The organism is Pseudomonas sp. JBR1 (assembly GCF_028198185.1).
In the GTDB taxonomy this organism is placed as follows: Bacteria; Pseudomonadota; Gammaproteobacteria; order Pseudomonadales; family Pseudomonadaceae; genus Chryseomonas; species Chryseomonas oryzihabitans_E.
Genome location: NZ_CP116340.1, coordinates 4,746,353 through 4,945,840 on the forward strand (window position 1 = coordinate 4,746,353; position 199,488 = coordinate 4,945,840).

A 199,488-nucleotide genomic window follows, 5' to 3' on the forward strand; every position below is an offset into this window, starting at 1 on the left:
GCCGAACAGGGTCGGCTTGTCGATGCCGCTGATGCCGTTGGGACCGCCGGTCCACTGGGTGAGGTTGCGCAGCAGGATGCGGATGATCTCGCCGAAGCCCAGGGTGACGATGGCCAGGTAGTCGCCGCGCAGGCGCAGCACCGGGAAACCGAGCACGAAACCGAACAGCGCCGCCATCAGCCCCGCCAGTGGCAGGCAGACCCAGAAGCCCAGACCGTAGTAGTGCGAGAGCATGGCGTAGGTATAGGCGCCGACGGCATAGAAGCCGACGTAGCCCAGGTCCAGCAGACCGGCTAGACCCACCACGATGTTCAGGCCGAGGCCGAGCATCACGTAGATGAGGATCAGGGTGGCGATGTCCACCGCGCCACGCGAGCCGTAGAAGGGCCATACCAGGGCGACCAGCACCAGGCCCAGGATCACCCAGCGCTGGGTCTTGGGTTCGGTGAGCCTGGTGCCCAGGCCGGTAGCCGGCAGCTGCAGGCCGCCGCGGTTACGCCAGCCAGCGGTGAGCGAATCACGCACCAGTTGCCAGACGAACATCAGCACCGCGGCCAGGGCCACGATCCAGAGGGTACGCGGCGTGGCGCCGTGCACTTCGAGGTTGACGCCTACCGTCTCCAGCTTGAGGCCGAGGATGGGGTAGGCGACGGCCAGCACCAGCAGGGCGCTGAAGAAGGCGGTTCGCAGACGGGCACTCATACTTTTTCCACCTCCGGGCGACCCAGGATGCCGGTGGGGCGGAACAGCAGCACCAGCACCAGCAGGCTGAAAGCCACCACGTCCTTGTACTGGTCGCCGAAGACGTCGGCGCCGAAGGCCTCGGCCACGCCCAGTACCAGGCCGCCGAGCATGGCGCCGGGGATGCTGCCGATACCGCCGAGCACCGCCGCGGTGAAGGCCTTGATGCCGGCCAGGAAGCCCAGGCTCGGGTTGATCACGCCGTACTGGATGCCCAGCAGCACCGCGGCCACGGCGGCCAGGGTGGCGCCGATGACGAAGGTCAGGGCAATGATGCCGTTGGTGTTGATGCCCAGCAGGTTGGCCATCTTGATGTCCTCGGCGCAGGCGCGGCAGGCGCGGCCCAGGCGGGAGCGGGAGATGAACCAGGTCAGGCCGAACATGGTGAGCAGGGTGACGATGAAGATCAGCACCTGCACATAGGAGATCACCACGCCGTTCATGGCGTCGGTGCCGATGATGAAGTTGCCCGGCAGCAGGTTGGGGATCGACTTGTCCTTGGAGTCCTGGGCCAGCAGCACCCAGTTCTGCAGGAAGATCGACATGCCGATCGCCGAGATCAGCGGGATCAGCCGGTTACCGCCGCGTAGGGGGCGATAGGCGATGCGTTCGATGCTGTAGCCGTAGGCACTGGCGATGACGATGCTGGCGGCGAAGGCGGCGAGCATGACGATGGGCAGGCTGTGGATGCCCAGCATGGCGAGGCCCGCGATGGCGATGAACGCCACGTAGGAGCCGATCATGTACACCTCGCCATGGGCGAAGTTGATCATGCCGATGATGCCGTAGACCATGGTGTAGCCGATGGCGATCAGGGCATAGGTGCTGCCGACCGTGAGGCCGTTCACCAGCTGTTGCAGGTAGTGGTAGAACTCGGGCATGGGTGTCTCCAGGGGACCTATGAGCACTTCTGGTGCGGGTCCCAGGCCTCGGATGGAGGCGGATAAACGAAGCCCACCGCCGTTGGCGGTGGGCTTCGGTGTTACAGGCAGGGCTTACTTGGCTTCGGTCTTGGTGCCGTCGGCATGCCATTCGTAGACCACGAACTCGAAGTTCTTCAGGTCGCCTTTGTCGTCGAACGCCAACTCACCGGTGGGGGTGTCGAAGGTGTTGCTGCGCAGGGCCTTGGCCACGTCCTCGGGCTTCTCGTCGCCAGCCTTCTCGATGCCCTGGGCGATGACCTGCACGGCGGCATAGGAGGGGAACACGAAGGGACCGCTCGGATCCTGCTTCTTGTCCTTGAACGCCTGGACCAGGGCCTGGTTCTTGGGATCCTGGTCGAAGGAGCGCGGCAGGGTGACCAGCAGGCCTTCGGAGGCCTTGCCGGCGATGGCGGAGATGGAGCTGTTGCCCACGCCTTCCGGACCCATGAACTTGGCGGTCAGGCCCTTCTCGGCCGCCTGACGCAGGATCAGGCCCAGCTCGGGGTGGTAGCCGCCGTAGTAGACGAAGTCGACGTTGGCCTGCTTGAGCTTGGCGATCAGCGAGGAGAAATCCTTGTCGCCGGAGTTGATGCCTTCGAACACGGCGACCTTGACGCCGGCCTTGTCCAGAGTCTGCTTGACCGCGGTGGCGATGCCTTCGCCGTACTGCTGCTTGTCATGGATGACGGCGACGACCTTGGGCTTGACGTGCTCGACGATGAACTTGCCGGCGGTCGGGCCCTGCATGTTGTCCAGGCCGATGGTACGGAAGATCAGCTTGTAGCCGCGGTTGGTGAGGTCGGGGCTGGTGGCCGCCGGGGTCACCATCAGGATGCCTTCGTCCTCATAGATGTCGGAGGCGGGCTGGGTCGAGCTGGAGCACAGGTGGCCGACCACGAACTTGATGCCATCGTTGACGATCTTGTTGGCCACGGCCACGGCTTGCTTGGGATCGCAGGCGTCGTCGTAGATCACGCCTTCGAGCTGCCTGCCCTTGACGCCGCCGGCCTTGTTGATCTGCTCGATGGCCATCTGGGCACCAATGAACTCCATGTCACCGTACTGGGCGACCGGACCGGTCTTGGGACCGGCCAGACCGATCTTCAGGGTATCGGCCGCCAGGGTGTGGCTGGCCATGCCGGCGAGTGCCAGGGCCGCGATCAGACGGGAGAAACGCAGAGATGCCTTTTTCATGAGTGCTCCACTCGGAATGCTTTTATTAATGAGGCAGTTGGAAGCGAAAATGTGCCGATTTTGTTCTTTATGACGCGCTGCGCAGTTTAATCACCGTCTGTTCGTCTTGGAAAGCTGGCGACGACAACTTGTCGGACTTGTCGACCGCGCGTCCGGGCGCTCGGCAAGTGGGAAGGGCGCCGGTAGAATCCGCCCTTTTCGCGAGGCCCGCACCATGACCGATCACGCAACGCTCTACGCCACCCTGCTCGGGCAGACCGCCGCCATCGGCTGGGAAGAATTGCAACCGCATTTTGCGCGGGGCGTGCTGCTGGAAGTGGCGCCCGAACTGGACCTGATCGAGGCGGCCATCGCCGTGACCCAGGACGATGCCGGTCGCGTGGGGCAATGGCTGCAGCAGGGTCAGCTGGCCAAGGTCGACGAAGACCGGGCACGGCGGCGGCTGGAAGCCCCGGCGGTGGCCCTGTGGGCGGTGGTGGTCGCGCCCTGGGTACTGATGCAGGAGCGTCCGGCCGAGCGTTCCGCGGACTGAAACGCAAAGGCCCGCGCAAGGCGGGCCTTTGGTCGACGGTGAGAATCAAGCTTCGCTGTCGAGATCGCGCAGCTGGTGTTCGCCATAGCGATCGCCAGCGACCGCCTCCGGTGGCAGCAGTCGTTCCAGTTCGACGCGGTCCGCGGCGCTGAGCGTGATGTCCAGTGCGCCCAGGGATTCGTCCAGCTGATCGCGCCGCCGGGCGCCGACCAGGGGCAGGATATCCTCACCCTGGGCGGCGACCCAGGCCACCGCCAGCCGGGCAGGGGTGGTGCCCCGGCGTTCGGCGAACTGCTTCAGGCCTTCCACCAGCGCCAGGTTGCGCTCCACGTTGCCCGGCTGGAAGCGCGGACTGTGGGCGCGGAAGTCGCCGCTGCCGGAGGGCTGGCGCCAGTAGCCGCTGAGCAGGCCACGGGAGAGCACGCCATAGGCGGTGATGCCGATGCCCAGTTCGCGGCAGGTCGGCAGGATCTCTGCCTCGATACCGCGCGAGACCAGCGAATACTCGATCTGCAGGTCGCAGACCGGATGCACCGCTGTCGCCCGCCGCAGGGTATCCGCCCCCACTTCGGAAAGGCCGATGTGGCGGATGTAGCCGACCTGCACCAGCTCGGCGAGGGCGCCCATGGTGTCCTCGATGGGCACCTGGCGATCCAGCCGCGCCGGGCGATAGATGTCGATATGGTCCACACCCAGCCGCTTGAGGCTATAGGCGACGAAATTCTTGATCGCCACGGGGCGGGTGTCGTAGCCCAGCCATTCGCCACCCGGACCGCGCAGGGCGCCGAACTTGACGCTGATCAGGGCCTCATCCCGCCGACCGCGCAGGGCGTCGCCCAGGAGCAGCTCGTTGTGGCCCATGCCATAGAAGTCACCGGTATCGAACAGGGTGACGCCGCGTTCGAGGGCGGCCTGAACGGTGGCGATGGCTTCGCCACGGTCGGCGGCGCCATAGAGGTCGGACATGCCCATGCAGCCCAGACCGAGCGTGGATACCAGGGGGCCCTGCTGGCCCAAGCGACGCTGTTGCATGAGGGATTCCTCGTCAGGTGGATGAGGCTGCACTCTAGCCTCCAAGGCGCTGTGCGATAATCCGGGCTGGACACAACGACCTGTTCGCTCAGCCGTACAATGGAGGTGCCAATGAATCTGGATGACCTGGCAGCCTTCGCCGCCGTGGCCGAGGCGCGCAGCTTTCGCGGCGCCGCCTATGTGCGCGGTGTGGCGGCGTCTTCCCTGAGCGATGCCGTGCGCCGGCTGGAGCGGGAGCTGGATGTCCGGTTGCTGCATCGCACCACTCGCAGCGTGACCCCCACCGATGCCGGCCAGCGCCTGCTGGAGCGCCTGACCCCGGCGCTGCGCGAGGTACGCGGCGCGCTGGACGCCATCAATGCCGAGGGCGAGAGCCCGGTCGGTAGTCTGAGACTCAACGTGCCCACCATCGTCGCCCGGGTGCTGTTGCCCCCGCTGATCGGGCCCTTCCTGGCCAGGCATCCCGGCATTCGCCTGGAGGTGGTGGCCGAGGATCGATTGATCGACGTGCTCGCCGCAGGCTTCGATGCCGGCGTGCGCTACGACGAGCATCTGGAAGGCGACATGATCAGCGTGCGGCTGGGCCCGGCCACCCAGAGATTTGCCGTGGCGGCCACGCCCGCCTACTTGGAACAGCATGGCGTACCTGTGCATCCCACTGACCTGGTCAGGCATTCCTGCATCGGCCATCGCTTCGCCAGCGGCCTGGTGGCGCAGTGGAGCTTCGAGCGCGGCAGCGAGGTCATCAATGTCGCGCCGGGCAGTCGCCTGCTGGCCTCGACACTCGATCTGGAATTGCAGGCCGCCCTCGACGGTGTCGGCCTGATCTATTCCTTCGCCGACTACCTGGCCGAACCCCTGGCCGACGGCCGCCTGGTCGAGGTGCTGGCAGACTGGTCCAGCGTCTTTCCCGGTCCGCGGCTCTACTACGCGGATCGCCGCCAGCTGCCGGCCCCGCTGCGGGCTTTCGTGGCCTTCTTGCGCGAGCGTCACGGCTAGGCGATACCGCCAGCCGACGCTACCCTGGGGGTCCGACCGCCGTCCGGAGTCTCCATGACGTCCCTGTTTTCCCGCCTGATGCAGCCCTCATGATCATCGGTACCGCCGGCCACATCGACCATGGCAAGACCGCGCTGATCCAGGCCCTCACCGGGATCGCCGGTGATCGGCGGCGCGAAGAGCAGGCCCGGGGCATCACCATCGACCTGGGCTATGTCTACGCCGACCTGGGTGACGGCGGGCTCACCGGCTTCATCGACGTACCCGGCCACGAGCGCTTCGTGCACAACATGCTGGCCGGTGCCAGCGGCCTGGACCTGGCCTTGCTGGTGGTGGCCGCCGATGATGGCGTCATGCCCCAGACCCGCGAGCACCTGGCGATCCTCGAATTGCTTGGCATTCCCCGGCTGCTGGTGGCCCTGACCAAGGTTGACCGGGTGGACGCCGAGCGTCTGGCGGAGGTGCGCCAGGAAGTCGGTGTGCTGTTGGCTGCCGGGCCCTTCGCCGGCGCGCCGCTGTATCCGGTGGCCAGTCCCAGCGGCGCAGGCATCCCCGCATTGCGCGCCGCCTTGCTGAAGGCCCTGGGCGAGGTGCGTGAGCGCAATGCCCGGGGCAGCTTCCGCCTGGCGGTGGATCGGGTGTTCAGCGTCGCCGGTGCCGGGGTAGTGGTTACCGGCACTGCCTTTGCCGGTCAGGTCGCGGTGGGCGACGAACTCCTGCTCACCCCACGCGGGCAACGCCTGCGGGTGCGCGGTCTGCATGCCCAGAATCGCGCGGGCGAGACCGCCCGGGCCGGTCAACGAGTTTCCCTCAATCTCGCCGGTGAGCGGCTGAGCACCGACAGCATCGCCCGCGGTGACTGGCTGGTGGCCGAGGCGCTGCATGCGCCCACCACCCGGATCGATGTGGAGCTCCGGCTGCTGCCCGGCGAGACGCGCAACCTGGCGCACTGGACGCCGGTGCACGTGCACCTGGGTGCCCAGGATCTCACCGGCCGGGTGGCCCTGCTGGAAGGCGACAGCCTGGCACCCGGCGCCACGGCCCTGGCACAGCTGGTGCTCAATGCCCCGCTGCACGGCGTGCATGGCGATCGCCTGGTGCTGCGCGACCAGTCCGCCCAACGCACCCTGGGCGGCGCCCGGCTACTCGATCCCTTCGCCCCGGCGCGGCATCGCCGCACGCCGCAGCGCCTGGCACAACTCCAGGCACTGCGCCAGGGCGGTCTGGAGGAGGCCTTGCCCGAGCTCCTGGCCCAGGCCGACGGCGGTCTCGATCCGCGATTGCTGGCGCGCCAGTTCAATCGGCCCGAAGGCGACTGGCGATTGCCAACCGACACCCTGAGGGTGGAAACGCGCGTCGGCCCGCGGCTGTTCCAGGCTTCTCTGTGGCAGGCAGCGCTGGAGCGCCTGAGCGAGGCGCTCGCCACCTTTCACCAGGAACAACCCGACGAGCTGGGCCCCGATCGGGATCGCCTGCGCCGCATCGCTGCACCGGCGCTGGAACGGCCCGTCTATCTGGCCCTGCTGGAGACGGCACTGGCCGAAGGGCGACTGCAGAGCAGCGGCCCCTGGCTGCACCTGCCCGATCATCGGGTACGCCTCACCGAGGCGGAGGAGGGGCTCAAGGCCCGGCTCTGGCCGCTGCTGGAGGCCCAGCGTTTCGATCCGCCCTGGACGCGGGACCTGGCCAAGCACCTGGGTCAGCCCGAGGCCGAGGTACGGCTGCTGCTGCGCAAACTGGCTCGGCTGGGGGAACTGACTCAGGTGGTCAAGGATCTCTTCTATCCCCAGGCGAGCCTGGAAGCCGCGGCCGGCGAGGCATTGCGCCTGGAGCGCGAAGCAGGGATCATTCGCGCCGCGGCCTTCCGCGATGCCCTCGGCATCGGCCGTAAGCGCAGCATCCAGATCCTCGAATGCCTGGATCGCATCGGTTTCACCCGTCGCTTCGGCGACGAGCGCCGGGTTCGCCCGGACAGCGCCTGGGCCCGCGCGGCCGAGGGTTAGCGCAGCAGAGGAAGGCAATCACGCCCGGTGGCGTGGCCGGGCTTCAAACCCGGTTGGGGACGGCAGCCGTTCCCGGGTGGGTTCGACTCCCACTGCCTTCCGCCATTTCCCGCCGTCAGTGACCATCCGCCTGCTGATGGATCACCCCGCCCTCCCGTTGCAACTCCTGCAGAAACCACTTGGCCTCCCAGAGCAACTCAGGCATGTAGAGGCCCGCAGGTAGCGGGGTGCCAGTCTCCAGTCCCAACACTCGCTCCAGCGACAGCACCAGGCCCAGAGCCGTGAGCGACGACTGGCCGTGGCGGAATTCCAGCACGGCATGCCGGGTGGTCCACCGGCCCGCCGCTTCGCCGGTGACGGTCACCACGATCTCGGCGGCCGTTTCCGCTCCTCGGCGGCGACTGGAGGACTTGCCCGTGGCCAGGTCGAAGCGGATATCTCCGGCCCCGGTGGCAGAATAGAGGCTCAGCAGGTCGATGGAGCCGAAGGCGGTAGCAGGCAACCGGCGACCGTCCAGCGCGGTGATCTCTCCCTGGATCGCTGCGCCGGTCAGCCAGTGACGTCGACCGTTGTGGAACACCAGCGCGGCAGGGGCGGCGCTGTGGACACGCTCCATGTCTTCCCAGGCCAGCGGACCGGCTGGATCCTCTTCGTCGAGCAGGACGTCGATCTTGATAGCGGCGACCCGCGCCAGGCCGCTTGCCTGGTCGAGCGCGAGCGCCAGAGCGGCTCCGGAGGCCCAGTGGCTGGACAGCACCAGAGCGTTGGCAGCAGGGCGGTGCATGAACTGCGCGACCTCCAGCCCCAGTTCGGTGACGCCGGTGTTGGCATTCAAGTAGGGGATGCCCAAGGTCTGGGCGAGGCGCAGGCCGTGCAGCGCCTGGTCCGGCGCGAGCATGATCATGGCCCCGGGGGAGAGTGTCTCGTCCAGACCAAGTCCTGGCCGGTCGAGATCGAGGATGACTGCCTGGGCATTGCCCGCGATCCGGGCCACGGCCTGGGCAGTGCCAAGTGTGCGACCGCCCACCAGCAGAGGCCGGTCGGGGTGGCGCTTGCGAAACCACTGGACGGCCTGGCGGCCTACCGTGCCTGAGCCACCAGCGAAAAGTACGGGTTGCAGTGTCATGATCCGGTCCTCGATAGCGAAATGATGGGATCCATCGTCGGCGATAATTCTGATGTGGAGGATTCAGTGACCTGTTCCGCAACCACCACGGCAGGTCTGGCTGAAGACATTTTTTGCCGATAACCTACCAATAGTAGGTTGTATTCAGGATTAACCTACCTTTAGTAGGTTTGCAAGGTGATTTGACGAATGGCAGAACGATCCAAGGTGGAAAAGTCAGGCTCGGACAGCTCTGGACGACGCCTCTCGAAGGCCGCGCGGCGGCAGCAGTTGCTGGAGACGGCGCGGTTCATCGCACGGGAAGAGGGGGCGGATCGCTTGACGCTCGGCCATCTGGCCGTGCGGGCCGGAGTATCCAAGCCGGTGGTTTACGAGCACTTCGGTACCCGCTCGGGGCTGCTCATCGAGCTCTATCGCTGGTTGGATCTGGCGCAGATGGATGCCTTCCGCCAGACCCTGGTCGCCCGTCAGCAGAGCGCCGAAGAGGCCACCGCGGCGCTGGCAGAGGGTTACATCCGTTGCGTGACCGACATGCAGGGCGAGGTCGGCGTGCTGGCAGCGGCCCTGGCGGGAAGCGAGGAAAAGACGGCGGTGTACCAGGAACTGCTGGAACATGGCACCCAGATGGTGGCGGCGGTGCTCACGCCGCACAGCAAAAGACCCGCCGCGGAGTTGCAGGTGTCCTGCATCGGTCTGGTCGGCGCTGGCGAGGCCCTGGCCGCAGCCGTGGTGCGCGGGGCACTGGGCGAGCACGAGGCCATCGAGGCCTTCACCCGCCTGGTGCGCGCGGTGCTGTAGCCGGCGGCGCTAGTAGACGTCCTTCAGATAGCGCTTCTGTTCGCTCATCCCGCGCAGGTACTCGCTGGCGGCCTCGTCGCTGAGGTGGCCATGGGTGGCCACCACCTGGCGCAGGGCCAGGTCGACGTCCCGGGCCATGCGGCTGGCGTCGCCGCAGACATAGACGCGGGCGCCGTCCTGCAGCCAGCGCCAGACTTCGGCGCCGCGTTCGCGCAGCCGATCCTGCACATAGACCTTCTCGGCCTGGTCGCGGGAGAAGGCCAGGCTGAGTTCGCTCAGCAGGCCATCACGCTGGAAGGCTTCCAGCTCGTCGCGGTAGTAGAAGTCGTGGGCGGCGTGCTGTTCGCCAAAGAACAGCCAGTTGCGCCCCTGGTCGCCCCGGGCGCGGCGCTCGTGGAGAAAGCCGCGGAAGGGGGCGATGCCGGTGCCGGGGCCGATCATGATCAGCGGGACGTCGCCCTGGTCAGGCAGGCGGAAGTGGCGCGAGGGTTGGATATGGACCTCGGTGGCGGCCTCGCCTAGGCGGTCGGCGAGAAAGGTGGACGCCACACCCTTGCGCCGGCCGTAGCGCACCGCCGAGACGGTGAGGTGTACCTGGCCGGCATGGGCCAGGGGGCTGGAGGCGATGGAGTAGAGCCGCGGTTGCAGGCGCTTGAGGCTGCCGAGCAACTCGCGGGCGTCGTGGCGGGCGGGAAAGCGGGCCAGCACATCGGCCAGTTGCCGGGCCCAGAGCCAGCGCTTGAATTCGTCGCGGTCGTTCAGCAGGGCGCGGCAATCGTCACTGCCGCTGCGCTCGGCGATCAGCGCCAGGGTCTCGGGGTTGGGGCGGGCGATCTCGTAGTGCTCGCCCAGGGCCTGACGCAGTGACAACTCCCCGACTTTTGGCACGGCGACCGGCTGTTCGCCGTCCAGACCGGCGAGGGTGAGGATCTCCTCGACCAGCTCCGGGCAGTTGCGCGCCCTCACGCTCAAGGCGTCGCCGGCCTCGTAGGCCAGGGGCTGATCGGATTCGAACCCGAACAGCCGCACCTCCTTGTTGGATCCGGCGCTGTTGAGTCTGCGGTTGATGACCAGCCGCGCCGGGACTGGCACCGGGCGATTGGGCGTGGTCGGGGCGGTGACGGACACGCTGGTGGTATGGGGCGCCAGTTGCTCTTGCAGCCTGGCCAGCCAGGCATCGGCGCCGTCGAGACCATCGGCGTCGCAGTCCAGGCGCGAGCACAGGCGGCGGGCGCCGAGCTCGGCCAGGCGGGTGTCGAGGCGCTGGCCGTGGCCGCAGAATTGCTCGTAGGTGGAGTCGCCCAGGGCCAGCACGGCGTAGTCCAGTTCGGCCAGGGAGGCGTCGAGGCGACTGAGGCCCTGCCAGAAGGCCTGGCCGTTGTCAGGCGCCTCGCCGTCGCCAAAGGTGCTGCTGACCAGCAAGAGGCGGCGGGCACCGGTCAGGCGTTCCACGGCATAGGCGGCCATGTCGTGCAGCTCCACGCTGAGACCGGCCTGGCACAGGCGGGCGACGCAGCGCTCGGCCAGGGCTTCGGCGTTGCCGGTCTGGGACGCCCAGAGCACTACCAGATCGGCCGGCGCGGTGGGGGCCATGGCCAGGCCGGCGGCCTGGCTTTCCGGTAGGCGGCTGAACAAGCCGGCGAGCAGGCCGTCGAGCCAGAGCCGGGTGTCGGCGGCCAGCGGCGCCTGGGCCGGCAGGCAGGGTACGCCCTGGGCAACACCGTCGCGCAGGCCGTCCATGAAGCCGGCCAGGTAGGTGCGCTCGGCCGCGCTGAGCTGGGGCCGTACGGCGGTCGCGACCCCGGTGAGCTCGGCCAGGCGCACCAGGGCGGGCTGGTGGGTGCTCTCCATGACAGGCTCGTCGGCCGGCAGCTGGCGGTGGGGAATCGTGGCGACGCGAGACAGGCGCACGGCGCAGACCTTGAGTTCCGGTTGCAGCGAGAGCGGATCGACGGCGTCGCTGGTGACGGCATTGATGGCCAGGTCGCTGCCCTGGACGTCGGCCCAGTGAAAGGGCGCGAAGCAGTTGCCGGGCTGGACCCGGTCGCTAAGGGTCACCGGCAACACGGCACGGCCACGACGGGAGGTGATTTCCAGGCGGTCGCCGTCCGCCAGGCCCAGGGCCTCGGCATCCTGGGGATGTACCTCGATGAACGGGGCGGGGTTGAGGCGGTTGAGGGCGGCGATCTTGCCGGTCTTGGTCAGGGTGTGCCACTGGTGCTGCAGGCGGCCGGTATTGAGCACGAAGGGGTAGTCGGCATCGGGCAGTTCCGCCGGCTCCAGGTGCGGGCGGGCGAAGAATTGCGCCTTGCCGCTCGGGGTGGCGAAGTTGAGGGCGGTCGGTTCGCCGGTTTCGTCCAGGCGCAGGGTCTGGCTGCGGCCATCGTTGCGATAGCGGATCGGCTGGCGCGGATCGCTCTCTGCGCTGGGGCAGGGCCATTGCAGCGGCGTCTCGCGCAGCCGCGCATGACTGGCGCCGCGAATGTCGTAGCCGGTCTGGGGGTTGTGGAATTGCCGGATCTCGTCGAACACCTCGGCGGCCGAGGCGTAGCTGAAGTGTTCGCCATAGCCCAGGGCGCAGGCCACGTCGGCGATGATCCGCCAGTCGGCGCGGGCCTCGCCGGGCGGGGTGACAGCCTGGGGCGCCAGGGTCAGGTTACGCTCGGAGTTGATCATCACCCCGTCGGCCTCGGCCCAGAGCGCGCCGGGCAGCAGGATGTCGGCGTACGGGTTGGTCTCGGTGTCGAGAAAGGCGTCCTGGGTGATCACCAGCTCGGCGGCCTGCAGACCGCGGACGACCGTCTCGCGATTGGCCACGCTGGCCACCGGGTTGGTGCAGATGATCCAGCAGGCCTTCACCTTACCGGCGGCCAGGTCATCGAACAGGGCGACGGTGCCCTGGCCCAGGCGGGTGTGCAGGGTGCCTTCGGGGATGCCCCAGGCGCGCTCGACGAAGGTGCGGTCGGTAGCCGACAGCAGGCTGCGCTGGCCGGGCAGGCCGGGGCCCATGTAGCCCATCTCGCGCCCGCCCATGGCGTTGGGCTGGCCGGTGAGGGAGAAGGGGCCGCTGCCAGGGCGGCAGATCTTGCCGGTGGCCAGATGCAGGTTGCACAGGGCGTTGGTGCTCCAGGTGCCGTGGGTGCTCTGATTCAGGCCCATGGTCCAGAGACTGGTCCATTCGCCGGCCTCGCCGATCCAACGTGCGGCGGTGCGGATGTCCGCCTCGGCCAAGCCCGTGCCCGCAGCGACAAGCGCCGGCGTGTAGTCGGCGAGAAAATCGGGCATGGCTGCCCAACCTTCGGTATGGGCGGCGATAAAGGCTTCGTCCAGATGGCCCTCGGCGTGCAGCAGGTGCAGCAGGCCATTGAGCAGCAGCAGGTCGCTGCCGGGGCGCAGTTGCAGGAAGAGATCGGCCTTCTCGGCGGTGGCGGTGCGCCGCGGATCTATCACGATCAGCTTGGCGCCGCGCTTGACCCGATCCAGCAGGCGCAGGAAGAGGATGGGATGACAGTCGGCCATGTTGGCGCCGCTGACGAGGAAGAGGTCGGCGCGGTCGAGGTCGTCGTAGGAGCCGGGCGGACCGTCGGCGCCAAGGGACAGCTTGTAGCCGGTGCCAGCACTGGCCATGCACAGCCGGGAGTTGGATTCGAGCTGGTTGGTGCCGATGAAGCCCCGGGCCAGCTTGCTCACCAGGTACTGGGCCTCCAGCGACATCTGCCCGGACACATAGAAGGCGATGGCGTCCGGTCCGTCGCGGTCGAGGATGGCGCGCAGCCGTTCGGCGGTGGCAGCGATGGCCTGGTCCAGCTCGGTCTGCACCGGTTGGTGGGAGCGGTCGTGGCGGACATAGGCCTGCCCCATGCGCCCGCTGTCCACCAGCGCCTGGTGGCTGGTGCTGCCCTTGGTGCAGAGGCGGCCGCGATTGGCGGGGTGGTCGCGATCGCCGCTGACCTTGATGACCCGGCCGTCTTCCACCTGCATGACGATCCCGCAGCCGACGCCGCAGTAGGGGCAGACGCTCTTGATGTGGGTAGTGGCCATGGCAAGGATCCTTCGAAAACCAGAAAGCGAAAAGGCGCCGGTCGCGCTCCCCGGAGGGAGGCGAACACGGCGCCTTTGTCGTGAAAGGAAGCGATCGGCGTTGACCGCTTCAGGCCAGGGATTTAGCAAGGCTCGCGCCAGCTTGGTCCGGCGTGCTCGGGGAGCGCATCACTGCTGGTCTGGCGGGGTGCCAGCGGCGCTGATCGAGGTCGCTTCCCTCTCGGTCGAGGTGCGCCGTGACGGGGCAGGCAGGCCTTGCCCTGCACCGTTGTGGTTCCGGCTGGCACGCATCCGGAACGTGGGCGGCAGTCCCCTTTGCCGGCTACAGGCCGCGCCAGCTGCGGATATATAGGCCATCAGGCGAAACTGGCACAGCCGATGCAAAAGCCTTGGCAGACCCGTCCATTCGGGTCGCCCGGTCGATCAACGGCGATCGACAGCCACTGCAGGCGACGGGCACGGAGCAGCGCCTGGCGCTCCTCCCTACCAGAACAGGCAAAGGCGCCTGAGACCGCAAGGTTTCAGGCGCCTTTTTATTTGCCGCGACTCAACCTGATTGGCCTCGGCCGGGGGATAGCCTCCATGAACAGCATCGTGACCCGCAAAGAACGCCTGATCGTCGTCGGCAACGGCATGGTCGGCCATCACCTCGTCGAGCAGCTGCTGGCGGCCGGCGCCCTGGACCACTACGAGATCCACGTCTTCGGCGAAGAACGTCAGCGCGCCTATGATCGGGTACACCTCTCCGAGTACTTCGCCGGTCGTGACGCTGAATCCCTGGCCATGAGTGAAGCCGGCCTCTATGCCGTGCCCGGCCTGGTGCTGCACTTGGGCTGCGCGGTGACCGCCATCGACCGCGAACAGCGTGAGGTGCTGACTTCTGAAGGCGCCTTTGGCTACGACCGCCTGGTGCTGGCCACCGGTTCCTATCCCTTCGTGCCACCCATCGAGGGCGCCGAGGGTGACTCGCGCCTGGTTTATCGCACCCTGGACGACCTGGACACCATCCGCCTGGCCGCTGCCAGGGCGCGCCGCGGCGTGGTGGTGGGCGGCGGCCTGCTAGGGCTAGAGGCGGCCAATGCCCTGAAGTCCCTGGGCCTGGAAGCCCATGTGGTGGAATTCGCCCCACGGCTGATGCCGGTGCAGCTGGACGATCTCGGTGGCGCCGCGCTCAAGCAGCGTATCGAGGACTTGGGCGTGGGCGTGCATCTGTCCAAGGCTACCCAGAACATCACCGCCGGCAGCGAGTACCGCTACCGCATGAACTTCGCCGGCGAGGATTTCCTCGAGACCGACCTGATCCTGTTTTCCGCCGGCATCCGGCCCCAGGACGCCCTGGCCCGCAGCTGCGGCCTGGAACTCGGCCCCCGCGGCGGGGTGGCGGTGGACAACGGCTGCCAGACCAGCGACCCCTTCATCCACGCCATCGGCGAGTGCGCCGCCTGGAATGGCAGCGTCTTCGGCCTGGTCGCGCCGGGCTACCAGATGGCGCGCCTGGTGGCCGCCACCCTCTGCCATGGCCAGGCCACGCCCTTCACCGGCGCCGACATGTCCACCAAGCTCAAGCTGCTGGGCGTGGACGTGGGTTCCATCGGTGATGCCCACGGCGCCACCCCCGGCGCGCGCAGCTATCGCTACATCGACGAAGCCAGCGCCAGCTACCGGCGCCTGGTGGTCTCTGCCGATGGCAAGCACGTCCTCGGCGCCGTGCTGGTGGGCGACAACAGCTACTACGATACCCTGCTGCAATACGCCCAGAACGGCATCCCGCTGCCCCAGGATCCGGCCAGCCTGATCATGCCGGTGGGCGAGGGCGCCCCGACCCTGGGCGCCGATGCCTTGCCGGCCACCGCCACTCTCTGCTCCTGCCACAACGTCACCAAGGGCGCGGTCTGCGCCGCCATCGACGCCGGCTGCACCGATCTCGCCGGCATCAAGAGCTGCACCAAGGCCGCCACCGGTTGCGGCGGCTGCGCGGCGCTGGTCAAGCAGGTGTTCGAGCACGAGCTGGTCGCCCGGGGCGTCGAGGTCGACAAGAGTCTCTGCGAACACTTCGCCCATACCCGCCAGGAGCTCTATCACCTGGTGCGGGTGGAAGGCATCCAGAGTTTCGACGAGCTGCTGGCGCGCCACGGCCGCGGCCAGCATGGTTGCGACATCTGCAAGCCGGCGGTAGCCAACGTCCTGGCCTCCTGCTGGAACGCGCCCATCACAGCTCCGCACCTGGTGCCGCTGCAGGACACCAACGACACCTTCATGGCCAACATGCAGAAGAACGGCACCTATTCGGTGGTGCCACGCATCCCGGGTGGCGAGATCAGCCCGGAAGGCCTGATCGCCATCGGCCAGGTGGCGAAGAAATACGACCTCTACACCAAGATCACCGGCGGCCAGCGCATCGATCTCTTCGGCGCCCAATTGCACGAGCTGCCGGACATCTGGGGCGAACTGATCGCCGCCGGCTTCGAGACCGGTCATGCCTACGGCAAGTCCACCCGCACGGTGAAGAGCTGCGTGGGCAGTACCTGGTGCCGCTACGGGGTGCAGGACAGCGTCAAGATGGCGCTGGACATCGAGCACCGCTACAAGGGCCTGCGCGCGCCGCACAAGCTCAAGTTCGCCGTCAGCGGCTGCACCCGCGAATGCGCCGAGGCGCAAAGCAAGGACATCGGCGTGATCGCCACCGAGAACGGCTGGAATCTCTATGTCTGCGGCAATGGCGGCATGCGCCCGCGCCACGCCGAGCTGTTCGCCACCGACCTGGATGACGAAACCCTGATCCGCTACATCGACCGGCTGCTGATGTTCTACATCCGTACCGCCGACCGTCTGCAGCGCACCTCGGTGTGGCGCGAGTCGCTGGAGGGCGGGCTGGACTACCTAAAGCAGGTGATCATCGAGGACAGCCTGGGCCTGGGCATTGAGCTGGAAGCTCAGATGCAGCTGGTGGTGGATCGCTACGAATGCGAATGGGCCAACGCCCTGAACGACCCCGACAAGCTCAAACGCTTCCGTACCTTCGTCAACCAGCGCGGCAACGACCCGGACATTCACTTCGTCAAGGAACGTGGCCAGCGCCGACCGGCGCGTCACCACGAACTTCAGCTCATCGCCGTTACCGAGGAGGCTTGACCATGACCCAGACCAATACCGCCCGCGCCCTGCAACCCACCTGGCAACCCCTGTGCAGCCTGGCCGACCTGGTACCCCAGTCCGGCGTGGTGGCCCTGCACGAGGGCGAGCAGGTGGCGCTGTTCTACCTGCCCGATACCGAGCAGAAGGTCTTTGCCGTGGGCAACCGCGATCCCAAGTCCGGTGCCAACGTCATCGGCCGTGGCATCGTCGGCCAGCTGGGCCAGGATCTGGTGATCGCCTCGCCACTGTACAAGCAGCATTTCCGCCTGGCGGATGGCGGCTGCCTGGAGTATCCCGAGCAGGCGCTGCCCACCTGGGCGGTACGGTTGAATGGGGAGCGGGTGGAGATCGCCTGAGGCGGCTTGGCTCTCACCCCAACCCTCTCCCGGAGAGATAGGGGGCGGTACGGCGCTGCACGGCGCTATTCGCGTAGCCTGGACAACGGCGCAGCCCTGTCCGGGTGATCACCGCGCCTACTGCGACTGACTGTTGCACCCCCGGCAGTGCAGTGTTGCGCGATAGGTGCTGGTCCAGGCAGGCGAAAACCCTCGGACGGGACGATACTCAAGGAGCGGGACGCTATCCGCCCGAGCCTGGCAATCGCCCCGCGGGAGATCACCATGCGCCTGACAAGAACCCTTCGCTCCGCACTGTTCATCACCCTGCTGCTGGCCCTGGCCGCCGTGGCCCTGCTGGAAGGCTGGCGCGCGCAACCGGTGGGCGAACCCGCCTTGCGCGCCGATCCGGTCTGCACCCACGGCTACGCGCCCTATGGCTGCTATCCGGTGCCGGCCCGCGGTGGCGATCTGGGGTGGCTGGAGCGCCTCTAGACGGTCAACCAGCCCGTAGCTCCCTGTCCAGCAGCGCCGTCAGCTCGCTGGCAGACAGGGCGTGGCCGACCAGCGCGCCCTGGACTTCATCGCAGTGCTGCGCCTGCAGCCAATGCAACTGGCCTGGCGTCTCGACGTCCGTCGCCGCCACCTTGAGGCCCAAGGTTCGTCCGAGGCCGATCAGGGCTTGTGCGATAGCCGCGTCGGCGTGCTGACGTTCCAGGTGGGTGATCACGCGGCTATCGAGGCTGATGCCGTCCAGCCACGGCTGGCGCAGTGCCTCGAAGGCGGTGAGACCCCTGCCGAAGTCGGCCAGGCTCATACGCACCCCCAGCGCCTTGAGCGCCTGAAGGTGGGCCAGTTGCTGATCACAGTCGGCATGTAGCAGCGTGTCCGGAAGCTGCAGCTCCAGCCGTTCCGCTGCCAAGCCAGTCGCCTGCACGGTCTGGGTGACCGCTTCCAGCAGCTCCCCGGCAGCGGCGAATTGGCGTGGCGACAGACTGACCACCAGCTTCAGCGGCAGGGGCCAGGTAGCCGCGCTGCGACAGGCGCCCTCCAGCAGCCAGAGCCCCAGGGAAGCGCCAAGGCCGAGCTCTTCGGCCAGGGGCAAAAAGGCGTCCGGGGGCAACAGTCCGCGTACCGGGTGGGCCCACTGCCCCTGGGCCTCAACGCCGCACAGGGCGCCATCGGCGACGCTCCGGCGGGGCAGGTAGCTCAGGCGCAACTGGTCACGCGCCAGCGCCTGGCGCAGTTCCTGTTCCAGGTCACGACGCTGGCTGAGCTCGGCGTCCATGGCCGGCGCATGAAAGCACCAGCCGTTGCGGCCCGCGGCCTTGGCCTGGTAGAGCGCGATGTCGGCCAGCCGCAGCAATTCCTCGACCTGGTCGGCCTGGCCCGGCGCCTGGGCGATGCCGATGCTGGTCCCGACGCTGACGGTCTGCTCTTCCAGCAGGATCGGCCGGGCGATGGCGGTTACCAGCCGGGCACAGATCTGGTCGACCGTCGTGGCATCCAGGTGACCGAGCAGCACCACGATGAATTCATCGCCGCCCAGCCGCGCCACCAGGCCGCCGGGCCTCAGGCTGGCTTGCAGACGACGGGCGATTTCCTGCAGCACCCGATCACCGGCGGCGTGGCCGAGGCTGTCGTTGATCGGTTTGAAGCGATCCAGGTCCAGACTGAGCAGGGTGAGCGGCGTGCTAGGTTGCGCCAGTTGAGCGGCCAAATAGTGCTGCAACTGCAACCGGTTGGCCAGCCCGGTCAGGCTGTCGTGTTGCGACAGATGCTCGATTTCGGCCTGGGCGTTGACCGCGGCGGTGATGTCACTGGCGGTTCCACGAAAACCCGCACCCTTGGGCAAGGGGCGGGCGGTGATTTCGCAGACCCGGGAATGGCCGAGACGGTCACGATAATGACAGCGCAGCACCTGACGCTCGTCGAGGTGTCGAGCGTTGTCCAGGAGCCAGTCAGCCAGGCTGGTCGTCTCGGTGCTGAACAGTTCCGCGAGCGGCCGACCGAGCCAGCTGCCAGGCGCATACCCGGTGATGCGGGCGAAGCGTTCGGACAGATAGGCGATGCGGCCTTCGGCATCGCTTTCCCAGAGCCAGTCGGAGGCTGCCTCGGCGAGCTCGCGAAAGCGGCGTTCGCTGCGACTCAGCTCCGTCTGGCTGGCGACCAGGGCATCGAACTGTTGGTCGAGCTGCCGGGCCGAATTCAGCGCATGGCGGATCAGCAGCGCCAGCACCAGGCCGAGCAACAGCACCCCGGCCAGGAACACCGGTAGCGTCCGGCGCAGCAACTGGGCGCCGGGCCGTGGGGGTTGCCAGTTGAGCAACAGCGGTGAATCCAGCGGGCGCAGGGATTCATGATCGGGCAGAGGCAGCCGGGAGGCCTGCAGCGTCGGCAGCCCGTAGGTGTCGCTGAGATGAGCCAGGGTCGCGGGGTCGAGCACATTGACGAACAGCATCACCGAGGGCACGCCGGCGCCCGGCGTGACGCCATAGCTCGCGCCCGGCGTGATGGTGGCGGCGGCGACCAGCGCAGGGACGCCGCCGACGCTCAGGATCCGCACCAGGCTTTCGGTTTCTCCAGGTCGCTTGCGAGTCGCCGCCAGCAGGGCAGTGAGATCCCCTTCCAGCCATTGCGCGGCCGTGCGCTCCGTTGGCTGGCCGTCGATCACGGCATAGACGGTACGGTCCTGGGGATCCAGCACGAAGACGCCGTTGTAGCCATAGAGCTCATAGGGAATGTCGCCAACGTTACGCTCCTCGTTGGCCCAGAAGCGATCGACCTTCAGGTGCAGGTGCTTGTAGGCCTCGCCCCACTTGGCATAGTTGATGATGTTATGGCCGACCTCGTTTTCCACCTGCTCCAGGGTGCGGGTGATATAGGTCCGCGCCCGCTGCTGGACATCGGCGTCCTGGCTGGAGGCGGTCTTGATCAGCAGGTAGCAGCCGATGCCGAGCAGGATCGGCAGGGCGCAGATGACTGGAAACAGGCGCAGCAACAGGGCGTGGCTGCGACGGGTGGCGATGGGGGTTGACGACATGAGGGACCTGGGCGGCGCTGGACGACGGTCAGGTTTCCTGCGAGGTGGCCAAAGACGGCGCGAGGAATACCTGGCCAGGTGCCATTATCCGCGACTGGCTAACAGACGTCTGCTCATCATCGGACCAGGGGCAGCGCTGAGCTGCCCGGACGGTCGACCGCTCAAGGACGCGGCGGATAGCCGATCAGCAGTTCGTTGATCAGACGGCCAAAGCCGGCACTGCGTTGGGCGGGTGTGGCGTTCTGGTCGTCCAGCAGCCGTTCTTCGCTGGCACGCCAGACCAGCTTGCCGTCGCGGCCGTCGAGCATATCGAGCTGCACCGTCATCACCGGGTAAGTGACGGTCTGGGTGCGCACATAGCTCGGTCCCCAGGGGCCCGGGCCCCAGGCGGAGCCCCAAGGGCCACCCCAGCCCGAACCCCAGTAGGGGTCGGCATAGCTGTAGCTCTGCTGACGCTGGTCGAGGATCACATAGAGCTTGATCCTGAGGTCTGGCCGCGTGCCTGTCGCGGCGGGGCGCAGCCCACGCTGGTCGAGGCCGCCGCTGACCGAGTCGCGCAGGCGCTGCTCGGTAAGATCGCTGCGCACCCGGGGATCGTTGGGTCGGTATTCGATGGCTGGATCGGCCCAGCTCCAGCTGCGATAGGCGGCGAAATCGCGGCTGGCGTCATAGTCCAGGTTGCGGGGTCCCCGCTCGGCACAGGCCGCCAGCAGCAGGACCGACAGCAGCAGGAGACAGCGTTTCATGGGCGAACCTCTGGGTGAGCGCACTAGTCTGCTTGGACTGGCTTAAGGGCGACTTATCCCCTCAGCTCGGCGGATAGTTGGCCAACAGGCGGCGGGTGGTGTCTCTCAAGGCACGCACGCGTTCGCTGCCGTTGCCCCCGGTGGCCTGTTCGGCGGCCGAATGCCAGAGCACCCGGCCACTGGTGGGGTCGAGCAATTCAACCTCCAGCACGTCCACCAAAAAGGTGCGGGTACGGGTCCGCGCCTGGCCGACCGTGGCGCCATAGCCAGGCCCGTAACCGTAGGGCCCATAGCCGCCGTAGCCATAGTTGGTGTCGTAGTAGTCGGTGTACTGCTCGCTGCGCTGCTGCTGGGTGAGGCGGGCACGGACCTGCAGATCGGCACGGGCACCCCCGAGTGCCGGCCGCAGGCCGCGCTGGTCGAGGCCATCGGCCACTGCCTGCTGCACGGTCTGCCCATCCAGGCCACCGCTGACCACGGCGGCACCGGGTGCCCAGCGCCAGGTGCGATAACGACTCCAATCGGTGGGCGCCGCCGGATAGGCTGCTGGATCCTGCTGTGGCAATACCGGCGCCGAGGCCTCCGGCAGGCTGCTGGCGACATAGGGGTTGGGACTCTGGCAAGCGGCCAGGGTGAGCAGCGCGAGGCAGAGCAGGAGGCGACGCATGACCGGTTCCTCGAAGGAATGCTGGCCAGAGCATACCGCGCCCGGCGTTATCCTGCCTTAGCTTGGCAGAGCCAATGCAGATAGCGCCCCAGGCCCGCGAAAGCCGGGTGCCGTCGGTGGGCCAGTTCCATGGCCACCAGCTCCGCGCCGTCGGCACGGGTCTGGAATTCCGGCGGCATATAGTCGTGAAAGACCCGTACGCCGCTGCGCGCCTGGATCTGCCAGTCCAGCGCCAGCCAGGCCTCGACCTCGCGCGGATCGAGGGGCTGTTGCGGCGTGAGACCACGGCGACCCTCGCCCGCATAGTCGCCCCGCTTGAGCTTGCGAAAATGGCCCTTGAGCAGATTGCGATAGATCAGGGCGTCACGGTTGTAGAAGGCCAGGGACAGCCAGCCGTCCGTGGCCAGGCAGCGCTGCAGCGTCGGCAGGATCGCCGTGGGCGTCTCCAGCCATTCCAGCACCGCGTGGCAGAGCACCAGGTCGAAGGGTTCGGCGAAGGCGGGCAACTCCTGCCAGGGCAGCGCCAGCCAATCGGCCCGCAAGCCGGCGGCCGCGAAGGCCTCCTGGGCGCCGGCGAGCATGGGCGCTGACGGCTCGGCCAGGGTCACGGCATGGCCCTGCTGGGCCAGCCAAAGACTCATGTGGCCGAGGCCGGCACCGATGTCCAGCACCCGCAGCGGGCGTTGCGGCAGCACCTCGGCGAGATCCGCCTGCAGCACGGCCAGGCGGATGGCGCCCTTGGTGCCGCCATAGATGTTGGCGGCGAAGCGGGTGGCGCGGTCGTCGAAGAAGGTATCGCTCACGGCAGGAAGCGCCTCTCGTTGTCGGCCAGCTTGGCCAGCACCGCCTGTTCCACGTCCAGCTCCAGTTCGCTGCCCAGTTGCAGCAGATAGAGCAGCACGTCGGCGATTTCCTGGCCGGCGTGTTCGCGCTCGGTGGCGCTCAGCGCGCGGGCCTCGGCATCGCTCTTCCACTGGAAGATCTCCACCAGCTCGGCCATCTCGACACTGGCGGCCATCGCCAGGTTCTTGGGGTTGTGATAACGCCGCCAGGCGTTGGCATCGCGGATGGCGTGCAGGCGGGTGAGCAGGGCAGGGAGGTCCATGGGCGTCCGGAGGCGTCGATAAACCACCATTCTCCCATGGCTGGCCCGGCGGACGGCAGTGTCCTGGCTGACGGCGGCCGGCGACAGCCCAGGCCGACTGCTCTACCCTGAGGCCTTCACCCTGACGTTGGCTGCTGGAGACCTGATGAAATTTCGCCTGTCCGGACTGTTGCTGGCCCTGACCATGATCACCGGCACTGCCCATGCCGAACGGCTGCTGCTGGAGGGCACTCTGGGTCAAGCCCGGGTGGTGGTGGACGTCGATCCCGTGGCCAACGACGAAGCCTATGGTCGCTATTTTTACGACCGCTATCGCCGCGATCTGCGCCTGAGCGGTCCGGCGCAGCGGGGCGACCAGCTTGAGCTGGAGGAGGGGGCGCCCTGGCAGGACGGACCCAAGGCCCGCTGGGCGCTGGCCCGAGGTGGCGACGGACGCTGGACCGGTACCTGGAATGGCGAGGGCAAGACCCTGCCCATCGCGCTGGCGCCGCTGCACCTGGCCGAGGCCGTGGACACGGGTAGCTATCGCCAGAAGCTGCGCCAGGAAGACCCCTACGAATATCGCCGGCTGCAGGGACTGAGCCTGGTGCAGGGCGAGCGCCAGACCTTCATGGGCCGCGGCCTGCGCTGGTGGCGCGAGCCGGTCTCGGGCATGCGGCTGTTCACCGTGGACGGCGCCAGCGAGGCGGCCAACGGCGTCTTGCGTGAACGTCTCTGGCAGGAGGTGGACGCTCACCTGAGCTGCATCGGCAGTGACGGCGACCATAGCCTGACCGTGACCCCTCAATTGCTCACCGAGCGGGCGCTCAGCGTCAACCTGTTCAGCGAATACAGCTGCAGCGGTGCGGCTCACCCGGATTTCGGCAGCGCGCCCCTGACCCTGGATCTCAAGAGCGGCCGCGAACTGGCGCTGGAGGATGTCCTCTGGCTGGGCCGCGGTGCGCCGATCCGGCCGGCGGCGGACGACCGCTATTCCCAGGCACTGACGGACTATCGGGAAAAGACCCTGGCACCCTGGGTGGTCCGGCTCTTCACCCGGCTGTATCCGGAGTTGATGCAGGCACCGGCCAATGGCGACGGCTGCGACTATCGCAGTGCCGATGTCTGGCAATTCGCCCCCTGGTACCTGACGACCAAGGGTCTCTACCTGGGCCCGACCTTCTACCGCGCTGCTCGCAGCTGCGACGAGCCCGGCGGCACCCTGGTGCCCTATGCCGAAGTCCGGAAACACCCAGGGCCGTTGGTGGGCCTGCTGCCACGCTGACGTAGGTTGGCGCGGAGCGCAGCGAAGCCCAACGTTCCCATACCCCGCGCGGGCATGTTGGGCTTCGACGATGGAGCCGTCTCAGCCCAACCTACGACGGTTTGGTGGCACACCCGTAGGTTGGCGCTGAGCGCAGCGAAGCCCCACAGCAAGGAACAGGCTCAGGGTGTCGAGCTTCTACGACGGAGCCATCTCAGCCCAGCCTACAGCAGTTGGTGGTGGACCCGTAGGTTGGCGCTGAGCGTAGCGAAGCCCAACAGCAGGAGCAGGCTCAGGGCGTCGGGCTTCGACGATGGAGCCGTCTCAGCCCACCCTGCTAAAGCGGTGTAGCGTGGGAAACCGCGCAGCGTTTTCCAAGTGCAGTGAAGGATCACCGGCAACGCTGCGCCGTCGTCTTAATTGTCAGCGATCAGCCGCTTGCCCAGGGTGACGACCTCGGCCTCGGCATAGCCCAGCGCGGTATAGAAGCCGATGATCGCCGCGTTGTCCCGCCGTACCATCAGCTGCAGCTTGGGGCAGCCTCTTTCGATCAGCAGCCGTTCGCCGGTCTCTACCAGGCGGCGCGCATGGCCGCGGCGCTGATGCTCCGGTGCCACGGCGAGGTAATAGAGCCAGCCGCGATGGCCGTCGGTGCCGAGCATGGCGCTGGCCATGAGGATGCCGTCCACTTCGCCCACGAGGAACAATTCCGGCTGCTCGACGAGCTTGCGCTGGATGTCGCGGTAGGGATCGTTCCAGGGGCGGGTCAGGCCGCAGACCTGCCAGAGACTGACGATGGCCTCGGTGTCGGCGGGCTGGAAAGGGCGGATGTGCATGGGGAGTTCGGCAAGGGGGCGGAGCTCAAAGATAACAGGCGGGGGTGTGGGCTTCGAGGAGGGTGCTGGCTTTGACGGCGCTATTGCGGCCATGGGCCGCTCCTACGGGTTTTGACATCCTGTAGGAGCGGCCCATGGCCGCGATAAGAGCGTTGCTCCTACGGATCGGCGTCAGTAGGAGCGGGCGCATCAGCGGACTGCCGTGGCCGGGATCGAGACGTCAGAAGCCGCTAGAGAAAATTCTCCGCATAGTGGCAGGCCACCTGGCGGGCTTCCACGTTCCGCAGCGCCGGCACCTCGGTCTTGCACTTCTCCGTCGCATAGGGGCAGCGACGGTGGAAGACGCAACCGGGTGGCGGATCCAGCGGGTTGGGCAGTTCGCCCTGGATGCGGATGCGCGGCTTGCTCGGATCCGGGTGCAGGCTCGGGGTGGCCGACAGCAGCATCTGGGTATAGGGATGCAGGGGCCGCTCGAACAGCAGGTCGCGACTGGTCTTTTCGACGATGCAGCCGAGGTACATCACCATCACCTCGTCGGCGATATGGCGCACCACCGAGAGGTTGTGGGAGATGAACACATAGGCTGTGCGGTACTGCTGCTGCAGATCCATGAACAGGTTGAGCACCTGCGCCTGGATGGAGACGTCCAGCGCCGAGGTCGGCTCGTCCGCCACCAGCACCTTGGGCTGCAGCATCATGGCGCGAGCCACGGCGATGCGCTGGCGCTGGCCGCCGGAGAACATGTGCGGATAGCGCTGGTAGTGCTCCGGCCGCAACCCCACCTGCTGCATCATCGCCTGGACCTTCTCGCGTCTTTCAGCGCGCGAGAGGCTGGTGTTGATCTGCAGCGGTTCGGCCAGCTGATCGCCGATCTTGCGCCGCGGATTGAGCGAGGCATAGGGATTCTGGAACACCATCTGCACCTCGCGGCGCAGCTCCTTGCGGCGGGCGGCATCGGCCTTGGCGACGTCCTGGCCACCAATGACCAGGCTGCCGGTAGTGGGCTGCTCGATCAGGGTCAGAGCGCGGGCCAGGGTGGACTTGCCGCAGCCGGACTCTCCCACCACGGCCAGGGTGCGTCCGGCCTGGAGGTCGAAGGAGACGCCGTTGAGCGCCTTGACCGTGGCGTTGTCCTTGAACAGGCCGCGGGACAGCTGATAGTGCTGGGTCAGGTCACGGGCTTCGAGCACGTTCCCCTGGGTGACAGGGGTTTCGAGGACGGTGGCTTCAGACGGCGCCATGGCGATCCTCCGGTAGCTGACTGGGACGTTGATGTTCGGGCAGCACTTCGGGCGCCTCGCCCGGGCCGACATTGCGCGGGAAGAAGCAGCGCACCGCTCCGCGGTCGTAGGGCTCCAGCGCCGGACGCTCCTGGCAGCGCGGCTGCACATAGGGGCAGCGCGGGCTGAGCAGGCAGCCGGCCGGACGGTCGTAGCGACCGGGCACGATGCCGGGCAGGGTGTGCAGGCGGTCCGTCTGGCTATGCTCGGGAATGGCCGCGAGCAGGGCTTCGGTGTAGGGGTGGGCGGGCGCGTCGAACAGCGTCGGCACCACGCCTTTCTCCACCGCCTGGCCGGCATACATCACCACCACGCGCTGGGCGGTCTCGGCCACCACGGCGAGGTCGTGGGTGATGAGGATCAGCCCCATGCCCTCGTCACGCTGCAGGTTGACCAGCAGTTCCATGATCTGCGCCTGGATGGTCACGTCCAGGGCGGTGGTGGGTTCGTCGGCGATCAGCAGGCGCGGCTCGGCGGCGATGGCCATGGCGATGGCGACGCGCTGGCTCATGCCCCCTGACAGCTGGTGCGGATAGGCGCCGAGGCGACTGGCCGCGGCCGGGATCTCGACCTTTTCCAGCAGCTCCAGGGCGCGCTGGCGGGCGGCGCGGCCCTTGAGGCCCAGGTGCTGGCGGATCACCTCTTCCAGCTGGAAGCCCACGGTGTAGCTGGGATTGAGCGCCGTCATCGGGTCCTGGAACACCATCGACAGCTCCTTGCCGATCAGGTGACGCCGACGGCGACCCTTGAGGCTGAGCAGGTCCTGGCCATCGAAGGTCAGGCGGTCGGCGGTGATACGGCCAGGGTGATCGATCAGGCCCATCACGGCCATCATGGTCACCGATTTGCCGGAGCCGGATTCACCGACGATGGCGACGATCTCGCCCTGATCCACCGTGAGATCGAGGCCTTCCACCACCGGCGGGGCGTCGGCGCCGCCGAAGCGGACCGAGAGGTTCTGGATTTCGAGGAGGCTCATGACTGCACCTTCAGACGCGGATCGAGGGCATCGCGCAGGCCGTCGCCCATCAGGTTGATGGCCAGCACGGTGAAGAGGATGGCGAGACCCGGCAGGGTCACCACCCACCAGGCGCGCTCGATGTAGTCGCGGGCCGAGGCCAGCATGGTGCCCCACTCCGGAGTGGGCGGCTGCACGCCGAGGCCGAGGAAGCCCAGGGCGGCGGCATCGAGAATCGCCGAGGAGAAGCTCAGGGTGGCCTGGACGATCAGCGGCGCCATGCAGTTGGGTAGCACACTGACGAACATCAGGCGCAGGGTACCGGCGCCCGCCAACCGCGAGGCGGTGACGTAGTCGCGATGCAGTTCGCCCATTACCGCGGCGCGGGTCAGGCGGACATAGGAGGGCAGCGAGACGATGGCGATGGCCACCACGGTGTTGATCAGGCCTGGGCCGAGGATGGCGACGATGGCCACGGCCAGCAGCAGCGAGGGCAGCGCCAGCATGATGTCCATCAGGCGCATGATCACCGGACCGGCGCGGTTGGGCGAGAAGCCGGCGATCAGTCCGAGCAGGATGCCGGGAATCAGCGAGAAGACCACCGAGGCCAGGCCGATCAGCAGCGACAGCCGGGCGCCATGGATCAGTCGGCTGAGCAGGTCACGGCCCAGTTCGTCGGTGCCCAGGGGAAACTGACTGGTGCCACCGTCCAGCCACAGCGGCGGGGTGAGCATGAAGTCGCGGAACTGCTCGCTGGGCGCATGGGGTGCGACCCAGGGCGCGAAGAGCGCGCAGAACACCACGATGACCATGAAGATCAGCCCGCCCAGGGCGCCCTTGTTGCGGGCGAAGGCATGCCAGAACTCCTTGAAGGGGGAGGGGTAGAGGGCGCTCGGGTCTTGAGCGGCTGGGGTGTTTACCGTTGTCATAGGCTCTGTCCGTATGGGCGCATCAACGCTGGTGGCGGATGCGCGGATTGACCAGGCCGTAGAGGATGTCCACGACGAAATTGACCAGGATGACCAGGGTGGCGATTAGCAGGATGCCGTTCTGCACCACCGGGTAGTCCCGAGCGCCGATGGCCTCGATCAGCCACTTGCCGATGCCGGGCCAGGAAAAGATGGTCTCGGTGAGCACCGCGCCGGAGAGCAGGCTGCCCACCTGCAGGCCGAGCACCGTCAGGACCGGGATCAGGGCATTGCGCAGGGCGTGGACGAAGACCACGCGCTTGGGCGACAGGCCCTTGGCCCGAGCGGTCCGCACATAGTCTTCGCGCAGGACTTCGAGCATGGCCGAGCGGGTCATGCGGGCGATCACCGCCAGGGGGATGGTGCCCACCACGATGGCCGGCAGGATCAGGTGCTTGAGGGCATCGACGAAGGCGCCGGGTTCGTCGGAGAGCAGGGTGTCGATGAGCATGAAGCCGGTGCGCGGCGGGATGTCGTAGAGCAGGTCCAGACGGCCGGAAACTGGGGTCCAGCCGAGTTGCACCGAGAACAGCATGATCAGCAGCAGGCCCCACCAGAAGATCGGCATGGAGTAGCCGGTAAGGGCCACGCCCATCACCCCGTGATCCACCGTGGAGCCGCGCCTCAGCGCGGCGATGATGCCGGCCAGCACACCGAATACCGTGGCGAACAGCATGGCCGCCACCGAAAGCTCCAGGGTGGCCGGGAACAGGGTCAGGAATTCATCCCAGACCCCGACGCGACTGCGCAGAGATTCGCCAAGGTTGCCCTGGGCGAGATTGCCGATGTAGTCGAAATACTGCTGGTACAGGGGCTTGTCGAGGCCCAGACGGTGCATGGCTTCGGCGTGCATCTGCGGATCGACGCGGCGTTCGCCCATCATGACTTCCACCGGATCGCCGGGGATGAGGCGGATCAGGGCGAAGGTCAGCAGGGTGACGCCAAAGAACGTCGGTATCAGCAGCCCGAAGCGACGGGCGATGAAGGCGAGCATCGGAGGGGGTATCTCCTCTTGAGGCTGATCAAGACGGCGCGAGTACATGCCCGGCCGCGTTTTTAAGTGAGAGCCCGCTCAAAAGCTAATGAGCTTTTGATCTGACTCTCAGACCTTGTGGGCCTGGATTCATCCCTGAAAAGACCATCCTGGTCCGCAACGAACGACACCTGCGGGCAGCAGGCTCGTTCGGTCCTACGAATAGGTTCGAAGAGCGCTCTGAACCAGTGCTCCAAACCCGGCAGACTACCACGTTGCCACGGGCGTCGATATCTTCGACATGGCCAGGGCTTCGCCGGTGTTCGCGACGCGATCCCGGCCAAGTGCCGGGTGCTGCGCCAAATCTGCCGGGTTTGGTCATCACAGCAGGTTGAACGGCAGGGTGGACACCAGGCGCAGTTCCTTGACGTTGCCGTCGACCTGGTTCTGGCTGGCGCGGTGATCGGTCAGCAGCAGGCGGAAGCGGCTGTCCTTGAGCGTGCCCTGTTGCACCTTGTAGGTGGTGACCAGACCGATCTCGCGGTGCTTCTCACCATCCTGCTGCAGGACCTCGGCATAGTTGGCGTACTTGCCGGCGCCGGCGTCGTAGTGGGTGCCGTCGATGTCCCAGCCCTTGGCGTACCAGACGCCGGTACTCAGGCCGGGCACGCCGAAGTAGCTCCAGTCGGTCTCGTAGCGGATCTGCAGTGACTTCTCGTTGGGGCCGTTGTAGTCCGAGACCAGGGAGTTGGCCAGGTAGATGGCCGCGGTCTCGTGGGCGTAGTCGAAGTACTCGTTGCCGTCGATCTGCTGGTAGGCCAGGGTCAGGCTGTGGGCCTGGTGGCTGCCGGTGAACGCCAGGCTCCAGGCGGTGTTGTCGATGTTGCCGGCCTTGGCGCTGCCGGCGTCGACGGTGCGATAGGCGTTGGCCACCGCCTTCCAGGCGAAGGTGTCGAGGGTGCCGCCGGCCTGGGTGACGCTCAGGAAGTACTGGTTCCAGACGTCTTCGAAGTTGGCGCCATAGACGCTGACTTCCCAGCCCTGGGGCAGCTTGTAGTTGCCGCCGAGAAAGCTCAGGCGGTCGGCGGTGACCTCGCGGGTGCCGTACTCGGTGGTCCACTTCTCGTCGCCGGCGCCGGTCCGCGGGCTGACGCGGGTGAAGCTGCCGCCCTGCAGCGAGAGGTTGTCCCACTCATCGCTGGTCAGCGCGAAGCCGTCGAAGCCGGAGGGGAAGGGCCGGTTGTCGTTGTAGCTGATCACCGGGGTGTCGAGCATGAAACGGCCGATCTTGAGTTCGGTGTTGGAGACGCGGAAGCGGGCATCGGCGATGCCCAGCTTGGACCATTCCGCATGGCCCTCGCCCTCGGCGTTGGCCAGGGTGCGGTTGCCGCCGCCACCGATGCGGCCCTTGCCGCGTTCCAGGTTGGTGGCCTGGTAGCCCGCCACGTCGATGCCGAAGCCCACCGGGCCCTGGGTGTAGCCGGAGCTGTACTTGAGCGCCGTGGCCTGGACCCAGGTGTTGCGCGAATGGGTGCGCACCCGGGTGCCGTTCTTGCTGTAGCTGAAGATCGGATCGGAGCTGGTCTCGCGGGCGAAGAAGTTGCGCGTGGTCAGGGTCAGGCTGTCGTCGGCCAGAAAACCCTTGGCGCCTGCCTGGCCCTTCACCGGCTTCTGCACGTTGGGCAGGGTCTGGACCTCGTTGGCGTAGCTGGGATCTTCCGGCGCCGGGGATTGGGCGTGGGCGGTCAGCGCCAGGGTAAGCAGGGAGAGGGCAAGGCCTCCACGGTGCAGGTTGGTCATCGGTTGTGCTCCAAAGCAGTTGTTTTTGCTGTTATCTGGGCGTTTTCCGGCACGACCGGACCCGTCGCGCCAGAGGCTGGCGCGAGGTGGGTAAGGTCGTGGGGCGGGCCGCCCGGGCCCGGTTTGTTGCGGCGTCAGGCGCCGATCAGTCGAGGGTCACCGTGGAGAAGTCGTAGACCCCCAACGGGCTCTGCACATAGCCCTGCACCTTGGGTTGCAGGACGTCGGTGAACAGCGGGTGCGCCAGCGGAATCCAGGGCATCTGCTGGTGGAAGATCTGCTGGGCCTGCTCGTAGAGGGCCGCGCGCTGGGCGGGATCGTTGATGCGCTTGGCCTTCTCGATGGCGTCGTTGAACGCCTTGTCGCACCAGAAGGAACGGTTCTCGCCACCCTGCACGGCCGCGCAACTCAGGTTGGTGGTGAGGAAGTTGTCCGGATCGCCATTGTCGCCGGTCCAGCTCATCATCATCAGGTCGTGCTCGCCGGCCTTGGTACGCTTGACGAACTCACCCCACTCGAACTGGGTGATCTCGGCCTTGATGCCGATCTTGGCCAGGTCGCCCTGGATCAGCTGGGCCACCAGGGCCGGACTGCCACCAGGACCACTGCCGGTGCTGATGTAGTACTTGAGGGTGAAGCCATTGGCGTAGCCGGCGTCCTTGAGCAACGCCTTGGCCTTCTCCACGTCGTGGGGCCAGGGCTTGATGTCCTTGGCATAGCCCAGCAGCGAGGAGGGGTAGGGGTTGATCGCCGCCTTGGCGCCGCCCTCGCCGAACACCGTCTTCAGGTAGTTCTGCTGATCGAAGGCCATGGCGATGGCCTGGCGCACCCGTACATCGCTCAGCGGCTTGTGCCTGGTGTTCATCGCCAGGTAGGAGGTGGTCTGGCTTTCCACCTGGGCCAGCTTGAGGTGCTTGTCCTGCTTGAGCATCGGCACGTCCTGCGGTTTGACCGTCAGGCCGATCTGGCACTCGTTGTTGCGTACCCGCTGGATGCGCACGTTGGGATCCAGGGTCACCGCCAGCACCAGGCCATCCATCGGTGGCTTCTGGCCGAAGTAGTCCGGGTTGACCTTGTAGCGGGTATTGGAATCCTTGGCATAGCGCTGGAAGACGTAGGGGCCGGTGCCGATGGGCTTCTGGTTGATGTCATCGGTCTTCTTGCTGGCCAGCAGGCTGTCGGCGTATTCCTTGGACAGGATGGAGCCGAAGGCCATGGCGAGGTCGGCGAGGAAGGGCGCCTCGGGCTGGTTGAGGGTGAAGCGCACATGGCTGTCGTCCACCTTCTCGATGGACTTGATCAGGCTGCCCATCTCCATGGCCGCGGCATAGGGATAGCCGCTGGGGGAGAGGTCGTACCAGGGATTGTTCTTGTCGAGCATGCGCTCGAAGCTGAACACCACGTCGTCGGCGTTGAAGTCGCGCGTGGGCTTGAAGTAGTCGGTGGTGTGGAATTTCACGCCCTGGCGCAGGGCGAAGGTGTACTGCAGACCATCGGGCGAGATCTCCCAGCTTTCGGCCAGGCCCGGCTCCAGTTCGGCGCTGCCCTGCTTGAATTCCACCAGGCGGTTATAAAGCGGCGTGGCCGAGGCATTGAAGGTGTAGCCCGAGGTGTAGCGACCCGGATCGAAGCCTTCCGGATTGGCCTCGGTGCAGACCACCAGGGGCCGCGCCAGGGCGGCATTGGCCGTCAGGCACAGGAGAGCGGCGAGAGACAGCGAGAACAGGGGTTTGGACACGAAAGGCTCCTCGTGAAAGGCCCGCTGGGCGGGCCGGACAGGGTCAGCGGTCGAGGCTTACGCCATAGAAACCGGTAACGCCGAAGGGATTGATCTTGAAGCCCTGCACTTCTTTGCGCATGGGCTGGGATACCACCGAATGGGCCATGGGACTCACCGGCATCTGCTGGCGAATGATCTGTTGCGCCTGCTCGTAGAGACGGGTGCGCTGGGCGCGATCGTTGCTGGTCTTGGCCTGCTGGATGAGGGCGTCGTAGTCCTTGTCGCACCAGCGCGCATAGTTGCTGCCACCGATGGCGCTGCAGCCGTAGAGCACGCCCAGCCAGTTGTCTGGATCGCCGTTGTCACCGGTCCAGCCATAGGTCAGGACATCGTGCTCGCCGGCCTTGGCTCTCTTGATGTACTCGCCCCATTCGTAGCTGACGATCTTGGCCTTGATGCCGACCTTGGCCCAGTCCTGCTGGATCATCTGCGCCGACTGGCGGGCGTTGGGGTTGGAAGAGCGTTGCACGGTCATGGCCCAGAGGGCGATCTCGGTGCCGTCCTTGATCCCGGCCTGCTTGAGCAGGGCGCGGGCCTTGGTCGGATCATAGGGCGCGCCCTTGATGCTCTTGTCGTAGGACCACTGGTTGGGCGGAATCACGTTCTGCGCGACCTGGCCGGCCCCCTGGAACACGGTATCGACGATCGCCTGCTTGTTGATGGCCATGTCCAGCGCGCGCCGCACCTCGGGCTTGTCCAGTGGCGGATGCTGAACGTTGTAGGCGAGGAAGCCGACGTTGAAACCCGGCTGCTGGAGCACCTTTAGATGAGGATCCTGCTTCATCTCCACCAGATCCGCCGGGCGCGCATAACCGCTGACCTGGCACTCGTTGGCCTTGAGCTTCTGCAGGCGGGTAGCGGCGTCGGGGGTGATGGCGAAGATGAGGTTGTCGAGCTTGACGTCCTCGGGCTTCCAGTAGTCCGGATTACCCTTGAAGCGGATCACCGCATCCTTCTGGTAGCGACTGAAGACGAAGGGACCGGTGCCGATGGGCTGCTGGTTGAGCAGCTCGGGCTTGCCTTCCTTGAGCAACTGATCGGCGTATTCGGCCGATTGAATGGAGGCGAAGCTCATCGCCAGGTCGGCGGCGAAGGCGGCGTCCACCTTGTTCAGGGTGAAGACCACGGTGTGGTCGTCGACCTTGGCCACCTTGGCGATGTTCTGGTCCAGCCCCATGTCGGTGAAGTAGGGGAATTCGGTGGGATAGGCCTTACGGAACGGCTGGTTCTTGTCCAGCATGCGCTGGAAGGTGAAGACCACGTCGTCGGCGTTGAAGTCGCGGGTGGGCTTGAAGTAGTCGGTGGTGTGGAATTTCACGCCCTGGCGCAGGTGGAAGGTATAGGTCTTGCCATCCGCGCTCACGTCCCATTGGGTCGCCAGGCCCGGCTCCAGGGTGGTACCGCCGCGCTGGAACTGCACCAGGCGGTTGAAGACCGTTTCGGCCGAGGCATCGAACTCGGTGCCCGAGGTGTATTGCGCCGGATCGAAACCGGCAGGGCTGGCTTCCGAGCAGTAGACGAGATTGCTCGCCGCCTGGGCGAACGGAGCGCAGGCGAGCAGGCTCGCCGCCAACAGCGAGTAGGCGTAGGGAAGGCGCATGGGTCTCACTCCATCAGTCAAATGAATGGCCAAGGCCGGGAGTCTAGCTACCGGACCTGGCCAAGAGGCTTCACTTGCTGACGCTGACGCCGTAGAACTGGTTCAGTCCGAAGGGGCTGATCTTGAAGCCCTGGACCTCTTTGCGCATGGGCATGTAGAGGGTCGAATGGGCGATGGGCGCCAGGGGGCGCTGCTCCATGATGACCTTCTGAGCCTGCTGGTAGAGCTCGGTACGCTTGGCCTGGTCGGTGGTGCGCTTGGCAGCCTGGATCAGATCCTCGTAGGGCTTGTAGCACCACATGGAGAAGTTGTTGCCACCGACCGCGTCGCAGCCGAAGTTGGTGCCCAGCCAATTGTCCGGGTCACCGTTGTCGCCGCTCCAGCCGATCAACAGGCTGTCGTGCTCGCCGTTGTGGGCACGCTTGATGTACTCGCCCCATTCGTAGCTGACGATCCTGGCCTTGACGCCGACCTTGGACCAATCCTGCTGGATCATCTCGGCCATCAGGCGAGCATTGGGGTTGTAGGGGCGTTGCACCGGCATGGCCCAGAGGGTGATCTCGGTGCCTTCCTTGACGCCTGCCTTCTCCAGCATGGCCTTGGCTTTGGCAGGATCGTAAGGCACCGCCTTGATCGAGGTGTCATAGGACCACTGGGTCGGCGGCATGGCATTGACCGCCTCCTGACCGGCGCCCTGGTAGACGGTGTCGATGATGGCCTTCTTGTTGATAGCCATATCCAGCGCCTGGCGCACCTCGATCTTGTCCAGCGGCGCGTGCTTGACGTTGAAGCCCAGCCAGCCTTCGTTGAAGCCGGGCTGCGACGGCATCTGCAGGTTGGCGTCCTTCTTCAGACCTTCCAGGTCGGCCGGGCGCGGGTAGGCGGTGATCTGGCACTCGCCGGCCTTGAGTTTCTGGATGCGTACGGAAGGATCGGTGTTGATGGAGAAGATCAGGTTGTCCACCTTGGGGCCGTCTTCCTTGTCCCAGTAGCTGGGGTTGGCCTTGAAGCGGATCACCGCATCCTTCTGGTAGCGGTTGAAGACGAAGGGCCCCGTGCCGACCGGTTTCTGGTTGATATCGGCGGCCTTGCCCTGCTTGAGTAGCTGATCGGCGTACTCGGCGGACAGGATCGAAGCGAAAGGCATGGCGACGTTCTGCAGGAAGGCCGCGTCGACGTCGTTCAGGGTGAAGCGCACGCTGTGCTCATCGACCTTCTCGACCTTGGCGATATTCTTGTCCAGGCCCATGTCGGTGAAGTAGGGGAACTCGGTGGGATAGGCCTTACGGAACGGCTGGTTCTTGTCCAGCATGCGCTGGAAGGTGAAGACCACGTCATCGGCATTGAAGTCGCGGGTCGGCTTGAAGTAGTCGGTGGTATGGAACTTCACGCCCTGGCGCAGATGGAAGGTGTAGGTCTTGCTGTCCGGGCTGATGTCCCAGCTTTCGGCCAGGCCAGGCTTGACCTGGGTACCGCCGCGCTCGAACTGCACCAGTTCATTGAACACGGTCTCGGCCGAGGCATCCCAGTCGGTGCCAGTGGTGTATTGCGCCGGGTCGAAGCCGGCCGGGCTGCCTTCGGAGCAGAACACCAGGTTGGCCGCCTGGGCCAGGGGTGCGCCGGCCAGCAGACCGGAAGCGAAGAGGGCAGCGAGTACGTTCTTGTGCATGGAGACCTCATGTCGGGGACGGCGCAACACGATGTGGCGTTGCGAAACAGAATGCCGATGTCTTGTGGACAGATGAGCCCACATGCACAGCTTATGCCCATGTCCATAGCTCAGGCGAGCTATTGACCCGAAGAGACCCAAACACAAAACAGATGTCGCAAAGATGTAAGACAGGATGTCGCAGCGTGGAATCGGTGCGCACCAAAAGTGCGCACCGAGACAGCATTGTTACTTTTCTGCACTAGATCAGGGCATCTGTACTTCGATGGTACCGCCTGCCGTCACTTCGACGGTGGTCGTACCCGGTGCGACATCCGGGGTCACGGCGTCACTGGCGGCCTTCATCGCCGACATGCGCAGCATCGGCAGCGGCTGAGGAACGCCACTGGTGCCCAGGTCCAGATTGACGATGCGATAGCCCGAGCCCCCCAAGGCGTCGGTCGCCAACTGGGCGCGGGCCTTGAAGGCGGCCACGGCGTCCTTGAACAGGGCATCCTCCTGCTGCTTGCGGGTGCCATCGGCGATGGTGAATTGCAGGTTGCCCATCTTCAGCGTGCCCAGCAGCTCGCCGGTCAGCTTGGACAGGGCGGCGAAATCCGCGCTTTCCAGACGCAGCTCGCCGCGCTCGCGCCAGGCATTGATGGCACGGCCCTGGTCTTCGTAGACCGGGTAGGTGTTGCGATTGCCCAGGGAGACATCTACGCCTTTGACCTTGCGGGCTTCTTCCAGGGCTGCATTGAGAGTCTTGGTGGTGTCGCTGGCCAGCGCCGCCGGATCCTGGCCCTGGCTCTCGGTATAGAGCATGACCTGCATGCGATCACGCGGCACTTCGCGACTGACCTCGGCCCTCAGGCTGATCTGGTTGTAACGCGGCTCGTCGGCTTGGGCGCCGGTGGCGAGCGCGGCGCTGAACAGGGCGGCGCCCAGCACGAGTGGGCGTAGGGAAAAGGTCATGGTGTTCTCCTGATTGGCAGTACGAAAGCCTTGGGACCTCAGGCCCGGCGGATGGTGCGTCGCATTGCCGCGTCTGCGGCTGAAGGCGGACGGGGCTCGCTATAATGCCGGGTCTGCTCTGACGGACACGCCCCTCTGGGGCCCGCCGTCTCGATCGTTTCTTGCGCCTGGAACCTCGCATGTTCTCCTTGCCCGTTCAATGGTTGTCCGCCAATCGCCAGAATCTCGGGCGCCTGGTTCTCATCCGCGTGCTGGTGCTGGCCGCCCAGGCTGGCTCGGTGGGCATCGCCCGGCTGTCGGGCATCGTCCAGCTGCCCTGGACGGCCCTGGCCATCACCCTGGGCGTCTCCGCGGTACTCTGCCTGTTTGCCGCCCTGCGACTGACCCGCCCCTGGCCGGTCACCGAGCAGGAATATGCCGCGCACCTGGGCTGCGACCTGGCCATCCACAGTGCGCTGCTGTATTTCGCCGGCGGGCCGACCAACCCCTTCGCCTCCTATTACCTGGTGCCCCTGACCATCGCCGCGGCCACATTGCCCTGGCTCTACACCCTGGTATTGGCGGCCCTGACCCTGGTGGTCTTCTCGCTGATGCTGCTCTCCTATGAGCCGCTGCATCTGCTGGTAGCCAACGATGGCGCGGTGCTGAGCTACGGCATGTGGCTGAGCTTCGCGCTGTCCGCCGCCGTCATCACCCTGTTCGTCGCGCGGATGGCCACCGCCCTGCGTGAGCAGGAGAACCTACAGGCCCAACGCCGCGAGCAGGCCATGCGCGACCAGCAGTTGCTGGCGGTCGCCACCCAGGCGGCCGGTGCCGCCCATGAACTGGGTACCCCGCTGTCCACCATGAGCGTGCTGCTCAAGGAATTGCAGCAGGAGCACGCCGATCAGCCGACCCTGAGCGAGGACCTAGCGCTGTTGCAGGTGCAGGTCGGGCAATGCAAGCAGACCCTGCAGCAACTGGTGCGCGCCGCCGAGGCCGACCGGCGCCAGACCGTGCAGGAGCAGACCGCGGTGGAATGGCTGGAGGCGACCATGGATCGCTGGCACCTGATGCGGCCGGAAGCCACCTATCGCTTCGAGGTGGTCAGCCTGGGCACGCCGCCACGCCTGACGCCGCCGGTCGAACTTACCCAGGCACTGCTGAATCTACTCAACAATGCCGCCGATGCTTGCCCGGAAGACCTGGCCATCCGCCTGCACTGGGATGCTCGCGAGCTGTGCCTGTCGATTCGTGACCACGGGGCCGGAGTGCCCCTTGCCATCGCCGAGCAGCTTGGCAAGCCCTTCTTCACCACCAAGGGCAAGGGCTTCGGGCTGGGGCTGTTCCTCAGCCAGGCCAGCGTCACCCGTGCTGGTGGCACGGTGAAGCTCTACAATCACGAAGAAGGCGGCACCCTGACCGAATTGCGCCTGCCGCGGCACTACGCCTTGGCGTGAATGCCTGGAGAATTCTATGACTGACGACCTCAACAGCGGTTTCGACGACCAGCCCCACATCCTGCTGGTGGACGACGATCCCACCTTTACCCGGGTCATGGCCCGGGCCATGGATCGCCGTGGCCTGCGGGTATCCATCGCCGACAGCGCCGAGGAAGGCCTGCAGCTGGCCAAGGACGACCTGCCGGACTACGCGGTGCTCGACCTGAAGATGGAAGGCGACTCCGGCCTGGTGCTGCTGCCCAAGCTGCTGGAACTGCATCCGGAGATGCGCGTGGTCTTGCTGACCGGCTATTCCAGCATCGCCACCGCCGTGGAAGCCATCAAGCGCGGCGCCACCAACTACCTGTGCAAGCCGGCCGATGCCGACGATGTCCTGGCCGCCTTGCTCGCCCAGCACGCCGACCTCGACACCCTGGTGCCGGACAATCCCATGTCGGTGGACCGCCTACAGTGGGAGCACATCCAGCGGGTGCTGGCCGAGCACGAAGGCAACATCTCGGCGACCGCTCGCGCCCTGGGCATGCACCGCCGGACCCTGCAGCGCAAGTTGCAGAAGCGCCCCGTACGCCGCTGAGCGAGCCTCATCGTCCACGGGCCGGGGGCGATGAGTGTTACATTGTTTCAGTCAGACTTCGTTCAGGCATCTCGGCATAGGCTGTGCAAGCGTCTCGTTGAGCAGTCCTTGAGAGTCCGAGCATGTCCGAATCCGCCGTACCCGTACCCTCCGTCTATGGAGCTTCCCGCGGGCATTTTCTTGCCCGTGTCTGGGCCCTGATCACCCCCTACTGGCGCAGTGATGAGAAGGGCAAGGCCTGGCTTCTGCTGTCCGTGGTCATCGCCCTGTCCCTGGCCGGGGTAGGCCTGTCGGTGGCCCTCAATACCTGGTATCGCTATTTCTACGATGCTCTGCAGAATCGCGATCTCGCTGCCTTCATCCGCCTGATGCTGTATTTCTGCGGTCTGGCGACCACGGCCATCCTGCTGGCGGTGTACCGGCTGTACCTGACCCAGGCGCTGACCATCAACTGGCGCCGCTGGCTGACCGAAAAGCACTTCGGGCTCTGGCTGTCCGATCGCAACTACTATCATCTCGAACGCGAAGGCGGCGCGGACAACCCCGACCAGCGCCTCACCGAAGACATCCGCGACTTCGCCGAAACCACCCTGACCCTGGGACTTGGTTTTATCCGTACCGTGGTCAGCCTGGTGTCCTTCAGCGTCATCCTGTTCGGCATTTCCGGCGACATCACCCTGTTTGGCATCACCATTCCGGCCTACATGTTCTGGGCCGCGCTGATCTACGCCACCATCGGCACCTGGCTGACCCATCTCATCGGTCGACGGCTGATCGGCCTGTACAACCAGCAGCAGCGCTACGAAGCCGATCTGCGTTTCGGTCTGATCAGGGTCCGCGAGAAGGCCGAAAGCGTAGCCTTGTTCCGTGGCGAGGCCAACGAGCAGCAACGCCTGCTGGAGCGTTTCGGCTATGTCTGGGGCAACTACCACCTGCTGATGAACTACACCAAGCGCCTGACCTTCTTTACCGCCGGCTACAGCCAGATCGCCATCGTTGCCGGCTTCGTGCTGGCGGCGCCGCGCTATTTCTCGGGCAAGATCCAGCTGGGCGACCTGATGCAGATCAACTCGGCCTTCGGCAACGTTCAGGAAAGTCTCAGCTGGTTCGTCGACGCCTACGTCAGCCTGGCGTCCTGGCGCGCCATCTCCGATCGCCTGCTCACCTTCCGCGAGACCATGGCCGAACTGAGCCAGGAATCCGAAGTGCTGGTGCCGCGTACCGGCGACCAGGACCTGCTGCTGGAGAGCCTTACCCTGAGCGCCGCCGGCCGGCTGCTGCTACACCCCACCGATCTGCGCATCGCCCGTGGCGAGCACCTGCTGATCGAAGGCGCCTCGGGCAGCGGCAAGAGCACCCTGCTGCGCGCCCTGGCCGGACTCTGGCGGCAGGGGCAGGGCGATATCGCCGTGCCGGCCGGACGCCAGCTCTTCCTGCCACAGCAACCCTATCTGCCCATCGGCTCCCTGCGCGAGGCGCTGGCCTATCCGCAAGCCGCCGATGCCTACTCCGACGCACGTCTGACGGAGGTGCTGCAGCTGTGCCGCCTGGAGCATCTTCTTGAGCATCTGGACGAAGCCCGTCATTGGGAGCGGACCCTGTCGCCCGGCGAGCAGCAGCGGGTGGCCCTGGCGCGGGCGCTGCTCTATGCCCCCGAGTGGCTGTTCCTCGACGAGGCCAGCTCGGCGCTGAGCGAGGCGGACGAGCGCCTTCTCTATGAACGCCTGCTGGCCGAGAATCCTGGCCTTACCCTGGTCAGCGTCGGGCACCGGCCCAGCCTGAGGGCCTACCACCGTCGCCACTTGCTGCTGGAGGACCAAGAGCTGCGCCCTAGAGCGGTAGTGGACGTGTCTTGATATGGACCGAGCGGTCTAAATAGGGCGTTTGGGAGGAGGTGGGTGCTATGATTCCAGAGTCCCTTCAATCGGTACGAGAATCCATGTCAGCCCCCACCGTATCCCGCCCCCGAAAAAGACCCCGTAGCCTGGCAGAAGAGGTCGTCGCGGTGCTGATCCAGCAGATCGGCGATGGCCAGTTTCAGCCAGGCGACAAGCTCCCCACGGAATCGGCCATCATGCAGGCCCAAGGCGTGAGCCGCACCGTGGTACGCGAGGCCATCTCCCGACTGCAGGCCGGCGGCTATGTGGAGACCCGTCACGGCATAGGCACCTTCGTGCTGGAGCGACGCCCCGAGTCGCCGCTGCCAATCGATCTGGCGACCATCACCACCCTCAAGGACGTCCTGGCAATGCTCGAATTGCGCATCAGCCTGGAAGTCGAGGCAGCCGGCCTCGCGGCCCAGCGTCGTTCCGCCGAGCAATTGCAGACGATGTGGACCTTGCTGGAAAACATGCGCACCGGTGTCGAGCAGCCCGACCGCGCGGTAAGCGCCGACCTGGAGTTGCACCTGTTGATCGCCAGCTCCACCGGCAATCGCTATTTCAGCGACATCATGGGTTACCTCGGCACGGTGCTGATTCCCCGTACCCGACTCAATTCCGCCTATCTCGCCCACGATGACCAGCAGCGCTACCAGAGCCGGCTGGACGCCGAGCATGAAGCCATCGTCCAGGCCATCGAAGATGGCGATCTGGAGGCGGCTCGTTCGGCCATGCGTCTGCACCTGAGCAACAGTCGCGAGCGCCTGAGACGCGCCCATGAAGAGATGGAGCGTCAGGCGGAAGGGGCGTGAAACCAGGGCATTGACCTGGCGATACGCATTTTCATGGTAGGGGCTTGCCCCTTCCACAAGAGAGGTTGTACGATGACTTACAACAGGTAGCGGACGCGCCGCACCTCAGTCCAACCTACGCCGAGGCACTCAAGATGACTCCACAAGAACTCAAACACGTCCTCTCTTCCGGTCTGCTGTCCTTCCCGCTGACCGACTTCGATGCCAACGGCGACTTCCGTCCCGATACCTATGCCAAGCGCCTGGAGTGGCTGGCCCCCTACGGCGCTACCGCGCTGTTCGCGGCTGGCGGCACCGGTGAATTCTTCTCGCTGGAAGCCAGCGAATACAGCGGCATCATCAAGACCGCCGTGGACACCTGCCAGGGCAGCGTGCCGATTCTCGCTGGCGTCGGCGGCTCCACTCGCCAGGCCATCGCCTATGCCCAGGAAGCCGAGCGCCTGGGTGCCAAGGGTCTGCTGCTGCTGCCGCACTACCTGACCGAAGCCAGTCAGGACGGCGTCGCCGCCCATGTCGAGGCCGTCTGCAAATCGGTCAAGATCGGCGTAGTGGTCTACAATCGCAACGTCTGCCGCCTGCAGCCCCATCATCTGGAGCAGCTGGCCGAGCGTTGCCCTAACCTGATCGGCTACAAGGACGGCCTGGGTGACATCGAGCTGATGGTCGCCATCCGCCGCCGTCTGGGTGATCGCTTCAGCTACCTGGGCGGTCTGCCCACCGCCGAAGTCTATGCCGCCGCCTACAAGGCGCTGGGCGTACCGGTCTATTCGTCGGCCGTATTCAACTTCGTGCCCAAGACCGCCGTGCAGTTCTACGAAGCCATCGCCCGTGACGACCACGAGGCTGTCGGCAAGCTGATCGACGACTTCTTCCTGCCGTACCTGGAGATCCGCAACCGCTGCGCCGGTTACGCCGTGAGCATCGTCAAGGCGGGCGCCAAGATCGCCGGTTACGATGCCGGTCCCGTACGCACCCCGCTGACCGATCTCAAGCAGGACGAGTACGAGCAGCTGGCTGCACTGATGGACAAGCTCGGCCCGCAGTAAGGTCCAGCGCCTGAGAGGGCTATCAAGCACCTCTCCTCAGTTGCTTGCCCGCGACCAGTTGTCTGGTCGCGGGCTTTTTTCTGCCCGCGTCTCAAGGCGCTGGTAGAGCGCTCAAGGCCCTGAGGCGGCGAGGCTCGCCTGGCTTAAGGCGATCCTAAGGGCGGGTGGGCAGACTGGATTGCACGCCGCGCCTGGGTCGCGAAGCCGTTAGGGTAGGGGAGAGCTGGTGCCTTGGTGCAGGCGCTTCTTGAGCAACGTCCAGCCAGAGGGTCCCTGTCATGAGTGCCGCCCTGCTGTTTCTCGCCCTCGCCGCGACGCCTGGGCATGCGACTTGCCTGGCCGCCAAGCCGCCCTCGGCCGCTGCGCTGACGCGGGCGGTCGGCAACCCTCCAGCTCCCGCGCCCCAGGCGCTGCCGATCATCCATACCGCGGGGACGCTGCCTCATACGGGCATCCACGATCAGTCCACGGCGGCCGTACGCGATTTCGGCTATATGCTCGACTTGGCGCTGGCCTGGCGAGATAACCACGATGCCGCGGCCCTGGCGCGGCTGGCAGGCTATCTCGATGCCTGGATACCGTTATATCGGCCCAGCTTCCAACCCATCGACGAGACCAACCTGGGCATGCTCATCGCGGCCTATCGGTTGACCGCGACGAACCTTCCGGCGCCAATGGCCCGGCGCACCCGCGCCTTCATCGAGGCACTGGCTCAGGGGTATCTGCAGCAAATGGAGGCGCACCGCGGCGATGACCGGGGCGTCTGGAGCAACAACTGGCAGAGCCACAGGATCAAGCTGGTGACCCTGGCGGCCAGCGCCCTGGATGACCGGGCACTGTTTGCCCGGGCACGGGCGGCCTTCGTCACCCAGCTGGCGGTCAACATCAAACCCGATGGCGAGGTGCTCGACTTCAGCGAGCGCGATGCCTTGCACTATGTCGTCTACGATCTCGAACCGCTGGTGCTGGCTGCCGCAGTGGCCCGGGGGCGTGGCGAGGACTGGCTACGGCTGCCGGGCCGCGAAGGGCAGACTCTGGCCGCGACGCTCGACTGGCTGCTGCCCTATGCGCAAGGCCAGCGCAGCCATGAAGAATTCCGCCATACGACGGTGCGCTTCGATGTGCAGCGGGCCGAGGCCGGGCTGCCAGGCTATGCGGGGGTCTGGGATCCGAAAGGCGCCAGGACGCTGTACTGGTCGGCCAGTCTGCTTGACCCGCGCTACGTAGCCATCGCCCAGAAGCTTGCTGCCGCGCCACCGCGGATGCTGTGGGCCTATGCCCCGGCCTGTCAGGGCTAGCCCGACCTGAGAGTCTCAGTCCAGGCTGCGGATGCTGACCCTGGAGGTCCCGTCGGCCACCATATCGAGCCGATCGGCCGCGCTGCGCGACAGGTCGATCACCCGCCGGCGCACCGTCGGGCCGCGATCATTGATGCGGACCACCACGCTGCGGCCGTTGGCCAGGTTGGTGACCTGGACGCGGGTACCGAAAGGCAGGGTGCGATGGGCGGCGGTCAGGGCGTTGGGGTCGTACTTCTCGCCGCTGGCGGTACGGCGGCCGGCGTGCCACTTGGAGTAGAAGGACGCCATGCCGGTGTCCTGATAGTCATGGGCCGCGCTGGAGGACAGCGGTGGCGGGAAGCTCTCATGACTGGCGCAACCGGCGAACAGCAGGACCAGCGACAACAGTCCAACGCGGTGGATCCGATGCATCTCGATGCCTCCTGGCAAAACGACCGGCAGCAGCTTAAGGGCTCGAACCGAGGCTGTCAGCCCCGGTCCGTTACCCCGTGCGACTGCCGTCAGCCTTCCAGTTTCTGCTTGAGCAACTGGTTGACCTGGCCGGGGTTGGCCTTGCCCTTGGAAGCCTTCATCGCCTGGCCGACGAAGAAGCCGAACATCTTGCCGCGCTTGGCTTCGTCGCTGGCGCGGTATTGCTCGACCTGGGCGGCATTGGCGGCCAGGACCTCGTCCAGCATGGCCTCGATGGCGCCGCTGTCGGTGACCTGCTTGAGGCCCTTGGCTTCGATGATGGCATCGGCGCTCTCGCCTTCGCCGGCGGCCAGGGCTTCGAACACCATCTTGGCGATCTTGCCGGAGATGGTGTCGTCCTTGATGCGCAGGATCAGGCCGCCCAGCTGGGCCGCGCTCACCGGTGCCTGGCCGATCTCCAGGTCCTGCTTGTTGAGCAGGCTGGACAGGTCGCCCATCACCCAGTTGGCGGCCAGCTTGGCATCTCCGCTCACCCGCTGGACTTCCTCGAAGTAGTCGGCCAGCTCGCGGCTGGCGGACAACACGCTGGCGTCATAGACCGACAGGCCGTACTCACGCTGGAAGCGGTCGCGCTTTTCGGTCGGCAGCTCAGGCAACTGGCTGCGCACCTCGGCGAGGAAGGCTGGCTCGATCACGACCGGCAGCAGGTCGGGGCAGGGGAAGTAACGGTAGTCGTTGGCTTCTTCCTTGCTCCGCATGGAGCGGGTCTCATCCTTGTTGGGATCGTACAGGCGGGTTTCCTGCACGACTTTGCCACCATCCTCGATGAGTTCGATCTGGCGCTGAACCTCGTGGTTGATGGCCTTCTCGATGAAGCGGAAGGAGTTGACGTTCTTGATCTCGGCGCGGGTGCCGAAGGCTTCCTGACCCTTGGGGCGCACCGAGACGTTGCAGTCGCAACGCAGCGAGCCCTCGGCCATGTTGCCGTCGCAGATACCCAGGTAGCGCACCAGGGCGTGGATGGCCTTGACGTAGGCCACGGCTTCCTTGGCGCTGCGGATGTCCGGCTCGGAGACGATCTCCAGCAGGGGGGTGCCGGCGCGGTTCAGGTCGATGCCGCTCATGCCGTGGAAGTCTTCGTGCAGGCTCTTGCCGGCGTCCTCTTCCAGGTGCGCACGGGTGATGCCGATACGCTTGACGGTGCCGTCTTCCAGGGTGATGTCCAGGTGGCCCTTGCCGACGATGGGATGATTCATCTGGCTGGTCTGGTAGCCCTTGGGCAGGTCCGGGTAGAAGTAGTTCTTGCGCGCGAAGACGTTGCGCTCGGCGATCTCGGCATCGATGGCCAGACCGAACTTGCAGGCCATGCGCACGGCCTCGGCGTTGAGCACCGGCAGGGTGCCGGGCATGCCCAGGTCGACCAGGCTGGCGTGGGCGTTGGGCTCGGCGCCGAAGCTGGTGGCGCTGCCGGAGAAAATCTTCGATTGGGTGCTGAGCTGAGCGTGAATCTCAAGCCCGATCACGGTTTCCCATTGCATGTCTCTATCCTTCCTCAGAAGCCGCTCGGCGCCTGGCGATGCCAGTCGCTGACCTGCTGGTACTGGTGGGCGACGTTGAGTAGACGGCCTTCCTGGAAATAGTTGCCGAGCAGTTGCACGCCCACCGGCAGGCCATCGACGAAGCCGGCCGGCATCGACAGGCCGGGAATGCCGGCGAGGTTGGCGGTGATGGTGTAGATATCTTCGAGATAGGCGGAGACCGGGTCACCACCCTTTTCGCCGAGCTTCCAGGCCAGGTTCGGCGTGGTCGGGCCGAGGATGACGTCGACCTCGGCGAAGGCCGCGACAAAGTCGTTCTTGATCAGCCGGCGGATGCGCTGCGCCTTGAGGTAATAGGCGTCGTAGTAGCCAGCCGACAGGGCGTAGGTGCCGACCATGATGCGGCGCTTCACCTCGGCGCCGAAGCCTTCGCCGCGGGATCTCTTGTAGAGATCTTCCAGGTTGACCGGATTTTCGCAGCGATAGCCGAAGCGCACGCCGTCGAAGCGCGACAGGTTGGAGCTGGCCTCGGCCGGGGCGATGACGTAGTAGGCCGGGATGGCGTGCTGCAGGTTGGGCAGGGAGATGTCCTTGACGGTGGCGCCGAGCTTCTTCAGCTCCTCGACCACGGCCAGTACCTTCTCACCGATGCGGGCATCGAGACCGGCGCCGAAGTATTCCCTTGGCAGGCCGATGCGCAGGCCGGTCAGCGGCTGCTGCAGGGCGGCACGGTAGTCGTCCACCGGCTGGTCGACGCTGGTGGAATCCTTGGGGTCGAAGCCGGCCATGGCCTGCAAGAGCAGGGCGCAGTCCTCGGCGGTACGTGCCAGCGGACCGCCCTGGTCGAGGCTGGAGGCGTAGGCGATCATGCCCCAGCGCGAGACACGGCCGTAGGTAGGCTTGATGCCGGTGAGGTTGGTCAGGGCCGCCGGCTGGCGGATCGAGCCGCCGGTGTCGGTGCCGGTGGCAGCCGGCAACAGCCGCGCGGCCACGGCAGCGGCGGAGCCGCCGGAAGAGCCGCCAGGCACCCGGGTGACGTCCCAGGGATTCTTCACCGGGCCGTAGTGGCTGGATTCGTTGGCCGAACCCATGGCGAATTCGTCCATGTTCAGCTTGCCGAGGGAGACGGTGCCGGCCGCGGCCAGCCTCTCCACCACGGTGGCGTCGTAGGGTGCCTTGAAGCCAGTGAGGATCTTCGAGCCGCAGCTGGTCAGCACGCCCTGGGTACAGAACAGGTCCTTGTGGGCGAGGGGCGCGCCCAGCAGGGCGCCCGTCTCGCCGGCGGCGCGGCGGGCATCGGCAGTGCGCGCCTGTTCCAGCGCCTGCTCGGCGGTCACGGTGATGAAACTGTTGAGCTGGGGATCGAGCTGCTCGATCCGTTGCAGCAGCTCGCCGGTCAGTTCTTCGGCGGAAAAGTCCTTCGCGGCCAGGGCGGCGGCGATCTCGGTCAGGGTCAGCTGATGCATGTCGTGTCTCACTCGATCACCTTGGGAACCAGGTACAGCCCGGCTTCCACGGCCGGGGCGATGGCCTGGTAGGTCGCGCGCTGGTCGCCTTCGGTAGCCTGGTCGGGCCGCAGGCGCTGGGTGGCTTCCAGCGGGTGGGCAAGGGGGGCGATGTCCGCGGTGTCCACGGCCTGCATCTGGTCGACGAGGCCGAGGATATCGTTGAGGGTAGCGGTGGTAGCGGCGAGATCCGCCTCGTCGAGACCCAGGCGGGCCAGGTGAGCGATCTTTTCGACGTCGGTGCGTTCGAGCGCCATCGGCTTCTCCAAGCAGGAAGGCGGCGTGACCCAGTTGGCGGCCGCGTATGCTGGAGACGGGCTGGCGGGTCGGGCGCCGCGTTGAACGGGGGCTTAACGGCCCGGAAAAGCTCTCAATCTAGCATATCGGCGCCTTGCCCTAAATCCCCGCGATTGTTAGAGTCTGCCGCACTTTTTTACCCGCACGTTTGTCCTGTCGCGTGCCTGCTTGTCACCGCCTAGGGTCACCTCATGTTCAAGAAATTGCGTGGCATGTTCTCCAGCGATCTGTCGATCGACCTGGGGACCGCCAACACTCTGATTTACGTCCGCGAGCGCGGCATCGTGCTGAACGAGCCGTCGGTGGTCGCCATCCGCACCCACGGCAGTAGCAACCAGAAGAGCGTGGTCGCCGTCGGTACCGACGCCAAGCGCATGCTGGGTCGCACCCCGGGCAACATTGCCGCCATCCGTCCGATGAAGGACGGCGTCATTGCCGACTTCAGCGTCTGCGAAAAGATGTTGCAATACTTTATCAACAAGGTGCACGAGAACAGCTTCCTGCAGCCCAGTCCGCGGGTGCTGATCTGCGTGCCCTGCAAGTCGACCCAGGTCGAGCGCCGCGCCATCCGTGAATCCGCGCTCGGCGCGGGTGCCCGTGAGGTGTTCCTGATCGAGGAGCCGATGGCCGCAGCCATTGGCGCCGGTCTGCCGGTCGAGGAAGCCCATGGTTCCATGGTCGTCGACATCGGTGGTGGCACCACCGAGATCGCACTGATCTCCCTGAACGGTGTGGTCTATGCCGAGTCCGTCCGCGTCGGCGGTGATCGCTTCGACGAAGCCATCGTCACCTACGTGCGCCGCAACTACGGCAGCCTGATCGGCGAATCCACCGCCGAGCGCATCAAGCAGGAAATCGGCACCGCCTACCCGGGCGGCGAGGTCCGCGAGATCGATGTCCGGGGTCGCAACCTGGCCGAAGGCGTCCCGCGCAGCTTCACCCTCAATTCCAACGAGGTGCTCGAAGCCATGCAGGAATCCCTGGCGACCATCGTCCAGGCGGTCAAGAGCTGCCTGGAGCAGTCACCGCCGGAGCTGGCGTCCGACATCGCCGAGCGTGGCCTGGTGCTCACCGGTGGTGGCGCTCTGCTGCGCGACCTGGACAAGCTGCTGGCGCTGGAAACCGGCCTGCCGGTGATCGTCGCCGAAGACCCCCTGACCTGCGTGGCCCGGGGCGGCGGCAAGGCGCTGGAAATGATGGATCGCCACGCCATGGACCTGCTGTCCACCGAATAAGGCAGTTCCAGGCTACAGGCCCCGCTCCGGTCGCCCTAGGCTACCGGGGTGCCGGGCGCGTTCTGCGAGGAACTCACCATCAAGCCGATTTTCAGCAAAGGCCCAGCGCTGGGCATTCGTCTGCTGATCCTGGCCGCCCTTTCGGTGGGTGTCATGGTCACCGACGCGCGTTTCGACTATCTGAAGCCGGTGCGCAGCGAACTGGCGCTGGTACTCTCGCCCCTCTATCAGGTGGCGGGCTTTCCCGTGCGCGCCTGGGAAGTTGTCAGCGATCAGTTTTCCAGCCGTACCGAGTTGATGGCGGAAAACGAAAGACTCAAGGCCGAGCAGCTCCTGCTGCAACGGCGACTGCAGAAGCTGGCCGCCCTCACCGAACAGAACGTACGCCTGCGCGAGCTGCTCAATTCCGCCGCCCTGGTGGACGACAAGGTGCTGGTTGGCGAGCTGATCGGCGTCGATCCCAATCCCTATACCCATCGCATCATCATCGACAAGGGCGCGAAGGACGGTGTCTTCGTCGGCCAACCGGTGCTCGACGCCAGTGGCCTGATGGGGCAGGTGGTGGAGGTGATGCCCTATTCGGCGCGCGTCCTGCTGCTGACCGACGTGACCCACAGCATTCCGGTGCAGGTCAATCGCAACGGCCTGCGCGCCATTGCCGCCGGCACCGGTAACCCCGAGCGCCTGGAGCTGCGCTATGTGGCCGATACCGCCGACATCAAGGAAGGCGACCTGCTGGTGAGCTCCGGGTTGGGGCAGCGTTTCCCGGCCGGTTATCCGGTGGCCACGGTGTCCAAGGTGATCCACGACTCGGGGCAGCCCTTCGCCGTGGTGCGCGCCATTCCCACCGCCAAGCTCAATCGCAGTCGCTACATGCTGCTGGTGTTCAGCGATACCCGCACCCCGGAGCAACGCGCCAACGATGCCGCCGAGGCCCAGGAGGCGGCGGATCGCCATGCCGCCCAGCGTCCGGCCGCCGCCGCGAATCCGGCCCCCGCCGGAGCCTCCGCCGCGCAGCCGCCGGCTCCTGCTACGCCAGCGCCGAGCGCCGCCGCCAGCAGTCGCGCCGCGACCCCGACCAAGCCTCCGGCGACCCAGGGCAACACTGGGGCTCATCCGGCCACGCCGACCAAGCCACCTGCGGGTGCGAATGGCGCCGCGGCGCATCCTGCCACGCCAGCCAGGTCGCCCGCCCAACCGGCCACGACCGGTACCCAGGCACCACGTCGGGCCCAGCAGCCAGCCGCGGAATTGCCCGACGAGGGTGATCGTTGATGGCGCTGCGCATCGGCCATAACGGGTGGGTGATCTGGCTCACCCTGCTGGTCGGGCTGCTGCTCTCCATCGTGCCCATGCCGGAATTCATGGAGATCGGTCGGCCGCTGTGGCTGGCCATGCTGCTGACCTTCTGGACCCTGGCCCTACCGCACCGCGTCGGGCTGCTCACCGCCTGGGTGATGGGCATCGCCGAGGACGTGCTCTATGGCAGCCTGCTGGGGCAGACCGCCCTGGTGCTGAGCCTGGTCGTCTTCCTGGTCCGCTCCCTGGCGCAGCGGCTGCGCGCCTTTCCCGTCTGGCAACAGAGTTTCGTGCTGCTGGTGGTCTACGGTATCGCCCAGCTGCTGGCGCTGTGGCTCAACGCCCTGGCCGGCAGCCGGCCACCGACCCTGGTGTTTCTCACCCCCTCGCTGGTCAGCGCGCTGCTCTGGCCGTGGATCTATCTGCTGCTGCGCGGGCTGCGCCTCAGATTCGGTGTCACCTGAGGCGGTCTGAACCACCGCTGGCCGAAGGCAAGGCAGGCAAGACTCTCTGAGGACACGGCGTTTACCAGTGATGAACGAGCCTTCCGAAGGGATGTTCAACGCCGCATGACCGAGCGCAGGCTCTTTTCCCGCAAAGCCTAAGCTGGTTTCACCGGCGATGGGCTGGCATTCTCCCGTCATCCCCTCGTCATCTGGTTGTTGTCGATGCCCCAGCTCTATCTCGCCTCCGCCTCGCCACGGCGTGCCGAACTGCTCGAACAGATCGGCGTCGCCTTCCAGAAAGTCGCCGCGACGGTGGACGAAACCCCTCATCCGGGGGAGGCGGCGGACGCCTATGTCGAGCGCCTGGCCCGGGCCAAGGCGGCCATGGGCCGGCAAGTACTGGCCGGCGCCTCCGATGGCTGTGTCCTGGGCGCCGACACCTGCGTGGTGCTCGATGACCAACTGCTCGGCAAGCCCCGCGATCGCGCCGAGGCGCTGGCCATGCTCAACGCTTTGGGTGGTCGACGGCATCGGGTGGTGACCGGCGTTGCCGTGGCCGATGGCGAGCGCTGTCTGAGTCGCGTGGTCGCCGCGGAGGTGGAGTTTCGTCCCCTGGCCCCCGGTGAAGCCGAACGCTACTGGGACACCGGCGAGCCGGCCGACAAGGCCGGCAGCTATGCCATCCAGGGCGCCGGTGCGGTCTTCGTTCGCGGACTGCAAGGCAGCTACAGCGCCGTCGTAGGGCTGCCGCTGTGCGAAACCGCGGAACTGCTGAGCGCTTTCGCCATCCCTTGTTGGCGGCCTGTCGGACGGCCGACCGCTCAGTCTTGAGGTCCCTGGTATCCCGGTCCTCATTCCGCCCTTCCACGTCGTCCAAGAGTCCTCCATGAGCGAAGAGATCCTCATCAACATCACTCCCATGGAGTCCCGTGTCGCCGTCGTGGAAAACGGTGTGCTACAGGAGGTGCACGTCGAGCGCACGTTGCGCCGCGGCATCGTCGGCAACATCTATCGCGGCCGGGTCGTGCGGGTACTGCCGGGCATGCAGGCGGCCTTCATCGACATCGGCCTGGCCCGCGCGGCCTTCATCCACGCCGCCGAGATATCCCAGCGTGAAGGCGCGGCGGTGGAGAGCATCAGCGCGCTGGTGCGCGAGGGCCAGACGCTGGTGGTCCAGGTCACCAAGGACCCCATCGGCACCAAGGGCGCGCGCCTTACCACCCATCTGTCGATTCCCTCGCGCTATCTGGTCTATATGCCGCGTACCTCCCATGTCGGCATCTCGCTGAAGATCGAGGACGAAGCCGAACGCGAGCGCCTCAAGGCGATCATGGCGCGTTGCGTGGAAAGCGAGGGCATTGAGCACGAGGGCGGTTTCATCCTGCGCACCGCCGCCGAGGCGGCGCGCGAGGAAGACATCCTGGCCGACATCCGCTATCTGCGCCGCCTTTGGCAGCAGATCTCCAGCAATCTGCAGGGACCGACGCCGGCGCCCATCTATGAAGACCTGACCCTGGCCCTGCGCGCCTTGCGTGATCTGGTCGGGCCGCGCACGGAAAAGATCCGCGTCGACAGCCGCGAGAACTTCCAGCGCATCGGCCAGTTCGTCGAGGAGTTGATGCCCGAGGTGGCGGCGCGGCTGGAGCATTATCCGGGCGAGCGGCCGATCTTCGATCTGTATGGCGTGGAAGACGAGATCCAGAAGGCCCTGGAGCGCAAGGTACTACTCAAGTCCGGCGGCTATCTGGTGATAGATCCCACCGAGGCGATGACCACCATCGACGTCAATACCGGCGCCTTCGTCGGCCATCGCAATCTGGAAGAGACCATCTTCAAGACCAACCTGGAGGCCGCTACCGCCATTGCCCGTCAGCTGCGGCTGCGCAATCTCGGCGGCATCATCATCATCGATTTCATCGACATGGAAGACGAGGAGCATCAGCGCCAGGTGATCCGTACCCTGGAAAAGCAGCTCGAACGTGACCATGCCAAGACCAATATCATCGGCATCACCGAGCTGGGCCTCCTGCAGATGACCCGCAAGCGCACCCGCGAGAGCCTGTCCCAGGTGCTCTGCGAACCCTGCGGCAATTGTCAGGGACGCGGCATCCTGCGCACCGCCGAGACCATTTGCTACGAGATCTTTCGCGAAATCCTGCGCGAGGCGCGGGCCTACCAGGCCAATTCCTATCTGGTGCTGGCCAATCAGAAGGTGGTGGATCGGCTGCTGGACGAGGAATCGGGCAATGTCGCCGATCTCGAAGCCTTCATCGGCCGCACCGTCAAGTTCCAGGTGGAGACCATGTATTCCCAGGAGCAGTACGATGTCGTGCTGCTCTAGGTTCGTGCCTTGATGTCCCTGCTCAAACGCGGCGCGCTTGGCTTGGCGCTGCTACTGCTGGCCCTGGTGACCCTCTATATGGGCCTGGGGCGGCTGCTCATGCCCTGGGTCGGCGAATACCGCAGCGAGGTCGAGGGGCGCGCTACCGCCGCGTTGGGCGAGCCGGTGCGCCTGGGACGACTCGAAGGACGCTGGGCCACCTGGAATCCGGTGCTGATCCTGCGCGATCTGAGCCTGGGGCGCGGCGAAAGCAGCGTACAGCTGGATCATCTCAAGGTGGTGCCGGATGTGCTCGGCAGTCTCTGGCATCGCCAGCTGCGGCTCAAGTCGGTGCAGATCGATGGCGTCCATCTGGTCCTGGAGGAGGATGCCCAGGGCCACTGGCAATTGCGCGGCCTGCCGCCGCGGGCGCCGGACGCCAAGCCCTTCGATCCGGGTCCGCTGCTCGATGCCCTGGCGCGCCTGGGTCATGCCAGTCTGCTGGACAGCCAGCTCAGTCTGATCCCCCAGCAGGGTTCCCCGGTGACCCTCAGGTATGCCGAGGCCAGCCTGTCCCGGCAGTTGAACGGTGCCCTGGAACTGGCAACGCGTTTCCGACTGCCCGATGGCGGCACGGTGGCGGCGCATTTCATCGCCAGGCCACGGCCCGAGGACTGGCGCGCCAGTGGGCTGGAAGGCTATGTCAGCCTGCCCGCCAGCGACTGGTCCCGCTGGATCCCGGGAACCCTGACCCGGCAATGGCAATTGCGCCGTGCCCAGGCGGAAGGCGAGCTCTGGTTCGCCTGGGCCGAAGGGCGGTTGCAGCGTTCCCATGTGCGCCTGAAGGCGGATGAGCTGACGCTCGCCTATGCCGATCACCCCCCTGTGCGGCTGCAGGCCCTGGCGCTGGACAGCGACCAGCAGGCTGGCGACGCCGGCCAATACAGCGGGGCGATAGCGCTCAGGGCGCAGCTCGACGGCAAGCCGCTTGAAGCGCGCTACGCCCTGGCCTACGACAGCACCGCCCAGCACCTGCAGGTACGTAGCGACCAGCTGGATCTCAAGCAGGCTGCCCGGCTGGCGCGGGACCTGGCACCCTTGCCGGCGCCTGTCGCCCAGGCCGTGCAGGCCTTGGCGCCCCATGGTCAGCTGCGCAATCTCAACGCCGACTTCTATCCGCAGAAGCCCCTGCGCGAGCGGCTCTCCTATGCGGCCAACCTGGAGCGGGTGGGCGTTTCCGCCTATCGGGGGGCGCCTGCCGTCGAGGGTGTCACCGGCAGCCTGAGCGGCAGTCTGGGCGGCGGCGAATTGCGCCTGGACACCAGCGACTTCATGCTGCACCTGAGTGACCTCTTTCCCGAGCCCTGGCGCTATCGCACCGCCAAGGCGCGATTGACCTGGAGCCTCGACGATCAGCGCTTCACCCTCGGCAGTGCCCTGATGCAGGTCACCGGGCCGGAGGGTGCGGCCAGTGGCGACATGCACATCCAGCTCGGTCTGCACCCCGAGGTGGACAGCTACATGGACCTGCGTGTCGGCCTCAAGGACGGCGACGCGAGCTACACCCGCAAGTACCTGCCCACCAAGCTGCCGGCGACCGACTTCAGTCCGGAACTGGCCCAGTGGCTGACCACCGCCATCGTCGGCGGCCGGATCGACGAGGCCATCTACCAGTACCAGGGCTCCCTGCGCCATGGCTCGCCTCCGCACTCGCGCACCATGAGTCTGTTCTTCCGGGTACACGATGCCCAGCTGGCCTATCAGCCCGGCTGGCCCGCGCTGCGCGAAGCCCGGGGTGATGTCTTCATCGAGAGCGATGGGGTCAAGGTTCAGGTACCCGAGGGGCGCATCCTCGACACCCGGGTCAGGGATGTCGAAGCCCGTATCCCGCTGCTGCACGATGGCAGCGCGCCGCACCTGCGTCTTACCGCACGACTCGACAGCAGCGTGCGCGATGGCCTGAAGATCCTCCAGGACACGCCGCTACCGACCGCCAAGGTCTTCGCCGGCTGGAAGGGGGAGGGGGCGCTCAACAACAGCAGCCTGAATCTGGACATTCCCCTGGCCAAGGGACAGCCACCCGTCGTGGTGGTCGAGCTGACGCCGGACAAGGCGCGCCTGGAGCTGGCGGATCCCCAGCTGACCCTCACCGACCTGCGCGGCACCTTCCGCTACGACACTCGTAGCGGCCTCAGCGCACCCGACATCCAGGCGCGTGTCTTCGATCAACCCATTCGCGGTCAGGCCCTGGCCGAAGGCAAGGCCAACGAGCCCCGTACCCGCCTGGTAGTGGACGGCCGCGTGGACGTGGACCAGCTGGCACGCTGGCTGGGCAGCGAGGGGCGACCCCTCCCGGCGCGGGGCCTGCTTGGCTATCGCCTCGGTCTGACCCTTGCCGAGCACAGCGAGCTGGCCGTTACCTCCGACCTGCGCGGGGTAGCCATCGATCTGCCGGCGCCCTTCGGCAAGAGCGCGGACCAGAGCCGTGAGGCCTTCTTCAGCCTGGCGCTCAACGAGGGTGAGCGCCGGGTGGAAGCGACCTACAAGGGGCTTGCTGACGCCGTGCTGATGCTCGATCCCAAGGCCATGGACAAGGGGCGCGGCGAGATCGTGCTGGGTGGCGGGACCGCCAATCTGCCCACCACTGCCGGTTACGACCTGCGCGGCCAACTCGCGGAATTCGATCTGGCGGCCTGGCAGGACGTCTATCAGCGTTATGGCAAGGCCAGCGGCAGTGGCGGGGCGGGGCAGGGCGGCGGCAACGCGGTCGATATCTCCAGCCTCGGACGCGGCGATCTCAGCTTCGGGCGCTTTCTGGCGTTCGGCCAGGAAATCGACAACCTGCGCCTCACCTACGCGCCCCAGGGCAATGCCTGTCAACTGGGACTGGCCAGCCAGACCGTGGCTGGCCAAGTGCGTATCCCCCGCCAGACTGGCCAGCCGATCGACATCAACCTACAGCACCTGCGCATTCCCCAGACCCCGGCAGATCCCTCGGTGGAAAGCGACGCGCCCCGTCCCGATCCGCTGGCTGACGTCGATCCGCGCACCCTGCCAGCGCTGAATCTGGTCATCGACCGTTTCGAACTGGGTGGGCGCCTGGTCGGTGCCCAGCGCCTGCAGCTCAGGCCGTCGCCATCCGGCGCCAACTTCAATGCCCTGGACCTCGACCTGCGCGGCCTCAAGGTCATGGGCTCCCTGCGTTGGGAAGGAGCGCCGGGTGCGACCCACAGCTACTACCAGGGACGTCTGTCCGGCGGCAACATCGCCGACATCCTGCTGGGCTGGAATTTCGCCTCCAGCGTGACCAGTCGCGATTTCCGGCTGGATGCCCGGGTCGACTGGCCCGGCTCGCCTGCCCATGTCGCCCTGGCGCGGCTCAATGGCAATCTCGATGCGCGCTTCAACGATGGCCAGTTGCGCCAGGTGGAAGGAACGGCTTCGGCGCTGCGTATCTTCGGCCTGCTCAACTTCGAATCCATCCGCCGCCGCCTGCGCCTGGACTTCTCCGATCTGTTCGGCAAGGGCTTGAGCTACGACAGCATTACCGGGGTACTCGACGCCCAGCAGGGCGCCTTCCGTACCCGCAAGCCCATCAGCCTGAGCGGGCCGGGTGCCGAGATGAGTCTGCAGGGCCTGCTGGACATGGCCAGCAATCGCATCGACGCCAACCTCAAGGTCGGGCTGCCGGTCAGCAACTCCCTGCCGCTGGCCGCGCTGATCGCCGGGGCGCCGGCCATCGGCGGCGCGCTGTTCATCGTCGATCGGCTGATTGGCGACCGCATCACCCGCATGGCCAGCATCAACTACCACATCGAAGGCCCCTGGCAGAATCCGACCATGACCACGGGCAAGCGCGATTGAGCGTTGCCCTGCGGCCGCGCCACTGCTTAGGATGGGCGATCCCTTCTGGAGTGCCTGCATGTCCATAGCCATCCTGCAGATGGTCAGCGGCCCCGCGGTAGCGGCCAATCTGCACGCCGCCGAGCGGCTGCTCGAACGCGCCGCCAACGCCGGTGCGCAACTGGCGGTGCTGCCGGAAAACTTCGTCGCCATCGGGCATCCGGCCCCCGCCGAACTGGCCCGGGCGGAGGCGCTTGGCGAGGGTGAGATCCTGCCCTGGCTGTCCAGCCGGGCGCGCGAGCTGGGCCTCTGGCTGCTGGCCGGCACCCTGCCGCTGCTGCCCGACGGCGCCACCGAGGGCAAGCCCTGCGCCTGTTCGCTGCTGTTCGACGACCAGGGTCGCCGCGTCGCCCGCTATGACAAGCTGCATCTCTTCGATGCCGACGTCAGCGACAGCCAGGGCAGCTATCGCGAATCCGATCACTATGCCGCCGGTGAGACCCTCACGGTGGTGGATACCCCGGTCGGCCGCCTGGGCCTGACCGTCTGCTACGACCTGCGCTTTCCCGAACTCTATGGCGCCCTGCGCGCTGCCGGTGCGGAGCTGATCAGCGCCCCCTCGGCCTTTACCGTGCCGACCGGCCAGGCCCATTGGGAGCTGCTGCTGCGCGCCCGGGCGGTGGAAACCCAGAGCTATCTGCTGGGCGCCGCCCAGGGCGGTGTCCACGCCAATGGCCGCACGACCTGGGGCCACGCCATGGCCGTGGATCCCTGGGGCGAGGTGCTTGCCGTCCAGGCCAGCGGCGAAGCGGTCCTGCTCATCGAGCGCGATGTCGAGCGCCAGGCCCAGTTACGCCAGCGAATGCCCGTCACCCAGCACCGCCGCTTCGCACCGGCGCGCCTGGCTGGCCACTAGGAGGCGAACGGCAATGGCGCCCATTGGTCATTTGCATCAGGGATCAGTCACTTCCGCGAGTAGGCTAGAGGCCACCTCGCGCCCCTTTCATCGTTCCGACGCCCGGGGTGGCGTCGTCTGGAGTTTCCATGAGTGATTACCTGAATAGCGTCGGCGCGGCCCTGCTGGGGCCGGGCGGACTCGCGCTGGACGATCTGCAGCCCGTGCTGCAGCGCCTCGCCGGCCCCGGCATCGACGCTGCGGACCTGTACTTCCAGAGCATCGTCTCCGAGTCCTGGCTGCTGGAAGACGGCATCGTCAAGGAAGGCGGTTTCCATCTCGACCAAGGCGTCGGGGTGAGGGCGCTGTCCGGCGAGAAGACCGGCTTCGCCTACAGCAACGCCATCACCGGCGAGGCACTGGATCTCGCTGCCCAGGCCGCGCGCTCCATCTCCCGCAGTGGCGTTGAGGGCCAGGTCCAGGCATTTCGTGCGGTGGAACCCGCGCAGCGCCTCTATGGCCAGGACAACCCCCTCGATGTGCTGGATCGCGCGACCAAGGTGACCTTCCTGCAGCAACTGGACGAGGCCACCCGGGCCCTGGATCCGCGCATCCAGCAGGTCACCATCAGCCTGGCCGGCGTCTGGGAGCGCACCCTGGTGGCCGCGGTCGACGGCACCCTCGCCGCCGACGTGCGCCCCCTGGTGCGCCTGGGCGTCAGCGTCATCGTCGAGCAGAACGGTCGTCGCGAGCGCGGCAACAGCGGTGGCGGTGGCCGTTGCGACTACCGCTATTTCCAGAGCGACGACCGCGCCCTGGGCTATGCCCGCGAAGCGGTCCGCCAGGCGCTGGTCAATCTGGAAGCCACGGCGGCCCCGGCCGGCACCCTGCCGGTGGTGCTGGGTGCCGGCTGGTCCGGCGTGCTCCTGCACGAAGCGGTCGGCCATGGTCTGGAAGGCGACTTCAACCGCAAGGGCAGCTCCAACTACAGCGGTCAGCTCGGCCGGCAGGTAGCCTCGTCGCTGTGCACCATCGTCGACGACGGTACCCTGCCGGATCGCCGTGGTTCCCTGTCCATCGACGACGAGGGTACCCCCAGCGGCTACAACGTGCTGATCGAGAACGGCATCCTCAAGGGCTACATGCAGGACAAGCTCAACGCCCGGCTGATGGGGGTGGCTCCCACCGGCAATGGCCGGCGCGAGTCCTATGCCCACCTGCCCATGCCGCGCATGACCAACACCTACATGCTCGCCGGCCAGAGCGATCCGGCCGAGATCATCGCCTCGGTGGAGAAGGGCATCTATTGCGCCAGCCTCGGCGGCGGTCAGGTGGACATCACCAGTGGCAAGTTCGTCTTCACCACCAACGAGGCCTACCTGATCGAGAACGGCAAGCTCGGCCGCCCGGTGAAGGGCGCCACCCTGATCGGCAATGGTCCCGAGGTCATGAACCGGGTATCCATGGTCGGCAACGACCTGGCGCTGGATGCGGGGGTAGGGACCTGTGGCAAGGATGGCCAGTCATTGCCGGTGGGCGTGGGTCAGCCGACCCTGAAGATCGACGCCATCACCGTGGGCGGCACCGGCGCCTGATGCCGGCACCGGCCGTGGCCGTAGCGGACAGAAACCTAGCGCAGACCGCGCTGGGTTTCGTCGAGGGTGCGGATGTATTTGAAGACCTTGCGCGCCGCCGCGGGCGGCTTGTTGTGCGCGGCCTCGTGCTGGGCATGGCGCACCAGGCCGCGCAGGTGCTGGCGGTCGGTTTCCGGATACAGCGCCACGAAGGCTTCCAGCGCCTGGTCGCCCTCGGCGATCAGGCGGTCGCGCCAGCGCTCCAGGGCATGGAAGCGCTCGTTGTACTGCCGCGTCGAGCTGTCCATCTGGTCGACCAGCGCCAGGATGGCCTCCAGATCCTGGTCACGCATCAGCTTGCCCAGGTACTGGACATGCCTTTTGCGCGCGATGTGCGTCTTGTGCTTGGGCGCCTCGGCCAGGGCCTTGCGCAGCGGATCGGTCAGGGGCAGGCGGTCCAGCTGCTCAGCCGGCAACCCGGCCAGGCGTTCGCCCAGCTCCTGCAGCGCGTGCAGCTCACGCTTGACCTGTGTCTTGCTCTTTTCGCCCAGCGGCGCGTCGTCGTCGTAAGAATCAACCATGAACTATGGGGTCCAGCTAAGAATGGGCGCCATCATAACGAGTTGCCGCACGGTTGTCCGGCCTGGCCGGCGCCGTCCGTAAGGAGAACGTCATGAATCGCAACGCCGCCGTGGGTCCCGCCGCGCTACCCGAATTGCGCGAACAGGTCGAAGCCATCCTGGCCGAGGCCCGTCGCCAGGGCGCCAGTGCCGGTGAAGTGGCCGTCTCGATCGACCAGGGGCTGTCCACCTCGGTCCGCAAGGGTGAGGTGGAAACGGTCGAATTCAATCGCGACCAGGGCTTTGGCATCACCCTCTATGCCGGTCAGCGCAAGGGCTCGGCCAGTACCTCGGCCACCGGCCCCGAGGCGATCCGCGAGACCGTGGCCGCGGCCCTGGCCATCGCCAAGCACACCTCCGAGGATCCCTGTGCCGGCCTCGCCGACGCCGAGCTAATGGCGCGTGGCGAGCTGCCCGATCTCGATCTCTATCATCCCTGGGACATCACCCCCGAGCAGGCCATCGAGCAGGCCCTGGCCTGTGAAGCCGCTGCCTATGCCGCCGACAGCCGCATCGGCAATGCCGACGGTACAACCCTCAATACCCACCAGAGCTGCCGGGTCTACGGCAACAGCCACGGCTTCGTCGGCGGCTACGCCAGCACCCGCCACAGCCTGAGCTGCGTGATGATCGCCGGCAGCGGCGAGGCCATGCAGCGCGACTACTACTACGACGTCAACCGCCTCGGCAGCGAACTGATGAGCGCCGAGGAAATCGGTCGGCGCGCCACTGAACGCGCCGTGAGCCGTCTGGGCGCCAGGCCGGTGCCCACCGCCAAGGTTCCAGTGCTCTTCTCCCCGGAAATGGCCGCCGGCCTGTTCGGCACCTTCCTCGCTGCCATTTCCGGCGGCAACCTCTATCGCAAGTCGTCCTTTCTTGAGGGCGCCCTCGGGCAGCAGGTGTTTCCAGACTGGCTGGCCCTGGATGAACGGCCGCACCTTCCCCGCGCCCTGGGCAGTGCCGCCTTCGATGGTGAAGGCCTGGCCACCTACGCCAAGCCCTTCGTGGAGAACGGCCAGCTGGTGTCCTATGTGCTCGGCAGCTATTCCGCGCGTAAGCTGGGTATGCAGAGCACCGCCAACGCCGGTGGCGTGCACAACCTGCATGTCAGTCATGGCACGGCCGACCAGGCCGAGTTGATCCGGCAGATGGGCACGGGCTTTTTGGTCACGGAAATGATGGGGCAGGGTACCAACCTGGTCACCGGCGACTACTCCCGGGGCGCCGGTGGTTTCTGGATCGAGAATGGCGAGATCCAGTTTCCAGTCCAGGAGGTCACCATCGCCGGTCGCCTCGGCGACATGTTCCGCCAGATCCTGGCCGTGGGCAGCGACGTGGAACGCCGCGGCAGCCTGCGCACCGGCTCGGTGCTGATCGACGGCATGACCCTGGCGGGTAGCTAGAAAAGATGCCGGAAGTGTCGCGGTGAGGAAAATCCCGTCGAACGGGAGACAGCCCACCCCGTTAGTCGTTAGTATCCTAGCAATGCACTAGGACATAGCCGTGCGGTCGAATTCCGTGATCGGACGGCCCAGATTCAGACGGTGCGCCGTGGCGCACCAGCCGTACTCCCCGCTGCCCCAGGGCAGTGGGTCCATACCAAAACCACCATGGAGACATTCCGCATGCCGCATACTCTGCCTCAGCTGCCCTACGCCTACGACGCGCTGGAACCGCACGTCGATGCCCAGACCATGGAAATCCACCACACCAAGCACCACCAGACCTACATCAACAACCTGAACGCTGCGCTGGAAGGCACCGAGTTCGCCAACCTGTCGGCCGAAGAAGTGGTTCGTCAGCTGGACAAGCTGCCCCAGGACAAGCGCGGTGCCGTGCAGAACAACGGTGGCGGCCATGCCAACCACAGCCTGTTCTGGACCGTGATGGCCCCTAACGCCGGCAGCAAGCCCGAAGGTGCTCTGGCTGAAGCCATCGAGTCCCAGCTGGGCGGCTTCGATGCCTTCAAGGAGGCCTTCACCAAGGCTGCCCTGACCCGCTTCGGCAGCGGCTGGGCCTGGCTGAGCGTCACCCCCGAGAAGAAGCTGGTGGTCGAGAGCACCGGCAACCAGGACAGCCCGCTGATGACCGGCAATACCCCGATCCTCGGCCTGGACGTCTGGGAGCACGCCTACTACCTGCGCTACCAGAACCGTCGTCCCGAATACATCGGTGCCTTCTTCAACGTCATCAACTGGCCGGAAGTGTCCCGTCGCTACGAAGCGGCGCTGAACGCCTGAGTTGACGCCCAATAAAAAAGCCGCCCTCGGGCGGCTTTTTTATTGGGCGAAGCTGGAGCAGGGCCGATCACTCACCCTCGTCGAAGTAGTTGTTGATCAGTTCGATCAGGGCGCGCATGGCCTCGTCGCTCTGTTCACCCTCGGTTTCCAGTTGCAGCACCGTGCCCTTGCCAGCGGCCAGCATCATGACCGCCATGATGCTCTTGCCATCGACTGGCGGCTCGCCACTGCGGCCAACGCGGACGCTAGCAGGATAACGGCCGGCCACGCCGACGAACTTGGCGGCCGCGCGGGCGTGCAGGCCAAGCTTGTTGATGATGGTGATCTGTTGGGCAGGCATTGAGTCTGTCCTTGTCGAAACAAAACGGGCGTCAGAGATCGCGATGGCGGATCTGGACGTTCTTGAGCAGGTCTTTGAGTTCGCGACCCAGGCGATCGGCCAGGTAGACCGAACGGTGATGACCGCCGGTACAGCCAATGGCCACGGTCACATAGGACCTGTTGTTGGCCGCGAAGCGCGGCAGCCACTTCACCAGGTAATCGCGGATGTCATTGTACAGGGTCTCTACCTCGGGCTGTTGCTCGAGATAATCGCGCACCTGGGCATCGAGTCCGGAAAAGTCGCGCAGGTCCGGTTTCCAGTAGGGATTGGGCAGGAAACGTACATCGAAGACCATGTCCGCATCCACCGGCAGGCCCCGCTTGAAGCCGAAGGATTCCACCAGGTAGGCGGTGCCGGGCTCGGGCGCGTTCAGCAGACGCAACTTGAGGATGTCACGCAGCTGATAGAGATTCAGGTGCGTGGTGTCGATCTTAAGATCGGACAGATCGGCGATGGGCGACAGCAGCACCTGCTCATCGTGAATGGCCTCGGCCAGCGATCTTTCCTGATTGGACAGCGGATGCCGGCGGCGCGTCTCGGAAAAGCGCTTGAGCAAGGTCTGGTCATCGGCGTCCAGATAGAGGATGTCGCAGCGAATGTTGCGGCTGCGCACCTGTTCGAGCAATTCGGGAAAGCGCTGCAGCTGGCTGGGCAGATTGCGTGCATCGATGGACAGGGCGACCTTGGGCTGAGGTCGTTCCATGTCGGTGAGGGCGTGCTGGGCCAGTTCGGGCAGGAGGCTGGCCGGCAGGTTGTCGATACAGTAGAAGCCATTGTCCTCAAGCACGTTGAGCGCCGTACTCTTGCCCGACCCGGAACGTCCGCTCACGATGATGAGGTGCATGTCAGTGTCCGCTCTGGGCCTCGACGACGATCTGATAGAGCGCCTGGCTGTCCTTGGCCTTGCGTAGCCGTTCGCGGATGTCCGCGCGGTCCAGGATGCCGGCGATCTGGCGCAGCAGGGTCAGGTGCTGTTCGGTGGCGGCTTCGGGTACCAGCAGCACGAACACCAGGTCTACCGGTGCGCCATCCAGGGAGTCGAAGTCCACGGGTTGCTGCAGGTGGAAGAGGACGCACAGCGGCTGTTGCAGGCCCGCCAGGCGACAGTGGGGAATGGCGATGCCATTGCCGAAGCCAGTGGAGCCCAGGCGCTCGCGCGCCATCAGGCATTCATGGATGTGCGCCGCGTCATGGCCAGGCAATTCCTGCGCGGCCAGTTCGGCGATACGTTCCAGTACGGCGGCTTTGCTGCCACCCGGCGCACCCGTCTGGGTGCGGCCGGGGGTCAGAATATTTTCGAGTCTGATCATAAAGCGGCGATCGAAACCTCAGCGGACGCCGACGCCCTGCTGGCGTTCGATCGATTTTTCCTTGTGTTTAATCAGTTGGCGGTCGAGCTTGTCGGCCAGGAGATCAATGGCGGCATACATGTCGTCATGCTCGGCGTTGGCGACCACCGCGGCGCCAGCGACGTGCAGGGTGGCTTCGGCTTTCTGCTTGAGCTTGTCCACTTCCAGAATGACCTGGACGTTGGTAATACGGTCGAAGTGCCGTTCGAGGCGGGCGAGTTTCTCGCCGATGTAGTCACGCAGGGCTTCTGTCACTTCAAGCTGATGGCCACTGATGTTGACTTGCATACCGCTTCTCCTTATTGCCGGGCTGCGATCGGCGAAGCTGCTCGCCGACATGACACGGGTCGATCGAGGCACGGTCACATCAGGACGCGTCAGAGGAGACGCTTGCGTTCGCTGGACGGAGCGATACCCAGGGATTCCCGATACTTAGCCACCGTGCGACGAGCGACTTGTATACCTTGCGATTCCAGTAAACCAGCGATCTTGCTGTCACTCAACGGCTTTTTCGCGTTTTCCGCCGCCACCAATTTCTTGATGATCGCGCGGATCGCGGTGGAGGAGCATTCGCCCCCTTCGGCGGTGCTGACGTGACTGGAGAAGAAATACTTGAGTTCGTAGATGCCACGCGGGGTGTGCATGAACTTCTGGGTGGTCACCCGGGAGATGGTCGACTCGTGCATGCCCACCGCCTCGGCGATGTCGTGCAGGACCAACGGCTTCATGGCCTCTTCGCCGTATTCGAGAAAACCCCGCTGGTGCTCGACGATCTGGGTCGCCACCTTCATCAGGGTCTCGTTGCGGCTCTGCAGGCTCTTGATGAACCAGCGCGCTTCCTGCAGCTGATTGCGCATGTAGGTATTGTCGGCGCTGCTGTCGGCGCGTTTGACGAAGCCCGCATACTGGGGATTCACCCGCAGGCGCGGCATGGATTCCTGATTGAGCTCCACCAGCCAACGCTCGTTGTGCTTGCGCACGATGACGTCCGGTACCACGTATTCGGCTTCGCCGGACTCGATCTGGGAGCCAGGCCGCGGATGCAGCGTCTGGATCAGCTCGATGATCGGCTTGAGTTCGTCTTCCTTGATCTTCATGCGCCGCATCAGCTGCGCGTAGTCGCGGCTGCCGAGCAGATCCAGGTAGTCACCGACCAGGCGCTTGGCCTCGCCGAGCAAGGGGAGGGTGGCCGGCAGTTGCGCCAGCTGGATCAGCAGGCATTCGCGCAGATTGCGAGCGGCGACGCCGGCGGGCTCGAATTGCTGGACCCGTCGGAGCACCACCTCGACTTCGTCGAGATCGACTTCCAGGTCCGGGTCGAGCGAGGCATGGATGTCTTCGAGGCTTTCCTGCAGGTAACCGTCGGTGTCGATGCCATCGATGATGGCCAGCGCGATCAGGCGATCGAGGTCCGACATGGGTGCCAGGTTGAGCTGCCAGAGCAGATGCGTCTGCAGGCTCTCGCCCGCCGAGGTGCGAGTGGTGAAGTCCCACTCGTCGTCGTCACTGCTGGGCAGGCTGCTGGCGCTGGTCTGGTAGATGTCTTCCCAGGCCGTGTCGACCGGCAGCTCGCTGTCGCTGGGGATGCGCTCGCTCCACTCGGATTCGTCGGCCAACTCGTTGGTGGCGACCGAGGTTTCCTTGAAGGTGGTTTCCATATTGCCGGAGTTCGCATGCTCGTCGCTTTCGCCCGAGGCTTCGCTCTGGTCGAAGTCTTCCCCGTCTTCCTGGCGTTCCAGCATCGGATTGGATTCCAGGGCTTCCTGGATTTCCTGCTGCAAATCGAGCGTCGAGAGCTGGAGCAGACGTATGGCTTGTTGCAGCTGCGGCGTCATCGTCAGCTGCTGGCCCATCTTGAGGACTAGCGATGGTTTCATGGCTGCGGAAATACACCTTGTCTACCGACGCGAACAGCGCCACCGAACCTCGCGAACCCTGCGAGCGTTAGCAAATTATATGCCTTGTTTCCCCGGGTTTGCCTAGAGGCGGAATTCGTGGCCCAGATAGACTTCCTTCACCAGGTCGTTGGCGAGGACTTCTTCGGCGGTACCTTCGGCGATGAGCTGGCCGTCATTGACGATATAGGCCGTTTCGCAGATGGTCAGGGTTTCCCGCACGTTGTGGTCGGTGATGAGCACACCGATGCCCTTGGCCTTGAGGTGGCGGATGATCTGCTTGATATCGCCCACCGAGATGGGGTCCACGCCCGCGAAGGGTTCGTCGAGCAGGATGAACTTGGGCGCGGTGGCCAGGGCGCGGGCGATCTCGACACGGCGTCTTTCACCGCCAGACAGGCTCATGCCCCGGTTGTCGCGGATGTGGGTGATGTGGAATTCCTGCAGCAGGCTTTCCAGCTCGCGCAGTCGTCCGGCTTTGTCCAGGTCCTTGCGGGTTTCCAGGATGCCAAGGATGTTGTCGGCCACGGTCAGCTTGCGAAAGATCGAGGCTTCCTGGGGCAGATAGCCGATCCCGGCACGGGCGCGGCCATGCATGGGCAGCGCGGTGACATCCTGGTCGTCGATCAGCACGCGACCCTGATCCGCCTTGACCAGGCCGACGATCATGTAGAAGCAGGTGGTCTTGCCGGCGCCGTTCGGGCCGAGCAGGCCAACGATCTGGCCGCTGTCGATGCTGACGCTGACATCACGAACGACCTGACGACCCTTGTAGCTCTTGGCCAGATGCTGGGCTTTGAGCGTAACCGTCATTGTTTCTGCCCCGACTGCTGCTGATCCTTGGGCTGGATGACCATGTCGATCCGCGGCCGCGGCGTGGTGACCTTGCTGCCGTTGGCCCGTCCCGCATTGACGATCTGGCGCTGGGTGTCGTAGACGATCTTCTCGCCTTCGAAGGTGTTGCCCTGTTGGACCACCTTGGCCTGGTCAATCAGGATGATGCGGTTTTCCTGGGCGAAGTATTGGATGGTCAGGCCATAGGCCTTGACGATGTCCTTGTCCGCCGAGGGTTTCTGCTCGTAGTAGGCCGGTTTGCCCACTGCGGTGGCGACCTTGATATTGCCCTGGTTGTCCTGGGTCAAGGTCACGGTATTGCCGGTGATCTTCATGCTGCCCTGGGTGATGACCACGTCTCCGCGATACACGGCCACGCCCTGCTTGTCATCGAGCTCGGCGCTGTCGGCCTGCACGCGGATCGGCTGGGTGCGATCGGTCGGCAGGGCCCAAGCCGCGGCACTGCCCAAGGTGGCGCCGAGGGTGAACAGGAAGGGGAGGGTTTTAACGAACCTCATGCTGGCCTCTTACGTTGGACAGCAGGAGCATTCTGCCGTCTTCTAGATACGCTTTCATGCCATTGGCCGTGGTCACCCCATTGGCGGCCTCGATTCTAACGGCTTGCTCAGTTTGCGCATATTGTTTGTCAGGAAAGACGGTCATGCGGGTGGTGGTCAATACCACCGGGCGGCCTTTCGCGTCGGTACGTTCCACACGCACGTCATCGATCAGCTCCGCCTGACTGCCACCGGGGGCGACCTCGGCGCGGGCACTGCGAATGTGCCAGGGAAAGTCGGTGCCACGGAAGGCCAGCATGTCGGGCCGGGTCACCAGGGTGACATCGGTGGCCTTGACGTGTTCGCTGCGCTCGGCCTTGAGTTCGTACTGGATCTTGCCGTCCAGGCGATACTGAATCGTCCGGGTATTGAGAGCATAACCGTCGATGGCACTGTCTTGCGGGGTCGATGACGCTGGAGCATCGACGAAGCGCTGCGGCAGGATGTTCCAGTAGCCGATCGCGATGAGCGCGGCGGCGATCAGGACCAACAGCACGGGTCGGCGCAAGCTGCGAAACATGAGGGTACCTGTGGTGGGCCGCACGGGGCGGCGGGTTGAACACGAGTTGTGGGCGTATTTAGTCGGTCAGTATAACCCGGCCTACAGCACCCCGGCGCGTAGCAGGTCACCCATGTTGAGCGCACCGACCGGGCGCCGCTCGTCATTGATCACCACCAGCGCATTGATCTTGTGCTCTTCCATGATCTTCAGCGCCTCCGCCGCGAGCATCTGGGCCCTGGCGGTTCGACCGCCGCGGGTCATCACGGTTGCGATGGGCGTGGTCCGGACATCGATACCGCGATCCAGGGCGCGCCGCAGATCGCCATCGGTGAAGATGCCGGCGAGGCGGCCATCGGCGCCCAGTACGCTGGTCATGCCCAGCCCTTTGCGCGACATCTCCAGCAGGGCGTCGGACACCAGGGTGTCCTCGCTGACCTGCGGCAGATCGACGCCGGCGTGCATGACGTCTTCCACCTTCAGCAACAGGCGGCGACCCAGGGCTCCACCGGGATGGGAAAAGGCGAAGTCCTCGGCGGTGAAGCCGCGGGCTTCGAGCAGGGCAATGGCCAAGGCGTCGCCCAGGACCAGGGCGACGGTGGTGGAGGAGGTGGGTGCCAGGTTGAGCGGGCAGGCCTCGGTGGCGACGCTGGTGTCCAGGTTGACGTCCGCCGCCTTCGCCAGGGGCGAGGTGGGATTGCCGGCGAAGCTGATCAGGGGAACGCCCAGGCGCTTGATCAGTGGCAGCAGCGTCAGGATCTCACTGGAGGTGCCCGATTGGGAGATGGCGATGATGACGTCGTCGCGGGTGATCATGCCCATGTCACCATGGCTGGCTTCGGCTGGATGCACGAAGAACGCCGGGCTGCCGGTACTGGCCAGGGTGGCGGCGATCTTGTTGCCGACATGGCCGGACTTGCCCATGCCCAGCACCACGATGCGACCGCGGCAGGCGAGCAGCAGACGGCAAGCCTGGGCAAAGCTCGCGTCGACGCGGTCACCCAGGGCGGCCACTGCCGCTCGCTCTACATCGATGGTGCGCTTGGCGGACGCGATGAAATCTATTGAGTCGGACATGGGTCAGAAGGCAGGTGACGGGACAATCGGAAATTATATGCGCAAAGCCGCGACACTCAGCAACGTCGCCCGCAGGTCAGAGGTCTCAGCGGCAACGAATGGTATAGTGCCGCCCTTTTGCCGGGACCATCGAGCGCGAAAGCCGCGTGCCCTGACGCGGCGGAGCGGCGTCTCCCTGCACAGAGTTGAACCTTAGGAGTCTTGATGACCGTCGATAGCCCGTACGCCGTGGAGCTAAAGGGCGTTTCCTTCAAGCGCGGCACGCGTCTCATCTACGACCGTGTCGATATCCGTATCCCGCGGGGCAAGGTCACCGGGATCATGGGGCCGTCCGGCAGTGGCAAGACCACCCTGTTGCGCCTCATCGCTGCCCAGCTGCGGCCGAGCAGTGGCGAGATCTGGGTCAATGGCGCCAATCTGCCGCAGCTGTCCCGTGGCGAGCTGTTCGAGATGCGCCGACAGATGGGGGTGCTGTTCCAGAGCGGGGCGCTGTTCACCGATCTCGATGTCTTCGAGAACGTGGCCTTCCCGCTGCGGGTGCACACCAAGCTGCCCGAGGAGATGATCCGCGACATCGTCCTGCTCAAGCTGCAGGCAGTAGGCCTGCGCGGGGCAGTCGAGCTGATGCCGGACGAACTCTCCGGCGGCATGAAGCGCCGGGTCGCCCTGGCGCGGGCCATCGCCCTGGATCCACAAATCCTCATGTACGACGAGCCCTTCGTTGGCCAGGACCCCATCGCCATGGGCGTTCTGGTGCGGCTGATCCGGCTGCTCAACCAGGCCCTCGGGCTGACCAGCATCGTGGTCTCCCACGACCTGGCCGAGACTGCCAGTATCGCCGACTACCTCTATGTTGTCGGCGATACCAAGGTGCTGGGGCAGGGCACGCCAAAGGAACTGCGCGAGTCGCCGGATCCTCGGGTTCGCCAGTTCATGCAGGGCATCCCTGATGGCCCCGTACCCTTCCACTACGCCGCGCCTGATCTGCGCGATGCCTTGCTGGGGAAACACTGATGCGTAAGGTCTCCGCCGTGGAGCGGATTCGTCGGCTGGGCAAGGCCGGGCTGGACGTCGTGGCTGCCATTGGCCGCTCCGTCATCGTTCTGCTGCTGGCGGTGTTCGGTCGGGGTGGCGTGGGCAGCGGCCTGCAGCTGCTGGGCAAGCAACTCTATTCGGTGGGCGTGATGTCACTGCCCATCATCGTGGTCTCGGGTTTCTTCATCGGCATGGTGATTGCCCTGCAGGGCTACAACATCCTGGTCAAGTACGGCTCCGAGCAGGCCGTGGGGCAGATGGTGGCCCTGACTCTGCTGCGCGAACTGGGGCCAGTGGTCACCGCCCTGCTGTTCGCCGGTCGGGCCGGTTCCGCGCTGACCGCCGAGATCGGCAACATGAAATCCACCGAGCAGTTATCCAGCCTGGAAATGATCGGCGTGGACCCGCTCAAGTACATCGTCGCGCCGCGCTTCTGGGCCGGCTTCATTTCCATGCCCCTGCTGGCCGCCATGTTCAACGTGGTGGGTATCTGGGGCGCGGCCATGGTCGCCATCGATTGGCTCGGCGTCTACGACGGTTCCTTCTGGGCCACCATGCAGAACAGCGTGATGCTCAGCGACGTGCTCAATGGGGTGATCAAGAGCCTGGTGTTCGCCTTCGTGGTGACCTGGGTCGCCGTTTTCCAGGGGTATGACTGCGAGCCGACCTCCGAAGGCATCGGTCGCGCCACTACCCGTACCGTCGTCTATGCGTCGCTTGCCGTGCTCGGCCTCGACTTCATTCTTACCGCCCTGATGTTTGGAGATCTCTGATGCAAACCCGCACCCAGGAAATCGGTGTCGGACTCTTCCTGCTGGCCGGCGTGCTCGCACTGCTGCTGCTGGCGCTGCGGGTAAGCGGTCTGACGATGAGCGACCATCACGATACCTACAAGGTCTATGCCTACTTCGACAACATCGCCGGTCTCACCGTGAGATCGCGAGTGACCATGTCCGGCGTGACCATTGGCAAGGTCACCGCCATCGATCTCGACCGCAACAGCTATCGCGGCCGGGTCACCATGCAGATCGACAAGCAGGTGGACAACCTGCCGACTGACTCCATCGCCTCCATCCTGACCGCTGGCCTGCTTGGTGAGAAATACATCGGCATCAGCGTCGGGGGCGACGAGCAGGTGCTCAAGGAAGGCTCGACTATTCGAGATACACAATCCTCGCTGGTTCTCGAAGATCTGATCGGTAAATTCCTGCTCAACTCGGTCAATAAAGACTCTTCCGCCAACAAATGATGAGAGGCTTCTTCATGCTCAAGCTAATTCGTCACGGAGTGATCGCGATCCTGGCCCTGCTGCCGCTGGTGTCCCAGGCGGCGCCCTCGGCCCATGACGTGATCCAGCAGACCACCAGTACCCTGCTCAGTGATCTCGAGGCCAATCGCGACAAGTATCGCAGCAATCCGGACGCCTTCTACGAGTCGCTCAACAGCATTCTCGGGCCGGTAGTGGATGCCGAGGGCATCTCGCGCAGCATCATGACCGTGCGCTATAGCCGCAGCGCTTCGCCCGAGCAGATGGCGCGCTTCCAGGAAAACTTCAAGCGCAGCCTGATGCAGTTCTATGGCAATGCACTGCTGGAGTACAACAACCAGGGTATCCGCGTCCTGCCCGAAGGCCCGTCCGACGGCCCCGACCGCACCAGCGTGGGCATGGAGGTCAAGGGTAACAATGGCGCCGTGTATCCCGTGCAGTACAGCATGGTCAAGCAAGGCGAGGAATGGAAAGTCCGCAACGTCATCATCAACGGCCTGAACCTGGGCAAGCTGTTCCGTGACCAATTCGCCCAGGCGATGCAGGAAAACGGCAACGACCTGGACAAGACCATCAACAACTGGGCGGGCACCGTGGCCAAGGCCAAGGACTCTCCCGAGGCCCAGAAGGCCAAGGTCGGGTCGTGAGTCGCGCAACCATCACCCGCGAGGGCGCCCGGCTGCAACTCTCGGGCGTACTCGATCACGCCAGTGTGCCGATCCTGCGCGAGCAGGGTCGAACCTTGATCGCTCAGGGCAGTGGTCCACTGGTGCTGGACTGCGCAGGTGTCGAACACTCCAACAGCGCCGGTCTGGCGCTGTTGCTGGCCTGGTTGCGCGATGCCCAGGCGGCGAGTCGCCCGCTGACCATCGCCGGCCTGCCGTCCGAGTTGCGGCAGATCGCCGACGTTTCGAATGCCCTGGAATTGCTACCGCTGGCCGAGCAGGCTCACAGCTAGGTTGTGTCCAGAAAACGCCTGGGCACCGCCAGTTGGCCTTGGAACTCAGCGTGGAATGCTCCTTTACCCCTGGTAAACACCGCTTCCTCGCTGGCTTTCGCCTTTCCTGACCTTGGCTTGGCGACCTTGCAAACGAGCCCTGGCAGTCATCGCAGTCGCCGTGCAGCCGGTTTTTTTGTATGATCGCCGGCTGTACTAGATTGCCGAGGTGCCGCCATGCAGGCCCAAGAAGTCAAAAGCCTCCTGGAGGCAAAACTGACCGATACCCAGGTCGAAGTGGAAGGCGAGGGCTGCAATTTCCAGCTCTACCTGATCAGCGACGAGCTCCAGGCACTCAGCCCGGTCAAGCGTCAGCAGCAGGTCTACTCCCATCTCCAGCCGCAGATCGCCGATGGCAGCATCCATGCTGTCACCATGAAATTCTTCACCCGTGCTGCCTGGGCCGAACGCGCCTGATTCGCAGCGCCGAGAACTCGCTATGGACAAACTGATCATTACCGGCGGCAACTGCCTGAACGGTGAAATTCGCATTTCCGGGGCCAAGAACTCCGCCCTGCCGATTCTGGCCGCGACCCTGCTCGCCGATACCCCGGTGACCGTCGCCAACCTGCCGCACCTGCACGACATCACCACCATGATCGAGCTGTTCGGCCGCATGGGCGTTCAGCCGGTGATCGGTGAAAAGCTCAATGTCGAGGTGGATGCCTCCAGCATTAAGACCCTGGTCGCGCCCTATGAGCTGGTCAAGACCATGCGCGCTTCCATTCTGGTGCTGGGCCCGATGGTCGCCCGCTTCGGCGAGGCGGAAGTCGCCCTGCCCGGCGGTTGCGCCATCGGCTCGCGTCCGGTCGACCTGCACCTGCGCGGTCTGGAAGCCATGGGCGCCAAGATCACCGTCGAAGGCGGCTACATCAAGGCCAAGGCTCCGGCTGGCGGCCTGCGCGGCGCTCACTACTATTTCGATACCGTCAGCGTGACCGGTACCGAGAACGTGCTGATGGCCGCCACCCTGGCCAAGGGCCGCAGCGTCATCCAGAACGCCGCCCGTGAGCCCGAGGTGGTGGATCTGGCCAACTGCCTGATCGCCATGGGTGCCAACATCCAGGGCGCCGGTACCGACACCATCACCGTGGAAGGCGTCGAGCGCCTGGGCGGCGCCACCTATTCGGTCCTGCCCGACCGCATCGAGACCGGCAGCTACCTGGTTGCCGCCGCTGCCACCCGTGGCCGCGTCAAGCTCAAGGACACCGATCCGACCATCCTCGAGGCCGTGCTGGCCAAGCTGGAAGAGGCGGGTGCCCACATCTCCACCGGCAGCAACTGGATCGAGCTGGACATGAAGGGCAATCGCCCCCGCGCGGTAAACATCCGCACGGCGCCTTACCCGGCGTTCCCCACCGACATGCAGGCCCAGTTCATCTCCATGAACGCCGTCGCCGAAGGCACTGGCACCGTGGTGGAAACCATCTTCGAGAACCGCTTCATGCACGTTCACGAGATGGTGCGCATGGGCGCCAACATCGCTATCGAAGGCAATGCCGCCATCGTCACCGGCGTGCCCAGCCTCAAGGCCGCCCCGGTCATGGCGACCGATTTGCGCGCCTCGGCGAGTCTGGTCATCGCCGCCCTGGTGGCCGAAGGCGACACCCTGATCGATCGCATCTACCACATAGATCGCGGCTACGAATGCATCGAGGAGAAATTCCAGCTGCTCGGCGCCAAGATCCGTCGCACGCCCAAGTAAGGACCTCCGATGCTGACCATCGCCCTGTCCAAGGGCCGTATCCTCGACGACACCCTGCCGCTGCTGGCGGCGGCGGGGATCGCCCCGACCGAGAATCCGGACAAGAGCCGCAAGCTCATCATCCCGACCACCCAGGACGATGTACGCCTGCTCATCGTTCGCGCCACCGACGTGCCCACCTATGTGGAGCATGGCGCCGCGGACCTGGGCGTGGCCGGCAAGGACGTGCTGATGGAATACGGCGGCGATGGTCTCTACGAGCCGCTCGACCTGCGCATCGCCCGTTGCAAGCTGATGACCGCAGGCGCCGTAGGCGCTCCGGCGCCGCGCGGCCGACTGCGGGTGGCGACCAAGTTCGTCAACGTCGCCAAGCGCTATTATGCCGAGCAGGGCCGCCAGGTCGACATCATCAAGCTGTACGGCTCCATGGAGCTGGCACCGCTGGTGGGTCTGGCCGACAAGATCATCGACGTGGTCGACACGGGCAATACGCTCAAGGCCAATGGCCTCGAGCCCCAGGAGCTGATCGCCCACATCAGCTCGCGCTTGATCGTCAACAAGGCCTCGATGAAGATGCAGCACGGCCGCATCCAGGCCCTCATCGAGACCCTGCGCCATGCCGTCGAGGCGCGCGGCGCCTGAGACTCAGGCCGGCACGCTGGTAGCCGGCCAAGGCTGATTCCATCTCTCTACCGTCGCCTATCCGTGCCATAGCCAAATTGTCGGGCGCCCACACGGAGCCGGCTGTTACTCTCGGGCGCCCCTTTCGCTATCCTGAAGAGGACCCGCCATGACCGCTCCGCTCGCCATCCGCCGACTCGTCGCCGCCGCTCCGGATTTCGCCGAGCATCTGGATCATCTGCTGAGCTGGGAAGGGGTGTCCGACGCCGATATCAACCAGCGGGTCCTGGCGATCATCGCCGATGTCCGCCATCAGGGTGACCAGGCGCTACTCGAGTACACCCGCCGCTTCGATGCCATCGAGACGACCTCCATGAGCGATCTCATCCTGCCGCGGGCCCGTCTCGAGGAAGCCCTGACCCGGATCACGCCGGAGCAGCGCACGGCGCTGGAAGCCGCTGCTGAACGGGTGCGCAGCTATCACGAAAAGCAGCGCCAGGATTCCTGGCAGTACCAGGAGGCCGACGGCACGGTGCTCGGCCAGCAGGTCACGCCGCTGGATAGGGCCGGTCTCTATGTGCCGGGTGGCAAGGCCTCCTATCCTTCTTCGGTACTGATGAACGCCATCCCGGCCAAGGTCGCCGGCGTGCCCGAAGTGGTCATGGTGGTGCCCACGCCCCGTGGCGAGGTCAACGAACTGGTGCTGGCGGCTGCGGCCCTGGCCGGCGTCGATCGCGTCTTCACCATAGGTGGTGCCCAGGCGGTGGCCGCTCTGGCCTATGGCACCGAAAGCGTACCGCCGGTGGACAAGATCGTCGGTCCTGGCAACATCTATGTCGCCACCGCCAAACGCCACGTGTTCGGCAAGGTCGGCATCGACATGATCGCCGGCCCGTCCGAGATCCTGGTGGTCTGTGACGGCCAGACCGATCCCGACTGGATCGCCATGGATCTGTTTTCCCAGGCCGAGCACGACGAGGACGCCCAGGCCATCTTGGTGAGTCCGGACGCCGCCTTCCTTGATGCCGTGGCGGCCAGCATCGCCCGGCTGCTGCCGGAGATGGAGCGCGCCGACATCATCCGCGCCTCCCTGGAAGGGCGCGGTGCGCTCATCCAGGTCGCCGACATGGCCCAGGCCATCGAGGTGGCCAACCGCATCGCGCCGGAACACCTCGAGCTGTCGGTCGCCGAGCCGGAGCAATGGCTGCCCAAGATCCGCCACGCTGGCGCCATCTTCATGGGGCGCTATACCGCCGAAGCCCTGGGCGACTACTGCGCCGGTCCCAACCACGTGCTGCCGACCTCGGGCACCGCGCGCTTCTCCTCGCCCCTGGGCGTGTACGACTTCCAGAAGCGCTCCTCGATCATCCACTGCTCGGCCGCCGGTGCCTCGGCGCTGGGCCGGGTCGCGTCGGTCCTGGCCCGTGGCGAGTCTCTGACCGCCCACGCCCGCAGCGCCGAATACCGTATTCAGGAGGAGCAGGCATGAGCGAGCTCTGGAGTCCCTTCGTCAAGAATCTGGTGCCCTATGTGCCAGGCGAGCAGCCCAAGCTGACCAACCTGGTCAAGCTCAACACCAACGAGAATCCCTATGGGCCTTCCCCGCGGGCGCTGGACGCCATCCGCGCCGCGGCCACCGACGACCTGCGTCTCTATCCCGACCCCAACGGTCAGGCGCTCAAGGATGCGGTCGCTCAGTATTACGGCATCCAGAGCGATCAGGTCTTTGTCGGCAATGGCTCGGACGAAGTCCTGGCGCACATCTTCCTGGGCCTGTTCGGTCACGGGCGGCCGGTCCTGTTCCCGGACATCAGCTACAGCTTCTATCCGGTGTACTGCGGCCTCTACGACATCGCCTTCGAGACCCCGGCGCTGGATGAGGATTTCCAGATCGTCGTTGAAGACTATTTCCGGCCCAATGGCGGCATCATCTTCCCCAATCCCAATGCGCCCACCGGCAGCGCCCTGGCGCTGGAAGCGATCGAGCGTATCGTCGTTGGCAACCCGACGTCCGTGGTGGTGGTGGATGAAGCCTACGTCGATTTCGGTGCAGAGTCGGCGGTCGCCCTGATCGGGCGCCATCCCAATCTGGTGGTGACCCAGACGCTGTCCAAGTCCCGCTCCCTGGCCGGTCTGCGAGTGGGTCTGGCCATGGGCCAGGCGCCGCTGATGGAAGCCCTGGAACGAATCAAGAACAGCTTCAACTCCTATCCGCTGGACCGCCTGGCGTTGGCCGGGGCGGTGGCCGCCTTCGAGGATCGCGCCTATTTCGACGAGACCTGCCGGCAGGTAGTCGAAAGCCGTGAAAGCCTGGTGGCCCAGTTGCTGGAGCGGGGCTTCGAGGTATTGCCCTCGGCGGCCAACTTCATCTTCGCCCGTCATGTGCAGAAGGGTGGGGCGGCGCTGGCGGCGGGGCTGCGTGAGCACGGCGTCATCGTGCGCCACTTCAGCCGACCCGAACGCATCGCCGACTTCCTGCGCATCACCATCGGCACGCCGGCACAGAATCAGGCGCTGATCACGGCCCTCGACGCTCTCTGAGAGCCTGCTCAAAGGCCGCGGCGTGTCGGCCAGACGGCATTGAAAATGCCTTGTTTGGCTTTAGCTCAGAGCCTTTAGCAGGCTCTGAGCGCCGCGGGCGGCTAGCGCGCCTTCTCCATCAGGGGACGCAGACCGACAGTGACCTTGAGCTGCAGGGTTTTGTCCTGCCGCCGCACCTCGATGGGGATGCTGTCGCCCGGCTGCTTGCGGGCGATCTGATTCATCGCCAGTCGACCATCCTTGATCGGCTGCCCAGCCAGCTTGACCAGCACGTCGCCAGCGCGCAGACCGGCCTTGTGCGCCGGCCCATCGGGATCGATGTCCGTCACCACGATGCCCTGGTCGACCTTGAGGCCGTAGGTCTTGATCAGTTCCGGGGTGATCACCTCCACCGCCACGCCCAGCCAGCCTCGGATGACCTGACCATGCTGGATGATCGACCGCATGACCTCCATGGCCAGCTTGATCGGGATGGCGAAGCCGATGCCCTGGGAGCCGCCGGAGAGGATGGCGGTGTTGATGCCGATCAGGTTGCCATTGGCATCCACCAGCGCCCCGCCCGAATTGCCCAGGTTGATCGCCGCATCGGTCTGGATGAAGTCCTCGTAGGTGTTGAGGCCCAGCTGATTGCGGCCGGTGGCGCTGATGATGCCCATGGTCACGGTCTGGCCGACGCCGAAGGGGTTGCCGATGGCCAGCACCACGTCGCCGATGCGGATGGCGGTCGAATCGCCTACCGAGATGGCTGGCAGATTGGGCAGGTCGATCTTGAGCACGGCGAGGTCGGTGGCCGGATCGTTGCCGATCAGCTTGGCCAGGGTCTGGCGACCGTCGGCGAGCGCGACTACGATGGATTCGGCATCGAGCGTCACATGGTTGTTGGTCAGCAGGTAGCCATCATGACTCATCAGCACCGCCGAGCCGAGGCTTAGCTCTTCCACCGGCTTGGCCGGGCTCTTGCGGTCGTTGGCCGTGTCGCCGGCCTTGCCCGGCTTGGCTGCCTTGGTCGAGCGCAGCGACACCACCGCCGGTGCTGCCCGACTCGCCGCATCGGCGTAGGAGACCGGCCCCTGCTGGCGCCCAGGCGAGGGCGCCTGGGCAGCCTCGAACAGCGGCGGCTGGGCCGGTAGCCCGAGCCACTGGGGATAGTGCTGCATGATCAGGGCTGCAACGAGCAGACCGCACAGCACGGGCCAGCCGAGATAACGCAAAGCCTTGTACATCGATCACATCCTTGAATTTGTCCGCCCGAAGTGCGGCGGATAAGCTGGCGGCATTATAAGGAGCGGCGCCGCTCGATGACATGCCGGGGCGCCGCCACAGAGGAGGTAAGCCGTCCGTGACCCTGTCCCTTGATCTACTGGTAGAAACCGCCGACCGTTACCTGGAGACGGCCCGTATCCAGGATTATTGCCCCAATGGCCTGCAGGTCCAGGGCCGTGGGCAGCTTCGCCTGCTGGTCAGTGGCGTCACGGCCTCCCAGCAGTTGCTGGATGCCGCTGTAGCGGCCAGTGCCGATGCCATCCTCGTGCACCACGGCTACTTCTGGAAAAACGAAGATGCCCGTCTCATCGGCATGAAGCACCGCCGGATCAAGACCCTGCTGAGCCACGACATCAGCCTGCTAGCCTATCACCTGCCGCTGGACGTCCATCCCGAAGTGGGCAACAACGTTCAGCTGGGACGCCGCCTTGGCGTGCAGAACATTCGTCCGCTGCCGGGCGATGCCAGGGGGCTGATCTGGGAGGGCGAGCTGGCCGAGCCGTTGTCCGCGACGGATTTTGGTCGGCGGGTAGCGGATACCCTGCAGCGCCAGCCGCTGGTGGTCGATGGCGGACGATCGATCCGGCGCCTGGCCTGGTGCACCGGAGGCGCCCAGGGCTATATCGATCAGGCCATCGCGGCGGGCGTGGACGCCTACCTGACCGGTGAGGTATCCGAGCAGACGGTGCACAGTGCCCGCGAAAACGGGGTCAGTTTCTTCGCTGCCGGCCACCATGCTACCGAGCGCTATGGGGTGCAGGCGCTGGGCGACTATCTGGCCACTCAACTGGGCGTGCAGCATCTATTCATCGACTGCGACAACCCGGCATGAGCGTCATAAGCATATAGCTTCTAGTTCTAGAAGGGCTGTCGGGACATAACCATTGCCTATGATAAGGTTGAGGTTCGTCCACGGCCCGCTCTGTCCGGTGTGTCCAGTCGACTGGATGCCGCAACGGACATCTCCTAGGCCACCTTTCTGCAATCGTGAGTAGCCATGCTCGACAAACAGACGCACCTCAAACAGCTTGAGGCGGAAAGCATCCACATCATCCGTGAAGTGGCCGCCGAGTTCGACAATCCGGTCATGCTGTATTCCATCGGCAAGGATTCGGCCGTGATGCTGCACCTGGCCCGCAAGGCCTTCTTTCCCGGCAAGCTGCCGTTCCCGGTACTCCACGTGGACACCGGCTGGAAATTCCAGGCCATGTACGAATTCCGCGATCGCATGGTTGAGGACATGGGGCTCGATCTGCTGGTGCACAAGAATCCGGAGGGGGTCGCCCAGGGCATCAACCCCTTCACCCATGGCAGCGCCAAGCACACCGACATCATGAAGACCCAGGGCCTCAAGCAGGCGCTGGACAAGTACGGCTTCGACGCAGCCTTCGGCGGCGCCCGCCGTGATGAAGAGAAGTCCCGCGCCAAGGAGCGCGTCTACTCCTTCCGCGACAGCAAGCACCGCTGGGACCCCAAGAACCAGCGTCCCGAACTGTGGAACATCTACAACGGCAAGACCAACAAGGGCGAGTCGATCCGGGTCTTCCCGCTGTCCAACTGGACCGAGCTGGACATCTGGCAATACATCTATCTCGAAGGCATCCCGATCGTGCCGCTGTACTTCGCCGCCGAGCGCGAGGTGATCGAGAAGAACGGCACCCTGCTCATGATCGACGACGACCGTATCCTCGAGCACCTCTCGCCCGAGGAAAAGGCGCGTATCCACAAGCGCCAGGTGCGCTTCCGTACCCTCGGCTGCTATCCCCTGACCGGCGCGGTGGAGTCCCAGGCGACGACACTGACGGACATCATCCAGGAGATGCTGCTTACCCGCACCTCCGAACGCCAGGGCCGGGTCATCGACCACGATGGCGCCGGATCCATGGAAGAGAAGAAACGTCAGGGGTATTTCTAAGATGTCGCACCAATCCGATCTGATCGGCCAGGACATCCTGGCCTACCTCGCGCAGCACGAACGCAAGGAACTGCTGCGCTTCCTCACCTGCGGCAACGTCGACGACGGCAAGAGCACCCTGATCGGGCGCCTGCTGCACGACTCCAAGATGATCTACGAGGATCACCTGGAAGCCATCACTCGTGACTCCAAGAAGGTGGGCACCACCGGCGAGGAGGTCGACCTGGCGCTGCTGGTGGATGGCCTGCAGGCCGAGCGCGAGCAGGGCATCACCATCGACGTGGCCTATCGCTACTTCTCCACGGCCAAGCGCAAGTTCATCATCGCCGACACCCCCGGCCATGAGCAGTACACCCGCAACATGGCTACCGGGGCCTCCACCTGCGACCTGGCGATCATCCTGGTCGATGCTCGTCACGGCATCCAGACCCAGACGCGCCGGCACAGCTACATCGCTTCGCTGCTGGGCATCAAGCACATCGTGGTCGCCATCAACAAGATGGACCTGCTGGGCTTCGACCAGGCAGTGTTCGAACGCATCAAGGACGACTACCTGGCCTTCGCCCAGCGCATCGAGCTGGGCGCCAAGGACATCCACTTCGTCCCCATGTCGGCGCTCAAGGGCGACAACGTGGTGAATCGCAGCGAGCAGACGCCCTGGTACAGCGGCAAGTCGCTGATGGAAATCCTCGAGACCGTGGAGATCGCCGCGGATCGCAATCTCGACGACCTGCGCTTTCCGGTGCAGTACGTCAATCGGCCCAACCTCAACTTCCGTGGCTTCGCCGGGACCCTGGCATCGGGTGTCGTCACCAAGGGCGATGCTGTGGTGGTCCTGCCGTCGGGTAAGGGCAGTCGGGTCAAGTCCATCGTCACCTACGAAGGCGAGCTGGAGCAGGCAGGTCCCGGCCAGGCGGTGACCCTGACCATGGAAGACGAGATCGACATCTCCCGGGGCGACGTCCTGGTGCATGCCGACAACCGTCCCCAGGTGACCGACAGCTTCGAGGCCATGCTCGTGTGGATGGCCGAAGAGCCCATGCGCCCTGGCAAGAAGTACGACATCAAGCGCGCCACCAGCTATGTGCCGGGTTCGCTGCCGAGCATCGTGCACACGGTGGACGTAAATACCCTGGAACGCGGCGCCACCAGCGAGCTCAAGCTCAACGAGATCGCCCGGGTCAAGGTGGCCCTGGATTCCCCCATCGCCCTGGACGGCTATGGCGTCAACCGCACCACCGGCGCCTTCATCGTCATCGATCGCCTGACCAATGGCACCGTAGGTGCCGGCATGATCATCGCCGACCCGGTAGGTAGCGCTGGCCATGGCCAGAGCGCGCATCAGCTGCACGTCGCCACCAGCGAGCGGGCTGCCCGTTTCGGTCAGCAGCCCACCACGGTGCTCTTCACTGGCCTTTCCGGTGCCGGCAAGACCACCCTGGCCTATGCCCTGGAGCGGCGCCTGTTCGACGCCGGTCGCGCGGTCTTCGTGCTGGATGGCCAGAATCTGCGCCACGACCTGAACAAGGGCCTGCCGCAGGATCGCGCGGGTCGTCGCGAGAACTGGTTGCGCGCCGCCCAGGTGGCCCGTCAGTTCAACGAGGCGGGCCTGATTGCCCTGGCTGCGTTCGTCGCGCCGGATGCCGAGGGTCGGGCCCAGGCCCAGGCACTGATCGGTGCCGAGCGCCTGCTGACGGTACACGTCAAGGCTTCGCCAGCGGCTTGCGCCGAGCGGGATCCCCAGGGCCTCTACACCGCCGGTGGCGACAATATCCCGGGCATCTCCTTTGCCTACGATGCGCCCGAAGACGCCGATCTGGTACTGGATACCGAACAGCTGTCGGTGGAGGAGGGGGTCCAGCAGATCCTCGACGTCCTGCGGCGACGCCAGGTGATCTAAGGCCTGCAGCGATAGAAAAAACCCGCCTTTCGGCGGGTTTTTCATGGGCCTTTACCAGCGTGGGGGCGGGCCATAGTAGTAGGCGCCAGGTGGCGGGCCGTAGTACACGGGGCGCGGCTCAACCACGCGATACTCGTAGACCGGTGCCGGCTCGTAGTAGACCACGCGCGGCGGTGGCGGCGGTGGCCCCTCGATGTAGACCGGCTCGCGGGCATAGGAGTGGGAGACGATGGCTCCGCCAACCACGGCGCCAACCACTGCACCAAGAAAGGCCGGGCCGGGACCACGACCGTGGGCGGACGCCTGACCGGCGATGGCGAGGCAACCGGCAAGCACCACAGCTTGAGTGATGCGACGTAGCATGATGATTCTCCTGCGACCCGGGGTGATGAAACCGGGCATCTCTATCAGACCGCAACGGTGGCCGCTCGCCTAGGTAGCCCGGGGTAAAGTTTGGGTAAACCAAATACTTCGACATCAGTCCCAACAACCTGAGGTCGACGTGTCCCCAGCCTCGCGGGACGCATCTTCTGTATCTGGTACCGCGACCGGTGCCCCGACCACGAGACCACTGTGCAGATTCTCTATACCGCTCTGATCCTCTTGCTGATGGTGGGCGCCACCCGTCTCAGCGCCCACCTCATTCCCATCCCGCTGCCACTGATCCAGGTGGTGGTGGGCGCCTTGCTCGCCTGGCCCACGCTGGGGTTGCATGTCGCCCTGGATCCCGAACTCTTTCTGTTGCTGTTCATCCCGGCGCTGCTGTTCTCCGATGGCTGGCGCATGCCCAAGCGCGAATTCTGGCGGCTGCGGCGCCCCATCTTCGTACTGGCCTTCGGCCTGGTGTTCCTCACGGTGCTGGGCGCCGGCTGGTTCCTGCACTGGATGCTCAAGCTGCCCTGGGCAGTGGCCTTCGCCCTGGCTGCTGTGCTGTCGCCAACCGATGCCGTGGCCGTTTCCAGCATCGTCCGCGGACGGCTGCCCAGTGCGCTGCTGCATGTGATCCAGGGCGAGGCCCTGCTCAACGATGCCTCGGGCCTGGTGACCTTCAAGTTCGCCGTGGCGGCAGCCCTGACCGGCGCCTTTTCGCTCAGCCAGGCCAGCCTGGATTTCGTCATCGTCGCCTTGGGTGGGGCGCTGGTTGGCGGGGTGTTGAGCTGGCTGGTCGGTCGTGCCCGGGCCTGGATGGTGATCCGACGAGGCTGGAGCGATGCCGCACCCCATGTCGTCTTCATGCTGTTGCTGCCTTTCGCCGCCTATGTGCTGGCAGAGCGGTTGGGCGTCTCGGGCATCCTCTCGGCGGTGGCCGCCGGGATGATGCAGAGCCGGGTCGACATGCTGCCTCGACAGACCGCCACCCGACTGCTCAATCACAGCGTCTGGGGGCTGGTGGAGTTCGCTTTCAACGGCCTGGTATTTCTCATCCTTGGCCTGCAGCTGCCTGACATCCTGGCGGCCGCGCTGCCAGCTTCCCAGGCGCTCTGGCCGGCCGCGGGCTGGCTGACGCTCTACGTGGTGGGGGCCTATCTGGTGATCATGGCCATTCGCTTCGGGGTCATCCTGGGCTATTGGCACCTGACCCAGCCCGGCAGTGGCCCTATCACCATCGCTGGCGATCCCCGCTGCATCGCCGCCATTGCTTCCCTCAGCGGGGTACGTGGCGCCGTGACTCTGGCGGGTGTGCTGTCGCTGCCGCTGATGCTGTCGGATGGCACGCCTTTTCCCCTGCGTGATGTCCTGGTATTCATCGCCGCCGGCGTGATCCTGCTGTCACTGGTGGTGGCGAGCGTCGGCATTCCGCTGCTCCTGGCGCGTTTGCCGGAGCAGTCCAACGACCTGCTGGAGCGTGAACGCTGCGAGGTACGGATCAATGCCGCCCGGGCGGCCATCGGGGCCTTGGAGGACGTGGAATCAGACGATGCGGACGAACCAGCCCGGGCAGCGCTGCAGGCGGAGATCAAGGCTGGCATCATTGCCGAGTTTCGCGACGAGTTGAGTTCCGCCGATGACAGCGAGGATGCCCGTTCCTTGGCGCGTCTACGTGACACCCTGGATGGCGAGCTGCGTCTGCTCGCCATCCGCGCCCAGCGTCGCGAACTCTATCGGCTGCGCATCGCCGGCGTGATCGATGACCTGGTGGTCAGCGAATTCCTGCGCGAACTGGACATCCAGGAGACCGCGCTGATGCGCGATCAGGGCAACCGCTAGCCCTTGCAGAAGCGGCGGATGCGCCCCGCTGCTTCCACACACTCGGCCAGGGGGGCGACCAGCGCCATGCGTACCCGTCCGGCACCTGGGTTGGTGCCCTCCACCTCGCGCGAGAGGTAGGAGCCCGGTACGACCGTCACGTGCTCGCGAGCGAAGAGGTCGCGGGCGAAGGCTTCGTCATCGCCGGGTGTCTTGGCCCAGAGATAGAAGCCGCCGTCCGGCAGGGAGACGTCCAGACTGCCCTGCAGAATGTCCAGTACGGCGGCGAATTTCTGCCGGTAGAGCGCGCGGTTCTCGCGGACATGGGCCTCGTCGCGCCAGGCCACGGCACTGGCCTTCTGCACCTGCACCGGCATGGCGCAGCCATGATAGGTGCGATAGAGCAGGAAGCGCTTGAGGATGGTGGCATCGCCGGCGACGAAGCCGGATCTCATGCCCGGCAGGTTGGAACGCTTGGACAGGCTGTGGAAGACCACGCAGCGGGCGAAGTCGCTGCGACCCAGTTCGGCGCAGGCGGTCAGCAGGCCGGGCGGCGGGCTGGCTTCATCGAAGTAGAGTTCGCTGTAGCATTCGTCGGCGGCGATCACGAAATCGTGGCGGTCGGCGAGTTCGATGAGCTTCTTCAGCGTTTCCAGGGGCAGCAGGGCGCCCGTGGGATTACCCGGGGAGCAGAGGAAGAGCAGCTGGCACCGCTGCCAGACCGTATCCGGAACGCTATCGAAATCGGGGTTGAAGCCGTTGTCCGCCAGGCAGGGCAGATAATGCGGCTCGGCGCCGGCCAGCAGGGCCGCCCCTTCGTAGATCTGATAGAAGGGATTGGGGCTCAGCACCAGACCGTGCTTGCTGCGATCCACCACTGCCTGGGTAAAGGAGAACAGGGCTTCCCGGGTACCAGTGACTGGCAGCACGTGGCGAGCCGGATCCAGCCAGCCCGCGGGGACGGCGAAGCGCTGGCCGGCCCAGTCGGCGATGGCCTCACGCAGGTCGGCGATTCCCTGTGTGGTGGGATAGACCGCCAGTTGAGCCAGATTCGCGGTCAGCGCCTCGGCGACGAAGGCGGGTGCCGGGTGCTTGGGCTCGCCGATCGACAGCGGGATGGGTCTGATCGAAGCCGGCGGGGTGACGGTGGCGAGCAGGGCACGCAGTTTCTCGAACGGATAGGGCTGCAGCAGGTCGAGGGTGGGATTCATCGTCGGGTGGTCCTTCGTTCGAGACTAGATGCTGATGCGACTGAGTGGCGTCTGGCTGTCCCGCTCGCCCAGCTGCTTGATCAGGGCTTGCTGCAGCGCGGCGCAGAGGCTGGGATCCGACAGTGGGCGACCGTCGGCGTCGGTCACGTAGAAGACGTCTTCCACGCGCTCGCCGAGGGTGGCGATCTTGGCGTTGAGCACGGACAGGTCGAAATCGAGGAAGATCCGTCCCACCCGCGCCAGCAGGCCGGGTCGGTCGGGCGCTGTCAGCTCGATGAGGCTCGCCGAGCGCGTGGTGTCGGTATAGATGTTCACCTGGGGCGAAAAGGCGAAATGCTTGAGCTGGCGGGTCACGCGCCGATTGATGATGCTCGGGTATTCTTCCGGATGCTTGAGGGCCTCGATCAGACCGGCGCGGATCTGGGTGATACGCGCGGGATTGTTGCCGATCGAGCCGCCATCGGTATCCAGCACGATGTAGGTGTCCAGGGTGAACTGGCTGCTGGAGGTGATGATGCGTGCGTCCTGAATGTTCAGGTTGAGCTGGTCCATCACCGCCACGGTCACCGCGAAGAAGTCGTGCTGGTCCGCGGCATAGATGAAGATCTGGGTGCCGCCCTCGGAGTCACGCTGGGTGGTCTCGCGGATCAGCACCAAAGGCTCGGCGGTATCGCCATGGCCGAGGATGGCCTCGGTGTGCCAGGCGACGTCCAGCGCGGTATGGCGCAGGAAATAGGTATCACCCAGCTGCGACCAGAGCTGCTCGGCGTCATCGGCATCGATGCCGCGGCGCATCAGGGTATCCAATGCCGATTGCTGGGTACTGCGGATCTGCTCCTCGCGGTTGACCGGATTCTCCAGGCCCCGACGCAGGGCACGCTTGGTCTCGGTGTAGAGCTGGCGGAGCAGGGTGGCGCGCCAGGAGTTCCATAGCGACGGATTGGTCGCGGTGATGTCGGCCACGGTCAGGACATACAGATAGTCCAGGTGGGTGTGGTCGCCAACGGTCAGGGCGAAGTCGTGGATGACTTGGGGATCGGAGAGATCCTTGCGCTGGGCGGTGGTGGACATTACCAGGTGGTTGCGTACCAGCCAGCTGACCAGACGGGTGTCCCACTCCGGCAGCTGGTGGCGGCGACCGAAAGCTTCCACGTCTTCCGCGCCCAGCTCCGAGTGATCGCCACCACGACCCTTGGCGATGTCGTGGTAGAGGCCGGCGACATAGATCAGCTCCGGCTTGGGCAGCTTGTGGATCACCCGCGTCGCCAGCGGATACTTCTCGGCGAGGACGTCGTAGCTCATCTTGCGCAGGTGCTTGATGAGATTGAGGGTATGGGCGTCGACCGTATAGATGTGGAAGAGGTCGTGCTGCATCTGCCCGACGATCTGGCCGAATTCGGGCAGGTAGAGCCCCAGCAGGCCATAACGATTCATGCGCCGCAGATTGCGGTGGATGCCGGATTCGCTCTTGAGCAGCTCGATGAACAGGCTGGTGTTGCGAATGTCCTGGCGGAAGGCGTCATCGATCAGGTGACGGCTGTCGCGTAGCAGGCGGATGGTACCGGCGCTCGGTCCCTTGATCGCAGGGTTCTGCGCCAGCAGGACGAACAGCTCCATCAGGGCGAAGGGGGTGCGCAGGAAGACCTGGGGATGCACCACCTCGAGATAGCCGTTACGGATCTGGAACCTGTTGTTGAGCGGGGTGACCGCGGCAGGCACCTGCTCGTCGCGCAGATTCACTTCCTCGAAGTGCTGCATCACCACGTCGCTGAGCTGGGAGACGTCCATCACCACCCGGTAGTACTTCTGCATGAAGCGTTCTACCGCGAGCTTGGCGTCGTTGTCCTCGTAACCGAGCAGATTGGCGATGCGCCGCTGGTGGTCGAACAGCAGGCGGTCCTCGGCGCGACCGGCGAGCATGTGCAGGGCATAGCGGACCTTCCACAGGTACTCCTGTGCCGAGGTCAGCAGGCCGCATTCGCTTTCGGTCAGAAAGCCCTGGCCTACTAGCGCCTGCAGATTGAGGGTGCCGAACTGGCGCCGGGCGATCCACAGTAGTGTCTGGATATCGCGCAGACCACCCGGTGAACCCTTCACATTGGGTTCGAGGTTGTATTCGGTGTCGTTGTACTTCGCGTGCCGCGCGCTCTGTTCGGCACGCTTGGCCAGGTAGAAGGCGCGTCCGGGCCAGAGATGCTCGACGCCTGTCGCCGCCAGCATCGCCTGGCGCAGGTGCTCGGGGCCGGCGAGGGTGCGGCTTTCCATCAGGTTGGTGATCACCGTCAGGTCGGCCAGGGCCTCGGTGGTGCATTCGCGCAGGGACCGGACGCTTTGCCCCACGGCCAGGCCCACGTCCCATAGCAGGGTCAGGAAGCCTTCGATGGATGCGCGGAAGCGCTCCTGCTCTTCTTCGGCGAGCAGGATGAGCAGGTCGATATCCGAGTGCGGATGCAATTCGCCGCGCCCATAGCCGCCTACGGCGAGCAGGGCGATGCCGTCAGACGGCCAACTGAAGCGATTCCAGGCCGCCGTGAGCAACTGATCGACGAACCAGGCGCGATCCTCGACCAGGCGACGCACGCTGCGTCCGGCCAGGAAACGGGCATCCAGGGTGGCGTTCGCGGCCCGGATGAATTTCTTGAAGGCCGCGAGAGGGCTGGCTTTCAGCGAAAGCTCAGCCTGGAACTGGCCGGCGTCGAACAACTCCGAATCGACCTGGGGCATGGGCGCTCACTCACGCAGAAACGCGGGGAAAGGTTTCGTCCTTTCTCAGGGTCAGGATCTCGTAACCCTCTTCGGTGACCAGCACCGTGTGTTCCCACTGCGCGGACAGCTTGCGGTCCTTGGTGATGGCGGTCCAGCCATCGCCCAGCAGGCGGGTCTCGTAGCGGCCCTGGTTGATCATCGGCTCGATGGTGAAGATCATCCCGGCCTGCAGCTCGAGGCCAGTGCCGGCGCGGCCGTAATGCACCACCTGCGGCTCCTCGTGGAAACCCTTGCCGATGCCGTGACCGCAGTATTCGCGGACCACCGAGAAGCCGTTCTTCTCGGCATATTTCTGGATGACCTCGCCGATGTCCCCCAGACGCGCGCCGGGACGGACGAGCTCGATGCCCTTGTAGAGGCACTCCTGGGTGACCTGGCAGAGGCGGCCGGCCCACTCGGGAACGTCACCTACCAGGTACATCTTGCTGGTATCCCCGTGATAGCCATCTTTGATCACGGTGATGTCCACGTTCATGATGTCGCCGCTCTTGAGTGGCTTGTCATTGGGAATGCCATGGCAGACCACGTGGTTCAGCGAGGTGCAGATGGATTTGGGGTAGCCCTTGTAGTTCAGCGGGGCGGGAATGGCCTGCTGCACGTTGACGATATAGTCGTGGGCCAGTCGATCCAGTTCTTCGGTAGTGATGCCGGGACGCACGTGTTCGTCCAGCATTTCGAGCACCTCGGCGGCCAATTGGCCGGCGACGCGCATCTTGGCGATGTCTTCAGGGGTCTTGAGGATGACGGTCATCGGAAATCTCTAGGTATCACGCCGGGTGTTAGCTTTCGATCCGTTATTCTATCAGAGCTGTTGCCCTTGCTGTGGCCACCGGCAGCACCCCGGATCTCCGGTGTCCACCAATCGCCGCTGGTGGTATCCGATAAGGCGTGATATAAAGTCGCGCGCTTTTTCGGGGCTCTGCCCTTTAGCGCTCCTAACCCCACACACGCATCGACACGATGACCTGGGTGCTTCCCAAGGGAAGTTGGTCATTGGGATGCGTGGAGGCCCAACCCGACTACGAGGAACATCTAAATGTCTCAAGTCTCCATGCGTGACATGCTGAAAGCCGGCGTGCATTTCGGCCACCAAACCCGTTACTGGAACCCGAAGATGGGCAAGTACATCTTCGGTGCGCGCAACAAGATCCACATCATCAACCTCGAAAAAACCCTGCCGATGTTCAACGAGGCCCTGACCTTCGTTGAGCGCCTGGCTTCCGGCAAGAACAAGATCCTGTTCGTCGGCACCAAGCGTTCCGCCGGCAAGATCGTTCGCGAAGAAGCCGCTCGTTGCGGTCAGCCCTTCGTCGATCACCGCTGGTTGGGCGGCATGCTGACCAACTACAAGACCATCCGTGCCTCGATCAAGCGTCTGCGCGATCTGGAAATCCAGTCCCAGGACGGTACTTTCGACAAGCTGACCAAGAAAGAAGCCCTGATGCGTACCCGTGACCTCGAGAAGCTCGAGCGCAGCCTGGGTGGTATCAAGGAGATGGGCGGCCTGCCGGACGCACTGTTCGTGGTCGACGTCGACCACGAGCGCATCGCCATCACCGAAGCCAACAAGCTGGGCATCCCGGTCATCGGCGTAGTCGATACCAACAGCAGCCCGGAAGGCGTTGACTACGTCATCCCCGGTAACGACGACGCCTTCCGCGCCGTTCAGCTGTACCTGAGCAGCGTTGCCGATGCCGTGATCCGTGGTGGTAACAACGGTGGTGCGGGCGAGCAATTCGTCGAAGAAGCCGCTGCCGAAGCCGTCGAGGGCTGAGCAAGTCGACCCTAGGGTCGAGCGGTTCGACGTGCGAGAAGGGGGCCTAGCCCCCTTTTTGCCTACTGGCGTTTCATTGGCTCCGTCTCTGTGCGGAGTGACCTCGAAACCGATTCAAGAGGATTTCAAACATGGCAGAAATCACTGCAGCCCTGGTCAAAGAACTGCGCGAGCGCACCGGCCAAGGCATGATGGATTGCAAGAAGGCCCTGGCCGCTGCCGGTGGCGACATCGAGAAAGCCATCGACGACATGCGTGCCGCTGGCGCCATCAAGGCTGCCAAGAAGGCCGGTAACGTGGCTGCCGAAGGCTCCATCGCGGTCAAGGTCGCTGATGACCACAAGGCTGCCGTCATCATCGAAGTCAACTCCCAGACCGATTTCCTGGCTCTGCAGGACGACTTCAAGGGCTTCGTCGCCGCCAGCCTGGACAAGGCCTTTGCCGAGAAGATGAGCGATGCCGCTCCGCTGATCGCCGCTCAGGAAGCTGCTCGTGAGGCGCTGGTCGCCAAGTGTGGCGAGAACGTCAACATCCGTCGCCTGACCCGTGTCGAAGGCGATGTCGTTGGCGCCTACCTGCACGGTCACCGCATCGGTGTGGTCGTTACCCTGCAGGGTGGCACCGCCGAACTGGCCAAGGAAATCGCCATGCACGTCGCGGCGAGCAACCCCCAGTTCCTGAATCCCTCCCAGGTTTCCGAAGAAGCTGTCGCCAAGGAAAAGGAAATTTTCCTGGCGCTGAACGCCGACAAGATCGCCGGCAAGCCGGAAAACATCGTGGAGAACATGGTCAAGGGTCGTATCAACAAGTTCCTGGCCGAAGCCAGCCTGGTTGAGCAGCCCTTCATCAAGGATCCGGAAGTCAAGGTCGGTGAGCTGGCCAAGAAAGCCGGCGCCGAGATCGTCTCCTTCGTGCGCTACGAAGTGGGCGAAGGCATCGAGAAGGCCGAAGTCGACTTCGCTGCCGAAGTGGCTGCCCAGCTGGCTGCCAGCAAGCAGTAAGCCCGGCATCCGCCGTTGACCAGGAGGCCGCCCGCTTCGAGCGCGCGGCCTCTTTGTCAAATTGGTAGGCAGGTCTAGTTTCTCGCCTCCCAAGGAGTTTTTTGCCGATTGGAGTGAACGCAACTGCGGTTGCGCTTTCCTATCGCAGGATCAAAATCCCCCGCACATGTTCATCGCCACAGGAGAGAGTGAATGGCACAGCAGATGAGTGGTCGCCAACCCCGTTACAAGCGTATTCTGCTGAAGCTCAGTGGCGAAGCCCTGATGGGAAGTGAAGACTTCGGGATCGATCCGAAGGTGCTGGATCGCATGTCGCTGGAAATCGGCCAGCTGGTGGGCATTGGTGTTCAGGTCGGTCTGGTGATCGGCGGTGGCAACCTGTTCCGCGGTGCGGCGCTGTCCGCCGTGGGCATGGACCGGGTGACCGGCGACCACATGGGCATGCTGGCTACCGTGATGAACGCCCTGGCCATGCGCGACGCCCTGGAGCGCTCCAACATTCCCGCCACGGTGATGTCCGCCATCTCCATGGTCGGCGTGACTGACCAGTACGATCGCCGCAAGGCATTGCGTCAGCTGAAGGGTGGCGAAGTGGTCATCTTCTCCGCCGGTACCGGCAATCCGTTCTTCACCACCGATTCCGCCGCCTGCCTGCGTGCGATCGAGGTGGAAGCCGATCTGGTGCTCAAGGCCACCAAGGTGGATGGTGTATACACGGCTGATCCCTTCAAGGATCCCAATGCCGAAAAATTCGAGCGCTTGACCTACGACGAGGTGCTCGACCGCAAGCTGGGCGTCATGGATCTCACGGCTATCTGTCTCTGCCGTGATCACAACATGCCCCTGCGGGTTTTCAACATGAACAAGCCCGGCGCCCTGCTCAACATCGTGGTGGGTGGTGGCGAGGGTACCCTGATCGAGGAGGGAGCAGCATGATTGACGAGATCAAGAAGGATGCGCAGGCGCGCATGACCAAGACCCTGGAAGCCCTGGGCCACGCCTTTGCCAAGATCCGTACCGGGCGTGCTCACCCGAGCATCCTGGACAGCGTCATGGTGTCTTACTACGGCAGCGATACCCCGCTGCGTCAGGTCGCCAACGTCAACGTCGAGGATTCGCGGACCCTGGCCTTGAACGTGTTCGACAAGAGCATGATCCAGGCCGTGGAAAAGGCGATCATGACCTCGGACCTGGGCCTCAATCCGGCCACTGCGGGCACCACCATTCGCGTGCCGATGCCGGCGCTGACCGAAGAGACGCGCAAGGGCTTCACCAAGCAGGCGCGTGCCGAAGCCGAACAGGCACGGGTCTCCGTGCGCAACATCCGTCGCGATGCCCTGGCTCAGCTCAAGGACCTGCTCAAGGAAAAAGAAATCAGTGAAGACGAGGATCGTCGTGCTCAGGATGAAGTCCAGAAGCTGACTGATAAATTCGTCGCCGAGGTGGACAAGGCTCTGGAGGCCAAGGAAGCCGACTTGATGGCTGTTTGACAACGGTTGGGATGTAGCATGGGCATGAGCAAGCCAGGCAAGGTGGTGCCACGTCATGTGGCGATCATCATGGATGGGAACAATCGCTGGGCGCGCCGTCGGTTGCTGCCGGGGGTCGCCGGTCACAAAGCCGGAGTGGACGCTGTTCGGGCGGTGATCGAGGTCTGCGGCGATGCGGGCGTCGAGGTGCTGACGCTGTTCGCCTTTTCCAGCGAGAACTGGCGGCGTCCGGCCGACGAGGTTGGCGCCCTGATGGAGCTTTTCCTTTCCGCCTTGCGGCGGGAAGCCAAGAAGCTGCACCAGAACGGCATTCGGCTGCGCATCGTTGGCGATCGCTCGCTGTTCCATCCGGAATTGCAGGCTGCCATGGCGGAAGTCGAGGCGCTCACCGCCCACCACACCCGATTCGTGCTGCAGATCGCGGCCAATTATGGCGGGCAATGGGATATCACCCAGGCTGCCCAGCAACTGGCGCTGCAGGTTCAGCAGGGCACTCTACAGCCCGCGGCCATCACGCCGGAACTGTTGCAGGGTTGCCTGGCGACCGCCGATCTACCTTTGCCCGACCTCTGCATCCGTACTGGCGGAGAACGGCGGGTGAGCAACTTCCTGCTCTGGCAGATCGCCTATGCCGAGCTGTATTTCTCCGACCTGTTCTGGCCGGACTTCAAGCACGAGGCCATGCACGCCGCCCTGGCCGACTTTGCCACCCGCCAACGGCGGTTCGGCAGGACCTGCGAACAGGTGGAAGCGGAGCTACGCGCCTAATGCTGAAGCAGCGAGTTATCACGGCGATGGTGCTCCTGCCCATCGCGCTGGCCGGATTCTTCTGGCTGGAAGGAGCAGCCTTCGCTCTGTTCATCGGTGCGGTCGTTGTCTTGGGTGCCTGGGAATGGGCGCGCTTGGCGGGGCTGGAGGCTCAGCCACTGCGTTGCGCCTATGCCGCCGTGGTCGCCCTGGCCTTGCTGCTTTGCTGGTGGATGCCTGCCGGCGCGCACGGCCTGCTGTTCATCAGTCTCGCCTGGTGGCTGTACGCGACCGTGTTGGTACTGACCTATCCCGATAGCGCTCGGGCCTGGCAGGCTTCCTGGCGACGTCTGCTGATCGGGCTGGTAGTGCTGGTGCCGGCCTGGCAAGGACTGATGCTGCTCAAGGCAGCGCCGGGCGGCAATCTGCTGATTCTCGAAGTGATGATGCTGGTGTGGCTCGCCGACATCTTCGCCTATTTTTCCGGACGGGCCTTTGGCAAGCGCAAGCTGGCGCCAGCCGTAAGTCCGGGCAAGAGCTGGGAAGGGCTCTATGGTGGCTTGGCCGCCGCGCTGGTGGCCACTCTGGTGCTGGGCTTGGTCCGCGGCTGGGGTTTTGGTGACCTGCTGCAGGCGCTCCTTGGCGCCGCCTGCGTGGTGCTGATCTCCGTGGTGGGCGACCTCACCGAAAGCATGTTCAAGCGTCAGGCCGGACTCAAGGATAGTAGTCAGCTGCTGCCAGGGCACGGCGGCGTGCTGGATCGTATCGACAGCCTTACCGCCGCCGTCCCGCTGTTCGCCTTGCTGCTCTGGTGGGCTGGCTGGGGTGTCCAGTGAACGTCCAGCGGCTTTGCGTCCTGGGTGCCACGGGATCCATCGGCGCCAGCACCCTAGATGTCGTGGCGCAGCATCCTGACCGTTATCAGATCCTTGCCCTTAGCGGCCATCGCCGTCTGAACGAGCTGGCCGAGCTCTGCCATCGCTTCCAGCCAGTCTACGCCGCTGTGCCGAACCAGGCCTCCGCCGACCGGCTGGCCGATCTGCTGCAGGGCGCCCAGGCGTTCCCTGAGATCTTGGTAGGGGAGGCGGGTCTGGAGTTCATTGCTGCTCATCCCGAGGTCGATACCGTCATGGCGGCGATTGTCGGGGCGGCGGGACTCAAGCCGACATTGGCCGCGGTCAAGGCCGGCAAGCGCGTGCTGCTCGCCAACAAGGAAGCCCTGGTCATGAGTGGCGCCCTCTTCATTGAGGCGGTGCAGGCCAGCGGCGCGACCCTGTTGCCCATCGACAGCGAGCACAATGCGATTTTCCAGTGCCTGGCCGATCCGGCGACGCCGGGGTTGGCCCGCAAGGGCGTGCGCCGAATCTTGCTCACGGCCTCGGGCGGCCCGTTCCGTGAGACACCGGCCGAAGAGTTGATCGGAGTGACACCGGATCAGGCCTGCGCTCATCCCAAGTGGTCGATGGGACGCAAGATTTCGGTGGATTCGGCCACCCTGATGAACAAGGGGCTGGAGCTGATCGAGGCCTGCTGGCTGTTCGAGGCGACGCCAGAGCAGGTCGAGGTGGTCATCCACCCCCAGAGCGTCATCCACTCTCTGGTGGACTATGTGGACGGTTCGGTGCTGGCTCAGCTCGGCAACCCCGACATGCGCACTCCCATCGCCCATGCCCTGGCATGGCCGGAGCGTATCGGCTCCGGGGTGGCGCCCCTGAACCTGTTCGACATCGGCCGGCTCGAATTCGAGCGGCCCGATGAAGCGCGCTTTCCCTGTCTGCGCTTGGCGCGCGAAGCCGCTCAGGCGGGCGGTTGCATGCCGGCGACGCTCAATGCCGCCAACGAGGTCGCCGTCGAGGCCTTTCTCGCGGGTCAACTCGGTTTTACCGAGATCCCGCAACTGATCGAGTCGGTGCTCAAGGGGGTCGAGCCCTGTCCGGCCGCCGATCTGGAAGCGGTCTTCGCGGCCGACAATACCGCTCGGCAGCTGGCCCAGGAGTGGTTGTCGAGGCGCTGATCCCGCGCCTCGACACCTGGCCTGCGAGTCCGCAGAATCTGCACACTGAGGTAGCGGAGGCAGCCAATGTCCATCCTTTATACGATACTGGGAACCCTGATCGCCCTGGGCGTCTTGGTGACCATTCACGAGTATGGCCATTTCTGGACCGCGCGCCGGTGCGGCGTCAAGGTCCTGCGCTTTTCCGTAGGCTTCGGCAAGCCACTGCTGCGCTGGCAAGACCGGTACGGTACCGAATTCGTGGTGGCGGCCATCCCCCTGGGTGGCTACGTGAAGATGCTGGACGAGCGCGAAGCACCCGTCCCGCCCGAAGAGCAGCATGCCGCCTTCAACCGTAAGACGGTGCGCCAGCGCATCGCCATCGTGGCCGCTGGTCCGATCGCCAATTTCCTGCTAGCCATCCTGTTCTTCTGGTTGCTGGCCATGCTGGGCTCCCAGCAACCGCGTCCGGTCGTGGGGGCGATAGCAGCCGATACACCGGCTGCGACTGCCGGCATCCCGGTCGGGGCGGAGCTGACCGCGATCGATGACGCTGCCGTGGACAGCTGGTCCGCCGTCAACCTGCGTCTGGTCGATCGTCTGGGTGAAAGCGGTCCGCTGCGTATCCGCTATACGCTTCCAGGGACCACCGCGGAGCAGAATGGCGTCATCGAACTCCACTCATGGCTACGCGGTGCGGAAGATCCCGATCCGATTCAGGCGTTGGGCCTGAAACCCTGGCGGCCAGAAATCCCCGCTGTCTTCGCCGAACTGGATCCGGCGGGTCCTGCCCAGGCCGCTGGCCTGCGGACCGGCGACCGTCTGCTCGCGTTGAACGAGACGGCCATCAAGGACTGGCAGCAGGCGGTGGACTGGGTGCGAGCCCATCCCAATCAGCAGGTCAAGGTGACTTACGAACGCCAGGGTCAGCAGCAGGACGTTTCCCTTCGCCTTGGGGCGCGCCATGTCGATGCTACCGAGTCCGGCTATCTGGGCGCCGGTGTGGCGCCGGTCAAATGGCCAGCGGACATGGTTCGCGAAATTAGCTATGGACCGGTGGCCGCCGTGGGTGAAGGCATCGGCCGAACCTGGCAGATGAGCGTGCTCACGCTGGTTTCCCTGAAGAAGATGCTCTTGGGAGAGCTGTCGGTAAAAAACTTGAGCGGGCCGATAACCATTGCTAAAGTGGCGGGCGCTTCGGCTCAGTCAGGCCTGGGGGATTTCCTCAATTTTCTGGCGTACCTGAGCATAAGCCTGGGGGTTCTGAATCTGTTGCCTATCCCTGTGCTCGACGGTGGTCACCTGGTGTTCTACTTCGTCGAGTGGATTCGCGGGCGGCCCTTGTCCGAGCGTGTGCAGACATGGGGCATGCAGATCGGTATTAGCCTCGTCGTGGGTGTGATGCTGCTGGCCTTGGTCAATGACCTCGGTCGCCTCTGACACTCTGCTGATTGCCGAATCTGCCGCCCAGTGCGGCAGATTCTTTATTTGCCAGTTGGAATAAAAGGGACTCATGAAACGCCTGCTGCTACCTGCGGTAATAGCCGCGCTGATGATCGGCGAGGTACACGCCGAGTCCTTCACCATCTCCGATATCCGCGTCAACGGATTGCAACGTGTATCGTCCGGCAGCGTCTTTGGCGCCTTGCCGCTGAACGTGGGCGAGGCCGTTGACGACAACAAATTGGCCGAGGCTTCCCGTTCCCTCTTCCGTACCGGATTCTTCCAGGACATCCAGCTGGGTCGTGACGGTAACGTCCTGGTCGTGAACCTGGTCGAGCGTCCTTCCATTTCCAGTATCACCCTGGAAGGCAACAAGGCGATCTCCAGCGACGACCTGATGAAGGGTCTCAAGCAGGCTGGTCTCGCCGAGGGTGAGATTTTCCAGCGTGCGACGCTGGAAGGGGTGCGCAATGAACTGCTGCGCCAGTACGTCGCCCAGGGCCGTTATTCCGCCAGCATCGATGCCGAAGTGGTGCCCCAGCCTCGCAACCGGGTGCAGCTGAAGATCACCATTAACGAGGGCGAGGTTGCGACCATCTCCCACGTCAACGTGGTGGGCAACACGGTCTTTGCCGAAGACGATCTCACCTCGTTGTTCGAGCTCAAGCCGAGCAACTGGTTGTCGTTCTTCCGTAACGATGACAAGTACTCCCGGGAAAAGTTGGCGGGTGACCTCGAACGCCTGCGCTCCTATTACCTGGATCGCGGCTACATCAACATGGACATCACCTCGACCCAGGTGTCCATCACGCCCGACAAGAAGCACGTCTACATCACGGTCAATGTCAACGAAGGGCAGAAGTACACCGTTCGTGAAGTGAAGCTGTCCGGCGACCTCAAGGTGCCGGAGGAAGAACTGCGTAAACTAATGCTGGTCCAGCCGGGCCAGGTCTTCTCGCGCAAGGTCATGACCAGCACTTCGGATCTGATCACTCGTCGACTCGGCAACGAAGGCTATACCTTCGCCAACGTCAACGGCTTGCCCGAGCCCCATGACGACGACCACAGCGTGTCCCTGACCTATGTGGTCGACCCGGGCAAGCGTGCCTACGTCAACCGCATCAACTTCCGCGGCAACACCAAGACCGAGGACGAGGTGCTGCGTCGCGAGATGCGTCAGATGGAAGGCGGTTGGGCTTCCACCTACCTCATCGACCAGTCCAAGACCCGCCTCGAGCGCCTGGGCTACTTCAAGGAAGTCAAGGTCGAGACGCCCCAGGTGCCTGGCACCGACGACATGGTCGACGTCAATTACAACGTCGAAGAGCAGCCGTCGGGCTCCATCACAGCCAGCATCGGCTTCGCCCAGAGCGCCGGTCTGATCCTCGGTGGCTCCATCAGCCAGAACAACTTCCTTGGTACCGGCAACCAGGTCAGCATCGGTCTGACCCGTTCCCAGTACCAGAGTCGCTACAACTTCAGCTTCACCGACCCGTACTTCACCCCGGACGGCGTGAGCCTGGGTTACAACATCTTCTATCGCAGCACCGACTACAGCAAACTGTACGACAGTGACGTCTCCTACTACTCGATCAACAGCCTGGGTACCGGTGTCACCCTGGGCTATCCGATCAGCGAGACCTCGCGCCTGACCTATGGTCTGAGCGTGCAGAAAGACGAGATCAATCCCGGTACCTACAGTGCCGACGAGATCTATGATTTTGTCCAGCGCGAAGGGGATAACTTCACCAACTTCAAGGCCAGCATTGGCTGGTCGAGCTCGACGCTGAACCGCGGTGTCCTGCCGACCCGTGGCGCCTCTCAGAGCCTGACCGGTCAGATCACCATCCCGGGTAGCGACCTGAGCTTCTATAAGCTCGACTACCGGGGCCAGTTGTTCACGCCGCTGACTGACAACACCGCGCTACGCTTCCATACTGAGCTGGGTTACGGTGACGGCTATGGCAGCACCGACGGCCTGCCGTTCTACGAGAACTACTATGCCGGTGGCTTCAACTCGGTCCGGGGTTTCGAGGACAGCAGCCTGGGTCCGCGGACAACGCCACCAAAGAGCCCGCCCAATTACGCTGCTCAAGGTCAAGGCTTCCGCGACCGTGAGAATGACGAAGCTTTCGGTGGCAACGTCCTGATCACCGGTGGTGTGGAATACCTTTTCCCCTTGCCCTTCGTGAAGGATCAGAAGTCCCTGCGAACCGTGCTGTTCTGGGACGTGGGTAACGTGTTCAGCACCAAGTGCTACCTGAACTCGACACAAAACTGCGGCGACGTCAGCTTCTCCAATATGGCCAGCTCCGTCGGCGTCGGTGTGACCTGGGTTACTGCCTTAGGTCCGCTGAGCTTCAGCCTCGGCGTTCCAGTCAAGAAGCCGACCAACTCCGATCCGCAGGTCTTCCAGTTCTCGCTGGGTCAGACGTTCTGACCCAGGTTACACCTTTGCGCTTTACGCAGGAGTCAACTGTGCACAAGTACACCCGTTACGCTCTGTTCGCTGCCGTTCTCGTTGCCGCTCCGGTTTTCGCCGACACCAAGATCGCCGTGCTGAACTACCAGATGGCCCTGCTGGAGTCGGACGCCGCCAAGAAGTACGCGGTCGATTCCGAAAAGAAATTCGGTCCTCAGCTGAACAAGCTGAAGAGTCTGGAGGGCTCGGCCAAGGATATCCAGGACAAGCTCAACAAGGGCGGTGACAAGATGGCCCAGGCCGAGCGCACCCGTCTGGAAAATGATTTCCGTCAGAAGGCCCGGGATTTCCAGTTCCAGTCCAAGGAACTCAACGATGCCAAGGCCGCGTCCGACCGTGACATGCTCAAGCTGCTCAAGCCGCGCCTGGATAAGGCCGTGGAAGAGGTGCTGAAGAAGGGTGATTACGATCTGGTGCTCGAGCGCGGTGCCGTGGTGGACGTGAAGCCGCAGTACGACATCACGCGCCAAGTCATCGAGCGCATGAACGCGGGTCGTTAATGAGCCATACGACCTTTACGCTGGGCGAGCTGGCGCAATGGCTGGAAAGCCGCCAGTTGACCGTGGAATTACGCGGTTCGCCCGAGCGCCTGGTAACCGGCCTGGCTACCCTGCCAGAGGCCGGTGCTGACCAGCTGAGTTTTCTTGCCAATCCGCAGTATCGCCGCTATCTGGCCGACACCCAGGCTGGGGCGGTGCTGCTCACGGAAAAGGACGCCGACGGCTATGCCGGCGATGCCCTTATCCTGGCCAATCCCTATCTGGCCTATGCACGGCTGTCCCATCTGTTCGACCGCAAGCCACGTAGCGCGGCCGGCATCCATCCTACGGCGCTCGTCGCTGCGGATGCCCAGGTCGATCCGACGGCGGCCATTGGCCCCTATGTGGTGATTGAGGCACAGGCGCACATCGGTGCTGGCGTGAGTCTGGGAGCTCACTGCGTAGTGGGTGCGCGCAGCGTCATTGGTGCAGACAGCTGGCTGGCGCCACGGGTCACGCTCTATCACGACGTGATCATCGGCGAACGAGCAGTGGTGCAATCCGGCGCCGTGATCGGCGCGGAAGGCTTCGGCTTCGCCAGCGAGCGCGGCCAGTGGCAAAAAATCGCCCAGCTGGGTGGGGTGCTGATCGGCGACGACGTCGAGATCGGGGCCAATACCACCATCGACCGTGGCGCCCTGGCGAACACGATCATCAGTAATGGCGTCAAGCTCGACAACCAGATCATGATCGCGCACAACGTCCAGGTCGGTGAGCACACCGCCATGGCAGCCTGTGTCGGCATCTCTGGCAGTACCAAGATCGGCAAACACTGCACCATCGCCGGCGGCGTGGGCATGGTCGGTCATATCGAGGTGTGCGACAACGTGTTCGTCACCGGTATGACCATGGTGACTCGCTCGATTACCGAGCCCGGTGCCTATTCCTCCGGTACGGCCATGCAGCCGGCCGGGGAGTGGAAGAAGAGCGCCGCGCGGATTCGTCACCTCGACGACATGGCTCGCCGTCTGCAACATCTGGAAAAAATCGTTGCTACCGTGACCTCGCGGGATGACGCTGCTTCTGATGCTTGATTCTGCATCGGATGTTTCCCCTTTCTGAACAGGCCTTCCCCGACCATGATGGACATCAACGAGATCCGTGAATATCTCCCGCATCGCTATCCCTTTCTGTTAGTGGATCGCGTGCTGGAGCTGGATATCGAAGCCAAGCGCATTCGTGCCTACAAGAACGTCAGCATCAATGAGCCGTTCTTTACTGGCCACTTTCCCCAGCACCCGATCATGCCGGGCGTGCTGATCGTCGAGGCCATGGCGCAGGCAGCCGGTGTCCTTGGCTTCAAGATGATGAATTCCTCGCCGGCCGACGGCACCCTGTACTACTTCGTCGGATCGGATAAGCTGCGTTTTCGCCAGCCGGTGACGCCGGGTGATCAGCTGATGCTCGACGCTCGCTTCATCAGCACCAAGCGCGGCATCTGGAAATTCGAATGTCGGGCCAGTGTGGACGACAAGCCGGTCTGCTCGGCCGAGATTATCTGCGCGGAACGCAAGCTATGACGTTGATTGACCCCAGGGCTATCGTCGACCCCAAGGCACGGCTCGCTGCCGATGTCCAGGTCGGCCCCTGGTCGATCATCGGGCCAGATGTGGAGGTAGGCGAGGGTACCGTCATCGGGCCTCACGTCATCCTCAAGGGTCCGACCATGATCGGACGTCACAATCGCATCTTCCAGTTCTCGTCCATCGGCGAGGATACGCCTGACCTCAAGTATCAGGGCGAACCGACCCGGTTGCGCATCGGCGATCACAACACCATCCGCGAAGGGGTCACCATCCATCGCGGTACCGTGCAGGATCGGGAAGAGACCACCATTGGCGATCACAATCTGCTGATGGCCTATGTGCACATCGGCCATGACAGCGTGATCGGCAATCACTGCATCCTGGTCAACAACACGGCCCTCGCCGGACACGTGCATGTCGACGATTGGGCGATTCTCTCCGGCTATACCCTGGTCCATCAATTCTGCCGTATTGGCGCCCACAGCTTTTCCGGCATGGGTACGGCCATCGGCAAGGATGTACCGGCCTATGTCACGGTGTTCGGTAACCCGGCCGAAGCCCGTAGCATGAATTTCGAAGGCATGCGGCGGCGCGGCTTCTCGACCGAGGTCATCAAGGAATTGCGCCGCGCCTACAAGGTGGTCTATCGCCAGGGGCTGACCGTCGATGACGCCATGCGGGAGCTGGAGCCGGTGGCCCAGCAGTTTCCCGAGGTGGCGGTATTCCGTGACTCCATCCTGAGTGCGACGCGTGGCATCACCCGCTGAGTTCGCCCAGCGCCCGCTGCGTGTGGCGCTGGTGGCAGGGGAGGCGTCGGGCGATCTGCTGGGCGCTGGCCTGATGCAGGCGCTGCGCGAGCAGCATCCGCATATCTCCTTCATGGGCGTCGGTGGTCCGCGGATGGAAGCCGAAGGACTGGTGTCCGAGTTTCCCATGGAGCGCCTGGCGGTCATGGGGCTGGTCGAGGTGCTCGGCCGGCTGCGCGAACTGCTGGGCCGGCGCAAGGCGCTGATCGCCCAGTTGCTCGATGCCCGCCCCGACGTCTTCATCGGTATTGATGCCCCGGATTTCGTCCTCGAGATCGAGGCCCAGCTGCACCGCGCAGGCATTCCCGCCGTGCATTACGTCAGTCCCTCGGTCTGGGCCTGGCGACAGAAGCGGGTGCTGAAGATTCGCGATGGCTGCGACCTGATGCTGACCCTGTTTCCCTTCGAGGCCCGTTTCTACGAGGAGCAGCAGGTGCCGGTGCGTTTCGTCGGGCATCCACTGGCCGACACCATCCCGCTAGATAACGACCGCGCGGCCGCCAGGCAGGCCCTGGGTTTGCCGGAACAGGGGCAGGTCGTGGCTCTGTTGCCCGGCAGTCGCGGTGGCGAAGTAGGGCGCCTCGGTGCGCTGTTCCTCGACGCCGCCGCCCAGTTGCTGGCCGTGCGTCCAGGTGTGCGTTTCGTCTTACCCTGTGCCAACGCCGCACGACGGGCTCAGGTGGAGCAATTGCTGGAAGGGCGACCGCCCTTGCCGCTGCTGCTGACCGATGGACGTTCCCATGAAGTGCTGGCCGCCTGTGATGGCGTGCTGATCGCCTCGGGCACCGCGACCCTGGAGACACTGCTGTTCAAACGGCCCATGGTGGTGGCCTATCGGGTGGCGCCCCTGACCTATCTGATTCTCAAGCAGCTGGTGAAAAGCCCCTACATTTCGCTGCCCAACCTGCTGGCCGGACGCAAGCTGGTGCCTGAGCTGATCCAGCACGAGGCAACGCCGGAGCGGCTGGTGGCTGAACTCCTGCCGCTGCTGGAGCGGCCGCAGCAGCAGACCGACAGCTTCGAAACCATCCATCACAGCCTGCGGCGCGATGCCTCGGTCCAGGCGGCCGGCGCCGTGTTGGATCTGCTGCGGGCGCGCAGCTGATGCAGCTGGGCCTGGATTTCAATCTGGTCGAGGCGCTGGTCGCCGGGGTCGACGAAGTCGGTCGCGGCCCCTTATGTGGTGCTGTGGTGACAGCGGCGGTCATTCTTGATCCAGGCAAGCCCATCCTAGGGCTGAATGACTCCAAGAAGCTGTCGCTGGTCCGCCGTGAAGCCCTGTTCGAGGAGATTCAGGAAAAGGCCCTGGCCTGGTGCGTGGCGCGCGCTGAAGTTGCCGAGATCGATCGCCTGAACATCCTGCACGCCACCATGCTGGCCATGCAGCGAGCGGTGGAGGGCCTTCAGGTCCAGCCGCGTCTGGCACTGATCGACGGCAATCGCTGCCCCAAACTGGCGGTGCCCAGTGCACCGGTAGTGAAGGGAGATAGCCAGGTCCCGGCAATCGCCGCGGCGTCCATTCTGGCCAAGGTGACCCGCGATCGCGAAATGCAGGTGCTGGATACCCTCTATCCGGGCTATGGCCTGGCCGGACACAAGGGCTATCCCACCGCCGAGCACCTCGACGCGCTCAGGCGCCTGGGTCCCACGCCCATCCATCGGCGTTCCTTCGCACCGGTACGCGAGGCCTGGCTCGCTCTCGAGACCCAGGCCTCGACCCAGATCGTCGCGACCTACTGACGGCCGTCGCGGCGGTCTGACCCCAGGTCGACAATCCAGTACAATCCCGCGCCTCATGCATCAAGGGGTCTCTGCCATGTCCGCATCCTTCGTCCACCTGCGTCTACACACGGAATACTCCCTGGTCGACGGGATCGTGCGAGTGAAGGGGCTGGTCAAGGCCGCTGAAGCAGCCGGGATGCCGGCGGTGGCGGTGACCGACCAGGGTAACCTCTGTTCGCTGGTCAAGTTCTACAAGGCCGCCATGGGCGCCGGGATCAAGCCTATCGCTGGCGCCGACATCTGGATGGCCGGCCGCGACAGCGATGCCCCGCAAAGCCGCCTGACCCTGCTGGTCATGAACGCCAAGGGCTATCGCAACCTTACCGAACTGCTGTCTCGCGGTTTTCAGGAAGGCCAGCAAGACGGGCAGATCGTCATCCAGCGCGATTGGGTGAAGGAGGCCAGCGAGGGGCTGATCGCCTTGTCCGGTTCCAAGGAGGGCGAGATTGGTATGGCGCTGCTCGAAGGCGATCTGGCCCTGGCCGATCAGCTCTTCGAGGAATGGCAGCAGGTCTTCCAGGATCGCTTCTATCTGGAGATCCAGCGCACCGAAAGAGCGGGTGACGAAGAGCATCTGCATGCGGCGGTGGCCCTGGCCGATCGTTGCGGTGGCGCCCTGGTGGCGACCAACGACGTGCGCTTTCTCAAGGCCGAGGACTTCGAAGCCCACGAGACCCGCGTCTGCATTGGCGAGGGCCGTCCGCTGGACGATCCCCGGCGCGAGCGCAAGTACAGCGACCAGCAGTACCTGAAGTCGGCGGCCGAGATGGCCGAGCTGTTCAGCGACCTGCCCGAGGCGCTGGAAAACACCGTCGAGATCGCCAAGCGCTGCAACATCGAAATCCAGTTGGGCAAATACTTCCTGCCCAACTTCCCGATTCCCAACGGGATGACCATCAACGACTACCTGCGCCATGTGTCCTTCGAGGGCCTGGAGGAGCGCCTGGCCGTGCTCTGGCCGCGCGAGACCACGCCGAACTACGAGGAAAAGCGCCAGGAGTACGTCGACCGGCTTAACTTCGAGCTCGACATCATCATCCAGATGGGCTTCCCCGGTTACTTCCTCATCGTGATGGACTTCATCAAGTGGGCGAAGAACAACGGCGTACCGGTCGGTCCCGGCCGGGGCTCGGGTGCCGGCTCCCTGGTCGCCTATGTGCTCAAGATCACCGACCTGGATCCGCTGGCCTACGACCTGCTGTTCGAGCGCTTCCTGAACCCCGAGCGGATCTCCATGCCCGACTTCGACGTCGACTTCTGCATGGACGGTCGTGACCGGGTGATCGAATACGTGGCCGACCTGTACGGCCGCGAGGCGGTGAGCCAGATCATCACCTTCGGCACCATGGCGGCCAAGGCGGTGGTGCGCGACGTGGCGCGGGTGCAGGGCAAGTCCTATGGCCTGGCCGATCGCCTGTCGAAGATGATCCCCTTCGAAGTGGGCATGACCCTGCAGAAGGCCTTTGAGCAGGAGGAGCCGCTGCGCGACTTCCTGGCGACCGACGAGGACGCCAAGGAAATCTGGGACATGGCCCTGAAGCTGGAAGGCATTACCCGCGGCACCGGCAAGCACGCCGGGGGCGTGGTGATCGCCCCGACCAAGCTGACCGACTTCTCACCGATCGCCTGCGACGAGGACGGCAACGGCCTGGTGACCCAGTTCGACAAGGACGACGTCGAGCAGGCCGGCCTGGTCAAGTTCGACTTCCTCGGCCTGCGCACCCTGACCATCATCAAGTGGGCGCTGGAGACCATCAACCGCACGGAAGTGGAGGAGGGGCGCGAGCCGCTCAACATCGACTTCATCCCGCTGGACGACAAGCCGACCTACGCCCTGCTGCAAAAGGCCGAGACCACCGCCGTCTTCCAGCTGGAATCCCGCGGCATGAAGGAGCTGATCAAGAAGCTCAAGCCGGACTGCCTGGAAGACCTCATCGCCCTGGTGGCGCTGTTCCGACCCGGTCCGCTGCAGTCGGGCATGGTGGACGACTTCATCAACCGCAAGCACGGTCGCGCCGAGCTGGCCTATCCGCACCCGGACTACCAGTACGATGGCCTGCAGCCGGTGCTGGCGCCGACCTACGGCATCATCCTCTACCAGGAACAGGTGATGCAGATCGCCCAGGTCATGGGCGGCTACACCCTGGGCCAGGCGGACATGCTGCGCCGGGCCATGGGCAAGAAGAAGCCTGAGGAGATGGCCAAGCAGCGCGGCGGCTTCATCGAGGGCTGCGCCAATAACGGCATCGATGGTGAGCTGGCGGGCAACATCTTCGACCTGGTGGAGAAATTCGCCGGTTACGGCTTCAACAAGTCCCACTCGGCCGCCTATGGTCTGGTCTCCTACCAGACCGCCTGGCTGAAGACCCACTATCCGGCACCCTTCATGGCCGCGGTGCTGTCGGCGGACATGCACAACACCGACAAGGTGGTGATCCTCATCGAGGAATGCCGCCACATGAAGCTGCGCATCGACACGCCGGACGTGAACATCTCTGAGTTCAAGTTCACCGTGAACGAGGGCGGGCGAATCGTCTACGGCCTGGGCGCCATCAAGGGTGTGGGCGAGGGGCCGGTGGAGGCCATCGTCGAGGCACGTGCCGAAGGACCCTTCAAGGACCTGTTCGATTTCTGCGCGCGGGTGGACCTCAAGCGCATCAACAAGCGCACCCTGGAAGCCCTGATCCGCTCTGGCGCCCTAGATCGCCTGGGGCCGCACTACCATGACGAGATCAAGGCCTATCAGGCGACCATCGACCAGAACCGCGCCGTGCTGCTGGCGGCCATGGAAGAGGCCATCGCCTCGGCCGAGCAGACCGCCCGTAGTCACAACAGCGGGCATGTCGACCTCTTCGGTGGCGTCTTCGCCGAACCCGAGGCCGATGTCTATGCCAATCACCGGCGCGCCCGGGAGCTCAATCTCAAGGAGCGCCTACGCGGGGAAAAGGAAACCCTGGGGCTGTACCTGACCGGCCACCCCATCGAGGAATACGAAGGCGAGGTGCGCCGGCTGGCGCGTCAGCGCATCGTCGACCTCAAGCCCTCGCGCGAGACCCAGACCGTGGCCGGGCTGATCGTCAACCTGCGGGTGATGAAGAACAAGCGTGGTGACAAAATGGGCTTCGTCACCCTGGACGACCGTTCCGGGCGCATCGAGGCCTCGCTGTTCGCCGAGGCTTTCAACGCGGCCCAGGCGCTCTTGCAGACCGACGCCCTGGTGATCGTCGAGGGCGAGGTCAGCCAGGACGACTTCTCTGGCGGCCTGCGGCTGCGCGCCAAGCGGGTGCTGGGCTTGGAAGAGGCCCGTACCGCCCTGGCGGAAAGTCTGAGGATCGCGGTGCGCAGCGAGTCCCTGGCCGGTGACCGGCTACGCTGGCTGGGTGAACTCTGTGGTCGTCACCGTGGTGCCTGTCCGGTCACCATCGACTACCAGGGCCCCACCGCGCGTGCCTTGCTGCAGTTCGGCGAGAATTACCGGATCGACCCGGCTGATGGCCTGATTCAAACCCTGCGTGACCAGTTCGGCAGGGAGAACGTCTTTCTCAACTATCGTTAAGCCCGAGCGCCTCGTGCGTTCCGTCCCAACCCTCGCCAGCGGCGGGTGCCAGTGACGCGGCAGGAGTCTCGACCTGTCTCGTCCGATCCCTTAAGGTAGGCGCCCCGGCCCCTGGCTCTAGATTGCAATAACGGATGCCCATGAACCCGAACTATCTCGATTTCGAACAGCCCATCGCCGATCTCCAGGCCAAGATCGAAGAACTTCGACTGGTCGGTAACGACAATGCGCTGAACATCAGTGACGAGATCGCCCGGTTGCAGGAGAAGAGCCAGGCGCTCACCAAGAGCATCTTCAGCGACCTGTCGAGTTGGCAGGTGGCCCGTCTGGCGCGTCATCCGCTGCGTCCCTACACCCTGGATTACATCAGCTACCTCTTCAGCGATTTCGAAGAGCTGCATGGCGACCGTCACTTCGCCGACGATCCGGCCATCGTGGGTGGCGTCGCCCGCCTGGAAGACCGTCCGGTAATGATCATCGGCCATCAGAAGGGCCGCGAAGTGCGCGAGAAGGTGCGGCGCAACTTCGGCATGCCGCGTCCGGAAGGCTATCGCAAGGCTTGCCGTCTGATGGAAATGGCCGAGCGTTTCAAGATGCCGATCCTGACCTTCATCGATACCCCCGGTGCCTACCCGGGTATCGACGCCGAAGAGCGTGGCCAGAGCGAGGCCATCGCCTGGAACCTGCGCGTCATGGCGCGTCTGAAGACCCCCATCATCGCCACCGTGATCGGCGAGGGTGGTTCCGGTGGCGCCCTGGCCATTGGCGTCTGCGATCAGCTCAACATGCTCCAGCACTCCACCTACTCGGTGATTTCGCCGGAAGGCTGCGCTTCCATCCTGTGGAAGACCGCCGAGAAGGCGCCCGATGCCGCCGAAGCCATGGGCATCACCGCCGAGCGGCTGAAGAGCCTGAACATCGTCGACCAGGTGATCGACGAGCCCCTGGGCGGTGCCCACCGCGATCCCCAGGCCATGGCAGCCAGCCTGCGCACCGCGCTGCTGGAGCAGCTGGACGAACTCAAGGGCTACGACCTGCCGGCGCTGCTGGAGCGTCGTTACGAGCGCCTGATGAGCTACGGCATTTCCTGATCCCGCCTCCATGAGTCTGCTGGATCGGCTGCACGCCCGCCTGGAGCGGCAGCCGCCCACCCGTCACTGGCGGGTGGGTTTCTCTGGCGGACTCGACTCCACCGTCCTGCTGCACCTGTTCGCGCGCCTGCGCGAGCGTGGCCTGCTCGTCGAGCTGCAGGCGATACACGTGCACCATGGCCTGCAAGCCGTCGCGGATACCTGGGTCAGTCACTGCGCCCAGGTCTGTCAGGCATTGGCGGTTCCCCTCGATATCTTGCACGTGCGCACCGATCAGGCAGCCAGTCTCGAACGTGCCGCGCGCGAGGCGCGCTATGCCGCCTTCGCACGGGTCCTGCCCGCTAAGGGCTGCCTGGTGCTCGGCCAGCACCGCGACGATCAGTTGGAGACGCTGCTGCATCGCCTGGTGCGTGGCGCGGGTGTGAAGGGGCTGACCGGCATGCCGGATGCGCGGCCGCTGGCTGCCGGTCGCCTCTGGCGCCCCTTGCTGGACGAGCCACGGGCCGCGCTGCTGGCCTATGCCCGGAACGAAAAGCTGGACTGGATCGAGGATCCCAGCAACGCCGACATCCAGCTGGATCGCAATTATCTGAGGCACGAGGTGCTACCCCGGCTGCGCACTCGCTGGCCGGGTGTCGACCAGGTTATGGCGCGCAGCGTTCGGCATCTGGCCGAGGCCGATGAGCTGCTGGGCGAGTTGGCCAGCCTGGATCTGCTGCAGGCTCGGCGAGGGGAGCAGCCCTTTGCCTGGGTGCCGCTGCCAAGCCTGGCTCTGCTGCCCCTGCAGGCCCTGAGCGAGGCACGCCAGCGCAATGCCTTGCGCGCCTGGCTGGAGCGTCTGACGCGCCAGCCTGACAGCGCCCATTGGGCCGGCTGGCAGGCGCTGCGCGAGGGAGGGGAGGCCAGCGATCCCTGCTGGCGCCTGGAAGGCGGCAGCGTGCGCCGTGGCGCTGGGCGGATCTGGTGGGTGCCGGATGCCTGGCAGGCCGAGCCGCTGCCTGCGGCCTTAAACGGACAGGAAACCACCCTGGAGCTCGGGGGCAATGGCCGGCTGATATTCGTCGGTCGGCCTGCCGAATCCGGCTGGCGGATCGGCTATCGGCAGGGGGGCGAGCGGCTGCGGATCCCTGGTCGGGGCGCCCGTGACCTCAAGCGATTGCTCAATGAGCAGGCGGTGCCGCCGTACCTGCGCGGCCGTTTGCCGCTGCTCTGGCGAGGCGACGAACTGCTGGCCGTGGCCAATCTGCCCGGCCTGAGTGCTCTGCCAGGGGGAGGGCGGCTTGAGTGGCAGCCCGCAGACGGCATGGGTGGGTTTGAGCTGGGATGACCTTTAGGCTAGACTACGCTCCCGTCTTATACCGCATTTTCCGCTCGCCCCGAGTGGACGGTGTGCATTGGTCCGGCGCCAGGCCGACCGCTCTCGCTTTCATCGGCGGCTCTCCGCCTCAACGCAGATTCTAGGAATTTTCATGACGCGCTTTATTTTCGTCACGGGCGGTGTTGTTTCTTCTTTGGGGAAAGGCATCGCCTCGGCCTCCCTGGGCGCCATTCTGGAAGCGAGAGGGCTGAAGGTCACCATGCTCAAGCTGGATCCGTACATCAACGTGGATCCCGGCACCATGAGCCCCTTCCAGCACGGCGAGGTGTTCGTCACCCATGACGGCGCCGAAACCGACCTGGACCTGGGCCACTACGAGCGGTTCATCCGCACCACCGTGACCCAGAACAACAACTTCACCACCGGTCGCATCTACATGGACGTGCTGCGCAAGGAGCGCCGCGGCGACTACCTGGGCGCCACCGTGCAGGTGATCCCGCACATCACCGACGAGATCAAGCGGCGCATCATCAAGGGCGCTGGCGATGCCGATGTGGCCCTGGTGGAGATCGGCGGTACCGTCGGCGACATCGAGTCGCAGCCCTTCCTCGAAGCCATCCGCCAGCTGCGGGTAGAGATCGGGGCGCGTCGCGCCATGCTGATGCACCTGACCCTGGTGCCCTACATCGCTACCGCCGGCGAGACCAAGACCAAGCCGACCCAGCATTCGGTCAAGGAACTGCGCTCCATCGGCCTGCAGCCCGATGTGCTGATCTGCCGTTCCGACCACACCGTCGACAGTTCCTCCCGTCGCAAGATCGCCCTCTTCACCAACGTCGAAGAGCGCGCGGTCATCTCCCTGGAAGACGTCGACACCATCTACCGCATCCCTTCTGTGCTGCACGCCCAGGGTCTGGACGAATTCGTCATCGAGCGCTTCGGCCTGGAGTGCCAGCCGGCCGATCTGTCCGAGTGGGATCGCGTGGTGGACGCCAAGCTCAATCCCGAGCAGGAAGTCACCATCGCCATGGTCGGCAAGTACATGGAGCTGCTCGACGCCTACAAGTCGCTGATCGAGGCCATGAACCACGCCGGTATCCAGAGCCGCACCAAGGTCAACCTGCGCTACATCGATTCCGAGCACATCGAGCAGCAGGGTACCCACCTGCTCAAGGGCGTCGACGCCATCCTCGTTCCCGGTGGCTTCGGCCTGCGTGGCGTGGAAGGCAAGATCGCCACCGTGCAGTACGCCCGCGAGAACAAGATTCCCTACCTGGGCATCTGCCTGGGCATGCAGGTGGCGGTCATCGAATTCGCCCGTAACGTGCTGGGCTGGAAAGACGCCAACTCCACCGAATTCGACAAGGCCAGCGGCCACCCCGTGGTCGGCCTGATCACCGAATGGCAGGATTCCACCGGCGCCACCGAGATCCGCACCGAAGGCTCCGATCTGGGCGGCACCATGCGCCTGGGCGCCCAGGAATGCCAGCTGATCAGCGGCACCCAGGTGCATGACTGCTATGGCCAGGACGTCATCGTCGAGCGCCATCGTCATCGCTACGAGGTCAACAACAACCTGCTGCCGCAGATCCAGGCCGCGGGCCTGAAGATCTCCGGTCGTTCGGGCGACGGTGCCCTGGTGGAAGTGGTGGAAGCCCCGGACCATCCCTGGTTCGTCGCCTGCCAGTTCCACCCGGAGTTCACCTCCACCCCGCGTGATGGCCATCCGCTGTTCAGCGGCTTCGTCAACGCCGCCCTGCGCTACGCCAAGAAGGATTGATCATGACCGCTCAGAAGATCGTCCGTGTCGGCAACATCGAGATCGCCAACGACAAGCCCTTCGTGCTTTTCGGCGGCATGAACGTGCTGGAATCCCGTGACCTGGCCATGCAGGTGTGCGAGCAATACGTCAAGGTGACCGAGAAGCTGGGTATCCCCTATGTCTTCAAGGCCAGCTTCGACAAGGCCAACCGCTCATCGGTGAGCAGCTACCGTGGTCCCGGCATGGAAGCTGGCCTGCGCATCTTCGAAGAGCTCAAGGCCACCTTCGGCATGCCGGTGATCACCGATGTCCACGAGCCCTACCAGGCTGCCCCGGTGGCGGCGGTGTGCGACATCATCCAGCTGCCGGCCTTCCTCTCGCGGCAGACCGATCTGGTCGTGGCCATGGCCAAGACCGATGCCGTGATCAACATCAAGAAGGCCCAGTTCCTCGCGCCCCAGGAGATGAAGCACATCCTCGCCAAGTGCGAAGAAGCCGGTAACGACCAGCTGATCCTCTGCGAGCGTGGTTCCTCCTTCGGCTACAACAACCTGGTGGTCGACATGCTCGGCTTCGGCATCATGAAGAGCTTTGGCTACCCGGTGTTCTTCGACGTGACCCATGCCCTGCAGATGCCGGGCGGGCGCTCCGACTCCGCCGGCGGCCGCCGTGCCCAGGTCACCGACCTGGCCAAGGCTGGCATGAGCCAGGGCCTGGCCGGTCTGTTCCTCGAAGCCCATCCGGATCCCGAACACGCCAAGTGCGACGGCCCCTGTGCCTTGCGCCTGGACAAGCTGGAGCCTTTCCTGGCCCAGCTCAAGGCACTGGACGAGCTGGTGAAGTCGTTCACGCCGATCGAAACTGCCTAAGCGGCGGCTGAACCAAAAGGCCCGCGCGCAGCCGAAGGCTGATCCGTCAATGACCGGTAACATGGAGATCGATACAAAAATGGCTAACATCGTCGACATCAAGGGACGTGAGGTCCTGGATTCCCGCGGCAACCCCACCGTTGAAGCGGACGTGATCCTGGACAACGGTATCGTCGGTCGCGCCACCGCGCCGTCCGGCGCGTCCACCGGTTCGCGCGAGGCACTGGAGCTGCGCGACGGCGACAAGAGCCGTTATCTGGGCAAGGGCGTGCTGAAGGCCGTGGGCAACATCAACGGGCCGATCCGCGACCTACTGCTGGGCAAGGATCCGAGCGACCAGAAGGCGCTGGACCGCGCCATGATCGAGCTGGACGGTACCGACAACAAGGCCAAGCTGGGCGCCAACGCCATCCTGGCCGTGTCCCTGGCAGCTGCCAAGGCCGCCGCCGAAGACCAGGACCTGCCGCTCTACGCCCACATCGCCAACCTGAACGGCACCCCTGGCCAGTACTCCATGCCGGTGCCGATGATGAACATCATCAATGGCGGCGAGCATGCCGACAACAACGTCGACATCCAGGAATTCATGGTCCAGCCGGTCGGGGCCAAGAGCTTCGCCGACGCCCTGCGCGTGGGTGCCGAGATCTTCCATCACCTGAAAGCCGTGCTCAAGGCCCGTGGCCTGAGCACTTCCGTGGGTGACGAAGGCGGCTTCGCACCGAACCTGGCCTCCAACGCCGATGCCCTGGCTGCCATCGCCGAAGCGGTGAAGAACGCCGGCTACGAGCTGGGCACAGACGTGACCCTGGCCCTGGATTGCGCCTCCAGCGAGTTCTACAAGGACGGCCAGTACGACCTGTCCGGTGAAGGCAAGGCCTTCGACGCCAACGGTTTCGCCGACTACCTGGCCGGCCTGACCGAGCAGTTCCCGATCATCTCGATCGAAGACGGCATGGACGAGTCCGACTGGGCGGGCTGGAAGGCCCTGACCGACAAGATCGGCAGCAAGGTACAGCTGGTGGGCGACGATCTGTTCGTCACCAACACCAAGATCCTCAAGGAAGGCATCGAGAAGGGCATCGGTAACTCGATCCTGATCAAGTTCAACCAGATCGGCTCCCTGACCGAGACCCTGGAAGCCATCCAGATGGCCAAGGCCGCCGGCTACACCGCGGTGATCTCCCACCGCAGCGGCGAGACCGAAGACTCCACCATCGCCGACCTGGCCGTAGGTACCGCCGCCGGTCAGATCAAGACCGGCTCGCTGTGCCGTTCCGACCGCGTCTCCAAGTACAACCAGCTGCTGCGTATCGAAGAGCAACTGGGTACCAAGGCACCGTACCGCGGCCGTGCCGAGTTCCGTAGCTAAGGGCTGCGCGAACGTGGAGGCGACGATTCAGGTCGTTACCTCCTGGCTCGTCTGCCGGACCACAGGATAGATGCCTAGTTTACAAGCGTAGAGCCGGGCTCCTATCCTGTTTTCGTTTCTGCCGCCGCCTTTGCGGCATCTGCCGCCCGCGAATCCGTTACCACCCATGCGAAGTCCCTACTGGCTGTTCCCCTTCCTGCTCCTGCTGCTTGGCGGTCTTCAGTATCGCCTGTGGGTTGGTGATGGCAGCTTCGCCCAGGTGCGCGAACTCAAGCAGCAGATCGCCGACCAGAATGGCGAGAATAAACGCTTGCTGGAGCGCAACGAGATCCTCGAAGCCGAGGTCGTCGAGCTCAAGAAAGGCATGGAGACCGTCGAGGAGCGTGCCCGCCACGAACTCGGCATGGTCAAACAAGGCGAAACCCTCTTCCTGCAATCCAAATAATGTCCCTGCTGCCTTCCTTCTGGGCGGTCATTCCCGCCGCGGGTGTGGGCGCGCGAATGCGTGCCGACCGGCCCAAGCAATACCTCGACCTGTGCGGCCGCAGCCTGCTGGAGCGCACCCTCGACTGTTTTCTCGATCATCCCCGTCTACGCGGCCTGGCGGTGAGCCTGGCGCCGGAAGATCCCTGGTGGCCGACGCTACCCTGCGCCACCGATGCCCGTATCCTTCGTGCACCGGGCGGTCGCGAGCGCGCCGACTCGGTACTCGGCGGCCTGCTGCTGCTAGCCGAGCAGGGTGCCACCGACGGCGACTGGGTGCTGGTGCATGACGCGGCGCGGCCCAATCTGCGACGTTATGATCTGGATCGGCTGCTGGCCGAACTGGCCCAGGACCCGGTGGGTGGCCTGCTGGGCGTGCCGGCGCGGGATACCCTCAAGCGTGTCGGGCGCGATGGCCGGGTGAGCGAAACCGTGGATCGCAGCCAGGTGTGGCTAGCCTACACACCGCAGATGTTCCGCCTCGGCGCCCTGCGCGATGCCCTCTGCGCCGGCCTGGCCGCGGGCGCCGCCATCACCGACGAGGCCTCGGCCATGGAATGGGCCGGCCATGCGCCGCGTCTGGTCGAGGGCCGGGTGGACAACATCAAGGTCACCACCCCCGAAGACCTGCAGCGACTGCAGGTTGTCTTCGCCGAGGCCTAGGACTCAGGCCTGTTGCTACACCTCGATCAGAAAGCGAGCCAGCGATGCTCACCCTCTGGATAGGGAGCGGCCGCCCAGGCGCTCCGCGCCCAGTCCCTGTTTGAGGTGCTCCACCAGCAGGCGAATCTTCGGCGAGAGAAAGCGCCGCTGCGGATACAAGGCCCATACCGCGCTATTGGGCGGCTGACGGTTGTCCAGCAGCGCGCGCAGCTCGCCGCGTGCCAGATGCGGCTGCACGTAGTAGTCCGGCAGCTGGCACAGACCGAAGCCACGCAGCGCGGCGTCCAATACCGCCTGGCCGCTGTTGCAGCGCCAGGAGCCCTGGACGCGGTGCAACACCTCGCGCTCGTTTTCGCGAAAGCTCCAGATGTCGCTGGTGCCGACCAGGCAGCGATGGCGGCTCAGTTCCGACAGGGTATGGGGCGCCCCGAAGCGCTCCAGATAGCTGGGGGCGGCGCACAGGTAGAGCTCCCGCGGCGCCAGCCGCGTCGCCACCAGGCGGGAATCGGCCAGGCGACCCAGGCGGATGGCCAGGTCGTAACCCTCGTGGAGCAGGTCGACGGTGCGATTGGTCAGGTCCAGCTCCAGGCTCACCTCGGGATGACGGGCAAGGAAGTCATTGACCAGCGGCACGACGAAACGCTCGCCATAGGTCACGGCGCAGGTCATGCGGATCAGCCCCTTGGGCTGGCTGGAGAGGTCGCTGACCTCGCGCAGGGCTTCGTCGCGGGCCTCCTGCAGGCGACGGCAGTGTTGCAGGAAGGTGTGGCCGGCCTCGGTGAGGGCCACGCTGCGGGTGCTGCGGTAGAGCAGCCGAGCCTGCAGGCGCTCCTCCAGCCGTGCCACCTGACGACTGACGTGGGAAGTGGAGGTGCCCAGGCGATCGGCGGCCTGGCCAAAGTGCAGGGTATTTGCCACCGCGACGAACTCATCGATACCCTCCCAGCCCATGATTGTTTCCCTGTGGCAAAAATGAATTCCAGTATGCCCGATTGTTCCAGGATTTCTGGCGTCTAAACTGGTCACCTCGTTTTTTCGTCTGACTGGAGTCGAGCATGATCAAGTCCCGCGCCGCTGTAGCCTTCGCGCCCAATGAGCCTCTGAAGATCGTCGAAGTGGACGTCGAGCCGCCCAAGGCCGGCGAGGTGCTCATCCGCATCGTCGCCACCGGCGTCTGCCATACCGATGCCTACACCCTGTCCGGCCAGGATTCCGAGGGCGTCTTTCCCTGCATCCTCGGTCACGAAGGCGGTGGCATCGTCGAAGCAGTGGGCGAGGGCGTGACTTCGGTCGCCGTCGGCGATCACGTCATCCCGCTGTATACCGCCGAGTGCGGCCAGTGCAAATTCTGCAAATCCGGCAAGACCAACCTCTGCAGCTCGGTGCGCGCGACCCAGGGCAAGGGCCTGATGCCCGATGGCACCACCCGCTTCTCCTACAACGGCGAACCGATCTACCACTACATGGGCTGCTCGACCTTCTCCGAGTACACCGTGCTGCCAGAGGTGTCGGTAGCCAAGATCCCCGCCGAGGCGCCGCTGGAAAAGGTCTGCCTGCTGGGTTGTGGCGTCACCACCGGCATCGGCGCCGTGCTCAACACCGCCAAGGTGGAAGAGGGCGCCACCGTCGCCGTCTTCGGTCTGGGCGGCATCGGCCTGGCCGCCATCATCGGCGCCAAGATGGCCAAGGCCAGCCGCATCATCGCCATCGACATCAACCCCTCCAAGTTCGACATCGCTCGTGAACTGGGCGCCACCGACTTCGTCAATCCCAAGGATCACCAGAAGCCGATCCAGGAAGTCATCGTCGAGCTGACCGACGGCGGCGTCGACTACAGCTTCGAGTGCGTCGGCAACGTCAACCTGATGCGTGCAGCGCTGGAGTGCTGCCACAAGGGCTGGGGCGAGTCGGTGATCATCGGCGTGGCCGGTGCCGGCCAGGAGATCAGCACCCGGCCGTTCCAACTGGTGACCGGTCGCGTCTGGCGCGGCAGCGCCTTCGGTGGCGTCAAGGGCCGTAGCGAGCTGCCCGGCTACGTGCGCAAGGCGCAGAGCGGCGAGATTCCGCTGGATACCTTCATCACCCACACCATGGGTCTGGAGCAGATCAACGAAGCCTTCGAGCTGATGCACGAAGGCAAGAGCATCCGCACCGTCGTCCACTACTGATCGCCGAGAGGGCGCCCACGGGCGCCTTCTTTCCGAGGGAGATGACCATGAGTCTCGAACTGCTCTCCAGCAACAAGAGTTTCGGCGGCTGGCACAAACGCTATCGCCACCGCGCCCGCAGTCTCGACTGCGACATGACCTTCGCCGTCTATCTGCCGCCCCAGGCGGAAGCTCGTAGCGATCTGCCGGTACTCTACTGGCTGTCGGGCCTGACCTGTACCGACGAAAATTTCATGCAGAAGGCCGGTGCCCAGCGCCTGGCGGCCGAACTGGGTCTGGTGCTGGTGGCGCCGGACACCAGTCCGCGTGGCGAGGGCGTGCCGGACGACCCCGACAAGGCCTGGGACTTCGGCCTGGGTGCCGGTTTCTACATCAACGCCACCCAGCAGCCCTGGGCCAGGCACTACCGCATGCACGACTACGTGGTCGAGGAACTGCCGGCGCTGATCGAGGCCAACTTCCCGGTCTCGGATCGCCGCGGCGTCAGCGGGCATTCCATGGGTGGCCATGGCGCCCTGATCTGTGCCTTGCGTCATCCGGGCCGCTATCGTTCGGTGTCGGCCTTCTCACCCATCGTCAATCCGCTGGACTGCCCCTGGGGCCACAAGGCCTTCTCCAACTATCTAGGCGAGGATCGCAGCACCTGGGCGGAGTGGGACGCCTGTGCGCTGTTGGAAAAGGCCGAGGAGCGTCTGCCGTTGCTGGTCGACCAGGGTGAGCAGGACAGCTTCCTTGCCGAACAGCTAAAGCCCCAGTCCCTGCAACGGGCGGCGGGTGCCGTCGGCCATCCCCTCGAACTGCGCCTGCAGCCGGGCTACGACCACAGCTATTTCTTCGTCGCCAGCTTCATCGACGACCATCTGCGGCATCATGCGGCGGCCCTGTCGACCCAATAGGTTCTGTACGAAAAGTCGCCGAGCGAAGGTCAGGCGAGGCGAAAAGCGCTGAGGAAGCGGAGTTTACGAGCGGTAAATGAGCATTCCGAAGCGTTTTTCAACGAAGCATCACCGAGCGCAGGCACTTTTGGTACAGAGCCTAAGGGCGACGGGAGCTGTTGCCAGCCGGTAGAATCGACGCCCTGTCATTTTCCAGGGCGTCTTTCTTCATGCGCATAGGTCACGGTTTCGACGTTCACGCCTTCGGCGAGGGCGACTTCATTACCCTCGGTGGCATTCGTATTCCCCACCACCATGGCCTGGTCGCCCACTCCGATGGCGACGTGCTGTTGCATGCCCTGGCCGACGCCCTGTTGGGCGCCGCGGCCCTGGGCGACATCGGCAAGCATTTCCCCGATACCGATCCGCGCTTCAAGGGCGCCGACAGCCGGATGCTACTGCGCCATGTAGTCGGCCTGGTGCGCGAGCAGGGCTGGAAGGTCGGCAACGTCGACGGCACCATCGCGGCCCAGGCGCCGAAGATGGCGCCGCACATCGAGGCCATGCGCCAGGCCATCGCCGAGGACCTGCAGGTCGAGCTGGGCCAGGTCAACGTCAAGGCCACCACCACCGAGCGCCTGGGTTTCGTCGGGCGCGAAGAGGGCATCGCCGTACACGCCGTGGCCCTGTTGCTGCCGCTATGACCGAAGACCAGCTGCTCGGGCCATGCGCCCATGGCGAGCCCTGTGGCCAGGCGATTCTCAAGGCCAGCGCCGAGGACTTCCAGGTGGACGAGGTACTGGACATCCCGCTGAGCGGTGATGGCGAGCACCTCTGGCTGTGGGTCGAGAAGCGTGGCCTCAATACCGAGGAGGCGGTGCGCCGCCTGGCGCGGGCGGCCGGCGTGCCGCAGCGGGCAATCAGCTACGCCGGTCTCAAGGATCGCCAGGCGCTGACCCGCCAGTGGTTCAGCCTGCACCTGCCCGGCAAGGCCGATCCGGATCTTGCGGCCGCCTGCGACGAGACGCTGGTGATCCTCCAGCAGGGTAGGCACCGGCGCAAGCTGCAACGCGGCGCCCATGCCGCCAATGGCTTCCGCCTGCGCCTGACCGGGCTCAAGGCCGATCCCGCGGCGCTGGAGGCTCGGCTGCAGGCCATCGCCGCCGAGGGCGTGCCCAACTATTTCGGTCCGCAACGTTTTGGCTATGAGGGCGGCAATCTGGTGGACGCCCAGCAATGCGCCCGTGAACAGCGCCTACCCGAGCAGCGCAACCGGCGTTCGCGGACCTTGTCCGCCGCGCGCAGCTGGCTGTTCAATCAGGTGCTGGCCGGGCGCGTCGCCGAAGGCTCCTGGAATCGGGCGCAGGAGGGGGATCTGCTGGCCTTTACCGACAGCCGCAGCCACTTCCCGGCGACCGCCGCCGATCTGACGGATCCGCGCCTGGCAGCGCTCGATCTGCACCCTACCGGCCCGCTCTGGGGCGCCGGCGAATCGCCCGTGCAGGGCCCTGCCGCCGCCCTGGAACAGGAGGTGGCGAAGGCCGCCGGAGAGCTGCCCGCCTGGCTGGCCGGTGCCGGCCTCTCGCATGAACGGCGCATCCTGCGCCTCCCCATCGGCGGCCTGACGTGGCATTATCCCGCTCCTGACATTCTGCAACTCGAATTCGTCCTGCCGGCCGGCTGTTTTGCCACCGCAGTGGTTCGCGAGCTGGTAACGCTTGGCGAGGCAGGGCAGACGGAACATCCATGCGACTTCTGATCGCCAACGACGATGGGGTGCTGGCCCCCGGTATCGCCGCGCTGCATGCCGCGCTCGCCGCCCGTGCGGACTACGAGTGCCAGGTGGTCGCGCCGCTCTATGACATGAGCGGTGTGAGCAGTGCCCTGACGCTGGACCGCCCCCTGCATCCGCAGCGCCTGCCCAATGGCTACCTGGGCGTCAACGGCACGCCTACCGATTGCGTCCACCTCGGCCTCAATGGCCTGCTGGAGGAAACGCCCGACATGGTGGTGGCCGGTATCAATCTCGGCGCGAACCTGGGCGACGACGTCCTCTATTCCGGCACCGTGGCCGCGGCCATGGAAGGGCGTTTTCTCGCTCGCCCGGCCCTGGCCTTTTCACTGGTTTCACGCAGCCCCGACAACATGGCGGTGGCAGCGGAGATCGCTGCCCGTATCGTCGCCCTGCACGAAAGCTTCGACCTGCCGCCGCGCACCGTGCTCAACGTCAATATCCCGGATCTGCCGCTGGAGCAGATCAAGGGCCTGCAGCTGACCCGCCTGGGTCACAGAGCCCAGGCCAAGCCGCCGGTGCGCGAGATCAATCCGCGCGGCAAGGCGGGCTACTGGATCTCGGTGTCGGGCGATGCGGTGGATGGCGGGCCGGGAACCGACTTCCATGCGGTACTGGAAGGCTATGTGTCGGTGACGCCGCTACAGTTCGATCGCACCTTCCGCGAGGGCTTCGCCGGCCTGTCGGCACTGACGGAGCTGCTGGCATGACTCAGGGGCAAGAGCATATGCAAAGACACGGCATCGGCATGACGTCCCAGCGCACCCGGGAGCGGCTCATCCAGCGCCTCTACGAAGAGGGGCTGTCCAACGCCCAGGTGCTGGAGGTGATTCGCCGCACGCCGCGTCACCTGTTCGTCGACGAGGCCCTGGCCCATCGGGCCTACGAGGACACGGCACTGCCCATCGGCCATAACCAGACCATTTCCCAGCCCTTCATGGTGGCGCGCATGACCGAGCTCCTGCTCGCCGGCGGCCCCCTGGACAAGGTCATGGAGATCGGCACCGGTTCCGGCTACCAGACCGCCATCCTGGCGCAGACCGTGGAGCGGGTATTTTCCGTCGAGCGTATCCAGTCGCTGCAGGACCGGGCCAAGGAACGCCTGCTCGAACTCAACCTGCGCAACGTGGTGTTCCGCTGGGGCGATGGCTGGGAAGGCTGGCCGGCGCTGGCGCCCTACAACGGCATCATCGTCACGGCGGCCGCGCGGGAGATCCCCCAGGCACTGCTTGATCAGCTGGCACCCGGCGGCCGCCTGGTGATCCCGGTCGGCGCCGATGAGGAGCAGAAGCTCTTGCTGATCGTGCGCGAAGATGAAGGCTTCGTACGCCACGAACTCAATGCCGTACGCTTCGTACCCCTGCTCAACGGACCCCTGGCCCAGTGAGCGACAGGGAACGTTACCCCGGTACCGCGCTCCAAGGCAGCTTGACGGCTGCGGCCGCTTGAGGCCGGCGGGATGGCCGGACGCTAGATGATCAGACTCTGCGGGAGGAACGGGTGAAGGCCCGAGCGCAAGGATTTCCAGGACGAGGGCGGTCAGGCTGGCTGGCGGCGGTGCTCGTCGCCCTGCTGCTGACGGGCTGCTCGAGCAACGGTTCACGCGCGCCGGTGATCGACCGCGGCGATGGCCGTGGCAGCGTTCCCCAGGTCACCTCCGGGCAGTATCGCGTCAAGCGCGGCGACACCCTGTTTTCCATTGCCTCGCGCAACGGCTGGGAATGGCGGGCCCTGGCCGCCCAGAACGGGATCAGTGCGCCCTTTGTCATCCATGTCGGTCAGGTGATCCGCTTTGGCAACGGATCCAGCGCCAGCAGTTCCAGTCGCATCATCCGCCGCCCCGTCCCGGCAGCCTCCAATCCGGCGCCAGGCACTCCCGTCGCGACCCCGGTGCCCATTCCGCCGCCGGTGACCTCCAATCCCACTGCCGCTACCCCGGTGGTGACGCCCAATCTGCCTGCTGCACCGCCCCCGACGCCGGTCACACCGGCCCAGACACCTACCCGCGACGTCCCGCAATCCGCGTCCGGTTGGGCCTGGCCGACGAAAGGCACCCTCATCAGTCGCTTCTCCGCCAGCAGCAGTCTAAACAAGGGAATAGACATCGCCGGACAGGAAGGCCAGCCCGTGATGGCCGCCGCCGATGGCACCGTTGTCTATGCGGGGAATGGTTTACGCGGTTATGGTGAACTGGTTATCGTCAAACACAGCGAAACCTACGTCAGTGCCTACGGTCACAATCGTAGGTTGCTGGTTCGGGAAGGTGAGCGTGTCAAGATAGGACAGACCATTGCCGAGATGGGGTCGACCGGGACCGACCGGGTCAAGCTCCATTTCGAGATTCGCCGTCAGGGCAAACCGGTGGATCCTTTGCAATTCCTGCCCAATCGCTGATTCGCTAGGTGCCGACTCGTTCCCGCAGCTCTTTGGGGGCGAGTCATGGCGCATCGGCAACGTATCGATACGCCCGGGCTCGAAGCACAGACGAGCAAGGGTTACTCAAGATGATCCAGAACAAACAAGAAACCGAGTACGATCTCGGGGATGATGTCCTGCTTCTCGATTCCAATCCCTTCGATGAGGAATCCGCCGATTCCGCCATGACCAAGGCGCTCTCCGGGCGCGGCAATCAGGTCTTGCGTGGGGCGAAGCTGGCCGACTATGGCCGAGCACTCGACGCCACGCAGCTCTATCTCAACGAAATCGGCTTCTCGCCACTGCTCTCGCCGGCGGAAGAGGTGCATTTTGCTCGGCTTGCGCAACGCGGTGATCCCGCCGGCCGCAAGCGCATGATCGAAAGCAACCTGCGCCTGGTGGTGAAGATCGCGCGGCGCTATATCAACCGTGGGCTGTCACTGCTCGATCTGATCGAGGAGGGCAACCTGGGCTTAATTCGCGCCGTGGAGAAATTCGACCCCGAGCGGGGCTTCCGCTTCTCCACCTATGCCACCTGGTGGATCCGGCAGACCATCGAACGGGCGATCATGAATCAAACCCGTACCATTCGCCTGCCGATCCATGTGGTCAAGGAGCTCAACCTGCACCTGCGTGCAGCACGGGAACTGACCCAGAAGCTCGACCACGAGCCTTCGCCCGAGGAAATCGCCGCGCTGCTGGAAAAACCGGTGGCGGACGTCAAGCGGGTAATGGGCCTGAACGAGCGGATCAGCTCGGTGGACATGGTGCTGGGGCCGGATTCCGACAAGACTCTGCTCGATACCCTGACCGATGATCGTCCCACCGACCCTTGCGAATTGCTGCAGGACTCGGATCTCAACCAGAGCATCGACCAGTGGCTGCTGGAGCTGCCGGAAAAGCAGCGTGAAGTGGTGGTGCGCCGCTTTGGCCTGCGTGGTCACGAGGCCTGCACCCTTGAGGAGGTGGGGCAGGAAATCGGCCTCACTCGCGAGCGGGTACGGCAGATTCAAGTCGAGGCCCTCAAGCGGCTGCGGGAAATCTTCGAGCGCAACGGCCTGTCGAGTGATTCGTTGTTCTGATTATCCCTAGCTGAATGTCAGCCAAACGGAGCCCGGATTATTCCGGGCTTTTTTCTGTGCGCTGCTGTAAGTCGTGGCTTACAGCGCACGTAAGCAGGAGTCGCTTGGGTCTGCCGGAAAGCATCGCTTAGCTCACACGAACGATCTTCAAGTGCTTACTGCATAACGATTTTTCGTTACCAGCGCGGCAGCGAAGCGGTGTGGAAGGTCAAATTGTGGCAGATTGCCAGCGTTCGGGAGAGGAGTACTATCGGCGCTGTGTCTGGGACGACACGGATCGGCAGGAAGCGGATCAGGAACACCTCAGGACGAGGTTCACCAGGACGGTGACAGGAATTCAGGGACAGGGACGAAGGGGGCGGAGCGATCCGCCCCCTTTTTTATTGCCGGGGCTTTTTCCGCAGGACCTAGCGTTCCAGCTGGGCGAGCTTGCCGGTCTTGCCGTCCCACTCCGCGGCGTCGGGCAGGGCTTCCTTCTTCTCCGTGATGTTCGGCCAGATGTTGGCCAGCTCACTGTTGAGTTCGATGAAGGCTTCCTGGCCGGCCGGAACCTCGTCTTCCGAGAAGATCGCCTGGGCCGGGCACTCAGGTTCGCACAGGGCGCAGTCGATGCACTCGTCCGGGTGGATCACCAGGAAGTTGGGGCCTTCGTAGAAGCAGTCCACCGGGCAGACTTCCACGCAGTCGGTATATTTGCATTTGATGCAGTTGTCAGTGACGACGAAGGTCATCTGCTCGTTCTCCTCAGGCTAAGGCGGCGGATTCTAGCAGCATTGCCGGAACCCTCGTATCCGTTAACTCAGATACGCTTTTTCCATTCGTAGATAAGCTCCAGGGCCCGTCTGGGTGTGATGTCGTCCGGCTGCAGGCGTTCCAGTTCCTCGATGAGAGGATGGACGGCGCTGGCGAACAGATCGGCCTGCAGCGGGCGGCCCTTGGCCGGCGCGCTCACCGGCAGCGGCGTACCCACCTCTCCATTGAAACTGGCCGCTTCCAGGCGAGCGAGGTGTTCGCGCGCCCGCAGGATGACGTCTTCCGGAACGCCCGCCAGTTGCGCCACGGCCAGGCCGTAGCTCTGGCTGGCCGGACCGGGCAGCACATGGTGCAGGAAGACGATGCGGTCGTTGTGCTCGGTGGCGTTGAGGTGGACGTTGGCCACGCTCGGCTGGCCTTCCGGCAGCACGGTCAGCTCGAAGTAATGGGTGGCGAACAGCGTCCAGGCGCGCAGGCGCGCCAGTTGCTCGGCGGCGGCCCAGGCCAGGGACAGGCCGTCGAAGGTACTGGTGCCGCGGCCGACTTCGTCCATCAGCACCAGGCTGTGCTCGCTGGCGTTGTGCAGGATGTTGGCGGTTTCGCTCATCTCCACCATAAAGGTGGAGCGGCCACCGGCCAGGTCGTCGCTGGAGCCGATACGGGTGAAGATGCGGTCGACCAGGGACAGCTCGCAGCTGGCCGCCGGGACGAAGCTACCGACATGGGCCAGCAGCACGATCAGCGCCGTCTGACGCATGTAGGTGGATTTACCGCCCATGTTCGGGCCGGTGATCACCAGCATGCGGGTGTCGTTGTCGAGGGTGACGTCGTTGGCAACGAAGGGCGTTTCCAGCACCTGTTCCACCACCGGGTGGCGACCCTGGCCGATCTTCAGGCAGGGCTCCTCGACGAAGCGCGGCTTGTTCAGGTCCAGGTTGAGGGCGCGCTCGGCGAAGTTGGCCAGGACGTCCAGCTCGGCCAGGGCCGCGGCGCTGTCCTGCAGGGGCGCCAGGTGGCCGATGAGCTCGTCCAGCAGCGTCTCGTAAAGGGCCTTTTCCCGCGCCAGGGCGCGACTCTGGGCCGACAGGGCCTTGTCTTCGAAGGCCTTGAGCTCGGGAGTGATGAAGCGCTCGGCGCCCTTGAGGGTCTGGCGACGGATGTAGTCGGCCGGCGCCGATTCGGCTTGCCGGCTGGGAATCTCGATGAAGTAGCCGTGGACGCGGTTGTAGCCGACCTTGAGACCTTGCAGGCCGGTGCGGGCCTTTTCGCGGGCCTCCAGGTCCATGAGGAACTGGCCGGCGTTCTCGCTCAGGGTCTGCAGTTCGTCCAGCTCACTGTCGTAGCCACGCTTGATGACGCCGCCATCGCGGATCACCGCAGGCGGGTTGTCGATGATGGCGCGGGCCAGGGTGGCGGCCAGTTCCGGATAGGTCTGGATGCTGCGCGCGAGGTCGAGCAGGTGCGGCGCGATCATCTGCGTCAGCCCTTCCTGCAGCGTCGGCAGCGCGGCCAGGGCATCGCGCAGGCGGGCGAGGTCGCGCGGGCGGGCGTTGCGCAGGCCGATGCGGGCGAGGATGCGCTCCAGGTCGCCGATGTCCTTGAGCTGCGGCTGCAGCGTTTCGAAGCGATAGCCTTCCAGCAGGCAGGTGATGGCGTCCTGGCGGGCTTCGATCACCGCGCGATTGCGCAGGGGACGATTCAACCAGCGGGTCAGCAGGCGACTGCCCATGGCGGTCTGGCAACGATCCACCACCGATTGCAGGGTGTTGTCGCGGCCACCGGCCAGGTTGACGTCCAGCTCCAGGTTGCGGCGACTGGCGCCGTCGAGGATGACGGTGTCGTCCAGGCGCTCGTGCCTGAGGCTGCGCAGGTGGGGCAGGGCGGTACGCTGGGTTTCCTTGGCATAGGCCAGCAGGCAGCCAGCGGCGCCGATGGCCAGGCCCAGCTTGTCGCAGCCGAAGCCCTTGAGGTCGCCGGTACCGAATTGCTGGCAGAGGCTCTTGAGCGCCGAGTCGCAATCGAAATCCCAGGGCGCCCGGCGGCGTACGCCACGACGCTTCTCGGCGGGCAGGCCGGCAGGCCAGTCGTCGGGAATCAGCAGTTCCGCGGGGTTGAGGCGATCCAGCTCCGCCAGCAGGGTCTCCCAGCCGGCCAGTTCCTGCACAGTGAAGCGGCCGCTGGCGATGTCGAGCACGGCCAGGCCGAACAGGCGCTCGTCGCCCAGCACGGCAGTCAGCAGGTTGTCGCGGCGCTCGTCGAGCAGGGCCTCGTCGCTGACGGTGCCCGGGGTGATGATGCGCACCACCTGACGCTCCACCGGCCCCTTGCTGGTGGCCGGATCGCCGATCTGCTCGCAGATCACCACGGATTCGCCGAGCTTGACCAGCTTGGCCAGGTAGCCTTCGGCGGAGTGGAAGGGAATGCCGGCCATGGGGATGGACTTGCCGGCCGAGGCGCCGCGCGCGGTCAGGGTGATGTCGAGCAACTTGGCGGCACGCCGGGCGTCGTCATAGAACAGCTCGTAGAAATCGCCCATGCGATAGAACAGCAGCTGCTCGGGATGTTGATGCTTGATCTTGAGGTACTGCTGCATCATGGGCGTGTGCGCGGAGAGATCGCTCATGCGGGTGTTTCGATCCGGTTGCCGTTGAATAGCCGGGTATTGTCCAACAACTCGCGGCGTTTGTCGGCCCCGCTCGGCTCAGAGGCGCGCCGTCACGCCGACGGCGGCTGCTCGCGGGAAGCCAGCAACAGATCGATCTGGATCAGGAGTCTGTCCAGGGTGAAAGGCTTGGCCAGCACCTGGACGCCTGGGGTGCGCAGGGGGTCGCCCGGCAGGTCGGTCTCGGCGTAGCCGGTGATCAGCAGGGTCATCAACCCTGGCCGTCTTTCGCGGGCCAAGGCGGCGAGCTGGCAGCCGTTCAGACCGCCCGGCAGGCCGATGTCGGTGATCAGTAGATCCAGGGGCGTATCGGATTCCAGCACCTGCAAGGCAGTGGCGGCATCCGTCGCCTCCAGCGTGCGGATCTGGTGTTCGCGCAGGGCTTCGTCCACCAGCATTCGCACCATGGGCTCGTCGTCCACCAGCAGGACCGTCATCCCCTCGGGATAGCGCGCCTGCGGCGATGGCGGCGTTTCGACCGGCGGGGCGGGCGCCGCTATCAGGCGCGGCAGGTAGAGGGTGACGGTGGTGCCCACGCCTGGCGCCGAGGCAATGTGGGCAACGCCCCCGGATTGCTTGGCGAAACCGTAGATCATCGACAGGCCAAGACCAGTGCCCATGCCGACCGGCTTGGTGGTGAAGAAGGGATCGAAGGCGCGCGCCAGGACCTCGGGTGGCATCCCCGAGCCGGTGTCGAGCACGGCCAGGGTCACGTAGTCGCCAGGTGGCAGCTCCAGGGCGGCTGCCTGGGTGTCGGTCAGGCGGCGATTGGCGGTGACGATGCGCAGCGTGCCGCTTTCGGGCATGGCATCCCGCGCATTGATGCAGAGATTGAGCAGGGCGTTTTCCAGCTGGTGGGGATCGCAGAGGATGAGGTTGAGCGCCTCGGCGAGTTCGATGTGGATCTCCACCTGGGTGCCGACCGAACGGCGTATGAGTTCTTCCATGCCCAGCACCAGATCGTTGGTCTGGGTGGCGCTAGGGTCCAATGCCTGGCGCCGCGAAAAGGCCAGTAGCCGATGGGTGAGGGCCGCGGCGCGTTCGGCGGAGCCCTTGGCTGCACCGGTATAGCGTTCGAGATCGGCGAAACGACCTTGGTTGATCCGCAGAGTGAGCATGTCGAGGCTGCCGATCACGCCGGTCAGCAGGTTGTTGAAGTCATGGGCGATACCGCCGGTGAGCTGGCCCACGGCTTCCATCTTCTGACTTTGGCGCAGCTGTTCCTCGGCCTGGCGCAAGGCTTCCTGCTGCTCGCGGATGGCGGTGACCTCGCGCACCGTGGAATAGATGAGGCCATCCTGCACTACCGAATTCCATGACAGCCAGCGATAGCCGCCCTCGCGATGCCGATAGCGATTCTCGAAGCCGAAGACCGGCTCACCTTGCTTCAGGCGTGCGAGGGCGGCTTCGGTAGGCGCGTGGTCCTCGGCATGGACGAAGGCCATGAAGGGTTCCTGGTGCAGCTGCTCCTCGCTCCAGCCCAGGGTATTGGTCCAGGCCGGATTGAGATCCAGCAGCTCACCTTCCAGGGTCGCCGTGCAGAGCAGGTCGGGGCTGGCCAGCCAGATGAGGTCGCGTTGGCGAGTGCGCAAGGTGACTTCTTCACCGAGGTTGCCGGCAACGCGATAGAGGGATTCCAAGCTGCGGCGTTGGGCGACGCAGACCACCGCCATCGTGACGTTCACCAGCACGAACAGGGCGTGGGACACCCAGCGCTCGCCAAACAGGGCGAAGTAGGCGGGCGCCTTGACGAACAGCGTCTCGGCCAGCAGGACGGAAAGCAGGGTGGCGAAGAGGCCGGGGCCTAGGCCGAACCAGAAGGCCGCCGTCATGATGAAGGGAATGAAGACCAGATAGGGCAGGCTGTCGATTCCCAGGCTCAGCCGGATGCCTGCTGCGATGGCAATAAGCACGGCTGCGCCCAGGTAGCGCAAGGGAGCGGGCGTGTCCCGCGGGACCAGCTGCAGCAGCCGGCCAAGCAGGGAGTGGGTCGCGATAGGCACTGGATGCTAGGCCTCGGGGCGCTGGTCCGTCACGGTACCTGAAGGGCGAACAGCCGGGCTGTTGGGCAGAAGGCGAAATCAGGTGCCTTCGTGCCGTTCGAATTCCTCCACCGCCCGGACCACGCCGGCGTTGTCCTGCGCCGTACTACGGGCCTGGCGCTCGAAGGCGGTGGCCAGCTCGTTGACCAGTTGCAGCAGGCGTGGAATGTCGCCGCTGCGCTCGGCATCGGCGGCTTGCTCGCGCACGCGGTTGACGAAGGCTTGGGGATCGTCGAAGGCATTCATGGGCGTTCTCCGTGGGGGGTGATGTTCATCTGACCGCAAATGACGGCCAAGACTCACTTGCGGCCCTGCCAGACCTCCGGATTGACCAGGTTGGCCGGGCGCTGACCGGTGAGGGCGGCCAGCAGATTGTCCACCGCGCAGCGGGCCATGGCTTCGCGGGTCTCGTGGGTCGCCGAGCCAAGGTGCGGTGTCGGCACCACATTGGGCAGTTGCAGCAGGGGCGAGTCCGGCGCCACCGGCTCGCGGTCGAAGACATCCAGCCCCGCGCCGCGCAGTCGGCCTTCCTGCAGCGCCGCGATCAGGGCGGCTTCATCGATCACCGGGCCGCGCGAGACATTGATCAGGATGGCGTGCGCCGGCAGTCGAGCGAGCTCGGCGGCGCCCAGCAGGTGATGGGTCTCGTCGCTCAGGGGCACGGTGACGCAGAGGAAGTCGCAACTCGTCAGCAGCTCGGGCAACGGCAGGAAACGCGCAGCGTAGCGCTCGTCCACCTCGGGCTTGGCGGCATGGGCGGTGTAGTTGACCTGCATGCCGAAGCCCAGGTGGGCGCGGCGGGCGATGGCCTGGCCTATGCGGCCCATGCCGACCAGGCCCAGGGTCTTGCCATGGACGTCGCAGCCGAAATGCGCTTCGCCCAGACTGGCCTGCCACTGGCCGGCACGTACCCAGTCCGCCAGCTCGACGATGCGCCGCGCCGTGGCGAGCAGCAGGGCGAAGGCGGCGTCGGCCACGCTTTCGGTCAGGACGTCCGGCGTGTTGCAGAGCAGGATGCCGCGGCGTTGCAGATAGGGCAGGTCATAGCTGTCGAAGCCGACCGAGACGCTGGCGATGGCCTCCAGTCGGGGCGCCAGGTCCAGCAGCTCGGGGGTCAGCTTGAAGCTGGAGCCGAGCAGGCCCTGGGCGTCGGGCAGACGCTCGCGCAGCCGGGCTTCGCCGCCCGGTGCCTTGACGTCGATGTACTCCAGGTCGAAGGCCTCGCTCAGCCGTGCGGTCAGGGCGGGCGAGAGGGCCTTGTAATGGATCACCTTCTTTTTCATGGGCAGGGTATTCCTCTAGTGACTGGTGGCGGGCTTGAGCGCTGCGGTGCGGCTGGCTGGTTCCTGACGCAGCAGCAGGGTAAGGACCACCGCTACCAGCAGGGCGCCGCCCATGAACCCGAAGGAGGCCCCGGGGCCCCCGGTCACACCATTGAGATAGCCCACCAGATAGGAGCCGGCAAAGGAGCCCAAGGCGCCCATGCTGTTGATCAGCGCCATGGCGCCGCCGGCGACGTTGCCCGGCAGGATCTCGGGGACGATGGCGAAGAAGGGGCCGTAGGGGGCGTACATGCAGGCTCCGGCGACCACCAGCAGGGCATAGGACCACCAGAAGTGCTGGGTGCCGAGGGCGAAGGAGCCCAGGAAGGCCAGGGCGGCGATCAGCAGCGGCGGCCAGACGAAGAGCTTGCGATTCTGCATGCGGTCCGAGGCCCAGGACACCCCGAGCATGGCCAGCACGGCAGCCAGATAGGGCAGGGAGGACAGCCAGCCGGCCTGGACGATGTCCAGGTGGGCGCCCTGGCGCAGGATCGATGGCAGCCAGATGACGAAGCCATAGACGCCGATGCTCCAGCAGAAGTACTGCAGCGACAGCAGGATGACCTTGGGCGAGCGGAAGGCTTCGGCGTAGTTCTTGACCGGCTTCATGCCCTGCTGCTCGGCCTTCAGCGCCTCCTCCAGGCGCGCCTTTTCCTCAGCGGCGAGCCACTTGGCATCCTTGGGACGCTCGGCGGCCAGGCGCCACCAGATGAAGGCCCAGATCACCGCCGGCAGGCCTTCGATGATGAACATCCAGCGCCAGTCCAGGGCATGGATCAGATAGCCCGAGACCACCGACATCCAGAGAATGGTCACCGGGTTGCCGAGGATCAGGAAGGTATTGGCCCGTGAGCGCTCACGCTTGGTGAACCAGTGGCAGAGATAGACCAGCATCGCCGGCATCACCGCCGCTTCGACGACGCCGAGCAGGAAGCGGATGGCGATGAGCAGGGTAACGTTGGGCACCATGCCCGTCAGGGTAGCGAGGCCGCCCCAGGCGATCAGGCTCCAGAAGATCAGTCGCTTGACGCTGCGCTTTTCGGCATAGATGGCGCCGGGCACCTGGAAGAAGAAATAGCCGAGAAAGAACAAGGCGCCGAGCAGGGAGGACATCGCCGGGGTGATGCCCAGGTCGTCGGCCATGCCCGAGGCGGCGGCGAAACCGTAGTTGGCCCGGTCGAGGTAGGCCAGGCTGTAGGTGATGAAGACCACTGGCATCAGATACCACCAGCGGCGTGGAGCGAGAGAAGAGGCGTTCATGAGGTCACCTGCTTGATTGTTCTTGTAGGGGTGTAGATCAGGGTAGTTCGTGACGGTGGGGCAGTCCTTCCATGTCGCCGACGACCTGCACGGCGCGCGCGCCGATCCAGTTGCCCCGGGCGACGGCGGCGGCGACGTCGAGGCCGTCGAGCAGGCCGCTGACAAAACCGGTGGCGAAGCCATCGCCGGCGCCGACGGTGTCGACCACCTCGGCCACGGCGACGCCGGGTACCTCACCCTCGGCCTCGGGTGTGCGCCAGTAGCCGCCCTCGGGGCCAAGCTTGATGGCCACGGCCTTGACCCCGCGGTCGAGATAGAAGGCAGCGATGTCCGCCGGGGTGTCGTAGCCGGTCAGCAGGCGGCCCTCGGCCAGTCCGGGCAGCACCCAGTCGGCCAGCGCCGCGAGTTCGTTGAGTTCGCGGCGCATCTGCGCCTCGCTGTCCCACAGCGAAGGCCGCAGATTGGGATCGAAGGAGATGCTGCGTCCGGCACCCCGCATGGCTTCCAGCAGATGGCGGCTGAAGGCGCGGACGCTGGGCGACAGGGCCGGGGGAATGCCGGTGGCGTGCAGATGGCGCGCCCGCAGCAGGCTGGGGTCGAAATCTTCCTCGATGTTGAGGTGACTGGCCGCCGAGCCACGGCGGAAGTACTCGACGACCGGGTCGCTGCCATCGGAAACGCGGGATTTGAGCTGGAAACCGGTGGGATGCTGCGGATCGACCTTCAGGCGGCTGCAGTCCAGGCCCTCGGCTTCGAGGCTGGCGCGCACGAAGCGGCCGAAGGAGTCGTCACCGACCCGCGACAGCCAGGCGACCTTGAAGCCCAGGCGGCTCAGGCCGATCGCCACGTTGTTGTCGGCGCCGGCGATACGTTTGCCGAACTGGCCGACCGTGGCGAGCTCGCCAGGGGTCTCGGCGACGAACATGGTCATGGTTTCGCCAAAGGCGAGGATGTCGAAGTCAGCCATGCTGGCGCTCCTCCCGCTGCTGGCTATCGAAGGTGCGCAGGGCCGCTACCTGGCGGCGGGTCTCGGCCAGCAGATCGGTCCCCATGAGGGGAAACTCGATGGCGCGCCGCAAGCCGGCGGGGAAGTGGACCATCAGGCTCTGCCAGGCCAGCAGATCGGCCGCTTCCGGGGGCACGGCATGCAGGCCGCCAGCACGTCGGCGCACCGCCTTGCAGTGCAGGTAGCGGACGTCCCGGCCGAGCAGCCGTGCGGCCTGGAGGGGATCTTCGTCCTGCCAGCGCCAGTTGCCGACATCGAAGGTCAGCCCGACCGGCAGGCCCTTGGCCCGGGCGGCCTGGATGAAGGCGCGCAGCGGCTCGACCCGTCCTCCCTGAGCGGTCTGGTCGTTTTCCACCAGTAACTGCGGACCGTCGCCCGCCAGCTGTTCGGCCAGGGACTGCAGGTCGGCCGCGGTGCGATAGTGACCGAGGGACACCTTGAGGGTATCGGCGCCCAGCTGACGCGCTTCGGCGAGTGCCGTGGGCAGGTGCGGCGACAGGGCCGCTCCGGCTTCGGGCCAGAGCTCCAGGGGAACGGAGTAGACGCAGCCCAGGCCGGCGGCCTTGATGGCCGCGCCCAGGGCGGTGAAATCGGGGGCATCGGTGAACAGCTCGGCGCGGATTTCCACATGGCTGGCCCCCGCGGCGGCGATCAGGTCGAGCCAGGCGGCCTGACCCTGGGTACGGACCCCGTCGGCGCCAAAGGCCGAGGTGGTGATGGCGATCTCCGGTGGCATTGTTATTCTCCTGAAACCGGTTTCAACAAATGACGGATAAAATGCGAAAGGTGCCCTCAGGCCCTGGCGCGAGTCGACTGGCGGACGCGCAACTCCGCGCCGAAGGTCTGCTGGAATGGCGCGCTGCGGTCACCGTCGATGCGTCGCTGCAGGCGCTCGAAGGCGGCTACGCCCAGGGCATGGGTAGGCTGGGCCAGGGCGCTGATGCCACCACCAACCAGGGGAAACCAATCCAGATCATCCAGAGCCAGCAGGCCAAGGCGTTCGAACAGGGGCTCACCCAGGGCCTGCAGGGCCAGGGTCGTCGCCAGGGTCGCCACGCCATTGGCGGTGAGCAGGGCCTTGGGGCCGGGGCCGGGGCTGGCGAGGAAGGCGGCCAGGGCGGCTTGCAGCGCCAGGGCGTTGTCGGCCTCGCCACAGTGTCCGCCACGACAGTCAGGGTGCTCGGCCAGGGCCGCATCGAAGGCGCCCAGGCGCTGGAGGCGCGAGCTGGTCCCGTCCAAGGGTTCGCTCACCAGCAGCAGGTCGCGATAGCCCTGCTCGCGCAGGTGCGCCACCCCCAGTTCGATGGCCTGGTGGTTGTCGAGGCCGACCAGATCGGCCTCGACGCCCGGCAACTCGCGGTCCAGCAGCACCAGCGGCAGACGGCTGCCCAGGTGCTGCAGGTCGGCGGCATGCTGGCCGAAGGTATTCACGATCAGGCCTTCGATACTGTAGGACTGCAGGGCGGCCAGTTGCTGGCGCTCCTGGCGCGCATCCTGGTCGGTGTTGCAGATCAGCAGCGAATAGCCCTGCTGGCGGCAGGCCGTCTCGACGCCGTGCATCACTGCGGTGGAGTAGGGGTTGAGCAGGTCGGCCACCAGCATGCCGATCAGTCGGCTGCGTCCGCGCTTGAGGCCACGGGCCATCTGGTTGGGCTGGAAATCGAGGGCGACCACGGCCTGCTCGATGCGGGCGGCGAGGGAATCTGACAGCAGGCGACGATCACCGCTGATGTAGCGTGACACGCTGGCCTTGGATACGCCGGCAGCGCTGGCCACTTCGGCGATGGTCGCGCGGGTGGCGCGCGGACCGGGGAGATAGACATCGTTCATGGCGTACCGCTGTTAGGATTTTGTAGGTGCCTGAAACCGGTTTCAGTAAATCTTTTCTCACGCGGGCCGGCAAGCCGGTCTAAGGTGCAGGCCGACCAGTGGTCGCCGTAGGCAGTCGCTTGCCGCGGTCACCTTTTATGTCTTTTTCGCAAAGGAAGGTCTTGATGGATTCCCTCGACAGTCTGGCCCTGCAACTGGGCGAAGCCTTGCAGGCGGCCGGCGCCCAGGTGACCACCGCCGAATCCTGCACCGGTGGTGGCATCGCCGAAGCGATCACCCGGGTCGCTGGTAGCTCCGCCTGGTTCGAGGCCGGCTTCGTCACCTATTCCAACCGGCAGAAGACCCTGCAACTGGACGTGCCCGAGGCGCTCTTTGAGCAGGTCGGCGCGGTCAGTGAGGAGGTGGTGGCGGCCATGGCGCTGGGCGCGCAACAGCGTGCCGGTGCCCGCTTCTCGGTTGCGGTGAGCGGTATCGCCGGGCCGGGCGGCGCGGTGCCGGGCAAGCCGGTCGGTACCGTCTGGCTGGCCTGGCGCGACGGCGAAAAATTGCACACCGAACGGCAGGTATTTGCGGGTGATCGCGCCGCCGTTCGCCAGCAGACCCAGGTCCGCGCGCTAGAGGTTTTATTGGCCTTCTTGACCGAGGAAAAAGGCCCTCAGGTGTAGCAACCGAGAGGCGACTATGGTTTAATACTGTTCACTTATACAGGTATCCACGGCCGTCTGGCCCTTCTTTCTCCGAGAGGAATCTAATGGACGACAACAAAAAGCGCGCCCTGGCCGCGGCCTTGGGACAAATTGAAAAGCAATTCGGCAAGGGCACCGTGATGCGCATGGGCGATCACGATCGTCAGGCCATTCCGGCGATTTCCACCGGCTCCCTGGGGCTGGACATCGCCCTTGGCATCGGTGGTCTGCCCAAGGGCCGGATCGTCGAGATCTACGGTCCCGAATCCTCGGGTAAGACCACGCTGACCCTGTCGGTCATCGCTCAGGCTCAGAAGCAGGGTGCCACCTGCGCCTTCGTCGACGCCGAACACGCGCTGGATCCGGATTACGCCGGCAAGCTGGGTGTCAACGTCGACGACCTGCTGGTGTCCCAGCCGGACACCGGTGAGCAGGCGCTGGAAATCACCGACATGCTGGTGCGCTCCAACGCGGTAGACGTGATTATCGTCGACTCAGTGGCGGCCCTGGTGCCCAAGGCCGAGATCGAAGGCGAGATGGGTGACATGCACGTGGGTCTGCAGGCACGTCTGATGTCCCAGGCGCTGCGCAAGATCACCGGTAACATCAAGAACGCCAACTGCCTGGTCATCTTCATCAACCAGATCCGCATGAAGATCGGCGTGATGTTCGGCAACCCCGAAACCACCACTGGCGGTAATGCCCTGAAGTTCTACTCGTCGGTCCGTCTGGACATCCGCCGGATCGGCGCGGTGAAGGAAGGCGATGAGGTGATCGGTAGCGAAACCCGCGTCAAGGTGGTCAAGAACAAAGTGGCCCCGCCGTTCCGCCAGGCCGAGTTCCAGATCCTCTACGGCAAGGGTATCTACCTGAACGGCGAGATCATCGACCTGGGTGTGCAGTTGGGTCTGATCGAGAAGTCGGGCGCCTGGTACAGCTACCAGGGCAGCAAGATCGGCCAGGGCAAGGGCAACGCCGCCAAGTTCCTGGAAGACAATCCCGAGATCAAGGGCGCCGTAGACAAGGCGATCCGCGAGAAGCTGCTGAGCCAGCCGACCAATCAGAAGGCCGAAGTGGCTGCTGAAGAAGACGCTGATATCGATCTGTGATCAGGCACCACGCTTGAAACGACCCCCGCCCCGTGCGGGGGTTTTTGCATAGGGGAGATTACTCGTGGGCAATCCGCTGGACACCACCGCTGCCATCCGCTTCGCGGCCATGGACCTGCTGGCACGCCGCGAGCATGGCCGCGAAGAGCTATCGCGCAAGCTGCATCGGCGCGGAGCCGAGGAAAGTCTGCTCGGTCCGGTACTGGATCGGCTGGCCGAGGACGGTCTGCTCGATGAGAGCCGCTATCTGGAGAGCTATATCGCCAGCCGTGCTCGCGCCGGCTATGGCCCCATGCGCATTCGCGAAGAGCTAGGGCAACGCGGCTTGAAACGGGATCAGGTGGAAGCCGCGCTGCGTGAGGCGGACGTGGACTGGCAGGCGCAACTGGAAGACGTCTGGCGCAGGAAATTTGGTACGCCCCCCGCCGATGCCAAGGAGCGCGCCAAGCAGGGCCGCTTCCTGGCCTACCGGGGCTATGCCATGGACGGAATCAATCGGGTGTTGAGCCGGCGGTAGTGGGTTGTGGCTAGTGCTGTTGGGCTTCGCTACGCTCAGCGCCAGCCTGCAGGTCCATTCTGCCCCCCGGTGAGCGGCTGATTGCGGAAAACGGCTAACCCTCTCTCACTCAGGGAGAGGGTTGGGGTGAGGGCGCGCTTCGCGGTCATGCCCGAGGGGAAAAGGATTCGCCATTCCTGTGCGCTTGCCAGGAAACGCATCGAGTTCAGAGCCATCGCGGCCATGGGCCGCTCCTACAGACCCTGATTTGACTGTAGGAGCGGCCCATGGCCGCGATAGCAGCGATCAACCTCGGTCGCGCAGGTTCGCGGTGGGCACATTGCAGACCATCTCGGCTCTGGTACCAGGGAACGTTGGGCTTCGCTGTGCTCAGCGCCAACTTACATTTTCACCTCAGGCCACCCAATGCTCCGGCCGATTGAGCTCGTCCACCAGTTCACGCAGGCGGCCGTAGTGGCGGCCGTGGAAGTCGAAGGTGAGGCGCGTCAGGTGGGAGAATTCCGCCTCGTCGGCCTCGCCTTCACCCGGCGACAGCTGGGTGAAGTCCGGGGTGCGGCACAGATCACCGAAGTCGGCGGCCAGGCGTTGCAGGCAGGCGGGGGTCACGGGGTGCTTGAGGCGGATATGGAAATGGCCGTCGCGTCGGCGCGTGGAATGATAGTTGCCATAGAAGTGCTCGATCTCGGCGGCGGCCGCCTCGGGCGAGCGCACCAGGCGCACCAGCTTGAGATCGGCGGGCAGGATGTAGCCTTCCTCCAGAAGATTGCGCTCCAGATAGGCCAGGGCGTCGTCCCAGAAGTGGCCGTCGGGCGTATCCAGCAACACCAGCGGCACCAGCGGGCTCTTGCCGGTCTGGATCAGGGTGAGTACCTCGAAGGTCTCGTCCAGGGTGCCGAAGCCTCCGGGGCAGAGCACCAGCGCGTCCGCCTCTTTGAGGAAGAACAGCTTGCGCACATAGAAGAAGTGGAAGGACAGCAGGTGATCCGTGCCTTCGATGGTTGGATTGGCACGTTGCTCGAAGGGCAGGGTGATGTTGAAACCCAGACTGGCTTCGGGCCCGGCGCCCTCGTGGGCCGCACCCATGATGCCGGCGCCGCCGCCGGTGATGACCATCATGTCGCGGCGGGCCAGGGCGCTACCCAATTCGCGGGCGAGGGCGTAGAGGCCGTGATCGATCCGGGTCCGCGCTGAGCCGAACACCGTGACCTTGCGCCGCCGGCGGAAGCGCTCCAGGGTGCGGAAGGCCTGCTCCAATTCCTTCAGCGTCTGCAGCATGATCTTGGCGTCCCAGCGTGCCGGGTTGGTCTGCGCCATGCGCACCACCGTCACCAGCATCTCGCGGTACAGGCCCAGATTTGGGCTGCCGCCGGGCAGGGCATGTTCCAGCAATTCGTCGATACGCTGACCGAGATCCGCGGCGCTGGGCTCCACGTGACGCGCCAGGTAGCTGTCGTCGCTGTCCTCGGTCATGGCACTGACCTCCGTTTACTTGCCCAGGCCGCAGTCGGCGGCCTGGAAGCGCTCGACCATGACTGGCTTGTTGGTCTGGTATTCGGTGAAGTCGTAGACCAGGGTGGCGCCGCGCGCCAGCAACTGGCGATAGCCGTTGTTCTGGCAGACGCTTTCGGCGAGCTGCACCCGTACCGTGGCTGGATTCTCGCGCATGCGGGCGGCATGGGCCGGACGGACGCTGAGGCTGTTGATCAGCTGCTTGCCCTGCACGGTGTAGCCGCGGTCGAGGATGTCTTCGTTGACGGCGCGGGGCGTGCCCTGGCTGCTCTCGGTGGCGACCTTGCGCAGCATCTGGTTGAGCTCGTGGTCCTTGAGCGACTCAGCCGCCTGGGTGGCGAAGGGCAGGGCGAGGGTCAGGGCGAGCAAAGCAAAACGAGGCATCGTGTTCTCCAGCGTAGAGGAGCCCGTTTCGACCGTGGTCGCGGGCGGGGGTTCGCAAGGCGTCTATGCAGGGTAACCCGCCTGGCCGCCGCGGGCATCCCGATCGCTCTGGTAAACTGCGCTTTTTCCCGTGAGCCCGGCATGACCCCGATCAGCGACATCCCTCCCCATGCCGTGGCCCGCCTGCGCCAGGAGCGCCTGGCGCGCAGCATCAAGCCCTTCATCGCCCGCGGCTCGCGCATGGCACGCTGTCCGGCGTGCCGGCTGGCGCCCACCCATTGCCTCTGCGACCTGCGCCCCTTGCGTCAGACCCGCGCCGGGATGTGCCTGCTGATGCATGACGTGGAGCCGCTCAAGCCAAGCAACACGGGTTGGCTGATCGCTGACGTGGTGGCCGATACCCATGCCTTCGGCTGGAGTCGCACGGCAGTGGATCCGGCGTTGCCTGAGCTGTTCAGGCAGCCCAAGTGGCAGCCATTGCTGGTATTTCCCGGCGAATACGCCGACCCGGGTCGGGTAGTCGAAAGCCTGCCACTGGCGCCCGGCCAGCGACCACTGTTCGTGCTGCTGGATGCCACCTGGACCGAGGCGCGCAAGATGTTCCGCAAGAGTCCTTACCTGGACAGCCTGCCGGTGCTGAGCTTCCAGCCCACCGCCCTGTCCCGCTACCGTCTGCGGCGCTCCACCCGCGGCGAGCACCTGTGCACCGCCGAGGTCGCGGCCCTGTGCCTGGAGCTGGCCGGGGAGGCGCCCGCCGGGCGGCTGCTGGAGGCCTATCTGGATGTCTTCAGTGAGCGCTATCTGGACGCCAAGCACCATCTGCCACTGGCGGCGGACAGTCCGGCGAGCCAGCAGCTGAAGGCGCTGCGCGCTAGTTGACCGGCTTGACTTCGACCGGCGCCTGGCGTGGCCAGAGCTGGGCCGCCAGCATGCCGGCGAACATCAGGGCGCAGCCGAGGTAGCCACGGTCGCTGAGGGCCTCACCCAGCAGCCAGGCGCCAAAACCGGCAGCGAACACCGCTTCCAGGGAAAAGATGACCGCCGCGTGGGAGGCGATGGCGCCGCGCTGCGCGAAGACCTGCAGGGTGTAGCCGATGCCGGCGGCGATCACGCCGCCATAGAGCAGGTCAGGCAGGGCAAGGGCGATCCGGGCCGGCTGAAGCGGCTCGAAGGCCAGCGCCAGCAGCAGGCTCAGCACGGCGCAGACCATAAATTGCAGGATCGACAGTACGGTGGCGTCGTGGCGGCTGGAGTAGTGGCCCACGAGCAGGACGTGGATACCCCAGGCCAGGGCGCCAGCCAGTTGCAGCAGATCGCCCGAAGCGACGTGGAAGTTGTCGCCGATGCTCAGCAGCCCCATGCCGACCACCGCCAGGCTGGCGCCGATCCAGGTCCCCAGATGGCTGCGCTGGCCCAGCAGCAGGCCCAGCAGTGGCACCACGATGACATAGAGCCCGGTGATGAAGCCGGAATTGGTCACGCTGGTGAACAGCAGGCCGACCTGTTGCAGATTGATCCCCAGGGTCAGCACCAGGCCCATCAGCAGTCCGCCCTTGAAGGTGTCGCGGGTCAGGCGTTGCTGGCGACCGCGGCGGCGCAGGAACAGCAGCAGCGGCAGCAGGGTAAGGGCGCCCAGGGCGAATCTCAGGCCGGTGTAGAGGAAGGGACCGATGTGCTCCATGCCACCGGTCTGGGCGATGAAGGCGCTGCCCCAGATGATGGCGGTGAGCAGCATGAGCAGGTCGGCACGCAGGGCGGCGCTGGGCATCGGGTGTCTCTTGGGCAAAAAAGCGCAACTGTGCCGCAACCGTCGGGCCTTGCCTACCGTCTGTGGTCCACTCGGCCTTGCCCCCGTCCGCGCCGTTCGGCATGCTGGCGCGATCTCGCATGCAGCCGGCACGCCAGGCTGCTGGTCTGCGCGGACCTCGGAGGCTGTTCCAAGGCTCACGAGCTGGAGACGAACCAGGTGAAGATGACCGAGGGCGCGACGTTTACGCAGGGTAGATGAGCGTCCCGAAGTCATGTCCACCGCCGTTTGGCCAACGCGCAGCAAGCGTTGAGCAGGCTCTCACGACAACAAGGAAGGCTACACCATGGCGGCTGCCTATCAGATATTGATCGCCGACGATCATCCGCTGTTTCGCAGCGCGCTGCAGCAGGCGCTCACCCTGGGCCTGGGCGCCCAGGCGAGTCTCACCGAAGTGGCCGACATCGCCGAACTCCAGGCCTGCCTGGCCGAGCGTACCGACTGGGATCTGGTCCTGCTCGATCTCAACATGCCCGGCGCCTACGGCTTTTCCGGGCTGGTCCTCCTGCGCGGCCAGTATCCCCAGGTGCCGGTGGTGATGATCTCGGCCCAGGAAGAACCGGCCGTGGTGCAACGCGCCCGGGAGTTTGGTGCCAGCGGCTTCATCCCCAAGTCCAGCGATCTGAGTACCCTGCAGCAGGCCGTCAGTCAGGTGCTGGACGGCGACACCTGGTGGCCACCGCAGGTGGAAGGTGCCGCGGCCCTGAGCGAGGAGGCCAAGGCGGCCAGTGCCGGGCTTGCCAGTCTCACGCCGCAGCAGTTCCGGGTGCTCACCATGCTCTGCGAAGGCTTGCTCAACAAGCAGATCGCCTTCGAGCTGAATGTCTCCGAAGCCACGGTCAAGGCCCATGCCACGGCCATCTTCCGTAAACTCGGGGTCCGTACCCGTACCCAGGCGGCGTTGCTGCTGCAACAGCTGGAGAGCACCTCCAGCTAGCTTCGGCAGCTGCTGCCGCTTTCAATGGGCGGTCGCCTTGTGCGCGGCCCCCGGTCCTCACCCTTTTTTTGTAACTGCCGTCCGCCAGGACCGGCAGTGCGATTCTGCTGGATGGAGCTTTCGGTGATCTCTCCCTACAAAGGCAAGACCGGTCTACGCCGGGTCATCAATGCCACGGGCTACTCCCTGGCCGGGCTGCGCACGGCCTTTCGCCAGGAAGCGGCCTTTCGTTCGCTGGTGATGCTCAATGTGGTGCTGGTGCCCCTGGCCTTCTGGCTGGATGTGAGTCGCGGCGAGCGGGCGCTGCTGGTGGCGGTCTGCCTGCTGTCGCTGGTGGTCGAGCTGTTCAATGCCGCCATCGAGGCGGTGGTGGATCGGATTTCCCTGGACTGGCACGAACTGTCGAAGAACGCCAAGGATCTTGGCAGCGCTGCGCAGTTCGTGGCCATGATCATCATCGCCGTGGTCTGGGGCATCGTCCTGCTCGGCTGAGCAGGAGAAGGATCAGACGGTAGCGCCCAAGGTGGCACCCGCTGCGGTGTCATCTGCGGCCAGGTTCTGTTCCAGCACGCTGGGCTGGGCCGAGTGGATGACCTTGTGGATGAAGTGCAGCTTGGCGATCACCGGGGCCGGCAGGGCGAAGGGATAGAAGTCCGGCTGGCCCATGCTGCGTGACAGCTCGTTGAGCATGGCGGCCAGTTCGATCCACGCATTGGCGAAGCCGAGGAATTCGTCGTCGCTGCGGTCTTCGGCCTCATAGAGCGCCTCGCGGGTGAACGGCTGGAAATCCAGCTGCAGGCTGCCAGCGTTCATGCCCAGGCTGGCGGCCGTGGCCAGGGTTTCCATCATGTGCAGATAGTGCGCCCAGGTCTCCGCCCAGTCTTCCCAGGGATGCATGGTGGCGTAGGCACTGACGTACTGGCTTTCCCAGTTGGCCGGAGCACCCTGCTCGTAGTGACGCTTGAGGGCCTCGCCATAGTCGGCGCGCTCGTCGCCGAACAGGGCGCGGAAGGGCTCTTCCCAAGCGGTGCCGGCGACCAGGCGATCGAAGTAGTAGTGACCCACCTCGTGGCGGAAATGGCCGAGCAGGGTGCGATAGGGTTCGTGCATGTCGGCGCGGACCTTTTCCCGGTGGGCATCGTCCGCTTCGAGGATGTTCAGGGTGATGAGGCCATTGGCATGGCCGGTGGTAGGGGTACCGGTAGCATCAGGGGCGAGAAAGTCGAAGGCGAGACCGCGCTCGGCATCGACCGTCTGGGGGATGACCTGCAGCCCCAGGCCCAGCAGCTGGGCGACCAGTTGCCGCTTGGCCAGCTCCAGCTTGCGCCAGCGCTCGCCGTTGCCCTCGAAGGACAGGTCCGGAATGGTGTGGTTGAGCTGGCAGGCCACGCAGAAGCCGTCGCCCGATTCGGCTGGCACCAGCCAGTTGCAAGCGGCTGGGGTATCCAGGTTGGCACAGCGGCGATAGAGGCCGCTGGTCGTCTCGGGTAGCTGCCAGAGGCCACCTTCCGCCGGCAGCAGTGCCGTCGGCGTGCCCTGGTCCGGGGCGTAGCCCAGGGCATTGCCGCAGGCCAGGCATTCGCTGTTGGGAAAGAAGATGGCCTGGCCGCAGGTGCAGTTGGCGACCTTGCGCTGGACGGGCAGGGCGCGCAGGACATTGCGTTGCTGGCGATTCGAACTGTAGCTTCCGAGAAAATTGCGCATGGGGAATACCTGGCGAGAGCGGCCGCGTCGGACGCCAGGCGGAGCGCCGGCGTCTTGCTAGCGCTTTAGTAGAGCGGCCCGACCTTGGAGTTCCGGGTTGTTCGTCGCCTGGGGGCGCTGGCAAGGGCTCTGGAATCGGCGCCCGGACCAGAGGCCAACCCGCGCGCATCGGCGGCCCGCGTTAGCGGTGGCGCATCCAGGCGCGCACCACTACCCTAGGTTACCGTCGACACTGTCGCGCGCCCCCACGGCGTCGGCCCGTTCGGCTCTTGCGAACCTGCTCTCGTATCCTGTCAGCCGTCGTCCGACCATGCCCCCGATCGTCTCCCACAATGCCAGCGACATGACCGGCAGCTACCACGAACTCTGGAGTCCGCGGGGTGGCGTGCGGCCGACCTGGCGGCGCTTCTATGGACACCTGGCGGGTCTGCGTCCGGCGCAGCTCGACCAGCGCCAGGCCCTGATCGCCCGGCAGATCCAGGAAAACGGCGTGACCTACAACGTCTATGCCGATCCCAAGGGCAGTGACCGGCCCTGGGCGCTGGATCTCCTGCCGCAGCTGATCTCGGCGGAGGAGTGGGCACCCCTGGCCGCCGGGGTAGCGCAACGGGCGCGACTGTTGAACCGGGTACTGGGCGATCTCTATGGCGAGCAACGTCTGCTGCACGAGCGGCTGTTGCCGCCAGAGCTGGTATTCGGCCATCACAACTTTCTCTGGGCCTGCCAGGGGCTGCGACCGCCGGGCGATACCTGGCTGCACGTCTATGCGGTGGACCTGGCGCGGGCCCCTGACGGCCGCTGGTGGGTGCTGGCGGATCGTACCCAGGCGCCCTCCGGTGCCGGCTATGCCCTGGAAAACCGGCACATCGTGGCGCGGGCCTTTCCCGAATTGCACCGTGATCTGCAGGCCCAGCCCCTCAATGGCTACTTCCAGGCCCTGCAACGCACCCTGAGCACGGGCCTGGACACCGGCGACGAAGCGCCGCTGGCGGTGCTGCTGACGCCGGGGCGCTACAACGAGACCTACTTCGAGCACCTCTACCAGGCGCGCCAGCTCGGCTTTCCACTGGTGGAAGGCCAGGACCTCACGGTCCGCAACGACCGCCTGTACCTGAAAACCTTGAGCGGGCTGCGTCGCGTCCATGCGGTGTTTCGCCGGCTGGACGACGACTTCTGTGATCCCCTGGAGCTGCGCACCGATTCGGCCCTGGGCGTGCCCGGCCTGTTGGAGGCTGTGCGCCAGGGTAATGTCATCATGGCCAACGCCTTGGGCAGCGGCCTGCTGGAATCGCCCGGCCTGCTCGGCTTCCTGCCGGGGGTCTGCCAGGCCTTGCTGGGTGAGACCCTGGCGCTGCCCTCCGTCGCCACCTGGTGGTGTGGCGAGACGCCGGTCCGGGAAGCGGCCCTGGCGCGGCTGGCGGAACTGGTGATCAAGCCCGCCTATCCCGGCCAGGGATTCGAGCCGGTGTTCGGCAAGGAACTGGATGCTCAGGGCCTGGCCGCCCTGCGTGAACGCATCCTGGCCACGCCCCATGCCTATGTGGCCCAGGAGCGCATCCAGCTCTCGCAGGCGCCGGTCTGGCAGGGCGGCAGCCTGCAGTCACGGGCCATCGGCATGCGTGTCTACGCAGTGGCCAGCGAAGACGGCTACTGGGTCATGCCCGGTGGCCTGACCCGCGTGGCCCACGAAGGCGCTGCCGTGGTGTCCATGCAACGCGGTGGGTCGAGCAAGGATACCTGGGTGCTGGGCGGCAGCCGCGGCGCCGCCGAGGTGCCCGGGGCCCGGGTGCTGGGGGTGCGCGACCTGGTGCGCAAGGACCCCTTCCTGCCCTCGCGCACGGCGGAAAATCTGTTCTGGTATGGCCGCTACAGCGAGCGCTGCGAAGATGCCGCGCGTCTGCTGCGGATCGTGCTGAGCCGTTACCTGGACGCCGACGATGGGGGGCCGGCGGTGCAATCGGCCATCGACCTGGCCACTGCCCTGGAATGGCTGCCGGGGCAGGGCGGGCTCGCCGAGCAGCTGCATGCAGCCCTCGGGCCGGGCGACTTTCCCAGCGGCCTGGGCGCCAATCTGCAGCGCCTGCATTGGGCCGCGGCTCAGGTACGCGGACGGCTGTCGCCGGAGAACTGGCGCGCCATTCGCGAGGTGGAGCGCGAGGCCCATGGCCTGGGCCAGGTAGGCAGCGAGCCGGGCGAAGCGCTGCAGAGTCTCAACCGGCTGGTGATGGCGCTCGCCGCGGTGGCCGGCTTCACCTTCGACGACATGACCCACGACGAGAGCTGGCGCTTTCTGATGATCGGCCGACGCATCGAGCGGGTGCAGTTCCTCGCCGGCAGCCTGGCGCACTTTCTCGAAGGTGGCGCCACCTGGGATGCGGCCGGTCTGGAGTGGCTGCTGGAGCTGGGCAACAGCATCATCACCTATCGCTCGCGCTACCAGGCCGCGCCTCAGTTGATCCCGGTGCTGGACTTGCTGATGCTGCACGAGCACAACCCCTATTCGATCCGCTTCCAGCTGCACGCGCTGATCAACGCCGTGGAGCATCTGGAGCGCTACCATGGCCTGCCGCCCGATCCGGCACTGCACGACGCCTATGACCGGCTGCGTCGCTTCGACCTCGGCACCCTGGAAAACACCCTGTTCGGCGATGCCGGCCGGGTCGAGGTGCAGCAAGGCTTGGCGCGCCTGCTGCGGCAGATCGCCGGGGCCAGCAGCCAGCTGTCCGAGCGGGTCATCTATCGCTGCTTCGCCCATGTCGACGCGGTCAGCCAGCGCACGGTATCCATGTGATGAGCCCGGTCCGCTATCGCATCCAGCACGATACCCACTACCGCTACGAGGCGCCGGTGTCGCTCTCGCAGCAGTTGCTGCACCTGTTGCCGCGCGACTGCGCCTGGCAGCGTTGCCTGTCCCGGCAACTGGCGATCCTGCCGCAGCCGACGCAACGCCAGGACGCCTGGGACGCCTTCGGCAATCCGCTGACCCGACTGTCTTTCGAGCGCCCGCACGACGAACTCTATGTCGGGACCGAACTGGACGTGGAGGTGGACTCCCGCGCAGGTCTCACGCTTGCGGACTCGCCCGCCTGGGAGCAGGTGCGCGACGGGCTGCGCTATCCGGCTGCCCGCGTGGCGCTGGAGGTGCATCACTTTCGCTTCGAATCGCCGGCGGTGCCCCTCGACGGCATCTTCGCCCGCTTCGCCGAGGACTGCTTTCCGCCCGGGCGGCCCCTGTTGCTGGGCTGCCGGGCGCTGATGGAAAAGATCCATCGCGAATTCCGCTTCGACGCCACCGCTACCCAGGTGGCCACGCCCCTGCGCGAGGTGCTCGCGCATCGGCATGGCGTCTGCCAGGACTTCGCCCACCTGATGCTGGCCTGCCTGCGTGGCCTGGGATTGGTGGCGCGCTACGTCAGCGGCTATCTGCTGACCCGCCCACCGCCCGGTAAGCCGCGGCTGATCGGCGCCGACGCCTCCCATGCCTGGATCAGCGTGCATTGTCCGGTGCTGGGTTGGGTCGACTTCGATCCCACCAACGACGTCCTGCCGGATCTCGAACACATCACCCTGGCCTGGGGCCGCGACTTCACCGATGTCTCGCCGTTGCGCGGGGTGATCCTCGGTGGCGGTCACCACGATCCGGTGGTGGAGGTGACGGTGACGCCGCTGTAGCGTCCTGAGCGATCGGAGTGACTTCGCTGCGGCAGCTGGTTTCTAAGTAATTGTCTATACAAAGCAAAAATGACGCTTCTCTGCGGTAGCTCCCCCGATTCCCCATGACTGAGCTCGATTGGGTAGAGAAACAGGGCTGAAGATTGCCTCTGCTTGACGATTATCTGTCTCTCGATTAAATGTATATACATTAATCGGAGAGACCTTTTATGTCCGCCATCGCTCCCCAAACGCTGCTCTGGCGCCACGTCACCCTGTTCGATGGCTTCCAGACCTGGCCCACGCCCATGGCCGTTCGAGTGGACGCTGGCCGCATCGTCGGGCTCTGGCCGGAAGCCGACTTCCAGCCCGCACTGGGCGAAGGGGCTGAGCTGGCCGGGCAGGGCGGGGTGCTGACGCCCGGGCTGGTGGATTGCCATACGCATCTGGTCTACGCCGGCCAGCGCGCCGGGGAATTCGAGCAGCGTCTGGAAGGCGCCAGCTACGCCGAAATCGCCCGCGCGGGTGGCGGCATCCTGGGTACCGTGCACGCCACCCGGGCGGCCAGCGAGGCGGAACTCTTCGCCTTGAGCTTGCCGCGCTTGCAGGCCCTGGCCGACGAGGGTGTCACCACCGTGGAGATCAAGTCCGGCTACGGCCTGACGGTGGCCGACGAACTCAACCTGCTGCGTGTCGCTCGCCAGTTGGGTGAGGCGCTGCCGGTGCGGGTGATGACCACGCTGCTGGGCGCCCATGCCGTGCCGCCGGAATTCCAGGGCGATGCCGATGGCTACGTCGATCTGATCTGCCAGGAGATGATCCCCGCCGCAGTGGCTGAGGGTCTGGCCGATGCGGTGGACGTCTTCTGCGAGGGGATCGCCTTTTCGCCGGCCCAATGCGAGCGGGTCTTCCAGGCAGCACGGGCGCACGGCCTGCCGATCAAGGCCCATGCCGAGCAGCTGTCCAATCTGGGCGGAAGCGCCCTGGCCGCGGGCCTGGGCGCCCTGTCGGCGGATCATGTGGAGTACCTCGACGAAGTCGGCGTGCGCGCCATGGCCGCCGCCGGCACCGTCGCCGTGCTCCTGCCCGGTGCCTTCCTGATGCTGGGCGAAACCCAGCAGCCACCGGTGGAGCTGCTACGCCGGCACGGGGTGCCCATGGCCCTGGCCAGTGACGCCAATCCCGGCACCTCGCCGCTCTATCTGCCTACCCTGATCGCGCATCTGGGCTGCACCCTGTTTCGCCTCACGCCACGCGAGGCCCTGGCCGGCCTGACCGCCCATGCCGCCCAGGCCCTGGGGCGCCCGGAGTTGGGCCGTATCCAGGTGGGCGCCCCGGCGGATCTCTGCCTGTGGGACGTCGATCAACCGGCGGAACTGGCCTACGAGGTGCGGCCGGGTCGCTTGCGGCAGCGCGTCTTCGCCGGGGAGGTGCAGCGTGTTCGCTGATCGCCAGACCCTGGAAATCTGGAGCGGTCGCATCGATCCTGAGCCGGATGCCTTGCGCTGGCACCAGTGCATCCAGCCACTCGCCGTGGACAGCGTACCGGGCGTGGCCCTGCTGGGCTTCGCCTGTGACGAGGGCGTACGGCGCAACCAGGGTCGCGTGGGCGCTGCCGAAGGTCCCACCGCCGTGCGCCGCGCCCTGGCCAACGTGGCCTGGCAGCGGCAAGGGCCGGCCTATGACGCCGGCGATGTCCGCTGCGCCGACGGCGATCTGGAGGGCGCCCAGGCGCGCCTGGCCGATGGCGTACGCCAGCTGCTGGACGCCGGCCATCTGCCCTTGGTGCTGGGGGGCGGTCATGAGGTGGCCTGGGCCAGTTGGTCGGGCCTGGCGCTGCACCTGGCCAGGACCATGCCCAAGCCGCGTATTGGCATCGTCAACTTCGATGCTCATCTGGACCTGCGCGATCCGTCGCGAGGCCCCACTTCCGGTACGCCCTTCGCTCAGATCGCCGCCCACTGCACCAGCCACGGCTGGCCCTTTCGCTATGCCTGCCTAGGGCTGAGTCAGGCGGCCAATACCCGCACGCTGCTCAGGCGCGCTGCCGAACTGGACGTGCTGATCCAGGAAGACCACGAGATTCGCGAGGGCAGCCTGGCGCGCATCGGCGCGGAGCTCGACGCCTTCGCCGCCGACTGTGATGCCCTTTATCTCACGTTCGACCTAGACGTACTGCCCGCAGGCGACGCGCCTGGAGTCAGCGCGCCCGCCGCCCATGGCGTCGGCCTGGCGCTGCTGGAGCCGCTGGTCCGCCGGCTCAAGGCCAGCGGCAAGCTGCGCCTGGCCGATGTGGCCGAACTCAACCCCGCGCTCGATCAGGACGGCCGCACGGCCCGGGTCGCAGCGCGGTTGATCCACACCCTGGCGCTGGATGTTTAGGTCCCGCCTCGAAAACAACAAAAGAGGAACCACCATGACCCGCTTTCGTGAAGGTGAGATTCGCGCCCCTCGCGGCACCCAGCTCAATGCCAAGAGCTGGCTGACCGAAGCGCCGCTACGCATGCTGATGAACAACCTGGATCCCGAGGTCGCGGAAAATCCCCAGGAACTGGTGGTCTACGGCGGCATCGGCCGGGCGGCGCGCAACTGGGAAAGCTACGACCGCATCGTCGCTACCCTCAAGGAACTGGGCGACGACGAGACCCTGCTGGTGCAGTCGGGCAAGCCGGTGGGGGTGTTCAAGACCCACGCCGATGCCCCGCGGGTGCTGATCGCCAACTCCAACCTGGTACCGCACTGGGCCAGCTGGGAGCATTTCAACGAACTGGATGCCAAGGGCCTGGCCATGTACGGCCAGATGACCGCCGGCAGCTGGATCTACATTGGCAGCCAGGGCATCGTCCAGGGCACCTACGAGACCTTCGTCGAGGCCGGCCGCCAGCACTATCAGGGCGATCTGCGCGGCCGCTGGGTGCTGACCGCGGGCCTCGGTGGTATGGGCGGTGCCCAGCCACTGGCCGCGACCCTGGCCGGCGCCTGCTCGCTGAACATCGAGTGCCAGCAGAGCCGCATCGATTTCCGCCTCAAGACCCGCTACGTGGACGAACAGGCCAGCGACCTGGACGACGCCCTGGCGCGCATCGCCCGGCACACCGCCGCCGGGGCCGCGGTTTCCGTCGCGCTGCTGGGCAACGCCGCCGAGATCCTCCCCGAGCTGGTCCGCCGCGGCGTGCGTCCTGACATGGTGACCGACCAGACCAGCGCCCACGACCCGCTCAACGGCTACCTGCCGGCTGGCTGGAGCTGGGAGCAATACCGCGATCGCGCCCAGACCGATCCAGCCGCGGTGGTGGCCGCGGCCAAGCAGTCGATGGCCGTGCATGTCCAGGCCATGCTGGACTTCCAGCGCCAGGGTATCCCGACCTTCGACTACGGCAACAACATCCGCCAGATGGCCCAGGACGCCGGCGTCGCCGATGCCTTCGCCTTCCCGGGTTTCGTCCCGGCCTATATCCGCCCGCTGTTCTGCCGCGGCATCGGTCCCTTCCGCTGGGCGGCGCTGTCGGGTGATCCCGAGGACATCTACCGCACCGACGCCAAGGTCAAGGAGCTGATCCCCGACGATGCCCACCTGCACCGCTGGCTGGACATGGCCCGTGAACGCATCGCCTTCCAGGGCTTGCCAGCACGCATCTGCTGGGTCGGCCTGGGCCAGCGGGCCAAGCTGGGCCTGGCGTTCAACGAAATGGTGCGCAGCGGTGAACTCAAGGCGCCCGTTGTCATTGGTCGCGACCACCTGGACTCTGGCTCGGTGGCCAGCCCCAACCGCGAGACCGAAGCCATGCAGGACGGCTCCGATGCCGTCTCCGACTGGCCGCTGCTCAATGCCCTGCTCAATACCGCCAGCGGCGCTACCTGGGTCTCGCTGCACCATGGCGGCGGGGTAGGGATGGGCTTTTCCCAGCACTCCGGCATGGTCATCGTCTGCGATGGCACCGATGCCGCCGCGGCGCGCATCGCCCGGGTCCTGCACAACGACCCGGCCACCGGGGTGATGCGCCACGCCGATGCCGGCTACGACATTGCCATCGAATGCGCCCGCGAGCAGGGCCTGAATCTGCCCATGATCGGCAAAGGAGTCTGATCGATGAACACCCTGACCCTGAAACCTGGCACCCTCGATCTGGCCCAGCTGCGCCAGGCCTACCAGCAGCCACTGCGCGTCGAGCTGGATCCAGCGGCTTATGCGGCCATAGACGCCAGCGTGGCCTGCGTGGAAAACATCTTGGCCGAAGGCCGGACTGCCTATGGCATCAACACCGGCTTCGGCCTGCTGGCCTCGACACGGATCGCGCCGGCGGATCTCGAAAAGCTGCAGCGTTCCCTCGTCCTGTCCCATGCCGCTGGCGTGGGCGAGGCGCTGGACGACGACCTGGTGCGGCTGATCATGCTGCTCAAGGTCAACAGCCTGGCCCGTGGCTTTTCCGCCATCCGCCGCCAGGTTATCGAAGCCCTGATCGGCCTGATCAACGCCGAGGTCTATCCGCATATCCCGCTCAAGGGCTCGGTGGGCGCCTCGGGTGACCTGGCGCCGCTGGCGCACATGTCGCTGGTGCTGATCGGCGAGAGCAAGGCGCGTTACCAGGGCCAGTGGCTGCCGGCCCGCGAGGCGCTGGCGGTGGCGGGTCTCGAACCCCTGACCCTGGCCGCCAAGGAGGGCCTGGCGCTGCTCAATGGCACCCAGGTGTCCACCGCCTATGCCTTGCGCGGATTGTTCGAAGGCGAAGACCTGTTTGCCGCGGCCACGGTCTGCGGCGGCTTGAGCGTCGAGGCCATGCTCGGTTCCCGGGCGCCCTTCGATGCGCGCATCCATGCCGCGCGGGGCCAGCGCGGCCAGATCGACGTGGCCGCGGCCTATCGCGAACTGCTCACCGCCAGCAGCGAGGTCTCCCGCTCCCACGCCAATTGCGACAAGGTCCAGGATCCCTATTCGCTGCGCTGCCAGCCCCAGGTGATGGGCGCCTGCCTGACCCAACTGCGCCAGGCGGCCGAGGTCTTGGAGGTCGAAGCCAACGCCGTGTCCGACAACCCCCTGGTATTCGCCGAGGAGGGCGATGTCATCTCCGGCGGCAACTTCCACGCCGAGCCGGTGGCCATGGCCGCCGACAATCTGGCCTTGGCGCTGGCCGAGATTGGCGCCCTGTCGGAGCGGCGCACCTCGCTGATGATGGATAGGCACATGTCCCAGCTGCCGCCCTTCCTGGTGGAGAACGGCGGGGTCAATTCCGGTTTCATGATCGCCCAGGTCACCGCGGCGGCCCTGGCCAGCGACAACAAGGCGCTGGCCCATCCGGCCAGCGTCGACAGCCTGCCCACCTCGGCCAACCAGGAAGACCACGTGTCCATGGCGCCCAACGCCGGCAAGCGCCTGTGGGCCATGGCCGAGAACGTGCGTGGCATCCTCGCCATCGAGTGGCTGGGCGCCTGCCAGGGCCTGGATTTCCGTCACGGCCTGAAGAGTTCGGAGCGACTGGAAAGGGCGCGCAGCATCCTGCGCGAGCGGGTGCCCTACTATCAGGAAGACCGCTTCTTCGCCCCGGACATCGAGGCCGCCAGCGCTCTGCTGGCCAGCGGCTGCCTGAACGCGCTGGTCACGCCGCGGCTGCTGCCCAGTCTCTGAGACGGACGCGGTCCGGCAGCCAGAAGGCCGGACCGCGCGTTATCATCGGCTTCCCATTTTCCGGCCTGGAGTTCGCGTGAGCAGCACGACACCCCCGCGCTACAAGGTGATCGAGGACTTCCTGCTCGAACGCATCCAGGGTGGTGCCTATCCGGTGCATCACCAGATCCCCACCGAAGAACAGCTGGCGCGGGATTTCGCCGTCAGCCGCATGACCGCCAACAAGGCCATCACCCGCCTGGTGCAACAGGGCTACCTGATGCGCCAGGCGGGCCTCGGCACCTTCGTCATCGAGCGCAAGGCCGAATCCTCGCTGCACGAGGTGATGAACATCGCTGCCGAGGTACGTGCCCGGGGGCACCAGTATTCCAACGAGGTGCTGCGCAGCGAGGCCGTCGCCGCCGATGACGAGGTGGCCCTGCGCCTGGGGCTGCGGATCGGCAGTCAGGTCTTTCACAGCATCCTGGTACACCGCGAGGATGGCGTGCCCATCCAGCTGGAAGACCGCTACGTCAATCCGCGCTGGGTGCCGCATTATCTGGAGAGTGATTTCAGTCGCCAGACGCCCAACGAGGTACTGGTGGCCAGCTGTCCGATCAGTGATGTGGAGCATATCGTCGAGGCGGTGCTGGCTAACGCCCAGACGGCGCGCTGTTTGGAGATCGCCGAGGGGGCGGCTTGCCTGTCGATGATCCGCCGCACCTGGTCGGACGAACACCTGGTCAGCTATGTACGGCTGCTGCATCCGGGCGACAGGTACAAGCTGAGCTCGACGACCCGGCATCGCTGAGGGGCTTGATGTGGGGAGGGGTGTTGGGCTTCGCTGCGCTCGGCCCAACCTACGAGACTGTTCGCACGCGCCGATTTGCCCCCTCTCCCCTTGGGAGAGGGTTGGGGTGAGGGTAGCCCCTGCAGCCAGCGATCAGAGCTTGCTCACCAGCGCCACGGCGTCCTGTTTGGCCTGGTCGCGCGAAGCCTGATCGACCTCGGCACCGAATAGGGTCTTTTCCACCACCACGGTGTGCATCCGGTCGATGCCGACCATCTCGCACCAAGTGCGCAGATAGGACTCCTGGTGCTCCTGGCGATCCAGGGCCGCACCGCGGGCAGCGATCACCAGTGCCTGGCGACCGCCGAGCAGGCCATTGAGGCCGCGCTCGTCGAAGGTGAATAGCAGGTCTTTCTGGCTGACCACGTCGAACAGCTGCTTGAGCTTGTAGGGGATGCCGAAATTCCAACAGGGCACGCCGAACAGCAGTACATCGGCAGCCTTGAAGCGCTGCGCCAGCGCCTTGGCGACCGTCCAGGCGTGCGCCTGCTCGGCGCTCAGGGACTCGCCCTGGATACCGGCGTACTTGGCGTCGAGAATGGGACCGTCGAATTCCGGCAGGTCGCAGTGCCAGACATCGAGAGTGTCCACCTCGGCGTCTGGATGCCTGTCCTGCCAGGCCTGGATAAAGGCGTTGGCGACGTCCAGGGAGGCGGAGCGATCCTGGCGGGGCGAACCTATCACGTGCAGCAGTCGGGGCATGGGCAGATCCTTGCTCGTTGGGGATTGCGATAACTATAAGCGTCTCGCTGGAGCGTGCCAGCCTCGAATGGGGTGTGCCGATGGATGGTCTGGGGGGCGGTTTCTGGAGTGACGATTGGTGTTGGGCGGACCCTCACCCAGCGTTCTCCCGGAGGGAGAGGGGGCCGCCTGGCGCGGGCGGGAGGCTGCACTCCACGCGTTCGGGATGGGCCCAGGTGGAAAACGCTGCGCGGTTTTCCACGCTACGGTTGCGATTGGGGACGGGCCCTCACCCCAGCCCTCTCCCAGAGGGAGAGGGGGCGGATTGGTGTGAGCGGGAGGCTGCGCTCCACGTGTGCGGCATGGGCACAGGTGGAAAACGCTGCGCGGTTTTCCACGCTACGGCTAGGTGAGGAGGTAGCTGCGTAGGTTGGGCTGAGCGCAGCGAAGCCCAACAATTATCCATCCCCACCTCAGGCCGAACCTGCCTCCGCACGCAGAGCCGGGCCGCGCAGGCCGAGCAGGGTGTCCAGCAGCAGAAACAGCAGCAGGCTGCCGCCGAGCACCGGGAGGCACAGGCCGAGCAGCAGGGCCGTCGCCGGGACCAGCAGGCGCGGCAGGGGCGACAGCTGCCGCCAGAGGGCGATCAGGCCGGGTTGCGCCGGGTCGCGGGTGGGACGGCGGCGCCACCAGAGCAGGTAGCCCCATACGGTCATCACCAGCAGCCCCAGGGCGATGGCCACCAGCACCAGCTGGTTGGCCAGGCCGAACAGCACGCCCATGTGGGCATCGATGCCCCAGCGGGTCAGCTTGGCTGGCAGCGAGTACTCGGCGAAGCGCACCTGATCCACCACTTTCAGGCTGGTCGGATCGACGGAGACGGCGTCCACCCGGGTCGGCCAGCGGCGATCGATTTCGCTGACCGTCCAGGCCTTGTCGTCACTGCGGGCCGGGCGGATCTCCAGCTTGCCGGCGTCGATACCGGCCGCACGGGCACTGGCCAGCACCTGGTCGAAGGTGGTCGGATCCAGCGACGGCGCCTTGGCCATGTGCATGGCGCCATGGCCATGGTGCTCAGCATGCTCGTCGTGGGACATGGCCGGGGTTGGGGCGTTGCCCAGGGCGGTCTTCACGCTGGGGGTGGACCAGCCGTAGTGGGCGCGCAGCACGCCGATGTTGTCGCCGGCGAAGCGCGACCAGGTCAGGCCGGTGGCGGACAGGAACAGCAGCCCGCCCAGCAGCCAGACACCGGTGCTGGCATGCAGGCCGCGTAGCCCTCGTGCCGGCCGGCGCTGGCGGCGGCGCACCAGCCAGAGCGTCAGGCCGCCGAGGGCGGCGACCCATAGCCAGGAGGCGGCCAGTTCGCTGTAGAGACGTCCGGGCTCACCCAGCAGCAGGCTGCGGTGGAACTGATCGATGGCGGTGCGCAGTGGCAGGATGCCGCTGGTGCCATAGACGGTCAGGTCGCCACGAATGGCGCCGGTGACCGGATCGACGAAGAGGGCGCGATGGGCCGATTCGCCCAGGGACGGATCGTTGAACATCACCCGGGTGGTGTCGCCCACCGCCGGGGCCGGACGCACGGCGCCCAGGCTCAAGGCCGGGCCCGCCACCGCCTGGGCAGCACGGATCTGCTCGGCCAGCGGCAGCGTCTCACCGCGACTGGGGGTGTGCAGGGCCTCGGCATAGAGGCGTGCTTCGAGTTGCGGCGTCAGGGCATAGAGCAGGCCGCTGGCGGCGGCCACCAGCAGGAAGGGGCCGATGAAGAGGCCAATCAGGAAATGCAGCCGCGCCAGCAGTTGCAGCAGCGGCCCCGGCGTCTTGGCGGCCGGAGCGGAGGGGTGCGAAGTCATAGCGTTCACCACGGGTCGGCACGCGGCCAGCCGTTGGCCGCGTGCGGGATTACGAAAAAAGAGCACAGCAGTTTTCGTAGCCGAGGCGTCAGGGGGCCTGGGGGTGAAGCGCGGAGCGATAGGCCCGTGGCGGGGGCGGCAGGGCGCTCTGGTAGCGGCGGCGATGGGGATCGCCGGGCCGCAGCAGCCATTGCAGGGCGATGGCCAGCAGGGTGGCCAGGAACAGGGTGGCGGCAAAGACGCAATCGCCGGTGGGCGAGAGCGTGGTGATGCTGCCACCCGGCAGGCCGGCGTGCATGCCGGCCATGTCGTCCTGGGCCGCCTGCGACTGGGCACCCTGGTGGTGCTCGTGCACCTGCGTGGAGAGGGGCGAGGCCGGCAGGGTAAGGCGCGCCAGCATCTGACCGTGGCCCAGGGCGCAGACGAGTCCGTTCAACAGGATGCAGGCGAGCAGCATCCAGGCGAGCGAAGCGCGTGGGGAACGGACGGTTTTCATGACAGGGGACTGTATCATCGTCGTAGGCAGCGCACAGCCCGGCGGGCGCCGCCCTGCGCCGAAATGTCGCGCCCCCATGGGCCGCCCAGACCAGAAGAGACCATGAGCGAAGCGCCAATCATCACCCTGGATCGGGTCATCTCAGCGGATGACGGGATAGCCACCTTTCTGCTGGCGAGCTATCGCAAGGTGTTCGCCAGCCGCGCCGACGCCGCAGCGGTGCCGAGGGATCTGCGTCTTTTCGCCGATCACTATGGCGTTGGCCAAGGCTGCCTGCTGATCGCTCGCGACGCTTCTGGCAAGCCCATCGGCAGCATCGCCTATCGGCCCTATGACCGGCGTTTTCCGCAGCTGGCCTATCCTGGCGAGCGGGTGGTCGAAGTGGTTCGCCTGTATGTCGCACCCCCCTACCGGCGCCAGGGCCTGGGGCGACGGCTGTTCGGCGCGCTGCTGGCACAGGCAGGGCGGGACGGCGTGGCGCGTCTCTACCTGCACACCCATCCCTTCCTGCCCGGTGCCGAGGCCTTCTGGCTTGGCCAGGGCTTTCGGGTCGTCGAGCGGGAATCGGCCTTGCCCTGGCGGACCATCCATCTGGATCGCCGGCTAAGGGACGCACGGTAGCGGCTCAGGCGTCTGCCGGCCCCCGGCAGAGCAGATAGGTATCCATGATCCAGCCATGCCGGGCACGCGCAGCGCTGCGGGTCTGGTGGATGGTCTCGGCCACCTCCTGCAGCGGTCCGGCGATGAGGATCTCGTCCGCCGTGCCCACATAGGCACCCCAGTAGATATGCAGGCCGGGCTCGTCCAGGCGGCGATAGGCTTCGTGGGCGTCGAGCATCACCACCAGGCTGTCGAGGTGGGCGGGAAAGCGCTCCAGGCGCCGACCGGGGGTGATCTCCAGCGCCTGGCCGATGCGATTGAGCGGCACCCGATGACGGGCGGCCAGGGCCTGGACACTGGAGATCCCGGGGATCACCTCGTAGTCGAAAACCAGGTGCCCCTCACGCCGGAGGGCGGCGAGGATGCGCAGGGTACTGTCGTACAGCGCCGGATCGCCCCACACCAGGAAGGCACCGCAGTCGTCCGGCCCCAGTTCCTCCTCGATCATCCGCGCCATCAGCCTCTGCTTGGCGGTGTTGAGGTCGTCCACCGCCTGGCGGTAGTCACCCTCGCGGCGACGTTCGGGGATGGGCGCGCTAACGAAGCGATAGCCCGGTTCGCGGATGTGGCGGGCGCAAACCGTTTCGCGCAGGTGGATCAGGCTGTCCTTCTCGGCGCCCTTGTCGAACAGGAAGAACACCCGGGCGCGATTCAGCGCCTTGATGGCCTGGAGGGTGAGGTGGTCGGGATCGCCGGCGCCTATGCCGATGACCAGCAGCGTTTTCATGGCGTCGTCTCAGCGCAGGTCGGGGGCTCCAGTGTAACCAGGGACGTGGCCTCGGGAGAGCCGTTCGCCATCGTCGGCCACGTTCTTCGCCAGCACCGGCAAGCCAGTCCAGGCGATGCCGATAGGGCAGTGCAGCAGCCAGCCCAGGGTGACTTCAAGGCGAATGCCTGGTAGAGCCCACCCTGGGCCGGCCCACCGCCCTGCGCGACGGCGTGCGCCACGCTGCCGTCTGCCCGGCACCCCGCTACCTGGAGTGCCCGCCGTTCCAACGCCTGTTGGGTATCCGTCAGCGCCGCTCGGTTCAGGCGTCGAACAAGGGCCGCAAATAGGGCGCCGTGGGGCTGGCGGGATCCTCCGCCACTGCGCGCGGCGTGCCGCAGGCAACGATGCGGCCGCCCGCCGTGCCGGCGCCGGGACCGATGTCGATCAGCCAGTCGCTGCCGGCCACCACCTGCAGGTTGTGCTCCACCAGCACCACGGTATTGCCTTCGTCGACCAGGCCGTGCAGTTGGCGCATCAGCCGCTCCACGTCGGCCGGGTGCAGGCCGGTGGTGGGTTCGTCAAGCACATAGAGGGTAGTGCCACGGCTGGTGCGCTGCAGCTCGGTGGCCAGCTTGATGCGCTGGGCCTCGCCACCGGAGAGTTCGGTGGCCGGTTGACCCAGGCGCAGGTAGCCCAGGCCGATGTCGACCAGCACCCGCAGCGCCCGCGCCACCGGGGCTTCCTCGGCGAAGAAGGCTAGGGCCTCGTCCACCGTCAGACCCAGGACCTCGGCGATGGTCTTGCCTTGCCAGCGCACCTCCAGGGTCTCGGGGTTGTAGCGCGCGCCCTGGCAGGTGGGGCAGGCGGCGTAGACGCTGGGCATGAACAGGAGCTCGACGCTGACGAAGCCCTCGCCTTCGCAGGTCGGGCAGCGGCCCTTGGCGACGTTGAAGGAGAAGCGCCCGGCATCGAAGCCGCGTTCCTGGGCCTCGGGGGTGGCGGCGAACAGCTTGCGCACCCCGTCGAACAGCCCGGTGTAGGTGGCCAGGTTGGAGCGTGGGGTGCGGCCGATGGGCTTCTGGTCCACCGGTACCAGCCGGCGGATACCGCCGAGGCCATCGACCACCTGGCCGGTGGTGGCGGGCAGGGCGTCGCCGTCCAGTTCCGGCGTTTCGTCCCCGTCCTCGGCGGCGCGCTGGCCCAGTTCGGCGCCTACCAGCTCCAGCAGCGCCTGGCTGACCAGGCTGGACTTGCCGGAACCGGAGACGCCGGTCACCGCGGTCAGGCAGCCCAGCGGAAAGGCGGCGTCCAGCCCCTGCAGATTGTTGCGGGTGACCCCGGCCAGGCGCAGCCAGCCCTGGGGTTCGCGGGGTGGTCGGGTCTCGCGTTGCGGCGCGGCGAACAGGTAGCGCGCCGTCACCGACTCCGCGACCTCGGCCAGACCCGCGGGGGGACCGCTGTAGAGCACCCGGCCACCGCCTTCGCCGGCCGCGGGACCGACATCCACCAGCCAGTCGGCACGTTTCATGGTGGCTAGGTCGTGCTCCACCACGAACAGCGAATTGCCCTGGGCCTTGAGGCCGTCGAGGGCTTCCAGCAGGGACTCGCCATCGGCCGGATGCAGGCCAGCGGAAGGCTCGTCCAGCACATAGACCACGCCGAACAGCTGGGACACCAACTGGGTGGCCAGGCGCAGGCGCTGCAATTCACCGGAGGAAAGAGTAGTGGTGCTGCGCTCCAAGGCCAGATAACCAAGGCCCAGGCGGGTAAGGGTCTGCAGCCGTTCCAGCAATTCGGTGGCCATGCGCTGGGCGGCCAGGCGTTTCTCCGGCGAGAGATCGGGGGTACGGCGCACGTCCGGGGCACTGGCGTGATCGCTGCCGCCAGCGGCCTTGCGCCGGGCGCGATCCTGCTTACCGGCCTTGGCGTCCAGCACGCTGCTGTCCTGGGTGTCGTCGAAATCCCCCGCGGCCACCCGGCGCAGCAGCACGCTCAGGTCATCCAGCGGCAGGCGTGACAGCTCGCCAATGTCCAGGCCGGCGAAGGTCACCGAGAGCGCCGCCCGGGTCAGCCGCTTGCCGTGGCACAGCGGGCAGGTCTGGCCAATCATGAAGCGCGCCGCGCGCTGCTTCATCTTGGCGCTCTGGGAATTGGCGAAGGTGTGCAGCACATGGCGCCGCGCGCCGGTGTAGGTGCCCTGGTAGCTGGGCTCGGCCTTGCGTTTGAGCGCGGCGCGGGCCTGCTCGGGGGTGAGGCCGGCATAGACCGGGACGGTGGGCTGCTCCTCGGTGAAAAGGATCCAGTCGCGCTGCTTCTGCGGCAGGTCGCGCCAGGGAATGTCGACGTCATAGCCCAGGGTGACCAGGATATCGCGCAGATTCTGCCCGCCCCAGGCGGTGGGCCAGGCGGCGATGGCGCGCTGGCGGATGGTCAGCGAGGGGTCCGGCACCATGGAAGCTTCCGTCACCTCGTAGACCCGGCCCAGGCCGTGGCACTCGGGGCAGGCGCCTTGGGGCGTGTTGGGCGAGAAATCCTCGGCATAGAGCATCGGCTGGTCGGCGGGGTAGCGACCGGCGCGGGAATAGAGCATCCGCACCAGGCTGGAGAGCCCGGTCACGCTGCCCATGGACGAACGACTATTGGGCTGGCCGCGCTGCTGTTGCAGGGCCACCGCCGGCGGCAGGCCTTCGATGGCCTCCACCTGGGGCACCCCCACCTGGTCGATCAGCCGCCGCGCATAGGGCGCCACCGATTCGAAGTAGCGGCGCTGGGCCTCGGCATAGAGGGTGCCGAAGGCCAGCGACGACTTGCCCGAGCCGGACACCCCGGTGAACACCACCAGGGCATCGCGGGGGATGTCCACGTCGACGTTCTTCAGGTTGTGCTCGCGGGCACCGCGGACGGAGACGAAACCGGGACGGGGGGAGGAGGGCATGACGGGCGGAAACCTTGTCTGAGAGCGTGCAGATTCGGACCGCGGCACGGCGCAAAGGATCGCCGGGCGATACCGGACGACGGGACAGAGGTCTCATCGTCCGGTTGCCCAGGCTCAAGGTTGCAGCGGGCTCAGAAGGTGTAGCTGACCGATAGCGTCGCGTTGCGCGGCGCACCGTAGTTGCCGCTGGTGGCGTTGTTGTACAGCGACAGCAGGTATTTGCGGTCGGTGAGGTTGTTGAGATTGAGCTGGGTGCTCCAGTGTTCGTCGAAGTCGTAGCTGCCCAGCAGATCCACCAGCGCATAGGCGTTCTGGTGGATGCGGCTGTTGTTGTCGTTCTCGATACCGCTCTGCCATCTCAGCCGCGCGCCGACCTTGGCCTGGGGCAGGCCCGGCAGGCGATAGGTCGCCAGGCCACGCAGGCTGTGGCTGGGCACGAATTTGCGCGCCCGCTCGCCGTCCGCGTCGTCGATGCGCACATAGGTGTAGCCCGCCAGCAGGTCCAGGCCGGGCAGCGCCTCGCCGGAGGCCTGCAGCTCCAGGCCATGGCTCCGGTAGTCGGTGGTGTCGTAGAGGGTACGCGAACCCGTGAGCACCGAGGTCGAGGCGACGTTGCGCTGCTCGGTCTTGAACACCGCGGCGGTGAGGCTCAGGCGATCGTCGAACAGGCCGCCCTTGATGCCGGCTTCCAGGCTCTTGCCCTCCAGCGGGTCGAGCAGCCGACCATCCAGCCCAAAGCTGTATTGCGGGCTGAAGATCTTGGTCCAGCTGGCATAGAGACTCCACTGCGGACTCAGGTCGTAGACCAGGCCGGTGTAGGGGGTGACTTCGCCATGGACGCGGGTGTAGTAATCGTCGCCATAGCTCAGGCCGCTGGCATCGGCGCTGAGCATCCGCGCGCCCACGATCCAGTGCAGATCGTCGATCAGGTTGAAGCGGGCACCGGCGAACAGGCTCTTCTGGCGATCGGTGAAATCCTGGGTATGGCCGATATCGTCGGTGTATTGCAGCGACGGCTCGGGGACGCCGGCCAGGGAGCCGGAGAGGGTGGTGGGGTAGTAGCCGTCCTCGGCGAGGATCTTTTCGCGTAGCTTCTGGTGGGTCCGGCCGTAGCTGGCGCCCAGGGTGAGTTCGTGGTCACGGCCAAACAGCTGGAAGGGGCCGGACAGCCTGGCCTCGCCGATCAGCTGGTGCGCCTTGCTGGCGGAGTGGTCGCCGAAGGCGGTGGCGTCATCGCCACTGACTCCGAAGAGGTAGTACATGTCGGCGTTCTGCCGCTCGGTGACGCCGGTCGCCGTGAGGGTACCCTGCCAGCCGTTGCCGAAGTCGTGGGTGAATTCGCCGAAGACGCGCTGGGTGTCCAGATTCCAGTAGGTCCAGTCCTGGCCGACACTGGCGCTGCGACTGCCGTAGTGGAGGGGATTGCCGTCCACATCGGCCAGCGGCAGGTTGCCCCAGGAGCTGCCGTTGGCGTCGCTGTTGTGCTGGGAGAAGCCGAGGGTCAGGGTATCGGCGTCGCTGAGGTCGAAGGCCACCAGGCCGGCGGCAACGTTCTTTTCATGACCATAGCGATCCAGCCAGGAATTACCCTTGTCGTGGGCGTAGATGAAGCGCCCGCGCACGTTGCCGGTCTCCGTCAAGGGCCCGGAGACATCGGCATCCACCCGGCGGTTGTCCCAGGAACCGACGCTGGCGCCGAGCCTGGCCTGGAACTCGGCGGTGGGCCGCTTGCGCACGAAGTTGACCGCCGCGGAGGGATTGCCGGTGCCACTCATCAGGCCATTGGCCCCGTGCAGGACGTCCACCTGCTCGTATTCGGCCAGGTCTTGGTCGCCCACCAGGGTGGTGCTGACGAAGGGCATGCCCATGCCGTCGTACTGGAAGCTGTTGATGTCGAAGCCGCGCGAGGTGAACTGGGTGCGGTCGGTCTCGGTTTGCTCGACGGTCACCGATGGGGCGGCACGCAAGGCTTCCTTGATGCTCTGCAGGCGGAAATCCTCGACCTGGTCGCGGGTCAGGGTGGTGATCGCCTGGGGTGTCTGCCGCTCTGTCAGGCCCAGGCGCGTGGTACTGGTGCTGACCGGGCGCTGGTAGCCGACATCCGCGCCACCGCCCGTGGCGCTGGCCTGGATGGTGGTTTCGGGCATGGCCAGGGCGGTCTCGGCGCTGCCGGCTTCCAAGGCATAGATGCCGGCGCCACGTTCGCTCCAGCGATAGCCGCTGCCACGCAGCAGGCGCTCGAAACCCTGGTCGAGGGTATAGCGGCCCTGCAGTCCCGGACTGCTGCGCCCGGCCAGCGGCGCCGGATCGAATACCAGCTGGACCCCGGCGGTGGCGGCGAAACGGGCCAGCACCGCAGTCAGCGGACCGGCGGGAACCCGGTAGTCACGCACCTCCGCGGCGGCCAGGGCCGGCAGCGGCAGCAGGGCCAGTCCAGTAGCGGCCAGGGGCACGCCCTGCAGGGCGGCGGCCAGGATCAGTGGGGTGAGGGCTCGGGTGCCGGGTTGCTGCCGGTGGATCTTTGCCATGTCGTGTTGCCGTCCTCTAGAGCGCGCCAGGCGCGGGCTGCCACCGCTCTCCATGAGGGTGTCTGCAGCTATCCCGGACGAGCGCGGGAAAGTGCTCAGGGGCGGCGCACTTTATTTTTTTCATCCGCCGCTGCCGTTCAGGGCGCACCCACCGCGACCCAGTAGCGGGTGCGGCGCGTGACGCGGATCGGCAGGGTGCGTTCCAGCGCCAGCAAGGCCTGGTCCGTGTCATCCAGCGACAGGGCGCCGGATACCCGCAACTCGGCCACCGCCGGGTCGCAGCGCAGCAGCCCAGGGCGATAGCGACCCAGTTCCGCCAGCACCTCGGCCAGGGGGCGGTCGTGGGCCAGCAGCATGCCACGCGTCCAGAGGCTGGCGTCCTCGTCCACCGGGGCGAGGCGCTGTACGCCGCGGGCGTCGAACCAGGCCTGCTGCCCCGCGGCCAGGCGTATGGCCGCGCCCTGCTGCGGCCTCACTTCCACGCCATGGGCAAAGACCGCCACCCGACAGAGGTCCTCCTCCAGGCGCATGCTGAAACGGGTACCCAGGGCTTCGACCTCGCCTTGCGCCAGGCTGACCACGAACGGTCGCCGTGGCACCAGGGGATCGGTATGGGTGGTCACCAGCACCTCGCCGCGCCGCAGTCGCAGGCACCGCACCTGCGCGTCGAAGCGCACGTCCAGGGCGGAGGCGGTGTTCAGGACCAGCTGACTGCCATCGGCGAGCACCAGGCTCCGGCGCTCGCCCGTGGCGGTGGCCAGGTCGGCCTCCGGTTCGCCCAGCGGCAGGCTATGCAGGGCCAGCCAGCCGCCAGGAACCCCCACCAGCAGGGCCGTGAGCAGGCGCAGGGTGCGTCGCCGGCTGAGCGTCCGGTCACCCGCACGCCGCACCACCTGCTGACCGATGTCGGTGGGAACGCTGGCGAAGGTGCCCATGACCCGTTCGGCCCGCGCCCAGGCGGCGCGATGGGCCTCGCTTTGCCCACGCCACCGCTCGAAGGCCTGGCGCTGTGCCTCGTCGGCTTCATCGAAATTGAGGGTGAGCAGCCACTCGGCCGCCTCTTCGAGCAGGCGTGGCGCGGGACGGGTCATGCCTCGCTGGCCACCAGGCAGGCGACCAGGGCGCGCTGGATGTGGCGGCGCACCGTGATCACCGCCAGGTCCAGCCGCACCGCGATCTCGGCCAGGGTCAGCCGCTGGAATTGCGCCAGCAGAAAGGCCTCCCGTACCGGCGCGGGCAGGCCGTCGAGCATGGCATCGATGCGCAGCAGGGCGTCGACGATCAGCCAGTGCGTCTCCGGCGACGGCACCTGGGCTTCGGGCAGGTGGGCGATGGCTTCACGGTAGGCGCGCTCCACCTCTTGCCGCCGCCAGAGGTCGATCACCAGTCCCTTGGCCACCTGCACCAGATAACGCCGCGAGTCGTCGCGACCTGGGAGGCGCCCGGAGGTCAGGATGCGCAGGTAGGTGTCCTGGGCGATATCCGCCGCATCCGGCGCATTGCCCAGCCGCCCGCGCAGCCAGCCACTGAGCCAGCCATGATGGTCGCGATAGAGTTGGTCCAGCGCGACGGTCGGCGAGCCGGCAGGCAGGGCAGGGTGCATGGAAGATCCTTGGCGCGAGCGCCAGCCTCTAAATGATAAAGCGTCTCATTTTATTTAAAGGGCAGACATCGCACAATGCGCGATTGCCTGGATCGACGAAGCGGGTAAGGGGCAAGCGGAAAGCGGAAAGCGGAAGATGAGCGCAGCCCCTGGCCGACGGAGCCTGGCGGGCAGGTCCCAGGGGAGGACCATGGCAAGAGCCTGGCCTGAGGCGGACAGCCTCAGGCCGGCTTCACGACGAGCTCAGTCCTGCGCATGCTCCAGCGCATAGGCGCGGCAATGGGCGAGGTAGCCCATCTCGTGGGCGCCCACCAGCTGCACCACGCTGCTCCATAGCCAGGAGGGGGCATCCAGGGTGCGGGTGCGATTGCGTTGCAGATCGCTCATCCACTCCACGCGGGTGGCCAGGTCCATCTGTCGGGCGTGGGCGCGACCGACCACGCGCGCCAGGTAGGCCGCGGCGCTCATGGCTTCGCGGGCGCTGAGTTCGTCCAGCTCCAGCTTGAGGTCCTGGGGCAGCAGTTCACGGATGAAGAAGGAGTGATCGAGCATGCGCACCGCCAGCATGCGATTGCCCAGCGCGGGGGAGAGCTGGCGTGCCCCTTCCACTACGCGCTTGCCGTTATCGCGTGGCATGGTCGCGTGAGCCACGCGCGGAGCGGCGGCGGCCACTGCCTGCTTGACGTCGATCAGGCAGTAGTCCTGATCGTCGCCATCGTCCACGCCCAGCAGCACGGCGTAACGGCGCAAGCCCAGGGAGCTGCAGCCCTTGACCCAGTAGGCACTGTCGAGCAGCTCGACGCGGCTATCGTGGCTGCGGCCCTTGAGCGAGGTCACCAGGGCATGGATACCCGGGGTCTCGCACAGCTCGGCGATGGCCAGGCGCTCGGCCTTGCTCAGCTGCCAGAAGTGCTTGCCCAGCGGAAGCTTGGGGCGGGTGTTTTCCATACGCTCGCGGGCCAGGTGCTTCCAGGTGCGTTGCACCGCGCTGCGCATCCCAGCCTTGACCTGGGCCGGTCGCGGCACCTCGCGCTCGAGGTCGTCTTCGAAGGCGATCTCGTAGCCGCGCATCATTTCTTCGAGCATCCGCGCCGTGGTCACGCCCGGCAGGTCGGAGCCGCGTGCCGCCGTGGCCAGCGACAGCGCCAGGCGCACCAGGTCATGGGCCGGATTGCCAACCACGGTCTGGTCCAGGTCGCGGATATTGACGTCGGTGGCACCATGCAGGTCGCCGGTAGGGCCAAGATTGCCGGCGTGGCAGTCGCCACAGATCCATACCGCCGGCCCGTTGGGCAGGCTGCGGCCGGGTTGGCTGTGCAGCCACTCATAGAACTGGACGGTGCTGCCGCGGACATAGGCGTGGGCGGAACGGGCCATCTTCAGGTTGCGCAGTTGGTTGAGGCGGGGAATACGATCAGCGGGACGCGGGGTTTTCATGCAGGGCGCAGGCCTCGAGGGATACGCCTGTGTGACCGCTTCGCTAGGTGAATGTTGCGGGGTATTTCACGGCCTGACCCCGGCAGCTGCCCGGGGTCGCTATCCGCGGGGTGAAGGGCTAGCAGCGGAACTGGCCGATCTGGCGATTCAGGTCGTTGGCCAGGGCATCGAGGGAGACGGCGGTCTGCACCGTCTCGTCGATGGCTTCACTGTTCTGCTGGGCCATCTGCGCCAGGCGCTCCACGGTACGGGCGACGTCGTGACTGGCAGCAGTCTGCTCGCGCAGCGCCAGGGAGATCTGGTTGACCACCCGCACCACATTGTCCGAGGACGCATTGATGCTGACCACCGCCTCGCCGGCCTGGTTGGCCAGGTCGACGCCGCCGTTGACCTGGCGTACGCCCACCTCCATGTCGCTCATGGCGGCCTGGGTCGCGGCCTGGATCTTCTCGATCATGGCGGCGATCTCCTGGGTGGAGTTGGTGGTGCGTTGCGCCAGCTGGCGAACCTCATCGGCCACCACGGCGAAGCCGCGGCCCTGTTCGCCGGCCCGCGCCGCTTCGATGGCCGCGTTGAGCGCCAGCAGGTTGGTCTGGTCGGCGATGCCCTTGATCACGCTGACGATGGAGGACACCCGCTCGGAGTGCTCGCCCAGCTCGCCGATGCGCGTGGCCGAGGACTGCACCGTGCCGGCAATGGATCTCATGCTGTCCACCGAGGCCTGGATGGTCTGGCCGCCGTCCTGGGCCAGGCGGCCCGACTGGCTGGAGAGGTCGTGGGCTTCCCCGGCGTTGTCCGCCACGTGATTGATGCTCACGGTCAGTTCCTCCACGGTAGCGGCCATGCTGGAGGCGGCACTGGACTGCTCCTGGGCGGCGGCCGACAGCTGCTGGGAATTGGCGGAGATGGTGTGGGCGGCGGCGACCAGCTGGTCGGTCCCCTGCTTGATGCCCTGGATCATGGCGCGCAGCTTTTCCTGCATCTGGCCAAAGGCGCCGAGCAGTTGGCCCACCTCATCGCGACCCGCGGCCGGGATCGGCGAATCCAGCTGGCCCGCGGCGATGGCGCGAGCGACGGTGACGGCCTGGGCCAGGCGGCCGACCACCGTCCGCGACAGCGACCAGGCGATAACCAGGGCCAGCAGGGTGGCGAGAATGCCCCCGCTGATCAGGATCAGCATGGCGTGCTGCTTGGCGTCCTGCATCGACTCGGTACGGCTGTCCAGCAGGCGGGTCTCACGGGTCTTGATCTGGCCCAGCACGTCACGCATGTCGTCCATCTTGCCCTTGTCCTGGGCGGTGGCGATGCGGCTGGTGAGGACGTCCAGCGGCTGGCTGCCAGCATTGACCTGCCGCCGCAGCGCCAGGATCTGCTGCACCGACTCCTGGTGCCACTGCGCCTCGGCCTGACCCAGTTGTACCAGGCTGGCCTGCTGCTCGGGATTGTCACGGGTGAGCTGGGTCAGCTCCTGCAACTGCTCGGCGAATTGGCGTTTCCCCTGGTTGAGAGGATCGAGAAATTCGTCCTTGCCGGTCAGGGCGAAGCCGCGCATCCCGGTTTCCATGTTGACCAGCGCCAACAGCGCGGCGTCGGAATCCTGCAGTACGTGGTAGGAATGGATGTTCTGCTGGACCGCCGAATTGACCTGGTTGAAGCCCTGGCTGGCCGCCAGGATCAGCGCCAGGATGATGACCAGGATCGCGCCGAAGCCGAGTTTGAGTTTGTTCGAGATGGTCAGCTGTTGCAGCATGGGAAAACCTCAAGCGCTAGGTAGTCGACTCAGGCCCATCGGGCAGACGGTTGGGGGTACAGCGAGCTAGCGGAGGGGAACGCGACTGATCCGTGTCTTGTGCCGACGGCGGGGAAGCGTGGCTCCTGGTAGTGCAGGTACCGCTGAAAGGTGTGGCTCGCTCGGCGCGCTCTCGGAGTACAGCGAAAGCAGCACGGTTTCGACTGAAGAGGTGCAGGCCAGAGCCTTCGAGCTGGGTGTTTGAGCGAAGAGGCAGGAAAAAGTTTTATGTGACGCAGTAAACATTTTTGCGGTTGGCGTCAGGTGGCGCAGAGGGTGCGCCAGAGGCGAGCGGGAACCGGCTCTTGCCTACTAGGAGAGGTCGTCCTGCGTGAGCAGCGGTTCGGAGGTGCAAGGTTGCGTTGCCTAGGCATTCCTCAGCCGAGCCAGTCGCCGAGCCAGTTCGGCGGCTTCCGCAGGGCTGGCGACGTTGGTGAAGCCCAGCAGCAGGCCCTGCCGCTCTGGCGTTTCCAGGTACCAGCGTGACAGGGCCTGGACCGCCAACCCCTCAGCCTGGGCGGCAGTTGCCCAGGGGCGGTCATCTCCCTCGATCAGGCGTGCCAGCAGGTGTAGGCCGCCCGCCCGGAGCTCGACTTGGACCCCCGGGGTGTTGGTTGCCAGCAGCGCCTCGGCCAGCCACTGGCGACGCTGCCGGTAGAGGGTACGCATGCGGTTGAGATGACGAGCGAAATGCCCTTCTTCGAGAAAGCTTGCCACCGTGGCCTGCAGCAACTGGGGCGCGTGGTTGTGCAGGTGATCGGCGCTAAGGGTGAAGGCCTCGATCTGCTCGGGCGGCACGACCAGGTAGGCAAGGCGCAGACCGGGAAACAGCACCTTGCTGAAGGTGCCGGCATAGAGTACCCGTCCTTGGTCATCCAGACTCTTGAGCGCCGGCAGCGGCTTGCCCTGGTAGCGGTACTCGCTGTCGTAGTCGTCTTCGATGATCCAGGCATGCTGGCGCCGTGCCCAGTCCAGCAGCGCCAGTCGCCGGGGCAGCGACAGGGCTACGCCCAACGGACTCTGATGGCTGGGGGTAACCAGCGCGCAGCGCGCCGTGGGTGCCTGGGCTAAACCGGCGGCCACATCCAGTCCTGCGTCATCCACCGGCACCGGAATCAGCTCGAGACCCGCGGTCTGCAAAGCGCGCCGGGCGATGAAATAGCCGGGTTCCTCGAACCAGCAGGCATCGCCGGGCGTTAGCAGCGTCTGGACGACCAGGTCCAGGCAGGCGCTATAGCCCGCGCAGACGAACACCTGTGCTGGATGACAGGCGATGCCCCGGGACAACCCCAGGTAGGTGGCGATGGCCGTGCGTAGGCCGGCATGACCCCTGGCATCGGGATAGACCAGCCCTTCCAGCCCCTGGTGGCGCAGTTGCCGCGCGGCCAGGCGTGTCCATACCTTGCGCGGAAAGGCATCCAGGGCGGGCAGGCCCAGCTGCAGGGGCAGGGGTGGCCCGCCAGCATGGGTCGTCAGCATCCGAGGTGCGACGGGGTTCATCGGTGGCGGTGCAGCGGAGCGACTCCATTGGGGCGAGACGATGGTTCCGGCCGGGCCGCGTGGCAGCAGGAAGCCTTCGGCGATCAGCTGCTGGTAGGCCATCTCCACCGTTCCCCGCGCCACGTTCAGCTCCGCCGCCAGGGCACGCACCGCCGGTACCCGATCACCGGGACGCAAACGCCCGTCGTCCAGTGCCTGACGAAAGCGCTGATAGAGCTGCCGATAGAGAGGCAGGGCGAGGCGGCTGTCGAGGGCGGCATTCAGGGTCATGGCCTGGTCGTTTGTGTCTTTCTTGGCTCTATAGCCTAGGCCATCGGCTGCCTAGAGTGAGCGCAGCTTTCCCGGAAATGCTCGCCAGGGCTTTGGGCACTCAGCTACCTGAAGGGCCCGTCCGACATTGCCGGACCCTGGCGACCGCCCGTGAACAACACTTCCGTGAAGCCATCTCGCCCACCTGGTGACCACTACCTGGAGTAAGCCATGAGCCAACTGCGCCTGCCGTTTTCCACCCTCTCGCCCGCCGCCTACCAGGGCCTGATCGCCACGGGCCAGGCCCTGGCGCAGAGTTCGCTCGGCCTGGAACTGGTGGAGCTGGTCTACTTGCGCATCTCCCAGATCAACGGCTGCGCCTTCTGCCTGGGCAAGCATGCCCAGACATTGCGCGAGCAAGGCGTGGCCCAGGCCAAGCTCGACCGTCTAGCCGGCTGGCGCATCAGCGATCTCTTCGACGCCCGCGAGCGCGCTGCCCTGGAATGGGCCGAGACCTTGACCGCTATCGCCGAGAAGGGCGCACCCGATGCCCTTTACGAACCACTCAAGATGCACTTCAGTGACGCCGAGATCTCCGACCTGACCTTTGTCGTGGCGCTGATGAATGCCTTCAACCGGCTGGCGGTGGGGATGCAGCTGTAAAGTCGTCTTACCGCTTCAGCTACCGGTGACGGGGCGGTGATCCTGGCAGTCTGGATACCGTCCTCCACGCCTTGGCATCCTGCGCTGCGATCGATCGCGCTATATACTCGCGTCTTTACCTCTTTCAGGGTGCAGCATGGCTACCGATACCTCGAAGCTGGATCGAATCCTCGCCGAGACCCAGCGCGAGCGCGAACGCGGCTATCGTGACAAGGCGCTGAAGATGTATCCCCACGTCTGTGGTCGCTGCGCGCGGGAATTCGCCGGCAAGCGCCTGAGCGAGCTGACCGTGCATCATCGCGACCACAACCACGACAACAATCCCCAGGATGGCTCCAACTGGGAATTGCTCTGCCTGTACTGCCACGACAACGAGCACAGCCGCTACACCGATCAGCAGTATTTCAGCGACAGCTCCCTGAGCACGCCCAAGGTGGCCCAGGCCACCCACAACCCCTTCGCGGGGCTGGCGGGACTGCTGAAGAAGGAATGAAAGCGCTGCCCGTGATCAAGAGCGGGCGCGCCTCGGCCTTCTCACCCAGGTAGCTGAGGTCGGCTCGACAGGTAACGCCGCCTGGCCGGGTGCTCTGAACCTTCTGCTTTTCGTGTTATCCTTTGGTCATGCATTTTCCCTCCCGCGACTGGCAACCTAGTCCCCCATAGCTCGCACCTCTCCCGTCCTTGCTGCTGACGCAAGGACGTCTGCCGTCCTGTCGCGCCCGCGGCGTGGCGGCTGCCAACCCTGGAATTCACGCCTGATCCGGCGTCTGCCACTCGCTCGACGGGTCAGGCACAGGTGCGAGTTGTCTATGTTGAATACCCTCAAGACACATTGGTTTTCCAATGTGAAGAACGATGTGCTGTCTGGATTGGTCGTCGCCCTGGCGCTGATCCCCGAAGCCATCGCCTTTTCCATCATCGCGGGACTCGATCCCAAGGTGGGGCTCTACGCCTCCTTCTGCATCGCCGTGGTGATCGCCTTCGTCGGCGGTCGCCCCGGCATGATCTCGGCGGCTACCGGCGCCATGGCGCTGCTGATGGTGACCCTGGTCAAGGAGCACGGCCTGCAGTATCTGCTCGCCGCGACCCTGTTGACCGGGGTGCTGCAGATCGCCGCCGGCTACCTGCGTCTGGGCGCGCTGATGCGCTTCGTGTCCCGCTCCGTGGTGACGGGCTTCGTCAACGCCCTGGCGATCCTGATCTTCCTGGCCCAGTTGCCCGAGCTGACCCATGTCGGCTGGGAGGTCTACGCCATGACCGCTGCGGGGCTGGGCATCATCTATCTGTTCCCGCTGCTACCGGTGGTGGGCAGACTGCTACCTTCGCCGCTGGTGTGCATCCTGGTGCTGACGGGTGTCTCCCTCGCCCTGGGGCTGGACATCCGCACGGTGGGTGACATGGGACAGCTGCCCGATACCCTGCCGGTGCTGCTCTGGCCCCAGGTGCCGCTGAATCTCGACACCCTGCTGATCATCCTGCCCTATTCCCTGGCGCTGGCCGTGGTGGGGCTGCTGGAATCCCTGATGACGGCCACCATCGTCGACGACATCACCGATACGCCCAGCGACAAGAATCGCGAGTGCAAAGGGCAGGGCATCGCCAACATCGCCGCCGGCCTGCTGGGCGGCATGGCGGGCTGCGCCATGATCGGCCAGTCGGTGATCAACATGAAATCCGGCGGGCGCACCCGGCTGTCCACCCTCTGTGCCGGCGTCTTCCTGCTGCTGATGGTGGTGTTTCTCGGTGACTGGCTCGCCCGGATTCCCATGGCGGCGCTGGTGGCGGTGATGATCATGGTGTCCATCGGCACCTTCAGCTGGGATTCGATCCGCAATCTGCGGCGGCATCCGCTCTCCACCAACCTGGTGATGGTGGCCACCGTGGTGGTCGTGGTCGCCACCCACAACCTGGCGCTCGGCGTGCTGGTCGGGGTGCTGCTGGCTTCGCTGTTCTTCGCCAACAAGGTGGGGCACCAACTGACGCTGACGTCTCGTCTGGAAGCGCCCGGCATTCGCGTCTACGAGGTGCGTGGCCAGGTGTTCTTCTCATCCACCGCGGCCTTCATCGAGGCCTTCGATTTCAAGGAGGTGCTGGACGAGGTCCGCATCGATCTCAGGGCGGCCCAGTTCTGGGACATCACCGCCGTCGCCGCCCTGGACAAGGTCGTGCTCAGGTATCGCCGGGAAGGCGTAACCGTGCAGGTCCTCGACCTCGATCAGGCCAGCGCGACCCTGGTCGACCGCTTTGGCATCCACGACAAACCCGGGGCCGACAGCCAGCTGCTGGGCCACTGAGAGGGAGAACAGACCCATGAAAGACATCATCGCCTGCCTCGACGGTTCGCCGCTGACAGCCAGCGTCTGCGACCATGGCGCCTGGCTGGCACAACGGCTGGAGCTGCCCCTCACCCTGCTGCATGTCCTGGAGCGCAGCCTCTATCCCACCGCCCCCGATGCCAGCGGCACCATAGGCCTCGGTTCGCGCGAGCACCTGCTCGAGGAACTGGCGCGGCTGGACGAGCAGCGCGCGCGTCTGGCGCGTGCCGATGGCGCGGCCCTGTTGGCCGGGGCCGTGGAACGGTTGCAGGACAGCGGGCTGGTCAAGGCACCTGCCACGCTCCAGCGGCACGACTACCTGGTGGATACCCTGCGCGAACTGGAGGCGGACATGAGTCTGCTGGTGATCGGCAAGCGCGGCGAGCACGCCGGTCGCCGCGGTATCGGTAGCCAGCTGGAAACGGTGGTGCGAACACTGCACAAGCCCATCCTGGTGTGCGCCGCCGACTTCCGCGAACCCCAGCGCTTTCTACTCGCCTACGATGGTAGCGAGGCTACCCATCAGGGACTGCTGGAAGTCGCCAGGAGCGGGTTGCTGGCAGGGCTGCAGGGCGAGGTCTTGCAGGTCGGTGAGTCCACGCCGGCGCGCGTGGCCGAACTGGAGGCCGCTGCGGAGCTCCTGCGTACCGGCGGCAGCGAGGTGACGACCCACCTCATGGCAGGGCATCCGGCCGAGGTGATTCCCGAGCGGGTCCAGGCCTCTCGGGCCGACCTGCTGGTGATGGGCGCCTACCGCCATTCCGCCGCCCGGCGCTTGCTGCTGGGCAGTCAGACGTCCCACCTGCTGCACCACACCGACATCACCACCCTGGTACTGCGCCTCTGAGAAAGAGGCCCTGGTCGCTACGACGGCCAGGGCCTTCGCCTGTCAGGAATCAGGCTGCAGGGCCTGTTCGAGAAAGTCGATGAAGGCACGAACCTTGCCGCTCAGCGCGGAACGCTCGGAAACGCAGGCATAGATGTCCATCGGCTCCGACTGCGCAGCGGTGGCGTCTTGGCTCTGGGCGTCGAACAGCGATACCAGCTGGCCCCGCTCGATCAGCGGCAGGGCGACGAAGTCCGCCAGGCGCGCGATGCCGCCCCCGTTCACGGCGAGCTGGGCGATCATGTCGATGTCGTCGCAGACGAAGCCAGGGCGGGTGGCCGCCTCGAAGGTCTGACCCGCGCGCACGAAGCGCCAGGGCAGATAGCGTCCATCGGTGGGATAGCGAAACAGCAGACAGGCGTGCTGCTGCAGCTCTTCCGGGGTGCGGGGTGTGCCGGCCTGTTCGAGATAGGCGGGCGCGGCGCAGAACACAAAGGCACGAGAAGCGATCCGGCGGGCGACCAGGCTGTCGCTCAGCTGCGCCTTGATCCTCAGGCTGACATCGATCTGTTCCAGGCGATGATCCAGGCGCCGGTCGCTGCCGATCAATTCGATGTCGATGCCCGGATAGGTCTGTTTGAACGCCGGCAGCAGCGGCGCGAGCAGGTGGCGGCCAAAGGCGGCGGTGGTGGCTATCCGCAGCGATCCCTGCGGCTCGCTGGCCAGGGTCGCCAGGTGGGCGGCAACCTCGACGTCCTGGGGGATGTGCCGGACTTTCTCGAAATAGCGGGCGCCGCTTTCGGTCATGGCGAGACGGCGCGTGGTCCGCGACAGTAGCCGTACGCCCAGATGTGCCTCCAGGCGAGCGATGCTCTGGCTCACCGCGGCCGCGCTCAGGCCCTGAGCACGGGCGGCGCCGGCGATGCTGCCCGCTTCCACGACCCTGATGTAGGTACTGATCAAGCCCAGGATGTCCATGGGGGCCCTGCCGAAGGATTCGTTGATTTCTGTTTATAGTGAACCAAGGCGGAGAAGGCTACCGGCAGATATTCGCCCTTGTAAGCTTGGCCTCGATTCCTTGACCCGAGGCAACCCGATGAATCCGATCAGTCCTGCTACTTCCACCAAGCGCCGCTTTCCCAAGCGGGCGACGCCCTATGTCTTCGCCCTCTATATGTCGACCATCATGGCCCTGCTGATGTGCCTGGTGATCACCCTGGCGGAGTTCGGCTTCGACGCCGACTACTTCAGGAATGTGATGAGTGCCTATCAGGTGGCCATGCCGTCCGCCTTCGTCTGTGTGTTGCTGGTACGGCCTGTGGTCGCCCGACTCGTCGCCCTGACCGTCCATGCCTGAGCGGTTTCGGGCGGCTGGTCGGTTACGGCTGGCCACCTGGGCTGCGCCTGGCCATTCCGCTCAGGACGGCGAGCCAGCCGACGCCCACGGCATAGTTGAGGCGCTGGTAGAGCCCGAAGCCTTGGCCGTCGGCGACCGCGCTCGCCATCATGCCCGCGGTGACCAGGGCCAGCATCGTGCAGATCGCCGAGAAAACCGCCAGGCCGGGCGAGGCCAGCAACCGCTTGCCGAGCCAAGCCCAGAGCGCGCTCGCCAGGGTCAGCGACAGGAACATCACCAGGCCGGCCAGGTTGTGCAGCTGCTGGGAAACGGAGGGCTGCAGCGGGGCGCAGCCCTGGTCGCAAGGGAACAGCCCGGTGGCGAAGCTTGCCAGGCCGTGGAGCAGGATCAGGGCCGCGCTCAACCCGGCCAGGCGCGACGTGCGAAAACGTCTGGCCAGCCCCAGGGCGACCAGCACGAAGAGCACGCCGAGAGGCACGTTATTGAGCCAGGCGGAAAATCCCTGCGTGGGCGCATCGACAGCCCCCAGCCGACTCAGGGCATGATCGACATGGCTGTAACCGGGATACGCCAGGGCGGTCAGCCCTACGCCGATAGTCAACCAGAACGGAATCAACAGACCCGTGCCCAGCAGCAGCCGATCCATCCGGTTCCAGGCGAACGTCCTCGTCATCATCATTCCTACTGCCTCCCTGGTGTCGTCTGGTCATGCTAGGAGGTGCTGGCGGGCAAGCGTTACGGATTTTTTTGCAAGGCAGCTTGCCCAGGCGTCATCCTGGGGCGCCCCGCTGCCAAGGATGACCGCTGATGACTAGACGCCTGCCCAGTACTACGGCGCTGGTGGCCCTGGAGGCGGCCGCCCGCCATCTCAGCTTCGCCAAGGCGGCGCAGGAGCTGTCGCTCAGCGAGGGCGCGATCAGCCGGCAGATCGCCAAGCTGGAGGCTGCATTGGGCGTCAGGCTGTTTCTGCGGATCGGCAATCGCGTCGAGCTTTCCGCTGCCGGAGCCCGCTATGCCGCGCACATGCGCACGGCCCTTGCCGACATCGAACGCCACACGCGGCAACTGATCGCCCAGGCCCGCGGCACCACCGCGCTGGAGATCGGCGTCATCCCGACCCTGGCGGGTCGCTGGCTGATCCCGATGCTGGCGCGCTTCCAGGAGCGCCATCCGGACATCGAGGTCAATCTGCGCGAGCGGACGCAGCCCTTCGCCCTGGAAGACAGCGGACTGCACGCCGCGATCAACTATGACCATCCGGTCTGGCACGCTCTGCGGGTGCAGCCGTTGTTCGAGACGCAGCTGGTCGCGGTCTGTCATCCGCGCCTGGCGGGCAATCCTCCGGCCAGCCTGCCGCTCCTGCACAAGCTGGAGAGTCCGCACAGCTGGGCCCGTTATGCCACGCTCACCGGGTTAACCCTGGGCGCCCAGGCGGTTGGTCCTACCTATGATCGCTACTCGCTGCTGATCGAGGCCGCCAAGGCCGGCTTTGGCATGGCCCTGGTACCTGAGCACTACATCGAGGAGGACCTGGTCGCCGGCCGGCTCCAGGCGCCCTGGCCGGTCCTGCCGGAACTGCGCGAACGCTATGTGCTGGTCACCCGTCCCACGACGGAAATCGATACCGCGCTCGCAAGTTTCGAACGTTGGCTGCTGGAAGAGGCGAGGGTGGGGTGAGGGAAGTCGTGGCGCCGTAGGTTGGGTTGAGACGGCTTCACCGTCGAAGCCCAAAGGCCTAGCCTTCACCTAAACTGGCGTTGGGCTTCGCTGTGCTCAGCCCAACCTACCTTCGTGCCAGCGTGGAAAAGGCTGCGCCGTTTTCCACCCTACGCCAGGCATGACAGGTGCTTCCTACTCCCTCGGGTAGAGCCAGCCGTAGGTTGGGTTGAGACGGCTTCACCGTCGAAGCCCAACGGCCCAGCCTTCACCTGACTGATGTTGGGCTTCGCTGTGCTCAGCCCAGCCTACCTTTTGTGCCGCGTTTTCCTTCCTGCTGGATGTCCATCCCAGGCGCTCCCTCTCCCTTGGGGAGAGGACCGGGGTGAGGGGAAGGAGCGCCCGCGAGGATCACACCTTGAAGCGTGTCGTCATCTCCTGCAGGCGCACACCGATACGGGCGAGCTCCATGCTCGACGAGGCCGTCTCCTCGCTGGCGGCGGCGGTCTGGTCGGAGATGTCGCGGACGTTGGTGACGTTGCGGCTGATCTCTTCGCCGGCCGAACTCTGCTGCTCGGCCGCGCAGGCTATCTGTTCGTTCATCGACTCGATGTCTTTCACCGACTGGGTGATGCGCTTGAGCATCTCGCCCGCCTCGCGGGACAGGCCGACGCTGCTGTCGGTCAACTGCACGTTATGGTCGAGCACCGTCGCCATGCGGTCGGTGCTCTGGTGCAGACCGGTGATGAGCTGGGCGATCTCGTCCGTCGAGGAGCGGGTACGCTGGGCCAGGCCGCGGACCTCGTCGGCGACCACGGCGAAGCCACGTCCCGCCTCGCCGGCACGGGCGGCTTCGATGGCGGCATTGAGCGCCAGCAGGTTGGTCTGCTCGGCCACCGCCTTGATTACGTCGAGTACGCCGCCAATGCTGTCGGCGTGGCCACGGAGGGTGGCCATGGCCGCCTTGGTCGACGCCATTTCCCGGGCCAGCAGCTCGATCTGGTCGATTGCCTTGCTGACCGATTGATCGCCTTGCTGGGCCTGGCGACTGGCGTCCAGCGCGGACTTGGCCGCTTCGCCAGCATTGCGCGCCACCTCGTGGGTGGTGGCGGTCATTTCCTGCATGGCGGTGGCGATCTGGTCGGTCTCGACCTTTTGCGACTGCACTCCAGCGCTGGTCTGCTCGGTGACCGCCGACAACTGCTCGGCAGCGCTCGCTACCTGGACGACACCGTCACGCACCTCGCCAATGAGACGCCGCAAGTTGCCGGTCATGCGCTGCATGCTGGTCTGCAGGGCGCCCAGTTCATCCTTGCGGGTGACCTGCTGCTGATGGGTGAAGTCGCCGCTGGCGACCATTTCGGCGAGCGCCACGGTGTCCTGCAAGGGTTTGACGATGGAACGGGTGATCAGCCAGGCACAGGCCAGGCCCAGCACGATGGCGACCGCCAGCCAGATCAGCAGCAGCTGGCGAGCAGCTGCCACGTCGGCGGCGCGGAACTCCTGCTGGATCGCGGTCAGCTTGTCAGCGATGGAGAGCAGGGTAGTGATGGTACGGGTGATGCCGGCCTGGGCCTCATCCACGCGTACCTGGGTGGCGACCAACTGGTCGAGTCGCTGCTGATAGCCGTTGATTTCACCGAGCAGCTTCTGCACGGTATCGGCCGGCAGGGCCGTGGCACCGAGGGCCTTGGCCTGGTTGATCACGACGCCGATAGCGGTACGGGCGGCCTGTTCGCTGTCCTTGCTCGGAGCGGTGGCATAACTGCGGAAATCCACCCGCATTCGTTGCATGGCGACGAAGAGAGTGGCCAGTTGCTGGCGATCGGTTGGACGACCGGCCTCGGTGTTGGCCGCTTCAGAAAGGGAGAGCATATGGGTATTGGCTGCCTCGGCCGAAGCGGACGCCATCTTGCGGGCGGCTTCGCGCTCGCGCGTCGCCGCGACCGCCTGGTTGTAGTAGTCGCGATAGCGCTTGAGTGTGGTGTCAGCCTCGTCCAGCAGGGTCTTGTTCACTGGTGCGTTGAAGGACGGCATGATGCCGTGCAGCTGGCCTTCGGTCTTTTCCAGCGCGGCGAGCCATTTGGCGGCCTGGGCATCGTCGGCCTTGACGAAGTACACCAGCCGCTCGATACGCATGTCGCGGGCCACGGTGCTGTAACCGGCGATGTCGTTCATGCGTTCGCTGCGGTCCCGTAAGGTATCGGTGGCCGACCAGCCGGTATAGGCCACCAGCAGGATCATGCCGATGAGCAGGGTGAAGCCCAGGGCCAGCTTGGCCCTGACGGTGAGATTGCTTAGTACATTCCAGCCATTTTGCTGCATGGGGGCTACCTGGATAGCGGAGCGTGGGACGGCGGCGGCGTGGGGCCGGCACCTCGTGCTTCAGGGTTACGGCAGCCTCTAGAATTCGTCAGCCCACCGGCAGGACCGGTCGGCGCGAAGGGGGCGCTTGGCATTGAATGCGGGTAACCACGGATTGGCCTGAAAGAGTCGCTATCAAGGCACTGTGCTGTTGCCGGTCACGTCGGACCCCTCGCCGGGCGACGCGCGCCGCAGGGAGGATAGAGCGCACAGCGTGCATCGATTACTGCGATTCTTAATGGGCCCTTAATAGAACGCGAATCGCCGGAATATTCGAATCCAGGCGATAGGCTGCCTAGTTAGTAGGATGGTCGGCGATTGCTTAAGTTGTCCTACGTCATATCTTATCGGTTTGATAGGGCTTCCACGCTTAATAGCTTGACTATATGGCTGTTGGAACAGCGCACATCTGTCCGCCAGTCACCGCTTTTTTGAACGTTAGGGATCCAGGTGCCCTTCGCTGCTTACGCGGTCGTCGAGTGGATAGCTGGGATCTGTCCTGCCCGTCGCTGGCCTGGCTGCATCAGTCATGCGCGCTGCATACAAAAATGCCCCGACCTTATGGCTGGGGCATTTCTCTGTCTATCCAAGTAGCTGCAGCAGCGCTACCCGAAGATGGCCCTCAGGCCTGCTCGGCTCAAGGGGTAGCGAGGGTCTTGCCGTGACGGTCCACGATCACGCCCGGCAGGTCATGGCTGAGGGTGTCCTGTTCGCGGTAGTGCAAGACCGAACGGATCGCTTCGCCTCGCTTGAGGAGATCGAAGGCGACATTGAGGGCTTCATGGCCCATGTTGTGGGTGATATAGGGGTCGACGTTGATCTCGCCACGCAGCCATTCATCCACCATCTGCGGCAGCCCGGTACGACCCAGGACGCCACCGAAAGCGGACCCTCGCCAGACCCGGCCCGTCACCAGCTGGAAGGGGCGGGTGGCGATCTCCTCTCCCGCGCCGGCCACACCGATGATGACACTTTCGCCCCAGCCCTTGTGGCAGCACTCCAGCGCCGCGCGCATCAGCCTGACGTTGCCGACGCATTCGAAGGAGAAGTCCACTCCGCCGTTGGTCATCTCGACGATGACCTGTTCGATGGGCTCCTTGAAGGCGTTGGGGTCAAGGCAGTCGTGCGCGCCTAGTGACCGCGCCAGGGCGAACTTGGCCGGGTTCACATCGATACCAATGATGCGGCCGGCACCCTGCAGCACCGCGCCCTGGATCACCGCCATGCCGACGGCGCCCAGGCCGAACACGGCCACGGTATCGCCGGGGCGGACCTTGGCCGTGTTGCGCACCGCGCCGATGCCGGTGGGTATGGCGCAACCCATGATCGACGCCTTGGCCAGTGGCGCGTCACGACTGATCTTGGCCACGGCGATTTCCGGCAGCACCGTGTATTCGCTGAAGGTGCTGGTGCCCATGTAGTGGAAGAGGGTCCGGCCCTTGTAGGAAAAGCGGCTGGTGCCATCGGGCATCAGGCCCTCGCCCTGGGTCTTGCGAATGCTCTGGCTGAGATTGGTCTTGCCGGACTTGATATAGGGGCAGTTGGGGTCCTCGGGGGTATAGAGGGGGATCACATGATCGCCCGGGTTCACGGAGGTCACGCCGCGTCCCACTTCTTCGACGATGCCGCAGCCTTCGTGGCCCAGGATGCAGGGAAACCTGCCTTCGGGATCGCGTCCCGACAGGGTGAAAACGTCGGTATGGCAGAGGCTGGTGGTGACGATGCGCACCAGCACTTCACCGTCCTTTGGACCTTCCAGATCCACTTCCTCGAATTCGAGCGGCTGATTGGGCGCCCAGGCGATGGCAGCACGTGTCTTCATGGGTCTTTCCTATAATGTTATAATGTAACATTAGTCAGCCTAACGGCGTTCCTGTGGAGGGGCTAGCGCAAAAAGGGGACTTGGCGTGGAACGACGGCAAACTGGCCGTTTCCTTCGCTTGCCAGGGCCTTTCTGCCAGGCATATGCAGACTCAGAAAAGCGCCAGCGCGCAGTGCGTCGATATCGTCATTTATCCCGGGTTCAAGGCGCTTGAAGCGGTCGGTGCGGTCAGTGTCTTCGAATACGCCAATACGAGGTTGCTGGAGGCCGGTCTGCCGGCCGCCTACGCGTTGCGCCTCTGTGCACCCGTGCCGGGCATGATCCTGTCGGATACCCAGATCGTTCTGGAGGCCCGTCATGGGCTGACGCTGGAGGCGGACCTGGCGCTGATCGTCGGCGCGCGCGACATCGACCGGGCCCTGGCCGATCAGCCCGGGCTGATCGAATGGAGCCGGCGCATGGCCCGGCGGCCGGCGACGTTGGTGGGCCTGTGCTCGGGGGCTTTTTTCCTGGCCGAGGCAGGAGTGCTCGATGGCCAGCGCGCCACCACGCATTGGCGCCTGTCGAGCCAGCTGGCCCGGCGGTATCCCCGCATCGAAGTGGTCGAGGATGCGATTTTCCTGCAGGCGGGCCATGTCTGGACCTCGGCGGGCGTCACGGCGGCGCTGGACCTGAGTCTGGCGCTGGTCGAGCGGGACCTGGGGCTGGATGTGGCCCTGGCGGTGGCGCGCGACCTGGTGGTCTATCTCAAGCGCCCAGGCGGGCAAGCGCAATTCAGCCAGTACCTGCACAGCCAGATGACCCGGCACACCGGCGTGCGGCAGCTCCAGGAATGGATCCTGCGCAACCTGGATCAGCCCTTGGGGATCAGCGAGTTGAGCACTCGAGCGGCTATGAGCCCACGCAACCTCGGCCGGGTATTTCGGCGCGAGACCGGTTGTTCTCCCGCCGTCTTCGTCGAGCGCGGCCGCATCGAGCTGGCGCGTCGGTTGCTGGAAGACGGCAAGGCGCCGCTGAAACAGGTGGCCCGGCGCTGCGGATTCGGCTCGGACGATCACTTGCGTAGGGTTTTCCGCCGCCACCTCGGCGTCACCCCCAAGGCCTATCAGGATCGCTTTGGCCGGGGTGCGAAGGCGATGCAGGAATCCATCGTTCACGCCTTGGACGCCGATCGACCTACAGGAGGAAAATCCGATGACCGCTTCTATTTCTAGTCCCGACACCTTGGAAACCCGCACTTTCGCCCCTCGCTGCTCCATCGAACAGGTGGAGGAAGGCCAGGGGCTGGCGCCCCGATTCGACGAAGCCGGGCTGCTAGCCTGCGTCACCACGGACGCCCGAACGGGTGAGGTGCTGATGCTGGGCTACATGAACCGCGAGGCCTTGGAAAAGACCCTGCAGACCGGGCGGGCGCACTATTGGAGTCGCGCGCGGCAGATGCTCTGGTGCAAGAGGGCCAGCAGCGGTCTGGTTCAGGAGGTGGAGGAGTTGCGTATCGACGACGATCAGGATGTGGTCTGGCTCCGGGTGACCGTGGCGGGTTCCGGTGCCAGCTGCCACGTGGGCTATCGCTCCTGCTTCTATCGGCGCGTGCCGGTCGGTCGCCAGCCTGAGCAGGGCATCGGACTCGTCTTCACCCAGTCGGGCAAGACCTTCGATCCGGAGCAGGTGTATGGGGACGCGCCGAATCCGACGCAGCTGTAGCTCCGGTAGTGCAAAGCTGGCGCAAGACACCACCAAGCAAAAACGCCCCGACCTCACGGCCGGGGCGTTCCCCATGGGGCTAGGCTACCCGATCACACCGCTGCGCTGCGCTCCTTGATGTCCTGGTGCAGGATGCGGTCGTTCTCGGAGTAGTCCACCGGGCAGTCGATGACGTGGACGCCGGGGGTGTCCAGGCAGTGCCGCACCAGCGGCGCGAAGGCTGCGGCGCTTTCCACGCGATGGCCGTTGGCGCCGTAGCTTTCGGCGTAGCGGACGAAGTCCGGGTTGCCGTAGTCCAGGCCGAAGTCCTCGAAGCCCATCTGCGCCTGCTTCCAGCGGATCATGCCGTAGCCGTCGTCGCGCAGGATGATGACCACTAGGTTCATCTTCAGGCGCACCGCGGTTTCCAGTTCCTGGCTGTTCATCATGAAGCCACCGTCACCGCATACCGCCACGATGGGGGTATTGGGGTAGACCAGACGTGCGGCCATGGCCGACGGCAGGCCCGCGCCCATGGTGGCCAGGGCGTTGTCCAGCAGCACCGTGTTGGGCATGTAGGCCTTGTAGTTGCGGGCGAACCAGATCTTGTAGATGCCGTTGTCCAGGGCGACGATGCCGTCGGACGGCAGCACGTTACGCAGATCGGCCACCAGGCGCTGCGGATAGACCGGGAAGCGGTCGTCGGTAGCGCCTTCGGCGACATGGGCCTCGTTGGCTTCGCGGATGGTCAGCAGGCGGTCGAAGTCCCAGGTGGGCTGGACCTCGATGCGCTCCTTGATCTCCCAGATGGCGTTGGCGATGTCGCCGACCACCTCGACCTGGGGGAAGTACACCGGATCGACTTCGGCGGAGCGGAAGTTGATGTGGATGACCTCAGTGCCGCCTCGGGTCATGAAGAACGGCGGCTTCTCGATCACATCGTGGCCGATGTTGACGATGAGGTCGGCGGACTCCAGGGCGCGGTGCACGAAGTCACCGGCGGAAAGGGCGGCGTTGCCCAGGAAGCGCGGATGGCGCTCGTCGACCACGCCCTTGCCCAGCTGGGTGGTGACGAAGGGGATGCCGGTCTTCTCGATCAGCTGACGCAGCACCCGCGCGGTCATCTTGCGGTTGGTGCCGGCGCCCAGCACCAGTACCGGGCTGCGGGCGTTCTCCAGCTTGGAGACGGCGGCGGCGATGGCCTTGGCTTCGGCGACCGGACGACGGCTCAGGCTCGGCGGTACCGGCAGGCTCTCGGTGTGCTCGTCGGCGATGTCTTCCGGCAGTTCCAGGTGCACGGAGCCGGGCTTTTCTTCCTCGGCGAGGCGGAAGGCCTCGCGGATGCGCGACGGGATGTTGTCGGCGGAGGCGAACTGGTGGGTGTACTTGGTGAGCGGCGCCATCATACGGCACACGTCGAGAATCTGGAAACGCCCCTGCTTGGATTTCTTGATCGGCTTCTGGCCGGTCAGCATCAGCATCGGCATGCCGCCCAGGTAGGCGTAGGCGCCGGCGGTGACCAGGTTGGTGGCCCCTGGACCGAGGGTGGAAAGGCAGACACCGGTCTTGCCGGTGAAGCGGCCGTAGGTGGCGGCCATGAAGCCGGCGGACTGCTCGTGGCGAGTCAGGATCAGCTTGATCTGCGAGGAGCGACGCAGGGATTCCAGCAGGTCCAGGTTCTCTTCGCCGGGAATGCCGAAGATGTATTCCACACCCTCGTTTTCCAAGCAGCGAACGACCAGATCGGAGGCCTTCATCATGAGTGTTGTGTTCCTTGTAGGGTGGGTGGCGAGCGCCTGAGGCGCCTCCTCTATGAGGCGCAGCGGCCACTGTACTCAGGAACGGCGAAACATTTCAAAACAAGGTGCGACCCCGTTTTACTTCTGTGACGAATAGCCGCAGCGGAAACGATTCAGGCGATGCAGCGTTGCAGGGACGCCCGGGCACTGCGCAATTGCAGACCAGCGAAGAGCAGGCCCAGGGCGGCGATCACCAGCGCCGGTTGCAGGTTGCCGGCATAGTGACTGCTCACCGCGCCCAGCAACGGGCCGAGCAGCTGGCCGCTGGCGAAGCTGGCGGTCAGCACCCCGGCGTTGCGTTGCGGCGTGGCCGGCGCCAGCTCGCGACCGTATTGCATCACCAGCTGCATGCAGGCGAGGAAGGGGCCACCACAGAGCAGCACGCCCAGGAACAGCGCCAGACTGCCCGGCAGCAGACAGAGCACGACGCCCGTAGCCTGCAACCAGAGGGTCGCGATCAACCAGCGGCGGGTATCGGTGCCCGGGCGTCTCAGGCTGACCAGCACCACGCCCAGCGCGGCGGCCAGACCGTATCCCGGCCAGAACAGGTCGGCCTGCCACTGGCCATGAAAGCGGCTGGCGGCCATCTGCGACAGGAAGGTGGCCGGCAGGATGTAGCCGACGCCCACCAGGCCATAGGCCAGGATCAGCCGGTTGAAGGCGGGCGAGCGCTTGGCCGGCGCCGCGGCGGTGGTAGGCAGCGGGGTGACGGGACCACGCCGCGGCAGCAGGGGCAGCAGCGCCAGGGTCGCGACGCTGGCGAGCAGGCCGTAGCTCAGCCACAGCTGGTTGGAATCGCCACCCAGGCGATTGCTGACCAGGGCCATCAGACCGCTGATGAGGATACCCACCCCGGGACCGGTAAAGACCAGGGCGCCGAGCCGCGGCCGTCCGGCTTCGGCGGCCAGGGGCTGGCTCAGACCGGTCACCATCACCAGCACCCAGGCACTGGCGAGGCCGGTGCCGAAGCGCAGCAGCGCCTGGGCGGCCAGGCCATCGGCAAGCAGCGACGCCAGGGTCAGGCCGGCGCAGAGCCAGAGGCCACCGACCAGGCGCGCGTGGGTGCGACGGGCGAAGAGGGCGTCCAGGGCCCCGAGCAGATAGCCCAGGTAGTTGGCCGCGGCCAGCAGACTGGCGCCGGTGAGATCGATCTGGCCTTCGGCGATGAGATGGGGCAGGGCGGGGGTGAGGGCGAAGCGGCCGATGCCCATGGCGGTGGCCAGGGCCAGCAGGCAGGCCAGCAGGCGGGTGGTGGCGGTCATCGAAAAGGCTCCGGAAGCAAGTGGATGTGGACAGCCTAGGCCTTGAAGTTGATCAATAAAAACGAATAATAGAGAAATAGATGTTCAGCTAAAGAGAAAGGTGGTGATCCATGGAGTTCGCAGAGCTACGCATCTTCCAGGCGGTGGCCGAGGAAGGTTCCCTGGTGAAGGCCGCCGAGCGACTCAATCGGGTGCCGTCCAATCTCTCCACGCGCTTGCGCCAGCTGGAAGACAAACTGGGCGTTGAGCTGTTCCTGCGCGAGCGCCAGCGGCTGCACCTGACCGCCGCTGGCCATCGCCTGCTGGACTACGCCCACCGCCTGTTCGCCCTGGCCGACGAGGCACGCAGCGCGGTGCAGGGTAGCGAGCCGGCCGGCACCTTCGTGCTCGGTTCCATGTTCAGTACTGCAGCCATCCATCTGCCCGGCCTGCTGGCGCGCTATCACCAGCGCTATCCCAAGGTGAATCTGCAGGTGCACAGTGGCCCCAGTGGCGAACTGGTGGAGGGGCTGCTGGCCGGCCGTCTGGACGCCGCCCTGGTGGACGGCCCGGCGCCCGATGCGGCGCTGGAAGGTCAGCCCTGGTTCGAGGAGCGGCTGGTGCTGATCACCGGATTGGAGCTTGGACCGGTACGCTCGCCGGCCGACGTGGCGGGGCGCCCGGTGTTCGGCTTTCGCGCCGGCTGCTCCTATCGCCGCTACCTGGATACCTGGTACGCGGCGGCGGGGGTGCCCAGCGGGCCGGTGATGGAGATCGAGTCCTACCACAGCATGCTGGCCTGCGTGATCACTGGTGGAGTGGCGCTGATGCCGGAATCCATGCTCGACAGCCTGCCTGGCCGCGAGCGGGTGCAGCGCCACGCGATCCAGGCGCGCTTCGCCCAGGCCACTACCTGGCTGATGTGGCGCAAGGGCCGCGAGGGCGCCAATCTGCACAGCTGGCTGGAGTTGCGCGAGAGCCTGCAGGCCGACCGCGAAGCTGTTGCTTTGGTGTGATGATTACCCGATCCTAGACGGCGGACTTCCACCGTCTACCGAGGACGATCATGATAAGAATAGCCATCGTCGGTTTGGGCAAGATCGCCCGTGACCAGCACCTGCCGGCGCTCGCCGCCAATCCTAAATACGAGCTGGTCGCCGTGGCCAGCCGCAACGCCCAGCTCGACGGCGTCGCCCACTATCCCAGCCTGAGCGCCCTGCTCGAAGACGGCCCGTCCATCGACGCCGTGTCCCTCTGCGCGCCAGCGGCGGTGCGCTACGAACAGGCGCGCGAGGCCCTGGCCGCCGGCAAGCACGTGATGCTGGAAAAGCCCCCGGGGGCGACTCTGAGTGAAGTGGAAGCCCTGACCCGTCAGGCCGAGGCGGCGGGTCTTTCGCTGTTCGCCACCTGGCATTCCCGCTACGCCCAGGGCGTGCAGCCGGCCCGCGAATGGCTGGAAGGCAAGCGCATCCAGGCGGTGCGCATCGAATGGAAGGAAGACGTGCGCGTCTGGCATCCCGGTCAGGCCTGGATCTGGGAACCGGGCGGCATGGGCGTCTTCGATCCGGGCATCAATGCCCTGTCCATCGTCACCGCCATCCTGCCACGGCCATTCTTTCTCAAGGAGGCTGCGCTACAGGTACCCGGCAACTGCCAGACCCCGGTGGCCGCGCAACTGGCCTTCGTCGACAGCGCCGGCGTACCCATCGCCGCCGACTTCGACTTCCTGCAGACCGGACCCCAGACCTGGGACATCCACGTCGACACCGAGGCCGGTCGCCTGACCCTGAGCAAAGGCGGCAGCGAACTGTACCTGGACGGCCAACTGACCCACCAAGGCCCCGACCAGGAATACGCCGGCCTCTATGCCCGCTTCGCCGAACTGGTCGCCCAGAACCGCTCCGACGTGGACGTGGCACCGCTCCGCCACGTGGCCGACGCCTTCCTCTATGGCCGTCGCGAGACAGTGGCGGAGTTCCACGAGTAGGGCGACCCTCACCCCAACCCTCTCCCCGAGGGAGAGGGGGCGTCCAGACCCACCGCTGCGTTTTTCGTAGGTTGGGTTGAGCGCAGCGAAGCCCAACAAGGGTGTCTGGCCTGTGGGCTTCGACGATAGAGCCGTCTCAGCCCAACCTACGAGTTAGCGGTCCTTTCACCCCAACCCTCTCCTCGAGGAAGAGGGTGCGCTTGGGCCCAGCGTAGGGTGGAAAGCGGCGCAGTCTTTTCCACGCGCGGTACTCGTAGGTTGGGCTGAGCGCAGCGAAGCCCAACGGGGGGTGGTCCTGCCTGTTGGGCTTCGACGATGGAGCCGTCTCAGCCCAACCTACGAGGTAGCGGTTCCCTCACCCCAACCCTCTCCCTAAGGGAGAGGGGGCGCTTGGACCCAGGTAGGGAGGAAAACGGCGCAGCCTTTTCCACGCGCGGTACTCGTAGGTTGGGCTGAGCGTAGCGAAGCCCAACAGGGCTACGCCTCGGATCCCCTTATAGGCTCGTCCACAACAGGCGAATGGCCATGCTGAAAAAGGCGCAGGCGAAACCGATACTCAGGCCTTGCGCCAGGCGCGGGCTGGCAACCAGGCGCTTCCTCATCTGCGCCGCAAGCAGGCCGTACAGGGTGAATACCACCCACGTCATACCCATGAAGACACCGGACAGAAGCAGCACCTGGGTGAGCGGCGCGGCGGATTGCCGATCCAGGAATTGCGGCAGATAGGCAAGAAAGAACAGGGTCAACTTGGGGTTGAACAGGTTCAGCAGAACGGCTTGCCGGATGATCTGTCGATCCCCGTTGGGATAGGTAGCGCCCGTGCTCCAGGCGCTGGCATTGCGGATCTGCCGATAGGCCAGGTAGAGCAGATAGGTCACTCCCAGATAGCGCAGGCCCTCCAGCACTAGCGGTCGGGCTTGTAGCAGCGCTGTCAGGCCACAAAGGGTCAGCAGCAGGTGAGGCAGGATTCCGAGGGTACAACCTGCGGCGGCCAACAGCGCGGCGCGGCGTCCATAGGTGGTGCCGACCGCTATCGTCAGCAGGGCGCCTGTCCCTGGCGACGCGACCACGATGAAGGTAGTCAGTAAGAAGTCGAGTGTCATGGCTGCTGACTCGCCTCAGAAAACGCCTGGCCTATCACGGCTACCCAGCCACCACGGTCGATGTCTGTAGTGGTCTGGCGCGAGGCCAGGGGATAATCTTTGAGTGCGTACACGGCTGATACCTGTCAGGAGAACAGGGTCTTAGCCTGGCCGGCGTTGGCATTCAGCGTCTTGAACGAAATTGCAGGCGGGCTGCCGCCTTGGCGTAGGCGCCAGGCGTGTAGCCGTAGGTACGCTTGAACAGACGAGTGAGATGGCTCTGGTCGGCGAAGCCCGTAGCTGCAGCGCTCTCGACCAGCGACAGTCCACTTGCGATCAGACGGCGCGCCTGCTGAAGTCGGCGTTGGATGAGATAGGCGTGGGGTGTAAGTCCGGTGGCTCTGGTGAAGGCGCGAAGCAACTGGTAGCGGCTCAGCCCTGTGGCGTCAGCCAATTCGGCGAGGGTGTGTGCCATCAGCGGAGCGTCATCGAGCTGCTCTCGAGCCCGTGCAATACTGGCTGGAATGACGCAGCGTTCTGCTGGTCTAGGCTGGAGCAAGCCGCTCAGCAACAGGATGAGGTTTTGTTCCCATGCCAAGGAGCTGGCCTCACTGACTGGGTTCACCGTAGCGATGAAGGCGTTGGCGAAGCTCTGTGACAGGCGTCTATCGGCAAGACGCGGTTGGCTGAACTCCACTTGGCGGACATGCCCGAGAATGTCCTGTCCCATGTCGGCGACCAGGCTGGGATGCAGGTAGAGCATGCGCCAGGCGCGGCCGGTTTCATCCAGGGGCGCTCCGTCGTGTACCTCGCCGGGATTCACCGTGATGACATCCCCTGGACCGGCCTCGACCAGTCCTCGACCGCTCAGGGATTTCTGCGCGCCACGGTGGATCAGGCCGATACCGAAGTCGTCATGGGTATGACGGGCGAAGGTGCAGGACGTATCGGCCACCATCGCCTCAATGCCTGACTGAGTGCAGGGCAGCGGTCGCACGAAAGAGGGTTTGCTGGGCGCCATGATCGATCCTGACTGATCGGAAGGCTCAGCATGCGTTCTTTAGCGCTAATTGTCGCCACGTTGAGCCTTTGAAACTTCCCTCTCCCCAGCCTTCTCCCTAAGGAAGAAGGGGCTTCCAGAGCCATCGCTGCGTTTTCGTAGGTTGGGTTGAGCATAGCGAAGCCCAACACTGCTCGGACCTATTGGGCTTCGACGATGGAGCCGTCTCAGCCCAACCTACGGGGTAGCGGTTCCCTCACCCCAACCCTCTCCCTGATGGAGAGGGGGCGCTTGGACCCAGCGTAGGGTGGAAAACGGCGCAGCCTTTTCCACGTGGGTGCCTCAACGCCGCTCCAGCAGCACCCCACTCTCCATATGGTGCGTCCAGGGGAACTGGTCGAACAGGGCGCAGCGGGTGATGCGGTGGGTGTCGTGCAACTGGGCGATGTTCTCGGCCAGGGTTTCCGGGTTGCAGGAGATGTAGAGGATGCGCTCGAAGCGGCGGGTCAGTTCGCAGGTGTCCCGGTCCATGCCAGCGCGGGGCGGGTCGACGAAGACGGTGCCGAACTGGTAGCTCTTGAGATCCACGCCGGCCAGGCGGCGGAAGGGCCGGACCTCGTTGAGCGCCTGGGTCAGTTCCTCGGCGGAGAGGCGAACCAGGGCGATATTGTCCACGCCATTGCTGGCCAGGTTGTGCAGCGCGGCGTTGACCGAGGTCTTGCTCACCTCGGTGGCCAGCACCCGGCGCACCCGGCTGGCCAGCGGCAGGGTGAAGTTGCCGTTGCCGCAATAGAGCTCCAGCAAATCGTCGTCACGCTCGCCCAAGGCGGTATGGGCCCAGGTGAGCATCTTCTGATTGACCGTGCCATTGGGCTGGGTGAAGCCGCCCTCAGGTTGCAGATAGCGGTAGGTCTTCCCGGCCACCTCCAGTTCTTCGATCACATGATCGCGACCGATCACCAGGCGCTGGCCGCGGGAACGACCGATCAGGCTGACGCCGAGGTCGGCGGCCAGGCGCTCGGCGGCAGCCTGCCAGGCGGCGTCCAGGGGGCGGTGGTAGGCCAGGGTGATCAGTGCATCGCCGCTTAGGGTAGTGAGGAATTCCACCTGGAACAGCTTGAACGACAGGGCTACGTCCGCCTGCCAACCGGCCTTGAGGCGTGGCATCAGGTCATTGATGCGCTGGCTGGCGATGGGAAAGTCTTCGATGAAGATCGGCGTGTGCTTGTCGCCCGGGGCGAACATGGCGTAGTGGCGTTCTTCGCTCTCCCGCCATAGGCGGAATTCGGCGCGCAGGCGGTAGTGCTGCAGCGGCGAGGCGAAGACCTCCGGTTCGGGAGCCTGGAAGGGCGCCAGCAGCTCGCGCAGGCGGGTGGCCTTGGCGTCGAGTTGGACCTGGTAGTCGGCGGGGACGAAGGAGGGCTGGGACATGGGCGAATCCGGAGAGGCGATGAGGCGGGGAACCTCGGGGCCGAAGCCCCGAGGGGAGGGGTCAGGCGTTGAACCAGCCCAGCTTGATGACGAACAGGATCGACAGGATGATCAGCGCCGAATTCAGCTCGCGGGTGCGGCCGGACAGCAGCTTGATGGCGGTCCAGGCGATGAAGCCGAAGGCGATGCCGTTGGCGATCGAGTAGGTCAGCGGCATGGCCAGGGCAGTGACCAGTACCGGGGCGGCGGTGGTCAGGTCTTCCCAGTCGATTTCGGCCAGGCCGGAGGTCATCAGCACGGCGATGAAGAACAGCGCCGGTGCGGTGGCGAAGGCCGGCACGCTGCCCGCCAGGGGGGCGAAGAACAGCGCCAGCAGGAACAGGACCGCGACCACCACGGCGGTGAGGCCGGTGCGGCCACCGGCGGAGACACCCGCGGCGGACTCGATGTAGCTGGTGGTGGTGGAGGTACCCAGCAGCGAGCCGAACATGGCGGCGGAGCTGTCGGCGATCAGGGCGCGGCCCATCTTTGGCAGGTGGCCGTCCTTGCCCATCAGGCCGGCGCGCTTGGCCACGCCGATCAGGGTGCCGGAGTTGTCGAACAGGTCGACGAACAGGAAGGCGAAGATCACGCTGACCAGGCCGATGTCCAGGGCGCCCTTGATGTCCAGCTGCAGGAAGGTCGGCGCCAGCGACGGCGGCATGGACACCACGCCGCCGAAGGGGGTGACGCCCATGGCGATGGCGATGGCGGTGACCGCCAGGATGCCGATCAGCACCGCGCCGGTGATGCGACGGGCTTCCAGGGCGATGATCAGGAAGAAGCCGAGCACGGCAAGGATGGGGCCGGGCTTGGCCAGATCGCCGAGACCCACCAGGGTGGCCGGGTTATCGACCACGATGCCGGCGTTCTGCAGGGCGATCAGCGCCAGGAACAGGCCGATACCGGCGGCGATGCCGGAGCGCAGGGCCAGGGGGATGTTGTTGATGATCCACTCGCGGATGCGAAAGATCGACAGCAGGAAGAACATCAGCGCCGAGAGAAACACCGCGCCCAGCGCCGCCTGCCAGGTGTGCCCCATGTGCAGCACCACGGTGTAGGTGAAGAAGGCGTTGAGGCCCATGCCTGGGGCGAGGGCGATGGGGTAGTTGGCGATCAGCCCCATGATCGCCGAGCCGATGGCCGCGGCCAGGCAGGTGGCGACGAAGACCGCGCCCTTGTCCATGCCGGTCGCGCCGAGAATGCTCGGGTTGACGAACAGGATGTAGGCCATGGCCAGGAAGGTGGTGACTCCCGCCAGCAGTTCGGTGCGGACAGAGGTGTTGTGGGCCTTGAGTTGGAAGAGTCGTTCCAGCATGGGATGCCTCGTGCGCGCCGGTCTGATCGGAAAAACGGCGCGCATGATAGCAGGTCGGACGACGACCGTAGCCTGGCGTGACCACACCAGGATCAGATCCGTTCGCTTGACCGCCAGCGGAGCCGGATTCGCGTTGAAGCCTCCAGCATAGGCTGCCCTGGGCGCGGAATCACGACCACCCTGGTGGGTGGCCGTAACCCGTCGATCAGCGCTTGATCATGTCGGCCGCGTGCTGGGTGGCCTCGGCGGTCCGGGTGGCCAGCTTGCGTACCTCGTCGGCGACCACCGCGAAGCCACGGCCGGCCTCGCCAGCGCGGGCCGCCTCGATGGCGGCGTTGAGCGCGAGCAGGTTGGTCTGCGCGGCGATGCCCTGAATGGAGGACACGATCTCGGTCAGCTTGAACAGGTTTTCCTCCATCGACTGATGCTGGGCCTGCTGCTGCTCGCGGAGCGCTTCCTGCTCGTAGCTGGCATGGATGTCGGTCAGGGCGCCTACCACCCGCACGGGCATGCCGTTGGCGGTACGACGTGTCTGGCCACGGGCCCTGAACCAGCGGTATTCGCCGTTCTTGAGCTTGAGCCGGTAGGTGATGTCGAACGGCGTCTGGCCGCTGCGATCATTGAGGTGGGCGCCAAAGGCATCGATGCTGCGCTGCTTGTCTTCGGGGTGCAGGCGCGAGGCCCAGCTGTCCAGGACGTCCGGAAATTCTTCCACGGTCTCGAAGCCCAGCAGGCGGCGGAATTGCGGTGACCACCAGAAGGGGTTCTTGGGATTGACTGGATCGCCAGCGATCACCGCCATGTCCCAGATGCCGTCGTTGAGCATTTCCCGCGACAGATCGAAGCGGGTCAGGGTGACGTCGAGCTCTTCATCCTTCATGCGCTGGTCATGGATGTCGCGCAGCGAGCCTGCCACCCGTAGTGGTGTGCCCTGGCCATCGCGCAGGGTTTCGCCACTGGCGCGAAACCAGCGGTACTCGCCGCTCTTGGTGGCGACCCGGTACTCGACGTCGTAGGGCGTACGGCCACTGCGGTCGTTGAGGTGCCGGGCGAAGGCATCCAGCGTCGGCTGGCTGTCCTCGGGATGCAGGCGGCTGGCCCAGCTGCCCAATTCGTTGGGAAAGTCAGACTCATTGCGAAAGCCCAGCAGGGCACGGAACTGATCCGACCACCAGAAGGCATTGCGCGGGTTGACCGGATCGCCGGCCACCACTTCCATGTCCCAGAGCCCTTCGCTGGACGCCCGGTTGACCAGATCGAAGCGCGTCTTCAGCAACTGCACCTCGGCCTCGCGGTTTGCCAGTCGGGCGGTCAGGTCCTGGATATCCTGTTGCAGCTCCTGCATCTGGACTTGCTGATCCTGCTGCTGCTTGAGCAGAGGCTGCAGGGCCTGGCCCAATTCGCGAATCGCTGCAGGCCCTTGAAGCAGTTCTGGTCCGATCGCCTGTTGCGGGGCGTTGATCGCCGTGATGGCTGCGCGGATGCCGCGCAGAACTGCAGAGTGCTGAAGTAGCGACATGCGAGAAAGCTCCTGGAAGACGGATGATTAGTACGCTTTTTGTTAGCGCAGTGTCAGAGGTTATCGGCCGGCTTCGCTTGTGCTTTATAGCGTGCTAGAGGGATTTCTTGCGTAGAGGTGGCGATGAGGGGCAAGAGGGGCGACTAGCGATCCTGCAGCCAGGCGGGGCGAGCCGCCGTGGACGAGGAGGGCAGGCTGCCTGCTCCCGGCAGGTGCTGTCAGGGGAGGCGATGGCCGCTTACCGCGTCGCCCGCATCTCGCGCCAGGCGAAAGCTGTCCAGGGTACTCAGCACGCCCAGTACGGCGATGGCAATGAAAGCCAGGCGGAAGTCCAGAAGCTGCGGATCCAGGTGGCCGTGCCACTCCATCGAGGCGCGCAGCAGCAGGGCGGCGATGGCCACACCCAGTCCCATGGCCAGTTGGAAGTTGGTACTGAAGAGGGTCGAGGCATGGCTCAGCCGAGCCTTGGGGATGTCGGCGAAGGCCAGGGCATTGCTGGCGGTGAACTGCAGCGAGCGGAACACCCCGCTGGCGAATAGCAGGAGCAGCACCAGCGGCAGGGGCCAGGCCGGGGTGAGCAGGCCGCAAGCCAGCAGGCTCAGGGCGCTGAGCAGGCCGTTGACGGTGAGGATGCGGCGCAGGCCAAAGCGGCGCATGGCAGCGGTGGTGAAGGGCTTGGCCGCCAGGTTGCCGGCAAACAGCGCCAGCAGGAGCAACCCGGACTTGAAAGCATCCAGGCCGAAGGACAGCTGGAACATCAGCGGCAGGAGGAAGGGTGCCGTGGCGATGGAGACGCGGAACAGTCCGCCGCCGAGGATGGACGCCCGGTAGGTGGGAATGCGCAGGGTGCTGAAATCGATCAGCGGCCGTTCCAGCCGGGCCATATGACGCACGGCCTTGACGCCGAGGATCAGCCCGACTCCCATCCAGGCCAGGTTGCTACCCAGGCTGCCCTGGTTCTGGCCGAGTCGCTCCACGCCCCACATGAAGGCCACGCAGGCGCCACCCAGCAGCAGGAAGCCGCGCCAGTCCAGCGGATGCCGCTGGGTGGGAATGTCGGCCGGTACCAGGCGCCAGGCCAGCAGCAGGGCGATCAGCCCCAGCGGCAGATTGAGATAGAAGATCCAGCGCCAGTCGGCATAGGTGGTGATGAGGCCACCCAGCGGCGGGCCCAGAACCGGTGCCACCAGGCCCGGCCAGGTGATGAGGGCGATGGCGCGTACCAGTTCGTGCTTTTCGGTCACCTGCAGCACCGCCAGCCGGCCCACCGGCACCATCAAGGCGCCCCCGATGCCTTGGAGGATGCGTGCGGCGATGAACTGTTCCAGGGACAGCGCCATGCCACAGAGCAGCGAGGCCAGGGTGAAGACGCCAATCGCCAAGGTAAAGACGGGGCGTGGCCCGAAACGCTCGGCGATCCAGCCGCTCACGGGGATGCCCACGGCGATGGCCAGCAGATAGGCGCTGATGCCCAGGTTGAGATCCACCGGATCGCGCCCGAAAGACGCCGCCATCTGGGGCAGGGCCGTGGCGATCACGGTGGCATCGAGGTTTTCCATGAAAAAGGTGAAGCTCACCAGGCAGGCGAGCAGCTTCCAGCGTTCCATGAGTCTTGGTCCCTGGCCTAAGACGGGGGGCTACTCTGCCTGACGCGGCGCGAAGTCCGCCAGTCCAAGGGCCGTGCATGACAGTCAGGAATTGGCCGCCGTCATCCGGGGCAGCCTGCTGACGGCGAGAGAAGACAGTCGTCCTCGCTACGAGGACCGCTGGCCCGGCTGACGCGAAGCGCTGCAAGGGATCGTGGAGCTTTTCCGGCAGCCCGGGGGTCCAACCTTCGAATGCAAAGGAGATACACCCATGATCAAGCAATCGCTGCTCTCTCTGGCACTGGGTACCGTCGTCCTCGCCGGTGCCCTGCAGGCACAGGCCGCTCCTGAATCCATGACCCCGGTGAAGCCCGCCGCCGACAAGGAAGCCTCGGAGCCGACCAACTCGCAGTATCAGAACAAGGTCAACAAGAAAGAGGCCAATCAGAGCGATGAGGCCATTACTCACGATCCCGATCATCCTACCTTTGAGCTCGAGGAAGGCGGTCGGGCGCCGCGCAAGTACATCCGCGACGAGTACGTGATCAAGGACTGGAAGAAGCACGGCCTGGAACAGCCGGGCGAAGACAGCCAGTGGGTCAAGATCGGTTCCGACTATGTGATGATCAAGCGCAGCAATGCCGTGATCGACAAGATCGTCAAAGCCAAGCAGTAAATCACAGTGCCAGGGGTCGAGCAGTCGGCCCCTGTGGCATTCAGGATGCCAAGGCCTCATGCTGAAACGCCTTTCTGGAGTTTCGAGCATGACTCACGAAATCCGTGTCGTCGCCATCCTGCACGCTCAACCTGGCCAGGCCCAGGCAGTCGAACGCGCCTTGCAGGCCATCGTCGCCCCCTCCCGCGCCGAAGCCGCCTGCCACTTCTATACCCCCCATCGTGATCCCAGCCATGAAGGCCGCTATGTCTTCATCGAGCGTTGGGCCAGTCGTGAAGCCCTGGCCGAGCATGAAGAGACCGCACACTTCAAGCAGCTGCTCGCCGATCTCGACGGTCTGCTCAGCGAACCGCCCCAGGTCATGATCCTCGAAGAATTGCCCCTGGCCTGAGCCAACCGACATCGAGTTGTCACCTGTCTGAGCCACCCTGGCCTCTTTTCGCGGAGGCCTGGATGAACACCTCTCGACGTCAAGCGCTCGGTCTGCTGGGTTTGGGCCTGAGCGCTCCCTGGTTTGCCGGTTGCAGTGCCCGCGAGCCGCAGCCGGATCCTTTTACCCTGGGCGTCGCCAGTGGCGATCCGACCCCCGAAGGTTTCGTCATCTGGACCCGGCTGGCGCCCGATCCGCTGGCCGTGGATGGCCTGGGAGGTCTGCGCGGCCCGGTCGAGGTTCAGTGGGAGATAGCCCTGGACCCAGGATTGCGCCAGCTGGTGCAACGGGGTACGGCCATGGCGCTGCCGCAAACCGCCTTCAGCCTGCCGATCACCCTGGCCGGCCTGGCGCCGGGGCGCCCCTACTGGTACCGCTTCACCGCGCTGGGGCACCAGAGTCGTACGGGGCGGGCCACCACGCTGCCGCCGTCCGCGAGCGCGCTGCAACGCCTGAAACTGGTGGCCGCATCCTGTTCCCACTACGAGAAGGGCTTTTTCAGCGCCTATCGGCACATGGCCGACGAACAGCCGGATCTGGTGCTGTTTCTTGGCGACTATTTCTATGAGTCCAATGTGTCGCCGCAGCTTCCGGCGGTGCGCCGGCACGGCCTGCCGGAAGCCCGGGACCTGGCCGGCTACCGACGGCGCCACGCCCTGTATCGTACCGATCCTGACCTGCAATACCTCCATGCCAACGTCACCTGTCTGATGACCTGGGACGACCACGAGGTGCAGAACGACTATTCCGGACCCTGGTCGGCCGACCCCAGGGTGAGCCAGGCGGCCTTTGCCGTGCGGCGCCAGGCGGCCTACCAGGCCTTCTACGAGCATGCCCCGCTACGGGCCTGGCGGACCCGTGGGGCGGCGCTGCGTCTCTATGACCGTTGGCGCTTCGGCGACCTGGCCGAGATCCATCTGCTCGATGGTCGCCAGTACCGTAGCGAGCCAGCCTGTGCAACGCTCCAGACCCGGGGCGGCCATCTGGTGGCACCGAACTGCCCCGGCTTGCGCGATGCCGCGCGCAGCATGCTGGGTCAGGCACAGGAAGGCTGGCTGCTGGATGGCTTTCGCCATAACGCCACCCGCTGGAACCTGATCGCCCAGGATCTGCTGATGACACCCCTGCGCCAGCGTTTTCCAGACGGCGATCCGGCGCGCTGGACCGATGGCTGGGACGGTTATCCGGCTACCCGCGAGCGGCTTCTCGCGGCCATGGCCGACAGTCGCCTGGCCAATCCGGTGACCCTGGGCGGCGACATCCATTCGTTCTGGGTGACGGACCTGCACCGCGAGCCGGAGAACGAGCGGAGCCCGGTGGTGGCCAGCGAATTTGTCGGCACCTCCATCACCTCGGATGGACCGGATTACCGGCGCTTCCAGGCGTTGTTGCCGGAGAACCCCCAGGTGCGCTTCTTCGACAGTCGACAGCGCGGCTATCTGGCCCTGGAGCTGACGCGGGAACGGTTGCAGGTGGACCTGCGCACCATCAGTGACCGAACCCGTCCGGATGCCGAGCGCAGCACCCGGGCGAGTTTCGTGGTGGAAGCGGGGCGGCCAGGGGCCGTCCCTGCCTGAGAGCCTGCTCCAAAGCTGCTGCGCGTCGGCCAATCTGCGTTGAAAATGGCTTCGGAATGCTCATTTACCCTACTTAAACTCGCGCGCGAGCCCGGTCCGCTTCCTCAGCTATTTTCGCGGGGCCGCCTAGGCCTTGCTTGGCTCTAGCTCGCTAGCCTTGGAACAGGCTCTGCGGGGTTCAGACGAACAGCGACAGCAGCATGATGAAGGCCAGGGCCACCACCGAGAGGATGGTCTCCATCATCGACCAGGTCTTGAAGGTCTCGGCCACGGTCATGTTGAAGTACTGCTTCACCAGCCAGAAGCCAGCGTCGTTGACGTGGGAGAGGATCACCGAACCGGCGCCAGCGGCCAGCACCAGCAGTTCCTTGTTCACGCCGGGGATCAGGGCCACCACGGGGGCGACGATGCCGGCGCCAGTGATGGTCGCCACGGTGGCGGAGCCGGTGGCCACGCGGATCACCGCCGCCACTAGCCAGGTCAGCAGGATGGGCGAGATCTGGGTTTGCACCGCCAGGTTGCCGATCACTTCACCGACGCCGCTGGCCACCAGCATCTGCTTGAAGCCACCGCCCGCGCCAACGATCAGCACGATGGCCGCTACCGGGGCCAGACTCTGGTCCAGCAGCTTGACGATCTTCTCGCGGGAGAAGCCGCAGGCGGTGCCGAAGCTGTAGAAGCTCAGCAGCAGGGCGGCGAGCAGGGCGGTGATGGGGTGGCCGATGAAGTCCATCCAGACGCGGAAGTGATTGTCGGCAGCGAAGAAGATGTCGGCGAAGGCCTTGAGCAGCATCAGGATCACCGGCAGCAGCACGGTGAAGACGGTGATGCCGAAGCCCGGCAGGTTACGGTTGTCGGTCTCCTGGGCAATCTGGGCGACCAGCTCGGGATTGGCCGAGCCAGGGATGCGCTTGGAGATCCAGGCACCAAAGATGGGGCCGGCGATCATGGCGGTGGGCAGGCCGACCAGCAGGCCGTAGAAGATGGTCTTGCCGATGTCGGCGCCGAACACCCCGACCGCCAGCAGCGGACCCGGGTGCGGCGGTACCAGGCCGTGCACGGCGGAGAGACCGGCCAGCAGCGGGATGCCCAGCTTGACCAGCGACAGCCCGGTGCGGCGGGCGACGATGAACACCAGGGGCGCCAGCAGCACGAAGCCGATCTCGAAGAACAGCGGAATGCCCACCAGGAAGGCGGCGAACATCATCGCCCAGTGCACGCGCTTGATGCCAAAGGCGCGGATCAGCGTCTGGGCGATCTGGTCGGCGCCGCCGGAGTCGGCCATCAGCTTGCCGAGCATGGTGCCCAGACCGAGCAGGATGCCAACGAAGCCGAGCACGCCGCCGAAGCCGTCTTGGAAGGATTTCATGACCTTTTCCACCGGCATGCCGGAGGTCAGCCCGAGAAAGCCGGAGGCAATGGTCAGGGCGATGAAGGGATGGACCTTGAACTTGGTGATCAGGAGCACCAGGCCAATGATGGTGACCAGGGCGTCGAGCAGAAGGAAGCTGTTGTGGTCCATGCCGAACATGGCGCCTCTCCTATTGTTGTTGTGGGCGTTGGGGGTGGTTGAAGTGGGTAGCGCTGTCTCGTCAGGCCGGCTGGGCCAGGCGAGTCGAGGTGTTCCACCAGGCCGATACCTGGGTACCGATGGCGGGCAGGGTGTCGCGTGCATCCACTACCAGCGTAGCCGGTTCACCGTGGGGTGCTTCCAGGGCGGCGAACTGGCTGTCGATCAGGCTGGCGGGCATGAAGTGTCCCGGGCGATTGGCGACGCGCTGGGCAGCGGTCTCGCGGGTCAGTTCGAGAAAGACGAAGCCCAGGCCGGGTACCGCCTGGCGCAGCTGGTCGCGATAGCGGCGCTTGAGTGCGGAGCAGGTAAGTACCGGGCGTTCGCCCGCGGCCACGGCGGCGGCCAGTTCTTCGCCCAGGCGAGTCAGCCAGCCGGCGCGGTCGTTGTCGTCGAGGGGGATGCCAGCGCTCATCTTGGCGATGTTGGCCGGTGGGTGAAAGGCGTCGCCTTCGATCAGGCGGCCCTCGTCCTGCTCGGCGATGGCTGCGCCGACGCTGCTCTTGCCGCAGCCTGCGACGCCCATGACCACCAGCGCGGGAATGGGAGTGTTCATCGTCACCTCCGGTCTGGAGACAGCGCTACCCCGAAAAATGAAAAGGTAGCGGCTTCCAGTTCTTGTCGATCTTGTTGGGCCGAATGCCGACGTGCTCCGGCAGGGCACATCAGGCTTGTAGTGTCTGCTGAGAC

174 protein-coding genes, 1 tRNA gene and 3 pseudogenes (1 of these 178 running past the window's edge) are annotated in these 199,488 nt (G+C 65.6%); 97 read left to right on the forward strand and 81 right to left on the reverse strand.

Going from position 1 to position 199,488, the window contains the following annotated elements; all coding sequences use genetic code 11:
• The 3 genes from PJ259_RS21905 to PJ259_RS21915 form a co-directional block, all read right to left on the reverse strand.
• Positions 1 to 702, reverse strand: the 5' portion of a protein-coding gene (locus PJ259_RS21905) for a high-affinity branched-chain amino acid ABC transporter permease LivM (RefSeq protein WP_059313977.1). Its footprint begins 555 nt before the window's first position; only the first 702 of its 1,257 coding nucleotides appear in the window; it begins with the start codon at positions 700 to 702; the stop codon falls past the left edge of the window.
• A complete protein-coding gene (gene livH, locus PJ259_RS21910) occupies positions 699 to 1,622 on the reverse strand; it encodes a high-affinity branched-chain amino acid ABC transporter permease LivH (protein WP_017642422.1) in 924 nt (307 codons plus the stop codon). The genes PJ259_RS21905 and livH overlap by 4 nt, the downstream gene beginning before the upstream one ends.
• A 114-nt stretch (positions 1,623 to 1,736) precedes the next feature.
• Entirely contained in the window at positions 1,737 to 2,858 is a 1,122-nt protein-coding gene (locus PJ259_RS21915) for a branched-chain amino acid ABC transporter substrate-binding protein (protein ID WP_271654168.1), read from the reverse strand.
• Positions 2,859 to 3,072: 214 nt separating this feature from the next.
• Here PJ259_RS21915 and PJ259_RS21920 point away from each other — a divergent pair, with 214 nt between their 5' ends.
• Positions 3,073 to 3,390 (forward strand): DUF2288 family protein, encoded by a 318-nt coding sequence (locus tag PJ259_RS21920; RefSeq protein ID WP_059313979.1) that lies wholly within the window; start codon positions 3,073 to 3,075, stop codon positions 3,388 to 3,390.
• A 45-nt stretch (positions 3,391 to 3,435) separates the two neighbouring features.
• On the opposite strand, the gene PJ259_RS21925 is transcribed toward PJ259_RS21920, so the two are convergent.
• A complete protein-coding gene (locus PJ259_RS21925; RefSeq protein ID WP_271654169.1) occupies positions 3,436 to 4,422 on the reverse strand; it encodes an aldo/keto reductase in 987 nt (328 codons plus the stop codon).
• A gap of 111 nt (positions 4,423 to 4,533) precedes the next feature.
• Between PJ259_RS21925 and PJ259_RS21930 the strand changes: the two genes are divergently transcribed.
• From PJ259_RS21930 to PJ259_RS21940, 3 genes are all read left to right on the forward strand, one after another.
• Positions 4,534 to 5,421 carry a LysR family transcriptional regulator gene (locus PJ259_RS21930; RefSeq protein WP_271654170.1) on the forward strand — a complete coding sequence of 296 codons (888 nt, stop codon included), beginning with the start codon at positions 4,534 to 4,536 and terminating at the stop codon, positions 5,419 to 5,421.
• Positions 5,422 to 5,510: 89 nt separating this feature from the next.
• Entirely contained in the window at positions 5,511 to 7,424 is a 1,914-nt protein-coding gene (gene selB, locus PJ259_RS21935; RefSeq protein ID WP_271654171.1) for a selenocysteine-specific translation elongation factor, read from the forward strand.
• Positions 7,425 to 7,433: 9 nt separating this feature from the next.
• Positions 7,434 to 7,529, forward strand: a tRNA-Sec gene (locus PJ259_RS21940).
• Positions 7,530 to 7,539: 10 nt separating this feature from the next.
• Here PJ259_RS21940 and PJ259_RS21945 read toward each other — a convergent pair.
• A complete protein-coding gene (locus tag PJ259_RS21945) occupies positions 7,540 to 8,550 on the reverse strand; it encodes a hypothetical protein (protein WP_271654172.1) in 1,011 nt (336 codons plus the stop codon).
• Between the two features lie 189 nt (positions 8,551 to 8,739).
• On the opposite strand from PJ259_RS21945, the gene PJ259_RS21950 reads away from it, so the two are divergent.
• Positions 8,740 to 9,348 (forward strand): TetR/AcrR family transcriptional regulator, encoded by a 609-nt coding sequence (locus tag PJ259_RS21950; RefSeq protein ID WP_271654173.1) that lies wholly within the window; start codon positions 8,740 to 8,742, stop codon positions 9,346 to 9,348.
• Between the two features lie 9 nt (positions 9,349 to 9,357).
• Here the strand turns inward: PJ259_RS21950 and PJ259_RS21955 are convergent, their stop codons facing one another.
• Positions 9,358 to 13,389 carry a bifunctional nitrate reductase/sulfite reductase flavoprotein subunit alpha gene (locus tag PJ259_RS21955; protein WP_271654174.1) on the reverse strand — a complete coding sequence of 1,344 codons (4,032 nt, stop codon included), beginning with the start codon at positions 13,387 to 13,389 and terminating at the stop codon, positions 9,358 to 9,360.
• A gap of 582 nt (positions 13,390 to 13,971) precedes the next feature.
• Here PJ259_RS21955 and nirB point away from each other — a divergent pair.
• The 3 genes from nirB to PJ259_RS21970 all read left to right on the forward strand — a co-directional run bounded on the left by nirB (position 13,972) and on the right by PJ259_RS21970 (position 17,354).
• Positions 13,972 to 16,521, forward strand: a complete 2,550-nt coding sequence (gene nirB, locus PJ259_RS21960; RefSeq protein ID WP_271654175.1) for a nitrite reductase large subunit NirB — start codon at positions 13,972 to 13,974, stop codon at positions 16,519 to 16,521.
• Positions 16,522 to 16,523: 2 nt separating this feature from the next.
• Complete coding sequence (gene nirD, locus PJ259_RS21965) at positions 16,524 to 16,880, forward strand: nitrite reductase small subunit NirD (RefSeq protein ID WP_059313986.1); 357 nt, start codon at positions 16,524 to 16,526, stop codon at positions 16,878 to 16,880.
• 264 nt (positions 16,881 to 17,144) lie between these two features.
• Entirely contained in the window at positions 17,145 to 17,354 is a 210-nt protein-coding gene (locus PJ259_RS21970) for a hypothetical protein (RefSeq protein WP_059313987.1), read from the forward strand.
• A 4-nt stretch (positions 17,355 to 17,358) separates the two neighbouring features.
• On the opposite strand, the gene PJ259_RS21975 is transcribed toward PJ259_RS21970, so the two are convergent.
• The 5 genes from PJ259_RS21975 to PJ259_RS21995 form a co-directional block, all read right to left on the reverse strand.
• Positions 17,359 to 19,902: a bifunctional diguanylate cyclase/phosphodiesterase gene (locus PJ259_RS21975; protein ID WP_271654176.1), complete on the reverse strand. Its 2,544-nt coding sequence runs from the start codon at positions 19,900 to 19,902 to the stop codon at positions 17,359 to 17,361.
• A 161-nt stretch (positions 19,903 to 20,063) separates the two neighbouring features.
• A complete protein-coding gene (locus PJ259_RS21980) occupies positions 20,064 to 20,648 on the reverse strand; it encodes a DUF4136 domain-containing protein (RefSeq protein WP_271654177.1) in 585 nt (194 codons plus the stop codon).
• 61 nt (positions 20,649 to 20,709) lie between these two features.
• Complete coding sequence (locus tag PJ259_RS21985) at positions 20,710 to 21,315, reverse strand: DUF4136 domain-containing protein (protein ID WP_271654178.1); 606 nt, start codon at positions 21,313 to 21,315, stop codon at positions 20,710 to 20,712.
• Positions 21,316 to 21,362: 47 nt separating this feature from the next.
• On the reverse strand, positions 21,363 to 22,118 hold the full coding sequence (locus PJ259_RS21990; RefSeq protein WP_271654179.1) for a methyltransferase domain-containing protein: 756 nt from the start codon (positions 22,116 to 22,118) through the stop codon (positions 21,363 to 21,365).
• On the reverse strand, positions 22,115 to 22,420 hold the full coding sequence (locus PJ259_RS21995; protein WP_059313992.1) for a nucleotide pyrophosphohydrolase: 306 nt from the start codon (positions 22,418 to 22,420) through the stop codon (positions 22,115 to 22,117). Before PJ259_RS21995 ends, PJ259_RS21990 begins: the two co-directional genes overlap by 4 nt.
• A gap of 145 nt (positions 22,421 to 22,565) precedes the next feature.
• On the opposite strand from PJ259_RS21995, the gene PJ259_RS22000 reads away from it, so the two are divergent.
• Positions 22,566 to 23,684, forward strand: coding sequence for a hypothetical protein (locus tag PJ259_RS22000; RefSeq protein WP_271654180.1), 1,119 nt, complete (start codon positions 22,566 to 22,568; stop codon positions 23,682 to 23,684).
• Positions 23,685 to 24,079: 395 nt separating this feature from the next.
• Here the strand turns inward: PJ259_RS22000 and PJ259_RS22005 are convergent, their stop codons facing one another.
• From PJ259_RS22005 to PJ259_RS22050, 10 genes are all read right to left on the reverse strand, one after another.
• Positions 24,080 to 24,499 carry a GNAT family acetyltransferase gene (locus PJ259_RS22005; RefSeq protein ID WP_271654181.1) on the reverse strand — a complete coding sequence of 140 codons (420 nt, stop codon included), beginning with the start codon at positions 24,497 to 24,499 and terminating at the stop codon, positions 24,080 to 24,082.
• Positions 24,500 to 24,729: 230 nt separating this feature from the next.
• The gene (locus tag PJ259_RS22010; RefSeq protein ID WP_271654182.1) at positions 24,730 to 25,740 is read right to left on the reverse strand and encodes a peptide ABC transporter ATP-binding protein; all 1,011 of its coding nucleotides are present in this window, start codon (positions 25,738 to 25,740) and stop codon (positions 24,730 to 24,732) included.
• Positions 25,727 to 26,758 (reverse strand): ABC transporter ATP-binding protein, encoded by a 1,032-nt coding sequence (locus PJ259_RS22015; protein ID WP_059313996.1) that lies wholly within the window; start codon positions 26,756 to 26,758, stop codon positions 25,727 to 25,729. Before PJ259_RS22015 ends, PJ259_RS22010 begins: the two co-directional genes overlap by 14 nt.
• On the reverse strand, positions 26,755 to 27,666 hold the full coding sequence (locus PJ259_RS22020; RefSeq protein ID WP_059313997.1) for an ABC transporter permease subunit: 912 nt from the start codon (positions 27,664 to 27,666) through the stop codon (positions 26,755 to 26,757). Before PJ259_RS22020 ends, PJ259_RS22015 begins: the two co-directional genes overlap by 4 nt.
• Positions 27,667 to 27,688: 22 nt before the next feature.
• Positions 27,689 to 28,699 (reverse strand): ABC transporter permease subunit, encoded by a 1,011-nt coding sequence (locus PJ259_RS22025; RefSeq protein ID WP_007159549.1) that lies wholly within the window; start codon positions 28,697 to 28,699, stop codon positions 27,689 to 27,691.
• Positions 28,700 to 29,059: 360 nt separating this feature from the next.
• On the reverse strand, positions 29,060 to 30,478 hold the full coding sequence (locus PJ259_RS22030; RefSeq protein WP_059313999.1) for an OprD family outer membrane porin: 1,419 nt from the start codon (positions 30,476 to 30,478) through the stop codon (positions 29,060 to 29,062).
• Positions 30,479 to 30,623: 145 nt separating this feature from the next.
• The gene (locus PJ259_RS22035; RefSeq protein ID WP_271654183.1) at positions 30,624 to 32,216 is read right to left on the reverse strand and encodes an ABC transporter substrate-binding protein; all 1,593 of its coding nucleotides are present in this window, start codon (positions 32,214 to 32,216) and stop codon (positions 30,624 to 30,626) included.
• Positions 32,217 to 32,259: 43 nt separating this feature from the next.
• Positions 32,260 to 33,858: an ABC transporter substrate-binding protein gene (locus PJ259_RS22040; RefSeq protein WP_271654184.1), complete on the reverse strand. Its 1,599-nt coding sequence runs from the start codon at positions 33,856 to 33,858 to the stop codon at positions 32,260 to 32,262.
• A gap of 70 nt (positions 33,859 to 33,928) precedes the next feature.
• The gene (locus tag PJ259_RS22045) at positions 33,929 to 35,527 is read right to left on the reverse strand and encodes an ABC transporter substrate-binding protein (RefSeq protein ID WP_271654185.1); all 1,599 of its coding nucleotides are present in this window, start codon (positions 35,525 to 35,527) and stop codon (positions 33,929 to 33,931) included.
• Positions 35,528 to 35,773: 246 nt separating this feature from the next.
• On the reverse strand, positions 35,774 to 36,481 hold the full coding sequence (locus tag PJ259_RS22050) for an SIMPL domain-containing protein (RefSeq protein WP_271654186.1): 708 nt from the start codon (positions 36,479 to 36,481) through the stop codon (positions 35,774 to 35,776).
• Between the two features lie 179 nt (positions 36,482 to 36,660).
• Here PJ259_RS22050 and PJ259_RS22055 point away from each other — a divergent pair, with 179 nt between their 5' ends.
• The 6 genes from PJ259_RS22055 (at position 36,661) to PJ259_RS22080 (ending at position 43,533) form a co-directional block, all read left to right on the forward strand.
• The gene (locus PJ259_RS22055) at positions 36,661 to 37,920 is read left to right on the forward strand and encodes an ATP-binding protein (protein ID WP_059314004.1); all 1,260 of its coding nucleotides are present in this window, start codon (positions 36,661 to 36,663) and stop codon (positions 37,918 to 37,920) included.
• 16 nt (positions 37,921 to 37,936) lie between these two features.
• Positions 37,937 to 38,497 (forward strand): response regulator transcription factor, encoded by a 561-nt coding sequence (locus tag PJ259_RS22060; protein WP_059314005.1) that lies wholly within the window; start codon positions 37,937 to 37,939, stop codon positions 38,495 to 38,497.
• A gap of 122 nt (positions 38,498 to 38,619) precedes the next feature.
• Positions 38,620 to 40,353 carry an ABC transporter ATP-binding protein/permease gene (locus PJ259_RS22065; protein WP_271654187.1) on the forward strand — a complete coding sequence of 578 codons (1,734 nt, stop codon included), beginning with the start codon at positions 38,620 to 38,622 and terminating at the stop codon, positions 40,351 to 40,353.
• An 83-nt stretch (positions 40,354 to 40,436) separates the two neighbouring features.
• The gene (locus tag PJ259_RS22070) at positions 40,437 to 41,189 is read left to right on the forward strand and encodes a FadR/GntR family transcriptional regulator (protein ID WP_174523129.1); all 753 of its coding nucleotides are present in this window, start codon (positions 40,437 to 40,439) and stop codon (positions 41,187 to 41,189) included.
• Positions 41,190 to 41,323: 134 nt separating this feature from the next.
• Complete coding sequence (kdgD, locus tag PJ259_RS22075) at positions 41,324 to 42,235, forward strand: 5-dehydro-4-deoxyglucarate dehydratase (RefSeq protein WP_017642389.1); 912 nt, start codon at positions 41,324 to 41,326, stop codon at positions 42,233 to 42,235.
• A 278-nt stretch (positions 42,236 to 42,513) separates the two neighbouring features.
• Entirely contained in the window at positions 42,514 to 43,533 is a 1,020-nt protein-coding gene (locus PJ259_RS22080) for an alginate lyase family protein (protein WP_271654188.1), read from the forward strand.
• A gap of 15 nt (positions 43,534 to 43,548) precedes the next feature.
• Here the strand turns inward: PJ259_RS22080 and PJ259_RS22085 are convergent, their stop codons facing one another.
• The 4 genes from PJ259_RS22085 to gatC all read right to left on the reverse strand — a co-directional run bounded on the left by PJ259_RS22085 (position 43,549) and on the right by gatC (position 47,247).
• Positions 43,549 to 43,947, reverse strand: coding sequence for a septal ring lytic transglycosylase RlpA family protein (locus PJ259_RS22085; protein WP_271654189.1), 399 nt, complete (start codon positions 43,945 to 43,947; stop codon positions 43,549 to 43,551).
• A gap of 89 nt (positions 43,948 to 44,036) precedes the next feature.
• The gene (gene gatB, locus PJ259_RS22090; RefSeq protein WP_271654190.1) at positions 44,037 to 45,485 is read right to left on the reverse strand and encodes an Asp-tRNA(Asn)/Glu-tRNA(Gln) amidotransferase subunit GatB; all 1,449 of its coding nucleotides are present in this window, start codon (positions 45,483 to 45,485) and stop codon (positions 44,037 to 44,039) included.
• Positions 45,486 to 45,499: 14 nt separating this feature from the next.
• On the reverse strand, positions 45,500 to 46,951 hold the full coding sequence (gatA, locus tag PJ259_RS22095; RefSeq protein WP_271654191.1) for an Asp-tRNA(Asn)/Glu-tRNA(Gln) amidotransferase subunit GatA: 1,452 nt from the start codon (positions 46,949 to 46,951) through the stop codon (positions 45,500 to 45,502).
• A gap of 8 nt (positions 46,952 to 46,959) precedes the next feature.
• Positions 46,960 to 47,247, reverse strand: a complete 288-nt coding sequence (gene gatC / locus PJ259_RS22100; protein WP_271654192.1) for an Asp-tRNA(Asn)/Glu-tRNA(Gln) amidotransferase subunit GatC — start codon at positions 47,245 to 47,247, stop codon at positions 46,960 to 46,962.
• Between the two features lie 231 nt (positions 47,248 to 47,478).
• On the opposite strand from gatC, the gene mreB reads away from it, so the two are divergent.
• The 8 genes from mreB (at position 47,479) to tldD (ending at position 58,920) form a co-directional block, all read left to right on the forward strand.
• On the forward strand, positions 47,479 to 48,522 hold the full coding sequence (mreB, locus tag PJ259_RS22105; RefSeq protein ID WP_059314013.1) for a rod shape-determining protein MreB: 1,044 nt from the start codon (positions 47,479 to 47,481) through the stop codon (positions 48,520 to 48,522).
• Positions 48,523 to 48,609: 87 nt separating this feature from the next.
• Positions 48,610 to 49,797 carry a rod shape-determining protein MreC gene (gene mreC, locus PJ259_RS22110; RefSeq protein ID WP_156428992.1) on the forward strand — a complete coding sequence of 396 codons (1,188 nt, stop codon included), beginning with the start codon at positions 48,610 to 48,612 and terminating at the stop codon, positions 49,795 to 49,797.
• Complete coding sequence (mreD, locus tag PJ259_RS22115; protein WP_059314014.1) at positions 49,797 to 50,285, forward strand: rod shape-determining protein MreD; 489 nt, start codon at positions 49,797 to 49,799, stop codon at positions 50,283 to 50,285. Before mreC ends, mreD begins: the two co-directional genes overlap by 1 nt.
• Positions 50,286 to 50,489: 204 nt before the next feature.
• Positions 50,490 to 51,098 carry a Maf family protein gene (locus tag PJ259_RS22120; RefSeq protein ID WP_271654193.1) on the forward strand — a complete coding sequence of 203 codons (609 nt, stop codon included), beginning with the start codon at positions 50,490 to 50,492 and terminating at the stop codon, positions 51,096 to 51,098.
• Between the two features lie 55 nt (positions 51,099 to 51,153).
• Positions 51,154 to 52,608 (forward strand): ribonuclease G, encoded by a 1,455-nt coding sequence (gene rng / locus PJ259_RS22125; RefSeq protein WP_059314016.1) that lies wholly within the window; start codon positions 51,154 to 51,156, stop codon positions 52,606 to 52,608.
• Positions 52,609 to 52,620: 12 nt separating this feature from the next.
• Positions 52,621 to 56,451, forward strand: a complete 3,831-nt coding sequence (locus PJ259_RS22130) for a YhdP family protein (protein WP_271654194.1) — start codon at positions 52,621 to 52,623, stop codon at positions 56,449 to 56,451.
• A 58-nt stretch (positions 56,452 to 56,509) separates the two neighbouring features.
• Complete coding sequence (locus PJ259_RS22135; RefSeq protein WP_271654195.1) at positions 56,510 to 57,346, forward strand: carbon-nitrogen hydrolase family protein; 837 nt, start codon at positions 56,510 to 56,512, stop codon at positions 57,344 to 57,346.
• Between the two features lie 128 nt (positions 57,347 to 57,474).
• Complete coding sequence (gene tldD / locus PJ259_RS22140; protein ID WP_059314018.1) at positions 57,475 to 58,920, forward strand: metalloprotease TldD; 1,446 nt, start codon at positions 57,475 to 57,477, stop codon at positions 58,918 to 58,920.
• Between the two features lie 35 nt (positions 58,921 to 58,955).
• Here the strand turns inward: tldD and yjgA are convergent, their stop codons facing one another.
• A complete protein-coding gene (gene yjgA / locus PJ259_RS22145; RefSeq protein ID WP_059314019.1) occupies positions 58,956 to 59,480 on the reverse strand; it encodes a ribosome biogenesis factor YjgA in 525 nt (174 codons plus the stop codon).
• A 92-nt stretch (positions 59,481 to 59,572) separates the two neighbouring features.
• On the opposite strand from yjgA, the gene pmbA reads away from it, so the two are divergent.
• Positions 59,573 to 60,922 carry a metalloprotease PmbA gene (pmbA, locus tag PJ259_RS22150; protein WP_271654196.1) on the forward strand — a complete coding sequence of 450 codons (1,350 nt, stop codon included), beginning with the start codon at positions 59,573 to 59,575 and terminating at the stop codon, positions 60,920 to 60,922.
• 222 nt (positions 60,923 to 61,144) lie between these two features.
• Complete coding sequence (locus PJ259_RS22155) at positions 61,145 to 61,759, forward strand: superoxide dismutase (protein WP_271654197.1); 615 nt, start codon at positions 61,145 to 61,147, stop codon at positions 61,757 to 61,759.
• Between the two features lie 67 nt (positions 61,760 to 61,826).
• Here PJ259_RS22155 and PJ259_RS22160 read toward each other — a convergent pair whose 3' ends face one another.
• The 9 genes from PJ259_RS22160 to PJ259_RS22200 form a co-directional block, all read right to left on the reverse strand.
• Entirely contained in the window at positions 61,827 to 62,099 is a 273-nt protein-coding gene (locus tag PJ259_RS22160; RefSeq protein WP_059314022.1) for an HPr family phosphocarrier protein, read from the reverse strand.
• Between the two features lie 31 nt (positions 62,100 to 62,130).
• On the reverse strand, positions 62,131 to 62,985 hold the full coding sequence (gene rapZ / locus PJ259_RS22165) for an RNase adapter RapZ (RefSeq protein WP_059314023.1): 855 nt from the start codon (positions 62,983 to 62,985) through the stop codon (positions 62,131 to 62,133).
• A gap of 1 nt (position 62,986) precedes the next feature.
• Positions 62,987 to 63,451 (reverse strand): PTS IIA-like nitrogen regulatory protein PtsN, encoded by a 465-nt coding sequence (gene ptsN / locus PJ259_RS22170; protein ID WP_007159520.1) that lies wholly within the window; start codon positions 63,449 to 63,451, stop codon positions 62,987 to 62,989.
• Positions 63,452 to 63,469: 18 nt separating this feature from the next.
• A complete protein-coding gene (gene hpf, locus PJ259_RS22175; protein WP_007159519.1) occupies positions 63,470 to 63,778 on the reverse strand; it encodes a ribosome hibernation-promoting factor, HPF/YfiA family in 309 nt (102 codons plus the stop codon).
• An 89-nt stretch (positions 63,779 to 63,867) separates the two neighbouring features.
• The gene (locus PJ259_RS22180; RefSeq protein ID WP_082696292.1) at positions 63,868 to 65,367 is read right to left on the reverse strand and encodes an RNA polymerase factor sigma-54; all 1,500 of its coding nucleotides are present in this window, start codon (positions 65,365 to 65,367) and stop codon (positions 63,868 to 63,870) included.
• A 102-nt stretch (positions 65,368 to 65,469) separates the two neighbouring features.
• Positions 65,470 to 66,198, reverse strand: coding sequence for an LPS export ABC transporter ATP-binding protein (lptB, locus tag PJ259_RS22185; protein ID WP_017640054.1), 729 nt, complete (start codon positions 66,196 to 66,198; stop codon positions 65,470 to 65,472).
• Positions 66,195 to 66,737 (reverse strand): lipopolysaccharide transport periplasmic protein LptA, encoded by a 543-nt coding sequence (gene lptA / locus PJ259_RS22190; RefSeq protein ID WP_059314025.1) that lies wholly within the window; start codon positions 66,735 to 66,737, stop codon positions 66,195 to 66,197. Before lptA ends, lptB begins: the two co-directional genes overlap by 4 nt.
• Positions 66,724 to 67,296, reverse strand: a complete 573-nt coding sequence (lptC, locus tag PJ259_RS22195; protein WP_059314026.1) for an LPS export ABC transporter periplasmic protein LptC — start codon at positions 67,294 to 67,296, stop codon at positions 66,724 to 66,726. Before lptC ends, lptA begins: the two co-directional genes overlap by 14 nt.
• An 81-nt stretch (positions 67,297 to 67,377) precedes the next feature.
• Positions 67,378 to 68,352 (reverse strand): KpsF/GutQ family sugar-phosphate isomerase, encoded by a 975-nt coding sequence (locus PJ259_RS22200; protein WP_271654198.1) that lies wholly within the window; start codon positions 68,350 to 68,352, stop codon positions 67,378 to 67,380.
• 204 nt (positions 68,353 to 68,556) lie between these two features.
• Here PJ259_RS22200 and PJ259_RS22205 point away from each other — a divergent pair, with 204 nt between their 5' ends.
• From PJ259_RS22205 to hisC, 10 genes are all read left to right on the forward strand, one after another.
• Complete coding sequence (locus tag PJ259_RS22205) at positions 68,557 to 69,366, forward strand: ATP-binding cassette domain-containing protein (protein ID WP_017640057.1); 810 nt, start codon at positions 68,557 to 68,559, stop codon at positions 69,364 to 69,366.
• Positions 69,366 to 70,160, forward strand: coding sequence for a lipid asymmetry maintenance ABC transporter permease subunit MlaE (mlaE, locus tag PJ259_RS22210; RefSeq protein WP_059314028.1), 795 nt, complete (start codon positions 69,366 to 69,368; stop codon positions 70,158 to 70,160). The genes PJ259_RS22205 and mlaE overlap by 1 nt, the downstream gene beginning before the upstream one ends.
• Positions 70,160 to 70,636, forward strand: coding sequence for an outer membrane lipid asymmetry maintenance protein MlaD (mlaD, locus tag PJ259_RS22215; protein WP_007159511.1), 477 nt, complete (start codon positions 70,160 to 70,162; stop codon positions 70,634 to 70,636). Before mlaE ends, mlaD begins: the two co-directional genes overlap by 1 nt.
• Positions 70,637 to 70,650: 14 nt before the next feature.
• Positions 70,651 to 71,301 (forward strand): MlaC/ttg2D family ABC transporter substrate-binding protein, encoded by a 651-nt coding sequence (locus tag PJ259_RS22220; protein WP_059316835.1) that lies wholly within the window; start codon positions 70,651 to 70,653, stop codon positions 71,299 to 71,301.
• On the forward strand, positions 71,298 to 71,612 hold the full coding sequence (locus PJ259_RS22225; protein WP_271654199.1) for an STAS domain-containing protein: 315 nt from the start codon (positions 71,298 to 71,300) through the stop codon (positions 71,610 to 71,612). Before PJ259_RS22220 ends, PJ259_RS22225 begins: the two co-directional genes overlap by 4 nt.
• A 216-nt stretch (positions 71,613 to 71,828) precedes the next feature.
• Positions 71,829 to 72,068 (forward strand): BolA family protein, encoded by a 240-nt coding sequence (locus tag PJ259_RS22230; protein ID WP_059314030.1) that lies wholly within the window; start codon positions 71,829 to 71,831, stop codon positions 72,066 to 72,068.
• Positions 72,069 to 72,090: 22 nt separating this feature from the next.
• On the forward strand, positions 72,091 to 73,356 hold the full coding sequence (gene murA, locus PJ259_RS22235) for a UDP-N-acetylglucosamine 1-carboxyvinyltransferase (RefSeq protein ID WP_059314031.1): 1,266 nt from the start codon (positions 72,091 to 72,093) through the stop codon (positions 73,354 to 73,356).
• Positions 73,357 to 73,365: 9 nt separating this feature from the next.
• Positions 73,366 to 73,998: an ATP phosphoribosyltransferase gene (gene hisG, locus PJ259_RS22240; RefSeq protein ID WP_007159506.1), complete on the forward strand. Its 633-nt coding sequence runs from the start codon at positions 73,366 to 73,368 to the stop codon at positions 73,996 to 73,998.
• 148 nt (positions 73,999 to 74,146) lie between these two features.
• A complete protein-coding gene (gene hisD, locus PJ259_RS22245; protein ID WP_271654200.1) occupies positions 74,147 to 75,466 on the forward strand; it encodes a histidinol dehydrogenase in 1,320 nt (439 codons plus the stop codon).
• On the forward strand, positions 75,463 to 76,518 hold the full coding sequence (gene hisC, locus PJ259_RS22250) for a histidinol-phosphate transaminase (protein WP_271654201.1): 1,056 nt from the start codon (positions 75,463 to 75,465) through the stop codon (positions 76,516 to 76,518). The genes hisD and hisC overlap by 4 nt, the downstream gene beginning before the upstream one ends.
• 101 nt (positions 76,519 to 76,619) lie before the next feature.
• On the opposite strand, the gene PJ259_RS22255 is transcribed toward hisC, so the two are convergent.
• The gene (locus PJ259_RS22255) at positions 76,620 to 77,741 is read right to left on the reverse strand and encodes a S1C family serine protease (RefSeq protein WP_059314035.1); all 1,122 of its coding nucleotides are present in this window, start codon (positions 77,739 to 77,741) and stop codon (positions 76,620 to 76,622) included.
• A gap of 80 nt (positions 77,742 to 77,821) precedes the next feature.
• Here PJ259_RS22255 and PJ259_RS22260 point away from each other — a divergent pair, with 80 nt between their 5' ends.
• The 3 genes from PJ259_RS22260 to cysN all read left to right on the forward strand — a co-directional run bounded on the left by PJ259_RS22260 (position 77,822) and on the right by cysN (position 81,596).
• Positions 77,822 to 78,613, forward strand: coding sequence for a Nif3-like dinuclear metal center hexameric protein (locus tag PJ259_RS22260; RefSeq protein WP_271654202.1), 792 nt, complete (start codon positions 77,822 to 77,824; stop codon positions 78,611 to 78,613).
• Positions 78,614 to 78,778: 165 nt separating this feature from the next.
• Entirely contained in the window at positions 78,779 to 79,696 is a 918-nt protein-coding gene (gene cysD / locus PJ259_RS22265; protein ID WP_271654203.1) for a sulfate adenylyltransferase subunit CysD, read from the forward strand.
• Position 79,697: 1 nt separating this feature from the next.
• Positions 79,698 to 81,596 carry a sulfate adenylyltransferase subunit CysN gene (gene cysN / locus PJ259_RS22270; protein WP_059314038.1) on the forward strand — a complete coding sequence of 633 codons (1,899 nt, stop codon included), beginning with the start codon at positions 79,698 to 79,700 and terminating at the stop codon, positions 81,594 to 81,596.
• Between the two features lie 51 nt (positions 81,597 to 81,647).
• On the opposite strand, the gene PJ259_RS22275 is transcribed toward cysN, so the two are convergent.
• Positions 81,648 to 81,959: a hypothetical protein gene (locus PJ259_RS22275; protein WP_271654204.1), complete on the reverse strand. Its 312-nt coding sequence runs from the start codon at positions 81,957 to 81,959 to the stop codon at positions 81,648 to 81,650.
• A gap of 210 nt (positions 81,960 to 82,169) precedes the next feature.
• Here PJ259_RS22275 and PJ259_RS22280 point away from each other — a divergent pair, with 210 nt between their 5' ends.
• Positions 82,170 to 83,804 (forward strand): Na+/H+ antiporter, encoded by a 1,635-nt coding sequence (locus PJ259_RS22280; RefSeq protein ID WP_271654205.1) that lies wholly within the window; start codon positions 82,170 to 82,172, stop codon positions 83,802 to 83,804.
• On the opposite strand, the gene dapC is transcribed toward PJ259_RS22280, so the two are convergent.
• From dapC to map, 3 genes are read right to left on the reverse strand one after another with little or no spacing between them, the layout of a single operon-like run.
• Positions 83,801 to 84,994 carry a succinyldiaminopimelate transaminase gene (gene dapC / locus PJ259_RS22285; protein ID WP_271654206.1) on the reverse strand — a complete coding sequence of 398 codons (1,194 nt, stop codon included), beginning with the start codon at positions 84,992 to 84,994 and terminating at the stop codon, positions 83,801 to 83,803. The genes PJ259_RS22280 and dapC overlap by 4 nt on opposite strands.
• Before the next feature lie 24 nt (positions 84,995 to 85,018).
• Entirely contained in the window at positions 85,019 to 87,718 is a 2,700-nt protein-coding gene (locus PJ259_RS22290) for a [protein-PII] uridylyltransferase (protein WP_271654207.1), read from the reverse strand.
• 10 nt (positions 87,719 to 87,728) lie between these two features.
• Positions 87,729 to 88,511 (reverse strand): type I methionyl aminopeptidase, encoded by a 783-nt coding sequence (gene map, locus PJ259_RS22295; RefSeq protein WP_271654208.1) that lies wholly within the window; start codon positions 88,509 to 88,511, stop codon positions 87,729 to 87,731.
• 285 nt (positions 88,512 to 88,796) lie between these two features.
• Here map and rpsB point away from each other — a divergent pair, with 285 nt between their 5' ends.
• The 23 genes from rpsB to ispD all read left to right on the forward strand — a co-directional run bounded on the left by rpsB (position 88,797) and on the right by ispD (position 114,454).
• Positions 88,797 to 89,534, forward strand: a complete 738-nt coding sequence (rpsB, locus tag PJ259_RS22300) for a 30S ribosomal protein S2 (RefSeq protein ID WP_059314044.1) — start codon at positions 88,797 to 88,799, stop codon at positions 89,532 to 89,534.
• Positions 89,535 to 89,665: 131 nt separating this feature from the next.
• Positions 89,666 to 90,535, forward strand: coding sequence for a translation elongation factor Ts (gene tsf / locus PJ259_RS22305; RefSeq protein WP_007159493.1), 870 nt, complete (start codon positions 89,666 to 89,668; stop codon positions 90,533 to 90,535).
• Between the two features lie 192 nt (positions 90,536 to 90,727).
• Positions 90,728 to 91,471: a UMP kinase gene (gene pyrH, locus PJ259_RS22310; RefSeq protein ID WP_059314045.1), complete on the forward strand. Its 744-nt coding sequence runs from the start codon at positions 90,728 to 90,730 to the stop codon at positions 91,469 to 91,471.
• Positions 91,468 to 92,025 carry a ribosome recycling factor gene (frr, locus tag PJ259_RS22315; RefSeq protein WP_059314046.1) on the forward strand — a complete coding sequence of 186 codons (558 nt, stop codon included), beginning with the start codon at positions 91,468 to 91,470 and terminating at the stop codon, positions 92,023 to 92,025. Before pyrH ends, frr begins: the two co-directional genes overlap by 4 nt.
• 18 nt (positions 92,026 to 92,043) lie before the next feature.
• Positions 92,044 to 92,793, forward strand: coding sequence for a polyprenyl diphosphate synthase (gene uppS / locus PJ259_RS22320; RefSeq protein WP_167348558.1), 750 nt, complete (start codon positions 92,044 to 92,046; stop codon positions 92,791 to 92,793).
• A complete protein-coding gene (locus tag PJ259_RS22325) occupies positions 92,793 to 93,608 on the forward strand; it encodes a phosphatidate cytidylyltransferase (protein WP_059314047.1) in 816 nt (271 codons plus the stop codon). Before uppS ends, PJ259_RS22325 begins: the two co-directional genes overlap by 1 nt.
• On the forward strand, positions 93,605 to 94,786 hold the full coding sequence (ispC, locus tag PJ259_RS22330) for a 1-deoxy-D-xylulose-5-phosphate reductoisomerase (protein WP_271654209.1): 1,182 nt from the start codon (positions 93,605 to 93,607) through the stop codon (positions 94,784 to 94,786). The genes PJ259_RS22325 and ispC overlap by 4 nt, the downstream gene beginning before the upstream one ends.
• A 66-nt stretch (positions 94,787 to 94,852) precedes the next feature.
• Positions 94,853 to 96,205 carry an RIP metalloprotease RseP gene (gene rseP, locus PJ259_RS22335; protein WP_271654210.1) on the forward strand — a complete coding sequence of 451 codons (1,353 nt, stop codon included), beginning with the start codon at positions 94,853 to 94,855 and terminating at the stop codon, positions 96,203 to 96,205.
• Positions 96,206 to 96,278: 73 nt separating this feature from the next.
• On the forward strand, positions 96,279 to 98,648 hold the full coding sequence (gene bamA, locus PJ259_RS22340) for an outer membrane protein assembly factor BamA (protein WP_271654211.1): 2,370 nt from the start codon (positions 96,279 to 96,281) through the stop codon (positions 98,646 to 98,648).
• Positions 98,649 to 98,686: 38 nt separating this feature from the next.
• Positions 98,687 to 99,190, forward strand: coding sequence for an OmpH family outer membrane protein (locus tag PJ259_RS22345; RefSeq protein ID WP_271654212.1), 504 nt, complete (start codon positions 98,687 to 98,689; stop codon positions 99,188 to 99,190).
• Positions 99,190 to 100,263: a UDP-3-O-(3-hydroxymyristoyl)glucosamine N-acyltransferase gene (gene lpxD, locus PJ259_RS22350; RefSeq protein ID WP_059314052.1), complete on the forward strand. Its 1,074-nt coding sequence runs from the start codon at positions 99,190 to 99,192 to the stop codon at positions 100,261 to 100,263. Before PJ259_RS22345 ends, lpxD begins: the two co-directional genes overlap by 1 nt.
• Positions 100,264 to 100,308: 45 nt before the next feature.
• Positions 100,309 to 100,749: a 3-hydroxyacyl-ACP dehydratase FabZ gene (gene fabZ / locus PJ259_RS22355; protein ID WP_059314053.1), complete on the forward strand. Its 441-nt coding sequence runs from the start codon at positions 100,309 to 100,311 to the stop codon at positions 100,747 to 100,749.
• Positions 100,746 to 101,522 carry an acyl-ACP--UDP-N-acetylglucosamine O-acyltransferase gene (gene lpxA, locus PJ259_RS22360; protein ID WP_271654213.1) on the forward strand — a complete coding sequence of 259 codons (777 nt, stop codon included), beginning with the start codon at positions 100,746 to 100,748 and terminating at the stop codon, positions 101,520 to 101,522. The genes fabZ and lpxA overlap by 4 nt, the downstream gene beginning before the upstream one ends.
• 16 nt (positions 101,523 to 101,538) lie before the next feature.
• The gene (gene lpxB, locus PJ259_RS22365) at positions 101,539 to 102,666 is read left to right on the forward strand and encodes a lipid-A-disaccharide synthase (protein WP_271655914.1); all 1,128 of its coding nucleotides are present in this window, start codon (positions 101,539 to 101,541) and stop codon (positions 102,664 to 102,666) included.
• Positions 102,666 to 103,301, forward strand: coding sequence for a ribonuclease HII (rnhB, locus tag PJ259_RS22370; protein WP_271654214.1), 636 nt, complete (start codon positions 102,666 to 102,668; stop codon positions 103,299 to 103,301). Before lpxB ends, rnhB begins: the two co-directional genes overlap by 1 nt.
• 76 nt (positions 103,302 to 103,377) lie before the next feature.
• On the forward strand, positions 103,378 to 106,899 hold the full coding sequence (gene dnaE / locus PJ259_RS22375; RefSeq protein WP_271654215.1) for a DNA polymerase III subunit alpha: 3,522 nt from the start codon (positions 103,378 to 103,380) through the stop codon (positions 106,897 to 106,899).
• 140 nt (positions 106,900 to 107,039) lie between these two features.
• A complete protein-coding gene (locus PJ259_RS22380; RefSeq protein WP_059314058.1) occupies positions 107,040 to 107,990 on the forward strand; it encodes an acetyl-CoA carboxylase carboxyltransferase subunit alpha in 951 nt (316 codons plus the stop codon).
• A gap of 10 nt (positions 107,991 to 108,000) precedes the next feature.
• Positions 108,001 to 109,317 (forward strand): tRNA lysidine(34) synthetase TilS, encoded by a 1,317-nt coding sequence (gene tilS / locus PJ259_RS22385; RefSeq protein ID WP_271654216.1) that lies wholly within the window; start codon positions 108,001 to 108,003, stop codon positions 109,315 to 109,317.
• Positions 109,318 to 109,459: 142 nt separating this feature from the next.
• Positions 109,460 to 111,088, forward strand: coding sequence for a CTP synthase (locus PJ259_RS22390; protein ID WP_059314060.1), 1,629 nt, complete (start codon positions 109,460 to 109,462; stop codon positions 111,086 to 111,088).
• Between the two features lie 2 nt (positions 111,089 to 111,090).
• Entirely contained in the window at positions 111,091 to 111,939 is an 849-nt protein-coding gene (gene kdsA, locus PJ259_RS22395) for a 3-deoxy-8-phosphooctulonate synthase (protein ID WP_271654217.1), read from the forward strand.
• A gap of 79 nt (positions 111,940 to 112,018) precedes the next feature.
• Positions 112,019 to 113,308: a phosphopyruvate hydratase gene (gene eno, locus PJ259_RS22400; protein ID WP_271654218.1), complete on the forward strand. Its 1,290-nt coding sequence runs from the start codon at positions 112,019 to 112,021 to the stop codon at positions 113,306 to 113,308.
• Between the two features lie 166 nt (positions 113,309 to 113,474).
• A complete protein-coding gene (locus tag PJ259_RS22405; RefSeq protein ID WP_007159473.1) occupies positions 113,475 to 113,753 on the forward strand; it encodes a septum formation initiator family protein in 279 nt (92 codons plus the stop codon).
• Entirely contained in the window at positions 113,753 to 114,454 is a 702-nt protein-coding gene (gene ispD, locus PJ259_RS22410) for a 2-C-methyl-D-erythritol 4-phosphate cytidylyltransferase (protein WP_271654219.1), read from the forward strand. The genes PJ259_RS22405 and ispD overlap by 1 nt, the downstream gene beginning before the upstream one ends.
• Positions 114,455 to 114,502: 48 nt before the next feature.
• Here the strand turns inward: ispD and PJ259_RS22415 are convergent, their stop codons facing one another.
• Positions 114,503 to 115,408, reverse strand: a complete 906-nt coding sequence (locus PJ259_RS22415; RefSeq protein ID WP_156428993.1) for a LysR substrate-binding domain-containing protein — start codon at positions 115,406 to 115,408, stop codon at positions 114,503 to 114,505.
• Positions 115,409 to 115,509: 101 nt separating this feature from the next.
• Between PJ259_RS22415 and PJ259_RS22420 the strand changes: the two genes are divergently transcribed.
• From PJ259_RS22420 to rpoS, 8 genes are all read left to right on the forward strand, one after another.
• On the forward strand, positions 115,510 to 116,622 hold the full coding sequence (locus PJ259_RS22420; protein WP_017639036.1) for an S-(hydroxymethyl)glutathione dehydrogenase/class III alcohol dehydrogenase: 1,113 nt from the start codon (positions 115,510 to 115,512) through the stop codon (positions 116,620 to 116,622).
• A gap of 41 nt (positions 116,623 to 116,663) precedes the next feature.
• Entirely contained in the window at positions 116,664 to 117,518 is an 855-nt protein-coding gene (fghA, locus tag PJ259_RS22425) for an S-formylglutathione hydrolase (protein WP_271654220.1), read from the forward strand.
• A gap of 209 nt (positions 117,519 to 117,727) precedes the next feature.
• Positions 117,728 to 118,201 (forward strand): 2-C-methyl-D-erythritol 2,4-cyclodiphosphate synthase, encoded by a 474-nt coding sequence (gene ispF, locus PJ259_RS22430; protein ID WP_271654221.1) that lies wholly within the window; start codon positions 117,728 to 117,730, stop codon positions 118,199 to 118,201.
• Positions 118,198 to 119,256, forward strand: a complete 1,059-nt coding sequence (gene truD / locus PJ259_RS22435) for a tRNA pseudouridine(13) synthase TruD (RefSeq protein ID WP_271654222.1) — start codon at positions 118,198 to 118,200, stop codon at positions 119,254 to 119,256. Before ispF ends, truD begins: the two co-directional genes overlap by 4 nt.
• Positions 119,244 to 119,999 carry a 5'/3'-nucleotidase SurE gene (gene surE / locus PJ259_RS22440; protein ID WP_059314066.1) on the forward strand — a complete coding sequence of 252 codons (756 nt, stop codon included), beginning with the start codon at positions 119,244 to 119,246 and terminating at the stop codon, positions 119,997 to 119,999. The genes truD and surE overlap by 13 nt, the downstream gene beginning before the upstream one ends.
• Before the next feature lie 38 nt (positions 120,000 to 120,037).
• Positions 120,038 to 120,676 (forward strand): protein-L-isoaspartate(D-aspartate) O-methyltransferase, encoded by a 639-nt coding sequence (locus tag PJ259_RS22445; RefSeq protein WP_167348579.1) that lies wholly within the window; start codon positions 120,038 to 120,040, stop codon positions 120,674 to 120,676.
• A gap of 170 nt (positions 120,677 to 120,846) precedes the next feature.
• Positions 120,847 to 121,683 carry a peptidoglycan DD-metalloendopeptidase family protein gene (locus PJ259_RS22450; RefSeq protein WP_442964865.1) on the forward strand — a complete coding sequence of 279 codons (837 nt, stop codon included), beginning with the start codon at positions 120,847 to 120,849 and terminating at the stop codon, positions 121,681 to 121,683.
• Between the two features lie 110 nt (positions 121,684 to 121,793).
• The gene (rpoS, locus tag PJ259_RS22455; RefSeq protein WP_059314068.1) at positions 121,794 to 122,786 is read left to right on the forward strand and encodes an RNA polymerase sigma factor RpoS; all 993 of its coding nucleotides are present in this window, start codon (positions 121,794 to 121,796) and stop codon (positions 122,784 to 122,786) included.
• A 407-nt stretch (positions 122,787 to 123,193) separates the two neighbouring features.
• Here the strand turns inward: rpoS and fdxA are convergent, their stop codons facing one another.
• From fdxA to PJ259_RS22500, 9 genes and pseudogenes are all read right to left on the reverse strand, one after another.
• Positions 123,194 to 123,517 carry a ferredoxin FdxA gene (gene fdxA / locus PJ259_RS22460; protein ID WP_059314069.1) on the reverse strand — a complete coding sequence of 108 codons (324 nt, stop codon included), beginning with the start codon at positions 123,515 to 123,517 and terminating at the stop codon, positions 123,194 to 123,196.
• A 68-nt stretch (positions 123,518 to 123,585) separates the two neighbouring features.
• Positions 123,586 to 126,162, reverse strand: coding sequence for a DNA mismatch repair protein MutS (mutS, locus tag PJ259_RS22465; protein WP_271654223.1), 2,577 nt, complete (start codon positions 126,160 to 126,162; stop codon positions 123,586 to 123,588).
• A gap of 92 nt (positions 126,163 to 126,254) precedes the next feature.
• On the reverse strand, positions 126,255 to 128,204 hold the full coding sequence (locus PJ259_RS22470) for an ATP-binding protein (protein ID WP_271654224.1): 1,950 nt from the start codon (positions 128,202 to 128,204) through the stop codon (positions 126,255 to 126,257).
• Positions 128,205 to 128,282: 78 nt separating this feature from the next.
• A complete protein-coding gene (locus PJ259_RS22475; RefSeq protein WP_271654225.1) occupies positions 128,283 to 128,489 on the reverse strand; it encodes a hypothetical protein in 207 nt (68 codons plus the stop codon).
• Positions 128,490 to 128,542: 53 nt separating this feature from the next.
• The gene (locus PJ259_RS22480; protein ID WP_271654226.1) at positions 128,543 to 129,526 is read right to left on the reverse strand and encodes a 2-hydroxyacid dehydrogenase; all 984 of its coding nucleotides are present in this window, start codon (positions 129,524 to 129,526) and stop codon (positions 128,543 to 128,545) included.
• Positions 129,525 to 130,825, reverse strand: a pseudogene (locus PJ259_RS22485) (MFS transporter); the annotation flags it as partial. The pseudogene PJ259_RS22485 and the gene PJ259_RS22480, both read right to left, overlap by 2 nt.
• Before the next feature lie 37 nt (positions 130,826 to 130,862).
• Positions 130,863 to 131,792, reverse strand: a complete 930-nt coding sequence (locus tag PJ259_RS22490; protein WP_271654228.1) for a sugar kinase — start codon at positions 131,790 to 131,792, stop codon at positions 130,863 to 130,865.
• Positions 131,785 to 132,567 carry a sugar phosphate isomerase/epimerase family protein gene (locus PJ259_RS22495; RefSeq protein ID WP_271654229.1) on the reverse strand — a complete coding sequence of 261 codons (783 nt, stop codon included), beginning with the start codon at positions 132,565 to 132,567 and terminating at the stop codon, positions 131,785 to 131,787. Before PJ259_RS22495 ends, PJ259_RS22490 begins: the two co-directional genes overlap by 8 nt.
• Positions 132,568 to 132,623: 56 nt before the next feature.
• On the reverse strand, positions 132,624 to 133,661 hold the full coding sequence (locus PJ259_RS22500) for a LacI family DNA-binding transcriptional regulator (RefSeq protein ID WP_271654230.1): 1,038 nt from the start codon (positions 133,659 to 133,661) through the stop codon (positions 132,624 to 132,626).
• 164 nt (positions 133,662 to 133,825) lie between these two features.
• Here PJ259_RS22500 and PJ259_RS22505 point away from each other — a divergent pair, with 164 nt between their 5' ends.
• The 3 genes from PJ259_RS22505 to recX all read left to right on the forward strand — a co-directional run bounded on the left by PJ259_RS22505 (position 133,826) and on the right by recX (position 135,973).
• Positions 133,826 to 134,326 (forward strand): CinA family protein, encoded by a 501-nt coding sequence (locus PJ259_RS22505; RefSeq protein ID WP_271654231.1) that lies wholly within the window; start codon positions 133,826 to 133,828, stop codon positions 134,324 to 134,326.
• 86 nt (positions 134,327 to 134,412) lie between these two features.
• Complete coding sequence (gene recA, locus PJ259_RS22510) at positions 134,413 to 135,456, forward strand: recombinase RecA (RefSeq protein WP_173150511.1); 1,044 nt, start codon at positions 134,413 to 134,415, stop codon at positions 135,454 to 135,456.
• Positions 135,457 to 135,520: 64 nt separating this feature from the next.
• Complete coding sequence (recX, locus tag PJ259_RS22515) at positions 135,521 to 135,973, forward strand: recombination regulator RecX (protein WP_271654232.1); 453 nt, start codon at positions 135,521 to 135,523, stop codon at positions 135,971 to 135,973.
• A gap of 393 nt (positions 135,974 to 136,366) precedes the next feature.
• Here the strand turns inward: recX and PJ259_RS22520 are convergent, their stop codons facing one another.
• Together PJ259_RS22520 and PJ259_RS22525 are read right to left on the reverse strand one after the other, a co-directional pair.
• A complete protein-coding gene (locus PJ259_RS22520; RefSeq protein WP_271654233.1) occupies positions 136,367 to 137,443 on the reverse strand; it encodes a TIGR00730 family Rossman fold protein in 1,077 nt (358 codons plus the stop codon).
• 15 nt (positions 137,444 to 137,458) lie between these two features.
• Positions 137,459 to 137,866, reverse strand: a complete 408-nt coding sequence (locus PJ259_RS22525; RefSeq protein WP_271654234.1) for a quorum-sensing-regulated virulence factor family protein — start codon at positions 137,864 to 137,866, stop codon at positions 137,459 to 137,461.
• Between the two features lie 141 nt (positions 137,867 to 138,007).
• On the opposite strand from PJ259_RS22525, the gene PJ259_RS22530 reads away from it, so the two are divergent.
• Complete coding sequence (locus tag PJ259_RS22530; protein ID WP_271654235.1) at positions 138,008 to 138,745, forward strand: tRNA-uridine aminocarboxypropyltransferase; 738 nt, start codon at positions 138,008 to 138,010, stop codon at positions 138,743 to 138,745.
• Here the strand turns inward: PJ259_RS22530 and PJ259_RS22535 are convergent.
• Positions 138,738 to 139,634: a DMT family transporter gene (locus PJ259_RS22535; protein WP_271654236.1), complete on the reverse strand. Its 897-nt coding sequence runs from the start codon at positions 139,632 to 139,634 to the stop codon at positions 138,738 to 138,740. The genes PJ259_RS22530 and PJ259_RS22535 overlap by 8 nt on opposite strands.
• 325 nt (positions 139,635 to 139,959) lie before the next feature.
• Here PJ259_RS22535 and erdR point away from each other — a divergent pair, with 325 nt between their 5' ends.
• Together erdR and PJ259_RS22545 are read left to right on the forward strand one after the other, a co-directional pair.
• The gene (erdR, locus tag PJ259_RS22540; protein ID WP_059314084.1) at positions 139,960 to 140,610 is read left to right on the forward strand and encodes a response regulator transcription factor ErdR; all 651 of its coding nucleotides are present in this window, start codon (positions 139,960 to 139,962) and stop codon (positions 140,608 to 140,610) included.
• 111 nt (positions 140,611 to 140,721) lie between these two features.
• Positions 140,722 to 141,102, forward strand: a complete 381-nt coding sequence (locus tag PJ259_RS22545) for a diacylglycerol kinase (protein WP_178083871.1) — start codon at positions 140,722 to 140,724, stop codon at positions 141,100 to 141,102.
• 12 nt (positions 141,103 to 141,114) lie between these two features.
• Here PJ259_RS22545 and PJ259_RS22550 read toward each other — a convergent pair whose 3' ends face one another.
• Positions 141,115 to 142,314 carry a zinc-binding metallopeptidase family protein gene (locus PJ259_RS22550; protein WP_271654237.1) on the reverse strand — a complete coding sequence of 400 codons (1,200 nt, stop codon included), beginning with the start codon at positions 142,312 to 142,314 and terminating at the stop codon, positions 141,115 to 141,117.
• Positions 142,315 to 142,624: 310 nt separating this feature from the next.
• Between PJ259_RS22550 and PJ259_RS22555 the strand changes: the two genes are divergently transcribed.
• From PJ259_RS22555 to hutC, 7 genes are all read left to right on the forward strand, one after another.
• Positions 142,625 to 145,105 (forward strand): circularly permuted type 2 ATP-grasp protein, encoded by a 2,481-nt coding sequence (locus PJ259_RS22555; protein ID WP_271654238.1) that lies wholly within the window; start codon positions 142,625 to 142,627, stop codon positions 145,103 to 145,105.
• Positions 145,105 to 145,986, forward strand: coding sequence for a transglutaminase family protein (locus PJ259_RS22560; protein ID WP_271654239.1), 882 nt, complete (start codon positions 145,105 to 145,107; stop codon positions 145,984 to 145,986). The genes PJ259_RS22555 and PJ259_RS22560 overlap by 1 nt, the downstream gene beginning before the upstream one ends.
• A gap of 209 nt (positions 145,987 to 146,195) precedes the next feature.
• Positions 146,196 to 147,413 (forward strand): imidazolonepropionase, encoded by a 1,218-nt coding sequence (gene hutI, locus PJ259_RS22565; protein WP_271654240.1) that lies wholly within the window; start codon positions 146,196 to 146,198, stop codon positions 147,411 to 147,413.
• On the forward strand, positions 147,403 to 148,347 hold the full coding sequence (gene hutG, locus PJ259_RS22570; protein ID WP_271654241.1) for a formimidoylglutamase: 945 nt from the start codon (positions 147,403 to 147,405) through the stop codon (positions 148,345 to 148,347). The genes hutI and hutG overlap by 11 nt, the downstream gene beginning before the upstream one ends.
• A 34-nt stretch (positions 148,348 to 148,381) precedes the next feature.
• A complete protein-coding gene (gene hutU, locus PJ259_RS22575; protein ID WP_442964866.1) occupies positions 148,382 to 150,052 on the forward strand; it encodes a urocanate hydratase in 1,671 nt (556 codons plus the stop codon).
• Positions 150,053 to 150,055: 3 nt separating this feature from the next.
• The gene (hutH, locus tag PJ259_RS22580; protein ID WP_059314093.1) at positions 150,056 to 151,588 is read left to right on the forward strand and encodes a histidine ammonia-lyase; all 1,533 of its coding nucleotides are present in this window, start codon (positions 150,056 to 150,058) and stop codon (positions 151,586 to 151,588) included.
• A 76-nt stretch (positions 151,589 to 151,664) separates the two neighbouring features.
• The gene (gene hutC / locus PJ259_RS22585) at positions 151,665 to 152,378 is read left to right on the forward strand and encodes a histidine utilization repressor (RefSeq protein ID WP_271654243.1); all 714 of its coding nucleotides are present in this window, start codon (positions 151,665 to 151,667) and stop codon (positions 152,376 to 152,378) included.
• Between the two features lie 132 nt (positions 152,379 to 152,510).
• Here hutC and PJ259_RS22590 read toward each other — a convergent pair whose 3' ends face one another.
• The 3 genes from PJ259_RS22590 to PJ259_RS22600 form a co-directional block, all read right to left on the reverse strand.
• The gene (locus PJ259_RS22590; protein WP_271654244.1) at positions 152,511 to 153,119 is read right to left on the reverse strand and encodes an FMN-dependent NADH-azoreductase; all 609 of its coding nucleotides are present in this window, start codon (positions 153,117 to 153,119) and stop codon (positions 152,511 to 152,513) included.
• A gap of 452 nt (positions 153,120 to 153,571) precedes the next feature.
• Positions 153,572 to 154,951, reverse strand: coding sequence for a PepSY-associated TM helix domain-containing protein (locus PJ259_RS22595; RefSeq protein ID WP_271654245.1), 1,380 nt, complete (start codon positions 154,949 to 154,951; stop codon positions 153,572 to 153,574).
• 88 nt (positions 154,952 to 155,039) lie between these two features.
• On the reverse strand, positions 155,040 to 155,447 hold the full coding sequence (locus tag PJ259_RS22600; protein ID WP_059314097.1) for a hypothetical protein: 408 nt from the start codon (positions 155,445 to 155,447) through the stop codon (positions 155,040 to 155,042).
• Positions 155,448 to 155,549: 102 nt separating this feature from the next.
• On the opposite strand from PJ259_RS22600, the gene PJ259_RS22605 reads away from it, so the two are divergent.
• The gene (locus PJ259_RS22605) at positions 155,550 to 156,068 is read left to right on the forward strand and encodes a GNAT family N-acetyltransferase (RefSeq protein ID WP_271654246.1); all 519 of its coding nucleotides are present in this window, start codon (positions 155,550 to 155,552) and stop codon (positions 156,066 to 156,068) included.
• A gap of 4 nt (positions 156,069 to 156,072) precedes the next feature.
• On the opposite strand, the gene cobF is transcribed toward PJ259_RS22605, so the two are convergent.
• The 9 genes and pseudogenes from cobF to pdxR form a co-directional block, all read right to left on the reverse strand.
• A complete protein-coding gene (gene cobF, locus PJ259_RS22610; protein ID WP_271654247.1) occupies positions 156,073 to 156,834 on the reverse strand; it encodes a precorrin-6A synthase (deacetylating) in 762 nt (253 codons plus the stop codon).
• A 301-nt stretch (positions 156,835 to 157,135) separates the two neighbouring features.
• Positions 157,136 to 159,751, reverse strand: coding sequence for an excinuclease ABC subunit UvrA (locus PJ259_RS22615; RefSeq protein WP_271654248.1), 2,616 nt, complete (start codon positions 159,749 to 159,751; stop codon positions 157,136 to 157,138).
• A gap of 131 nt (positions 159,752 to 159,882) precedes the next feature.
• Positions 159,883 to 162,279 carry a TonB-dependent siderophore receptor gene (locus PJ259_RS22620; RefSeq protein WP_271654249.1) on the reverse strand — a complete coding sequence of 799 codons (2,397 nt, stop codon included), beginning with the start codon at positions 162,277 to 162,279 and terminating at the stop codon, positions 159,883 to 159,885.
• 137 nt (positions 162,280 to 162,416) lie between these two features.
• Complete coding sequence (locus PJ259_RS22625) at positions 162,417 to 163,370, reverse strand: FecR domain-containing protein (RefSeq protein WP_271654250.1); 954 nt, start codon at positions 163,368 to 163,370, stop codon at positions 162,417 to 162,419.
• Positions 163,367 to 163,882 (reverse strand): sigma-70 family RNA polymerase sigma factor, encoded by a 516-nt coding sequence (locus tag PJ259_RS22630; RefSeq protein WP_271654251.1) that lies wholly within the window; start codon positions 163,880 to 163,882, stop codon positions 163,367 to 163,369. The genes PJ259_RS22625 and PJ259_RS22630 overlap by 4 nt, the downstream gene beginning before the upstream one ends.
• A 243-nt stretch (positions 163,883 to 164,125) precedes the next feature.
• A complete protein-coding gene (locus PJ259_RS22635) occupies positions 164,126 to 165,319 on the reverse strand; it encodes a DUF2252 domain-containing protein (protein ID WP_271654252.1) in 1,194 nt (397 codons plus the stop codon).
• 118 nt (positions 165,320 to 165,437) lie between these two features.
• A complete protein-coding gene (locus tag PJ259_RS23055) occupies positions 165,438 to 166,301 on the reverse strand; it encodes a methyl-accepting chemotaxis protein (RefSeq protein WP_420480507.1) in 864 nt (287 codons plus the stop codon).
• Positions 166,293 to 167,069: pseudogene (locus PJ259_RS23060) on the reverse strand (CHASE3 domain-containing protein); the annotation flags it as partial. The gene PJ259_RS23055 and the pseudogene PJ259_RS23060, both read right to left, overlap by 9 nt.
• 405 nt (positions 167,070 to 167,474) lie before the next feature.
• On the reverse strand, positions 167,475 to 168,878 hold the full coding sequence (gene pdxR / locus PJ259_RS22645) for a MocR-like pyridoxine biosynthesis transcription factor PdxR (protein WP_271654254.1): 1,404 nt from the start codon (positions 168,876 to 168,878) through the stop codon (positions 167,475 to 167,477).
• A gap of 210 nt (positions 168,879 to 169,088) precedes the next feature.
• On the opposite strand from pdxR, the gene PJ259_RS22650 reads away from it, so the two are divergent.
• The 4 genes from PJ259_RS22650 (at position 169,089) to PJ259_RS22665 (ending at position 172,682) form a co-directional block, all read left to right on the forward strand.
• Positions 169,089 to 169,520, forward strand: coding sequence for a carboxymuconolactone decarboxylase family protein (locus PJ259_RS22650; RefSeq protein ID WP_271654255.1), 432 nt, complete (start codon positions 169,089 to 169,091; stop codon positions 169,518 to 169,520).
• Between the two features lie 136 nt (positions 169,521 to 169,656).
• The gene (locus PJ259_RS22655; protein WP_271654256.1) at positions 169,657 to 170,013 is read left to right on the forward strand and encodes a YajD family HNH nuclease; all 357 of its coding nucleotides are present in this window, start codon (positions 169,657 to 169,659) and stop codon (positions 170,011 to 170,013) included.
• A 316-nt stretch (positions 170,014 to 170,329) separates the two neighbouring features.
• Positions 170,330 to 171,814 carry a SulP family inorganic anion transporter gene (locus PJ259_RS22660; RefSeq protein WP_271654257.1) on the forward strand — a complete coding sequence of 495 codons (1,485 nt, stop codon included), beginning with the start codon at positions 170,330 to 170,332 and terminating at the stop codon, positions 171,812 to 171,814.
• Positions 171,815 to 171,830: 16 nt separating this feature from the next.
• Complete coding sequence (locus PJ259_RS22665; protein ID WP_271654258.1) at positions 171,831 to 172,682, forward strand: universal stress protein; 852 nt, start codon at positions 171,831 to 171,833, stop codon at positions 172,680 to 172,682.
• 42 nt (positions 172,683 to 172,724) lie between these two features.
• Here PJ259_RS22665 and PJ259_RS22670 read toward each other — a convergent pair whose 3' ends face one another.
• Positions 172,725 to 173,639 carry a LysR family transcriptional regulator gene (locus tag PJ259_RS22670; RefSeq protein WP_271654259.1) on the reverse strand — a complete coding sequence of 305 codons (915 nt, stop codon included), beginning with the start codon at positions 173,637 to 173,639 and terminating at the stop codon, positions 172,725 to 172,727.
• A gap of 118 nt (positions 173,640 to 173,757) precedes the next feature.
• On the opposite strand from PJ259_RS22670, the gene PJ259_RS22675 reads away from it, so the two are divergent.
• The gene (locus PJ259_RS22675; RefSeq protein WP_017638984.1) at positions 173,758 to 174,018 is read left to right on the forward strand and encodes a DUF2798 domain-containing protein; all 261 of its coding nucleotides are present in this window, start codon (positions 173,758 to 173,760) and stop codon (positions 174,016 to 174,018) included.
• Between the two features lie 22 nt (positions 174,019 to 174,040).
• Here the strand turns inward: PJ259_RS22675 and PJ259_RS22680 are convergent, their stop codons facing one another.
• On the reverse strand, positions 174,041 to 174,664 hold the full coding sequence (locus PJ259_RS22680; protein WP_271654260.1) for a DUF998 domain-containing protein: 624 nt from the start codon (positions 174,662 to 174,664) through the stop codon (positions 174,041 to 174,043).
• A gap of 161 nt (positions 174,665 to 174,825) precedes the next feature.
• On the opposite strand from PJ259_RS22680, the gene PJ259_RS22685 reads away from it, so the two are divergent.
• Positions 174,826 to 175,695 carry a LysR substrate-binding domain-containing protein gene (locus tag PJ259_RS22685; protein ID WP_271654261.1) on the forward strand — a complete coding sequence of 290 codons (870 nt, stop codon included), beginning with the start codon at positions 174,826 to 174,828 and terminating at the stop codon, positions 175,693 to 175,695.
• Positions 175,696 to 176,085: 390 nt separating this feature from the next.
• On the opposite strand, the gene PJ259_RS23065 is transcribed toward PJ259_RS22685, so the two are convergent.
• The 3 genes and pseudogenes from PJ259_RS23065 to PJ259_RS22695 form a co-directional block, all read right to left on the reverse strand.
• The gene (locus PJ259_RS23065) at positions 176,086 to 176,958 is read right to left on the reverse strand and encodes a methyl-accepting chemotaxis protein (protein WP_442964906.1); all 873 of its coding nucleotides are present in this window, start codon (positions 176,956 to 176,958) and stop codon (positions 176,086 to 176,088) included.
• Positions 176,944 to 177,999 (reverse strand): annotated as a pseudogene (locus PJ259_RS23070) (methyl-accepting chemotaxis protein); the annotation flags it as partial. The gene PJ259_RS23065 and the pseudogene PJ259_RS23070, both read right to left, overlap by 15 nt.
• Before the next feature lie 676 nt (positions 178,000 to 178,675).
• Positions 178,676 to 179,860: an S-(hydroxymethyl)glutathione dehydrogenase/class III alcohol dehydrogenase gene (locus tag PJ259_RS22695; RefSeq protein ID WP_271654263.1), complete on the reverse strand. Its 1,185-nt coding sequence runs from the start codon at positions 179,858 to 179,860 to the stop codon at positions 178,676 to 178,678.
• 80 nt (positions 179,861 to 179,940) lie between these two features.
• Between PJ259_RS22695 and PJ259_RS22700 the strand changes: the two genes are divergently transcribed.
• Together PJ259_RS22700 and hisI are read left to right on the forward strand one after the other, a co-directional pair.
• Positions 179,941 to 181,074 (forward strand): GlxA family transcriptional regulator, encoded by a 1,134-nt coding sequence (locus tag PJ259_RS22700; protein ID WP_271654264.1) that lies wholly within the window; start codon positions 179,941 to 179,943, stop codon positions 181,072 to 181,074.
• A complete protein-coding gene (hisI, locus tag PJ259_RS22705; protein WP_271654265.1) occupies positions 181,055 to 181,564 on the forward strand; it encodes a phosphoribosyl-AMP cyclohydrolase in 510 nt (169 codons plus the stop codon). Before PJ259_RS22700 ends, hisI begins: the two co-directional genes overlap by 20 nt.
• A 92-nt stretch (positions 181,565 to 181,656) precedes the next feature.
• Here the strand turns inward: hisI and PJ259_RS22710 are convergent, their stop codons facing one another.
• Positions 181,657 to 183,303: an acetolactate synthase large subunit gene (locus PJ259_RS22710; protein ID WP_059314118.1), complete on the reverse strand. Its 1,647-nt coding sequence runs from the start codon at positions 183,301 to 183,303 to the stop codon at positions 181,657 to 181,659.
• Between the two features lie 152 nt (positions 183,304 to 183,455).
• Complete coding sequence (locus PJ259_RS22715) at positions 183,456 to 184,604, reverse strand: YbfB/YjiJ family MFS transporter (RefSeq protein ID WP_271654266.1); 1,149 nt, start codon at positions 184,602 to 184,604, stop codon at positions 183,456 to 183,458.
• Between the two features lie 110 nt (positions 184,605 to 184,714).
• Here PJ259_RS22715 and ptrR point away from each other — a divergent pair, with 110 nt between their 5' ends.
• Both ptrR and PJ259_RS22725 read left to right on the forward strand, forming a co-directional pair.
• Positions 184,715 to 185,599, forward strand: coding sequence for a putrescine utilization regulator PtrR (ptrR, locus tag PJ259_RS22720; protein WP_271654267.1), 885 nt, complete (start codon positions 184,715 to 184,717; stop codon positions 185,597 to 185,599).
• Positions 185,600 to 185,649: 50 nt separating this feature from the next.
• Positions 185,650 to 186,570, forward strand: a complete 921-nt coding sequence (locus tag PJ259_RS22725; protein WP_271654268.1) for a Gfo/Idh/MocA family protein — start codon at positions 185,650 to 185,652, stop codon at positions 186,568 to 186,570.
• A 494-nt stretch (positions 186,571 to 187,064) separates the two neighbouring features.
• Here the strand turns inward: PJ259_RS22725 and PJ259_RS22730 are convergent, their stop codons facing one another.
• The 6 genes from PJ259_RS22730 to PJ259_RS22755 all read right to left on the reverse strand — a co-directional run bounded on the left by PJ259_RS22730 (position 187,065) and on the right by PJ259_RS22755 (position 194,566).
• Positions 187,065 to 187,673, reverse strand: coding sequence for a LysE family translocator (locus PJ259_RS22730; protein ID WP_271654269.1), 609 nt, complete (start codon positions 187,671 to 187,673; stop codon positions 187,065 to 187,067).
• 163 nt (positions 187,674 to 187,836) lie between these two features.
• Positions 187,837 to 188,673 carry a helix-turn-helix transcriptional regulator gene (locus tag PJ259_RS22735; protein WP_271654270.1) on the reverse strand — a complete coding sequence of 279 codons (837 nt, stop codon included), beginning with the start codon at positions 188,671 to 188,673 and terminating at the stop codon, positions 187,837 to 187,839.
• A gap of 321 nt (positions 188,674 to 188,994) precedes the next feature.
• Positions 188,995 to 190,083, reverse strand: coding sequence for a tRNA (uridine(54)-C5)-methyltransferase TrmA (gene trmA / locus PJ259_RS22740; RefSeq protein ID WP_271654271.1), 1,089 nt, complete (start codon positions 190,081 to 190,083; stop codon positions 188,995 to 188,997).
• A gap of 61 nt (positions 190,084 to 190,144) precedes the next feature.
• Positions 190,145 to 191,440, reverse strand: coding sequence for an NCS2 family permease (locus PJ259_RS22745; protein WP_059314123.1), 1,296 nt, complete (start codon positions 191,438 to 191,440; stop codon positions 190,145 to 190,147).
• Between the two features lie 205 nt (positions 191,441 to 191,645).
• Entirely contained in the window at positions 191,646 to 192,959 is a 1,314-nt protein-coding gene (locus PJ259_RS22750) for a methyl-accepting chemotaxis protein (protein ID WP_271654272.1), read from the reverse strand.
• 218 nt (positions 192,960 to 193,177) lie between these two features.
• Positions 193,178 to 194,566, reverse strand: coding sequence for an MFS transporter (locus PJ259_RS22755; protein WP_271654273.1), 1,389 nt, complete (start codon positions 194,564 to 194,566; stop codon positions 193,178 to 193,180).
• A gap of 250 nt (positions 194,567 to 194,816) precedes the next feature.
• Here PJ259_RS22755 and PJ259_RS22760 point away from each other — a divergent pair, with 250 nt between their 5' ends.
• The 3 genes from PJ259_RS22760 (at position 194,817) to PJ259_RS22770 (ending at position 197,228) form a co-directional block, all read left to right on the forward strand.
• Positions 194,817 to 195,221 (forward strand): RcnB family protein, encoded by a 405-nt coding sequence (locus tag PJ259_RS22760; protein ID WP_059314126.1) that lies wholly within the window; start codon positions 194,817 to 194,819, stop codon positions 195,219 to 195,221.
• 88 nt (positions 195,222 to 195,309) lie between these two features.
• A complete protein-coding gene (locus PJ259_RS22765; RefSeq protein ID WP_271654274.1) occupies positions 195,310 to 195,612 on the forward strand; it encodes a putative quinol monooxygenase in 303 nt (100 codons plus the stop codon).
• 62 nt (positions 195,613 to 195,674) lie between these two features.
• A complete protein-coding gene (locus tag PJ259_RS22770) occupies positions 195,675 to 197,228 on the forward strand; it encodes an alkaline phosphatase D family protein (protein ID WP_271654275.1) in 1,554 nt (517 codons plus the stop codon).
• A 178-nt stretch (positions 197,229 to 197,406) separates the two neighbouring features.
• Here PJ259_RS22770 and PJ259_RS22775 read toward each other — a convergent pair whose 3' ends face one another.
• Together PJ259_RS22775 and PJ259_RS22780 are read right to left on the reverse strand one after the other, a co-directional pair.
• Positions 197,407 to 198,759 carry a GntP family permease gene (locus tag PJ259_RS22775; RefSeq protein ID WP_059314129.1) on the reverse strand — a complete coding sequence of 451 codons (1,353 nt, stop codon included), beginning with the start codon at positions 198,757 to 198,759 and terminating at the stop codon, positions 197,407 to 197,409.
• Positions 198,760 to 198,820: 61 nt separating this feature from the next.
• Positions 198,821 to 199,354 (reverse strand): gluconokinase, encoded by a 534-nt coding sequence (locus PJ259_RS22780; RefSeq protein ID WP_059314130.1) that lies wholly within the window; start codon positions 199,352 to 199,354, stop codon positions 198,821 to 198,823.
• Positions 199,355 to 199,488: the final 134 nt, after the last annotated feature.

Bases quoted from the DNA above. Each gene is read 5' to 3' on its own strand.
- livH (WP_017642422.1), bottom strand. From the start codon at position 1,622: ATGCCCGAGTTCTACCACTACCTGCAACAGCTGGTGAACGGCCTCACG.
- PJ259_RS21915 (WP_271654168.1), bottom strand. From the start codon at position 2,858: ATGAAAAAGGCATCTCTGCGTTTCTCCCGTCTGATCGCGGCCCTGGCA.
- PJ259_RS21920 (WP_059313979.1), top strand. From the start codon at position 3,073: ATGACCGATCACGCAACGCTCTACGCCACCCTGCTCGGGCAGACCGCC.
- PJ259_RS21925 (WP_271654169.1), bottom strand. From the start codon at position 4,422: ATGCAACAGCGTCGCTTGGGCCAGCAGGGCCCCCTGGTATCCACGCTC.
- PJ259_RS21930 (WP_271654170.1), top strand. From the start codon at position 4,534: ATGAATCTGGATGACCTGGCAGCCTTCGCCGCCGTGGCCGAGGCGCGC.
- selB (WP_271654171.1), top strand. From the start codon at position 5,511: ATGATCATCGGTACCGCCGGCCACATCGACCATGGCAAGACCGCGCTG.
- PJ259_RS21945 (WP_271654172.1), bottom strand. From the start codon at position 8,550: ATGACACTGCAACCCGTACTTTTCGCTGGTGGCTCAGGCACGGTAGGC.
- PJ259_RS21950 (WP_271654173.1), top strand. From the start codon at position 8,740: ATGGCAGAACGATCCAAGGTGGAAAAGTCAGGCTCGGACAGCTCTGGA.
- PJ259_RS21955 (WP_271654174.1), bottom strand. From the start codon at position 13,389: ATGGCCACTACCCACATCAAGAGCGTCTGCCCCTACTGCGGCGTCGGC.
- nirB (WP_271654175.1), top strand. From the start codon at position 13,972: ATGAACAGCATCGTGACCCGCAAAGAACGCCTGATCGTCGTCGGCAAC.
- nirD (WP_059313986.1), top strand. From the start codon at position 16,524: ATGACCCAGACCAATACCGCCCGCGCCCTGCAACCCACCTGGCAACCC.
- PJ259_RS21970 (WP_059313987.1), top strand. From the start codon at position 17,145: ATGCGCCTGACAAGAACCCTTCGCTCCGCACTGTTCATCACCCTGCTG.
- PJ259_RS21975 (WP_271654176.1), bottom strand. From the start codon at position 19,902: ATGTCGTCAACCCCCATCGCCACCCGTCGCAGCCACGCCCTGTTGCTG.
- PJ259_RS21980 (WP_271654177.1), bottom strand. From the start codon at position 20,648: ATGAAACGCTGTCTCCTGCTGCTGTCGGTCCTGCTGCTGGCGGCCTGT.
- PJ259_RS21985 (WP_271654178.1), bottom strand. From the start codon at position 21,315: ATGCGTCGCCTCCTGCTCTGCCTCGCGCTGCTCACCCTGGCCGCTTGC.
- PJ259_RS21995 (WP_059313992.1), bottom strand. From the start codon at position 22,420: ATGGACCTCCCTGCCCTGCTCACCCGCCTGCACGCCATCCGCGATGCC.
- PJ259_RS22000 (WP_271654180.1), top strand. From the start codon at position 22,566: ATGAAATTTCGCCTGTCCGGACTGTTGCTGGCCCTGACCATGATCACC.
- PJ259_RS22005 (WP_271654181.1), bottom strand. From the start codon at position 24,499: ATGCACATCCGCCCTTTCCAGCCCGCCGACACCGAGGCCATCGTCAGT.
- PJ259_RS22010 (WP_271654182.1), bottom strand. From the start codon at position 25,740: ATGGCGCCGTCTGAAGCCACCGTCCTCGAAACCCCTGTCACCCAGGGG.
- PJ259_RS22015 (WP_059313996.1), bottom strand. From the start codon at position 26,758: ATGAGCCTCCTCGAAATCCAGAACCTCTCGGTCCGCTTCGGCGGCGCC.
- PJ259_RS22020 (WP_059313997.1), bottom strand. From the start codon at position 27,666: ATGACAACGGTAAACACCCCAGCCGCTCAAGACCCGAGCGCCCTCTAC.
- PJ259_RS22025 (WP_007159549.1), bottom strand. From the start codon at position 28,699: ATGCTCGCCTTCATCGCCCGTCGCTTCGGGCTGCTGATACCGACGTTC.
- PJ259_RS22030 (WP_059313999.1), bottom strand. From the start codon at position 30,478: ATGACCAACCTGCACCGTGGAGGCCTTGCCCTCTCCCTGCTTACCCTG.
- PJ259_RS22040 (WP_271654184.1), bottom strand. From the start codon at position 33,858: ATGCGCCTTCCCTACGCCTACTCGCTGTTGGCGGCGAGCCTGCTCGCC.
- PJ259_RS22045 (WP_271654185.1), bottom strand. From the start codon at position 35,527: ATGCACAAGAACGTACTCGCTGCCCTCTTCGCTTCCGGTCTGCTGGCC.
- PJ259_RS22050 (WP_271654186.1), bottom strand. From the start codon at position 36,481: ATGACCTTTTCCCTACGCCCACTCGTGCTGGGCGCCGCCCTGTTCAGC.
- PJ259_RS22055 (WP_059314004.1), top strand. From the start codon at position 36,661: ATGTTCTCCTTGCCCGTTCAATGGTTGTCCGCCAATCGCCAGAATCTC.
- PJ259_RS22060 (WP_059314005.1), top strand. From the start codon at position 37,937: ATGACTGACGACCTCAACAGCGGTTTCGACGACCAGCCCCACATCCTG.
- PJ259_RS22065 (WP_271654187.1), top strand. From the start codon at position 38,620: ATGTCCGAATCCGCCGTACCCGTACCCTCCGTCTATGGAGCTTCCCGC.
- PJ259_RS22070 (WP_174523129.1), top strand. From the start codon at position 40,437: ATGTCAGCCCCCACCGTATCCCGCCCCCGAAAAAGACCCCGTAGCCTG.
- kdgD (WP_017642389.1), top strand. From the start codon at position 41,324: ATGACTCCACAAGAACTCAAACACGTCCTCTCTTCCGGTCTGCTGTCC.
- PJ259_RS22080 (WP_271654188.1), top strand. From the start codon at position 42,514: ATGAGTGCCGCCCTGCTGTTTCTCGCCCTCGCCGCGACGCCTGGGCAT.
- PJ259_RS22085 (WP_271654189.1), bottom strand. From the start codon at position 43,947: ATGCATCGGATCCACCGCGTTGGACTGTTGTCGCTGGTCCTGCTGTTC.
- gatB (WP_271654190.1), bottom strand. From the start codon at position 45,485: ATGCAATGGGAAACCGTGATCGGGCTTGAGATTCACGCTCAGCTCAGC.
- gatA (WP_271654191.1), bottom strand. From the start codon at position 46,951: ATGCATCAGCTGACCCTGACCGAGATCGCCGCCGCCCTGGCCGCGAAG.
- gatC (WP_271654192.1), bottom strand. From the start codon at position 47,247: ATGGCGCTCGAACGCACCGACGTCGAAAAGATCGCTCACCTGGCCCGC.
- mreB (WP_059314013.1), top strand. From the start codon at position 47,479: ATGTTCAAGAAATTGCGTGGCATGTTCTCCAGCGATCTGTCGATCGAC.
- mreD (WP_059314014.1), top strand. From the start codon at position 49,797: ATGGCGCTGCGCATCGGCCATAACGGGTGGGTGATCTGGCTCACCCTG.
- PJ259_RS22120 (WP_271654193.1), top strand. From the start codon at position 50,490: ATGCCCCAGCTCTATCTCGCCTCCGCCTCGCCACGGCGTGCCGAACTG.
- rng (WP_059314016.1), top strand. From the start codon at position 51,154: ATGAGCGAAGAGATCCTCATCAACATCACTCCCATGGAGTCCCGTGTC.
- PJ259_RS22130 (WP_271654194.1), top strand. From the start codon at position 52,621: ATGTCCCTGCTCAAACGCGGCGCGCTTGGCTTGGCGCTGCTACTGCTG.
- PJ259_RS22135 (WP_271654195.1), top strand. From the start codon at position 56,510: ATGTCCATAGCCATCCTGCAGATGGTCAGCGGCCCCGCGGTAGCGGCC.
- tldD (WP_059314018.1), top strand. From the start codon at position 57,475: ATGAGTGATTACCTGAATAGCGTCGGCGCGGCCCTGCTGGGGCCGGGC.
- yjgA (WP_059314019.1), bottom strand. From the start codon at position 59,480: ATGGTTGATTCTTACGACGACGACGCGCCGCTGGGCGAAAAGAGCAAG.
- pmbA (WP_271654196.1), top strand. From the start codon at position 59,573: ATGAATCGCAACGCCGCCGTGGGTCCCGCCGCGCTACCCGAATTGCGC.
- PJ259_RS22155 (WP_271654197.1), top strand. From the start codon at position 61,145: ATGCCGCATACTCTGCCTCAGCTGCCCTACGCCTACGACGCGCTGGAA.
- PJ259_RS22160 (WP_059314022.1), bottom strand. From the start codon at position 62,099: ATGCCTGCCCAACAGATCACCATCATCAACAAGCTTGGCCTGCACGCC.
- rapZ (WP_059314023.1), bottom strand. From the start codon at position 62,985: ATGCACCTCATCATCGTGAGCGGACGTTCCGGGTCGGGCAAGAGTACG.
- ptsN (WP_007159520.1), bottom strand. From the start codon at position 63,451: ATGATCAGACTCGAAAATATTCTGACCCCCGGCCGCACCCAGACGGGT.
- hpf (WP_007159519.1), bottom strand. From the start codon at position 63,778: ATGCAAGTCAACATCAGTGGCCATCAGCTTGAAGTGACAGAAGCCCTG.
- PJ259_RS22180 (WP_082696292.1), bottom strand. From the start codon at position 65,367: ATGAAACCATCGCTAGTCCTCAAGATGGGCCAGCAGCTGACGATGACG.
- lptB (WP_017640054.1), bottom strand. From the start codon at position 66,198: ATGACGGTTACGCTCAAAGCCCAGCATCTGGCCAAGAGCTACAAGGGT.
- lptA (WP_059314025.1), bottom strand. From the start codon at position 66,737: ATGAGGTTCGTTAAAACCCTCCCCTTCCTGTTCACCCTCGGCGCCACC.
- lptC (WP_059314026.1), bottom strand. From the start codon at position 67,296: ATGTTTCGCAGCTTGCGCCGACCCGTGCTGTTGGTCCTGATCGCCGCC.
- PJ259_RS22200 (WP_271654198.1), bottom strand. From the start codon at position 68,352: ATGTCCGACTCAATAGATTTCATCGCGTCCGCCAAGCGCACCATCGAT.
- PJ259_RS22205 (WP_017640057.1), top strand. From the start codon at position 68,557: ATGACCGTCGATAGCCCGTACGCCGTGGAGCTAAAGGGCGTTTCCTTC.
- mlaE (WP_059314028.1), top strand. From the start codon at position 69,366: ATGCGTAAGGTCTCCGCCGTGGAGCGGATTCGTCGGCTGGGCAAGGCC.
- mlaD (WP_007159511.1), top strand. From the start codon at position 70,160: ATGCAAACCCGCACCCAGGAAATCGGTGTCGGACTCTTCCTGCTGGCC.
- PJ259_RS22220 (WP_059316835.1), top strand. From the start codon at position 70,651: ATGCTCAAGCTAATTCGTCACGGAGTGATCGCGATCCTGGCCCTGCTG.
- PJ259_RS22230 (WP_059314030.1), top strand. From the start codon at position 71,829: ATGCAGGCCCAAGAAGTCAAAAGCCTCCTGGAGGCAAAACTGACCGAT.
- murA (WP_059314031.1), top strand. From the start codon at position 72,091: ATGGACAAACTGATCATTACCGGCGGCAACTGCCTGAACGGTGAAATT.
- hisG (WP_007159506.1), top strand. From the start codon at position 73,366: ATGCTGACCATCGCCCTGTCCAAGGGCCGTATCCTCGACGACACCCTG.
- hisD (WP_271654200.1), top strand. From the start codon at position 74,147: ATGACCGCTCCGCTCGCCATCCGCCGACTCGTCGCCGCCGCTCCGGAT.
- hisC (WP_271654201.1), top strand. From the start codon at position 75,463: ATGAGCGAGCTCTGGAGTCCCTTCGTCAAGAATCTGGTGCCCTATGTG.
- PJ259_RS22255 (WP_059314035.1), bottom strand. From the start codon at position 77,741: ATGTACAAGGCTTTGCGTTATCTCGGCTGGCCCGTGCTGTGCGGTCTG.
- PJ259_RS22260 (WP_271654202.1), top strand. From the start codon at position 77,822: ATGCCGGGGCGCCGCCACAGAGGAGGTAAGCCGTCCGTGACCCTGTCC.
- cysD (WP_271654203.1), top strand. From the start codon at position 78,779: ATGCTCGACAAACAGACGCACCTCAAACAGCTTGAGGCGGAAAGCATC.
- cysN (WP_059314038.1), top strand. From the start codon at position 79,698: ATGTCGCACCAATCCGATCTGATCGGCCAGGACATCCTGGCCTACCTC.
- PJ259_RS22275 (WP_271654204.1), bottom strand. From the start codon at position 81,959: ATGCTACGTCGCATCACTCAAGCTGTGGTGCTTGCCGGTTGCCTCGCC.
- dapC (WP_271654206.1), bottom strand. From the start codon at position 84,994: ATGAATCCCACCCTCGACCTGCTGCAGCCCTATCCGTTCGAGAAACTG.
- PJ259_RS22290 (WP_271654207.1), bottom strand. From the start codon at position 87,718: ATGCCCCAGGTCGATTCGGAGTTGTTCGACGCCGGCCAGTTCCAGGCT.
- map (WP_271654208.1), bottom strand. From the start codon at position 88,511: ATGACCGTCATCCTCAAGACCCCTGAAGACATCGCCAAGATGCGCGTC.
- rpsB (WP_059314044.1), top strand. From the start codon at position 88,797: ATGTCTCAAGTCTCCATGCGTGACATGCTGAAAGCCGGCGTGCATTTC.
- tsf (WP_007159493.1), top strand. From the start codon at position 89,666: ATGGCAGAAATCACTGCAGCCCTGGTCAAAGAACTGCGCGAGCGCACC.
- pyrH (WP_059314045.1), top strand. From the start codon at position 90,728: ATGGCACAGCAGATGAGTGGTCGCCAACCCCGTTACAAGCGTATTCTG.
- frr (WP_059314046.1), top strand. From the start codon at position 91,468: ATGATTGACGAGATCAAGAAGGATGCGCAGGCGCGCATGACCAAGACC.
- uppS (WP_167348558.1), top strand. From the start codon at position 92,044: ATGGGCATGAGCAAGCCAGGCAAGGTGGTGCCACGTCATGTGGCGATC.
- PJ259_RS22325 (WP_059314047.1), top strand. From the start codon at position 92,793: ATGCTGAAGCAGCGAGTTATCACGGCGATGGTGCTCCTGCCCATCGCG.
- rseP (WP_271654210.1), top strand. From the start codon at position 94,853: ATGTCCATCCTTTATACGATACTGGGAACCCTGATCGCCCTGGGCGTC.
- bamA (WP_271654211.1), top strand. From the start codon at position 96,279: ATGAAACGCCTGCTGCTACCTGCGGTAATAGCCGCGCTGATGATCGGC.
- lpxD (WP_059314052.1), top strand. From the start codon at position 99,190: ATGAGCCATACGACCTTTACGCTGGGCGAGCTGGCGCAATGGCTGGAA.
- fabZ (WP_059314053.1), top strand. From the start codon at position 100,309: ATGATGGACATCAACGAGATCCGTGAATATCTCCCGCATCGCTATCCC.
- lpxA (WP_271654213.1), top strand. From the start codon at position 100,746: ATGACGTTGATTGACCCCAGGGCTATCGTCGACCCCAAGGCACGGCTC.
- rnhB (WP_271654214.1), top strand. From the start codon at position 102,666: ATGCAGCTGGGCCTGGATTTCAATCTGGTCGAGGCGCTGGTCGCCGGG.
- dnaE (WP_271654215.1), top strand. From the start codon at position 103,378: ATGTCCGCATCCTTCGTCCACCTGCGTCTACACACGGAATACTCCCTG.
- PJ259_RS22380 (WP_059314058.1), top strand. From the start codon at position 107,040: ATGAACCCGAACTATCTCGATTTCGAACAGCCCATCGCCGATCTCCAG.
- tilS (WP_271654216.1), top strand. From the start codon at position 108,001: ATGAGTCTGCTGGATCGGCTGCACGCCCGCCTGGAGCGGCAGCCGCCC.
- PJ259_RS22390 (WP_059314060.1), top strand. From the start codon at position 109,460: ATGACGCGCTTTATTTTCGTCACGGGCGGTGTTGTTTCTTCTTTGGGG.
- kdsA (WP_271654217.1), top strand. From the start codon at position 111,091: ATGACCGCTCAGAAGATCGTCCGTGTCGGCAACATCGAGATCGCCAAC.
- eno (WP_271654218.1), top strand. From the start codon at position 112,019: ATGGCTAACATCGTCGACATCAAGGGACGTGAGGTCCTGGATTCCCGC.
- PJ259_RS22405 (WP_007159473.1), top strand. From the start codon at position 113,475: ATGCGAAGTCCCTACTGGCTGTTCCCCTTCCTGCTCCTGCTGCTTGGC.
- ispD (WP_271654219.1), top strand. From the start codon at position 113,753: ATGTCCCTGCTGCCTTCCTTCTGGGCGGTCATTCCCGCCGCGGGTGTG.
- PJ259_RS22420 (WP_017639036.1), top strand. From the start codon at position 115,510: ATGATCAAGTCCCGCGCCGCTGTAGCCTTCGCGCCCAATGAGCCTCTG.
- fghA (WP_271654220.1), top strand. From the start codon at position 116,664: ATGACCATGAGTCTCGAACTGCTCTCCAGCAACAAGAGTTTCGGCGGC.
- ispF (WP_271654221.1), top strand. From the start codon at position 117,728: ATGCGCATAGGTCACGGTTTCGACGTTCACGCCTTCGGCGAGGGCGAC.
- truD (WP_271654222.1), top strand. From the start codon at position 118,198: ATGACCGAAGACCAGCTGCTCGGGCCATGCGCCCATGGCGAGCCCTGT.
- surE (WP_059314066.1), top strand. From the start codon at position 119,244: ATGCGACTTCTGATCGCCAACGACGATGGGGTGCTGGCCCCCGGTATC.
- PJ259_RS22445 (WP_167348579.1), top strand. From the start codon at position 120,038: ATGACGTCCCAGCGCACCCGGGAGCGGCTCATCCAGCGCCTCTACGAA.
- rpoS (WP_059314068.1), top strand. From the start codon at position 121,794: ATGATCCAGAACAAACAAGAAACCGAGTACGATCTCGGGGATGATGTC.
- fdxA (WP_059314069.1), bottom strand. From the start codon at position 123,517: ATGACCTTCGTCGTCACTGACAACTGCATCAAATGCAAATATACCGAC.
- mutS (WP_271654223.1), bottom strand. From the start codon at position 126,162: ATGAGCGATCTCTCCGCGCACACGCCCATGATGCAGCAGTACCTCAAG.
- PJ259_RS22475 (WP_271654225.1), bottom strand. From the start codon at position 128,489: ATGAATGCCTTCGACGATCCCCAAGCCTTCGTCAACCGCGTGCGCGAG.
- PJ259_RS22480 (WP_271654226.1), bottom strand. From the start codon at position 129,526: ATGAAAAAGAAGGTGATCCATTACAAGGCCCTCTCGCCCGCCCTGACC.
- PJ259_RS22490 (WP_271654228.1), bottom strand. From the start codon at position 131,792: ATGGCTGACTTCGACATCCTCGCCTTTGGCGAAACCATGACCATGTTC.
- PJ259_RS22495 (WP_271654229.1), bottom strand. From the start codon at position 132,567: ATGCCACCGGAGATCGCCATCACCACCTCGGCCTTTGGCGCCGACGGG.
- PJ259_RS22500 (WP_271654230.1), bottom strand. From the start codon at position 133,661: ATGAACGATGTCTATCTCCCCGGTCCGCGCGCCACCCGCGCGACCATC.
- PJ259_RS22505 (WP_271654231.1), top strand. From the start codon at position 133,826: ATGGATTCCCTCGACAGTCTGGCCCTGCAACTGGGCGAAGCCTTGCAG.
- recA (WP_173150511.1), top strand. From the start codon at position 134,413: ATGGACGACAACAAAAAGCGCGCCCTGGCCGCGGCCTTGGGACAAATT.
- PJ259_RS22520 (WP_271654233.1), bottom strand. From the start codon at position 137,443: ATGACCGAGGACAGCGACGACAGCTACCTGGCGCGTCACGTGGAGCCC.
- PJ259_RS22525 (WP_271654234.1), bottom strand. From the start codon at position 137,866: ATGCCTCGTTTTGCTTTGCTCGCCCTGACCCTCGCCCTGCCCTTCGCC.
- PJ259_RS22530 (WP_271654235.1), top strand. From the start codon at position 138,008: ATGACCCCGATCAGCGACATCCCTCCCCATGCCGTGGCCCGCCTGCGC.
- PJ259_RS22535 (WP_271654236.1), bottom strand. From the start codon at position 139,634: ATGCCCAGCGCCGCCCTGCGTGCCGACCTGCTCATGCTGCTCACCGCC.
- erdR (WP_059314084.1), top strand. From the start codon at position 139,960: ATGGCGGCTGCCTATCAGATATTGATCGCCGACGATCATCCGCTGTTT.
- PJ259_RS22545 (WP_178083871.1), top strand. From the start codon at position 140,722: ATGGAGCTTTCGGTGATCTCTCCCTACAAAGGCAAGACCGGTCTACGC.
- PJ259_RS22550 (WP_271654237.1), bottom strand. From the start codon at position 142,314: ATGCGCAATTTTCTCGGAAGCTACAGTTCGAATCGCCAGCAACGCAAT.
- PJ259_RS22555 (WP_271654238.1), top strand. From the start codon at position 142,625: ATGCCCCCGATCGTCTCCCACAATGCCAGCGACATGACCGGCAGCTAC.
- PJ259_RS22560 (WP_271654239.1), top strand. From the start codon at position 145,105: ATGAGCCCGGTCCGCTATCGCATCCAGCACGATACCCACTACCGCTAC.
- hutI (WP_271654240.1), top strand. From the start codon at position 146,196: ATGTCCGCCATCGCTCCCCAAACGCTGCTCTGGCGCCACGTCACCCTG.
- hutU (WP_442964866.1), top strand. From the start codon at position 148,382: ATGACCCGCTTTCGTGAAGGTGAGATTCGCGCCCCTCGCGGCACCCAG.
- hutH (WP_059314093.1), top strand. From the start codon at position 150,056: ATGAACACCCTGACCCTGAAACCTGGCACCCTCGATCTGGCCCAGCTG.
- PJ259_RS22590 (WP_271654244.1), bottom strand. From the start codon at position 153,119: ATGCCCCGACTGCTGCACGTGATAGGTTCGCCCCGCCAGGATCGCTCC.
- PJ259_RS22595 (WP_271654245.1), bottom strand. From the start codon at position 154,951: ATGACTTCGCACCCCTCCGCTCCGGCCGCCAAGACGCCGGGGCCGCTG.
- PJ259_RS22600 (WP_059314097.1), bottom strand. From the start codon at position 155,447: ATGAAAACCGTCCGTTCCCCACGCGCTTCGCTCGCCTGGATGCTGCTC.
- PJ259_RS22605 (WP_271654246.1), top strand. From the start codon at position 155,550: ATGAGCGAAGCGCCAATCATCACCCTGGATCGGGTCATCTCAGCGGAT.
- cobF (WP_271654247.1), bottom strand. From the start codon at position 156,834: ATGAAAACGCTGCTGGTCATCGGCATAGGCGCCGGCGATCCCGACCAC.
- PJ259_RS22615 (WP_271654248.1), bottom strand. From the start codon at position 159,751: ATGCCCTCCTCCCCCCGTCCCGGTTTCGTCTCCGTCCGCGGTGCCCGC.
- PJ259_RS22620 (WP_271654249.1), bottom strand. From the start codon at position 162,279: ATGGCAAAGATCCACCGGCAGCAACCCGGCACCCGAGCCCTCACCCCA.
- PJ259_RS22625 (WP_271654250.1), bottom strand. From the start codon at position 163,370: ATGACCCGTCCCGCGCCACGCCTGCTCGAAGAGGCGGCCGAGTGGCTG.
- PJ259_RS22630 (WP_271654251.1), bottom strand. From the start codon at position 163,882: ATGCACCCTGCCCTGCCTGCCGGCTCGCCGACCGTCGCGCTGGACCAA.
- PJ259_RS22635 (WP_271654252.1), bottom strand. From the start codon at position 165,319: ATGAAAACCCCGCGTCCCGCTGATCGTATTCCCCGCCTCAACCAACTG.
- PJ259_RS23055 (WP_420480507.1), bottom strand. From the start codon at position 166,301: ATGCAGGAAAAGCTGCGCGCCATGATCCAGGGCATCAAGCAGGGGACC.
- pdxR (WP_271654254.1), bottom strand. From the start codon at position 168,878: ATGACCCTGAATGCCGCCCTCGACAGCCGCCTCGCCCTGCCTCTCTAT.
- PJ259_RS22650 (WP_271654255.1), top strand. From the start codon at position 169,089: ATGAGCCAACTGCGCCTGCCGTTTTCCACCCTCTCGCCCGCCGCCTAC.
- PJ259_RS22655 (WP_271654256.1), top strand. From the start codon at position 169,657: ATGGCTACCGATACCTCGAAGCTGGATCGAATCCTCGCCGAGACCCAG.
- PJ259_RS22660 (WP_271654257.1), top strand. From the start codon at position 170,330: ATGTTGAATACCCTCAAGACACATTGGTTTTCCAATGTGAAGAACGAT.
- PJ259_RS22665 (WP_271654258.1), top strand. From the start codon at position 171,831: ATGAAAGACATCATCGCCTGCCTCGACGGTTCGCCGCTGACAGCCAGC.
- PJ259_RS22670 (WP_271654259.1), bottom strand. From the start codon at position 173,639: ATGGACATCCTGGGCTTGATCAGTACCTACATCAGGGTCGTGGAAGCG.
- PJ259_RS22675 (WP_017638984.1), top strand. From the start codon at position 173,758: ATGAATCCGATCAGTCCTGCTACTTCCACCAAGCGCCGCTTTCCCAAG.
- PJ259_RS22680 (WP_271654260.1), bottom strand. From the start codon at position 174,664: ATGGATCGGCTGCTGCTGGGCACGGGTCTGTTGATTCCGTTCTGGTTG.
- PJ259_RS22685 (WP_271654261.1), top strand. From the start codon at position 174,826: ATGACTAGACGCCTGCCCAGTACTACGGCGCTGGTGGCCCTGGAGGCG.
- PJ259_RS23065 (WP_442964906.1), bottom strand. From the start codon at position 176,958: ATGCAGCGCATGACCGGCAACTTGCGGCGTCTCATTGGCGAGGTGCGT.
- PJ259_RS22695 (WP_271654263.1), bottom strand. From the start codon at position 179,860: ATGAAGACACGTGCTGCCATCGCCTGGGCGCCCAATCAGCCGCTCGAA.
- hisI (WP_271654265.1), top strand. From the start codon at position 181,055: ATGACCGCTTCTATTTCTAGTCCCGACACCTTGGAAACCCGCACTTTC.
- PJ259_RS22710 (WP_059314118.1), bottom strand. From the start codon at position 183,303: ATGATGAAGGCCTCCGATCTGGTCGTTCGCTGCTTGGAAAACGAGGGT.
- PJ259_RS22715 (WP_271654266.1), bottom strand. From the start codon at position 184,604: ATGACCGCCACCACCCGCCTGCTGGCCTGCCTGCTGGCCCTGGCCACC.
- ptrR (WP_271654267.1), top strand. From the start codon at position 184,715: ATGGAGTTCGCAGAGCTACGCATCTTCCAGGCGGTGGCCGAGGAAGGT.
- PJ259_RS22725 (WP_271654268.1), top strand. From the start codon at position 185,650: ATGATAAGAATAGCCATCGTCGGTTTGGGCAAGATCGCCCGTGACCAG.
- PJ259_RS22730 (WP_271654269.1), bottom strand. From the start codon at position 187,673: ATGACACTCGACTTCTTACTGACTACCTTCATCGTGGTCGCGTCGCCA.
- PJ259_RS22735 (WP_271654270.1), bottom strand. From the start codon at position 188,673: ATGGCGCCCAGCAAACCCTCTTTCGTGCGACCGCTGCCCTGCACTCAG.
- trmA (WP_271654271.1), bottom strand. From the start codon at position 190,083: ATGTCCCAGCCCTCCTTCGTCCCCGCCGACTACCAGGTCCAACTCGAC.
- PJ259_RS22745 (WP_059314123.1), bottom strand. From the start codon at position 191,440: ATGCTGGAACGACTCTTCCAACTCAAGGCCCACAACACCTCTGTCCGC.
- PJ259_RS22750 (WP_271654272.1), bottom strand. From the start codon at position 192,959: ATGTCGCTACTTCAGCACTCTGCAGTTCTGCGCGGCATCCGCGCAGCC.
- PJ259_RS22755 (WP_271654273.1), bottom strand. From the start codon at position 194,566: ATGGAACGCTGGAAGCTGCTCGCCTGCCTGGTGAGCTTCACCTTTTTC.
- PJ259_RS22760 (WP_059314126.1), top strand. From the start codon at position 194,817: ATGATCAAGCAATCGCTGCTCTCTCTGGCACTGGGTACCGTCGTCCTC.
- PJ259_RS22765 (WP_271654274.1), top strand. From the start codon at position 195,310: ATGACTCACGAAATCCGTGTCGTCGCCATCCTGCACGCTCAACCTGGC.
- PJ259_RS22770 (WP_271654275.1), top strand. From the start codon at position 195,675: ATGAACACCTCTCGACGTCAAGCGCTCGGTCTGCTGGGTTTGGGCCTG.
- PJ259_RS22775 (WP_059314129.1), bottom strand. From the start codon at position 198,759: ATGTTCGGCATGGACCACAACAGCTTCCTTCTGCTCGACGCCCTGGTC.
- PJ259_RS22780 (WP_059314130.1), bottom strand. From the start codon at position 199,354: ATGAACACTCCCATTCCCGCGCTGGTGGTCATGGGCGTCGCAGGCTGC.